Origin of the sequence: Paraburkholderia nodosa DSM 21604 (assembly GCF_000519185.1) — a bacterium.
GTDB lineage: Bacteria > Pseudomonadota > Gammaproteobacteria > Burkholderiales > Burkholderiaceae > Paraburkholderia > Paraburkholderia nodosa.
On sequence record NZ_JAFA01000008.1, the window covers coordinates 56,282 to 286,967 of the forward strand.

Genomic DNA, 230,686 nt, shown 5'->3' on the forward strand with positions numbered 1-230,686 from the left:
TACGGGCTTTCGGAAGCCCGCTTTGCTAAAATCGCAATTTTAAACGAGTTGGGCCAATCCCATTTTCCTATGAGCATCATCGACAACAGAAAAGCGTTCTTCGATTACTTCATCGAAGAGCGCCACGAGGCTGGGCTCGTGCTGGAAGGATGGGAAGTCAAGGCCATGCGCGCCGGGCGAGCCAACATCAAGGAAAGCTACGTCATGATCAAGGACGGCGAGCTCTACCTGATCGGCACGCACATCAGCCCGCTGCCCGAGGCCTCGACGCACATCCAGCCCGACCCCACGCGCATCCGCAAGCTGCTCCTGAAGCGCGAAGAAATCGACAAGCTGATCGGCAAAGTGGAGCAGCGCGGCTTCACGCTCGTGCCGCTGAACTTTCACTACAAGGGCGGCCGCGTGAAGTGCGAGATCGGCCTCGCCAAGGGCAAGAAGCTGCACGACAAGCGCGAAACCGAGAAGAAGCGCGACTGGGAGCGCGAAAAGGCGCGCCTGATGCGCTCGCCCACCTGATTCTTCCGCAGGCGTTCAGATGGACAACGGGCCGCTCACGCGGCCCGAGTCATTTTCGGCGGCCTGAGCGCTTATGCGCCCTTCGTCGCCCCAGCCCCGCTGATCTGCCCCTCGCGCAGGCCCGCCCGGTTCACGATCGTCAGCGCGGAAGCGATCATCGTGCTCAGGTCGCCCATGTTGCCTGGCACGATCAGCGTATTGCCCTGTTTCGCCAGATTGGCGAAGGCATTCACGTACTGTTCGGCCACCTTGAGATTGACGGCATCCATCCCGCCATGCGCCTGGATCGAGTTGCCGACCTTCTGGATGGCCTGCGCGTTCGCCTCGGCCACCGCGAGAATGGCGGCCGCCTGACCCTGCGCCTGGTTGATCGCCGCCTGACGCTCGCCTTCCGACTTCTGGATCGCCGCCTCGCGCGCGCCGGCGGCCAGGTTGATCTGTTCCTGCTTGCGGCCTTCCGAGGCCGCGATGAGCGCGCGCTTTTCCCGCTCGGCGGTGATCTGCGCCTGCATGGCGTGGAGGATTTCCTTCGGCGGCGTGAGATCCTTGATTTCGTAGCGCAACACCTTGACACCCCAGTTCGATGCGGCCTCATCGAGCGCCGACACGACGCTATGGTTGATGAAGTCGCGTTCCTCGAAGGTCTTGTCGAGTTCGAGCTTGCCGATCACCGAGCGCAGCGTGGTCTGCGAAAGCTGCGTAATCGCGAACACGAAATTGCTCGAGCCGTACGACGCCTTCATCGGATCGGTCACCTGGAAGTACAGCACGCCATCGACCTGAAGCTGCGTGTTGTCGCGCGTGATGCAGACCTGGCTCGGCACGTCGAGCGGAATTTCCTTGAGCACGTGCTTGTAGGCCACGCGATCCACGAACGGCAGCACGATCGTCAGCCCCGGCGTGAGCGTGCCGTGGTAGCGCCCAAGCCGTTCGAGCACCCAGGCATGCTGTTGCGGCACGATCTTGATGGTCTGCGCGATCAGCACGATGACGATCACGAGCAGAATCAGGCCGACGACTGGGACTTGCATACGGGACCTCCGTTCGCTTCTGTGTGGTGTGTTGGTGTGATTCTGAATTCGGCCCGTCACGCGTGGCGCGCGTCGTCGCGAGCGGTGCCGGGCGCACTGGCTTCGCGCTGCTCTCGCTTCGCCGCAACGACGAGGCAACTGCCGCGCACCGCCTTGATTTCATAGAGAGGCGCATCTTCGGGCTCGCCGGGCGCGAGTTCGACGTCCCATTCGGCGCCGCGATACATCGTGCGCGCGCGACCGTTGCGCCATGCGGCGACGGCCAGTGTCGCGCCAATATCGAGGTTCACGCCCGGATCGGTCGAGGCGTCGGTCATGCGCCGGCGGCGGCCAAAGCGCGAGCGCCGCAGCGTGACCACGGCCGCGAGCCCGACCACCGCCGCGACGATCAGCTGCACGTCGAGCGGCGCGCCAAGCTCATAGCTGAGCGCGCCGGCGAGAAAGCCGAGTGCGATCATCAAGAGGTAAAACGTGCCGGTCATCAGCTCGGCGACGATGAGCACGCCAGCGGCAATCCACCAGAACAAACCATGCGGACCCACGACGACCTCCCAAAGTAAAACACCCCGGATAGACCGGGGTGTTATAGCACGAAGCTGACACTTTTTTCCGCAGCGTGCAACGACGCACGGGAAGCTGCATCAAGCTCCGCATGTGCCGAGGATTTACGCCCCCGGCACCGCGCTTACTTCGACTGCGACTTCGCCAGCTGCTGCCAGGTTTCGACAACCGAATCCGGGTTCAGCGAGATCGAAGCGATGCCCTCTTCCGCGAGCCACTGGGCGAAGTCCGGGTGATCGGACGGGCCCTGACCGCAGATGCCGACGTACTTGTTCAGACGGCGGCAGGTTTCGATCGCGCGCTTGAGCATGAACTTGACAGCCGGATCGCGCTCGTCGAAGTCGACGGCCAGCAGTTCCATGCCCGAGTCCCGGTCGAGGCCGAGCGTGAGCTGCGTGAGGTCGTTCGAGCCGATCGAGAAGCCGTCGAAGTATTGCAGGAACTCTTCGGCGAGAATGGCGTTCGACGGCACTTCGCACATCATGATCAGCTTGAGGTCGTTCACGCCGCGCTTGAGGCCGAACTTGTCGAGCAGGCCGACCACGCGCTCCGCCTGCTTGAGCGTACGCACGAACGGCACCATGATCTCGACGTTCGCGAGACCCATTTCTTCACGCACGCGCTTGAGCGCCAGGCACTCCATTTCGAACGCCTGCGCGAAGTCCTCGGCGATGTAACGCGACGCGCCGCGGAAACCGAGCATCGGGTTTTCTTCGTCCGGCTCGTAGCGCGAACCGCCGATCAGCTTCTTGTACTCGTTCGACTTGAAGTCCGACAGACGCACGATCACGGGCTTCGGATAGAACGCCGCCGCGATCGTGGCGATGCCTTCCGTGAGCTTGTCGACGTAGAACGCGCGCGGCGAGGCGTGGCCGCGTGCCACGCTTTCCACGGCCTTCTTCAGGTCCGCGTCGATGTTCGGGTACTCGAGAATCGCCTTCGGGTGAACGCCGATGTTGTTGTTGATGATGAACTCGAGACGCGCGAGGCCAACACCCGCATTCGGCAGTTGCGAGAAGTCGAACGCGAGCTGCGGATTGCCGACGTTCATCATGATCTTGACCGGAATGGCCGGCAGCTCGCCACGCTGGACTTCGCTGACTTCGGTTTCCAGCAGACCGTCGTAGATGCGGCCTTCGTCGCCTTCCGCGCACGAAACGGTCACGAGCGCGCCGTCCTTCAGCACGTCGGTCGCGTCGCCACAGCCCACCACAGCCGGCACACCCAGTTCACGCGCGATGATCGCCGCGTGGCAGGTACGGCCGCCACGGTTCGTGACGATCGCCGCAGCGCGCTTCATGACCGGCTCCCAGTTCGGGTCGGTCATGTCGGCGACCAGCACGTCGCCCGGCTGCACGCGTTCCATTTCGGACGGATCGTGAATCACCTTCACGCGGCCCGCGCCGATCTTCTGGCCGATCGCGCGGCCCGTTGCGAGCACCTGCGACTGGCCCTTGAGCTTGAAGCGCTGCTCGACCTTGCCGACGGCCTGGCTCTTCACGGTCTCCGGACGCGCCTGGAGAATGAAGATCTTGCCGTCGAGGCCGTCCTTGCCCCACTCGATGTCCATCGGGCGCTGGTAATGCTTCTCGATGATGACGGCGTACCTGGCCAGCTCGATCACGTCTTCGTCGGTGATCGAGAAGCGGTTGCGCTGTTCGTGCGAGACGTCGACCGTCTTCACGCGGCCCGGCTCGCCCGGCTGCGTGAATTCCATCTTGATGAGCTTCGAGCCGATCGAGCGGCGGATAATCGGCGCCTTGCCTTGAGCGAGCGTGGTCTTGAAGACGTAGAACTCGTCCGGATTCACGGCGCCCTGCACGACCGTTTCGCCAAGGCCGTAGCTCGACGTAATGAAGACGGCGTCCTTGAAGCCCGATTCCGTGTCCAGCGTGAACATCACGCCTGCGGCGCCGCGGTCCGAACGGACCATGCGCTGCACGCCAGCCGACAGCGCGACTTCAGCGTGGGTAAAGCCCTTGTGGACGCGATAGGAAATGGCGCGGTCGTTGTAGAGCGACGCGAACACGTGCTTGAGGCGATCGAGCACGTCTTCGATGCCCACCACGTTGAGGTAGCTTTCCTGCTGACCGGCAAACGACGCGTCAGGCAGGTCTTCCGCTGTTGCCGACGAACGCACGGCGAACGAGAGCTCAGACGGCGAACCGTTCTGCAGCGTCTCGAAACCGGCGCGGATTTCCGCTTCGAGCTTCGGCTGCAGCGGCGCGTCGATGATCCATTGACGGATCTCTTTGCCCGCTTCGGCCAGCGCCTTCACGTCGTCGACGTCGAACGTCTCCAGACGAGCGGCGATCCGTTCGGTCAGGTTGTTATGTTTCAGGAAGTCGCGGAACGCGAGCGCGGTCGTCGCGAAGCCCGTGGGCACGCGCACACCTGCCTCAGCCAACTGGCTGATCATTTCGCCGAGCGAGGCGTTCTTGCCGCCCACGATCTCGACATCGGTCATCCGCAACTGCTCGAAAGGCACTACATACGCCTGATCCTTGGCAACGGTGTTAGTCATACAAGCCCCTAAGTGTGAAAAAAATTCACGATTGCGCAAGTGGGCTCGAACGCGGTCCACTTATTGGAAGCGGATTCGCGTCTTGCGCAACCTGTTGGAGAAGCAATCGCTCACGGGGCGCGAACGAATTTCCATTCAATGGAAAAGCACGAAGATGCGCGCGAATCCATGGAGTTAGATGGAATCGCTGCAAATTGACACCAGAATGCACCGCGATAGGCGGCTGTTTGGCGCGGTTGCACTGCAATTGCTTATCCAACAGGTTGCCGCTATTCTACCGTGCCGACTCTGGAATTTGTGCCAGGCGGCGAGAATTGCCCCTCGGTCCCGCCGGACGGGGCTTTCCGGGCGCCCAAGCCTGTCCCGAGCGGCCCTGCAGCTCACGTACCCAGCCTCAACCGATGCCGCCTACCGTATTCATCGTCTCCGACGGTACCGGGATCACTGCCGAAACTTTCGCGCATTCGATCCTGTCGCAGTTCGACCAGAAATTCCGCCTCGTGCGCGTGCCCTTCGTCGATTCGTCCGAAAAGGCCTACTCGACCGCCGAGAAGATCAACGAAGCCGCCGTGCAGGAAGGCCGCCGCCCGATCGTGTTCACGACGCTCGTGGACAGCAACTCGAACGAGATCGTCAAGCGCGCGAATGCGCTCGTGATGGACATGTTCCAGACCTTCGTGGAGCCGCTCGAGCAGGAGCTGGAACTCAAGTCGAGCCACGCCATGGGCCGCGGCCACCAGAACGCCGACACCGACGAGTACAAGAACCGTATCGAGGCGATCAACTTCTCGCTCGCGCACGACGACGGCCAGTCCGACCGCAATCTCGCCGACGCCGACGTGATCCTCGTGGGCGTGTCGCGCAGCGGCAAGACGCCGACGAGCCTGTATCTCGCGATGCAGTACGGTGTGAAGGCCGCGAACTACCCGCTCATCCCGGACGATTTCGAACGCGGCAAGCTGCCGAACGCGTTGCTGTCGCATCGCACGAAGATATTCGGCCTCTCGATCGATCCACAGCGCCTGACCGAGATCCGCAACGAGCGGCGCCCGGGCAGCAAGTACGCCGCGCTGGAAAATTGCCGCTACGAGGTCAACGAAGCCGAAGCGATGATGCGGCGCGAAGGCATCAAGTGGCTCTCGTCGACGCACAAGTCGATCGAGGAAATCGCCACCACGATCCTGCAGGAAATCCGCATCGACAAGCCGTCGTATTGAAACGGCGCGCCTGAAACGAAAAAGCCCGCGTCTGAGCGGGCTTTTTTATTGCTCGCCGGCGCGAGGGTCAACGTACGTGCCGCTGCTGCCGGCACTGCTCGAACACGCACACGGCCGCCGCTGCCGCGACGTTGAGCGACTCCATGCCGCCCGGCTGCGGAATCGTCACGCGCAGCGCGGCCGCGTCGCGCCATACCTGCGAGACACCCGCTCCTTCGTTGCCGAACACCCACGCGACCTGCCCCGTGAGATCGGCCTCGTCGATCGCCTGCGCGCCATGCGAATCGGTGATGACCACCGGCACGCCAAGCATCTCGACGAGCGCTTCGGTCTCCACGTTCTCGTAGACCTGCAAGAGGAAATGCGCGCCCATCGCCGAGCGCAGCACCTTCGACGACCACACGTAGGCCGTGCCGGGCGTGCAGAACACCTTGTCGATGCCGGCCGCCGCCGCGCTGCGCAGGATCGAGCCGACGTTGCCGGCGTCCTGCAGTCCGTCGAGCACGAGGCAGGTCGAGCCGACGCGCTCGGGCAATTGCGCTTCAGGCATATCGACGAGCAGCAGCAACCCCACGCCGTGCACGACGTTCGAGAGCTGCCCGAAGAGCGCATCGGGCAGTGTGATCACGCGGCGCTCGTCCACGCGGGCGACGATCGCCTGCGCTTCTTCATGCGCGAGCGCGCCTTCGGTCACGACGCAGTATTCGGGCTGCGTGCCGCCGTCGAGCCACGCGCTCGCGAGATGGAAGCCTTCGAGCAGGGCTTGATGGCTGCGCCGCTGTTGATGCGTCGAGCCGGCGAGCGCCTTCAGGCGCTTGTAGAGCGGATTGTCGCGCGAGGTAATGGCTTTCACGGGCGGCTCTGGCGTGTCAAATGAGGATCGGGAGATAGAAAAACTGCGGCGCCGGCACTACGCGAAACGGCGCGGGCTCGCGCGAGACGCCGTCAGCGGCGGCTCAAGGCAGCGGCGCGAACGCGTCGTCTGCTTCGAGGCCGGCGGCGTCGCTGACCGCCATCGAAACACCGGTCAGGACGATGCCGTGCAGCGCATAGGCGTCGCGCACGGGCGCGAACGAGCGCCGATGATGCTCGCACGGACCGTGCACGCGCAACGCTTCGAGGTGCTGCGGTGTGCCGTAGCCTGCATGGGCGTCGAAACCGTAATGCGGGTGGACTTGGTGCAGATCGACCAGCATGCGGTCGCGCGTGACCTTGGCGATGATCGACGCCGCCGAAATGCTCGGCACGAGCGCGTCGCCGCCGATCACCGCCTCGCCGCGCACCGGCATCACCGGGCAGCGATTGCCGTCGATCTTCGCGAGCGTCGGCACGATGCTCAAACCCTCGACCGCACGCCGCATCGCCAGCATCGTCGCGTGCAGGATGTTGAGCGTGTCGATTTCCTCGACGCTCGCCGACGCGACGCACCACGCGAGCGAGCGTTCGACGATGCGCTCGTAGAGCGTTTCGCGCGCCTGCGCCGTCAGCACCTTCGAATCGTTGAGCCCGCGAATCGGCCGGGCCGGATCGAGAATCACGGCCGCCGCGACCACCGGCCCGGCGAGCGGCCCGCGGCCGGCCTCGTCCACGCCGCAGATCACGTCGTCCGGCGATTCGAACAGCAGTCCGGCCTGCCGCGCCGCCTTGCGACGCGCGGCGAGCTTCAGCGCCGCCTGCGACGGCGGCTTTTTCATCGCCGGCGCTGTCGTGCGCCTGGTCGTGCGCTTGATCGTGTCCTCGCTCATGCGCGCCCCTTTCGGCCTTCGACGATGCGCGCGACCACCTCGGCCGCGCGCTCCGCGGTGTTCTGGCGCAGGGTCAGATGCATCTGCGTGAACACCTCGGTCAGCGTGCGCCGGTTTGCCTCGTCCTGCAACTGCGTGAGCGTCGCGTCGGCAAGCGCCTCCGGCGTCGCGAAATGCTGCAGGATTTCCGGCACGACGAAGCGGCCAGCGAGAATGTTCGGCAGGCCCACGTAAGGCAGATAGGCCTGGCGGCGCATGATCTGCCCCGTGAGCCAGGGCACCTTGTAGGAGATGACCATCGGCTTCTTGAGCAGCGCCGCTTCGAGCGTGACCGTGCCGCTCTTCACGAGGATCGCGTCGGCGGCCGTCATGGCGAGTTGCGACTGGCCGTCGATGATCGTGAGCGCGAGGCCCTGATGCGCGTTCGCGAGTTCCTGCAGCTGCGCGTGGATAGCCGGCGTTGCCGCCGGCATCACGAAACGCAGTGCCGGCTCGCGCCGCTGCATGATCTGCATCGCGTCGAAGAAAGTCGGGCCGATCAGGTTGATTTCCGAGCGGCGGCTGCCCGGCAGCACCGCGATCACCGGGCCGCTTTCCGGCATGCCCAGTGTGCGGCGCGCGCCGGTCATGTCCGGTTCGAGCGGAATCTCGTCGGCGAGCGGATGACCCACGTACGACGCCGCCACCCCGGACTTCTCGAGGAGCGCCGTTTCGAACGGAAACACGCACAGCATGTGATCCACGGCCTTCTGGATCTTCTTGATACGCCCGCCACGCCACGCCCAGATCGACGGGCAGACGAAGTGGATCGTCGGAATGCCCGCGTCGCGCAGCGCGTGCTCGAGGCCGAAGTTGAAGTCAGGCGCGTCCACGCCGATGAACGCGTCCGGCGGTTCGGCCAGCAGCTGATGCTTGAGTTCGTTGCGGATGCGCAGAATCTCGGGGATGTGCCGCAGCGCCTCGACGTAGCCGCGCACCGAGAGCTTTTCCATCGGCCAGTGCGCGTCGAAGCCAGCGGCCATCATGCGCGGACCACCGATTCCGTAGTACTGCGTAGTGTCGGGCAAGCGGGCTTTGAGACCCGCGAGCAGTGACGACGCAAGCAGGTCGCCGGACGGCTCGCCGGCGACCATCGCAAGGCGTAGCGGACGCGTTTGCAGCGCCATCGATCAGCGAATGATGCCGCGTTGCGACTGCTCGACGAAGTCGAGCAGCGCCTTCACGTGCACGTCGCCGTCGCCGCCCGCCTGCGCGAGGTCGGCGAGCTGCACCTTCGCCTCTTCGAGCGAGAGCCCGTTCTTGTAGAGCGTGCGATACGCCGAGCGCAGCGCGGAAATCGCGTCAGCCGAAAAGCCGCGACGGCGCAGACCTTCGACGTTGATGCCGTGCGGCACCGCCTTGTTGCCGGCGGCGATTACGAACGGCGGCACGTCCTGCACGAGCGCCGAGGCGCCGCCGACCATCGAATGCGCGCCAATGCGCACGAACTGGTGCACGCCGGTCATGCCACCGACGATCGCGTGGTCTTCGACGAACACGTGGCCCGCGAGCTGCGCGTTGCTCGACATGATGACGTTGTTGCCCAGACGGCAGTCGTGGCCCACGTGCACGTAGGCCATGACCCAGTTGTCGTCGCCAATGATCGTGACGCCGGTGTCCTGCACCGTGCCCGTATGCAGCGTCGTGAACTCGCGGATGGTGTTGCGGCTGCCGATCACGAGCTTCGTGGGCTCGCCCTTGTACTTCATGTCCTGCGGACGGCCGCCGATCGACGCGTAGTGGCCGATTGTGTTGTCTTCGCCAATCGTCGTGTGGCCTTCCAGCACGCTATGCGAACCGACCTTCGTGCGCGCACCGATGGTGACGTTCGCACCGATGACCGCGAACGGCCCGATTTCGACCGATTCGTCGATCTGCGCGCCAGACTCGACGACTGCAGTGGGATGGATCCTGCTCATTCGTCCTCGCTCTCCGATTCTGTTTCCGTGCGCCGGCGCCTCGAGGTCAAGGCGCGCTGCGGCATGCGGCGGCGCTTCTTATTGCGCCGCGTCCATTTTCTTGACGGTGCACATGAGTTCTGCCTCGCAGGCCACAGAGCCTTCCACTTCGGCCACCGCCTTGAACTTCCAGATGCCGCGCATGTAGCGCTCGAACGTCACGTTGAGGATGAGCTGGTCGCCCGGCTCGACCACGCGCTTGAAGCGCGCCCCGTCGATGCCCACGAAGTAGTACAGCGTATTCTCGAAGTCCTGCTCTTCCTCCGAGAATGTGAGCAGCGCGGCGGTTTGCGCCAGCGCCTCGAGAATCATCACGCCGGGCATGACCGGACGCTGCGGGAAGTGTCCCGTGAAAAAGGGCTCGTTGACCGTCACGTTCTTCAACGCCTTGATGCTCTTGTGCGGCTCCAGCTCGATGACCCGGTCCACCATCAGGAACGGATAGCGGTGCGGCAGCAGCGTGAGAATCTTGTGGATGTCGAAGTTGAGTTTTTCGATGTTCATGGTGGTTCTGCTCACGCAGGAATTGCGCGTGTGACTTTCGATTTCGATATTCGAGGCGTCTGACCAAACACGCCCGCGCTGACGCGAAGTATGCGCCACGCCCGGGCTCCCGTGCATGCGTATTGCCCCGGGCGGGTAGCCCCGGGCGGGAAGCCCCGGGCGGGCAGCCCCGGGCAGCCCCGGTTTGCTCGTCCGCGACGCAAAGCGGCGCGCCGCTCCCGCGACACGCCGCCCGCTACCTCGATACTGCTTTCTTATTCGCCCGGCGGCTTCTGGGCAACCGCCGCCTCGAGCGCCTTGATACGGTCGCGCAGCTTGTCGATGTTACGCAACAGCGCGGCGCTCTTGTTCCAGTCGGCGTGATCGACCGCGGGGAAAGCGCTCGTGTAGATGCCTGCCTTCGGCAACGACTTCGAGACACCCGACTTCGCCGTGACGATCACGTAGTCGCCCAGCGTGACGTGCCCCGCGATGCCCACTGCACCGCCGATCATGCAATGGCGTCCGATCGTCGTGCTGCCCGCAATGCCGGCGCAGCCCGCGATGACCGTGTACGCGCCGATCCTGCAGTTGTGGCCGATCTGCACGAGGTTGTCGATCTTCACGCATTCCTCGATGATCGTATCGGCCATCGCGCCGCGGTCGATCGTGGTGTTCGCGCCGATCTCGACGTCCGGCCCGATGGCCACGCCGCCCACCTGCGGAATCTTGACCCAGCTGCCCGTGCGCGCGTCGCCCTCGCCCGTGAAATCGGGGGCGAAACCAAAGCCGTCCGAGCCGATCACGGCGCCGGCATGCACGATGGCGCGCGCGCCAAGCTTGCAGCTGTGGTAGACGGTCACGCCCGGATACAGGTGCGAGCCCTCACCCACCTCGGTGCCGCGGCCGATGAAGACGTTCGCGTCGAGCCGCACGTTTTCCCCGATCACCGCGCCCGCTTCGACCGTGACGTTCGGGCCGATCACCGCGCTCGCGGCAACCTGCGCCTTCGCGTCGACGTGGGCGCTGGCGTGGATGCCCGGCTGCGCCTTCGGCGCGGCGAGGTCGATATACGCCTGCGCGACACGCGCGAAGTAAGCATACGGATTCGGTGTGACGATGAAGTTGCGTCCTTCGCGCGATGCGAGCTTCTCGAGATCGCCGGGGCTGATGAGCACCGCGCCCGCGCCGGTCGTCTCGACCTGCGCGAGATACTTGGGATTGGCGAGGAACGCGAGCTGTTGCGGACCGGCCTGGTCGAGCGGCGCCAGCGAACTGACGCGTTGCGTCGCATCGCCCACCACCTCGCCGCCGAACCGCCCGACGATGTCCTCAAGCGTAAATGCCATGCGCGTGCTGCTCCTGCCTTAGTTGCTTTTACTTGCCTTAGTTGCTGCTGCTACTGCCGCCCGCACTATTCGCTGCGAGCGCCTTCAGCACCTGATCGGTGATGTCGATGCGCGGGCTCACGTACACCGCTTCCTGCACGATCAGGTCGTAATGCTGCTGCTCGGCGATCTGCTTGATCACCTTGTTCGCCCGGTCGAGCACCGCGGCCAGTTCCTCATTGCGGCGCTGGTTCAGGTCTTCGCGGAATTCGCGCTGCTTGCGCTGAAAGTCGCTGTCGAGCGCGGACAGGTCGCGCTGCTTCGATGCGCGATCGGTCGGCGACATCGACGGGCCGTTCTTGTCGAGCGAATCGGACATCGACTTCAGGCGCTGCGCCATGTCCTGCAGATCCTTGTCGCGCTTGGCGAACTCGGCTTCGAGCTTGGTCTGCGCGGCCTTCGCGGGAACGGATTCGCGCAGGATGCGATCGGAGTTCACCGCCGCGATCCTGGCTTCCTGCGCCTGCGCCACGCCCATGCCAAAACCGAGGAGCGCCAGCGACACGGTCATCGCCCCGATCGTCCGTCTGGAAAACATACCCGTTAGCAAAGTCATCCTCTCGTTTCCTGGATTCCGGCGCCGCGCGCTGCGCGCGCAACGAACGCCGGGCAAAACATACGTCAGAATGCCGTCCCGATCTGGAACTGGAACTTCTGGTACTGGTCGCCTTCGTGCTTGGTAACCGGGAAGCCCAGGCTCAGCTTGAGCGGACCGATCGGCGAAATCCACGCGAGACCGAAGCCGTAGCTGTAACGCAAGCCGTTGGCGCCAATACTGTTGCCTTCCGTGCCCCAGACGTTACCACCATCGACGAACGTGAAGACGCGCAGCGTGCGGTCATAGCCCGTGCCCGGCAGCGGGAAGGTCAGCTCGATGTTGCCGACCAGCATCTTCGAACCGCCGATCGGGTCGTTCGTCGTCTTGTCGCGCGGACCCAGCGAACTCGGCTCGTAGCCACGCACCGAACCGATACCACCGGCGTAGTAGTTCTTGAAGATCGGATACGGCTTGCCGCTGAGGCCATTACCGTAGCCGCCCTGGAAGTTCAGCCCCAGCACGAAGCCGCGCGCGAACGAGTAGTAGTACTGCGCCTGAATATCGGCCTTGTAGTACTGCGTGCCGCCAACCGGCGTGCCGTACTCGGCATTCGCCTGCGTGAAGTAGCCCTTGCTCGGCACGAGCGCGCTGTCACGCGCGTCGCGCGACCAGCCCACCGTGAGCGGCACATTGTTCGACACGCGGCCAAACTGGTTCACGTAGTCGATATAGCTCTGCGGCGTGTTCGAGTCGACGTCGAGCGTGTCCTGCTCGAAGCCCGCGCCGAAGTAGACCGTGTCGACTTCCGAGAACGGAATGCCGAACTTGAGGTCGCCGCCCATCGTGATGATGCGGAAGCTCGAATCGGTCGAGTAGTACAGCGGCTGGTACGTGCGGTAGTAGACGTCGGTAATGCGCTTGATGCCGTCCACCGTGAAGTACGGGTCCACCTGCGTGAGGGCCAGCGTGCGGTACGTCTTCGCGGTGTTCACGTTCAGCGAGAGCGAGGTGCCCGAACCGAACACGTTGTCCTGCGACACGCCCGCCGACAGCACCACCTTGTCCGTGGACGAGAAGCCCGCACCCAGCGTGATCGCGCCGGTCGGCTTTTCGGCGACCTTCACGTTCACGTCCACCTGGTCGGCCGTGCCTTCCACGGGCACCGTGGTCACGTCGACGTCGGTGAAGTAGCCCAGGCGGTTGATGCGGTCCTTCGAGAGCGCGAGGCGGTTCGAATCGAACCACGAGCTTTCGAGCTGGCGCATTTCGCGGCGCACGACTTCGTCGCGGGTACGCGTGTTGCCCACCACGTTGATGCGGCGCACGTACACGCGGCGGCTCGGATCGACCTGCAGCGTGAGGTTGACCGTGTGATTCGCCTGATCGATCTGCGGCAGCGCGTTGACGGTCGCGAACGCGTAACCGTACTCGCCGAGCTTGTCGACGATGGCCTTGGTCGTGGCCTGCAGCTTTTCGGCCGAGAAGGTGTCGCCCGGCTTGATCTTGATGAGCTTCTTGAGCTCGGCCTCGCGGTCGAGCAGGTTGCCCGACAGCTGGATGCCCGACACCTTGTACGGCTCACCTTCGTGAATGCCGATGGTGAGGTACATGTCCTTCTTGTCGGGCGAGATCGAGACCTGCGTCGAGTCGATGTTGAACTCGAGGTAGCCGTGGTTCAGGTAGTACGAGCGCACATTCTCGAGGTCGCCCGTGAGCTTTTCCTTCGAGTAGAGGTCGTTCTTCGTGTACCACGAGAACCAGTTCGGCGTGGACAGCTGCATCTCCGCAAGGAGCGTGCCGCTGCTGTACGTCTTGTTGCCGATGAAGTTGATCTGGCGGATCTTCGCGCTCGGACCTTCGACCACCGAAAACAGCAGACCGACGCGATTGCGGTCGATCGGCGTGACCGTGGTCGTGACCTCGGCGGCGTAGAAGCCGCGCGTGAGGTACTGGCGCTTGAGCTCCTGCTCTGCCTTGTCGACGAGCGCCTTGTCGTAGTAGCGGCCCTGCGAGAGGCCGACCGCGCGCAGCGCCTTCGTGAGGTTGTCCTTGTCGAATTCCTTGATGCCCGCGAAGTCGATCGTGCCGATGGCCGGGCGCTCCTGCACCTGCACCACCACGACGCCGCCTTCGGTGGCGATCTTCACGTCATTGAAGAAGCCCGTCGCATAGAGTGCGCGGATGGCCTCGGACGCCTTGTCGTCGGTGAACGTGTCGCCCTGCTTGATCGGCAGGTAGGCGAACACCGTGCCCGGCTCGACGCGTTGCAGCCCTTCGATGCGGATGTCCTGAACCACGAAAGGCGTCGTTGCTGCGTGGGCAACGAGTCCATGTGCGGCGATCGCCGCGGCCGCAACCGTTTTTGGAACCAAGCGATGAGGTCTGAACAACGTGCTTCCCCAATTATGTATAGCTGCATCAGGTCAGGCGGCACGCCCACGGACGCCGCCAGACATCTTTAAAAATGGATTAACCGAGCCAGATCGTTGAACAACGCGATCGCCGACAGTGCGACGATGCAGGCAAGTCCCGCGCGCTGCAGTACGAGCTGCCAGCGGTCCGAGACGGCTTTGCCCGTTACGGCTTCAACCGCATAATATAACAGATGCCCCCCGTCCAATACCGGAATTGGGAGCAGATTCAATACGCCGAGGCTGATGCTCACGAGTGCGAGGAACGACAGGAACGCTGAAGGACCGAGTCTCGCGCTCTTGCCGGCATAGTCGGCAATCGTCACCGGGCCCGACAGATTCTTCAGCGATGCTTCGCCCGTGATCATGCGGCCGAACATCCGCAGCGAATACACGGCGATGTCCCAAGTGCGATACGCACCGAGCCTCACGCTCTCGAGCGGCCCGTAGCGCACGTCCACGGAAGGCGCCTGCGCCGAGAGCGCCGCACCGATTCGACCCACTTCTTCGCCCGTTTGCGCGTCGCGTTGCAGCGCGGGCGTGACCATGAGCGCGAGCGTTTGCTGCGCGTGCTGGGCAGCGTCGCCGCGCGCGACCGTGAGCCGCACGGGCTTGCCCGCACGCGCCTTCACGTACGCGATGAAAGTGCTTGCGCTGTCCACGGGCCGGCCGTCGACGGCGCGCAGTTGATCGCCGGCTTGCAGCCCGGCATGTTGCGCCGCACTACCCGCCTCCACGGCCGCCACCTTGAGCGTGTTGCCGCCCGCCTCGAGGCCGAGCTTCGCCATGAAGTCGTCGTCGAGATCCTTGCTGGTCAGTTGCGAGAGATCGAGCGGGAAATCGTAGGTGCCCTCGCCATCGCGCGCGGCAAGGACGACATGGCCCTGGTCGAACGCCGTGGCAAGCAGTTTCCAGCGCAGGTCGGACCACGAACGCACGGGCTCGGTGCGGCTGCCGTTTGCATCGCTCACCGAAAGAATCGTTTCGCCGCCCTGGAAGCCGGCACGAGCCGCCGCCGATTGCGTGGGCGGCGCCGCGACAATGGCCTTCTGCTCGGTCACCCCGCTCGCGTACACCACCGAAAAGAGCACGACGGCCAGCACGAAATTGGCGATCGGCCCCGCCGCGACGATCGCAATGCGCTTGCCGACCGACTGGCGGTTGAACGCGTGCGGCAAATCGCTCGCGGGAATCTGCTCGGGCGACTCGCGTTCGTCGAGCATCTTCACGTAACCGCCGAGCGGCAGCGCCGCGATGGTCCACTCGGTGCCGCTCCTCTTGCTGACCCACTGCACGAGCGGCCGGCCAAAGCCGATCGAGAAACGCAGGACCTTCACGCCGCACAGGCGCGCGACGCTGTAGTGCCCGTATTCGTGCACGACGACCAGCACGCCGATCGCCACGACGAATGCGACCAGTTCGGTAAGCAGGTTCATGAGCGCCTCCTGGGCTGGAAGCAGCGCACCGGTGCGGGAGCGACCCCGAGGTCAGGCTCGCGTGCCTGAGGGGCCGCCAGGGCCCTTCCGCGAGCCCCTCGCTGACCTGTCAGGCCGGCACCGGCAGGCTGTCGATGATGGTGTGAGCCGCGCGGCGGGCGGCCGCGTCGGCTTCGAGCACGACTTCGAGACTCGACGCGTTGCGGTTCTCGAGCGCGTTGAGTACGGCATCCACCGTCTGGGCGATGGCCATGAAGCCGATGCGCCGGTTCAAAAATGCTTCCACCGCAACTTCGTTCGCCGCGTTGAGCGCCGCGCTCGCCACGCCGCCGGCGCCCAATGCCTGCATCGCGAGTGCGAGACATGGAAAGCGCGCGTAGTCGGGCTTTTCGAACGTGAGCGTCGCGATTTGCGCGAGATCGAGCTGCGCGACGCCGGAATCGACACGATCCGGATACGCCAGCGCGTGCGCGATCGGCGTGCGCATGTCGGGGTTGCCTAGTTGCGCGAGCACCGAACCGTCGGCGTACGAAACCATCGAGTGGATCACGCTCTGCGGGTGGATCAGCACGTCGATGCGCTCGCCCGGCAGGTCGAACAGATAGTGCGCCTCGATCACTTCAAGGCCCTTGTTCATCATCGTGGCCGAATCGACCGAGATCTTGCGACCCATCGACCAGTTCGGGTGCTTGCAGGCCTCGTCGGGCGTCACGTTCACGAGCGTCGAGGGCTCGCGGGTGCGGAACGGGCCGCCCGAGGCGGTCAGGATGATCTTCGTGACGCCGTCGCGCTGCGCGTTTTCGCGCGGGAAGCACTGGAACACGGCGTTGTGCTCGCTGTCGAGCGGCAGCAGGACGGCGCCGCTGTCGCACACGGCATCGATGAAGATGTCGCCCGACATCACGAGCGCTTCCTTGTTGGCGAGCAGGATCTGCTTGCCGGCCTTCGCCGCTGCAAGCGTGGGCGCGAGACCCGCCGCGCCGACAATGGCCGCGACCACCGTGTCGCAGCCATCGCTCTTCGAGACTTCGACGAGCGCCTGCGGCCCGTAGGTCACGACGGTCTTCGAGCCGGCCGCGCGCAGCTTGCGCTCGACCTGTGCGGCGGTGTCGGCGTCGCCGACCACGGCCACTTCGGGGGCGAAGCGCAGGCATTGTTCGACGAGCTTCTCGCCGTTGCGATGCGCGGTGAGCGCATAGACCGAGAAGCGTTGCGGATGACGCGCGACGACGTCGAGCGTGCTGTCTCCGATCGAGCCCGTGGAACCGAGCAGTGTGAGTCGTTTTTGCATATTCAAATCTCTAGCCGAGCGTCCTGGCCAAGCCCCTTTAGCCGAGCAGCAACATGGCAAGCGGCAGCACGGGCAGCAGCGCGTCGATGCGGTCGAGGACTCCGCCGTGGCCCGGCAGGAGGCCACTCGAATCCTTCACGCCAGCCTGGCGCTTCAGCATCGACTCGAACAGATCGCCGATCACGCTGAACGCGACCAGCACGGTAAGTACAAAAAGCGCACGGCCGAGCCCGATCTGGGCGGCGAGCGCGGAATACAGCGTGGGTTCGAACGCGTGCAGCGCGATCGCCGCGCCCGACACCACCATCACGGCGGCCCAGCCGCCCACGGCGCCCTCCCAGGTCTTGCCGGGGCTGATCGAAAGCGCAAGCTTATGCTTTCCGAATGCCTTACCTGCAAAGTATGCGCCGATATCGGCCAGCCAGACCACGAGCAACAGGGACAAAACGAACGCCACGCCGGCCGTGCGCGCGGCGACGAGGGCGTGCCAGCAGGCCGCGAAAACGACGAGCCCGGCGGCCAGCAGGAAGCCGCGCCAGGCGCCGGCGGCGAGCACCGGCTTGCGCAGCAGCACGTAAGGACCGGCGATGATCCAGAACACGCCCGCCGCCTGAAAGAGCGGCCGGGGCGCCGGCAGGCGCGTACTGAGCGCCACGGCGGCGGCCGCGATCACGGCGTAGACGATCGAGCCGGTCGCGCCCGCCTTCAGGAGGCGCGCCCACTCCCACGCGGCGAACACGACCACGACGCCGATCAGCGCGCCGAACGCCGCCACCGGCGCGAACAGCGTGACCGGCAGGAAGACTGCCAGCAGGACGAGCGCCGTAATGACGCGGGTCTTCAGCATGAAAGGGAATCGGCGTTCTGGGCGACGACCTGCGCGCTCGTGCGGCCGAAGCGGCGCTCGCGCTCGGCATACGACGCAATGGCGCGGCTGAGCGCTTCGGCGTCGAAATCCGGCCAGAACGTGTCGGTGAAATAGAACTCGGCGTAGGCGAGTTGCCAGAGCAGGAAGTTGCTCACCCGCTGCTCGCCGCCCGTGCGGATGAAGAGATCCGGCTCGGGCGCGTAGGCCATTGCCAGATGCTGGGACAGCGTGTCTTCGGTGACGGGAACCGCCTGGCCCGTGGCCGCGGCTTCCTCGACCAGCTTGCGCGTGGCCTGCAGGATATCCCAGCGGCCGCCGTAGTTGGCGGCGATCGTGAGCGTGAGACGGGTGTTGCGCGCGGTTTTGGTTTCCGCGCGTCGAATCAGGTCCTGGATGCGCTCATTGAACATCGACAGGTCGCCGACCACGCGCAGGCGGATGCCGTTCGCGTGCAGGCGCGCCACCTCGCGTTCGAGCGCGGTGACGAAAAGGCGCATGAGGAACGACACTTCGTCGGTCGGTCGGCGCCAGTTCTCGGAACTGAAGGCGAAGAGCGTCACGTATTCGACGCCGCGCTCCACGCACGACTCGACGACCGAACGCACGGCGTCGACGCCGCGCGTGTGGCCCGCGACGCGCGGCAGGCGCCGCTGGGTCGCCCAACGGCCATTGCCGTCCATGATGATCGCGATGTGGCGCGGCACGGCCGCCACGTCGGGCACGCGAACGGTTGAGCTGGTATAGGTCATGGCCGTCGGACTGTAACTGCGATAAAAAAGGGAAGCCGCCTGAAATCTGGCGAATCTGGAAGGCCTGAGGCCTCAGACCGTCATGATCTCGGCTTCCTTCGTCTGGACGAGCTTGTCGATCTCGGTCACGAAGCGGTCGGTCAGCTTCTGGACTTCGTCGCCGCCACGGCGCTCGTCGTCTTCGGAAATTTCCTTGTCCTTCACGAGCTTCTTGAGCTGCTCGTTGGCGTCGCGACGCAGGTTGCGCACGGCAACCTTCGCCGTTTCACCTTCGTTCTTGACGACCTTCGTGAGCTCCTTGCGGCGCTCTTCGGTGAGCGCGGGCATCGGCACGCGGATCAGGTCGCCGTGCGTGGCCGGGTTCAGGCCGAGATCCGACTCGCGGATCGCCTTTTCGATGACCGGCACCATCTTCTTTTCCCAGGCCTGCACGCCGATCGTGCGCGCGTCGACGAGCGTGAGGTTCGCGACCTGCGAGATGGGCACGGGCGAACCGTAGTAGTCGACCTGGATGTGGTCGAGCAGACCGGTATGGGCGCGGCCCGTTCGGATTTTCGCCAGATCGCTCTTGAACGCGTCGATCGAGCGCTGCATTTTCTGCTCGGCGCCCTTCTTGATGTCAGCCACAGCCATTTTGATACCTCCGAACCTTCATAACGGAACGAGCCCGCCAGCGCGCTGATGGGCGGCGCGGCCCGTGTTCGAACCTCTCGTGAGACGAGAGTTTACACGTGGACGAGCGTACCTTCGTCTTCGCCCAGAACGATGCGCTTGAGCGCACCCGGCTTGACGATGGAAAAAACCCGGATCGGCAGCTTCTGGTCGCGGCACAGCGCGAACGCGGTGGCGTCCATCACCTGCAGGTTGCGGCCAATTGCCTCATCGAAGCTGATCGTCGAGTAGCGCGTGGCGGTCGGGTCCTTCTTCGGATCGGCCGAGTAGACGCCGTCGACCTTGGTGGCCTTCAGCACGACTTCGGCGCCGACTTCCGAGCCGCGCAGCGCAGCAGCCGTGTCGGTGGTGAAGAACGGGTTGCCCGTGCCGGCGGCGAAGATCACGACCTTGCCTTCTTCGAGCTGGCGAATTGCGCGGGGGCGGATGTACGGCTCAACGACCTGATCCATGCGCAGCGCCGACTGCACGCGCGCCTCGATGCCCGCGTGACGCATGGCGTCCTGCAGCGCGAGCGCGTTCATCATCGTGGCCAGCATGCCCATGTAGTCGGCCGTTGCGCGGTCCATACCGGCCGCGCCGCCCGCGACGCCGCGGAAAATGTTGCCGCCGCCGATCACGACTGCGAGCTGGGTGCCCAGACGCACCACCTCGGCCACGTCTGCCACCATACGTTCGATCGTGGCGCGATTGATGCCGAAGGCATCATCGCCCATCAGGGCTTCGCCGGAAAGTTTGAGCAGGACGCGTTTATAGGCGGGTGTGGGCATGGAGGTATCCAGGATCGCGCGCAAAGGGCAATAACTTGAAACTGTAGGGGTGAAATACGGCTTCGGGCAAGCGCCGCCAGAAATAGCGAAGATTTCCGACGCCGCGCACGGCGGGGGACTACCATGCGCGTCGCCGCTACGCTGCCCGCCACGGCGGATTGCTCCGCCACGGCTTACAACTCAGCAAACTACGGTGCTAACTGCGGTGCTGCAACAACTGCGGTCGCCGCTTGCCGCGCAAGGCGCGGCAAGCGGGCGTACCGGTCTTTATTGCTGCTTTGCAGCAGCGACTTGCGCGGCCACTTCGGCAGCGAAGTCGTCCTGGCGCTTCTCAATGCCTTCGCCCACCACGAAGAGGGCGAACTTCTGCACCGTCGTGCCAGCAGCCTTGAGCATCTGCTCGATCGTCTGCTTGTCGTTCTTAACGAACGGCTGGTTCAGCAGCGAGACTTCCTTCAGGTACTTCTGGACCGAACCTTCGACCATCTTCGCGACGATCTCAGCCGGCTTGCCCGATTCGGCAGCCTTCTGCTCGGCGATGCTGCGCTCCTTGGCGATCAGGTCGGCCGGCACGTCGTCCGACGACAGCGAGACCGGCTTCATCGCGGCGATGTGCATCGCGACGTCCTTGCCCACTTGCTCTTCCGCACCCGTGTACTCGACCAGCACGCCGATGCGCGTGCCGTGCAGGTATGCAGCCAGCTGGTTGGCGGTTTCGAAACGCGCGAAGCGGCGGATCGAGAGGTTCTCGCCGATCTTGCCGACCAGTGCGAGGCGCACTGCGTCGACCGTCGAGCCGTCCAGCGGCAGCGCCGACAGAGCGGCGACGTCAGCCGGGTTTTGCGTGGCGACGAGTTCAGCGATCTTCTTCGAGAAGCCGATGAAGTCATCGTTCTTCGAAACGAAGTCGGTTTCGCAGTTCAGTTCGACGATCGCGCCAGCGCCGCTACCGATGAACGACGAGATCACGCCTTCAGCCGTGACGCGCGAAGCGGCCTTGCTGGCCTTGTTGCCGAGCTTCACGCGCAGCAGTTCTTCGGCACGCGCGAGGTCGCCGTCGGCTTCCGTCAGCGCCTTCTTGCATTCCATCATCGGCGCATCGGTCTTCGCGCGTAGTTCTGCCACCATGCTTGCGGTAATTGCCGCCATCATTCGCTCCTTGAGTCTGTCTGGTACACGCCGCCCGCCTTTCGACGCGGCCGGCAGAAATTCGTTTCCGTTTGAGCCTGCGGTGAAACGCTTTTTTACAGCTGCTTCTACAGGGCTACGGTGCCGCGCATATGTCGCGGCGACGAAAGTCGCGGCTTAAAAAAAAGGGGCCTATGGAAAGCCCCCTTTTCTTGCCGGACACGGGGCAGCTTACGCCTCCGAATTGACCTCGACGAACTCGTCGTCGCCGTCGTTGCCGCGCGCCGCTGCAACCACTTCGTTGACCGCGTTGGCACGGCCTTCGAGGATCGCGTCAGCCACGCCTTGCGCGTAGAGCGCAACGGCCTTGCTCGCGTCGTCGTTGCCCGGGATCACGTAATCGATGCCTTCCGGCGAGTGGTTCGTATCGACCACGGCGATCACGGGGATGCCCAGCTTGTTCGCTTCCGTCACGGCAATCTTGTGATAGCCGACGTCGACCACGAAGATCGCGTCCGGAATGCCGCCCATGTCCTTCACGCCGCCGATCGACTTTTGCAGCTTGGCGATTTCGCGTTCGAACAGGAGCGCTTCCTTCTTGCTCATCTTCTCGAGCTCGCCCGCTTCCACGGCTGCTTCCATGTCCTTCAGGCGCTTGATCGAAACCTTCAGCGTCTTGAAGTTGGTCAGCATGCCGCCGAGCCAGCGTGCGTTCACGAACGGCATGCCAGCGCGTTGCGCTTCCAGGGCGATCGTGTCGCGCGATTGACGCTTCGTGCCGACGAACAGGATCGTGCCGCGGTTCGCTGCCAGCTGACGCACGTACTTCAGTGCGTCGTTGTACATCGGCAGCGTCTTTTCGAGGTTGATGATGTGAATCTTGTTGCGATGACCGAAGATGAAGGGGGCCATCTTCGGGTTCCAGAAGCGCGTTTGGTGACCGAAGTGGACACCGGCTTCCAGCATTTGGCGCATGGTAACTGCCATGTTGCAATTCTCCGCTAGGGTTGGGTCTGAAGCCGGCTGCCGTATCGGTGCGCCCTCCCGTTTCCGGAGATCGACGCGCCCGACACCCTGAGTGCGCCGGCTTGCGAGTGTGCTGCCTGAAGAAGATGCTTCCGAATGTTCTTCGCGCACCCGCCAAAATCCGTCTTTGGCAAAGCGCTCCGCGGCAACGGCGGATCCAGCCGCCCCCGCAGGTACTCTTTGTACTTGCGTACTTCTTTCGAACGCGAATTCGAAAGATATGGGAAGCGACTTAGCCGAAGAGTATAGCACGCAGACCGCCCTTTACTCAAGACAGCTATTACCCGCGGAATACGGCGCCATCCATGGCCCATGCAGCGCGCGCCGGATCGCGACGCGCCTTTTCAAAAGTCAGCGACCACTGGCATTAGGTGCGATAATTCAATATTCGACTGCATTTTCGGGCGCAAACCATGGCCATTTCGATCAAGAACGAACAAGACATCGCGCAAATGCGCGTCGCCTGCCGGCTGGCGAGCGAGGTGCTCGATTACATCACGCCGTTCGTCAGCGCGGGCGTGACGACGGGTGAGCTCGACCGCCTGTGCCACGAATACATGACCAATGTGCAGGGCACGGTGCCCGCGCCGCTGAACTATCAGCCGCCGGGCTACCCGCCCTACCCGAAGGCGATCTGTACTTCCGTGAACGACGTGATCTGTCACGGTATTCCCGGCGACAAGGCGCTGAAGAACGGCGACGCGCTCAATATCGACATCACGGTCATCAAGGAAGGCTATTTCGGCGACACGAGCCGCATGTTCATCGTCGGCGAAGGCTCGATCCTCGCGAAGCGCCTCGTGCAGACCACTTATGAATGCATGTGGCTCGGCATCGACCAGGTGCGTCCCGGCGGCCATCTGGGCGACATCGGCCATGCCATTCAGCGCTACGCCGAGAGCCAGGGCTACAGCGTGGTGCGCGAATACTGCGGCCACGGCATCGGCACGGTGTTCCACGAAGACCCGCAGGTTCTGCACTACGGCCGGCCGGGCACCGGCATCGAACTCGTGCCCGGCATGATCTTCACCGTCGAGCCGATGATCAACGCCGGCCGCCGCGACATTCGCACCATGCCGGACCAGTGGACCGTCAAGACGAAGGACCGCAGCCTCTCGGCACAGTGGGAGCACACGGTACTCGTGACCGAAACGGGCTACGAGGTCCTGACGGTCTCGGCGGGTACGCCCGCCAAGCCGGCCATCGTCGCGCAGATGGCGGGCACAGCGGCCTGACCGCCGGAAAAAGTGCCGGAAAGCGCTTCCTCGCGCGATCCGGCGCAAAATGGATATGCTCGTAGAGAACGGCCCGCGCCCCGGGCCAGCGCGCCCAACGCGAGCGAGGCACGACATGCGGACGCCGCCCGGCATCCGCAGCACGATGAGGCAGCCTGCAAAGCAGCCAACGCATTAACCGACGAAGCAACGCGGCCAGCCGCCAGCGCGAGGCCTGCCGCGCGCACGACCAGCCGCCCGCCCAACCACGCCAGACACGACCCGAGCCCATGAGTGTTCCCGCTGTCGCCGTTCCCGATACGTCGTCGCTGAAGTCCGACTACAAGGCCGCCAAGGCCCAGTTGCTCGAGCGTTTCAAGACCGCGACCAATGTCGACTCGCTGATGCGCGCCCTCGCCCGCACCACCGACGACACCTTGCGCAGCGCCTGGAACCTGTGCGAGCTGCCGGCCACGCTGGCGCTCGTGGCGGTGGGCGGCTTCGGGCGCGGCGAGCTTGCGCCCTGGTCCGACGTCGACATCCTCGTCCTGCTGCCGGACGACGAGCCGCTCGCGCCGCTCGAAGAACGCATCGAGCGTTTTATCGGCCTTGCGTGGGATCTCGGACTCGATATCGGCAGCAGCGTGCGCAGCGTCTCGCAATGCCTCGAAGAAGCCGCCAACGACGTCACCGTGCGCACGTCGCTCCTCGAGGCGCGCCGCATCACGGGCAGCGCGACACTGTTCGGCGACTTCGCGCAGCGCTATCGCGACGCCATGGACCCGCGTGCGTTCTTCCAGGCGAAAGTGCTCGAAATGCGCCAGCGCCACGCGCGCTTCCAGGACACGCCCTATTCGCTCGAACCCAACCTCAAGGAAAGCCCCGGCGGCCTGCGCGACCTGCAGCTGATCCTCTGGATCACCGAGGCCGCCGCCTTCGGCAGCAGCTGGAAGGAGCTGGACCAGCGCGGCCTCATCACCGGGCGCGAGGCGCGCGAACTGCGCCGCAACGAGGCATTTCTCAAGGCGCTGCGCGCGCGCCTGCATGTGATCGCGGGCCGCCGCCAGGACATCCTCGTGTTCGACCTGCAGACAGCCGTGGCCGAAAGCTTCGGCTACAAGGCCAGCAGCGCGCGGCGGGCGAGCGAGCAGCTCATGCGCCGCTACTACTGGGCCGCGAAGGCGGTCACGCAGTTGTCCACCATCCTGATCCAAAACATCGAGGCGCAGCTCTTTCCGAGCACAAGTGGCATCACGCGCACGCTCTCCGAGCACTTCGTCGAGAAGCAGGGGATGCTGGAGATCGTCAGCGACGACGTGTTCGAACGCGAGCCGCACGCGATTCTCGAAGCGTTCCTGCTCTACGAGCAGGTGCCCGGCGTGAAGGGCCTGTCGGCGCGCACGCTGCGCGCGCTCTACAACGCGCGCGAGACCATGGACCTGCGCTGGCGCCGCGACCCGGAGAACCGCCGGCTCTTCATGGAGATCCTCAAGCAGCCGGCCGGCATCACGCACGCCATGCGGCTCATGAACCAGACGAGCGTGCTCGGGCGCTATCTGCTGAATTTCCGCCGCATCGTCGGGCAGATGCAGCACGACCTCTATCACGTCTATACGGTCGATCAGCACATCCTGATGGTGCTGCGCAATATGCGCCGCTTCGCCGTGGCCGAGCATGCGCACGAGTATCCGTTCTGCAGCCAGCTCATCGCCAACTTCGAGCGGCCCTGGGTGCTTTACGTCGCGGCGCTGTTCCACGACATCGCCAAGGGCCGCGGCGGCGACCACTCGCAGCTCGGCATGGCCGACGCGCGGCGCTTTTGCCGCGAGCACGACATCACGGGCGACGACGCGGAGCTGGTCGTCTGGCTCGTGCAGCAGCACCTCATGATGAGCCAGGTTGCCCAGAAGCAGGACATCACCGACCCCGAGGTCGTCAAGCGCTTCGCCGAACTCGTCGGCACGGAACGGCGTCTTTCGGCGCTCTACCTGCTGACGGTCGCCGACATTCGCGGCACGAGCCCGAAGGTCTGGAACAACTGGAAAGGCAAGCTGCTCGAAGACCTCTACCGCTCGACGCTCGCCGTGCTCGGTGGCGCCAAGCCCGACGCGCACTCGGAGCTCAAGACGCGCCAGGAGCTGGCGCTCGCGCTGCTGCGTCTCGAGACCGTGCCGGAACACGCCCACCGCGCGCTCTGGGAGAAGCTCGACGTCGGCTACTTCCTGCGCCACGACGCCGCCGATATCGCCTGGCAAACGCGCGTGCTCTATCGCCACGTCGAGGCGCCGGAGCCGGTCGTGCGCGCGCGCCCGTCGCCGATCGGCGAGGCGCTGCAGGTGCTCGTCTACGCGCAGGACCGCCCCGACCTGTTCGCGACGATGTGCGCGTACTTCGACCGCAGCGGCCTTTCCGTGCTCGACGCGCGTGTGAGCACCACGCGCCACGGCTACGCGCTCGATAACTTCATCGTCGCCCACACCGAGGGCGACGTGCATTACCGCGATATCGCGAACCTCGTCGAGCAGGAACTCGCGGCGCGCCTGAAGGCGACGGGCAATGCACTGCCCGAGCCGTCGAAGGGCCGTCTCTCGCGCCTGTCGCGCACCTTCCCGGTGACGCCGCGCGTCGACCTGCGGGCCGACGAGCGCGGCCAATACTACATCCTGTCCGTGTCCGCGAACGACCGGCCGGGCCTCCTCTATTCCATCGCGCGCGTGCTCGCGGAGCATCATGTCGGCGTCCATGCGGCGCGGATCAATACGCTCGGCGAACGGGTGGAAGACGTGTTTCTGCTCGACGGTTCGGGACTCTCCGACAACCGCCAGCAGATTCACGTCGAAACCGAATTGCTGCGCGCGATCGCAGTGTGAATGACCCAAGCGAAATACCCAGATCCATGCGAGCCAAACTGACAGCCAAACATCCGCGCCCGACCACTCCGGAACGCGCCCCCGTCCGCCGCGGCAGTACGACCGCGCGTAAGCCGGTGCGACCGGCCGAGGCGCGACCGGCGGACGCCAGGCCGGCATCGGCTGCGAAGACTTCCGCTGGGAAGCCTGCCCGCACCTCGGCCGGCCGCGCCACGCCTCGCACCGGCGATACGCGTCCGGGCGAGCGCCCGGCGCGACCCGCTCGCGAAGGCGGGTTCGGCGACGAGCGCCGCCCGGCCCGTCGCTCCGGCGATGAGGCACGTGGATTTTCGCGCGGCCGTAATGAGGGTGACGAGCGCCGCTTCGCGCGTCGCCCCGAAGGCGATGACCGACGCCCGCCGCGTAGCCGCGAAGAAGGCAGCGCACGCCCTTTCGCGCGCCGCACCGAGGGTGATGACCGTCGCCCGCCTCGCAGCCGCGAAGAAGGTGGCGGACGCTCCTTCGCGCGCCGCCCGGAAGGTGACGATCGCCGCCCGCCTCGCAGCCGCGAAGAAGGTGGCGAGCGTCGCTTCGAACGACGCACCGAAGGCGAGGATCGCCGCCCCGCGCGTGGCCGCGACGAAGGCGGCGCACGCCCCTTCACGCGCCGCCCCGAGGGTGACGACCGCCGCCCGCCGCGCAGCCGCGACGAAGGTGGCGAGCGTCGCTTCGAACGACGCACCGAAGGCGATGATCGCCGCCCGCCGCGTAGCCGCGAAGAAGGTGGCGACCGACGCTTCGCGCGCCGCCCCGAAGGCGACGACCGACGCCCGCCGCGCAGCCGTGACGAAGGTGGTGCACGCCCCTTCGCGCGCCGCGCAGAGGGCGACGACCGCCGCCCGCCGCGCAGCCGCGACGAAGGTGGCGAGCGCCGCTTCGAACGGCGCACTGAAGGCGATGACCGCCGCCCACCGCGCAGCCGCGAAGAAGGTGGCGCACGCTCTTTCGCGCGTCGCCCCGAAGGCGATGACCGCCGCCCGCCGCGCAGCCGCGACGAAGGCGGTGCACGCCCCTTCGCGCGTCGCCCCGAGGGCGATGACCGCCGCCCGCCGCGCAGCCGGGAAGAAGGTGGCGACCGACGCTTCACGCGTCGCACCGAAGGCGATGACCGCCGCCCGCCGCGTAGCCGCGACGAAGGCAGCGAGGGACGCTTCGCCCGCCGCCCGGAAAGTGACGACCGCCGCCCCACGCGCGCCGGCGACGAGGGCACGGAGCGCCGTTTCGCGCGCCCGGTGAAAGCCACCTCGCGCGATGACCGCGAAGGCGCCGCACCGCGTGCACGCCGCAGCGCAGACGAAGGCGGTGGCGGCCGCAAGACCGCCGGCCCTGTCAAATCGGCCGGGAAGCCCCCGCGCCGCACCGATGACGGCGAATCCGCACCGCGCCGCACACCGCGGGAAGAAGTCGATGGCGACAACACCCTGCGCCTGTCCAAGCGCATGTCCGAACTGGGCCTGTGCTCGCGCCGCGAAGCCGACGAATGGATCGAAAAGGGCTGGGTGTATGTGGACGGCGAAGTCGTCGACACGCTAGGCGCCAAGGTCACGCCGAATCAGCGCATCGAAGTCGATCCGGCCGCGCTCGCGGCGCAGGCGCGCCAGGTGACGATCCTGCTGCACAAGCCCGTGGGCTATGTGTCGGGCCAGGCCGAGGACGGCTATGAGCCCGCCGCCACGCTCGTCACCGGCGAGAACCATTGGGACGGCGACCACTCGGGTATCCGCTTTTCGGCGAAGCATCTGCGCACGCTCGCCCCGGCTGGCCGGCTCGACATCGACTCGACCGGCCTGCTCGTGCTGACCCAGGACGGTCGCGTGGCCAAGCAGTTGATCGGCGAGAGTTCGGACATCGACAAGGAATACCTCGTGCGCGTCACCTACAACGACATCGAGACCGAAATCGACCAGCACTTCCCGCCCGAGTTGCTCGCGCAGTTGCGCCACGGCCTGTCGCTCGACGACGTGCCGCTCAAGCCCGCGCAGGTGAGCTGGCAAAACGGCGAGCAGTTGCGTTTCGTGCTGCGCGAGGGCAAGAAGCGCCAGATCCGCCGCATGTGCGAACTGGTCGGCCTGAAGGTCGTGGGCCTCAAGCGTGTGCGCATGGGCCGCGTGCTGCTTGGCGCGCTGCCGCAAGGCCAATGGCGCTATCTGGCCGCCGACGAAGCGTTCTAACGCCACGTCGGGCCACATCGGCGCCCGACGCCGCGCCGAATGAGAACGGGAGCCATCTGGCTCCCGTTTTTCTTGATGCTTCGATCGTCAGTCGTCGTTGTTCGGGTCGAGTTCCGGAAACAGAACCTCGGTAAAGCCGAACTTCGAGAAGTCGGTAATGCGCATGGGGTACAGCTTGCCGATGAGGTGATCGCATTCGTGCTGGACGACCCGCGCGTGAAAGCCCTCGGCCACACGCTCGATGGGCGTGCCGTACTGATCGAAGCCGTCATAGCGGATCATCGAATAGCGGCTCACGGCGCCGCGCATGCCCGGCACCGAAAGACACCCCTCCCAGCCCTCTTCCATGTCGTGCGACAGCGGATGGATGACCGGGTTGATGAGCACCGTTTGCGGCACGGCCGGCGCCTCGGGATAGCGCTCGTTCTGTTCGAAACCGAAGATCACCACCTGCAGGTCGACGCCGATCTGCGGGGCGGCGAGTCCGGCGCCGTTCGCCGCGTGCATGGTGTCGAACATATCGGCAATGAGTTCGTGCAACTCGGGCGTATCGAAGTGATCGACCGGCCTCGCAATGCCAAGCAGGCGCGGATCGCCCATTCTGAGAATTTCGCGAATCATGTCGTTTGCCCCTCCAGGAGCTTGCGCATTCCTTCTTCGTCGAGCACCGGCACGCCGAGTTCCTCGGCTTTTGCGAGCTTGCTGCCCGCATCGGCGCCCGCCACCACGTAATCGGTCTTCTTCGACACCGAGCCGGCGACCTTCGCACCGGCTGCTTCCAGCATCTCCTTCGCCTCGTCGCGCGCGAGCGTGGGCAGCGTGCCGGTGAGCACCACCGTCTTGCCGGCCAGCACGCCGACCGGCGCCTTCGGCGCGGGCGGGCCTTCCGCCCATGTTACTTTGCCCGGTGCGCGCAGTTGCTCGATCACTGTGCGGTTATGCTCCTCCGCAAAAAACTCGTGTATCGCGAGCGCGACGATAGGGCCCACATCGTTGACTTCGAGCAATTCTTCGACCGACGCGCTCATGATCGGATCGAGCGAGCCAAAGTGCTTCGCAAGATCCTTGGCCGTCGATTCGCCCACGTGCCGGATGCCGAGCGCGTAGACGAAGCGCGCAAGCGTCGTGGCTTTGGCCTTCTCGAGCGAGTCGAGCAGGTTCTGCGCCGACTTGTCCGCCATGCGCTCGAGCTGCGCGAGCGTGCCAAAGCCGAGATTGAACAGATCGGCGGGCGTGCGCACGAGGTTCTGGTCGACCAGCTGGTCGATGATCTTTTCGCCCAGGCCGTCGATATCGAGTGCGCGGCGCTGGGCGAAGTGCCAGAGCGCCTGCTTGCGCTGGGCCGGACAGAACAGGCCACCCGTGCAGCGGGCGATTGCCTCGTCGGGCAGACGCTCGATGCGCGATCCGCAGACCGGGCATTCAGTCGGCATCACGAACTCGTGGACATCGGCCGGACGGCGGTCCATGAGCGCACTGACCACCTCGGGAATCACGTCGCCGGCGCGCCGCACGATCACCGTGTCGCCGATGCGGATGTCCTTGCGCCGCACTTCGTCTTCGTTGTGCAGCGTGGCGTTGGTCACTGTCGCGCCGCCGACGAACACCGGCTCGAGCCGCGCCACCGGCGTAATCGCGCCCGTGCGGCCGACCTGAACGTCGATGGCCAGCAGCTTCGTGAGCGCCTCCTGGGCCGGGAACTTGTGCGCGAGCGCGAAGCGCGGCGCACGCGAGACGAAGCCGAGCGCGTCCTGCTCGTCGCGGCGGTTCACCTTGTAGACCACGCCGTCGATGTCGTACGGCAGGCCATCGCGCTTCTCGCCCACGGCGCGGAAGAATTCCAGCAGACCTTGCGCGCCCTTCACGACCGCTCGCTCGGCATTGACAGGCAGGCCCATTTCTGCGTACCAGTCGAGCAGTTCGCTATGGGTGGCCGGCATCGGCTCGCCCTCGAGCACGCCAATGCCGTAAGCGAAAAACGACAGCGGCCGCTGCGCCGTGATTTTCGGATCGAGCTGACGCAGACTGCCCGCCGCCGCGTTGCGCGGATTCGCGAATTCCTTGTGGCCGGCGTCGCGCTGACGCAGGTTCATGCGTTCGAAGTCGCGGCGGAACATCAGCACCTCGCCGCGCACGTCGAGCACCTTCGGCACGCGCTTGCCCTTCAGGCGCAATGGCAGCGAGCGGATCGTGCGCACGTTCTCCGTGACGTTCTCGCCGGTCGCGCCGTCGCCGCGCGTGGAGGCCTGGACGAACACGCCGTCGACATAGCGCAGCGAGATGGCGAGGCCGTCGAACTTCAGTTCAGCGGCGTATTCGACCTCGACGATTCCGGCGCCCTCGATCTTGCCGAGCGCATCGGCCACCCGCTTGTCGAACGCGACGATGTCCTCGTCGGCAAAGCCGTTGTTGAGCGACAGCATCGGCACGTCATGGACCACGGGCTCGAAGCCCCCGGCGACTTCGCCACCCACGCGCTGCGTGGGCGAATCGGGCGTGATGAGGTCGGGATGCGCGGCCTCGATCTGCTGAAGTTCGCCGAACAGCTTGTCGTATTCCGCGTCGGGCAGCTCCGGCTGGTCGAGCACGTAGTAGGCGTGATTCGCACGCTCGAGTTCGGCGCGCAACCACACCGCGCGCTGCGCAGCGGTGGCTTCTTCGGGAGGACGGGCGGGAGTACGGACCATGCCTTGGGCAACTCGCTGTGGAAGAGATTTCGGACGTCAGATTATCTCAGGAAGCGGCGCGTGTCGCATCGACCGAACGGCCATCTTCGTGCGCCGCCGAACGGGCCTCGCCAGCGTCCTGGCCGAATGGCCAACGCGGTGCCTGTCGCATCGCCGCCCAGCTCCAGCCAGGTGAACCTGAACACACTGCAACACGCGTGCCGACGCCCTCCGCGCCGCACCGCCTGCGCGCAAAAAAAAAGCGCGGCGCCCTTACGGCGTCGCGCCCTGTCTGTTGGCCGCTTGCCGGCCTGCGGCGTTACTGGCTGAACAATCGCCGCGTGGCCGGCGAGCCGGCCGGAATGCCGGCCTGCTCCAGCTTCGCGTAAAGCGTCATGAGCTGCTTGTCGATCGACTGCAGCACCGATTCCGGCAGCGGCCGGCGCTGGTCGTCGACCACGCGCCCGCCAATGCGCTCGGCAAGCGACTTCGCGTAGTCGCACATCAGTCGGAACGGCAGGATGTCTTCGTCGGCCACGGGCACGTCGAGGATCAGCGTGATCAGCTCGCCGCCCTTGTACGTGAGGTCGTCGCGCAGGAAGTTGGTGTCGCCGAACTGCAGCATGAAAACGGGGCTCTGCTTCGCGTCGAGCTTCACGAAACGCGTGCCGTCGCGCGAAAGCAGCAAGCCGTCCTGCGCCGCCACGGCCTGCACGTAGTTTGCCGACCACGGCGCGCCATCCGACATCACGTTGACGGAAAGCTGCGCGTCGCATTGCGCCGCGAAGCCGTCCAGTTCGCGCGCCATGGCGACCGTCTCCATCATGTCCGGAAACTCGGGTGCGGCGTCGAGCGCGTCGGCGAACTGCTGCACGCCGGTCACGAATTCCGAGAACTCGAGTTCGTTGAGCGGACCGTTGCGATTCGCGAGTTGCGCAGCCGCGCGCAGTTCCTCGTAGCGCACACCGCTCTGGAGCAACTCCCAGCCGTCGCCCCCTTCGGGTTTGCCTTCGATGTGAACCGGCTTGCTGCCCGCGCGGCGCAGCCGCTGCGCCAACGGAATCACCCGCTCGCCCGCCACCGGCGCGCCAAGCCGGATCGGCACGATGCAGTCAATGCGACGGTCGACCACGGCGGGCGGCGCCGAAGAGATCGTCGTGGCGGCCGGCATGACCGGTTCGATCCTTTCGGCTTCGTCGGCGTCGTCCTTTGCGGGTTGCGCGGCAGCCGCGCTGGCAGCCGGCGCCTTGTCGCCCCCCTCGTCCGCACCGGATTCAGCCTCCGGAAAGCCGTTGGGCGTCGTCGTTTCCGCCTGGATGTCGGCCGGCGTGTCGAGCGGCGCAGCGGTCCCGAAACCCGGCTCCACTCGCCCGGCTTCCGTGCTGCCCCCGAGCGACGGCTCGCGGCGCGACGGAGCATGCGCCGGTTCGATGAACGGGCTCGGCTCCTGGAACTCGTCGCGCTGCTGCGCTTCGACCGCCTCTTCGGGCATCGGGCGCGGCATGCGCCGGCGCACCCTCGCGCCCTGCCACGCGTTGTATACCACCACGCCCCCGACTACCACGGCGCCCGCGCCGATCAACCCGAGAGTCAACTCATCCATGCATGCTCCATCAGCAATTCTTATTCGACGGCGCGCGCATTCTGTGCGCCGTTTCTGTGGCGAGCGCATTGCGCGCGGCGGCTGCCTAACCGATGGCGCCGCCGGCCGCGCATTGCGCGCCGTCCGTTAGACCGTATAAATCGATTAGACCGTATTCTGGGCGAAACCCGCCGCAGTTTCCATGTCGACCGCGACGATGCGCGAAACGCCCTGCTCCTGCATCGTCACGCCAATGAGCTGCTGCGCCATCTCCATGGCGATCTTGTTGTGCGAAATGAACAGGAACTGTGTTTTGTCCGACATCGCGCGAACAAGGTTCGCGAAGCGCTCGGTGTTCGCGTCGTCGAGCGGCGCATCCACTTCGTCGAGCAAACAGAACGGCGCCGGGTTGAGCTGGAACATCGCGAACACGAGGGCCGTGGCCGTGAGCGCTTTCTCACCGCCGGAGAGAAGGTGAATCGTCGAATTCTTCTTCCCGGGCGGTTGCGCCATCACCTGCACGCCGGCGTCGAGAATCTCGTCGCCGGTCATGATGAGCTTCGCCTGACCACCACCGAACAGGCGCGGGAACAGCTCGCCGAAATGACGGTTCACTTCATCGAACGTGCCCTGCAGCAGCGTGCGCGTTTCCTGGTCGATCTTGCGGATCGCGTCTTCGAGCGTTTCGATCGCGCTCGTGAGATCGGCCGACTGCGCGTCGAGGAAGGTCTTGCGTTCCTTCGCCGCGGCCAGCTCGTCGAGCGCGGCCATGTTCACGGGCCCAAGCGCCGTGATCGCGTTGTTGATGCGCGTGACCTCGCCTTGCAGATACGACGGCTTCATATCGGCCGTGAGCTTTTCCTGCAGCGCGGCCTCGTCGACGCCCGCGGCCTGCAGCTGCTCGACGAACTGCTCGCCGTTCAGGCGCGCGGCCTGCTCCTTCAGCTGAAGTTCGGTGATGCGGTCGCGCAGCGGCTGCAGCGCGCGCTCCGCGGCGAGGCGCGTTTCGTCGGCGGCGCGTAGCCTGGCGCTCAGGTCGTCGAGTTCGGCGCGCGCGGCGCGTAGCGTGTCTTCCTTCTGCGCGCGAATTTCCAGCGCGTCCTGCAGGCCCGTGTGCGCGGTCTGCTGGTTGATCGTTTCCAGCTCTGCGCGCGCGTCTTCGAGCGACGCGGCCACGCGCTCGCTCTGATCGTGCGCGACCTGAATGTTGCGCTTCAACTCTTCGATGCGGTTCGCCATGTTGCGCGCGGCAAAGCGCGCGTCGGCCGCCGCGCGTTCGAGGTCGCGCGCCTCATTGCGAGCCGCGCCGAGTTCCTCGTCGAGCGCCTCGAAGGCGAGCTGGTTGTCCTCGAAGCGGGCCTGCAGTTCGGCGAGTTCCACATCGTGGCGCTCGAAGTTCGCTTCCGACTCCGCGCGCAACGCGCGCTGCTCTTCGATCTGCGTGCGAATCTCGTCGAGCTCTTCGCGGATCTGCGTACTGCGCGCCGTGTAGCGCTCATGCGCCTGGGTCAGCTTCAGCACGTCCATCTGCAGCGCGTGCACGCGCTGGGTCGCGCGCTCGGCCTGCTGGCGCACATCCGTGAGCACCTGGGCCGCCTGCGTATGCGCCGCTTCCACGCGCACGACAGCCGTGCGCGCCTCGTCGGCGAGCAGCGTCTGGGCGCGCACCTGGCGCTCGAGATTCTCGATTTCCTGCTGACGCGCGAGCATGCCGGCCTGCTCGGTGTCGGCGGCGTACAGCTGCACACCCACGCGCGTCACCATGTGACCGGCCTTCACGACGAACGCGCCGCTGCCGGGCAATTGCGCGCGCTGGGCGAGCGCCTCGGCGAGATCGCCCGCGACGTAGGTCGAGCCGAGCCATTCGGCGAGCACCGCGCGCAAGCCCGCATCGTCGATCCGCACGAGCGAGAGCAGCGGCGTGAGGCCCGCGGCCGCAGCAGGAGCCTGACCCGCGGCCGGCGGCGAATAGAACGCGAGCTTCGCAGGCGGAGCGTCGCTCGCGAATGCCTTCACCCAGTCGAGGTTCGACACCTCGAGCGCGGCGAGCCGCTCGCGCAGCACCGATTCGAGCGCCGTTTCCCAACCCGCTTCGACGTGCAGCTTCTTCCACAGCCGCGGCAACGCGCCCAGTTCGTGACGTTCGAGCCACGGCTGGATCTTGCCTTCCGTCTGCACGTTTTCCTGCAACTGCTTGAGTGCAGCGAGGCGGGCTTCGAACTGGTGGATCTGTGCGTTTTCCGCCTGCACGCGCTCGTGCGCGGCGCGGCGTTCCGCGTCGAGACGCGGCACCGTTTCCTGCGCGTCGGCCAGGCGCGCCTGCGCTTCGTGCAGGACTTCCTCCTGCTCGGCCAGCTGCATGCGCAGCTCTTCGAGCTGGGCTTCGTCCGGCGCGTCGAGGCCGCCTTCCTCCGACTTCAGACGCTCGTGGCGCTGCTGAAGCTGCTGGAGCATCTGGTCGGCGTTGCGCTGATGCGCGGCTTCGAGCTTGATGGCCTGCTCGGTGCGCGCGATGCCCGCGCGCTCGTCGTTCAGTTGCGCCTGCGCGTCGCGCCAGCGGTTTTCGAGCGCGGGCAGCGCTTCCTGCTTCGCCGCCGCATCTTCCTCGGCCAGCGCCGCCTTTTCCTCGGCGATCGCCAGTTGTTCTTCGGCGTCTTCGATGTCGTCCTGCGCCTTCTGCGCCTGGACCTGCCATTGCTCGCGCTGCGCGGTGAGCGCGGCGATCTGCGCCTGCACGCGATTGCGCGACTCGACGATGAACTTGATCTCGGCCTCGAGGCGGCTCACCTCGGCGTTCGCTTCGTAAAGCGAGCCCTGCGCGCCCTGCATGGCGTCGCTTGCCGAGTAGTGGGCCACGCGCAGCGTTTCGAGCTGCGCTTCCACTTCGCGCAGCTGCGCGGTATGGCGCTCCAGGTCGATCTGCGCCTGCTCGATCGCGCGCTGTTGGCGTTGCTGCTCGCCCGCTGCCTCGTTCTTGCGCAGGAGCCACAGGAGGCGCTGCTTTTCCTCGCCCTCGGACTGCAGCTCGCGGTATTTCGTGGCAACGACCGCCTGGCCCTCGAGCTTTTCGAGGTTGCTGGACAGCTCGCGCACGATGTCTTCGACGCGCGTGAGGTTCTCGCGCGTGTCGTGCAGACGGTTCTCGGTCTCGCGCCGGCGCTCCTTGTATTTCGAAACGCCCGCGGCTTCTTCGAGGAACACGCGCAGCTCTTCGGGCTTCGCCTCGATGATCCGCGCGATCATGCCCTGCCCGATGATCGCGTAGGCGCGCGGGCCGAGGCCCGTCCCCAGGAAAATGTCCTGGATATCGCGCCGGCGCGCCGGCAGGTTGTTGATGTAGTAGCTCGACGTGCCGTCGCGCGTGAGCACGCGCTTCACGGCGATCTCGGCATACTGGCCCCACTGCCCGGCGGCGCGGCCATCCGCGTTGTCGAACACCAGTTCGACGCTCGCGCGGCTGCCCGGCTTGCGTGCGGTGGAACCGTTGAAGATGACGTCCTGCATCGACTCGCCGCGCAGCTCGGACGCCCGGGATTCACCCAGCACCCAGCGCACCGCGTCGATGATGTTGGATTTCCCACAGCCGTTTGGCCCGACCACCCCGACGAGTTGGCCCGGAACCTGGAAATGCGTGGGATCGACGAATGATTTGAAGCCAGCGAGTTTAATCGAAGTCAGACGCACGGCGATATCGCTGTTGGAATAGTGGTGAACGGGACCGCCCGTGCCGTACGTCGCTTGCCGCCGCGCATCCGGTATCGATCGCGCGACGGCGGAGTGCGCACTGGGCAGCCGCCACGGCTCGCCGTACGAACGCGCATGCGCGCGTGCGGCCGGCGGGAATCAGCGGCAATCATACCATCGCACGCGCGCCATTCCGCGCGCGGGAAGGCCCTGGCCCCGTGCCGCCGCCTGCGCTGCCATCGCCGTTGCCGCCGCCGTTGCCATCGTCGCCGCCGGGGCCGTTGCTGTCGGCGTCGTCCGCGTCATCGGTGCGGCTGGCGTCGGCGTGGGTCATGACGCTCGCGTCGGCACTCGCGTGTGCGCCGCCCTTGCGCGCGTCCTGCGCCCGGTGCACCCAGCTCGACAGCAGGGAAGCAAGCACGATGCACGCGCCGCCAGCCCATTCGCGCGGGCCCGGCGTCTCGCCGGCGAAGAGCCACGACGTGAGCGCCGTCACGACGATCTCGAACAGCATGATGATCGAGGCGCGGTTCGCCGGCACGCGGGCAAGCCCGTACTGCACGAGCATGTTGTTGCTGCCGAGCACGATGCCGAGCGCCAGCACCAGCAGCACGACGCGCGCGAGATGCTCGCCCGCCGGCGCGGCCGACATCGGCTCGAAACAGGAGGTCAGCGCGCCGAACAGCGCCGCGCCCGCGAAGATCACGGCGGTGCGCATCTCCGGCTTCATGTGCGGCAGCACGCGGCTCGTCTTCACGACGAGCACGTTGCTCATCGCGAAACCCATGCCGCCGATAAGACCCGCCCATTCGGCCGCGTTGGCGGGCAGCGGCACGCCGAGCTGCGGCGACCAGAGCATCAGCACCGCACCCAGCAGCGAAAGCGCCGCAAGCGCGCCGCCCGCCCAGTTCAGGCGCTCGTGCAGGATGAAGTGCGCGAAGATCGCCGTCCACGCCGGGGTCAGATAAAAGAGCAGCAGCACGCGCATCACTTCGCCGTGGATCGCGCCCCACACGAAACCGACGTTGGTCACGCCCGCGGCAAGGCCGAGCATCGGCAGCACCCAGTGCCAGCGCACGGTCGCGAGCGAACGCCAGCGCAGCACCAGCACGAAGAGGCAGCCTGCCGCGCTCGTGGCAGCGCTGGAAGCCGTTCCGGTGAGCCCGGCGGCCGCCAGCATGCGCAGCGGATACCAGACAAAACCCCAGACAGACGCGCCAACCATGATGGCAAGCGTCGGCCAGGCGGCGCGCAAGCCCGTGCTCTGGCTCATTGCTTGGGCTTCCCTTGTCGCGGCCGCGCATTCGTAGCACGCGCGTCGTCATTCGAAAATTTCATGCTTTCCTTTATTTCGTTGCCCGGCAAGCACCGGTGGCGCCAGGGCGGGATCTGGCCAGCGCCCGCAGCAGCAGCAGCGCCACGCTATAATCGACCGCTTGCAGCCACAGCAGGGCCGCGCCTCGCATCCGCGTTTTTCGCCCAGCGCGGTGTAACTGGCTCGCCGGCCCGCAGTGGCCACTCCGATCCTGCGCGCCACGCCACCCGTCTTTCGCCCACGCCTGTCCAGCCCCAAGTGAATCCGCTACTCGACACCCTTCAGTCCTATCCCTTCGAAAAGCTGCGCGTGCTCTTCAAGGACGTCACGCCGAACGCCGGCCTGCGCCACATCAGCTTCGGGATCGGCGAGCCGAAACACCCCACTCCCGCGCTGATCCGCGACGCCATCGTCGCTTCGCTCGACGGCCTTTCGTCGTACCCGGCCACGGCGGGCACCCCGGCGCTGCGCGAGTCGATTGCAAACTGGGTGAAGGCGCGCTATGGGCTGCCGGCCATCGATGCGAACACGGAAATCCTGCCCGTCTCGGGCTCGCGCGAGGCGCTGTTCGCGCTCGCGCAGGCCGTGATCGACCCGACGGCGGGCGTGAAAGACCCGGCAAAGCGGGCGATCGTACTCTGCCCGAACCCTTTCTACCAGATCTACGAAGGCGCCGCGCTGCTGGGCGGCGGCGAGCCGTACTTCGTGAACAGCGATCCGGCCCGCAACTTCGCCTGCGACTATTCGCAGGTTCCCGAAGAAGTCTGGGCCCGCACGCAGCTGCTGTACGTGTGCTCGCCGGGCAATCCCACGGGTGCCGTGATCACGCTCGACGACTGGCGCGAGCTGTTCGCGCTCTCCGACCGCTACGGCTTCGTGATCGCCTCGGACGAGTGCTACTCGGAAATCTACTTCGACGAAGCCACGCCGCCGCTCGGCGGTCTCGAAGCGGCGCACAAGCTGGGCCGCGGCTTCGAGCGCCTCGTGATGCTGTCGAGCCTGTCGAAGCGCTCGAACGCGCCGGGCATGCGCTCGGGCTTCGTAGCCGGGGACGCCGCCATCCTCAAGCAGTTCCTGCTGTACCGCACCTATCACGGCTCGGCCATGTCGCCCGTGTGGCAGTCCGCCAGCATCGCGGCCTGGGGCGACGAGGCGCACGTGCGCGAAAACCGCGCGAAGTACGTGCGGAAGTTCTCGACCGTCACGCCGATGCTCGCCGACGGGCTCGACGTGAAATTGCCCGACGCCGCGTTCTATCTGTGGGCCAACGTCGCGCGCACCGGCCTCACGGACACCGCGTTCGCCCAGCGTCTCTACGCCGACTATAATGTGACGGTCCTGCCCGGCTCGTTCCTCGCGCGCGAGGCGCATGGCACGAATCCGGGTAAAGACTTCGTGCGCATGGCGCTCGTCGCCGACGTCGAGGAGTGCATCGAGGGCGCGCAGCGCATCGTCGAGTTCTGCCGCTCGCTCAAACCGTAAAGCCTTTGCGTGCGCGCCGGGGTCCTGCACCTCGCGGCGCGCAACACCGCTTTCAACCATCAATCTCACGAAATCACCACCATGTCGCAACAACTTCAGCAGATCATCGACACCGCCTGGGAAAACCGCGCCGACTTCTCGCCCAAGTCGGCCCCGAACGACGTGCGCGAAGCCGTCGCCCACGTCATCGCCGAGCTGGACAAAGGCGCGCTGCGCTGCGCCGAGAAGAAGGACGGCGACTGGGTCGTCAACCAATGGGTGAAGAAGGCTGTGCTGCTGTCGTTCCGCCTGGAAGACAACGCACCGATGCCCGCCGGCGGCTACAGCCAGTTCTACGACAAGGTGCCCTCGAAGTTCGCCAATTACACGGCCGAAGACTTCGCCGCGGGCGGCTTCCGCGTGGTGCCGCCGGCCATCGCGCGCCGTGGCTCGTTCATCGCGAAGAACGTCGTGCTGATGCCGTCGTACACCAACATCGGCGCCTATGTCGATGAAGGCACGATGGTCGATACGTGGGCCACGGTCGGTTCGTGCGCGCAGATCGGCAAGAACGTGCACCTCTCGGGCGGCGTCGGCATCGGCGGCGTGCTGGAGCCGCTGCAGGCCAACCCGGTCATCATCGAAGACAACTGCTTCATCGGCGCGCGCTCGGAAGTCGTGGAAGGCGTGATCGTCGAAGAGAACTCGGTCATCTCGATGGGCGTGTACCTCGGCCAGTCGACCAAGATTTACGACCGTGAAACCGGCGAAGTCTCGTATGGCCGCATTCCGGCGGGCTCGGTCGTGGTCGCGGGCAACCTGCCCTCGAAGGACGGCTCGCACAGCCTGTACTGCGCCGTGATCGTCAAGAAGGTCGACGCGAAAACACGCGCGAAGGTCGGCCTGAACGAGCTCCTGCGAGGCGACTGATGGCGAAGTCCGCCAAGACCGTTGTCTACGGCATTCCGAACTGCGACACCGTGAAGAAGGCCCGTGTGTGGCTCGAAGAGCACGGCGTCGAGTTCGAGTTTCACGACTTCAAGAAGGCGGGCGTCTCGAACGCGCTCGTCCAGGACTGGCTCAAGGACGTCTCGCTCGATCAGCTCATCAACAAGCGCGGCACGACCTGGCGCGGCCTGTCGGACGTGCACAAGGCCGAAGCCGACACGACCGCCGGCGCGATCGCGCTGATGATCCACAAGCCGTCGATCATCAAGCGGCCCGTCGTTGTGGTGAACGGCCGCGTGAAGACGCTCGGCTTTTCCGCCGATCAGTATGCGGAGCTGTTCGCTTGAGCGCCGCATGAGACCGGTGCGCCTGAACTGCTTCATGGCAGGTCTCGCGCGCACGGTCATGACAAGTTGTTGCCGGCCCCTGCTCCATCAGCGGCGCCGGCATTTTTATTGAAAGTGGTCTTTTTATGTCCGCCACCCTCGCCCTTACCGAATCCCTGATCGCGCGCGCGTCCGTGACGCCCGACGACCAGCACTGCCAGCGCATCATGACCGAACGCCTCAGCGCGCTCGGCTTCGCGTGCGAAACGATCGAATCCAACGGCGTGACCAACCTGTGGGCCGTCAAGCGCGGCAGCGCGGGCGCGCAAGGCCCGCTGCTCGCCTTCGCGGGCCACACCGACGTCGTGCCCACCGGCCCCATCGAGCAATGGAGTTCGCCGCCGTTCCAGCCCTCGCATCGCGACGGCGTTCTCTATGGCCGCGGCGCCGCCGACATGAAGACTTCGCTCGCGGCCTTCGTGGTGGCGAGCGAAGAGTTCGTGGCGGCGCATCCGCAGCATCGCGGCGCCATCGCGTTCCTCATCACGAGCGACGAAGAAGGCCCGGCCACCGACGGCACCGTGAAGGTCGTCGAGGCGCTGCAGGCGCGCGGCGAGAAAATGGATTACTGCATCGTGGGCGAGCCGACTTCGACGCATACGCTCGGCGACTGCGTGAAGAACGGCCGCCGCGGCTCGATGTCGGGCAAGCTCGTCGTGAAGGGTGTGCAGGGGCATATCGCCTATCCGCATCTCGCGAAGAACCCGGTGCACCTGCTGGCGCCCGCGCTCGCCGAACTCGTTGCCGAACAGTGGGACGACGGCAACGAGTACTTCCCGCCCACCACGTGGCAGGTGTCGAACCTGCACAGCGGCACCGGCGCGAGCAACGTGATTCCGGGCCACGCCGATGTGATGTTCAACTTCCGCTTCTCGACCGCGAGCACAGTGGAAGGCCTGCGACAGCGCGTCCACGCGATCCTCGACAAGCACGGTCTCGAATACGACCTGCACTGGAGCGTGAGCGGCCTGCCCTTCCTGACGCCGCGCGGCGCGCTCTCGAATGCGCTCGAAAAGGCGATCCACGACGAAACCGGCGTCACGACCGAACTGTCGACCACGGGGGGCACGTCCGATGGCCGCTTCATCGCGCGCATGTGCGAGCAGGTGGTGGAGTTCGGGCCGCCGAACGCCAGCATCCACAAGATCGATGAGCATATCGAAGTGAAATTCATCGATCCGCTCAAGAACGTCTATCGCCGCGTGCTCGAACAGCTGATCGCCTGACCGGCCAACCGAATACGCTCTGGAGTCCAGAACATGACCCATCCGCTCGCCGCCACCTTCGCCACCGTTCGCGACCTGCTGCGCTACGGTGTCTCGCGCTTTTCGGCCGCGCAACTCGCGTTCGGCCACGGCTCGAACAACGCCTACGACGAAGCCGCGTACCTGATCCTGCACACGCTGCATTTGCCGCTCGACCTGCTCGACCCGTTTCTCGACGCGCGCCTCACGAGCGAGGAAATCGACAAGGTGCTCGGCGTGATCGAGCGCCGCGCGACCGACCGCGTACCCGCCGCCTACATCACGCAGGAAGCGTGGATGCACGGCCTGCGCTTCTACGTCGATGAGCGCGTCATCGTGCCGCGCTCGTTCATTGGCGAGCTGCTCGCAGACGGCCTGCAGCCCTACGTGGAAGATCCCGAGCAGGTCGGCGCGGTGCTGGAGCTGTGCACCGGCTCGGCCAGCCTGGCGATTCTCGCGGCGCACGCGTTCCCGAACGCCGACATCGACGCCGTCGATCTGTCCGCGCCCGCCCTCGAAGTCGCGCGGCGCAACGTGCACGAACACGATCTCGACGAGCGCATCGCCCTCTTCGAAGGCGACCTGTACGCGCCGCTGCCCGAGCGCCGCTACGACGTGATCATCACGAACCCGCCGTACGTGAACGCCGACTCGATGCAGGCGCTGCCGCCCGAGTACCGTCACGAGCCGGAAATCGCGCTCGCGGGCGGCGCGGACGGCATGGACATCGTGCGCCGCATCATCAAGGACGCACGCAACTGGCTCAGCGACGACGGTGTGCTGGTGGTCGAGATCGGCAACGAGCGCGAGAACGTGGAAGCGGCGTTCGGCGGCCTCGATCTCGTCTGGCTCTCGACGAGCGGCGGCGACGATCAGGTTTTCCTGATTCAGGCCTGCGACCTGCCGGTCTGATTGTCCTGTGCGAAAGAGCCGCGGCGCTCGTGCGCCGTGTTTCGCCGCGCGCAGGACCGGGACGATCGGCGTCGCCGCAGCGGGTTCGGTAAGATTGAGCCCTCCGGCCGTGCGCTTCCCGGCGCGGGCCGGTCCTGCGTCCGGCTGAAGGAGCGTCCCACGCATCTATGCGATTCGACTGGTCACACCTCGGCACGCTGCTCGCGATCATCCATCTGCTCGGACTGATCGCAGCGTGCCACGCCATCCTCAACACGCGCACCTCGCAAGGCGCGATCGCCTGGGCCGTCTCGCTCGCGACGATGCCCTACCTCACGCTCGTCCCCTATCTCTTTCTCGGCCGCAGCAAGTTCGCGGGCTATGCGGACGCGAGACGGCTGCGCAACGAAACCTTGCGCTCACGCGCCCACGCGCCCGAATGGGACAAACTCGTCTCCGCGGGCGAATGGCCTGCCGACGAACTGGGCGTACGCGTGATCCGCACGTTCGCGCGCCTGGGCGGGATGCCGCTCGTGCCGGGCAACGCGGTGCGCACGCTCGTGAATGGCGAAGCGACCTTCTCCGCCATTTTCGATGCGATCGAGCAGGCCCGGCACTACGTGATCGTGCAGTTCTTCATCGTGCGAGCCGACGCGCTCGGCGACATGCTCAAGGACGTGCTGCTCGACTGCAGCAAACGCGGCGTGCGCGTGTACTTCCTGTACGACAGCATCGGCTCGTTCGACCTGCCCGCCAGCTACGTGCACGAGTTGCAGGACGGCGGTGTGGAGGTGCACCCGTTCTCCACGAAGCGCCACTTCGTGAATCGCTTCCAGCTCAATTTCCGCAACCACCGCAAGATCGTCGTGGTGGACGGCCAGCACGCGTTCGTGGGCGGCCACAACGTGGGTATCGAATACCTGGGCGCGAACGCGCGCCTCTCTCCGTGGCGCGACACGCATATCGAACTGCGCGGACCGGCGGTCGCCAACGTGCAGTTCGCCTTCACCGAGGACTGGTACTGGGCCACCCAGCAGTTGCCCGGCTGCGAGCCGCCCACGGTCGCGCCGCGCGACGGCGACGACATGTATTGCCTCGTTCTGCCCACGGGGCCGGCGGACCGCCAGGAGACCTGCTCGCTCTTCTTCGTCGAGGCGATCAACGCCGCGAAAAAACGCCTCTGGATCACGACGCCCTACCTCGTGCCCGACGAAGCCGTGTTTTCGGCCCTGCGCCTCGCAGCGCTGCGAGGCGTGGACGTGCGCATCATGATCCCGAGCCGGCGCGACCATTACGTGGTCTTCGAGGCGTCGATGCTGTACGCCTTCGATGCGGTGCGCGCGGGCATCCGCATCTTTCGCTACAAGCCGGGTTTTTTGCACCAGAAGGTCGTGCTGATCGACGACGTGGCTGCGGCCATCGGCAGCGCGAATCTGGATAACCGGTCGTTTCGCCTGAACTTCGAGATCATGGTGCTGACCGTGCATCGCGGCTTCGCGGCCGAAGTCGAAGCGATGCTGCTGCGCGACTTCGAACAGGCGTTCGAGATCGATCGCAGCGAGTATCGCGACGCGCCCGCGTGGCGCAAGATCACGATGCATCTCGCGCGGCTCTTCGCGCCGATTCTCTAGCGCGCCTGTGCCGCCCGGCTGCGCTCAGAGCCGCTTTTCGATGTCCGCTGCGATGGCCTCGGGTTTCGTCATGGGCGCATAGCGCTTCACCACGCCGCCGTTGCGGTCGACCAGAAACTTCGTGAAATTCCACTTGATGCCTCCGAGCCCGAGCAGCCCCGGCGCCTCGCCCGTGAGCCAGCGATACAGCGGATGCGCGTTTGCCCCGTTCACGTCGATCTTTTCGAACATCGGGAACGTGACGCCGTAGTTCTTCTCGCAGAAGCTGCCGATCTGCGCGGCGTCGCCGGGTTCCTGCTTGCCGAACTGGTTGCACGGGAAGCCGAGCACCGCGAGCCCGCGCGCGGCGTACTGGTCGTGGAGCTTTTGCAGGCCCGCGTATTGCGGCGTGAATCCGCACTCGCTCGCGGTATTGACGATCAGGAGCACCTTGCCCGTATAGCGCTCGAGGCTCACCGGCTCGCCGCCGCCGAGCGGTTGCGCCGAAAACGAATAGATCGATGTCATCTGGCTCTCCCGTGGAAAAGCGCCAGTCTACGTGAGAAAACGGGCAATTAGCACTCGACCGGACGGCTAGCCGTTCGGCCAATGCCGGCCGCAGCGCGGCACAGGCTGCGCGCCCCGGTCTGCGCGTCCCGGTCTAAAATAGCGCCTTCTTTCGTTTTCTTCCCGCCGGCGCCGTCGTGATCCGCTTCAACCAATTCAGTCTTGCCCGCGGCACCAAGCCGCTTTTCGAACAGACCTCGTTCACGCTGAACCCCGGCGAAAAGGTCGGTCTCATCGGCGCGAACGGCGCGGGCAAATCGACCCTGTTCGCCGTGCTGCGCGGCGAGCTGCACGCCGACGCCGGCGACTTCTCGCTGCCGCCGTCCTGGCGCATCGCGCACGTCGCGCAGGAAACCCCGGCCGTCGACCGCACCGCGCTCGACTACGCGCTGGACGGCGACGCCGCGCTGCGCGAAATCGAGGCCCGCATCGCCGCAGCTTCGGCGGCGCACGATGGCGCGGCCGAAGCCGAAGCGCACGGCGCCTTCGCCGACGCCGATGGCTACACCGCCCCCGCGCGAGCCGAAGCGCTGCTGCTCGGCCTCGGCTTCACGCTCGAGCAAACGCGCCAGAGCGTCTCGAGTTTCTCGGGCGGCTGGCGCATGCGCCTGAACCTCGCGCAGGCGCTCATGTGCCGCTCGGACCTGCTGCTGCTCGACGAGCCCACGAACCACCTGGATCTGGACGCGATCGTCTGGCTCGAAGACTGGCTGCACCGCTATCCCGGCACGCTCGTCGTGATCTCGCACGACCGCGAATTCCTCGACTCGATCTGCAACGTCACGCTGCATCTGGAGAACCAGCAGATCAAGCGTTACGGCGGCAATTACTCGCAGTTCGAGATCCTGCGTGCGCAACAACTGGCGCTGCAGCAAAGCGCGTATGAAAAGCAGCAGCGCACCGTCGCCCACCTGCAAAGCTTCATCGACCGCTTCAAGGCCAAGGCCACCAAGGCGCGCCAGGCGCAAAGCCGCGTGAAGGCGCTGGAAAAGATGGAGCTGATCGCACCGGCGCACGCCAGCTCGCCGTTCACGTTCGAATTCCGCACGCCCGACTCCGCGCCCAACCCCATGCTCGTGATGGAAGACGTGCGCTGCGGCTATCGGGCCGAGGACGGCAGCGAAACGCCCATCGTCGAGCGCGTCACGCTCTCGATCCAGAACGGCCAGCGCATCGGCCTGCTCGGTGCGAACGGCCAGGGCAAGTCCACGCTCATCAAGACGCTCGCGGGCACGCTCGCGGCGCTCTCCGGCGAGCTGCGCACGGGCAAGGGCCTGCAAATCGGCTATTTCGCGCAGCACCAGCTCGAAACGCTGCGCCCGGACGACTCGCCGCTCCAGCATCTCGCGCGTCTCGCGCCCGACACGCGCGAGCAGGAGCTGCGCGATTTCCTCGGCGGCTTCAACTTCCCCGGCGAAATGGCCGCGGCGCCCATCGCGCCGTTCTCGGGCGGCGAGAAGGCGCGCCTCGCGCTCGCGCTCATCATCTGGCAAAAGCCCAACCTGCTGCTGCTCGACGAGCCGACCAACCACCTCGACCTCGAAACGCGCTATGCGCTGACCATGGCGCTCGCGCAGTTCGAAGGCACGCTGATCCTCGTGTCGCACGACCGGCATTTGCTGCGCGCCACGACCGATCAATTCATGCTGGTGGCGAAGCACCGTCTGCAGCCGTTCGACGGCGACCTCGACGACTACCGCGACTGGCTGCTGGAACACGCGGCCGAGCAACGCGCGGCGCTCAAGGAGGCCGCTTCCGGCACGGCGAATGCGGCAAACGGCGCAAGTGCCGCCGATGGCGTCAATCGCAAGGAACAGCGCCGCCAGGAAGCGGAGCAGCGCCAGAAGGTTGCGCACCTGAAGAAGCCGTTACAGGCGAAAATCGGCAAAATCGAAAAGGAAATGGATGCGCTCAACGGCGAAAAGAGCACGCTCGACGCTTTCGTCGCCGACCCGGCGAGCTACGAGCCGGAGCAGAAGAGCCGCCTGACCGAAGCGATTCGCCGCCAGGCCGAAGTCGCCTCGCGCCTCGATACGCTCGAAGCCGAATGGCTCGATGCGCACGAGGAACTCGAGCAGATCGGCTAGCGCAGCGCTGAGTCACCATCGCGCCATTAGGCGCTTTCGCCAGGTATGTTCGCCAGGGAGTCACGAGTGTCGTCACCCGCCGCATTGCAGGGCCTTCGCGTACTGGATCTGACCCGCCTTCTGCCCGGGCCCGTGGCCACCTTGCGGCTCGCGGAAATGGGCGCCGATGTCCTGAAAATCGAGCCGCCCGGCGCGGGCGACGCGGCACGCGTGATGATGCAAAGCGCGGTGGACGAAGTGGCCGCGCGCCCCGGTGCGTTCTATCGTCTCGTCAATCGCGGCAAGCGCGAAACGCGAGTCGATTTGAAGACCGAGAGCGGCCGCTCGGTGTTGTTCGCGCTCGCACGCGACGCCGACGTCCTCGTCGAAAGTTTCCGGCCCGGTGTAATGGACCGCCTCGGCGTAGGCTACGAGGCCTTGCACAAGGTCAATCCGAAACTCGTCTACTGCGCGATCACGGGCTACGGCACGACCGGCCCTTTCGCCGGCCATCCGGGCCATGACATCAACTATGTCGCCTATTCGGGCGTGCTCGACCAATTGGCCACGGGCGACGGCGTGCCGGTGCTGCCCAATTTTCAGATTGCCGACCTGCTTGGCGGCGCACTCAGCGCGGTCACCCAGATTCTCGCCGCGCTCTGGCATGTGGCGCGCGGCGGCGAGGGCCGTTTCGTCGATGTTTCGATGGCGCACGCGAGTTACGCGCACAACGTGGTCGCCCAGGTCGCGCTGGCCAACGACGACGCCGCGGCGCTGCAGCCAGGCGGCGGTCTGCTCAACGGCGGCGTGCCCTGCTACAACCTCTATCGCACGAAAGACGGGCGGTGGCTCGCCGTTGGCGCGCTCGAGCTGAAGTTCTGGCAGACGCTGTGCCACGCCATCGGCCGCGACGACTGGACCGAGCGCCACTGGAGTCTCGGTCAGGCGATCGGCGGCGCGGACGCCGCCGCGCTCACGCGCGAGTTAGCGGCCATCATCGAGTCGGAGTCGCTGCAGACCTGGATCGACCGTCTGGAGGCGATCGACACCTGTGTTTCACCTGTCCTCACGCCGGGCGAGGCTTCGCGCCATCCCCTCTTCAATGCCGAAGTGCTGCAAGCCATGATGGACGAAATGGCCGCGAGGCAAACGCAGCAGGCCGCGCCCGGTATGCAGGCGGCGCCTTTTCAGCCAGGCGCTCAGCCGCAAGGCACGCACTCCGTCCAACCTGCCCGGCCGGTCCAACCCGGCCAACCTACGCAGCCCGGCCAGGGCACCGACACGTCGAGCGCGCCTGGCGGCAAAAAGCCCTTCACTTACGGCCCCTGGGGCTAGCCCTCGCCGTATCCCGCATCACCCGCGAGCACAATGAAAAAAGGGCGCTTCGCAGCGCCCATTTTTGTTTAGCGTCGCGGCAGCGTTTGCCGCGGCGTCCGTTCGTCGTCGTACATCACGTACTTGCGGCCTTCCACGTGGTGCGCAATGGTGCTGCGCACTTCGGCCGCCGTCACGTCTTCCGCCACGACGCGGCGCGAAATGCGCCCGTCGCCATCGATCCACTCGACGATACGGCACGTGCTGCCCCAAGGTTGCATGAGCGGCTCGGACACCCGGCAGCCGCGCACGACGATCGAACGACCGTCGAAGGACGTATCAGTCTGTTTCAAGTCGCTATCCTTTCCGCTCGACACGGGTTGAACATCGCGCCAAGGATAGGGAAATCGCGGTCTGAAATGGTTACAGCCGGAACCAGGGTTGTTACTAATCATTACGCGCCAGTACAAGCCATCTGCACGGGCGCGGCGTGCTCAATCCAGCTCGCGCACCCGGTCGATTGCTTCCTCGAGGCGCTCCACCGCAATCACCTGTAAACCTTCGATCGGCTGTTTCGGCGCATTGGCGCGGGGAATCAGGGCGCATGAAAAACCCAGCTTCGCCGCTTCCTTCAGACGATCCTGGCCGCGCGGCGAGGGTCGGATCTCGCCTGCGAGGCCGACTTCGCCAAAAACGATCAGACCCTTGGGCAACGCCTTGTTACGCATCGAAGAATGAATGGCGAGCAGCACGGCGAGATCGGCGGCGGGCTCCGTGATCTTCACGCCGCCCACGGCGTTGAGGAACACGTCCTGATCGAAGCACGCGATGCCGGCATGGCGATGCAGCACCGCCAGCAGCATGGCAAGCCGGTTCTGTTCGAGGCCGACGGCGAGGCGCCGCGGATTCGGCACGTGCGCCGTGTCGACGAGCGCCTGCACCTCGACGAGCAGCGGCCGCGAGCCTTCCTGGGTCACGAGCACGCAGGACCCCGGGACGCTCTGCTCGTGCTGCGAGAGAAAGAGCGCCGAAGGATTCGCCACGCCGCGCAGGCCCTTCTCGGTCATCGCGAACACGCCCAGCTCGTTGACCGCGCCGAAGCGGTTCTTGAACGCGCGCACGAGCCGGAACGACGAATGCGTGTCGCCCTCGAAATACAGCACAGTGTCGACGATGTGCTCGAGCACCCGCGGCCCCGCGAGGTTGCCCTCCTTCGTCACGTGGCCGACCATGATGATCGCCGTGCCCGACTGCTTGGCGATGCGCGTGAGCTGCGCCGCGCACTCGCGCACCTGCGCAACCGAGCCGGGCGCGGAAGTCAGCGCTTCGGAGTAGATCGTCTGGATCGAGTCGATGACCGCGACGTCGGGCTTCTCGGCCTCGATCGTCGCCTGGATCTTTTCGAGCTGGATCTCGGCAAGCAGCTGCAGTTCGCTCGCCATGGAGCCGGGATCGAGGAGCGCCAATCGTTGCGCGCGCAACGCGATCTGCGCTGCCGATTCTTCGCCGCTTATATAAAGTGCGCGACGCTCGGCTGCGATTTGCGCGAGCGACTGCAGCAGCAGCGTCGATTTGCCGATCCCGGGATCGCCGCCGATCAGCACCACGCCGCCCGCTACGAGGCCGCCGCCCAGCACGCGGTCGAACTCGCCCACGCCGGTCGTGAAGCGCGGCACGTCGGACGCCTCGATATCGGCGAGACGCCGCACCGGAGCGCTCTTCGCGAGCGACTGGAAACGGTGAGAGCTCGCCGTTTCGGCAACGCCTTCCACCAGCGTGTTCCACGCGCCGCACGCGGGGCACTGGCCCTGCCACTTGGGCGCCTGCCCGCCGCATTCGGTACACGTATACAGTGTCTTGACCTTCGCCATGCTCTTTGCCATGGCGTTATTCGGCCCGCACGGGAACACGCGGCGCAACGGCGCACATCAGCTCGTAGCCGATCGTGCCGCACGCTTTCGCGACGTCGTCGATGGGCAGATTGTTGCCCCACAGCTCCACGCGCGCGCCCACGCCCGCGCTGTGCACTGGCGTGAGGTCGACGGTGAGCATGTCCATCGAGACGCGGCCCACCACATGCGTGAGCACGCCGTCGACGATCACGGGCGTGCCTTCGGGCGCGACGCGCGGATAGCCGTCGGCATAACCGCACGCCACCACGCCGATGCGCATGGGCTTGCGCGCCGTGAAGATCGAGCCGTAGCCAACGGTCTGCCCTTCGGCGACGTGCTGCGTGGCGATCAGTTCGGACGCGAGCGTCATGGCCGGCTGCAGGCCCGTACCTTCGAGCGCCGAGGCGAAGCCCGAGGGCGAAGCGCCATAAAGAATGATGCCGGGGCGCACCCAGTCGAAGTGCGTTGAAGGATGCCAGAGCGTGGCGGCCGAATTGGCGAGGCTGCGCGCGCCGGCAATGCCTTGCGCACCGCGCTCGAACGTTGCCATCTGCTCGCCGACGCCGCGCGGCGTGTCGGCGTCCGCGAAGTGCGTCATCAGCGTGATCTGGCCGATGCCTGCACAGGCACGCGCACGCTCCCATGCGGCGCGATACTTCTCCGGCGTGTAGCCGAGCCGGTTCATACCGCTATTCATCTTGAGCTGGACGTTGACCGGCTTCGACAGACGCGCCATTTCGAGCATGCGCATCTGCTCGTCGCTGTGCACGACGGTCGTGAGGCTGTAGCGGTCGATCACGTCGATGTCGGTCGGCCGGAAAAAACCTTCGAGCAGCAGGATCGGCCCGGCCCAACCGAGTTCGCGCAGCTTCGCGGCCTCCTCGAGGTCGAGCAGGCCGAAACCGTCGGTTGCGCGCAGGCCGGGAAACGCGCGCGCAAGCCCGTGCCCGTAGGCGTTGGCCTTCACCACGGCCCAGATTTTCGACTTTGGCGCGTACTTGCGGACGACGGCGAGGTTATTGGCGAGTGCGGCGGTGTGGATCGTTGCTGAGAGGGGGCGCGGCATGGGAGATTTTTTCGCAAAGACGCTTTCGAATCAGGAGCTTACAGGGTGTTTTCAGCACCCGACAGGCCCGCCTGACGGGCGCTCAAGGATTGTGCTAGTCCGAGTGCACCTATTTTCGTGATATAAAGCCCTGCGCACAACCCATTTCGAACGTAATAAGCCCGGATGCCTCCCACCCGTCCGGGGCGGACGGACCGCAGCGAGGAAAGCATCGCATCAGATGAAAAAAGGCTTTTACACCATTATGGCCGCGCAGTTTTTTTCGTCGTTGGCCGACAATGCGCTCCTGATCGCTGCAATTGCACTGCTGAAAGATCTCCACGCCCCGAACTGGATGACGCCGTTGCTCAAGCTGTTCTTCGTCCTCTCCTACGTCGTTCTTGCCGCCTTCGTCGGCGCCTTCGCAGATTCCCGCCCCAAGGGCCGCGTGATGTTCATCACGAACACGATCAAGGTCGTGGGCTGCGCCCTGATGCTGGCCGGCACCCACCCCTTGTTTGCCTATGGCGTAGTGGGTTTCGGCGCAGCGGCTTATTCGCCCGCCAAGTATGGCATCCTGACCGAGTTGCTGCCGCCTGAGCGCCTCGTCGCCGCCAACGGCTGGATCGAGGGCACGACAGTCGGCTCGATCATCCTCGGCACCGTGCTCGGCGGCGCGTTGATCAGCCCCCACATCGCCTCGCACGTGCTGCGGCACACGCCCGCCGCGATCAGCACGCCCGCCGAAGCCGCGATGGTCGTCATCATGGTGATTTACGTGATCGCCGCCCTCTTCAATCTGCGCATTCCCGACACCGGCGCGCGCTACCCGCGCCAGCAACACGGTGTCATCCGCCTCATCACCGATTTCGCCGACTGCTTCAACACGCTCTGGGGCGACAAGCTCGGCCAGATCTCGCTCGCGGTCACGACGCTCTTCTGGGGTGCCGGAGCGACGCTGCAATTCATCGTGCTCAAGTGGGCCGAAGTCTCGCTCGGCATGTCGCTCTCCGAAGGCGCCGTGCTCCAGGCCGTGGTGGCCGTGGGCGTGGCGGCCGGCGCCATGATCGCGGCCGCGCGCGTGCCGCTCAAGAAGTCGCTCTCGGTGCTGCCGGTCGGCATCATCATGGGTCTTGCGGTCATGCTCATGGCGTTCTATACGCGCCATCTCTTTCCGCCGCATTGGGGCCTGCATATCGGCCACGTGCGCATTCCCGGCTACCTGATTTTTGCGTACCTCTTCCTCATGGTCGTGGGCGGCCTTTCGGGCTTCTTCGTGGTGCCGATGAACGCGCTGCTCCAGCACCGCGGCCATGTGCTGCTCTCCGCCGGCCACTCCATCGCCGTGCAGAACTTCAACGAGAACCTCTCGGTGCTCGTGATGCTGTGCCTCTACGCCGTGCTCGTCTGGCTCGACGTGCCGGTGACCATCGTGATCGTGCTGTTCGGCACGTTCGTCTGTCTGATGATGTGGCTCGTGATGCGCCGCCACCAGGCGAATCAACGCTCGTTCGACTCGGTCGCGCTGATCGGCGAAAATCACAGGCATTGATGGGCGCGCCTGTGGGCAAACCGTCCGTGCCGCCACGTCTGCTGAATCGATCCTTCCCTGCGCACGCGCGGCACGTCTTGTCGACCCGGCCGCGCGCGACGCGCACCTGACGCTGCCATGACTTCACCGATTTTCAACGTTCTCACGATCGCCGGCTCCGACTCGGGCGGCGGTGCGGGCATTCAGGCCGACCTCAAGGCGTTCTCCGCGCTCGGCGCGTACGGCGCGAGCGTCATCACGGCGCTCACCGCGCAGAACACACGCGGCGTCACCGCGATCCACGCGCCCGACGCGGGTTTCGTCACCGCGCAGCTCGACGCCGTGTTCGACGACATCCGCATCGACGCCGTGAAGATCGGCATGCTCGCCAACGCGCAGATCGTGCGCGCCGTCGCCGACGCGCTGCGCCGCCATCAGCCGCCGCGCGTCGTGCTCGACACCGTAATGATCTCGAAGAGCAATCACGCCCTGCTCGCGCCCGAAGCGGTCGCTGCGCTGCGCGAGGAGCTGCTGCCGCTAGCGGCCGTCGTCACGCCGAATCTGCCGGAAGCCGCGGCGCTGCTCGGCGTGTCGCCCGCCGCAGATGAAGCCGCGATGGTCGAGCAAGGCGAAGCGCTGCGCGCGCTCGGTGCACAGGCGGTGCTGATGAAAGGCGGGCATCTGGGCAGCGCAGACAGCCCCGACTGGCTCATCGAAGCCGGCGGCACGCTGCGCCTGGGCGGCCCGCGCGTGCCGGTTACGAATACGCACGGCACGGGCTGCACGCTCTCTTCCGCCATTGCCGCACTGTGGCCGCAGCGCGGAGCGCTCGCACCGGCCGTTGGCGAAGCCAAGCAGTATCTGACGGCGGCGCTGGAGGCCAGTGATCGACTCGACGTCGGTCATGGCGTCGGCCCCGTGCATCACTTCTGGCGCTGGTGGTGAGCGTGCTTTCGCGCGCTCATTGACGTGCAAATGCCGCGGCGCGCGCAGGCCAGTCGTCGGGAACGATGAAGCCGCGCGACTGTTCGCGGTAGCCGCCTGTGGTGTCGGCCGTGAATGCCGCGATCAGTACGGGGTCGTCTGGTCGGGCTAGCGCGTCGGCTAATGCATTGGGATCGAGGCAGGGCGCAGCCGCCAGCCTGCGCGGCGCGAGCCACGCGAGCCTTGGCAACACGCTCCAGCCATCTGCCGCCTGTTGCCGGGCGAAAGCCGGCCAGTCCGCACGCGTAACCCACCAGCCGCGCCCATGATCGGCAGCCAGCTCGGGAGCGTCTTGCACCCGTGACGGCGCCGCCTCACCCACCCGGTAGAAAAGCCAGCCTTTCACGAACATCTGCGCGAGCCACTGGCCTTCGTAACCCAGCGAGGCGAATTCTTCGCGCGCGCTCAAACGCAGTTGCCGGTCGCGCAGATGCGTGAGTTTCAGATCAAAGCGATCGCGCAGATTCGGCCCGACGAATTCGGCGAGCGATGCACGGGCGTCATCGCCCGGTCCCGCGTGCAGATAGCACTTCACCGCCAGCTCCCAATGCAGACGCTCTCCGGCACGCGTGCGCACGAGAAAATCGCACTCGCCGAGCGTGAGCCCCGCACGCCGCAGCGGCACGTTCTGCGCGACGAGCTGCGCTGCGGGTCCATGCGCGAGAAACCATCCCAGCAAATTTTCGGCGTAGCGGCCAAGGCGATGTGTCGGCGCGGCCAGGAGCGCTTCGTGCAGACGCGCCGGATCGCGATCGAGTTGCGCGAGCCAGTCACGCGTGGCGCGCGCTTCATCGGCATCGGCGCACCATTGCGCCAGCGGCGCGAGCGGTGGTTGCGCACGCAACAGATCGGCGCTGAAGAGCAGCCACGCGAGATCGCGCACTGCCGGATCGGCGAGGCGATCGATTACATCGTGGTTCGCGCCAGTACCGGGTTCACGCTTCGACCCACCATTATCCTGCGGCCCGCCGGCGCCCCCGGCGCATTGGGCACCGGACACGTCCGCGGGCCGCGCGGCGCTCATCGCTCGCCGCCGGAGGCCGCGCGCCAGGTGTCGCGCGCGAGACAGAGGTCGGTCCAGGCTTTCGCCTTGTCGTGCAGGCTGCGCAGCAGATAAGCGGGGTGATAGGTGACGATGACGGGCACGCCCTCGTACTCGTGGACGCGTCCGCGCAGCGACGCGATGCTGCCATCGGTCTTGAGCAGGCTCTGCGCCGCGAAACGTCCGAGCGCGACGATGATCTTCGGCTTCACGAGCGCCACCTGACGCTGCAGATACGGTTCGCAGCGCGCGACCTCATCGGGTTCCGGATTGCGGTTGCCGGGCGGGCGGCACTTGATGACGTTCGCGATATAGACGTTCTCACCCCGCGCGAGCGAGAGCGCCCGCAGCATGTTGTCGAGCAGCTTGCCGGCCTGGCCAACGAAGGGCTCGCCCTGGCGGTCCTCGTTCTCGCCGGGCGCCTCGCCGATCAGCATCCAGTCGGCCTCGCGATCGCCTACGCCGAACACGGTGTTGGTGCGCTTCTCGCACAGGCGGCAGTGCGTGCACGAGGCCACGCGTTCGGCGAGCGCGTCCCAGTCGAGCGTCGCGACATCGTTGCGCGGTGCGCCGCCAGCCTGAGCGGGCTCGGCGTCGTGTGGCAGAACCGGCTGGGCCACAGTGTCGAACCAGGCGAAATCTTCGTCGCTGAGGGGCGGCGGTTCGTCGGATGAATGCGGTGCGGGCTTCGACGGCGAAGGGGCGCGCGCAACGGGTTGCGGCGGTTGCGAGCGCTCCGGGGCGGCCGGTTGTGCTTCGGCTGGCTGCGGCGCGGCGACCGGACGCGTCGTTTGCATCACCGGTGCTTCGGCTTCGGCGCGCGTCAGCCCGGACGACGGCGCAACGGCCTCATCTTCGCGAAACGCTTCGAGCGGCGCTGCACCCCGCGCCCCTTTGCGCACCCAGCGCGGCGCGAGCCCAAGCTCCTGCAGCGCGATCTCATCGAGCGACATCCGCGCCCTCCCCTGCAAAAGAAAAACGCATCACGAGTGCGTCCTCGCGGCTGTGATGCCGGGCCGGATAGTAGTTCTTGCGGCGGCCGATCGTGACGAAGCCGAACTGTTCGTACAGCCGGATTGCCCGGTGATTCGAAGGCCGGACTTCGAGCAGCAAGCCTTCGAGACCCTGCATGCGCGCGATGCGTACCGCCTCGCGCAGCATGGCGAGCCCTGCGCCCACACCCTGCGCCTGAGGCGCAACGCACAGATTCAGCAGATGCATCTCGTCGACCACGGGCATCAGGACGCAATAGCCGATCAGCGTGCCGGTGACGTGACGCATGCACAGACCGTAGTAGCCATTGCGCAGCGAGTCCTCGAAGTTGCCGCGCGACCACGGAAACTCATACGCGGAACGCTCGATGATCGCAACTTCGTCCAGGTCGCTTTCAGTCATCGGCGACAGGTAGCGGTCGGTCATGAGCACGCCGCTCATTGCGCACTCTCGCCGCCTGCGCCCGCGCCACCCGCGCCACCATGGGAGGCGGCCTTCGCGGCAAGGCGCTCGGCCGTGGTCTGCGCGACCTTGTTGCGCACGTATTCGGGCGCGGCCTGGTCGGCCGGTTGCGTACGGCCCGCGCGAAACGCGCGCAACGCCGCGTGCGCCAGCGGCAACGCGTGCGGCAGCGCCTCGGCGTCGATCGTGCGCGCGGCGGCGGCAGCCGTCAGGCGCGCACCGAACGCGGCGGCGGCGTTGCCCGCCAGCGTGAACGGCACATCGGGCGCGGCGATGTGCTCCGGCGAGTCGAGCGATGCGGCCTGCAGCGTGCGCCAGTCGCCAGTTGCGGCGTCCCACGCGTAGTCTGCCCAGTAGGCTTCGTCCATACGTGCGTCGAGCGCGACCAGCACGCGGGTCGCGGCGGGATCGCGCAGCCGCGCGCTCTCCGCGCACACGAGCAGCGTGCCCACGGGCACCACCGGGATATCGAGGCCGAACGCGAGCCCCTGCGCCACGCCCGTCGCTGTGCGCAGCCCCGTGAAGGAGCCCGGGCCCGCGCCGAACGCGATCGCGTCGCAGTCGGCGAGCGTGAGGCCGGCTTCGTCGAACAATTCGCCAATGGCCGGCAGGAGCCGCGTGCTGGAGACAGCGCCCGTGGCCTCGTGGCGCACCCAGACGCTGACTTCCGAGCGCGATGCGAGGGCGGTCTCGCCGCCAGTGGAGGGAGAACGATCTGCGCCGCCAGGGGCGACGCGAAGTAGCGCGACCGAGCAGAATTCGGTCGAAGTATCGAGGGCAAGCAGCACAGTTTCGGTCATGAGCGCTATTGTAATGCCCCGCCCCCCGCGCGGGCCCAGGGCTCTCGCCAACTGGCGGAGGCGCAGGCGTCATGGCCTCTTTTGACTCACCCGCGCCCGGCAAGAGTGGAGGAATCGCTCCAGCTTTTCGGGGGTTTGCGCTGCTACCATCGGCGCGCTGACCTGAACCACTATGCGGAGGAAACAACCATGAGCGACGTGAACACGCAGTTCGCCCAAGCCCAGCAAGACGTGCAGCAACTGCCGGAGCGTCCCGGCAATCTGACGCTGCTGCGCCTCTATGCACTCTTCAAGCAGGCCACCGAAGGCGACGTGCACGGCGACAAGCCCGGCTTCACCGATATCGTCGGCAAGTACAAGTACGAAGCGTGGGCCGCGCTGCAAGGCACCGCGCAGGAAACGGCCCGGCAGCAATATGTGGAATTGGTCGAATCGCTCAAGAGCGGCGCCACCAGCTGACCCGGCGCAACTGAAAAAGCACGCGTGACGGAGGCGGACCGCCCCGCCTTCTGCTGCGTCACGCCGCCGCGCCTGCTCGCTCGCGGTGCGTCGCTCTGGCGCGCCGCAACAAAACAAGATATACTGCGTGCTGCGTTGCGCTCCGGTCGCTCGTTCGATCAGCACAACGCCTCGTAGCGTTAAGCTCCAATCCAGTTTAGAACCTGTCCCCCCCTGCCATGGCCCTGTTTTTCGGGCCGTCAATATCAGGCTGGCGGCTGGCCAATCCCGGCCTGAGCCGCACCCAAAACAGCTTCTAACGAAAAATCCGCCATTGTGGGCGGATTGCCCCCGTTTTTCGATTTGCTCGCAAAATCCGACGACTTGGGTATGCCGATTGGCGCCGACGTTCTATTTCCTGTGTAACAAGGATTTTCATGACTTCGAGCAATACCCAAAGCCCCCTGGACGCAATCGCCGATCAGGCCCTCGGTCATTCCGCCGCCGCCGACGCTTCCGCTGAAGCCCCCGCGCAGGCCGCCGATGCTACCGACGGTTCGGCGTTCGCGGCACTCGGTCTGTCGCCGGAGATCGTCTCCGGGCTGATCGCAGCGGGCTACAAGGCCCCGACGCCCGTGCAGGAACGCGCCATTCCTGCCGCCATCGCCGGCCGCGACCTGCTGGTCTCGAGCCCGACCGGTTCGGGCAAGACCGCAGCCTTCATGCTGCCCGCTATCGAGCGCTTCGCGCAGATCCAGAAGACCCTCGCTGCCCAGCCGCGCGAGCCGCGCCCGCAAGGCGCGAACGGCCAGCAAGGCGATCGCCGCCAGCGCCGTCCGCAACCGGTGGCGCGCCCCGGTCTCCTCGTCCTCACGCCCACGCGCGAACTCGCGATGCAGGTGACCGCGGCCGCTTCGACGTACGGCAAGCACCTGCGCCGTCTGCGCACGGTCAGCATTCTCGGCGGCGTGGCTTACGGCCAGCAGCTGATGCTGCTCGCGAAGAACCCCGAGATTCTCGTGGCGACCCCGGGCCGTCTGCTCGATCACCTCGAGCGCGGCCGCATCGATCTGTCCGAACTCAAGATGCTTGTGCTCGACGAAGCCGACCGCATGCTCGACATGGGCTTCATCGACGACATCGACACGATCGTCGCCGCTACGCCCGAGACGCGTCAGACGATGCTGTTCTCGGCCACGCTCGACGGCAAGATCGCTTCGATCACCGGCCGCCTGCTGAAGGACCCGGAGCGCATCGAGATCGTGCGCAAGGTCGAGGCAGCCTCGAACATCGCGCAAACCGTGCACTACGTGGACGACCGCGATCACAAGGATCGCCTGCTCGACCATCTGCTGCGTGACGAAAGCCTCGATCAGGCTGTCGTGTTCACGGCCACGAAGATGGACGCCGACCAACTGGCCGGCAAGCTCGCCGACGCTGGCTTCGAAAGCGCCGCGCTGCACGGCGATCTGCCGCAAGGCGCGCGCAACCGCACGATCCGTGCGCTGCGCGAGCGTCGCGTGCGCGTGCTCGTCGCGACCGACGTCGCGGCGCGCGGCATCGACATCCCCGGTATCACGCACGTCTTCAACTATGACCTGCCGAAGTTCGCCGAAGACTACGTGCACCGTATCGGCCGTACCGGCCGTGCTGGCCGCTCGGGCACCGCGGTGAGCCTCGTGCATCATGCCGAGCAAGGCGCCCTCAAGCGCATCGAGCGCTTCGTGCGCTCGCCGCTGCCGGTGAACGTCGTGGAAGGCTTCGAGCCGCGCAAGGCACCGCCGGCGAACCGTGGCTTTGGCGGCCGTGGCCGTCCGGGCGGCGGCAACGGCGGTGGCCGTCGCTTTGGTAACGGTGGTGGCAACGGCAAGCCGGGTGGCTACGGCGCCCGCGGCGGCCAAAGTGGCAACGGCGGCGGCGATCGCAACGGCAACAGCTGGGGCAACAAGCCGGAAGGCTCGCGCGGCGGCTACGGTGCCCGCGAAGGCGGCTACAACTCGGGTTCGCGTGAAGGCGGCTTCGGCGGCGGCTCGCGCGGCGGCGAAGGCAACCGCGGCGGCTACGGCCAGCAACGCGAAGGCTACGGCCGTTCGCGCGAAGGCGGTGGCGGTTACGGCGCACGCCGCAACGATGGCCCGCGTGGCGCACGTCGCGACAGCTAAATAGTCCAAAACGGCGCGCGGCGCGGCCTTCATGCCGCCCCGCCGCCGCAGCGAAATGCTCAGGACCGGTGCTCAGGCACCGGTCTTTTTTTATCTCCGCACAGATTTCACAATACGAAAAATTTTTTTGCTTCGTAAAAAATCGTGCTGCGTGGCACAAAGGGATCGATTGCAAGATGGAAAATAGCGTTTCACATCACAAAATAAATTACATAAAGCATTGATTTTATTTAAATAAAAAACCTGGAAAAAGGCCATTGCCTGCCTGTTGCCGGTCAGTCGATTTGCCTAGACTCTTATATAAGAGTTCGCGAAACGAAACCGCCGAATCCAAGACCCCCGGCAAGTTCGTTTCGCGACATTCAGCGGTTTAGCCGTTTCGTTTCAGCGATCCACCTATCAGGCAAACGAAGGAGCCCACCATGTCGACTCGTCAACAGCAAGCTCAGCAACTCCAACAGCAATGGGAAACCGATCCGCGCTGGAAGGGCATCAAGCGCAACTACACGGCTGACGACGTGGTGCGCCTGCGCGGCTCAATCCAGCCGGAGCACACGCTCGCGAAGCACGGCGCCGAAAAGCTCTGGAAAGGCGTGAACACCGAGCCGTTCATCAACGCACTGGGCGCGCTCACGGGCAACCAGGCCATGCAGCAAGTGAAGGCCGGTCTCAAGGCGATCTATCTCTCGGGCTGGCAGGTCGCGGGCGACGCCAACCTCGCCGGCGAAATGTACCCGGACCAGTCGCTCTACCCGGCCAACTCGGTGCCGCAGGTGGTCAAGCGCATCAACAACACGCTCACGCGCGCCGACCAGATCCAGTGGTCCGAAGGCAAGAACTCCGGCGACGAAGGCTACGTGGATTACTTCCAGCCGATCGTGGCCGACGCTGAAGCCGGCTTCGGCGGCGTGCTCAACGCGTTCGAACTGATGAAGGCGATGATCGAAGCGGGCGCGGCCGGCGTGCATTTCGAAGACCAGCTCGCCTCGGTGAAGAAGTGCGGCCACATGGGCGGCAAGGTGCTCGTGCCGACGCGCGAGAACGTCGCCAAGCTCACGGCCGCGCGTCTGGCCGCCGACGTCTGCGGCGTGCCCACCGTGCTGCTCGCCCGCACCGACGCGGAAGCCGCCGACCTCGTGACCTCGGACATCGACGACAACGACCGCCCGTTCCTCACCGGCGAGCGCACCGTGGAAGGCTTCTTCCGCACGAAGAACGGCCTCGAGCAGGCCATCTCGCGCGGTCTCGCCTACGCGCCGTACGCCGACATGATCTGGTGCGAAACGGGCAAGCCGGATCTGGAGTTCGCGAAGAAGTTCGCCGAAGCGATCCACAAGCAGTTCCCGGGCAAGCTGCTCTCGTACAACTGCTCGCCGTCGTTCAACTGGAAGAAGAACCTCGACGACGCGACGATCGCCAGGTTCCAGCGCGAGCTGGGCGCGATGGGCTACAAATTCCAGTTCATCACGCTCGCGGGCTTCCACTCCCTCAACTACTCGATGTTCAACCTCGCGCACGGCTATGCGCGCCAGAACATGAGCGCGTTCGTGGAACTCCAGCAGGCCGAGTTCGCCGCCGCCGACAAGGGCTTCACCGCCGTGAAGCATCAGCGCGAAGTGGGCACCGGCTACTTCGACGCCGTGACGCAGACGGTCGAGCGCGAAGCGTCGACTACGGCGCTGCACGGCTCGACGGAAGACGAGCAGTTCTTCGACAAGAAGGTGGCGTAAGACCACCGGCAGCAACGGCGGCGCAAGCCGTCGCGCTCGAACAGGCAACCGGCACGCGTACCTTGGCGGGGCGCGCCGGCTGCGTGCCGACGCGGCCGAGGCGCATGCCGCCGGGCATTCAGGGAGGAAGCGGTAGAGGACACAGGCCGCGCGTGCTGGACAGAATCCGGCCCGCGGCTCGCCCAGCCAACGCAGCGGGCGAGCGTGGCCTTGTGCTTCATCGCGAATCCGCGGGAAAACGCCAGCTAGCGATACACGATCACCGGAATTTTCGTATGGGTGAGCACGCGCTGCGTCTCGCTGCCGATCAGCAGGCTGCCGAGTCCGCGACGCCCGTGCGAGGCCATGAAGATGACGTCGCAGCCGCCCGCTTCGGCGGCTTCGATGATGCCGAGATATGGCGAGGGATGCACGCTCGTCCGACTGTCGCAGATCACGCCCGCGTTGCGTGCCGCCGCCTCGATTTCGTCCAGATGCACTCGCGCCTCTCGCTCACTGCGCGTCTGGAAGTCGCCGGGCGGCTCGATCACCACGTCGGCGTAAGGCGAGTACGGATATTGCGGCAGGCACGCGTAGGCCGTGACGCGTGCGCCCACGGTGCGTGCGAGGTCGATCGCGCCGTCGATCGCCTTTTTCGACAGTTCCGAACCGTCCGTCGGTACGAGGATGTGTTTGAACATGGCGCCCTCCGTGGTCTATCGGATTACGGGCAAGGCTAGGGTCACAGTCAAGGGTCCAGGCGCGGGGCAAAAACTCAGCCGGCGTCTCGCGCGGGCGAGCGCGTGGCCCTCAGGTCGATTGTAGTGCGCGAAGAATCGCTGCAAGCCGTGCGTGCGGGTCATCCCGGATATCGGAAACACGCACTGCGCCCTATCCCCAGTAACCGGGTTGACCGTAGGTATGCTTGAGATAGTCGAGAAAGAGGCGCACGCGCAGCGGCAAATGGCGGCGCTGCGGAAACACCGCGTGAATGCCGATGGGCGGCGCTGCAAACGCGTCGAGCACGGTCACGAGCCGGGCCGCCGCGATGTCCTCGCCGACTTCCCACCACGAGCGCCACGCCAGACCGTGGCCCGCGAGACACCACTCATGCAGCACGGCGCCGTCCGAGCATTCCATCGTGCCCGCCACGCGGATCGACACCACTTTGCCGTCCTGCTGGAACGCCCAGCCGCGCTGCTGGTTCAGACTTGCGCCGAAGGCGAGGCAGTTATGGCGTGCGAGGTCGGCGGGCGTTTCGGGCTCGCCGCGGCGCGACAGATACGCCGGCGCAGCCACGCACACGCGCCGGTTCTCACCGAGCTTGAGCGACACGAGCGACGAATCGGGCAATTCGCCGAGACGCACGGCGCAGTCGAAGCCTTCGTTCACGAGATCGACGAGCCGGTCCGAAAGATCGAGCGCGATGCTCACGTCAGGATGTGCGACCGTGAAATCGGGCACGAGCGGCGCGACATGGCGACGCCCGAAGCCTGCCGGCGCGGACACGCGCAGGTGCCCGCTCGCTTTCACGCCGCCCTCGGACACACTCGCCTCGGCGTTCTGCATGTCGTGAATGATGCGCTGGCAGTCCTCGAGGAACGCCGATCCTTCGAACGTGAGTGTGATGCGCCGCGTGGTGCGCACGAGCAGCTTCACGCCGAGGCGCTCTTCGAGCGCATCGATGCGCCGGCCGATGATGGCCGGCGCCACGCCCTCGGCCTGGGCGGCGGCGGAAAGGCTGCCCTTGGCGGCCACGGTGACGAAGGTCTCGATCTGTTTGAAGCGGTCCATCGGTGGACACTGCGCGCGCTGGGCGACAGAAACAGTGGAAAAGAGAAGGTAGGTCGACAGATTAGGTGGGTAAAAGTAAAAGATCAAGTGATCAATCCCACCTTTTTCAGTGATACGACTCATGAATACAATCGACCTCGACCTCTGAAGATGGAGTGCAAGGCTATGTCGGCCACAACGACACCCACCACGACACGATTTCCCAAGGCAGTGATCTTCGACGCGTACGGCACGCTTTTCGACGTGCATTCGGTCGTCGCTGCCGCCGAGCAGATGTTCCCCGGCCAGGGCGAAGCGCTCTCGCAGCTCTGGCGCCTGAAGCAGATCGAGTACACGCAGCTGCGCACACTCTCCGACCCGGCCGGCGCGCGCTACCGCCCGTTCTGGGACATCACCCTCGACGCGCTGCGCTACGCCGCGCGCCGCCTGAACCTGTCGCTCACGGGCGCGGGCGAAAAGCGTCTCATGGACGAATACGCCTGCCTCTCGGCATTCCCCGACGTGCTCCCCGTGCTGCGCCGCCTGCGTGAGCCACGCGAGGACGGCACGCGCATGGGCCTTGCGATCCTCTCGAACGGCAACCCGCAAATGCTCGACATCGCGGTGAAGAGCGCCGGCATGAGCGGCCTCTTCGACCACGTGCTTTCGGTCGATGCCGTGCACGCCTACAAGCCGGCCGCCGCCGCGTATGCGCTCGGCACCGCCGCTTTCGACGCCGCGCCACGCGAGCTGGTGTTCGTGTCGTCGAACGGCTGGGACGCCGCGGGCGCCGGCTGGTTCGGCTACACCACGTTCTGGATCAACCGCCAGCGACTGCCCGCCGAAGAGCTCGGCGTGGCGCCGCATGGCACTGGCGGCGGCATGGCAGAACTCGCCGCCTTTCTCGAAACCGCTGCGCCCGAACGGCAAAGCCGCCCTCGCCCCAGCCCGGGCGCGTGACGGACATACCGCTCGCCGCAGCCACAACAACCACACATTCACAATCTGACCGACCAAGGAGCAAGCAAATGGCGAACACATTGCAACTGCCGCAAGGCATGCAGATCACGGCTGACATCCAGCCCGGCTTCGAAACGATCCTCACGCCCGAAGCGCTCGAACTCGTCGCGAAGCTGCACCGCGCGTTCGAGCCGCGCCGCCAGGAACTGCTGAAGGCACGCGTCGAGCGCACGAAGCGCCTCGACGCCGGCGAGCGCCCCGACTTTCTTGCCGACACGAAATCGATCCGCGAAGGCGACTGGAAGATCGCCGCGCTGCCGAAGGATCTCGAATGCCGCCGCGTGGAAATCACGGGCCCGGTCGAGCGCAAGATGATCATCAACGCGCTGAACTCGGGCGCGGACGCGTACATGACCGACTTCGAGGATTCGAACTCGCCGAACTGGGAAAACCAGATCGTCGGCCAGCTCAACCTGAAGGACGCAGTGCGCCGCACGATTTCGCTCGAACAGAACGGCAAGACCTACCAGCTCAACGACAAGACCGCCACGCTGATCGTGCGTCCGCGCGGCTGGCACCTGGACGAAAAACACGTGACGGTGGACGGTCAGCGTGTGTCGGGCGGCGTCTTCGACTTCGCGCTCTATCTCCTCCACAACGCGAAGGAACTGATCTCGCGCGGCAGCGGCCCGTACTTCTATCTGCCGAAGATGGAAAGCCACCTCGAAGCGCGTCTGTGGAACGACATCTTCGTCGCAGCGCAGGAAGGCGTGGGCATCCCGCGCGGCACGATCCGCGCGACGGTGCTGGTCGAGACGATCCTCGCCGCGTTCGAAATGGACGAAATCCTCTATGAACTGCGCGAGCACAGCTCGGGTCTGAACGCCGGCCGCTGGGACTACATCTTCTCGGCGATCAAGAAGTTCAAGAACGACAAGGACTTCTGTCTTGCCGACCGCGCGCAGATCACGATGACGGTGCCGTTCATGCGCGCCTATGCGCTCGAACTGCTCAAGACCTGCCACAAGCGCAACGCACCGGCTATCGGCGGGATGAGCGCGCTCATCCCGATCAAGAACGACGCGGCCGCCAACGACAAGGCCATGGGCGGCGTGCGTTCGGACAAGGCGCGTGACGCGACCGACGGCTACGACGGCGGCTGGGTGGCGCACCCGGGCCTCGTGCCCATCGCGATGGAAGAGTTCGTGAAGGTGCTCGGCGACAAGCCGAACCAGATCGGCAAGCAGCGCGCCGATGTGAACGTCGCGGGCAAGGATCTGCTCGACTTCCGTCCGGAAGCGCCGATCACCGAAACGGGCCTGCGCAACAATATCAACGTGGGCATCCATTACCTCGGCTCGTGGCTCGCGGGCAATGGCTGCGTGCCGATCCACAACCTGATGGAAGACGCCGCGACCGCCGAAATCTCGCGCTCGCAGGTGTGGCAGTGGATCCGCTCGCCCAAGGGAAAGCTCGAAGACGGCCGCAAGGTCACGGCCGAACTCGTGCGCGAACTGATCCCGCAGGAGCTGGACAAGGTGAAGGCCTCGGTCGGCGGCGACACGAAGCCGTACGAGCGCGCCGCGCAGATCTTCGAGCAGATGTCGACGTCGGAAAACTTCGTCGAGTTCCTGACGCTGCCGCTGTACGAAGAGATCTGATCGCTCGGTACATCTAACGACTAGCCGATGCAAAAGGCCCGGCGGGTGTGAGCCCGCCGGGCCTTCGTGTTTTCATGCGCCGCGTCTCGAACGATCAGCGCGCGCGCCGATGCGCGACCCAGTCGCCGCCTGCGATCTCGGGGCGTCCTGCAATGGCGGCGGACGCAACCGGATAGTAGAGGCAAGCGATGCGTTCGCCCTGCACCTCGATATCCACTTCCTGCGAAACGAACAGATTGTCGACGCCTGGATAAACCTGCTCGATTTCGTCGAGCACGGCGAGGAGCGCGTCGTCGATTTCGTAGACGTCGCCAACGACCGTCGATTGCGCATCGGCCGACCCGGCCACCATCCCAGGATAACTGCCGAAGTCGAAGAGCCGGCCGGCGAGCGTGGTGAGACCGAGGTGGCGCGGGCGCGCGATCGCGTTGCGATCCGCCGCGAGGTTGATGTCGTTGGTCTCGCCCGCACGCAGCGTGCCGTAGACGAACACGTATTTCATGGCTTTTCTCTCCTTCAGGGCGGCTCGCGCCACACGAGCACGCTGTCGATTCGCCCTCATTATGCCCGGCCATAAATGCGTGCGGCCCAGGCCTTGGAGCGCGAGACGTCTACAATGGGTGCATCAATCGCCAAAGTCGTCGCCAAACCCGCCGAACCCGCCGCCCTGCCCGTCATGCCCGAGGATCTGCCCCACTTCGCATCCAGCGACGCACGCAACGAGGCGCAGCCGCACGCCGAACTCGTCGATATTCCGCCCGAGTTCGCGCCGACACCCACGCATCCCATCCGCGTGCGCTCGCGGCCCATGCCGGCCGGTGTGTGCATCGCGCAGCACGCGCATGCGTGGGCGCAACTCGCCTACTCGTCCCGCGGCGTGTTGCGCATGGCGACGCCCGGCACGACGTGGATGGTGCCGCCCTCGCGCGCGATCTGGGTGCCGCCACACATCACGCACGAAGTGGCCATCGTCGAGGACGCGTTCCTGCGCACGCTCTACGTAGACGAATCGGTGATTCCGCCCGGCCTCGACGCGTGCCGCGTGGTCGAAGTCTCCGGCCTCCTGCGCGAGACGATCGCGGCGCTCGATGAGCGCGGCATTCCCACCGCACGCGAGCGCCTGCTCGGCGCGCTGGCGCTCGACGAGATCACGCGCTCGGCGCCGCTGCCGCTCGCCGTGCCGATGCCCGAGGAAAAGCGCCTGCGCGCGCTGTGCGAAGCGCTGATCGCCGACCCGGCGGGACCCGGCTCGCTCGAATACTGGGCCGCACACGTGGGCGCGAGCACGCGCACGATCGCGCGGCTCTTTCGTCAGGAACTCGGGGTGAGCTTTTCGCAATGGCGCCAGCAGGCGATTCTCGCGCGCGCGATCCCGCTGCTCAATCAGGGACGCCCGATGGCCGTCGTGGCGCAGGAACTTGGCTACCAGAGCCAGAGTGCGTTTTCGGCGATGTTTCGCCGCGCCTTCGGCGAGAGCCCGCGCGCCTTCATCGCGCGCGGCACCGGCGGCCGCGACGAGGACGAACCGGAAGATTCCGTGGCCGCGGAGCGCGACGAACATCGCCACGACAACGCGCGTTGAGTGGGAGAGCGGCCAGGCTCAGACGAGCCGCGTCATGTGGCGAATGGAGCCGAGGCGTGCAAGCCTCGGACCCGCCACGCGATAACCCATGCGCAGATAAAGACGCGCGGCCGGATTGTCGACGAACACGCGCAGTTGCAGCTCGCGCAGGCCGCGCTCGCGGGCCCACTGGTGCGAGATATCGAGCAGGAACGTGCCGGCGCCATTGCCGCGATATCCCTGGGCGATCTGCACGTCGCGAATGTGCAGCGAGTCGCCCTCCTGCGTCACCCGCAGCACGCCGATTGCCTCGCCGTCGAGTTCGAGGATGAAGTTCTCCGACTCGCGATAGCTCGCCAGAAAGAGATCACCGCGCCAGACGAGGTGATGCCGCAGATAGTAGCCACCCATGTTGTTGCGCGTGAGCGTCTCCGCGAACTCGAAATCGTCCATGGTGGCGCGGCGCAGCTGAAACGGCGACGGAATGTCGTTCGGTGCGAACATGTCGGCAAGCGGGCAAACGAAGTTTCGACAACGCTACGATAACGCGCGGCCGCCGGCAATCGCAGATTGTCCGTACGGCCAACGAAATGAAGGATGGGGATGGAAGCGGGAGAACCGTCTGGGGAAAAAGAAAAAGCCCGTTGGACGTATCCAACGGGCTTCGTTCTGGCGGAGCGGACGGGACTCGAACCCGCGACCCCCGGCGTGACAGGCCGGTATTCTAACCNACTGAACTACCGCTCCAGCTTGCTGCTCACCGGCGGGCGTCGGTCGATTCCCGCTGGCGGCGTCGCCATACTGCTCTTTGGCGCCGCATTTTGATTTGGCGTCCCCTAGGGGATTCGAACCCCTGTACTCACCGTGAAAGGGTGATGTCCTAGGCCTCTAGACGAAGGGGACAACACAGGCATAAGCCTTGGAACTGCAGCAGTTCGCAATTGCCGAAGCGACTGCAGAACGGCTTTGAATCTGGCGGAGCGGACGGGACTCGAACCCGCGACCCCCGGCGTGACAGGCCGGTATTCTAACCGACTGAACTACCGCTCCAGCTTGCTGCTCACCGGCGGGCGTCGGTCGATTCCCGCTGGCGGCGTCGCCACACTACGCTTTGGCGCCGCATTTTGATTTGGCGTCCCCTAGGGGATTCGAACCCCTGTACTCACCGTGAAAGGGTGATGTCCTAGGCCTCTAGACGAAGGGGACAACACGGGCTTGCGCCTGTAATCGTCACTTTAACTAAAAAGCCCGCTCACAGTTTCTGAACGGGCTCGATCTGGCGGAGCGGACGGGACTCGAACCCGCGACCCCCGGCGTGACAGGCCGGTATTCTAACCAACTGAACTACCGCTCCAGTTCGACACAGTCAGATGGATGGTTTATTTCCACCTGATACCTCGCCAATCTCATTGACGACGCACATGTCTGGCGTCCCCTAGGGGATTCGAACCCCTGTACTCACCGTGAAAGGGTGATGTCCTAGGCCTCTAGACGAAGGGGACATGATCTTTTCAGATAATGCCTTTACCACACTCTACTGCTTACCGCGCGTTCTGTTGGTGGAGGTAAGCGGGATCGAACCGCTGACCTCTTGCATGCCATGCAAGCGCTCTCCCAGCTGAGCTATACCCCCTTGCAGAACAGAAGCGAGATTTTAAACATCAATTTCGCTTTCGTCAAGAGCTTTTGAATCGTTTTCTGAAGCGCTTCGAGGTTTCCTTGAAACATCGTTGCCCGATTCTGCGGCTCTTTGCGTGAGATTCGCTGCTCATTTGCGGCTATCTCGCGCTCCGTATTCAACGGAGCCCGAATACTACAAGAACTGCCGCGCGGGCGCTAGGGTCCGGGCGAAAAATTCTTCAAAAATTTTACTTTGCAGCCGAAATACCCTTCTCGATTCGACTCACCACCGCATCGCGGCCGAACAGCACGAGCACCGCATCGACCGAAGGCGTATGCGTGGTACCCGCCACGAGCAGGCGGGCCGGCATCGCGAGTTGCGGCATCTTGAGCTTGTGCGTGGCGAGCGTGGCCTTGAGCGCGGCCGAGACGCCCTCCTTCGTCCACTCCGCGCCGTTGAGCGCGGCGGCGAGATCGGCGAGCGCGGGGCGCACGGCTTCCGTGATGTGCTGGGCGAGCGCTTCGGCTTCCGGCTGCGGCTCGCGGTAGAACATCATCGCGCTCTCGGCGATCTCCTTGATCGTGTTCGCACGGTCCTTGAACAGCGCGACCACGCCTTCGAGCGACGGGCCCTTGGCGAGCGCGGCTTCGTCCACGCCGAGCGCGGCGAAGAACGGCTTCGAGAGCTCGGCGAGGCGCGCGCTGTCCACTTCCTTCAGGTAGTGGTTGTTGAGCCAGTTGAGCTTGTTGTGGTCGTACTGCGCGGGCGACTTACCCAGGTGCTCGAGATCGAACCACTCCACGAACTGCTCGCACGTGAACACTTCGGCATCGCCGTGCGACCAGCCCAGGCGCGCGAGATAGTTGAGCACCGCTTCCGGCAGATAGCCTGCGTCGCGATAGCCCATCACGCTCATCGCGCCGTGGCGCTTGCTCATCTTTTCACCCTGCTCGTTGAGCACCGTAGGCAGATGCGCGTAGACCGGCGGCTCGGCGCCGAGCGCGCGCAGGATGTTGATCTGGCGCGGCGTGTTGTTCACGTGGTCGTCGCCGCGAATCACATGCGTGATCTTCATGTCGACGTCGTCCACGACTACGCAGAAGTTGTAGGTCGGTGTGCCGTCCGGGCGCGCGATCACGAGGTCGTCGAGCTCTTCGTTCGAGATCTCCACGCGGCCCTTGACGGCGTCGTCCCATGCCACCACGCCCGTGAGCGGGTTACGGAAGCGCAGCACCGGCTGCACGCCCTCGGGCGGCGTGGGCAGCACCTTGCCCGGCTCCGGGCGCCACGTGCCGTCGTAGCGCGGCTTCTCGCCTGCGGCGCGCTGTCGCTCGCGCAGCGCGTCCAGCTCTTCGGTCGACATGTAGCACGGGTACACGAGGCCCTGCTCCTGCATCTGCTTGAGCACTTCGCGATAACGGTCCATGCGCTGCATCTGGTAGAACGGACCTTCGTCGAAATTCAGGCCGAGCCACTCCATGCCTTCAAGGATCGCATCGACCGATTCCGACGTCGAACGCTCGAGGTCGGTGTCTTCGATCCGCAGCACGAAGACACCCTTGTTGTGGCGCGCGAACGCCCACGGGTAAAGCGCGGAACGGATGTTGCCGAGGTGAATGAAGCCGGTCGGGCTCGGCGCGAAGCGGGTACGGACGACAGAGGTAGTCATGGGCGATTACTCGAAGACGATGCCATCCGGAGCGCGGCGCCGGCGATAAAAGCAGCGACGGCGGCGGATGGCCAGGGTTCGCGGCGCGTTCGGCCCGCGCGGCTAGCGCGAGAGCGCCGGGGCGCGCGCAGCCTCGCGCGCACGAACGGGAATCCGGAAAATTAGAGACCGGATTATACCCGCCATGCACCGCTTCGGCCTGGGGGGCGAGGCCCGCAGCGCATCCGGGCGCCCCGCTTCTCTCCTGCCAACGGCGCGCGCCCGCAAGCCGTCGAGCGCGTTGTCATCTGCCGTCACATCGCGGACACATCGCGTTACATGCACGACCTGCTAAACCGGCCGCGCTTTGCCTTATGATGTCGGCGCGCCGCCATCACGATGCGGCGTCGCGCGCGCAAATACAGATACTCGGCCGCCCGCGCGAGCAGACCGGGGTACCGCGCCGTTCCTTGCCGGACACGCCCGCGGACCGCATGGAGAACCTTCTTGAAGCAGTCATCGCCCTCGTTGAGCCGCCGGCACTTTTCGCTTGCGGCCGCCTCCACCGTCCTTGCCGCGTGCACGACCGCGGGCACGCAGACCGCCAGCGTCCCGCCGCCGGTCGCCACCGCACCCCCGCCGCCCGTCGCCAGGCCGACGCGCCCGATTCGCGTGGGCCTCGCGCTCGGCGGCGGCGCGGCGCGCGGCTTCGCGCATATCGGCGTGATCAAGGCGCTCGAGGCGCGCAACGTGCAAGTCGACTTCGTGGTCGGCACGAGTGCGGGCTCGGTCGTCGCGGCGCTTTACGCCTCGGGCATGAACGGTTTCGCGCTCAACAAGCTCGCGCTGACGATGGACGAAGCCTCGATCAGCGACTGGGCGATGCCGTTTCGCACGCGCGGCCTCCTGCAGGGCGTGGCGCTCCAGAACTATCTGAACACCACGCTGCGCGACCGGCCCATCGAGAAGATGGCGAAGCCGCTCGGCGTCGTCTCGACCGACCTGCGCACGGGCCAGCCCATCCTGTTCCAGCGCGGCAACACGGGCATTGCCGTGCGCGCGTCGTGCAGCATTCCGTCGATTTTCGAGCCCGTGAATATTGCGGGCCACGAATACGTGGATGGCGGCCTCGTGAGCCCCGTACCGGCCTCGTTCGCACACAAGATGGGCGCCGACTTCGTGATCGCCGTGGACATCTCGGCGCGCCCGGAAACGGCCTCGACGCTGAGCCAGTTCGACGTGCTGATGCAGACCTTCACGATCATGGGCCAGACGATCAAGACCTACGAGCTCGACAAATACGCCGATGTCGTGATCCGCCCGAACCTCAACGCGATGTCGAGCAGCGATTTCACGCAGCGCAACGCCGCGATTCTCGCGGGCGAGGAAGCGGGCGCGCGCATCATGCCGGAGCTCGAGCGCAAGCTCGCCGTGGCGCGCCTGACGGCCTGAGCACTTGACCTGAGCGCCCCTTCGGCGGGCGCACGAGCGCAACAAACGCAAAAAGCCCGCTTCGCAAGAAGCAGGCTTTTTTGTTCGCTACAAAACCCCGATCAGTTGCCGCCGTTGCCGTCGAACTGTGCGCTCACGCGCTTGAGGCTTTGCTGCTGGTCCGGCGTGAACGACGTTTCGATACGGCGTGCACCCGTGAAGCGCTTTTCCCAGTAGCCGTCGTCGAGGTCGTCGACGCGGATCGTGCTGCCCGTGGACGGCGAATGCACGAACTTGTTGTCGCCGATGTAGATGCCGACGTGCGAGAACGTGCGGCGCATCGTGTTGAAGAACACGAGGTCGCCCGGCTTCAGGTTGCTCATGCTGACCTTCTCGCCCACGCGGCTCATTTCCTCGGCGCGGCGCGGCAGCGACATGCCGAGCGTGTCCTGGAACACGTAACGCACGAAGCCGCTGCAGTCGAGGCCGGAGTCGGGCGTGTTGCCGCCCCAGCGGTAGCGCACGCCAATCATGTTGAGTGCGCCGACAACGACGTCGCCGGCTTTGCCGGCCATGCCGGAAAGGAACGCCTTGGCGCCGCCTTCGGACGGGGCCGGAGCCGCCGCCGGGGTCGCCTGGTTGGCATTCTGGAGTGCGCTCTGCACTGCGGGGATGGACTGCAAATTCGCCGGGTTGCTCGGCGAAAATGAGGCATTCTGGTTAAAGCTGCTTACTTCGTCGGCGAACGCGCCGGGAGCTGCGGCCATCAGTACGCCGATGAACATCCCGGCGACGACGCGCGTGCAAGCCTGGGTCAGGTATCGGTGCTGCATTGGTCGGTAGAAATTGCCCGTAAATCAGGGAGTTAGTAGAAAAGTTTGGACGATACTAGCCAGTAAGTATTTGTGTGTCAAAACAAATAGAAAAATTCAATCGCGACATTCACCTCATTGGTGAATTTCACCGAAATTCACTCTAAAGTTCCGCCAAAGCCTAGCGATCAAAGGCAGCTTTCAACAATTTCCGGGTGTAAGGATGGGTCGGGTTATCGAAGATATTCGCGACCTCTCCTGCCTCGACAATCGCCCCGTTCTGCATCACCACCACCCGGTGCGCCATTGCGCCGATCACCTCCAGGTCGTGGCTGATGAACACGTAGCCCAGGTTGTACTTGCGTTGCAAATCCGTCAACAATCGCAACACCTGTTGCTGGATCGACACGTCGAGCGCGCTGGTCGGTTCGTCGAGCACGATCACGCGCGGCTCCAGCACCAGCGTGCGCGCAATGGCGATACGCTGACGCTGGCCGCCCGAAAACTCGTGCGGGTATCGTTGCAAGGCGGTGCGATCGAGGCCCACTTCACGCAGCACACCGACTACGCGCTTGCGCCGCTCCTCGCTGGGAAGATCGGGCCGATGCAGCACGAGCCCCTCCCCCACGATGCGCTCGATGGTCTGGCGCGGAGAAAGCGAACTGAACGGGTCCTGAAAGACAACCTGCAGATGTGAGCGCAACGACAGCCTGTCGTGCCCCCGATAGCTCGCGATCGGCCGCCCCTGGAACTCGACGACGCCGCCCGCGGTTCGCTGCAACCCCAACATCGCCATCGCCAGCGTCGTTTTGCCCGATCCGGATTCGCCGACAATGCCGAGCGTCTCGCCCTGGCGCACCGCAATGTTCGCGTCGTTCACGGCGCGATAGCGCCCCTTTTGCCACCAGCCGCGAAAACCCGGCAACTTCGTTGCGAAGTCGACGATCACGTCCTTCGCCTGCAACAGGACCGGCGCGATCGGCAGGACGGGCAGCACGTGGCGCTCGGGCCGGCTCGCGATGAGCCGTTGCGTGTACGGGTGTTGCGGCGCCTCGAAAATCTGCTCGACGCTGCCCGACTCCACGAGTCTGCCCTTTTCCATCACGGCCACGCGCTGCGCGAAGCGGCGCACGAGGTTCAGGTCGTGCGTGATGAGCAGCACCGACATGCCTCCGCCACGATTGCGCTCCACCTCGTCGCGCTGCAATTCAAGCAGCAGATCGACGATCTGGCCGCGGATCGTGACGTCGAGCGCCGTGGTCGGCTCGTCGGCGAGCAAAAGGCGCGGACGGCACGCAAGCGCCATCGCGATCATCACGCGCTGGCGCTGGCCGCCCGAGAGCTGATGCGGATAGCTCGACACGCGCCGCCGCGCTTCGGTAATGCCCGTGCGCTCGAGCAAGCCCACAGCCTGCTCGTAGGCCGCTTTCTTCGAGACGCCGTCGTGCAGCACGATGGTTTCCGCGATTTGCTCGCCGACCGTGTAGAGCGGATTGAGCGCCGTCATCGGCTCCTGGAAGATCATCGCGACGTCGTTGCCGCGCAGACCGCGCATCGCGCGCTCGCTCTTCGCGAGCAGATCGTCGCCGTCGAGGCGGATCGCTCCGCTGATCCGCGCGTCTTGCAGGAGGCGCAGAACCGCGAGCGCGGTGACGGTCTTTCCCGAGCCCGACTCGCCGACGAGCGCCACGCGCTCGCCGCGCCCAATCGCGAGCGTGACGTCGTCGACGGCAACCGTCTCCTCAAAGCGCACGCTCAGGTGTTCGATCGAGAGGAGCGGCGCGGCTGCGTCCTGAGGCACGGCGCTCACTGGTTGCCTCCGGCCTTCATGGCGTCGGAAATGCGCGTGTCGAGCGCGTTGCGTAGCGCGTCGCCGATGAAGGTGAGCAGCAGCAGCGTCGCCACGAGCACGCCGAAGGTCGAGAGCGCGATCCACCATGCGTCGAGATTGCGCTTGCCCTGCGCGAGCAGCTCACCGAGGCTCGGCGTGGGAGCGGGCACGCCAAGGCCCAGGAAGTCGAGACTCGTGAGCGCGAGAATCGCGCCGCTCATGCGAAACGGCAGGAAGGTGATGACGGGCGTGAGGCTATTGGGCAGCACGTGATGGCAGATGATCTGCCAGTTCGACAGGCCCATTGCGCGCGCGGCGAGCACATAGTCCTGGTTGCGGTTGCGCAGGAATTCGGCGCGCACATAGTCGGACAGTCCGATCCAGCCGAACAGCGAAAGCAGCACGATCAGCAGCACGAAGCCCGGTTCGAAGATCGCCGCGAAAATAATCAGCAGATAAAGCTCCGGGAGCGAGCTCCAGATCTCGATGAGACGCTGCCCGAAGATATCGACCTTGCCACCGAAGTACCCTTGCACCGCGCCCGCCAGCACGCCGAGCAGCGTGCCGATGGCAGTCAGCACGAGCGCGAACTCCACCGACACGCGAAAACCATAGAGCAAGCGGGCAAACAGGTCGCGGCCGCTCTCGTCGGTGCCGAGCCAGTTCTGGCGCGACGGCGGCGCGGGGTTCGGCACTTTCGCGAAGTAGTTGAGCGTGTCGTAGTAGTACGGGTTCGGCGGATAGATCGCGAAGTTGCCCGGCGCGTCGAAGCGGTGGCGAATGTACGGATCGAGGTAGTCGGCAGGCGTCGGGAAATCGCCGCCGAACGCGGTTTCCGGATAGTCCTTGAACAACGGGAAATACAGGTGCCCCTCGTAGCGCACGACGATCGGCTTGTCGTTGCACCAGAGCGGACCCGCGAGACTCGCCGCGAATGCAACGAGAAACACGATCAGGCTCCAGTAGCCAAGACGCTGCTGCTTGAAACGCAGCCACACACGGCGGGCCGGTGTGGGCGACTTGAAGGCGCGCACGCTCTCGGTACGCAGTTCGGGCTCGGCGCCAGCGCGGACTCGGTTCAACTCAGCGCTCCAGTTGTTCGAATTGGATGCGGGGATCGACCCACACGTAGCACAGATCGGAAATCAGCTTGGTTAGCAGTCCGATCAACGTGAAGAGGTAAAGCGTGCCAAGCACGACTGGATAATCGCGCCGCACGACGGATTCGTACGAAAGCAGACCGAGTCCGTCGAGCGAGAAAAGCGTTTCGATCAGCAGGCTGCCGGTGAAGAACGCGCCGATGAACGCCGCCGGAAACCCCACCACGAGCGGCAGCAACGCGTTGCGAAATACATGCTTCCAGAGCACGGTGCGCTCCGAGAGCCCTTTCGCGCGCGCGGTCAGCACGTACTGGCGGCGGATCTCTTCGAGAAAGGCGTTCTTGGTCAGCATGGTCGTAACGGCGAAACTGCCCACGACCGAGGCCGTCACGGGCAGCGTGATGTGCCAGAGATAGTCGAGAATCTTGCCGCCGAGCGAGAGCGTGTCCCAGTTGTCAGACGTGAGATTGCGCAGCGGGAAGAGCTGCAGGAACGAGCCGCCGCCAAACAGCACGAGCAGCAGGACGCCCAGCACGAAGCCCGGAATCGCGTAACCGACGAGCACGACCAGACTCGTCACGAGGTCGAACCGCGAGCCGTTGCGCACCGCCTTCGCGATGCCCAACGGCACCGATATCAGATACGTGAGAAAGAAGGTCCAGAGGCCAATGCTGATCGAAACCGGCAGCTTGGAAATAATCAGCGACCACACGCTCTGGTGATGGAAATAGCTCTGTCCGAGATCGAAGCGCGCAAAGCGCCCGAGCATCAGGAAATAGCGTTGCAGCGGCGGCTTGTCGAAGCCGTACAGCTGCTTGAGCTGCGCGATCTGCTGCGCGTCCACGCCCGAATGTGCGCGCATGCCGAATGGCATGCCCTGCTCCGCGCCCCGCCGCAATTCGCGCACCGCCTGTTCGACGGGGCCGCCCGGCACGAACTGGATCACGCCGAAGGTCAGCGTGAGCACGCCGAGCAGCGTCGGGATCATCAGCAGCAGGCGTTTGACGATGTAGCTCCACATGATTTCGATGCTTTCCGTCGTGTCCGTTGTCAATGACCGGCCGTTTGTGGCGCGGGCTGCGGCTTGAACCACCACGTCGAGATGATCCAGTCGTTTGCGCCATAGTACAGCGGCAATTTCGCCGGATACGCCAGCGTGTTCTTGAACGCCACGCGGTGCGTCGCGCTGTACCACTGCGGCACCACATAGTAGCCGTGCATCAGCACCCGGTCGAGCGCATGCGTGGCGTCGAGCAGTTGCTGGAGCGTCTGTGCCTGCGTGAGCGCCTTGAGGATCGCATCGACGGCCGGCGACTTCAGGCCGAGCAGATTGCCCGAGCCCGGCTCGTCGGCGGCCTTGCTGCCGAAGCGGTCGACCTGTTCCGCGCCCGGCACCTGGACGTCGGGGAACTTGATGGTCGTCATGTCGAAGTCGAAGGCGTCGAGCCGCTTCTGGTAAAGCGCGAAGTCGACCGAGCGATAGTTCACCTGGATGCCAAGGCGCCTGAGCGCCTGCGTGTACTGCGCCATGATCGGCGCCCACTGCGCCGAAGCACTCGTGTCGTCGAGCACCTCGAACGTGAACGGCTCGCCCTTCGCATTGCGCAGCGCGCCGTCGCGATAGGTCCAGCCGGCGTCAGCCAGAAGCGCGCGCGCCTTGAGCAAATTCGCACGTAGCGATCCTGGCGGGGTCGTATCGGGCTGCAAGGGCGGCGGCCCGAACACGGCGGGATCGAGCGACTTGCGCCACGGCTCGAGCAAGGCAAGCTCGCCGGGCGACGGCGGCCCCTTTGCCTGCAGCTGCGTGTTCGCGAACCAGCTGTCGATGCGACGGTACTGGCTATAGAACAGCATGCGGTTGAGCCACGGGAAGTCGAGCGCGAGGTCGAGGGCACGGCGCACGCGCACATCCTGGAACACGGGCCTGCGCAAATTCATGACGAAGCCCTGCATACCGGTGCCGTTGTGCTGAGGGAACTCGCGCTTGACGAGCTCGCCGCTGTCGAAGCGCTTGCCGACATCGCGCCGCACCCAGTTGCGCGCGACGTATTCGACGAGCGCGTCGTACTCGCCCGCCTTGAAGGCCTCGAGGCGCGCCACGTCATCCGAATAGAGCTTGTAGGTGATGCGCTCGAAGTTGTTGGTGCCCACGCGCACCGGCAGGTCCTTGCCCCAGTAGTTGGGGTCGAGCTTGTAAGTGATCGTGCGGCCGTTCGAGTAGCGGTCGATCACATACGGGCCGCTGCCGATCGGTTGCTCGAACGCGAGCTGATCGAAGGCGATGCGGCTGCCGTCCGGGCGCAAACCCCACTTGTGCGAAAACACCGGCATGCCGCCCGCGATGAGCGGCAGCTCGCGGTTGTTGCTGCGGAACTCGAAGCGGATCGTCGCCGGATCGACCACCACCGCGCGCGTGATCTCGCTGAAATACGCCTGCATGGAGGGCGCGGCCTGGCGGCTCTTGAGGGTGTCGAGCGAGAACTTGACGTCTTCGGCTGTCACCGGGTCGCCGTTCGAGAAGCGTGCCTTCGGGTTGATGTGAAATGTCACCGAAAGCGCGTCGGGCGCGATGCGGATATCGTCGGCGAGCAAACCGTAGGCCGAAGCCACTTCGTCGAGGCTGCCCGTCGTGAGGCTCTCGAACAGCATGCCGAGCCCCGGCGCCGCGTTGCCGCGCAGCGTGAACGGGTTGAACTTGTCGAAGCTCGTGAGGCGGTCGGGATTGGCGAGGACGAGCGTGCCGCCCTTGGGCGCATCCGGATTCACGTAGTCGAAGTGCGCGAATCCTTGCGGATATTTGGGCTCGCCGTACTGCGCGATGGCGTAGACCGCGTGCGCGCTCGGCATGGCCATCAGCCCGAATGAAAGCGCCAGACCCATCGCCGCCAGTCTTTTGCCGAGCGCGAGCCGAGCCGCAGGAACGGTTGCCCCAAGCGCGCCGAGCGCCGTCCTGCCTCGCGTTCCTGTCGTCATAGATCGGTAATTGTCCGGGCTGCCTTGTCAGTTGTGAGAGAATTCTACCCAAACCACGCGGCGCCGCCCCCACAGGCGCTGGCGCATTGACCTGATTTAGGAGAATTCATGGGCTTCCTCGCTGGCAAACGCATCCTGTTGACCGGCCTGCTGTCGAACCGTTCGATCGCGTACGGCATTGCGCAGGCATGCAAGCGCGAAGGCGCGGAACTGGCGTTCACGTACGTCGGCGACCGCTTCAAGGACCGTATCACCGAGTTCGCGCAGGAGTTCGGCAGCAACCTCGTGTTCCCCTGCGATGTGGCCGACGACGCGCAAATCGAAGCGCTCTTCACGGACCTCAAGCAACACTGGGACACGCTCGACGGCCTCGTCCACTCGATCGGCTTCGCGCCGCGCGAGGCGATCGCGGGTGACTTCCTCGACGGCATGACGCGCGAGAACTTCCGCATTGCGCACGATATTTCGGCATACAGCTTCCCGGCGCTCGCCAAGGCCGCCAAGCCGATGCTCGCCCAGAACGCCTCGCTGCTGACGCTGACTTATCTCGGCGCAGAGCGCGCGATTCCGAACTACAACACCATGGGCGTCGCGAAAGCCGCACTCGAGGCGAGCGTGCGTTATCTCGCGGTGGCGCTCGGTGCGCAAGGCGTGCGCGTGAACGGCATCTCCGCGGGCCCGATCAAGACGCTCGCGGCAAGCGGCATCAAGGGCTTTGGCAAGATCCTCGATTTCGTCGAGCAGAACGCCCCGCTGCAGCGTAACGTGACCATCGAGCAGGTCGGCAACTCCGCCGCATTCCTGCTCTCCGATCTGGCAGCCGGCGTGACCGCCGAGATCATGCACGTCGACTCGGGCTTCAACGCCGTGGTTGGCGGCATGGCCGGTCTCGAGTAAGCCTCTCTTCGCGTTGCGTGCGCGTCGTTGCGCGCGCAACGGCAAAAATGCAAAAGCCGCCCACTGGGCGGCTTTTCTTTTGGCGCGGCACTTGGTGTGCGACGCGCGCCGTGTCACGCGCATCACGCCGGCACCGAGCCTCGCAGCTTAGTGCCAGTGCCCCGGAGGCCCGCCGTGGTCGCGGTCGTAATGGCCACGGCCGGGACCGCCATAGCCGCCGTGGTGGCGATACCAGTCGTCGCGCCCCCAGTAGCGGCGGCCGTCCCAGTAACGATCGCCGTGCCAGCCGATGACGATGGCCGGCGGCACCGCATAAACAGGCGCCGGCTGATAGACGACCGGCGGCGGCGGCGGCGCGTAGACCGGTTGCGGAGCGACATAAACCGGGGCCGGAATACCGATGTTGACACCAACGCTCACGCCAGCCATAGCAACGCTCGATGCGCCGATAGCCACGCCCCCGAGCAGCATTGCAACAACACGTGGGAACTTCATGGACTCACCTTTCGGGTTTGATGTTTTGTTGAAGCCAATATAACGCACGGCTTTCGCCCGCGTATTTCAAACTTGTAATAACTGATGCACAAACCTGGCCTGCGTTCGATGTCGTTACGTCTCGTTACACCGGTGCCCGCTTGAGCGACGCGGCGAACGATGGCGCAGCGGAGGATATCACCGCTGGCGACAAAGCGTGCGGACCGCAACAGGGTTTTGGGCTCACGCACGCGCAGCACGCAGCGATATCGCTGCGCGGCTGCCGCACTCACGCCACAAACTTCACTTCATTCGCATTACGAATGACTTTCCGCGCGCCTCACTCTCCCACGAAGTGTTGCGCACGAAATGTATTAACGGCATATCCACGAAAATATTGACCGCGTTCACCAGGGTTTTGCGCATGCCGGAGATGCCTATGCAGTCCTAAGCGAGTGGATCAGAAGATCGGAGATCAATGGCGAGGCAAGCAGGACAACTCGAGGCGGCAATAGCCGCGCCGTTCGAACACCGGCTTTTCGCGTGGCGGGAGCCCAAAAAACAAAAACCCCGCAAGCCGAGACTTGCGGGGTTTCGCCGCCATGACTGGCGGAGACGGAGGGATTCGAACCCTCGATCCAGGTTTTGGCCCAGATGCTCCCTTAGCAGGGGAGTGCCTTCGACCTCTCGGCCACGTCTCCCGAAAACTTCGTTCGCGCCAGGGAGGCAGCGCAACGAAGCCAAGATAATAGCGGGTTAGCGCCTTCCGGTCAATTCATACGACGCTTTTTTGCAAAGTTTTTTCTGCAAGCGCACAACGAACGTCGTGCGCAGCATCGCAAACCGGAATCGAGCGGAAAAACCGCGTCACACCCTCGTCACACAATTCAAACGCCGCGCAAAGGCCACGCAAAAACAGCGCGATTTATGCGTGCTCGAGGTCGAACGCCTTGTGCAGCGCGCGCACCGCCAGTTCCATGTACTTCTCGTCGATCAGCACCGAGATCTTGATTTCCGAGGTCGAGATCATCTGGATGTTGATGCCCTCTTCCGAGAGCGTGCGGAACATCTTGCTCGCCACGCCCACGTGCGAGCGCATGCCCACGCCGACCACCGACACCTTCGACACCTTCGCGTCGCCGAGCACCTGCTCCGCGCTCACGTGGCCCTTCACCTGGTTGTTCAGCACGTCGATGGCGCGCTGATAGTCGCCGCGGGGCACCGTGAACGTGAAGTCCGTCTTGCCGGCCACGCTCTGGTTCTGGATGATCATGTCGACGTCGATGTTCGCATCCGCCACGGGGCCGAGGATCTGATACGCGATGCCCGGCTTGTCGGGCACGCCCATCACGATGATGCGGGCCTCGTCGCGCTGGAACGCGATACCCGAGATGACTGCTTTTTCCATGGTCTCGTCTTCTTCAAAAGTAATCAGGGTGCCCGAGGACATTTCCTCGTCGAGGTTCATCATCGGGTCGGTCAGGCTGGAGAGCACACGCGTCTTCACCTGATACTTGCCCGCGAATTCCACCGAGCGGATCTGCAGCACTTTCGAGCCGAGGCTGGCCATTTCCAGCATCTCTTCGAACGTAATGCGGTCGAGACGGCGTGCGTCGTCGACCACACGCGGGTCGGTCGTATAGACGCCGTCGACGTCCGTATAGATCAGGCATTCGTCGGCCTTCAGCGCCGCTGCGACTGCAACCGCCGACGTGTCCGAGCCGCCGCGGCCGAGCGTGGTGATATGGCCTTCCGGGTCGATCCCCTGGAAGCCCGTGATCACGACCACCTTGCCGTCGTCGAGATCGGCCAGCACGCGCTCGCCGTCGATGTCGTTGATGCGGGCCTTGGTGAACGAGCTGTCGGTTTTGACCGGCACTTGCCAGCCGGTGTAGCTGATAGCGTCGACGCCGGCTTCCTGCAGGGCGATCGACAGGAGGCCGACGCTCACCTGCTCACCGGTCGACGCAATCATGTCGAGCTCGCGCGGGCTGGGCTGCGGCGAAATTTCTTTCGCGAGACCGAGCAGACGATTGGTTTCGCCGGACATCGCCGACGGCACGACGACCATCTTGTGGCCGGCCTTGTGCCATTTGGCGACGCGCTTGGCGACGTTCTTGATGCGCTCGACGGAGCCCATCGAGGTGCCGCCGTATTTGTGTACGATGAGTGCCATTGTCGTTCTGAACTGGAGATGTTACCGCGCTGGCGCGCTGAAGAACTGGGCCGCCCGGACGCTTGGGGCCACGGCGGCGGCTTCAGCGCGTGCAGCACGCGCGGGTTTTGCCTCAGGGGCGCGAAGGCCGGCGCATCGTATCCATATCGTGCGATACGTATCGATACGCGCTGGTGCCTTGCACTCGCGCCCTGCCCGCATGCCGCTACGACGTCCCTGCAACCGTCGGATACCGCTCGAAGGAAATCGCGCCTTCACGGCGTACGCCATTTTTGACGGCGTTCGTGCATATGCCGCTTTTGACGGCGTCCGTGAACGCGAAAAAGCGGGCTGGACAAACGACTTACACTACCCGATTGACGCCAAAATTACAAGACAGAACAAGCTTGCGGATGCCGAAAAAGGCTTGTGCGGCAAGGATTTGCGGGGGAACGATCGCCATTCCATCGGCGAACTGGACGGTGACTTTGGGCGCGACTTCAGGCGATCAGCCAATCTTCGCGCCATTCGATGCGACGCCAGGCCGCGCCAGGCTCGTCAGGCAGTGCAGCGAAGGCCGACCGGTTCACGCCGATACGGGGCACGAACAGCAAGGTCTCGGCCACAAAGAGCAACGGCACGTCGCGCTCCCATGCGGGCACGCCGCGCGTCTGGAACAGGTTCTTGAGCGTGCGGCTCACGTTTGCGGCTTCGTCGCGCAAGCGCTCGCCGCCGCTGCGCGCGCGCGCGACGAGCGGCGCGCTCGCGAGCACGCGCTCGGGAACGGCGTCGGCGTCGTCGGGGGCGGCGGGCGCGAAAATATAGGTCCCGCGCCATGATGACAAGCGCCAGACTTCCTCTCCGCGCCAGGTCAACGACACCGGCGGGCGCGCATGAGCGGCGCCCTCGCCTGCGCGTTCGTCGCGCGCACGCACGGCTCCCCACGAGACGATGCCGCGATACGAGCGCAAGCGGTGTCCGGCGTGATCGACGCGCAACGCGTGGCCGCTCACGTCATCGCGTGCAACCTCGCGCAACTGCCGCAACATATCCGCAAGCCGCGCAGTCGATGCCGCCGGCAGGCCAAGCGAGCGCATCCAGTAACGGAGCAAGTTGAGCGCGCGCGCATCGTCGAGCGTGAGCAGCGCGGTCTGTGAAAGCGCGTGATCGCCCTCGCGTCCAGCGTCGCGCAAATCGATACGCGCGAGATCGTCGAGCAGACGCTGCGAAGAAGCCGCATGCGCCGCCGTGCGTGCAAGCGCATCGCGATAACCGGGAAAATGGGCCGAGAGCGCCGGCATCACGTCGTGACGCAAGGCGTTGCGCGCGTAGCGCGTGTCGTCATTCGATTCGTCGTCGATCCAGTGCAGGCCGTGCGCGCGCGCATAGCGCTCCAGTTGCGTGCGCAACAACGCGAGCAGCGGGCGCATGCGCACCACGCCATTCACGCTCGCACGTGCGGGCGCCATCGCCGCGAGCCCCGCGAGCCCGGCGCCGCGCAGCAACTGCAACAGCACCGTTTCCGCCTGATCGTCCGCATGCTGCGCGAGCCAGAGCGCCTGCACGCCGTGCGCCGCGCACATCGCGTCCAGCGCGCGGTAGCGGGCGTCGCGGGCAGCCGCCTCGACGCCGGCCGCGTCGTCGCGCGCCAACTCCACACGCCTCGCGTCGAATGTCACGCCATAGGCGCGCGCGGTCGCCTCGCAATGGGCGAGCCATGCGTCGGCATTCGGGCTCAGGCCGTGATGGACATGCAGCGCGACGAGACGGGCCGCCCCGGCCACCCGCACCGCGGCGTCCAGCAGCACGGACGAGTCGAGCCCGCCGCTATACGCGATCGCGATGCGTGCGTCGTCGGCAAGCGTGGAAAGCACAACGCCGAGCGCATCGAGAACGATGCGCCCGGCGTCGGATTCGGGATGGTCGGTCACAGCACGACCGCAGACGTCGAGGAACGTTGACGTCGCGCGCCTTATGCGCCCGGCGTCGTTTCCTTGAACTTGCCGTAGGCCATCAGGCGCTCGAACCGGCGCTGCTTCAGGTCGGCGATGCTCATGCCCTGGAACTGGCGCAGCGAATCGGCGAGCGCGCGGCGCAGCAGCGCGGCCATGCCCTTCGGGTCGCGATGCGCGCCGCCGAGCGGCTCGTTCACGATCTTGTCGATGAGGCCCAGCGCCTTGAGGCGGTGCGCCGTGAGGCCCAGCGCTTCGGCGGCTTCCGGCGCCTTCGCGGCGCTCTTCCAGAGAATCGACGCGCAGCCTTCCGGCGAGATCACCGAGTAGGTCGAGAACTGCAGCATCATGACGGTATCGGCCACGGCCACGGCGAGCGCGCCGCCCGAACCGCCTTCGCCGATGATCGTCGTGATGATCGGCGTCTTGAGTTCGGCCATCACGTAGAGATTGCGGCCGATGGCTTCCGACTGGCCGCGCTCTTCCGCGCCAATGCCCGGGTACGCACCCGGCGTGTCGACGAACGTGAAGATGGGCAGGCCGAATTTTTCGGCGAGGCGCATCAGGCGCTCGGCCTTGCGATAGCCTTCCGGCCGCGGCATGCCGAAGTTGCGCGCGGCGCGCTCCTTCGTGTCACGGCCCTTCTGATGGCCGATCACCATGCAGGCCTGGCCATTGAAGCGCGCGAGGCCGCCGACGACGGAAAGGTCGTCCGCGAACGAGCGGTCGCCATGGAGTTCGTGAAAATCGGTAAACAGCTCGTGCACGTAATCGAGCGTGTACGGACGCTGCGGATGACGCGCGATCTGCGAAACCTGCCACGGGCTCAGGTTCGCATAGAGGTCCTTCGTGAGCTGCTGGCTCTTCTTCGACAGCCGCTCGATTTCTTCCGAAATATCGACGGCCGAATCGTCCTGAACGAAGCGCAGTTCTTCGATCTTCGCTTCCAGTTCAGCGATCGGCTGTTCGAAATCCAGAAACGTGGTCTTCATGTGTGGGAATCCTTCACTTTGCGGCAGCGCGTATTCTAACCGCGCCAGCCCGCGCCGAAATCGGCTAAGAACTATCGATTTCTTCGATCGATAGCATTCTTCTTAGTAACTGACGACTGCCCCGGGCCTCACGACGGCTCGAGGCTGCGCCACATATACCAGGTCGCGACCGTACGCCACGGCTCCCAGTTGGCCGCGACTTCGCGCGCCTCGCTGCGCGTGACCGGCTCGCCACTGAAATAGTTGAGGCTGATCGCGCGGATCAGGCCCAGATCGTCGAGCGGCAGCACATTCGGACGAGCGAGATTGAAGATCAGGAACATCTCGGCGGTCCAGCGGCCAATGCCGCGAATCGCCGTGAGCTCCGCGATCACGTCTTCGTCGTCCATCGACGTCCACTTGCCGACGTGCAGCGCACCCGAGACGAAATGCTGCGCGAGATCGAGGATGTATTCCGTCTTGCGTTTCGAGAGGCCGCACGCCGCGAGCTTTTCGTGACCGAGCTTCAGGAACTGCTGCGGCATGAGCTTCGGACACGCGGCTTCCACACGCTGCCAAAGCGCCTGCGCCGCCGCCGTCGAAATCTGCTGGCCGACCACCGAGCGCGCGAGCGTGACGAACGGATCGTCGCGGCTCAACAAATGCACGGGGCCGAACTTCGGAATCAGCTTCTTGAGAATGCGGTCGCGCTTGACGAGGTCCGCGCAGGCCTTGTCCCAATAGTCGGGACGCTGCACCTCGAACTCGAGATCGCCCAGCGCGTTCGCCGCGGGCTCCACGGCTTCGAGCGCCGCCGGACCATTGGAGAGCGCGGCCTCGATTGCCGCGCCGTCGATCACCTCGTGCGAGCCGGACGCGCCGTTGGTTTTCCCACGCGCCGTCTTCGCAGCCGCCTTTGTCGCTGCCTTGCCGCCCGCTCCGTTGAGCGCACGCTTTGCACCTGCGGGTGCGCCCGCAGTTCCGCCCGTTAGCGACGCAGACCGCCTGGTCTGCGTCTTCGTGGCCGTTGCCATCCTGCCTCCTGCCTCGCGAATCGATCAGTGGAAACTGGACAGCCCGCTTACACGCGGCGCCACTCGGTCAACCCGCCCGGTTTGTCTTCGAGCGCGACACCGGCTTCGAGCAGTTCGGCCCGAATCCGGTCCGCCTCCGCATATTGCTTCGCCTGCTTGGCCGCCGTGCGCGCCGCGATCTTCGCTTCGATCGCTGCCACGTCGAGCGCACCTGCATCTTGTGCGCCCGCGGCCTGTTGCAGGAACACGCGCGGCTCGCGCACGAGCAGCCCGATCACACGTGCGAGGCACTGCAACTGACGCGCGAGCACTGCGTCGCGCGTACGGTTCACCTCGCTCGCGAGTTCGAACAGCGCGGCGATCGCCACCGGCGTGTTGAAGTCGTCGTTCATTGCCGCACGAAAACGCTGCGCGTACGGTTCATTCCAGTCAAGCTCGCCCGCGTCCGGCGTCACGTCCTTCAACGCCGTGTAAAGACGCGTGAGCGCGTTGCGCGCGTCGTCGAGGTGCACGTCGCTGTAATGCAGCGGCGAGCGGTAATGCGCGCGCGCCATGAAGAAGCGCACCACTTCGGCATCGTACTTCGCCAGCACTTCGCGGATCGTGAAGAAGTTGCCGAGCGACTTCGACATCTTCTCGTTGTCGATATTCACGAAGCCGTTATGCATCCACGTATTGACGAACGTCTTGCCGGTCGCGCCTTCGCTCTGTGCAATCTCGTTCTCGTGGTGCGGAAACTGCAGGTCCTGGCCGCCGCCATGAATGTCGAAGTGCTCGCCGAGCAACGTGCAGCCCATGGCCGAGCATTCGATATGCCAGCCCGGACGCCCGCGCCCATACTTCGAGTCCCAGCTCGTGTCGGCCGGCTCTTGCGGTTTTGCCTGTTTCCACAGTACGAAGTCAAGCGGATCCTGCTTGGCATCGTTCGTCGCCACACGTTCGCCCGCGCGCAAGTCTTCGATCGACTTGCCCGAGAGCGCGCCATAGTTCGCGAACTTGCGCACCGCGTAGTTCACGTCGCCGTCCGCACCCTGGTAAGCGTAGCCGTTGCGCTCGAGCTTGCCGATCATGTCGAGCATCTGCGGGATGTACTGCGTCGCGCGCGGCTCATGATCGGGACGCTCGATGCCGAGCGCGTCCGCGTCTTCGTGCAGCGCCGCGATGAAACGGTCGGTAAGCTGCTTGATCGTCTCGCCGTTTTCTACCGCGCGACGAATGATCTTGTCATCGATATCGGTAATGTTGCGCACGTAGGTCACGTTGTAGCCGAGCGCGCGCAGCCAGCGTTGCACGATATCGAACACCACCATCACACGCGCATGCCCGACATGACAATAGTCGTACACCGTCATCCCGCAGACGTACATACGCACGACGCCGGGCTCGAGTGGCACGAAATTTTGCTTGTCACGCGCGAGCGTGTTGTAGATGCGCAGTGATTCCATAAAGGCGATGGATACGTGGGTCGAAAGAAATCCGCGGCGGCGCCGACCGCAGCCAGCGGGTGATGCCCGCATTGCTCAGGCTGCTATCTGTCGGCGTCCGGACTGCAACCAGGTTGCTATCGGGGCGGAGACGACCACGAGTGGCGTTGGAAAGCCCGGCGACTCGCGCAAGCGCCCGAAATGCGAATGAAACGGGCGAGGGACAAAGCGCGCGACGAAAACGCACAGACCTTTTGTTAGAATGGCTCGGAGTATAACACCGCGACCTCACCCTATGAAACCTTCCAGCGGCCGCGCGCCCCGTGCTGCGACCCTTGCCGCGTCGGCTCTCTCGAGCGTCGCGATCGTGCTGTGCAGTGTCGGCATCGCGCATGCCGCGCCACCGGCGACCTCCGACGCGACGCCCGGCGCCGACGCCGCGATCAGCCAGCACGACTGGGCTGGCGCGCTCAGCCAGCTCGACGCACGCATCAAGACGAACCCGCGCGACGTGCAGGCGAAGTTCAAGCGCGCGACCATTCTCGCGCGCCTGAACCGCGACGACGACGCGATCGAGGCGTTCACCGAACTCACGCAGCTCTACCCCGAGTTGCCCGAGCCTTACAACAATCTCGCGGCGCTTTACGCGAAGCATGGCCGCTACGACGAGGCGCGCGTCGCGCTCGAAACTGCGGTGAAGGCGAACCCGTCGTACGGACTCGCGTGGGAAAATCTCGGCGACCTGTATCTGCGTCTGGCCGACGCGTCATACCGCCGCGCGCAAACGCTTGGCCACGCAAGCGGCACCACGCAGCAGCGCCAGGCCGACATCGCGAAGATCATCTCGCCGCCGCCCGCGCAGAAGAAACCGAGCGCCGCGGCGGCAGAAGGCGCATCGGAAGCGAGCCCGTCGGCCGTCGTGCCCGCGCTCAGCAACCCCGCGTACCAGTTCGGCGGCTCGACGGGGTCGCTCGCGATGCCGCCTTTTGTGGCGCCATCGAACTAACACATGGCGCGCAGCCTGCGCGCCGCGACACGTTTTTCCCGCACTTCCGAGGATACTCATGAAATGGTTGATGTTGGCGCTCGGCAGCGCCGCCCTGATCGCGAACGCACCCGCCTTTGCGCAAAACGGCCAGCCGGCCGCCGCGCATCCGCAAGTGCTCTTCAAGACCAGTGAAGGCGACATTCGCGTCGAGCTCTATCCGGAGAAAGCGCCGAAGACCGTCGACAATTTCCTGCAGTACGTGAAGGCTGGCCAGTACAACGGCACAATCTTTCATCGCGTGATTCGCGGCTTCATGATCCAGGGCGGCGGCTACACGCAAAGCTTCGTCGAGAAGCCCACGCGCGCCCCGATCGCGCTCGAGAGCAGGAACGGCCTGAAGAATCTCACGGGCACGATCGCGATGGCGCGCACGAGCGACCCGAATTCGGCCACCGCGCAGTTCTTCATCAACACGGTCGACAACGCCGGCCTCGACTATCCGAACCCGGACGGCAACGGCTATGCCGTGTTCGGCAAGGTCACGCAGGGCATGGACGTCGTGAAGAAGATCGAAGCGGCGCCCACCACCTCGCGCGGCCCGATGGCCGACGTGCCGCAAAAGGAAATCGTGATCGAGTCGGCTACCGTCGTCGGCAAGTAAAAACGCCGGCAACACGCCAGTTAATCATCGACTAACCGGGCGGCAGCGCCGCCCTCCCCCGTCGCACGTCGCGGCGCCGGCACACGCGTTGGGCAACATGCCCCGCCTCTTGCCGATGCAGCGACGTTCACTCCCCCAGCCACAGGCAAAGGATCCCATCATGGTCGAACTGCACACGAACCACGGCGTCATCAAGCTCGAACTGAACGCCGAGAAGGCCCCCAAGACGGTCGCCAACTTCCTCAACTATGTGAAGAGCGGCCACTATGACGGCACGGTGTTTCACCGCGTCATCGACGGGTTCATGATCCAGGGCGGCGGCTTCGACGCCAGCATGAAGCAAAAGCCAACCGAAGCGACGATCGAAAACGAAGCGAACAACGGCCTGAAGAACGAGCGCGGCTCGATCGCCATGGCGCGCACCAACGACCCGCATTCGGCATCGGCACAGTTCTTCATCAACGTCGCCGACAACGACTTCCTGAACCACTCGTCGCCGACGCCGCAAGGCTGGGGCTACGCCGTGTTCGGCAAGGTCGTGGAAGGCCTCGAAGTGGTCGACAAGATCAAGAAGGTCAAGACGGGCTCGAAGGGCTTCCATCAGGACGTGCCGGTTGACGACGTCGTGATCGAGAAGGCTGTCGTCGTCGAATAAGCTTCATACAACTCTCACGCACACCCTTCATCGATGCTGCAGGAAAAGGCTTTACGACACGCTGCCGCGGGCGTGCCCGTCGAGGGCAAGCGCCCGCACGCGGCTCGTCCGTTTCTGTTCATTTCCGATGTGCATCTGAATGAAGGGATTCCGCGCACGGTCGCCGCGTTCGAGCGCTTCATCCGGGTCACGGCCGATCAGGCCGACTCGGTGTTCATACTCGGCGACCTCTTCGAATACTGGATCGGTGACGACATGCTCACCGATGCGTTTCCCGCGCGCATGGCTGCGCTGATGCATACGCTCTCCGAGCGCGGCATCGCGCTCTACATCATGCACGGCAACCGCGACTTTCTGATGGGCAAGCGTTTCATGAAAGCCGCCGGCGCGATCTGGCTGCCCGACCCCATCGCGATCACCGCGTTCGGCACGCGCCTCGCGCTCGCGCACGGCGACGCGTTGTGCACCGACGATCACGGCTATCAGCTCTTTCGCAAGCTCGCGCGCAACCGGCTCGTGCAGCTGCTGTTTCTTGCGTGGCCGTTTCGCTGGCGGCGCGCGATCGCCGAGCGGGCGCGCCGCGCGAGCGAGAGCAAACGCAGCGGCCCGCGTCTGCCGAAGTACGACGTCACGGTCAAAGGCGTCGCGGCGCTCTTCAAGCGCGCGCGCGCGAACACCATCGTGCACGGCCACACGCACCGGCCGGCACGCCACGAGGAGCCCGGCGGCACGCGTTGGGTCTTGCCCGACTGGGATCTCGATCACGGCAAGCCGCGCGGCGGCTATCTGCGCGTGGATGCGGAAGGCTTCAGGGTCTTGCCGCTCGACTGAGGTGCGCCGCTTTTATTGATAGCACCTCGCTTTTGGCGCCTTGCTTTTAGCACCCTCCTGGCGCCACGCCTCAAACGCGCGCAGGCGCCTTCTCTTCTTCACGGCTCGACGCTTCGGCTTGTGGCCCGCCGCATTCCAGCCCCTCGGACAGACGCCGCAATTCGGCGAGCGCCGCATCGGCGCCATGCAGCGCCTCGAGTCGCGCACCGAGCCGCTCGAGCGCGACGACGATCGCGTTGACGCGCTGTGTCTGCGTAGCCGCGTGGTCGATCAGGCCGTGGATCGCGAGCGAAACCGGGTCGTCGGCATTGGGCGTGATGCCATAGGCGCAAAAGCCCTCGCGCGCCGAAGCCGGCTTGGCCTGCACCGGCGCGGTCTTCGCGGGCGCGACGACGCGCGCGGGGTTGCCCACCGCCGTCGCGCCTTCCGGCACCGGCTTGACGACCACGGCGTTCGAGCCGATCTTCGCCCCGGCGCCCACCGTGAAGCCGCCGAGCACCTTTGCGCCCGCACCGACAATCACGCCCGGACCCAGCGTCGGGTGGCGCTTCGCGCCGCGCGTGAGCGACGTGCCGCCGAGCGTCACGCCCTGGTAGATGGTGCAGTCGTCGCCGACCTCGGCCGTCTCGCCGATCACGACGCCCATGCCGTGATCGATGAACACGCGCCTGCCGATGGTCGCGCCCGGATGGATCTCGATGCCCGTCAGAAAACGCGCGATCTGCGAAACGTAGCGCGCTAGCCAGCGGCGCTTCGCGAGCCAGCACGCATGCGCGAAGCGATGCAGCACGAGCGCATGCAGACCCGGATAACAGGTCAAAACCTCCCACGCACTGCGGGCGGCGGGATCGCGCTCGCGGATCGTGGCAATGTCTTCGCGAAGTCTCTTGAACATGGCAGTCACGCTAAAACGGGTGAAACATGGGGAATGGCGGCACGCGCGACGCCGCAGCGTGCGCGCAAGCGGCGCAACGGCTATTGCAGCCGCGCGCATTTGCTTATGAATTTTTAGCTGGTTTTCAGCCGATTGTAGGCGCAAAGCCGATTCGAGGTCGGAAGCCCCCGTCGGCGGCAAGGTTGGACGCCGGCGCGCACGCAGCCGCGCTGGCGCAGAGGATCAGCGGTTCTCGCCCTTGCCGTCGCCTTTGCCCTTGAGCAGCAGGACGTGCTTGGCGATGCCGCGCACGATATTGACCTCCTCGCGCTCGAGCCCCGAGCGGGCGAACAGCCGCCGCAGGCGCGACATCAGCTTCTTCGGATTCGCGGGGTCGAGAAACTCGAGCGCGATGAGCGCGTTCTCGAGGTGGACGTACATGCGCTCGATGTCGTCGCTCGTCGCGAGCGGCGACCCGGCAGCAGGCTGGGCGGCGCCGCCCGCACCGCCAGCCGCCGGCAGCGCGGCGGCGGGTGCGCTTTCCCCGAGGTAAGCGAGGCGCAGTTCGTAGGCGAGCACCTGGACTGCCTGGGCAAGATTGAGCGAGCTATAGGCGGGATTGGCCGGAATATGCGCAAGCGCGCTGCAGCGCTCGACGTCGTCGTTCGACAGCCCCGTGCGCTCGTTGCCGAACACGAGCGCGATATCGCCGCCGTGCACCGCCTGGCGGCAGGCGTCCTGCACCGCCTGGCGCGGCACTGCAGGCGGCGGCCCGTACTCGCGCGTGCGCGCCGTGAGCGCGAGCGACCATTGCACGCCCGCCAGCGCGTCGGCGAGCGTCGGCACGATGTGGGCAGCCGCGAGCACGTCGTCGGCGCCGCTCGCCATGGCCACAGCTTCCGGGTCGCAGTGGACCTGGGGCACGCGCGGCGCCACCAGCACGAGGCGCGAGAATCCCATGGTCTTCAGCGCGCGCGCGGCCGCGCCGACGTTGCCGGGGTGGCTCGGCTCGACGAGCACGAAGCGGGTAGACGTGAAGCCGCCGCGCAGCGGCTCGTGAGCGTCGCCTGAAGCCGGCGCCGTAGCGTGGGAAGTTGCGTGGGAATCAGGTGAATCGGGGTGCGCCAAGATAGTTCTCTAACCGCGAAAAGGATATTGAAATGTCTATGTTAGCGCGCCCAGCGCCGCGGCGATGTCCGCACATGCGCCGCCTGCCGCGCCAGGCCGCCGTGCACCACGGTTGCCCGGGCGGCCAGGCTGACCGAACGCCATCTCCATATAAATCCCGATATCCAGCCCGAGAGAAGCCATGGAGACGCCGATACTCGGGTAAAATGGCGGTTTCGCGCGCGTCGGGCGAATCGTGCAGCCGTGTTGCTGCCCGCCAGGCGCCCGGCAAGTCGCTGACAAACAGCGCCGCCGCGCCCCGCTCTTATCCAATTCGTCTCCGTTGACGGGACAGGTTCCGCAGGTCCGCTCGAGGCCCGCGCCCTGTTCAATCGTTAGACGCTTTTATCTTTTGCACCACCGGCGCGCATCCAGCCTTCGCGAGCGCCGGACAACAAGGATCCTGGCTCATGCATCCCATGCTCAACATCGCTGTCAAGGCCGCGCGCCGCGCCGGACAGATCATCAACCGCGCGTCGCTCGACCTCGACCTCGTGCAGGTCGCGAAGAAGCAGCACAACGATTTCGTCACGGAAGTCGACAAGGCGGCCGAAGCCGCCATCATCGAAACGCTCAAGACCGCCTACCCCGACCACGCCATCCTCGCCGAGGAATCGGGCCAGTCGGATAACGAGTCCGAGTACCAGTGGATCATCGATCCGCTCGACGGCACCACCAACTTCATCCACGGCTTCCAGTACTACTGCGTGTCGATCGCGCTCGCGCACAAGGGCCTCGTCACGCAGGCCGTGGTCTACGACCCGACGCGCAACGATCTCTTCACCGCCTCGCGCGGTCGCGGTGCGTTCCTGAACGACCGCCGCATTCGCGTGGGCCGCCGCGACCGTCTCGCCGACGGCCTGATCGGCACCGGCTTCCCGTTCCGCGAAAAGGACGGCCTCGACAGCTACTGCGAGCTGTTCGCCGCAATGACCAACGCGTGCGCGGGCCTGCGCCGCCCGGGCGCGGCCGCGCTCGATCTGGCCAACGTCGCCGCCGGCCGCATGGACGGCTTCTTCGAGCAGGGCCTCAATCCGTGGGACGTCGCCGCGGGCGGCCTGCTCGTGACGGAAGCCGGCGGTCTGATCGGCAACTACACGGGCGACTCGGACTTCCTGCACATGGGCGAAGTCGTCGCGGGCAACCCGAAGATCTACGCACAGATGGTGCCGATCCTCTCGAAGTACACGCGCGTGCCCAAGGCGGCGTAAGCGCCCATGCGCGTCGCGGTGCACACCTTGTTCCACCGCGACGCGTGGAGCGCGCGCGCCAGGCCACGCCTCGCCCACGCATGCGCATCGAGCGGCTTCGGCCGCTTTTTTGTTTCGCCCGTCGCCCTGCTGCAAGAGGACCACGCACGCATCCGATGAAAAAAGGCTTCTACACGATCATCGCCGCGCAGTTCGTGTCGTCGCTCGCCGACAACGCGCTCCTCATCGCGGCGATTGCGCTGCTCACGGTGATTGCATCGCCCGCCTGGGTGACGCCGCTGCTGCAGATCTTTTTCACGATCTCCTACGTGCTGCTCGCGCCTTTCGTGGGCGCGTTCGCCGACGCCCTCCAAAAGCGCCACGTGATGTTCGTCTCGAACGCGCTCAAGGCGTGCGGCTGTCTGCTGATGATCGCGGGCGTGCATCCGATGATCGCGTATGGCGTGGTCGGCTTCGGCGCGGCGGCCTATTCGCCCGCAAAGTATGGAATCCTGACGGAATTGCTGCCCGCCGAAAAGCTCATCGCCGCCAATGCATGGCTCGAATCGGCCACGGTGCTTTCCACCATCGTCGGCACGATGATGGGCGGCGCACTCGTTTCGACTTACGCCGACCGTTTCGTCGCGCGTCATCCGTTGCCGGTCATCCATTCGGCCGCCGACCTCGCGATGCTCGCCGTGATGATCACGTATGTGTTCGCCGCGCTCATCAACATCGGCATTCCCGACACGGGCGCGCGCTATGAGAACCGGCTCAGGGAGCCAGCGCGTCTCATGGGCGATTTCACGCATAGCTTCAACGTGCTCTGGACCGACAAGCTCGCGCAGATTGCCCTCTGGGTCACGACCCTGATGTGGGGCGCAGCGGTCACGCTCCAACTGCTCGTGCTCAAGTGGGCCGACGCGAATCTCGGACTCTCGCTCTCGAAAGCCGCCGTGATGCAGGGCGTGACGGGACTCGGCATCGCGCTCGGCGCGGGCGCGGCAGCCGCATGGGTGTCGCTGCGCGCCTCGCTGCGCGTACTGCCCGTGGGCGTGCTGTGCGGCGCGGTGGCGATCGGCATGGCGTTCTACAGTAAAGGCCTCTTTCCGCAAGGCGTTGGCGTGCGCTTCGGCACGTTCATCGTGCCCTTCTATCTGCTTTTCGCGTACCCGCTGATGGTGCTGCTCGGCGTGCTCGCCGGTTTTTTCATCGTGCCGATGAACGCCCTGCTGCAGCATCGCGGCGCGACGCTGCTTTCGGCGGGCCACTCGATCGCGGTGCAGAATTTCAACCAGAATCTCGCGGTGCTGCTCATGCTCGGCGCGTATGCGCTGCTGCTCACCGCGAAAGTCCCCGTGCAGTGGATCATCGTCGTGTTCGGCGTATTCGTTTCCACGATGATCTGGCTCGCCATGCGGCACAGTGCGGCAAACGCGCGCACCGTGGACCTGCAGGCGCTGGTCGACGAATGACGGAAGCAGTTGTGACGGCGTTAGCCGAAAGGCTGGCTTTACATGCAATCGGCGCGCGTTAAACTCACGCCCTGAACCCCTAGCAAGACACCGAGGATGGCTACACACATCGCAGGCGCAGCCGAGATCGCGCAACACACTCCCATGATGCAGCAGTACCTGCGCATCAAGGCCGACCATCCGGGCACGCTCGTGTTCTACCGCATGGGCGACTTCTACGAGCTCTTCTTTGAAGACGCCGAGAAGGCCGCGCGCCTGCTCGACCTCACGCTCACGCAGCGCGGGGCCTCGGCGGGCAATCCGATCAAGATGGCGGGCGTGCCGCATCATGCGGTCGAGCAATATCTCGCGAAGCTCGTGAAGCTGGGCGAGTCGGTGGCGATCTGCGAACAGATCGGCGACCCGGCCACCTCCAAGGGTCCCGTCGAGCGCAAGGTCGTGCGCGTGGTGACGCCCGGCACGCTGACCGACGCCGCCCTGCTCTCCGACAAGAACGACGTCTACCTCATGGCCGTTTGCCCCGGCCACAACCGGCGCGGCGTGACCGTCAACGTGGGCCTCGCGTGGCTCAATCTCGCCAGCGGCGCGTTGCGCCTCGCGGAAGTCGCGCCGGAACAGGTCGCCACGGCGTTCGAGCGCATTCGGCCCGCGGAAATCCTCGTCGCGGAAATGCCGGCGGAAACCGCCGCCTGGGCGCCGCCGCCCGGTTCGGGTGCGCTCACGCGCGTGCCGGCCTGGCACTTCGACGTCGGCTCGGGCAAGCAGCGCCTGTGTGACCAGCTCGACGTGGCGAGCCTCGACGGCTTCGGCGCGCAAACGCTCACGAGCGCATGCGGCGCGGCGGGCGCGCTGCTGCTCTACGCGGCGGCCACACAAGGCCAGCAACTGCGCCACGTGCGCAGCCTGAAGGTCGAAGCGGAATCGGAATACATCGGGCTCGATCCGGCTACGCGCCGCAATCTCGAACTCACGGAAACGCTGCGCGGCACCGAATCGCCCACGCTCTGCTCGCTGCTCGACACGTGCAGTACGGCCATGGGCAGCCGCTTGCTGCGCCACTGGCTCCATCACCCGCCGCGCGAAGCCGCGATCGCCCAAATGCGCCAGCAGGCCATCGGCGCATTGCTCGAGGCGCCGCCGCACGCGAGCGTCGAGACGTTGCGCAGCGCCTTGCGCCAGATCGCCGACGTCGAGCGCATTACCGGGCGCCTCGCGCTGCTTTCCGCGCGCCCGCGCGATCTGTCGAGCCTGCGCGACACCTTTGCCGCGCTGCCCGCGCTGCGCGAACAGGTCGCCGCCGCAAGCGGCGCGGCCACGTCGCTCGCGCACATTGCCGAGGCGCTCGAACCGCCCGCCGAGTGCGCGGCGCTCCTGCAACGCGCGGTCGCGCCCGAACCGGCGGCGATGGTGCGCGACGGCGGCGTGATCGCACGCGGCTACGACGCGGATCTCGACGAACTACGCGACATCTCCGAGAACTGTGGCCAGTTCCTGCTCGACCTCGAAACGCGCGAGCGTACCCGTACCGGCATCGGCAATCTGCGCGTCGAATACAACAAGGTGCACGGCTTCTATATCGAAGTCACACGCGGCCAGACCGACAAGGTTCCCGACGACTATCGCCGTCGCCAGACGCTCAAGAACGCCGAGCGCTACATCACGCCGGAACTGAAGACGTTCGAGGACAAGGCGCTCTCGGCGCAGGAACGCGCGCTTTCGCGCGAAAAGGCGCTCTACGACGCGCTGCTGCAATCGCTGCTGCCATTCATTCCCGATTGCCAGCGCGTGGCCGCCGCACTCGCGGAACTCGACCTGCTGGCCGCGTTCGCGGAACGCGCCCGCGCGCTCGACTGGAATGCGCCCACGTTTACCGAAGCGCCCGGCATCGAGATCGAGCAAGGCCGCCATCCCGTGGTCGAAGCACAGGTCGAGCAGTTCATCGCCAACGACTGTCTGCTTTCGGCCGAGCGCAAGCTGCTGCTCATCACCGGCCCGAACATGGGCGGTAAATCGACCTTCATGCGGCAGACCGCGCTCATCGCCTTGCTCGCTTACGTGGGCAGCTACGTGCCGGCAAAACGCGCCAGCTTCGGGCCGATCGACCGCATCTTCACGCGCATCGGCGCCGCCGACGACCTCGCGGGCGGACGTTCGACCTTCATGGTCGAGATGACCGAAGCCGCGGCCATTCTCAACGACGCCACGCCGCAAAGCCTCGTGCTGATGGATGAGATCGGGCGTGGCACGTCGACGTTCGACGGCCTCGCGCTCGCGTGGGCCATCGCGCGGCATCTGCTCGCGCACAACGGTTGCCATACGCTCTTCGCCACGCACTACTTCGAGCTCACGCAGCTGCCGGCCGAATTTGCCCAGGCGGCGAACGTGCATCTTTCGGCCGTCGAGCATGGCCACGGCATCGTCTTCCTACATGCAGTGCAGGAAGGCCCGGCGAACCAGAGCTACGGCCTGCAAGTGGCGCAGCTCGCGGGTGTCCCCGCCGCCGTGATACGCGCCGCGCGCAAGCATCTCGTGCATCTGGAGCAGCAATCGGCGGGGCAGCCCACGCCGCAACTCGACCTGTTCGCCTCCCCCGCCGCCGAGTATGACGACGACGCACCATTCGTGGAAGATCGCGCCGCGCCGGTTGAGGAAGATCTTGGCGCGTCACTCGTTGCACAGCGGCTGCGCGAACTCGATCCGAACGAACTGCGCCCGCGCGACGCGCTCGACCTGTTGTACGAACTGCATGAGCTGGCCACGGCGCCGGACGCCAAACGCTGAGCGTCGCCTCGCGACGCCGCCGCGGCCACCGCAACCGGCAGGCCGCGGCAGTCCCCGCTCGCGCTATCTGAAAATTATGCGCCGTGCGTCGTGCGCGTTGATGCTGGCTTCGTCGCTGGGTTCGCCGCTCGCGGCGTTCGCGCAGGCGCCTCGCTATGCCTTCGCGGTCGTGGCGAACGCGCTCACCTCGCAGTCCGAGGAAGCGTCGGCGCAGCGGCTCATCGACGCCATCGGGCGCGATCCGCAAGTCGCTTTCACGGTCTACGACGGCAATCTCAAAGGCGCACACGAAACTTGTGCCGACCATCTCTACGAGCGCCGTCACGACCTGCTCGATGCGTCACGTGCGCCGCTCGTGTTCGTGCCCGGCGAACGCGACTGGGTCACCTGCGGCATGAACGGCTCGGGCGCCTACGATCCCGCCGAGCGGCTCGACTTCCTGCGCCAGAACTTCTTCTCGGATCCTAACGCGCTCGGCCAAACCCCCTTGACGCTCACGCGCGAGAGCGAAGTCTCGCGCTTCCGGCCGTATCGGGAAAACGTGCGCTGGCAACTCGGCGACACCGTATTTATCGGGCTGAATGTGCCGGACGGCAACAATCACTATCTCAATGCAGGCGGGCGCAATGGCGAGTTCGAAGACCGCGTGATCGCCAACGGCTTCTGGCTCGAACATGCGGCAGAGTATGCGAAGCGCCGCAACGCGCGCGCGATCGTCATCTTCATGCAAGGCAACGCGATGCCCGAGCATTACGAGCGTCCCGACCGCTTCGCGTGGCTGCGCTTTCACCGTGCGCCGCGCGACGGCTATCTCGAGTTGCGCCGCAACCTCGTGAAGCTCGCCGAGATTTTCCGCGGCCAGATCATCATCGTGAATGCCGACGACTCGAAGCTCGCACATGGCTTCACGATCGATCAGCCGCTGCGTAACGACAAGGGCACAAGGATAGAAAACGTTACGCGCATCGCGTTCTCACTGCGCGATCCGCTCACGCAATGGCTGCAGGTGGACGCCGACATGGCGCGCCGCACGCCGCTGCGCGTGAGCGTGCGCGATGTACCGAAACATCTGCCGCTGTTGCCCGCGCAGCCGTCACCGTATACGCCCGGCGCCGGATCGTCGCCCGCGATGCCGGAAATGCCCGAAGTGTCGTCAATGCCGGATGTGACCGAGATTCCCGGCATGCCGCAGTCGCCCGACGTCGCGCCCGTAACGCCTGGCGCATCGGGAACCGCCGTGCCTCCCGGCTTGCCGCCGGCCGGGAACGGCGTGCTGGTGCCGGCGTGGCCCACGCAGGGCGGCCAGAATGGACTCAACGGTCGGAACGATTCGAACGGCCAGAACGGCCTGGATGGTGGAAACGGCGGCGGAAACAGCGGTGGAAACGGCGGCGGCAATGGCCAGCCGCCTGACCAACTGCAGCCGCCCGGCGCACCGGCGTCAGGCGGCTTCGTGCATTGAGCGGCGCTTAGTGCAGGGTGGGTTTCGAGGCGCCTTCTTCGCCGTCGTCTTCTTCGTCTTCGTCGATGATTTCGAGGCCGTCCGCGCCATGCGCGTGCTCATGTTCGATTTCGTCTTCAGTGGCGGTGCGCACTTCCTTGACCGTCAGCGCGAAACGCAGCGCCATACCCGCTAGCGGATGGTTGCCATCGAGCACGACCTTGTCTTCGGCGACGTCCGTGACCGTATAGATAAGCGTGTCGAGATCTTCGTCGCCTTCTTCGGGCGTGCCTTCGAACTGCATGCCGACTTCGAGCGGCTCGGGGAAGCGGTTGCGCGGCTCGATCTTCACGAGCTCGGGATCGTATTCCCCGAAGGCGTCCTGCGGATCAAGCTGGATCTGGGTCTCGAAGCCCGGCTCCTGCCCGTCCAGCACTTCCTCGATCTTGGGGAACGTGCCATCATAGCCGCCGTGCAGATAGACCATCGGCTCGTCGCTTTCCTCGATCAGATTGCCCTGCGCATCCGATAGCTTGTAAGCGACCGACACGACGGTGTCCTTTGCAATTTTCATTCGATCCTCCAGATTACAGACCACATTATACGATGCCGAAGCGGTCCCCAGACCACCCGGTGGACGCGCGCAAGCGGCGCGCCTCCCTCCCCCTGGCATGCCCCGCGCCCGATGTTGCCACGCCGCTTCTGGGCGGCCTGACGCCGGCGCAGTTCATGCGCAAATACTGGCAGAAAAAGCCGCTGTTGATCCGCCAGGCGATTCCCGACATCGAAGCGCCGCTCTCGCGCGAAGCCCTATTCGCGCTCGCAGACAGCGACGATGTCGAGTCGCGTCTCATCACGCATTTTCGCCGCCGCTGGGCGCTCGAACACGGCCCGTTCTCGCCGGACGAACTGCCCACGCCGAAGACCCGCCAGTGGACGCTCCTGGTACAAGGCGCCGACCTGCACGACGACCGCGCGCGCGCCCTGCTCGAGCGCTTTCGCTTCGCCCCCGACGCGCGGCTCGACGACCTCATGATCTCGTACGCATCGGACGGCGGCGGTGTCGGCCCGCACTTCGATTCGTATGATGTCTTCCTGCTGCAGGTGCACGGCAAGCGCCGCTGGCGCGTCGGCGCGCAGCGCGATCTCTCGCTGCAGGAAGGCCTGCCGCTCAAGATTCTCGCGAACTTCCAGCCTGAAGAAGAGTGGGTGCTGGAGCCGGGCGACATGCTGTACCTGCCGCCGCACATTGCGCACGACGGTATCGCCGAAGGCGAATGCATGACGTGCTCGATCGGCTTTCGTTCTCCTTCCACGAACGAATTGACGAGCCAGTTTCTTTACTGGCTCGCCGAGCGCGGCGCCGATAATGGCAACAGCAAGCCCACGCTTTACCGCGACCCCGACCAGCCGGCCGTGGCGCATCCCGCGCAGCTTCCTCCGGCACTCGTAGAGCGTGTTGGCGGCGTGCTTGCTAAAGTGCGCTGGAGCGACGCCGACGTGTCCTCGTTCGTGGGCTCGTGGCTGTCCGAACCGAAAGCCAATGTGGTGTTCGACGCCCCCGAAAAACCGCTCGACGAAGCCCGTTTCGTTGCGCGAGCGGCAAAAAATGGGATAACACTCGACCGCAGGACAATCCTGCTTTACGATTCGCGGTCGTATTACCTGAACGGGGAACAGTACTTGCTCAAAGAAGCAAGAAAGTGGCTGCCGGCACTGGCCGACAGGCGCTCTATGGACGGGAAACGCTTTGTAACACTCTCACACGATTCGTGTGTGACAGCGTTGCTACACGAGTGGTATCGTGCGGGCTGGATTCGGACCGGGGTGCTTGCCTAAGCGCTTCGGACTGTTATACCGTACTAAAATAGTGCTTGTATGAGAAAGACAACGTATTGTCCCCGGATTTGTCGACGGTCGATACGAAAGTGCCTATAATTTCCGGCCAGGCCGTAGGGAAGATTCACGCTCTTGCAGTGCGTCTCCACCAGCGGCTCAGGTCGGTGTTGGGGCACATTTACCGGTATTATTTTGCGCTGTTGCTTACCTTTAACCATAAAAGGACGTGATCATGAAGAAATCCCTCCTCGTAGCATCCCTGCTGGCAGCTGTTGCACTCGCTGCGTGCAACAAGAGCAGCGACCAAGCTGCTGCGCCGGCTAGCGATGCTGCTGCTGCTTCGGCACCGGCTGCTGCTGCTTCGGATTCGGCAGCTGCTGCTTCGGGCGCTGCTGCTGCTGCGAGCGACGCTGCTGCTTCGGCTACCGCCGCTGCTTCGGACGCTGGCGCTGCTGCTTCGGACGCAGGCGCTTCGGCTCCGGCTGCTGCTTCGGGCGCAAGCCAGTAAGTTGCGTTCGCGCGACGCTCACCCGGGACCTCGGTCCCGGTGGGGGTATCGCAGCGAACCGTCGTGCGGTCTGCTGCTTGCGTCAAACGCGCTTCAGACATACGGCGGGCAAGCAAAAAAGCCACGAACTCACGTTCGTGGCTTTTTTGTTATGCGGTGCGCATGAAACTGCACGAGACTTAACGCGCTTCGCCAGGCTCCCCTGCTTCCTCGTTCTTCTCTTCGAAGAACGCCTGCACCACTTCGATCTCCCGGGTCCGCTTGAACGGCGGCAGGCTTTGCCAGATACGTCGTCCATACGGTTTGTCAACGAGACGGGTGTCGCAAATCATCAACACGCCGCGGTCGGTTTCCGCGCGAATCAGTCGCCCCGCGCCCTGCTTGAGCGTGATCACCGCCTGCGGGAGCTGGTGGACCGCGAACGGGCTCAGACCTTTCTTCGCCAGCGCATCAAGGCGCGCCGCCAGCACCGGATCGTCGGGCGGCGCGAACGGCAGCTTGTCGATGACCACGAGCGAAAGCGCATCGCCGCGCACGTCCACCCCTTCCCAGAAGCTCTGGCTGCCCACGAGGATCGCATTGCCATAGGCGCGGAAGCGCTCGAGCAGTTCCGTGCGGCTCGCGTCGCCCTGCACGAGCAGCGGCGTGTTCCAGCCACGCGCCTCGATCGTGTCGCGCAGCTTCTGGGCAATGCGGTCGACGGCACGCAGCGTCGTGCATAGCATGAAGACACCGCCGCCCGACGCCTCGATCGCCGGCAGCGCCGCGTCGAACACGGCGTCGGTGAATTGCGGCGACGACGGCTGCGGCATGTTGCGCGGCACGTAAAGCAGCCCTTGTGTGGGATAGTCGAACGGGCTCGGCAGCGTCATCGAACGGCGCGAACTCAGGCCCATTTGCGCCGCGTAGTGCGTGAAGTCGCCGCGCACCGACAGCGTGGCCGACGTGAAGACCCACGTGCGCGGCACACCGGCGCGCTGCTTGGCGAAGATCGGCGCCACGGAAAGCGGGGTTTCGTGCAGCTGCACCGTGTGCGAAAACACTTCGACCCAGCGGACTTTCTCGTCCGCGTCGTCCGGCGCGTCAGCCTTTTCGTCCTGCCCGTCCGCGTCGGCCTTACGTGCTTCGCGCGCCGGCGCGGCGCTTTGCGGCGCGGTCCAGCCCGCGAGGATGCCTTGCAGCTCGCGCGCGCGGCGCAGGCACGCGCCGATCGATTCGGCGCGCTCGGCCTGGCCCGCGAGTGCCGTGGCAAGCGTGCCCAGTTCGGTCTGCAGCGCGTCGAGCGCATCGAAGAGCGGGTGATCCTCGGGCAACTGCGTGATCGAAAGCCGCAGCGAATCTTCCTTGAACGCGAGCCGCACGTCGCGCGCAGCGCGCTCCAGCGCCGCACCGAGCTTGACCCACTCCACCGCGTCGCGCGCGTGGCTCAGGCCTTCGGCCACGCAATCGCGCGCGAGCTCGAGGAACTGCGCAGTCGAAAGCGTTTCGCCGAAAAAGAGCGTTGCCGTTTCGGGCAACTGGTGTGCTTCGTCGAAGATGATCGTATTCGCGCTCGGCAGCAGCTCGGCCATGCCGGTGTCGCGCAGCATGATATCGGCGAAGAACAGATGGTGATTCACCACCACGATGTCGGCCTGCTGCGCCTCGCGGCGCGCCTGCATCACGAAGCAGTCCTTGTAATGCGGGCACTCCTGGCCAAGACAGTTATCGCGCGTCGATGTCACCATCGACCAGACGGCCGCCGTCTCGGGCACGCTCGCGAGCTCCGCCTTGTCGCCCGAGCGCGTGATCTTCGCGAAGCGCACGATTTCCTGCAGATACGCGGTTTCCTGGCGCGACGGCAGCCGGCCGTTGTCGGCCGTGCGCTGCAGATAGTAATGGCACAGATAGTTGGCGCGGCCCTTGAGCATCGCCACGCTCACCGGCACCGCCAGAGCGTCGCGCACCGTGGGGATGTCGCGCGCGAAGAGCTGGTCCTGCAAGTGCTTGGTGCCCGTCGAGACAACCACCTTGCCGCCCCACAGCATGGCCGGCACGAGGTACGCATAGGTCTTGCCCGTGCCCGTGCCCGCCTCGACGATCAGCGTGTTATCGCCGTTCCCGCCAGCGGCGCGCGCCGCTTCCTCGGCGCCGGGCTGCGCCGGCGCACCGCGCTCGACCCGCCGCGCCGGGCGCGACTGGAGTTCGAACGTCGCGGGATCGGGCAGCGATTGCGCGGCGGCTTCCATCGCGGCCGCGACCGCGCGTGCCATTTCGATCTGCGCAGCGCGTGGGCGATAGCCGTCGATCTCGCGGGCGAGCAAGCCGTCGGCCGCGAAGAGCTCCTCGAGCTCGGCGGCGCGGCGGGCGCTCAACATGGGTGCAGCGGCTGTTTGCGTCGCGCGCGCGTCGGCCTCCGGCGCGCCGCCTTCGCGCGCGGGCCGGGAACGGGAAACGGTCGTTGAATTCAAGGCAAGCGGTTCCTGCTCGGTCCGGAACGGCGCAACTCGCCGACTGCCGCGCCCCGGCGCCTGCCAGGACCTGGAATCAGGCGTGCCCGTCCGAAGTCTTCGTTGAATCGGGGTCCAGCTGCAGTTGCAGCAGGAGGATGTTGTCCTTGACCTTGAGCTTGCGCTTCTTCAGCCTCTGCAGTTCGAGATCGTCATAGTCCGGGGTGTCGGACATCCTGTCTATCAGGCGGTCCAGATCGCCATGTTCCGATTCCAGTTGCAGAATGCGGTCACGAAGGACCTCGGTCTTGACTTCACGATGCTCGCGCATGCTCGCCTCCTCGACATATGCGGCGCGCGCTTGCGAAGGACGACGCGCCTGAGGTTGCAGTCCGGCTGAAAAAGCGTGCTACTCGTGCTACTGGTCCTGCTGTTCTTCCTGCTGCTGCTTTTGCTGTTGCTGCTGCTGTTCTTCTTGTTGCTGCTTTTGCTGCGCCTTCTCAGCCGCCTGTTTCTGACGCTCTTCGACATCGGCCTTATGCTTCACCGCGTCTTCCTGCTTCTGCTGGTAGCGCTGGGCCTTGTCGGCGCGTTCCTGAGCCTTTTGCTCGCCCTGGCGCCGCGCTTCGTCAAGCTGGTTCTGGTAGTTCGCCTGCTTCTGGTCGTACGCCGCCTGGTTCGCGTTGCGCTGCGATTGCTCTCCCTGGCGCTGTGCCTGGGCCAGCGCATGCTGGCGCTGCTTTTCCTGATACGCCTGCTCGTTCGCCGCACGCTGCGGCGCCTCGGCCTGACGCTGCGCCTGATCGAGCGCATGTTGCTGCTGCTTCTGTTCGTACGCCTGCGCGCTTGCCGCTTCGTTGGCAGCGCGCTGCGGCGCATTGGCTTCGTCCTGCGCGCGTTGCAATGCGGCCTGCTGGTCGCGCTGCTGCGCATGCGCGGCACGTTTTTCGTCGTCGAGCGCCAGTTGCTCGCGGCGGATATCGGCCTGCACGACGCGCATCTTGTCGCGCGCCTTGCCGATGCAATGATTCACAAAGAACGTGCTATAGCAGTTGTGCTGCGCGACTGCATACTGATAGTCGTTCTCCGCGCTACGACGGTCCAGCACCTGCTGCCGCGCGTCGAAGTCGCTCTGCTGCGACTGTGGCGCGCCGGTGGCCCCAGCCACCTCAGACGCTGCGAGCGGCGCGTTGCCCAAAGCCGCCGGCTGGACCGGCGCAGTTGCCGCACCTTGCTGCTGCAGCGGCCCTGTCACCCCGACCGCCTGCGCGAGGGCCGGAACGCTCATACCGAGGCTCAACGCGACGGCACAAATTGCCCCAAGAGCGGGGAACCACCGCGTAGCGCCAACAGGCGTGCGAAACCGGGCAAGGGGCAAATCAGGGGAGAAGCGGAAGGTCGTCAACGTCTTCTGTGGGCAGCGGAACATGGGGGAAATTCTAACACCCCCCGGGTTGAGCGCCCGGCCATTTATGGCAAAATGCCCCGCTCCACCGGCCGGCGGGCGCACCCGGCAACGCGCCTTTTTGCACACTGGGCGCCCCGGGCGCTCGAGCCCTCACCGGCCGCCGGACCGCAAACCCGGACCGCAATCCGATCCTCGCAGGAATATCCAGACCCTATGACGGAAACCGTAGCACTCAAGATCGTCCAGCGTATCGCCACTGAACTGAGCGTGCAGCCACGCCAGGTCGCAGCCGCCGTGCAGCTTCTCGACGAAGGCTCGACCGTTCCGTTCATCGCCCGTTACCGCAAGGAAGTCACGGGCAATCTCGACGATACGCAACTGCGTACGCTCGAAGAGCGCCTGCTCTATCTGCGCGAACTCGAAGACCGCCGCGCGGCGATCCTCACGAGCATCGAGGAACAAGGCAAGCTCACCGACGAATTGCGCAGCGCCATCGAAGCGGCCGACAGCAAGCAGGTTCTCGAAGACCTCTATCTGCCCTACAAGCCCAAGCGCCGCACACGCGCGCAGATCGCACGCGAAGCCGGCCTGCAGCCGCTCGCCGACGCGCTGCTCGCGAACCCGCTGCTCGACCCGCAAACGGAAGCCGCACAGTACGTGGACGCCGAAAAGGGTGTCGCCGACATCAAGGCCGCGCTCGACGGCGCGCGCGACATCCTCTCCGAACAGTTCGGTGAAACGGCCGAACTGCTGGGCAAGCTGCGCGACTGGCTGCACAACCAGGGCGTGGTGAAGTCGAGCGTGGTCGAGGGCAAGGAAAACGAGGAAGGCGAGAAGTTCCGCGACTACTACGACTATTCCGAGACCATCAAGACCGTACCGTCGCACCGCGCGCTCGCGCTGTTCCGCGGCCGCAACGCCGGTGTGCTGATGGTCAAGCTCGGCCTCGGCGGCGAACTGGACACGCAGGTGCCGCATCCGGGCGAAGCGATGATCGCGCGCCACTTCGGCATTGCGAACCAGAATCGCCCGGCCGACAAATGGCTCTCCGATGTCTGCCGCTGGTGCTGGCGCGTGAAGGTGCAGCCGCACATCGAAAACGAGCTGCTCACCAACCTGCGCGAGCAGGCGGAAAACGAAGCGATCCGCGTGTTCGCGCGCAATCTCAAGGATCTGCTGCTTGCCGCGCCGGCCGGCCCCAAGGCCGTGATCGGCCTCGATCCGGGCCTGCGCACGGGCGTGAAGGTGGCCGTGGTCGACCGCACGGGCAAGCTGCTCGCCACCGACACGATCTACCCGCACGAGCCGCGCCGCGACTGGGACGGCTCGCTCGCGAAGCTCGCGCGCATCGCCGCGCACACGCAAGCGGAACTCATCAGCATCGGCAACGGTACGGCCTCGCGTGAAACCGACAAGCTCGCGAGCGAGCTGATCTCGAAGCATCCCGAACTGAAGCTGCAGAAGATCGTGGTTTCCGAAGCCGGGGCGTCGGTTTATTCGGCGTCCGAACTGGCTGCGAAGGAATTCCCCGAACTCGATGTGTCGCTGCGCGGCGCCGTTTCCATTGCGCGCCGTCTGCAGGACCCGCTCGCCGAACTCGTGAAGATCGAACCGAAAGCGATTGGCGTGGGCCAGTACCAGCACGACGTGAACCAGCGCGAACTCGCGCGCTCGCTCGACGCCGTGGTCGAGGACTGCGTAAACGCCGTGGGCGTCGATGCGAACACGGCCTCCGTTGCCCTGCTCGCCCGCGTGTCGGGACTTAACTCGACGCTCGCGCGCAATATCGTCGACTACCGCGATGCGAACGGCCCGTTCCCTTCGCGCGAGCAGCTCAAGAAGGTACCGCGTCTGGGCGACAAGACCTTCGAGCAAGCCGCCGGCTTCCTGCGCATCAACGGCGGCGACAATCCGCTCGATCGCTCGTCGGTGCACCCGGAAGCGTACCCCGTCGTCGAGCGCATGCTCGCGAAGATCAAGCGTACGATCGGCGATGTGCTCGGCAGCCGCGAAGCGCTTTCGGGCCTCGCGCCCATCGAGTTCGTGGATGAACGTTTCGGTCTGCCGACCGTGCGCGACATCCTGAGCGAGCTGGAAAAGCCGGGCCGCGATCCGCGCCCCGAGTTCAAGACGGCGACGTTCCGCGATGGCGTCGAGAAAGTGTCCGACCTCGTGCCGGGCATGCTGCTCGAAGGCGTCGTGACGAATGTGGCCGCGTTCGGCGCATTCATCGACGTGGGCGTGCATCAGGACGGGCTCGTGCACGTCTCCGCCCTGTCGACGAAGTTCATCAAGGACCCGCACGAAGTCGTCAAGGCCGGCCAGGTCGTGAAGGTGAAGGTGCTCGACGTCGACGTGAAACGTCAGCGCATCGCGCTCACGATGCGTCTGGACGACGACCCCGCGAGCGCCGGCACGTCTCGCAGCGGCGGCAGCGCGGGCCAGTCGGGTAACCGCGACAATCGCGGCGGCGGCAATCGCGATAATCGCAACGGCCAGCGTTCGCGCGATGCGGAACCGGCAGGCGCGATGGCGGCGGCATTCGCGAAGCTCAAGCCACGCTGATGTCCGCATGACGCAACGTGGGCCGCATCTGCTCACACGTTGCGTGCGCAACAAAAAAAGGCACCCTGGGGTGCCTTTTTTACTGGTCGAACCGACGCGTTCAGATCTCGATCTTCGTCCCGAGTTCGACCACGCGGTTCGCGGGAATGCTGAAGAAGTCGGTGGGCTTTGCGGCGTTCTGATGCATCCACGCGAATATGCGTTCGCGGAAGATCGACATCCCCGGAAGCTGCGTCGGCACGACTGTCTCGCGCGCGAGGAAGAAGGACGTATCCATCATCTCAAACGTCATGTTTTGCGTACGCGAAATTTCGTCGAGCACGGCTTGCACATCGGGCGTTTCGTTGAAGCCGTAATCGGCCTGCACGAGATAGAGCCCGCCACCGACATCCTTCACCGCCACGCGCTCTGCGTCCACCACATACGGAATGTCGCGAATCACGAACGTGAGGAAGAGCGTGCGTTCGTGCAGCACCTTGTTGTGCTTGAGGTTGTGCAGCAGGCTAACCGGCACGAGCGATTCGCTGCCCGTGAGATAGATCGCCGTGCCCGAAACACGATGCGGCGGGTGCGCGAGCAGCCCTTGCAGGAAGGGCATGAGCGGAATACCGTCGGCGGCGGTGCGGTCCTTCACGATCATGCGGCCCTTGAACCAGGTCATCAGCAGGAAGAACAGCAGCGCACCGATGCCGAGCGGCAGCCAGCCACCCTCCTCGACCTTTAGCAGGTTCGCGCCGAAGAAGCCCAGATCGACGGCCAGCAGCACAGTGATGATGCAGGTGACGAGCGCCTTGTTCCACTTCCACACCTTCGTCATCACGACGGCGACGAGCACCGTGGTGATCACCATCGTAGCGGTCACGGCGATACCGTATGCGGCGGCCAGATTGTCCGAACTCTTGAAGGCGACCACGATGCACAGAATGATGAAGAGCAGCATCCAGTTCACGACCGGCACGTAGATCTGGCCGATGGCGAGGTCCGACGTGTGCAGCACCTTCATGCGCGGCACGTAGCCAAGCAGAATGGCCTGGCTCGTCAGGGAGTACGCGCCCGAGATCACGGCCTGCGAAGCGATCACGGTCGCCACCGTGGAAAGCACGACGAGCGGCAGCAACGCCCAATCCGGCGCGAGCAGGAAGAACGGATTTTCGATCGCGCGATGGTCCTGCATCAGCAGCGCACCCTGCCCGAAGTAGTTGAGCACGAGCGAGGGCATCACGAGCACGTACCAGGCGTAGCGAATCGGCTGCGCGCCGAAGTGACCCATGTCGGCGTAGAGCGCTTCCGCGCCGGTCAGCACCAGCACAACCGAGCCGAGCACCACGTAGGCCTGCAGCATATGTGCGCCCATGAAGGCGACCGCATAGTACGGATTGAGCGCGGCGATGACACCCGGCGCCTGCACGATGCGCGAAACGCCAAGCACGCCGATGGTGATGAACCACAGCACCATGATCGGCCCGAACAGGCGCCCGACGAGCGCCGTACCGTGACGCTGGATCCAGAACAATGCGACCAGGATCACCATGGTGAGTGGCAGCACGAGGTGCGAGAGCTTCGGCGCGGCAATCTCGAGGCCCTCCACCGCCGATATCACCGAGATGGCTGGCGTGATGACCGCGTCGCCGTAAAACATGCACGCGCCGAAGATGCCGAGCGCCGTGAGCAGCGCGGCAGCCTTGCTCTTGCGATTGAACGAGCGCATGGCGAGCGCCATGAGCGCGAGCACGCCGCCCTCGCCGTTGTTGTCGGCACGCATCACAAAAAGGACATATTTGACGCTCACGACGATCACGATCGCCCAGAACAGCAGCGAGATGACGCCGAGGATGGACGTCTCGTTGAGCGGAATGCCGTGCGCCGGGCTGAACGCCTCTTTCAGCGAATACAGCGGGCTCGTGCCGATGTCGCCGAACACCACGCCGATGGCCGCTACGGCGAGAGAAGGTAGCGGCTGCTTGGCCACGTGTGTGCTAGTTGTCATATACGCGGTAATCCGTTGCGAGGCGGAAAAAACGAGCGCTATTCTAAACCGGGCTGCGGCGGAAACCGAGCGGTCGTCGCGGCACTGCGACATCCCGTTGTCCCCGCGCAGTGTAGCACCGGCCCCAGATGCCGTCTGCCCGCCTGCGCCACCGCTGGCGATTCGGTGGGCGGCGCACAAAAAAACGGAGCCTTGAAGGCTCCGTCGCTGGATCTGGCCACTGCGGGTGTGGGAACACCGGCGGCGGCACAACCCCTTCGTTACTTCTGCGCGTCTTGCGCTCGCTGCAGACCACGCTTGATCCACGCACTGAGATTGTGCGGGCGCACCGTGTCCCACTCCTCGAACGGCTGGTGGATCCACGGATTGGTCGGCAGATGCTGGACGAAATAGTCCGGCGTCACCTTCGAGCAGCCCTTGTACCAGAGCACCGCCGAGCGCACGCCGGTCACGGCCGGGTAGCGCTCCTTGAGGTGTTCCTGCACGCGTGCGAGCGTGACGCCCGAATCGACGAGATCGTCGACGAGCAGCACGTTGCCCTCAAGGTGACCGCGCGTCATCGTGATGTACTGCGCGATGTCGAGCTCGCCCTGCTCCGTGCCGGCGGCTTCGCGGTACGAGCTGGTTGCGAGGATCGCCAGCGGCAGGTCATAGATGCGCGAGAGCTGGTCGCCCACGCGCAGACCGCCGCGTGCGAGGCACAGGATCTGGTCGAACTTCCAGCGCGACTCGTGCACCTTGAGCGCGAGCAGTTCGATCAGCCGGTGATACTCGTCCCAGCCGACCCACAGGTTCTTTTCGTCGTTGCGCGGGTCCATCATTTGAATCATTTTTGCTTCTGCCTTCTTACCACTTAGACCTTGAACGGATGACGCAGCAGGATCGTTTCGTCGCGATCCGGGCCGGTCGAAACCATGTCGATCGGCACACCGGCGACTTCCTGCACGCGCGTGAGGTACGCCTGCGCGCTCCTGGGCAGCGCGTCGAACTGCGTGACGCCGATGGTGCTCTCGTTCCAGCCTTCAAACGTCTCGTAGACCGGCTCGCATGCGGCCACTTGCGAGGCGCCGCGCGGAAGGATGTCCACGTCCTTGCCGTCCACCTTGTAGCCGACGCAGAGCTTCACTTCGTCGAGACCGTCGAGCACGTCGAGCTTCGTGATGCACAGACCCGTCACGCCGTTGATCTGGATCGAGCGGCGCAGCGCGGCGGCGTCGAGCCAGCCGGTGCGACGCGGACGGCCGGTGACCGAACCGAATTCCTTGCCGACCTTCGCGAGCGTGAGGCCCACTTCTTCCTGGCGATCGGCGTTGTCGGCGTCGTACAGTTCGCTCGGGAACGGGCCCGAACCGACGCGCGTGCAGTACGCCTTGGTGATGCCGAGCACGTAGTTGAGCTTTTGCGGACCCACGCCCGCGCCTGCCGATGCGGCACCCGCGACGCAGTTGCTCGACGTGACGAACGGATAGGTGCCGTGGTCGATGTCGAGCAGCGTGCCTTGCGCGCCTTCGAACAGGAGGTTGCCGCCTTCGTGGTTCACGTCATACAGACGACGCGAAACGTCCGTGACCATCGGCTTCAGACGATCGGCGTACGACAGCATCGTGTCGAGCGTTTGCTGATAGTCGACGGCCGGCGCACCGAGGTACTGCGTGAGCACGAAGTTGTGATAGTCGAGGTTCTCGCGCAGGCGCTCGGCGAAGGTTTCCGGCTCGAACAGGTCCTGCACGCGCAGACCGCGGCGTGCCACCTTGTCTTCGTAGGCCGGACCGATGCCGCGGCCCGTCGTACCGATCTTCGCGGCGCCGCGCTTGGCTTCGCGCGCCTGGTCGATGGCGATGTGGTACGGGAGGATCAGCGTGGTGGCTTCGGAGATGAACAGACGCTTCTGGACGTCGATGCCCGCTTCTTCGAGCTCGCCGATTTCCTTGAAGAGCGCTTCGGGCGAAAGCACCACGCCGTTGCCGATGTAGCAGGCGACGCCGGCGCGCATGATGCCCGACGGGATCAGCCGGAGAATGGTCTTCTTGCCGCCGATGATGAGCGTATGGCCGGCGTTGTGACCGCCCTGGAAACGCACCACGCCTTGCGCGTGGTCCGTCAGCCAGTCGACGATCTTGCCCTTGCCCTCATCGCCCCATTGGGTGCCCACGACGACGACATTGCGCCCCGGGGTTACATTCACTGCGCTGGCAGACATGGTGTTTCGTTAGCTGGTTAAAAACGTATTCTACCTGGGTTCAGCGGCAAGGCCGCCTTTTTTTCCCCGGATTCGCGGAATTTCCTTTTACACTCAACGGCATGCGCGATGCGAAGCGTGCTTCGGCGCGCTCGCGCGGCGGCGCGAATCGCCGCCCGGATGCGGTATCAGACGTGCTTTTCGACGACCCAGACGCCGTCGCGCTCGACGAGCACGCGGTCGCAGGCGAACTCGTCCATGTCGTGCTCGTGGCCCGGCAGCGCCTGGATCACGACCTCGCCTGCATCGCGCAGCGCAGCGACCGCGGTGCGCAACGCCTCGTCATGGCGCCACGGCGCGAGGATCGCGCTGCTGCGCGCTTCGACCGGTGAAATACGCGCCACTTCGCGCAAATCGAGCGAGAAGCCCGTTGCCGCGCGGGCGCGCCCGTAAGCCTCGCCCACCTTGTCGTAACGGCCGCCGCGGGCGACGGCATTCGGTACGCCGTCCACGTAGGCCGAGAACATCACGCCGCTGTGGTACGCATAGCCGCCAAGATCGGCGAGGTCGATCATCAGCTCCGCACCCTCGATCTCGCGCACGAGGAACGCGAGGTCGTCGAGCGCACGAGCAATGCCCGGCAGCGCCGGCAGACGCGTGCGCGCCTCGTCGATCACGCTCGCGTCGCCGTAGAGCGACGGCAGCGCGCGCAAAGCGTCGCGCGTGGCGGCTTCGAGGTCCTGCGTGAGTTCCGCGAGACGCGGCACGTCCTTGCCAGCGAGCGCTTCATACAAAGCGTCGCCAAGCGCGGCCGCAGCGGGATCCGCTTCGAAGATCGCCGCGAGCACACCTGCGTGCGAAAGGTCGAGACGCACCTTGGACAGGCCCGCGAGACGCAGCGCGTCGAGCATCAACTGCTGGATTTCGAGGTCCGCTTCGAGGCCCGCGTGACCGTAGATTTCCGCGCCGGTCTGGATCTGTTCGCGCGTGGCGTGCAGACCGCGCGGCAACGTGTGCAGCACGTTGCCCGCGTAGCACAGGCGCGTCACACCCTCGCGGTTCAGGAGGTGCGCGTCGATGCGCGCGACCTGCGGCGTCATGTCGGCGCGCAGGCCGAGCGTGCGGCCCGAGAGCTGATCGACGAGCTTGAACGTGCGCAGGTTCAGGTCGCGCCCGCTGCCTACGAGCAGCGACTCGAGATACTCGAGCAACGGCGGCATGACCATTTCGTAGCCATAGGCGCGGAAACGGTCCAGCAGGCGACGGCGCAGCTCTTCGATCTTGCGCGCTTCGGACGGCAGCACGTCCGCAATATTCTCGGGGAGTAACCAGGTCGACATCGGTTCAGTCCTGCCACAATGAGGGCCGCGCGCGGCCAAACGCCACGCGGCCCGATAATTCGGAATCCGTCAAAAACGCCAATCGCACACTGCATCTGAGGGCGACTGCGGCACGAGGCCGTCAGGTCGCCAGCATCAGCAGGACGAGGCCGAGCCCCATCACGATGAGCCCGCCGATCCTGATGTGATGCGGCGGCCGTTCCACGATTTTACGGAATGTGTCGCGCCACGCCGTCGGAAAGACGAACGGGAACATGCCCTCGATAATCAGCATCAGCGCGATCGCGAGCAAGAGGGAGCCAGCTATGTCCATGCGAAGAAATACGCCGCGCAGTGCGCGGCGCGTGTGTCTCGTTTTGTCTAGTGTTTGCGCGGGGTGGCGGACGCGGGAGCGTTATCTGCGCTATTCGCGCCGCCGTTCGGACCACGCATGAAGCGGAAGAAGTCGCTCGACGAATCGACCACGATGACGTCGCCGGGCCGGAAGCTCTCGCGGTACGCGAGCATGCTCTGATAGAACCGGTAGAAGTCCGGGTCGCGCCCGAACGCCTCGGCGGCAATCGCGGCGGCACGGCCGTCGCCCTCGCCCTTGATCGCTTGCGCCTGGGCGTAGGCGTCCGCCAGCACGCCCTGCTGCTTGCGCTCCGCGTCGTCCTTGATCTGCTGCGCTTCGGCCGCGCCCTTCTCGCGAATCTCGGCAGCGGCCTGCTCGCGCGCGGCGCTCATGCGCTTGAAGACCGTCTGCGCCAGCTCCGGCGGGTAATCGACGCGCGTGAGTTCGATGGCGATCACGTCGATGCCGAGCGGCGCTGCGGTTTGCCTCAGCGCGTCGCGCGCGCCATTTGCGATGGCTTCCTGCTGCGCGAGCGCCTCGGTGAGCGTGACCTTCGAGATCGCGTCGCCGAGCGCGTCGCGCGACAGCGAGGCGAGACGGTCGGAAAGCGTCTGCGCATCGCCCTTGGTCGCCGCGAAGAGCTTGAGCGGATCGGAAATGCGATAACGCACCACCGGGTTCACGAGCAGCTCGGTCTTGTCCGAGGTCGTGTAGCGGTCGGCGTCGGGCGCATCGAACGCCTGAATGCGCGTGTCGATGAACGTGACGGTCTGGAACGGCGGCGGCAACTTCACATGCAGCCCGGGACCGGCGAGCGTGGCATTGGCCCCGCCCGACGAAGAAATGATGGCGACGTGGCGCGGATCGACCATGAAGACGGCCGACGACGCAACCAGCACGACAACCACGACGGCAACGACGAGCGCAATGATCTTGTTCATATCGGCGCGCCCCTTATTGCACGTCGCTTTCGCGTCCGCGCGAGCGGAACGCATCGCGCGAACGGAAGGCGTCGCTCGCGGCGGCTGCCGCGTCGCTGGCCGTGGTTGCAGGAGCCGCGCCTTGCGGCTGCGAGCCTTGCTGCTGCGAGCCTTGCTGCAGTGCGCCCGGTTGGGCCCCCGGCTGCGCGCCCTGCTGCGACTCGCTGCCGGCTGCCGGCGCGGAAGCCGCATTGGCGTCCGAAGCCGCGCCTGCCGTTGCCGCACCAGCGCCTGAGGCCGAGGCCGCAGCCGCGCCCGTTGCGCCCGCCGCCACGGCGGCGCGCTGACGCGTCGTGTCGACGAGTTTGTCGAGCGGCAGATAAATCACGTTGTTGCCTGACTTGCTGTCGACGAACACCTTCGTCGCATTCGAATAGATGTGTTGCATCGTCTCGAGATACATGCGCTCGCGTATCACAGCCGGCGCCTTCGCATATTGTTCGTAGACCTGTGTGAAGCGCTGCGCGTCGCCCTGCGCCTGCGAAACCACACGTTCGCTGTACGCCTTGGCTTCATCAACGAGACGCGCCGCCTCGGTCTGCGCGCGCGGCAACAGCTGGTCGGCATAGGCCTGCGCGTCGCGCTTCGCGCGGTCGCGGTCCTGGCGCGCCTTGGCTTCGTCGTCGAGCGCTGCCTGCACCTGATCGGGCGCGGAGACGCTCTGGATCGCGACGCCGGTCACGCCTAGGCCCGTCTTGTACTCGTCGAGCGAGTGCTGGATCGTGTCCGCAAGCTGGGCGCGAATCGGCTCGCGGTCCGCGTAAAGCATATCGTTCGTGCTGCGCGCGCCCACCACGGTGCGCACCGCCGCCTGGGCGGCCTGCGTCACGGTGAGGTCGGGATCGACGCTGCGGAACAGATAGTCGGTCGGCTGCTTGACCTGGTACTGCACGGTCAAACGCACGTTGAGAATGTCGCCGTCGTGCGTGATGACCGCGGCGTCCTTCACGTTTGCCGGACGCACGAGGTTGCTGCGGCCGATCTCGACGGTGCGGATCTGACCGATATTGACGATTTCGTGAGTCTGGAACGGATACGGCATGCGCCAGTGCACGCCCTGGCCAACCGTGTGGCGATACTGGCCGAACTGCAGCACGACGCCAGCCTGGCCTTCCTGAACGACGAACACGCCGCTGCCCACGTAGATCGCGATCAGCACGCCGAGCACGATGCCCACGCCGATGCGCGCGCCATGGCCATTGTCCGGGCGCGGTCCGAAGCCACCCGGGCCCTTGCCCTTGCGGCCGAAGAAAGCGGACACGCGGCGGTTGAAGTCGCGCCACATTTCGTCGAGGTCCGGCGGACCGTCGCCCTTGTCGCCGTTGCCACCCTTGTTGCCGTTATTGCCCGGCGGGCGGCGCCCGTCGTCAGAACGCTGGCCATTGCCGTCGCCTCGACCCCAACGCGGGTCGTTCAGCGAGAAAATGGCGCGCGCGCGCTGCCAGCCAGTCCGCTTGTTGTAATCGTTCACCTGTGTTCGTTCACCAGAGTAGACAGCGGGTCAATTGCGTGCGGATTCCATCGGAGCCGCTGGGCCGGCCTTGCGTGCAAGACAATGCCGGGCGCGCCTCAGCGCTCGTGTTCCCAGCGAGGTTCTTCCTGCACCGCGCTCCAGTCTGCGGCCAGGGACTGCGGCGCACCGGCAAGCGGCTCGGCAGTCGCGATTTCGGCGATGACGGAGCGCAGCGCATCCAGTCCGACACCTGTGCGGGCGCTCAAAAAGACGCGCGAAATATTACCATATTCATCACGCTCGACCGTTCCGCCGCGGGCCGCCAGTTCCGGCACGGCGTCGATCTTGTTGAAGACCAGCACCTGGCGGATCGTGTCCGCGCCGATTTCGTGCAGCACCCCGTTCACCTGATCGATCTGATCGAGGCGCACGGCGCTCGACGCGTCCACCACGTGCAGCAGCAGGTCGGCCTGCACCGTTTCCTGCAGCGTCGCGCGAAACGCGGCGACGAGCTGGTGAGGCAGCTCGCGGATGAACCCGACCGTATCGGACAGCACGATCTGCCCCACTTCGTCGCCGAGCCAGACGCGCCGCGAGGTCGTGTCGAGCGTCGCGAACAGCTGGTCGGCGGCGTAGGCCTGCGCCTTCGTGAGCGCATTGAAGAGCGTGGACTTGCCCGCGTTCGTATAGCCCACGAGAGACACCGACATCGTGCGGTTGCGCTCGCGCTGACGCCGCTGCGTGCCGTGCTGGCGACGCAGCTTCGCAAGCTTGCCCTGCAGCATCTTGATGCGCTCGCCGATGAGCCGGCGGTCGGTTTCGAGCTGCGTTTCACCCGGGCCGCGCAGGCCGATACCACCCTTCTGGCGCTCGAGGTGAGTCCAGGCGCGCACGAGGCGTGTGGCGAGGTATTGCAGCTGCGCGAGTTCGACCTGCAGCTTGCCTTCGTGGCTGCGGGCGCGCTGGGCGAAGATGTCGAGGATGAGGCTCGTGCGGTCGACCACGCGGCGATCGAGCGCGCGCTCCAGATTACGTTGCTGGGCGGGCGACAGCGCGTGATTGAAAATGACGATTTCGATGTCGTTCGCCTCACAGGCGAGGCGCAGTTCCTCGGCCTTGCCGCTGCCGATGAACATGGCAGCGTCGGGGCTGGAGCGTCGCCCGGTGAGCGTGACAGCGGGAGTGGCGCCCGCGCTTTTGGCGAGCAGGCTGAGTTCTTCGAGGCTGGCTTCGAACTCGGTCTTGCCGAAGTCGATGCCGACGAGTGCGGCGTTGATCAAATTAGAGGATGTCAAAATGAAAGCGGCCGGACCAGAGCAGCCTGCGAGGCGCCCCGGGCCGGCCGCGTCATGGGTCAGGACGCTTCCGTATCCGGGTGGAAGTTCACCGGACGGGCCGGAACCACCGTAGAGATGGCGTGCTTGTAAACCATTTGCGTAACCGTATTACGGAGCAACACGACGTACTGGTCGAACGATTCGATGTTCCCTTGAAGCTTGATGCCGTTGACCAGATAGATCGAAACAGGCACGTGCTCCTTGCGCAGCGCGTTCAGAAACGGGTCTTGTAACAATTGCCCTTTGTTGCTCATAGCAAACTCCGTATTTTTTTGCAGGTTTAACTTATATTGGGGTGAAGAAAAAGAAATCCACCACCAATCGCTACACTATAGCCGATTCTCGTTCCCCCGCGCGGTTCCGGGCGGTTCGGCCAGGAGGCCTTTGCGGGGTAGCGAACGCTATTCAGCAACGGCCTAGTTTTTTTCCGTATAGGGATTCGTCGAGGAGCGAAACTCTATGCGCAATGGAGTGCCGGTGAGCGAGAAAGTTTCCCGGAAACGGTTCTCCAGATAGCGCTTGTAGGTCTCTGTCACGGCGTCGAGTGCATTGCCGTGAATGACGATGATCGGCGGGTTCTGTCCCCCCTGGTGCGCGTAGCGCAGCTTCGGACGCACCGGGCCGCGGCGGCGCGGCTGCTGGAACTCCACGGCTTCGATGAGCGCGCGCGTGAGCTTCGGCGTGGGCAGTTTCGCCATGGCGGCGGCATAGGCGTCGTCCACCGAGCGCATCAGCGGGCCAATGCCGAACTTCTCGGTCGCTGAGATGAAGCGCATTTCCGCGAAGTCGAGGAACTTCAGCTTGCGCTGCAGGTGGTGCTTGGTGCGCTCGCGCGCGTGGTCGTCCATGCCGTCCCACTTGTTCACGCCCACCACGAGCGCACGGCCCTGCTCCACCACGAAGCCTGCGATATGCGCGTCCTGATCCGAGATTTCCTGCTGCGCATCGAGCAGCAGAATCACCACGTTGGCGTCGGCGATCGACTGCAGCGTCTTCACCACCGAGAACTTCTCGATCGCTTCGAACACCTTGCCGCGGCGGCGCAGACCCGCTGTGTCGATCAGCGTGTACTTCTTGCCGTTGCGCTCAAAATCCACGTAGATCGAATCGCGCGTCGTGCCCGGCATGTCGAACGCGATCACGCGGTCTTCGCCGATCAGCGTGTTCACGAGCGTCGACTTGCCCACGTTCGGGCGGCCGACGATCGCGATCTTGATGCCGTGCTTCGCGGCGTCTTCTTCGCTTTCCTCGGGCTGGTCGGCGTACGCTTTTTCAAGCGCCTCGTTGATCATTTCCGTCACGCCGTCGCCGTGCGCCGCGGAAATCGCGCGCGGGTCGCCGAGACCGAGTTCGTAGAAGTCGGCGGCCACGGCGCTGTACTTCATGCCTTCGGCCTTGTTGACGACGAGGAAGATCGGCCGGCCGGTCTTGCGCAGGTAGTCGGCGATATGCTTGTCCTGCGGTGCCAGGCCATTGCGGCCGTCGCAGATGAACACGACGATATCGGCCTCTTCCACGGCCTGGCGCGTCTGGCGCGCCATCTCGTGCAGGATGCCGTCCTTGGCGACCGGCTCGAAGCCGCCGGTGTCGACCACGAGATATGGGCGATCGCCCGTGCGCCCTTCACCGTAGTGACGGTCGCGCGTGAGGCCAGGCAGGTCGGCCACCAGCGCATCGCGCGAACGCGTGAGCCGGTTGAACAGCGTGGATTTCCCCACATTGGGGCGCCCGACGAGGGCGATTACGGGTTTCATCTGATCTTTTCTACAGTAAGGCGCAGCGCCGGAGAGTCCGGCGCGCTGCGCGGCAAGCCTCGCGCGTGCGGGGCTGCATCAATGGCAAATTATCACGAAATTCACGAGCGGGGCCGCGGCCCCGAGCCGAAAGCGCGGCGCGACCGGGGCTGGACGCCGCGCAACCGCCGTGTGGCGGTAACGGTAAATGGCGGCGTCGTGAACGCCGCCGTCCCAAAATGCGCATGGCCGGCTTGAGCCGGCCAGCTGGCAAGGCACCGGAACCTGCCGGCTCCAGCGCCTCTTGCAACTGCATGCATCAGAGCGCCTTGCGTGAGGCGCCCGACGCTCAATGCGGACGCAGACCGTACAGGTCGCCGTCCTTCGTCTGCACGACCAGCGTGTTGCCTGCAAGCACCGGCGCAGCCGTGATCGGGCTGCCGTCGGTCTTCACGCGCGAGACGAAGCTGCCGTCGTCGAGCGAGAGGAAATGCACGTAGCCCTGAAAATCGCCGAGCACGACCGCGTGGCCCAGCATGGCGGGCACACTCACGTCGCGGCTCTTGAGCTTCTCGTTCGTCCAGGTCGGCTCGCCCGTCGAAACGCTGAAGGCCTTCACGACCGACCAGTCGTCGCCGCCCACCACCGTACTTTCATCCTGAGCGATGCCGCTCGTGCTCGAGAACGCCTTTTGCCACATCGGACGACCGGAATTGGCGTCGAAGCAGCCCAGCTGACCCTGGAACGTGACCGCACAGGTCGTCGCGCCGACCAGCGTGGGCGGGCCGCTCACGTCGTTGATGCGCTCGACTTCCGTCACGCCCTTCGGGTACGAGACCGGCGTTTCCCAGAAGGCGTCGCCGCTCTGCAGGTTGATCGCCGCGAACGAGCCGCCCGGGAAACCGGCCAGCACGGCCTGCTCGCCCGCGAACGTCATGCCCGCCGAAACGCGCAGGTTCAGCGGCACGGCGCGGTTGCGGTAGAGCCACTTCTGCTCGCCCGTCTGGCCGTTGAAGGCGACGATCTGGCCGTCGATCGTGCGCACGATCACGAGGCCGTTGCCGACGAGCGGCGGCGAGATGATCTCGCCCGGCGCCTTGGCCTGCCACGAGAGCTTGCCGTTCGAGTCGAGCACGTAGACGTCGCCCTTCAGGCCGCCGACGGCCGTGAGATTACCATCGCTGCCCACGCCCGCCGAGAGGTCGTCCTTGAGCTTGGTGCGCCAGACGTCCTTGCCCGATGCGGCATCGATCTTCGCGACCGAGCCGTTCTCGCCCGCCGCGTAGACGGCGTCGCCCACGGCGACCGGCGCGAACAGATAGCGGCCCGCCTTCCCGACACTCGACTTCCACACCTGCTGGACGTCCAGCGCCGGCTTGAATTCGGTCAGCGGCACCGGCACGCGGCGCACGTCTTTCGTCGATGAGCAGGCTGCGAGAGCCAGGACGGTCATCGCGAGAGCGACGGGCACAACGGTTCGTTTCAGCAGATTCATCGGTGAACGACGCATGAATGAAGTTGGTTTGAATGGTTTCGCAATGCTGCGCGCACGCTCGGCACGCTGCGCAATCTAGCCGGCCACTTAGCCGCCGAGCGCATCCAGCTTGAACTGGATCAGCTGACGCTCGGAAGCGTCGCTCTTCGGCAGGCTGTCGAGGGCCAGCTTGTACGCCGCGCGCGCGTCGTCGCGCTTGCCGGCCGCGGCCAGCAGATCGCCACGACCATCGGCCACGATGCCCTTGAACGGACCCGAATCGGGTTGCGGAATCAGCGCGAGGCCCTGATCGTAGGCCTTTTCGTCGAGCAGTAGCGAAGCGAGACGCAGCTTCGCGATCTGGCGGAATTCGTCGTCCTTCGCGTGGTCGGCGGCCCATTGCAGCTGCGCCTTCGCGCCGGCCGTGTCGCCCGCCATATAGAGTGCCTTGGCCACGCCGAGTGCCGTCATCTGCGCGTACGCCGTGCCGCCGAAGCGATCTTCCATGTCGGACGCCACGCGCGTGAGCATGGCCTTGTCGCTGCTGTTCGCGGCTTGCTGCACCTGGTCGTACAGCACGGCGGCCTCGGCCGCCTGGCGGCGCTGCCAGAAGTTCCAGCCGTTCCACGCTGCGAGCGCGAGCAGAACGATCAGCACGACCCACGTAGCGGCGTTACCCCACTGCCCCCACCATGCCTTGAAGCTCTCGATCGATTCCTGTTCGTCGTGGTAACTCATCGCGTAGCGATTCCTCGTTTATTCTGAAGCCTGTTTTCGAATGCGCAGCGACCTGGGCAGCCCCACTGGGGCGGCCCCATCAATCGTCGCCGTCTTCGGCGGATGCAACCATCGCATTGATCAGATATTCGGTCAAGTCCTCAAGCGCTACCGTTTGTTGCTCGCTGCGGGCCTCCGCGGCCGTGCCGCGCAGTGCCTTCACACCGGCCTCGCCCCTCGCGACTTCGTCCTCGCCGAGTACCACGGCAAAGGCCGCGCCGCTGGCATCCGCGCGCTTCATCTGCGACTTGAAGCTCGCGCTCTGGCCGTCGGCGCTGCAATGCAAGATTACGTCGAGGCCCGTATCGCGCAGACGCTCCGCCACGATGAACGCCTTCTCACGCGCGGCTTCGCCCTGGTGGACAACGTAGACATCGCAACCATCTTCTTCCGGCACAAGGTCTTCTTCCTTGAGCAGTTCGAGAATGCGCTCGATGCCCATGGCCCAGCCGCACGCTGCCGTCGGCTTGCCGCCCAGCTGCTCGATCAGCGGATCGTAACGGCCGCCCGCCGCGACGGTGCCCTGCGCGCCGAGCTTGTCGGTCACCCATTCGAACACGGTCAGATTGTAGTAATCGAGACCGCGCACGAGACGCGGGTTGATCTTGAACGGAATGTTGTTCGACTTGAGAATGCGCTGCAGCCCGTCGAAGTGCGCGCGCGAGCCCTCGCCGATGAAGTCGATCAGCTTCGGCGCCTTGTCCGCGATCTCCTGCAGCGCGGGATTCTTCGTGTCGAGCACGCGCAGCGGGTTCGTGTAGAGGCGGCGCTTGCCGTCTTCGTCGAGCAGATCGACGTGCTGCTCCAGATACTTGATGAGCTCGACGCGATGCGCCGCACGCTCTTCGGCCACGCCGAGCGAGTTGATCTCGAGCTTGATGCCGGTGAGGCCGAGATCGTCCCAGAGGCGTTGGCACATCAGGATGATCTCAGCATCCGCATCGGGGCCCGCGAAACCGAGCGCCTCGACGCCCACCTGATGGAACTGGCGATAGCGGCCGCGCTGCGGACGCTCGTGACGAAACATCGGGCCGATGTACCACAGGCGCTTCGGACCGTCGTAGAGCATGTTGTGCTCGATCGACGCGCGCACGGCAGCCGCCGTGCCTTCCGGGCGCAGCGTGAGGTTCTCGCCGTTGAGCGCATCGGTGAAGCTGTACATCTCCTTCTCGACGATGTCGGTTACTTCGCCGATGCCGCGCGTGAACAGTTGCGTATGCTCGACGATCGGCGTGCGGATATTTTGATAGCCGTACGAACGAAGCAGCGACTTCACCGTGGATTCGAAGAATTCCCACAGCCCTGCCTCCTGCGGCAGGATGTCGTTCATGCCCTTCACGCCCGAGAGCTTTTCGGGCTTGCGTTTTTGTTCAGTCATTGCGTTGCGAATTGGCTTTATGCGGTTGTGCGTATCGAGCTACAAGCGGGCTACATGCGAACTACGAGCGGATCGACCCGCTTGCTCAGTTCGTCGCTTCGGCCTTGCCGTACTTGCGCGCGACGTAGTCGCTCACGATCTGCTGGAATTCTTCGGCGATGTGCTCGCCGCGCAGCGTCTTCACCTTCTCGCCGTCGATGAAGACCGGCGCCGCGGGGTTCTCGCCCGAGCCCGGCAGGCTGATGCCGATGTTCGCGTGCTTCGACTCGCCCGGGCCGTTCACGATGCAGCCCATCACGGCGACGTTCATCGTCTCGACGCCCGGATACTCGTCGCGCCACAGCGGCATCTGCGCACGCAGGTAGCTCTGGATCTGCGAAGCCAGTTCCTGGAACAGCGTGCTGGTCGTGCGTCCGCAGCCGGGGCACGCGATGACCATCGGCGTGAACGAGCGCAGGCCCATGGTCTGCAGGATTTCCTGGCCGACCACGACTTCGCCCGTGCGCGCACCGCCCGGTTCCGGCGTAAGCGAGATGCGGATCGTGTCGCCAATGCCCTGCTGGAGCAACACGGAAAGCGCCGCCGTCGAAGCGACGATGCCTTTCGAGCCCATGCCCGCTTCCGTGAGGCCCAGGTGCAGCGCGAAATCGCAACGCTTCGCGAGTTCCTGGTAGACGGCGATCAGGTCCTGCACGCCGCTCACCTTGCACGACAGGATGATCTTGTCGCGGCCCAGGCCGAGTTCGACCGCGCGTTCCGCCGAGCCGATGGCCGACTGAATGAGCGCTTCGTACATCACGCTTTGCGCTTCCCACGGCTCCTGGCGCGCGCCGTTCTCGTCCATCATGCGCGCGAGCAGGTCCTGGTCGAGGCTGCCCCAGTTCACGCCGATACGCACCGGCTTGTCGTACTTGATGGCCGCTTCGATCATCTGCGCGTACTGCGTGTCGCGCTTCGCGCCCTGGCCCACGTTGCCCGGGTTGATGCGGTACTTCGAGAGCGACTCGGCGCAAGCGGGATAGTCGCGCAGCAGCAAATGCCCGTTGTAGTGGAAGTCGCCGACGAGCGGCACCATCACGCCCATGCGGTCGAGCTGCTCGCGGATATGCGGCACGGCCGCCGCCGCTTCCGGTGTGTTGACTGTGATACGTACGAGCTCCGAACCCGCCTGCGCGAGTTCCTTGATCTGGATCGCGGTGCCGATGGGGTCCGCGGTGTCGGTGTTGGTCATCGACTGCACGCGCACCGGCGCGTCGCCGCCGATCGTCACCAACTGGCCGCCCCAGCGCACATGCACAGCTTGCGACTTGCGGCGCGGCGCGTGGCCGCCGAGGACCGGCACGTTCGAGCAGATCTGACTGTTGCTGGTCGAGGATTGCGTTTCGCTTTGCATCGAAAAACCCATTTACGCCTCACGCGCGCTTTTCGCCGACTAGTCGGCGGCTGCACGGCGTGAATTGAAAAAGCGTCGCGGCCGGCAATGAAACTTGCCCGGCCGCGACGCGTGCCATGTCTTGATCAGGGCAGCACGAAGCGCGCGACATTGCCACGCGCCGACGCGTACTTCGACGTGTCCACCGGCTGGCCGTCGATGGTCATCGACTCGATGCCGGCCTTGTTGCCCACGGTGACCTTGAGCGGCTCCGTGCCGGTGATCTCACGCGCGTCGCTGCCGTGGATCATGCCCGAGAAGACTTCCTTGCCATCCTTCTGGCGCACGCTGACCCAGGTGTCCTGCGTCACGCGGATCGCGAACGTCGAGGTGTCCGCGCCGTTGTCGGCTGCCGCAGTCTGCGCTGCCGCTGCGGCCGGCGCGCTCGCCGCCTGGGCGCGTGCAGCGCTTGCCGCGTTGGCGGCGGCCGCAGCCGGCGCTGCGCTTGCAGCGGCGGGCTTCGCGGCCTGGGGCGCCGGCTGCGTCGCTTGAGGCGCCGGTTGCACAGCTTGCGGTACGCTCGCCGCAGCGCCTTGATCGGGCGCCGCATTGGCGTTGTCGCCCGCGTCGTTTGCGTCACCAGCCTGCGGCGCAGCGGACTGATCCGCGCCCTGGGCGGCCGATGCATCTGCGCTGCCGGTCGCCACGCCCTGCGTCACCGTGGGCGACGACGCGCCCGTCTGCACGCTCGCGCCGTTCGCCATCGCCTTCAGGCGCGCAAACCAGGCCGACGATTCGCCACTGTTCGTGTGCCACATGGAAATCGCGAGCACCGCGATCACGATGATCGCCACGCCCCACAGCCACGAGGCGCGGCGGCGCGGAGCCCGCGCGCCACTGCCGCCGAGCGAGAGCGAAACTCGGCCGCGCGGCAGATCGGAGCCCGCCGAAGCCGGCATCGACAGATCCGGCTGCGCCATGCCGCGCTCGCGGCGCAGCGCCTGCGTGAACGGCGCGGAATCGGTACCGAGCAGCTTCGCGTAGGCGCGCACCACGCCGAGCGCGAACGTCGTGTCCGGCAGATGGCTGATGTCGCCCGCTTCGAGTTCGCGCAGCTTCGACACCGACACCTTCAGGCGCGCCGAGACGTCTTCGATCGCCCAACCCTTGGCCTCGCGCAGCTGCGCAAGACGCGCGCCGGCCGCGGCCAGCGTGTCGGGCACTGCCTGCACCGGCGAAGGTGTGGCGCCCGGCACCGAACGACCTGCGTTGCTGTCAGTTCCGTCTGTCCCGAAAGGGTGCTGCGGCTCGCTCATCCCAAGTCCTTGCGTCGATTCTTTTCAATACTGGAACCGGTTGGGCGCGTCCCGCCCCACCTCTACCCGATTCGCAGACCGTTTATAACAAAATGCGCGGCCAGTGTGCCGCTTCCGATCGCTTCTGCAACGTTTCTTTTACTACCGCCCACGGCCGCGCGTTTTCCCCGCACGCCGCCGTCGGCCCTCCTGATGCCGGTTCAGTGCTGAACCGGCCGTACTTCGATGACCTTGCCCGCGGCGCGGCCCGTGCGCTCAGCAAGGCGCGTGCGGTCCTTCACCTCGCCGGCGAGCTGCCCGCAGGCTGCGTCGATGTCGTCGCCGCGCGTCTTGCGCACGGTCGTGACGACGCCCGCATCCATCAGGATCTGCGCAAAGCGCTTGATCTGGTCCGATTTCGAGCGCAACAGGCCCGACTCGGGGAACGGATTGAACGGGATCAGATTGAATTTGCACGGCACGTCACGCGTCACGGCGAGCAACTGCCGTGCGTGCTCTTCCGTGTCGTTGACGCCGTCGAGCATGCAGTACTCGAACGTGATGAAGTCGCGCGGCGCGACTTCCAGGTAACGCTGGCACGCCGCCATCAACTCGCGCAGCGGGTACTTGCGGTTGAGCGGCACGAGTTCGTCGCGCAGCGCGTCGTTCGGCGCGTGCAAGGAGACGGCGAGCGCCACGGGCAGTTCGGCACCGAGACGATCCATCATCGGCACGACGCCCGACGTGGAAAGCGTGACGCGCCGGCGCGACAGGCCGTAGGCGTTGTCGTCGAGCATCAGGCGCATGGCGGGCACGACCGCGTCGTAGTTCAGAAGCGGCTCGCCCATGCCCATCATCACGACGTTCGTGATGACGCGTTCGCCCTTGCCGTCACCGCCGGTCGCGCGCCCGCCCGCCTCGCCCAGAAGCGAGGCGCGCAGGGCGAATTCCGCCATGCGCAGCTGGCCGATGATCTCGGCGGTGGTGAGATTGCGTGAAAAACCTTGCTTGCCGGTGGAGCAAAACCGGCAGTTGACCGCGCATCCCGCCTGCGAGGACACGCACAGCGTGCCGCGATTGTCTTCGGGAATGAACACGGTTTCGACCGCGTTGCCGTTGCCGACGTCCACGAGCCATTTGCGCGTGCCGTCGGAGGAAACGTTGTCGCTGATGATGCCGGGCATGCCGATGACGGCGCGCCCTTTGAGCTTCTCGCGCAGCGATTTGGCGAGATCCGTCATGCCGTCGAAGTCGGCGGCGTTGTACTGATGGATCCAGCGCTGAAGCTGTTTGGCGCGAAACGGCTTCTCGCCCAGGCTCTCGCAATAGGCGACCAGCCCTTGGGCGTCGAGATCGAGAAGGTTGACGGTGGAACTGCTCGTCATGTCGAATCCTGCCATTTCAGTGCGAGAGCGCGCTCACCGCCCGCGCTGCCCGCCTGCCTGCGCACTTGCGCGGCATTGGGAACTGGACGGTGAGCGTCATCGCCGTTCGCGACCCTATGCTACTACTGCAGTCTGCTCGCGCCTTGCTTAGCGCGAGTAGACGTTGACTTGCGGGAAGAAGAACGCGATTTCCACGGCAGCCGTTTCAGCGGCGTCCGAGCCGTGCACGGCGTTCGCGTCGATGCTGTCGGCGAAGTCGGCGCGGATCGTGCCCTTTTCAGCCTTCTTCGGATCGGTCGCGCCCATCAGTTCGCGGTTCTTCAGGATGGCGTTCTCGCCTTCCAGCGCCTGCACCATCACCGGGCCCGAGACCATGAAGTCCACGAGGTCCTTGAAGAACGGACGCGCTGCGTGAACAGCATAGAACTTCTCTGCGTCGGCGCGCGACAGGTGAACCATGCGGGCGGCAATGATCTTCAGACCAGCGTTTTCGAAGCGGCTGTAGATCTGGCCGATCACATTCTTTGCCACTGCGTCCGGCTTGATAATCGACAGGGTGCGTTCGATCGCCATAAAAGCTCCAAAAAATTAAGAGGTTACAGATTCAAATGAATCCGCAATTGTAGCATGTTCCCATGTATGATTGCGATTGAACCCTCATAGCCCGGCAAACCGGGGCAAATGAGCGCAATCCGGTCACACGCACCGCGCTGCCGTACCTTTCAGAGAGGTTTAAGATTGGCGGCATACGCTGTGCAAACATAACGGAAACTGTGTGGCAACCCGTTGAAACTCTGGGTCGGCGCACTTATCTTATGGGGGAGCGGACCGCGTACCTGCGCGCCCTCACCCACGCGTCTCACGCAAGGAGAAAGCATGAACGAGTATCCCTATAACTTCGGCCGCGGCGGCAGCGTCACCTCGGCGGAGACCCGCAACCGCGTACTGCGCAACACCTATTGGCTGCTCGCGCTGTCGATGGTGCCGACGGTGCTCGGCGCGTGGGTGGGCGTCGCGACCGGCTTCTCGCTTTTTGCGGCTACCAGCCCGGCCATGAGCCTGCTCGCGTTCTTCGCGATCGCCTTCGGCTTCATGTTCGCCATCGAGCGCACCAAGGAAAGCTCGGTGGGCGTGTTCGTGCTGCTCGGCTTCACGTTCTTCATGGGCCTGATGCTCTCGCGCCTGCTGTCGTTCATTCTCGGCTTTTCGAACGGCCCGCAGCTCATCATGCTCGCGTTCGGCGGCACCGGCATCATTTTCACCGCCATGGCGACCATCGCCACGGTCAGCAAGCGCGACTTCTCGGGCCTCGGCAAGTGGCTCTTCATGGGCGTGATCGTGATCCTGCTGGCCGGCGTCGCGAACATGTTCCTGCAGTTGCCCGCGCTGATGCTCACGGTTTCGGTGCTTGCCATCGCGATCTTCTCGGCCTACATGCTGTTCGACGTGCAGCGCGTCGTGAACGGCGGCGAGACGAACTACATCTCGGCCACGCTCGCGATCTATCTGGACCTGTATAACGTGTTCACGAACCTGCTCGCCATCCTCGGCATCTTCGGCGGCAACCGCAACTAAAACGTAACCACACTCTGACGGGGCCGGATCGACAGATTCCGGCTTCATCAAGCAAAAAGCCCATGACTTTCGTCATGGGCTTTTTTTCGTCTATTCGCCTGGCTGTCGCGCGGGCGCGGGATTCAGAGCGCGATCCAGTCGAAACCCTCGGCTTGCGAAGCGACCCCGATTTCCGTCGCGGCATTGCCCAGAACCGCGGCCATCGCCGCTCGCGCAAGCTCCGGTGAGTTGTTCTGCTGGCTCAGGTGCGCAGCGACCAAATGCCGCAGCTTCGCGCGATCGAGTCCGGCGAGGATGCCGCCGGCTGCCTCGTTGTTCAGGTGACCGTGCGACCCGCCGATACGCGCCTTGAGCGAAGCCGGATAGCGGCTCGTCGCGAGCATCTCGAGGTCGTGGTTGCATTCGAGCACCAGTGCGTCACAACCGCTCAGCACATTGCTGATATGCGAGGTCGACTCGCCGACGTCGGTCAGCACGCCAAGCCGGCTCGCGCCGTCGCTGAACACGAACTGCAGCGGCTCGCGCGCGTCGTGCGGCACCGTGTAAGGCAACACGCCGAGTTCGCCGATCTCGACCGTCTCGTCGCCCCACAACACGTTGAGCTCGACGCCTGCGGCGTCGTCGGCGCCCACGGCCTGCGCCGTGCCCCAGCTCATGTAAAGCGGAATCGACCAGCGGCGCGCCAGCGTGAGCGCGCTGCCGATGTGATCGCTGTGTTCGTGGGTGATGAGAATCGCGGTGAGCGCGTCGGCAGCCAGCCCCGCGCGGGCGAGGCGCCGCTCGACTTCCTTCGCTGAGAATCCGCAGTCGAGCAGCACGCGCGTGGGCGTCGTGCCGCTGCCTGCTTCTACGACCAGTGCGTTGCCCTCGCTGCCGCTGCCGAGGCTCGCAAATCGCATATCAGCGCACGTCAGTTCAACTGCGCGTGGAGCGCGGAGACGATACGCTGGGCGTCCGACGAGGTGTCGACGCGGCCGCTCTGGTCGACCACGGCAACCTGGGTCGAATTGCCCGTCGAGCGCACCGCCACGAGGTATTCCGGACCCTGATCCTTCGTGGCCTTCTTCGGGTTGTAGAAGAGCTTGCCGAGCAGGCCATCGCCCTTGAGTTCCTGCATCGAATCGGCGTAGCGCACGTAGTAGAGGCCCTTCTCGCGGTCGCGATTGTCGACCGTGAAGTTCGTGCGGTCGAGCGCGAGGCCCACGCGCAGCCACGCGGTGTCGAACGCTTCGGGCAGGTCGAGCGTCGTGCCTTCAGGACCGGCAGCGACCTTGACGCCGGCCGTCGACGGGCGCGCATCGGTCAGCAGTTGCTTGGACTGCGCGTCGGTCAGGCCGAACTTCTGCATGATCTTGGCGAGGAACGCGGCTTCGAGTGCCGGGTCGCGCGGACGCTCGACCCACTTCGACCCCGTCTTGTCCTGGCCCGTCAGCACTTCTTCCATGGCGTTATGCGTGACGGAAATGTCCGTTTGACCGTCCGGGCCACGCGAAACCAGCACGCGGAAACGGTCGCGCGTGCCCGACGAGTACGCGAAGTCGATCACGCGGCCAATCGTACGGCGGAACCAGTCGTCCGGAATGTTGGCGCGGTTCTCGGCCCAGTCGGTCGTCATGATGCCCGTGGACGGCGAATCGGTCGTCAGCGTGAAGCCATTCTCCGTCCAGAATTCCTGCAACTGCGGCCAGACGTCGTCAGGCGAGCGGCCGTCCACCACGAGCCAGCGGCGGTCGCCGTCGCGCTCCACGTGCATGCCGAACGGATCCTGCGCATCCGGCACGCCGAGTGTGGCGTTGCCGGCCGGCATGACCGTGCGCTGAGCGGAGCCGCCAAGCGTAATCGTGGGCGGCGGCGCGACGTACTTCTGGTCGTTCGGCGCCGATGACAGATCCTGCGGCACATTCAGCGGCGGCGCGGTCGGCGTGTCCTTGTAGTTGACGCGATCGGACGCGAACATGTCGTTCAGCGACTCGCAGCCTGCGAGCGAGCCGAGTGCAAGCGCCAGCACCGCCATGCGGGTTGCGTGGAGGGAAAAAGCGGAACGTTTCATGTGGGCCTTCGTGATACGGGAACGCTAAGCCTTGCTCTGCGAGACGATGGGTCCAGGGTTGGTCCGAGGTCTATCAGTGATTGGGCGGGTGGGCCGTGGCGGCGTCGGTTGAAAAATCGGCGACTGGCTGATTGGATCAGCCAGCCAGACCGGCTTCGCGCAGCGCGGCGCGCACCACGTCGTAGTAGCGCGCATCGAGCGGCGTGAGCGGCAGTCGGATGCCGCCTTCGATGCGGCCGAGTTCCTGCAGCGCCCACTTCACCGGAATCGGATTCGATTCGATGAACAGGTTCTTGTGCAGCGACAACAGCTTCATATGGATCGCGCGCGCCGTTTTCGCGTCGCCGGCGAGCGCGGCCTTGCACAGGTCGCTCATCTGGCGCGGCGCAACGTTCGCGGTCACCGAAATATTGCCGTGTCCGCCGAGCAGCATCAGCGCGATCGCCGTGGGATCGTCGCCGCTGAAAATCTTGAAGCCGTTCGGCGCATGCTTGATGAGGTGCGCGGCGCGGTCGATGTTACCCGTCGCCTCCTTCACCGCGATGATGCCGGGCACTTCGGCCAGACGCAGGATGGTCTCGTTCGCCATGTCCGCGACCGTACGGCCCGGCACGTTGTAGAGGATGACCGGCAGATCCACGTCCTCCGCGATCTTCGCGAAGTGACGGTACATGCCTTCCTGGGTCGGCTTGTTGTAATAGGGCACGACCTGGAGCGACGCCTGTGCGCCCACTTCCTTCGCGTGCTTCGTGAGTTCGATGGCCTCGGCGGTGGAATTGCCGCCGGCGCCCGCGATGATCGGCATACGGCCAGCGGCGTGCTCGACCGCCGTCTTGATCATCAGGATGTGTTCTTCGACGTCCAGCGTGGCGGACTCCCCGCTCGTACCGACGACGACGAGGGCATCCGTCCCCTCTTCCACGTGCCAGTCGATCAGTTTGCGGAATGCCGGCAGGTCGAGACTGCCGTCCTCGTGCATGGGGGTGACGATCGCGGGAATGCTGCCTTGCAGCGTAATGCCGTCCTGAGTGCCGTTAGCCATGAAACGCCAGAAAAATGAGTCGGTTAAACCGCGATTGTAGCGGATTAGCCGGTCAGATCGTAACGCGTTACGGGAAGGACCTGGTTCTCAGGTACATTACCGGCTCTTTCGAGGGACACCGAGGTCGTTTTTTCCCGTACCGCGCAGATGCGCTGAATATACGCCTCACGCGGCTGCGAAAGAAATCCGTCCTGATAGGCGATTACCCTCAGCGCCGGCGTACAGACCGCCAGCAACTCGCCGGGCGCGAGCAGGAAAGCGGGGTTCGATGGCTTTCCCACCGTCTCGTTGCCCTGGGCGAAGGTTTCGTAGATCAGGACGCCGCCCGGCGCCAGCGCCTCAATGAGACGCGGCATGAGCGGGCGGTGCAGGTAGTTCGTGACGACCACGGCGGCAAAGCGGGCGTCCGGCGCGAGCGGCCAGGGCGCGCCTTCGAGGTCGCACGCTAGAGTCGCGACACCTGCTACGTCATGCAACGTGGCGAGCGCGGCGGCGTCGCGATCGAGCGCCGTCACCGGGTGCCCCTGGCCAGCCAGCCAGCGCGTGTGCCGACCCGCGCCGGAGGCCACGTCGAGCACCGTGCCGCCGGGCGCGATGAGGTGCGCCCAGCGGCGCACCCAGCGCGACGGCTCGGCAAGCCCGTGGGCCAGCGAACCGGCGGCAGGCGTCGACGTCATCGGCTCGATCAGCTGTACGAGAGGCCCATGGCCTCGCGCACGTCGCGCATCGTCTCGTTGGCGAACTTGCGCGCCTTGTCGCAGCCGTCAGCGACGATTGCACGCAGCAGCGACGGGTCGTCCATGTACTTCTGCGCGCGCTCGAGCATGGGCTGCTGCTCGCGCAGAATGCCCTCGATCACCGGCTGCTTGCACTCCAGACAACCGATGCCGGCCGAACGGCAACCCTTCTGCACCCAGTCGTGCGTCTGCTCGTCCGTGTAGACCTGGTGCAGTTGCCACACCGGGCACTTGTCGGGATCGCCCGGATCGGTGCGGCGCACGCGCGCGGGGTCGGTCGGCATGGTGCGGACCTTCTTCGTGATCGACTCGGCGTCTTCGCGCAGGCCAATGGTGTTGCCGTACGACTTCGACATCTTCTGGCCGTCGAGACCCGGCATGCGCGAGGCTTCCGTCAACAGAACCTGCGGCTCCGGCAGAATGATCTTGCGCGAGCCTTCGAGGTAGCCAAAGAGACGCTCGCGATCGCTCATCGAGAGGCTTTGCGACTCCGAAAGCATCGCGCGGGCCTGTTCGAGCGCCTCGTCATTGCCTTCCTGCTGATAAGCGTTGCGCAGCTCGTGGTAGAGCTTCGAGCGCTTGCCACCCAGCTTCTTCGCCGCCTCGTTGGCCTTCTCTTCGAAGCCCGGCTCGCGGCCGTACATGTAGTTGAAGCGCCGCGCCATTTCGCGCGCCATCTCGACGTGCGGCACCTGATCCTCGCCCACCGGCACGAGCGACGCGCGGTACAGCAGGATATCGGCGGCCATCAGCACCGGGTAGCCGAGGAAGCCGTAGGTACCGAGGTCCTTGTCGCGCAGCTTTTCGATCTGTTCCTTGTAGGTCGGCACGCGCTCGAGCCACGACAGCGGCGTGCTCATGCCGAGCAGCAGCGCGAGTTCGGCGTGCTCGGGCACGCGGCTCTGGATGAAGAGCGTGGCCTGGTTCGGGTCGATGCCCGAAGCGAGCCAGTCGATCAGCACGTCCCAGACGTTCTTCTCGATGACATCCGGCGTTTCGTAGTGCGTGGTGAGCGCATGCCAGTCGACCACGCAGAAGAAGCACGGATACTCGGACTGCAGGCGCACCCAGTTTTTCAGCACGCCGTGATAGTGGCCGAGGTGCAGCGACCCGGTGGGCCGCATGCCGGAGAAGATACGGTCTGGGAACATGATGTTATGAAAAGAGCGACACAAGTGGGGTAAGGATGGCCGTGACCGCGTCGTAACCTAGACTCACGAGCGGGCGCAGCCAGAATCGCGTGAAGATGCCACTCACGAGCAACCCCATCACGATGATGAAACCGTAGGGCTCGATACGGGCGAGCGCAATGCTCGCGCGCGTGGGCAGGAGCGCCCCGAGCACGCGGCCGCCGTCGAGCGGCGGCAGCGGAAAGAGATTCAGCACGCCGAGCACGAGATTCACGCCCACGCCGGCGGCGGCCATGCGCGTGAAGAACGGCTCGTCTACGCCGAGCACCGCGAGTCCCACGCCGAACACACCCCATATGATGGCCTGCACGAAGTTGCACAGCGGCCCGGCCGCCGCGACCCACAGGGTGCCCCAGCGCGGATTGCGCAGATTGCTGAAGGCGATCGGCACCGGCTTCGCGTAACCGAACACGAACGCGCCGTTCGTCAGGAAATAGAGCACGAGCGGCATGGCGATTGTGCCGATCGGGTCGATGTGGCGCATCGGGTTGAACGAGACGCGGCCGAGCACATACGCGGTGTTGTCGCCGAGCATGCGCGCGACGTAGCCGTGCGCGGCTTCGTGCAGCGTGATCGCGAAGATCACCGGCAAGGCGTAGACGACGATCGTCTGAATAAGATTGGCTTCCATGGCGGGCTATTGTATCAATGCGTCAATGCGCTCTGGCCACGTTCGCGCCGCGCATGTCTCATCACGCCTCTTCTTCCTCGATGCCGAACGGCGCCAACGCGCCCCGCCCCGGCCGCACGAGCACCGGTTCTTCCCCTGTGAGATCGATCACGGTGGACGGCTCGCACGGGCAAGCCCCGCCGTCGATCACGAGATCGACCTGCTTCTCGAGGCGCTCGCGAATCTCGTCAGGGTCGTTGAGCGGCTCGGTGTCGGGCGGCAAGATTAGCGTGGAGGCAAGCAGCGGCTCGCCCAGTTCTTCGAGAATCGCAAGCGGAATCGGATGCCCGGGCACGCGCAGGCCGATCGTCTTGCGCGACGGATGCGAGAGGCGCCGCGGCACTTCCTTCGTCGCCACCAGCACGAACACATACGGGCCCGGCGTCACCGACTTGATGAGCCGGTATTGGCGGTTGTCCACCATGGCGAAGTTCGCGAGTTCGGACAGGTCCCGCACCATCAGCGAGAGCAGCGCCTTTTCGTCGAGCCCTCGGATGCGGCGCAGGCGCTCGGCGGCCTGCTTGTCGTCGATGCGGGCGGCGAGCGCGTAGCTCGAATCGGTGGGCAACGCGATCACACCGCCGTCGCGGATGATCTCCACCGCCTGCTTGACGAGACGCGGCTGCGGGTTTTCTGGGTGAAGCCGAAAGAACTGGGACATGGCAGTAATCAGCTGACGAATGGCGATGAAAACAGCGGGACGATGCGCGAGAACGGCAGGCGACTGCACGTAGTTACCACAAAGCGACGACAAAGCTGGATTGACCGGTGCGAAACGCCTTGCAGCAAACAGGCGGGATCAGTGGGCCACGCGCCGTGCGCGGCCTACAGCCATCGCTCCCAGACAGGCTTGAGATCGGAAGGCAAAGGCGGCAGCGTGCCGGGCTCGATCGCGTCGGGCCCGGGCGCATGGAAGTCCGAACCGCGCGACGCCTCGAAGCCAAAGCGCCGCGCAACGGCCGCGTACTCGGCGTACTGGTCGCGCGTATGGCTGCCGGTGACGACTTCGATGGCCTTGCCGCCCAGATCGATGAATTCGCCGAAGAGCGTGTCGAATTCGAGCTGGGTATAAGCATAGCGGCCCGGATGCGCGATGATCGCCTCGCCGCCCGCCGCCTTGATCCACGCTACGGCGTCGGCGAGCCTGGCCCAGCGGTGTGCGACGTAACCGGGCTTGCCTTCGCCGAGCCAGCGCGAAAACGCGTCCTGGGTGTTCTGCGCACGGCCGCTTTCGACAAGGAAGCGCGCGAAGTGGGTACGCGAGACCAGGTCGGGATTCGAGACGTACTGGAATGCGCCTTCGTACGCGTCGGGAATGCCGAGTTCGCCGAGCCGCTCGCCGATGGCTTCGGCGCGCGCCGCACGGCCGTCACGCGTGCGCGCGAGCCCGTCGACGAGCGCGGCACACTCGGTATCCACATGCAAACCGACGATGTGCACCGTGCGCGACGCCCAGGTGACCGAAATCTCGACGCCGCTCAAATAGCGCATGCCGAGCGCCTCGGCCGCCTCGCGCGCTTCTCGCTGGCCGCCGAGCACGTCATGATCGGTGAGCGCCCACAAGCCCACGCCACCCGCTTTCGCCAGCTGCGCGACGGCAGCCGGGGCCAGTTGGCCGTCGGAGACAGTGGAGTGACAGTGGAGATCGGCGTTCATTGGATACGGGAAAAGGATGAACCTCCATTTTACTGCAACGCAGTGAAGTCGTCGGGCGGCGCCTGAAGCGTAGCCGACGCCCGAATGCGCGCCCGATGTGCCTTACGCTTTCGCGCAGAACGACTCGATCAGGCGCGCGACCTCTTCCGGCTGATCGTGGTGCACCATGTGCCCCGCCCCGTCGACGATCCGTTCGCGCCAGTCGGGAAACGCCTCGAAACGCTTCTTGAATTCGTCGATGGGCACCGCCCCCGCGAGCCGCGCGAGCGTTTCGGAGCCAGCCGCTTCGACGTGCAACACCCTCGCGCTCACCTGCGACCAGATCGCCATCACCTCGTCGAGCTGGTACAGCAGCGGACCGCGCATTTTGTGCGCCGGATCGCCGAGCAGCACATAGCCGCCCTCGCCGTCCGGCTTCGACCAGTGTTCTGCGAGGAAGCGCGCGCGCGGTGCGATCAGACGCGGATTGGTCTTCACGAGCCGCGCGGCCACCTCGTCGAGCGACGCGTACGTGCGCAGTCGCGGCGGCGTGCGCACTTCGTCGAGCCACTCGCGCATGCGGCCCGGCGCCTGTCTGGGTGACGGCGCCGGCAGCCCGAAACCCTCCAGGTCGACCACGCGGCGCACGCGCTCGGGCCGCACGCCCGCATAGAGGCACACGATGTTCGCGCCGAGACTATGCCCGACGAGATCCACCTGTCCCTCGGGCGCGTAATGGGCGAGCAGCGCATCGAGATCGGCGAGGTAGTCGGGGAACCAGTAGTTGCTGCCCTGTCCCCGCGCAACGGGCCAGTCGGAGAGGCCGAAGCCGCGCAGGTCGGGTGCGATGACCTGCCAGTCACCGCCGCGTGCATCCAGCGCGTCGACGACAAACTGGAACGACGCCGCCACGTCCATCCAGCCGTGCAGCATGAAGAGCACGGGCGCGCCCTCTGCGCCCCAGCGGCGCACGTGCAGCCGGATGCCGTTGACTTCGACAGATTCGGATCGGGATTGATTCATTTGCGCTGCCGCAAAAAAGAATGATCGTTCAATTATATAGGCGCTGGGCGTTTGCAGTCCGTCATTCGTGGTAGGTCATTCGTTCGATTGCCGCTCCGTTGGCGGCTTCGCGGCGTCCTGGGCCGCCAGCGTATCCAGTTCGGCTTCGTCGAAACCCGCCGAGCGGCGCGCCTCGAAGTTAAATGGACCGCGCATGCGCGGCGCGTGGTACTGCTCCGCGAGCGCGAGCCATGCCGCGTGCGGGTCGAGATCGCGCGCCTCGCACAGGTGGCGGAACCAATGGTTGCCGATGCGCACGTGTCCCACTTCGTCGCGCAGGATGATGTCGAGGATCGCGGCCGATTCGTCGTCGCCAGCCTGTTTCAGGCGCGCGCGGATGGGCGGCGAGGCGTCGAGCCCGCGCGCCTCCAGCACGCGCGGCACGAGCGCCATGCGCGCGAGCACGTCGGCGCTGGTGCGCTCGCACATCTCCCACAGGCCATTGTGCGCGGGGAAGTCGCCGTATGCGTGACCATAGTCGGCGAGCCGCGCGCGCAGCAGCGAGAAGTGATACGCCTCTTCTGCCGCGACCTTGAGCCAGTCGGCGTAGAAGGCGTCGGGCATGGCGGGGAAGCGCCAGACCGCGTCTAGCGCGAGATTGATCGCGTTGAATTCGATGTGGGCCAGCGCGTGCAGCAGCACCACACGGCCCTGAGGCGTGCTCATGCTGCGGCGCTGCAGTTCGCGCGGCTCGACGAGCGGCGGCTCGGCGGGGCGGCCAGGCAAGCCGGCCGGCGTCGCGATGACGCGTTGCGGTTCCCAGCGCGGCGTAGCGGACTGAGCCTGAGTTTGCACGTGCAGTGCGCGCACCGCATCGGCCTTGGCGACCGGGTCGCATTCGCGCAGCGCGGCGAGCGCGACGACGCGCCAACAGGCGGGCTCGGCATCTGTTGGTGTTGGGACATCAGCGCTCGCGCTGGCGGCGGAGAAAACGGAATTCATCGGCAGAAGAAACAGGGACCGAAAAGCGGGACTGAAAAGCTGACGCGCGCGGGCGCCCGAAAAGCCCCCCAAGCGGATCGCGCACGCAACCGTTTACAATACGCGATTCACCTGCCTTGCGTCGTCCGCAGCCGTTGCGCGTCGCCAGCAGACCGGCAGCAGCCCCGAAAGACATAGGAGACTCAACACCGTGGCCATCTACAAGCTTGGCGAAGCCGCACCGACCATTCACGAAAGCGTGTTCGTCGCGGACAACGCGACCGTCATCGGCAAGGTTGAACTGGCCGAAGACGCGAGCGTCTGGTTTGGCGCGACGCTGCGCGGCGACAACGAGCCGATCACCGTCGGCACGCGCAGCAACGTTCAGGAAGGCGCGGTGCTCCACACGGATCCCGGCTATCCACTCACGCTCGAGGCGAACGTGACCGTGGGCCATCAGGCCATGCTGCACGGCTGCACCGTGAAGGAAGGCGCGCTGATCGGCATTCAGGCGGTGGTCTTGAATGGCGCGGTAATCGGCCGCAACTGTCTGGTTGGCGCGGGTGCGGTGGTCACGGAAGGCAAGGTGTTCCCCGACAACTCGCTGATTCTCGGCGCACCGGCCAAGGTCGTGCGTGAGCTGACCGAGGCCGACATCGCCGGTCTCAAGCGCAACGCGGATGTCTACGCGCAGCGCCGCGAATATTTCAAGGCGCAGCTCGTGCGCATCGGTTGACAGCGCCACGCTCTCGCCGTGTGCGGCGCGGGCCGCGCCGCCCCGATTGAAACGAAGGAAAAGATTGTGAACGACCAGTTGCAAAAATTCATGTTCAGCGCAGCGCCGGTGCGCGGCGAGATCGTCTCGCTGGGCAACACGTGGCAGGAAGTGCTCAAGCGCCGCCAGTATCCGGCGCCCGTGCGCACCGTGCTCGGCGAGATGATGGCGGCGTGCGCGCTGCTCTCGGCGAATCTCAAGTTCGACGGCACGCTGATCATGCAGATCTTCGGCGACGGCCCCGTGAAGATGCTGGTCGTGCAGTGCGGCTCGGATCTGACGATGCGCGCGACCGCCCGCCTCGGCGAAGACTTCACGGGCGAAAACGCCCTGCCGCTCGGCGAGGAACTCACGTTCGCCGACCTCGTGAATCCGGACGGCCAGGGCCGCTGCGTGATCACGCTCGACCCCGCGAAAAAGCAGCCGGGCCAGCAGCCCTACCAGGGCATCGTGCCGCTGAACGGCGAAGACGGCCCGCTCAAGTCGATCGCTGCCGTGCTCGAGCATTACATGCATCACTCGGAACAGCTCGACTCGCGCCTTTGGCTCGCCGCCAACGACGACCGCGCGGTCGGCATGCTGCTCCAGAAGCTGCCGGGCGACGGCGGAATCGTGCCGCACCAGGGCGAACACGACCTCGATACCTGGGAGCGTGTCTGTACGCTCGGCGGCACGCTCACGCGCGACGAAATGCTCAAGGAAGACGGCGAGACCTTGTTCCGCCGCCTCTTCTGGCAGGAGAACGTGCGTCACTTCGAGCCGCTGGCGCCGCGCTTCCAGTGTTCGTGCTCGCGCGAAAAGGTGGGCGCGATGCTCAAGATGCTGGGCCGCGAGGAAGTCGACGGCGTGATCGAGGAACGCGGTCATGTCGAGATTCATTGCGACTACTGCAATCAGCGCTATGAGTTCGACCCCGTGGATGTCGCGCAACTTTTTGCCGTGACGGGGCTCTCAGAAAGCGTGAGCCCCGCGGCCGAGCGTCGCCATTGAGACGAGCTGAAGCAAGCCGAAGCAATCTGAGGCGCACCAGGGCACACTGAGGCGATCACGCCGATGCGGCGCAACGCGGGTTGCGTCGCCGCCCGGGGCAGCGGCACGTCGACAGGCCCGGGGACCGGATCGCAATACGGACCTGCCTTCATCGCAAATTGCTTAGGCGTCCGACAGATGGAGAGGAGCATGATCAAGAACAGGCGCTTCGTACGTCCATTGCGTGACCGCAGGCCGCGCGTGAGCGCGTTGCTCGTACTCACGACGCTCGGCGCGGCCGTTGTGTCGACGAGCGGCTGCATGATGGCCCCGCCGGGCCCGTCGCCGATCTACAGCCGACTGCCCCCGGCGCAGTCGGGCCTCCCGGTTACCGCACCCGTGCTCACGCCCGACGAAAAAGCGCGCTACGACGCGATCGACCGTCAGGTGCTCGCCGAACAGGACAACGCCATGGCCGCGGAAGCCGCGGCGCAAGCCTGGTCGCGCGCGTACGCGCCGCCGGTCACCGTCTACGGCAGCTATTACAGCGGCGGTTGGGGGCACGGCTGGGGTACGGGGATTGGCTACGGCTATCCAGGCTGGGGCTGGTAATCGCGCGGCGTCGCGCCGCGAACGCTCACGACGAAAAAAGGCGCGGCTCGATGCCGCGCCTTTTGTTTGCTGCCTTGCTTGCCCACCTGCTCAGCGCAAGCGCGGCACTCAACCCGCCTTCTTCGCTTCCTTCCCGTGCCCGTGCTTCTTCTCGGGCACACGCGAAACGGGGTTCGGCACCACCCTCACCGGCGCTGCCGACATCTCGCCGCGCGTCGAGGTATTCGACGAGCCGCTCGGTGTAACCGGCGGCGTCTGGTTCGGCGAAACGAACTGCACGAACACCTCGCTGTCCTTCACCATACCCATCTCATAGCGGGCACGCTCCTCGACCGCCGCCGTGCCGCTCTGCAGATCCTGCACTTCGCCCGCAATGCGTTCGTTGCGCAGTTTCTCGTCGTCGTTCTGCTTTTGCTGCTGCGCGAGTTGCTGCTGCAGTTCGTGGACACGCAGCCAACCACCATGGCCCCACCAGAGCGGGTACTGGATCAGCACAAGCAGGATGATCAGAACGACAGTGACAAGCCGCATGAAAGGTGCCGGATAAATACACGCCGCCCTGCGCTATACGCAGGGCGGCGGAGAGAGATGACGAAAGGGTGACAGCAAGGCTGCTGCCGGCGCCGGGTCCGCTTAGCGGAGGTTATAGAACGCCGACTTGCCCGGGTAGCTGGCGATATCACCGAGATCTTCCTCGATGCGCAGCAGCTGGTTGTACTTCGAGATGCGGTCGCTGCGCGAGAGCGAACCGGTCTTGATCTGACCCGCGTTCAGGCCCACGGCGATGTCGGCGATCGTCGAGTCTTCGGTTTCGCCCGAGCGGTGCGAGATCACGGCCGTGTAACCGGCGCGCTTGGCCATCTCGATTGCCGCGAAGGTTTCCGTCAGCGTGCCGATCTGGTTGATCTTGATCAGGATCGAGTTGGCGATGCCCTTCTCGATGCCTTCCTTCAGGATGCGCGTGTTGGTCACGAACAGGTCGTCGCCCACGAGCTGGACCTTCTTGCCGAGCTTGTCGGTCAAGAGCTTCCAGCCGGCCCAGTCGGACTCGTGCATGCCGTCTTCGATCGAAACGATCGGGAACTTGTCGGCGAGCGTCGCGAGGTAGTCGGCGAATTCGGCCGACGACAGTTGCAGGCCTTCGCCCGCGAGCTGGTACTTGCCGTCGTGGTAGAACTCGCTCGCTGCGCAGTCGAGCGCGAGCAGGACGTCTTCACCGGCGCGGTAGCCGGCCTTCTCGATGGCTTGCAGGATGGTCGAGAGGCACTCGTCGTTGCTGCCGAAGTTCGGCGCGAAGCCGCCTTCGTCACCCACTGCCGTGCTCATGCCGCGATCCGACAGGATCTTCTTGAGCGCGTGAAACACTTCCGCGCCGCAACGGAGCGCTTCACGGAAGGTCGGCTGGCTCACCGGCACGATCATGAATTCCTGAATATCCAGGCTGTTGTTCGCGTGCGCGCCGCCGTTGACGATGTTCATCATCGGGACCGGCAGCTGCATCGCGCCCGAGCCGCCGAAGTAGCGGTACAGCGGCAGGCCGGCTTCTTCAGCGGCGGCCTTCGCGACGGCCATCGAAACGGCCAGCATCGCGTTTGCGCCGAGGCGCGACTTGTTGTCGGTGCCGTCGAGCTCGAGCAGGGTCTTGTCGAGGAAGGCTTGTTCCGACGCGTCGAGGCCCATGATCGCCTCGGAGATTTCGGTGTTGATGTGCTCGACGGCCTTCAGCACGCCCTTGCCGTTGTACCGGCCGGTTTCGCCGTCGCGCAGTTCGATCGCTTCGCGCGAGCCCGTGGATGCGCCCGACGGCACTGCCGCGCGGCCCATCGTGCCCGATTCGAGCAGCACGTCGCATTCGACGGTGGGATTGCCGCGCGAATCCAGAATCTCGCGACCGATGATATCTACGATTGCACTCATGGTTTCCTCAGGAAATGACAGTAATTCTTGCGCGCGCTGCGCCGCCTGCTGCATCGGCCCGCGAGGCACAGTTTCTATGCTCGTTCGGGGCACACCGTCACATGGGACAGGCTGCGCGCTCGCCAGGTTCAACTTGCCGCAGCGCAACGCTCACGTTCCCGTGACCGATGCGCTGCCACGCTGCCTTGTACATCGAGCACGGTGCGTTGCGCCGCGCTGCTCCTCCATCGCGCCGCTCATGCAATCGAAGCGGCGCGCCGTACTGCGTAATTCCCGGCTCAGCTGAAGTCGTTCTCGAGGAACGGCGTGCGCTTGACCGCCTGGTCGAGCGTCACGAGGGTTTCGAGCAGGTCGGCCATGCGGTTCAGCGGCACGGCGTTCGGGCCGTCGGACTTCGCCTGCGCGGGGTTCGGGTGCGTCTCCATGAAGAGACCCGCCACGCCCGTGGCGACGGCCGCGCGGGCCAGCACCGGCACGAATTCGCGCTGACCGCCCGAGCTCGTGCCCTGCCCGCCCGGCAACTGCACCGAGTGGGTGACGTCCATCACGACCGGCGCACCCGTCTCGCGCATGATAGCGAGCGAGCGCATGTCCGAGACGAGGTTGTTGTAACCGAACGAAACACCGCGCTCGCAGGCGAAGAAGCGGTCTTCGGAAAGACCCGCCTCACGCGCGGCTTCGCGCGCCTTGTCGATCACGTTCTTCATGTCGTGCGGCGCGAGGAACTGGCCTTTCTTGATGTTGACAGGCTTGCCCGAACGCGCGCACGCGTGGATGAAGTCGGTCTGGCGGCACAGGAACGCGGGCGTCTGCAGCACGTCCACGACCGATGCGACGGGCCCGATCTCTTCTTCCGAGTGCACGTCGGTCAGCACGGGCAAGCCGAGCTGACGCTTCACTTCGGAGAGGATGCGCAGGCCCTCGTCCATCCCGAGGCCGCGAAACGACTTGCCGCTCGAACGATTGGCCTTGTCGTAAGACGACTTGTAGATGAACGGGATGCCAAGCTTCGACGTGATTTCCTTCAGGCGGCCCGCCGTGTCGATCGTCATCTGCTCAGATTCGACGACACAGGTGCCTGCGATCAGGAAGAACGGCTTGTCGAGGCCAACCTCGAAACCGCACAGGTTCATGCTTTCTCCTCAGCGTGCGCCTGCTGGTGCGCGACCGCCGCTTCGACGTATGCCTTGAACAGCGGATGGCCGTCACGCGGCGTGGACGTGAATTCCGGGTGGAACTGAACGCCGACGAACCACGGGTGCATATCGCGCGGCAGCTCCATCATTTCCGGCAGGTCTTCGCTCGGGGTACGGGCGCTGATGATAAGGCCGCCGGCCTCGAGCTTGGGCACGTAGCCGTTATTGACTTCATAACGGTGGCGGTGACGTTCGTTCACGTCCTTGCCATAGATCTCTGCTGCCAGCGTGCCGGGCTTGATCGGGCAGCGCTGCGAACCCAGCCGCATCGTGCCGCCGAGGTCCGAGTCTTCGGTGCGCTTCTCGACCTTGCCTTCACGGTCGGCCCATTCGGTGATGAGCGCGACGACGCGGTCGGGCGTGTCCGGATCGAATTCCGTGCTGTTCGCGTGCTTCAGGCCCACCACGTCGCGCGCGAACTCGATGACGGCGAGCTGCATGCCGAGGCAGATGCCGAGGTACGGCACCTTCGCTTCGCGAGCGTACTGGATGGCCTTGATCTTGCCTTCGGTGCCGCGACGGCCGAAACCGCCCGGCACGAGGATCGCGTCGAGATGCTTGAGGCTCTCGACACCCTCTTCGTCGATCTGCTCGGAGTCGATGTACTCGATGTTCACCTTCGCCGAAGTCTTGATCGAAGCGTGACGCAGCGCTTCGATGAGCGACTTGTACGACTCGGTCAGGTCGACGTACTTGCCGACCATGCCGATCGTGACTTCGTGCTTCGGATGCTCGAGCTTTTCGACCATCTCCGCCCACATCGACAGATCGGCCGGCTTGGCGGAGAGCTTCAGTTCGTCGCAGACGATCGAGTCGAGGCCCTGGTCGTGCAGCATCTGCGGGATCTTGTAGATGCTGTCGGCGTCCCACACCGAGATCACGGCGTCTTCGGGCACGTTCGAGAACATCGAGATCTTCGAGCGCTCGTCGTCGGGAATGCGGCGGTCGGCGCGGCACAGCAGCACGTTCGGATAGATACCGATTTCGCGCAGCTTCTGCACGCTGTGCTGCGTGGGCTTGGTCTTGAGCTCACCCGCCGTGGCGATGAACGGCACCAGCGTGAGGTGCACGAAGCACGCGCTGTTGCGGCCAAGGCGCAGGCTCATCTGACGCGCGGCCTCGAGGAACGGCAGCGACTCGATGTCGCCCACCGTGCCGCCCACTTCGACGATCGCGACATCCGGCTCACCGCACGTCGCCGATGCGGCGCCGCGTTCGATGAATGCCTGGATCTCGTTCGTGATGTGCGGAATGACCTGCACGGTCTTGCCCAGATAGTCGCCGCGGCGTTCCTTGCGGATCACCGATTCGTAGATCTGGCCCGTGGTGAAGTTGTTGGCCTTGCGCATCTTCGTGGAGATGAAGCGCTCATAGTGGCCAAGGTCGAGGTCGGTTTCCGCTCCGTCTTCCGTCACGAACACTTCGCCGTGCTGAAACGGGCTCATCGTGCCGGGGTCGACGTTGATGTAGGGATCGAGCTTGAGGAGGGTGACTTTCAGACCGCGCGATTCGAGGATCGCGGCGAGGGAGGCGGCGGCAATACCCTTGCCAAGGGAGGAAACTACGCCGCCGGTGACGAAAACATATTTGGTCATCGCTGGATGCTCGCGGGAAAAACGGATTATACCTGAAAGCAAGGGCTAACCCTGAATTTTGAGCGCGCAGAAACGACGCGCGGCGCGTTGCCCCGCGCTCTACCCTGCCGTGCAAGCAACCACGCCGGGAAGCGGCCGCTCAGGCTCCGTTTTCCATGGCGTAAAGCATGCGCTGCACCGCGCGCGCAGTCTCGATCGGACGCTCCATGGGATACAGATGGCTGCCCTCGATCCACTCGAAGCGCTCGCCAGCAATGCGCCGTGTTGCCGCAAGCCCGACCTGGCGGACTTCACGCGACTGCGTGCCCGCGACGAAGCTCACCGGCACGGGCGACCCGTGCACGAGCCGCGCGCCGAGCGTGTGCGGCAGCGTGCGGTAAATCATGTATTCGGTCAGGCGGTCGAAGGCGAGCGTGCGGCCGCCGTCGACCGAGGTCTGAGGAATGCCGAAGTCGACATAGTCGGATAGCACGCGCTCGTCCCAGCGCGCGAACGCCGCCTTCGAATGGAAATGCCGCCAGGCCTCGTCGCGGCTCGCCCAGTTTGTGCGGCGCGTGCGCGTGGCGACTGCCGGCGACAGGCGGTCGTCGAGGCCGGTCCACTGCGAGACCCGCAGCATGCTGCTGCGCCACCCCGCGATCACAGGCGAATCGAGCATGACGACGCCCTTGACCCACTGCGGCTTTTTCAGCGCGGCCATCAGCGACAGATAGCCACCGAGCGAATGGCCGACGAGCCAGACGGGCTCCTCATAGGTGCGCCCAATGTCGTCGAGCAGTTGCTCGACCAGATGCGGCCAGTCGCGGGTGACGGGAAAGCGCGCGTCGTGCCCGATGCGCTCGATGTAGCGCAGTTCGTAGTTGTCGCCCAGTTCGGCGAAGAACGTACGATACGTCGAGGCAGGAAAGCCGTTCGCGTGCGAGAAATGGATGACGTTTTTCAAAGGCGGCGTGTCTCTCTATTTTGTTGATCTCTTTCGTCGTGCGCACCTGCTTCACGCTGCCAGCGGCCCGGCGCGTCAGTCCTGCGTCGGCGGGTCCGTCCAGTAGCGCCGCTGCGTATCGCGAAATCGCTCGACGGCGAGTGCGCCGGGGCGCGCCTCCACGCGCGCGGCGCCATCCGCGTCGCTGCGCGCGAGCACGATGTGGCGGCCCGCGTAGCGCGCGTAGACGCCCGGATGCGGGTGATGAAAGCGGTTCAGATAGCCTACCTGAAATATCGCGACGAGCGGCCAGACAGAATCGAGGAACGGTTCAGTCGACGAGCTGCGGCTGCCGTGGTGCGGCACGACCAGCACCTGTGCGCGCAGCCGCCCGGGGTCGCGCGCGACCAGCGTGCGCTCGACGCCCGCTTCGATGTCGGCGGCGATCAGCGCGGAGACCGGCCCGTCTTGCGCGTCGGGCGCGGCGCTGGCCGCCGTCGTCACTCGCAGGACGCAGCAATGCGCGTTGGGTTTGCCCGCGAGCGGCCCGGGGTCGGGCCACAGCACTTCGAAGTCGACGCCGTCCCACCGCCAGCGCTGGCCCGCGGCGCACTGCACGGCCTGCGCGCCCTTTGCGCGCGCGCTCGCCCACAGCGGATGCGCGGGCAGCATGGCCGCCACGAATGCCCCTACGTCGACGGCATCGAGCACGGCTTGCGCACCGCCCGAATGATCGGAGTCGTCGTGGCTGATCATCAGCGCGTCGAGGCGCCCTATGCCGTGCGCCTGCAGATACGGCACGACGATGCGCTCGCCCGCCTGCGTCGATTCGGGGCCCGGACCCGCATCGAACAGCAGGCGATGCCGGGCCGTTTCGACCAGCGCCGACGTGCCCTGCCCAATGTCTAGCGCCGTGAGCCGGAAAGCGCCCGGCGGCGGCCCCGTGGGCGCGGGCACCAGTAGCGGCAACCACGTGAACGGCGCGATCCAGCGCAGCGGCCAGCCGCGCGGCGCAAGCCACCAGGCGACGCCCACTGCCGCGCAGGCGAGCGGCCACGCTCCGGGTTGCGGCAGCCGCAAAACCGCCCACGGCAGGCTCTCCAGCGCGCTCAGCGCCACAACCAGCCAATCGAGGCAGGTATGTGCGGCGCGCAGCGCGAGCGCGTCGATCGGCGCGGGCATTGCCGCGCTCGCGATGACCAGCGGCGCGACGAGCATGCTCACCCAGGGAATCGCAAACGCATTGGCGAGTGGACCGATGAGCGGTATTTGCGCGAACCACCAGGCGGTGAGCGGCGCGAGCGCGAGCGTCACGGCCCACTGCACGCGAGCGCCATCGCCGAGACGTGACGCAAGACGCCGTATCGCCCCACGCCAGCCATCAGGCGGAAGCGCCATGGCGGCAAGACGTCGAAGCCAGCCGTCGCGCGCGGCTGGCCCCGCTAATGGCTCAGTTCGGTCGCGCATCGGATCGTCGGTGTCCGCGCCAGAATCCTGCGGCGCGTTCCTGTGCAAGCGCGGCACGCCACTCGCCGCGAAGAGGATCGCCCCGACGGCGCAAAACGAGAGCCAGAAGCCGGCTGCCGTCACCGCCCACGGATCGCGCAGCAGCACGAGCCCGAGCGCCCACGCCAGCACGTGCGAGCGCGCGACCTCGCGCCCAGCGAATAGCGCGAGCGCAACGACCGCCAGCATCCAGAGCGCGCGCTGCACCGGCACATTGAAGCCTGCGAGCGCGGCATAGATCCCCGCCGCGAGCAACGCGCCCGCAACGGCCACTTTCTGCGCGGGCACGATGAGCGGCGCCTCGACGCCGCGCCAGCGCGCGCGCCGCCACAGGGCGCCCGCGACCCACCCAGCGAGCCCCGCGACGAACGCGAGATGCAGCCCGGAAATCGCCACCAGATGGCTCGTGCCCGTATTGCGCATCAGACGCCTGTCCGCGTCGCTGACCGCGTCCTGCGCGCCGGTTGCGAGCGCGATGACGATGCCGCGATGCGGCGCATCGCCGAGCACCGCATCGATGCGCGCACGCAGCGCGGCGCGCGCCCGCTCGATGCGCACGCCGATGCCGGCGGCGTCAACGGGCAGACGCACGGCATGCGCGGGATCGCTCACATAGCCGATGGCGCGCACGCCGCGCGCGAGCAGTGCGACTTCCGTATCGCGCAGGCCGAAGTTGCCGTTGCCATGCGGGCGTTTGAGCCGCACGGCAAGCCGCCAGCGCGCGCCGGGCACGAGCGGCGGCAGCGGCGCCTCGCGCGCCACCCACGACAACTGAATCAGATGCGGCAGCGGCGTGGCGGCTTTGTGCGTCTCCCAGGATTCGACACGAAAGAGGAAGCTTGCGCCGTTCGCGCCGTAGGAAGGCAAGCTGGAGATATAACCGGCGATGTCGATGTCGTGCGCCTGCCAGGCTGCGGGAAGTGCCTCAGCAAGCCGCGTCTCGGCGCGCCACGCCGCGTAGCCGAAGCCCGCACATCCGGCCGCAAACCACACCGCCGCCCAGCCACCCGCCATGCGCCAGCGTCGCCCGCAGGACAACCCGAACACCCGGCGCGCCATCTCGTGAGATTCGTCGGCCGGCGGCGCGGCGCCCAACGCCCATACCGCCCAGCCGGCCGCGAGCACGGTTGCCAGAACGAGCCCGAGCCACGCGCCCCACCCCGGCAACGCCGCCTGTCGCTGCAAGGCAATCACGCCCAGCGCAAACCCGCACCAAATCCCCCGCATCCTGCCTCCTCGCAACGAGGGGGCTGAATGCACGGACCGCGTCAATCGCGCCGCGTTATATGCACGTTGTGCACGCCACCCTGGAAACGATTATGCAGACGAAAGCGCGAGCCGCGGCAGCGCAGCCGCCGCGTTAGCCGTCGTGCCAAGTGCGAGTTCCTCGGGGCTCAAGCCCCGCAAACCTGCGAGCACGGCGCCGATGCGCGGCACCTGGTCGGGCGTGTTGCGCGCGCGATAAAGCCAGGCGGGCGAGATATCCGGCGCATCGGTTTCCATGACGATTGCCTCGAGCGGCAACTGCTGCGCGAGCCTGCGGATCTGCAGCGCGCGCTCGAACGTCACATTGCCGCCGAAGCCCAGATGCATCCCTTGATCGATGAATGCTCGCGCCTGCTGGAAGCTGCCGTTGAACGCATGCGCGATACCGCTTTTCACGCCATTGCGGCGCAGCCCCTTGAGCACCTGGTCCTGCGATTTGCGCACATGGCAGATCGCCGGCAAGCCGAACTCGCGCGCAAGGCGCAGCTGGGCATCGTAGAAGTGCTGTTGACGAGCCTCGTCGAGGCCCGCCACGAAGTAATCGAGCCCGATCTCGCCGATGCCGACGAAGCGCGGATCATCGAGACTCGCCTCGATTTCGCGGCGCAGCACTTCAAGGTCTTCGTCGCGCGCCTGCGGCGTGTAGAGCGGGTGGATGCCGAGCGCGTAGACCGCGCCCGCGGTGCGGTGCGCGAGCGCGCGCACCACCTCGAAGTTCTCGCGCGCCACCGCCGGGATCACGATGCGCGACACGCCGGCCGCGTGCGCCGCCGACGCGACCGCGTCGCGGTCGGCGTCGAATTCGGCGGCATCGAGATGGCAGTGCGTGTCGGTCCACATGGCGCTCGCTCGCGAAAAGGCTCAGACCGGTACGACCGGTTCCTCTTGAAGCATGCCGTCGCGCAGGCGCACGATGCGATCGCAGCGCGCCGCGAGGTCGGAATCGTGCGTGACGATTACGAAGCTCGTATCGAACTGGTCGGAAAGTTCGAGCATCAGGTTGAAGACGTTATCCGCCGTCGCGCCGTCGAGGTTGCCCGTGGGCTCGTCGGCGAGCACGCAAGCGGGCTTCGTCACGAGCGCGCGCGCGACGGCCACGCGCTGGCGCTCGCCGCCCGACAACTCGCCCGGCCGGTTGCGCGCGCGATGCGAGAGGCCCACGCGTTCGAGGATCTGCATCGCCTCGGCCCGCGCGTCTTCCTGCGTCATGCGGCGAATGCGCAGCGGCATCGCCACGTTGTCGAGCGCCGAAAACTCCGGCAGCAGATGGTGGAACTGATAGACGAAGCCCAGCGCGCGATTGCGCAGTTCGTTGCGCTCGCGCTCGGATAGCTCGGTGAACGGCTTGCCGAGCACCGAGACCTTGCCCGCGCCCGGCTCGTCGAGGCCGCCGAGCACGTGCAGCAGCGTGCTCTTGCCCGAGCCCGACGCGCCCACCACTGCGAGCTTCTCGCCGCGCTTCACTTTCAGATCGGTGTCGTGCAGCACCTGCACCGCAAGCTGGCCCTGGCCAAACACCTTCGACACGCCGTGCGCTTCGAGCACGTACGGATAATCGCCCGCCGCGGCGATGAGCGATTGACGGTCATTCATAGCGCAGCGCCTCCGCGGGACGAACCTTGGCCGCGCGCCAGCTCGGATAGAGCGTGGCGAGCGCGGACAGCACGAACGCGATCGCGCCGATGCGGATCACGTCGGAAGCCACGAGTTCCGAAGGCAGCTCGCTGATGAAATAGACCGACGGCGGCAGGAACTGAATGCCGAGCAGATGCTCGATCGCCGGCACGCTCCATGGAATGCTCCACGCGATCAGGCAACCGAGCGCGATGCCGATGGCCGTGCCCACGAAGCCGATCGTCACGCCCTGCACGACGAAGATCTTCATGATCGAGCCCGGCTGCGCGCCGAGTGTGCGCAGGATCGCGATATCGGCCTGCTTGTTGGTGACGGTCATGACGAGAGACGAAACGAGATTGAACGCCGCGACCGCGATGATGAGCGTGAGAATGATGAACATCATGCGTTTTTCGATCTGCACGGCCGAGAACCAGGTCTTGTTCTGCTGCGTCCAGTCGCGGATATAGAGGTCGCCCGAGAGCGTATGCACGAGCTGGCGCGCCACCGCCGGTGCGCGCTGCATGTCCTTCAGGCGCAGGCGCACGCCGCTTGGCGCGCCCAGCCGATAAAGCACCTCGGCGTCGCGGATGTTGGTGAGCGCGAGCGTGCTGTCGTACTCGTAGTGGCCCGACTCGAACACGCCCATCACCGTGAACTGTTTCAGGCGCGGCAGCATGCCGGCCGGCGTGATCGAGCCCTCGGGCGCGACGAGCGTGACCTTGTCGCCCACTGTCACGCCCAGGTTCACGGCGAGATCCGCGCCGAGCACGATGCCGAAGCTGCCGGGCGTGAGGTCGTTCAGGCTGCCCGCCTTCATTTCCTTGCCGATGTCCGAAACCTGCGGCTCCTCGGAAGGCTCGATGCCGCGCAGCGCGACGCCGTTTACGCTGTCGCCGCGCGTAAGCAGCGCCTGGGCGTCCACGTAAGGCGCCGCGCCGATGACTTCAGGATTGGTCTTCGCTTCCTTCGCGGTGAGTTGCCAGTCGGGCATCGTGCCCGTGGGCGAAAAGATCTCGATGTGCGCGAGCACGGAGAGCATGCGGTCGCGCACGTCGCGCTGGAAGCCGTTCATCACCGAGAGCACGACGATCAGCGCCGCGACGCCGAGCGCGATGCCCGACATCGAAATGAGCGCGATGAACGAGATGAACCCGTTGCCGGTCGTGCGTTTGCCGGCGCGGGTGTAGCGCCAGCCTATCTGCCATTCGTAGGGAAGTTTCAAGCGAATCCTTTTGCGTCTTCGTTGCGCTCCGGCGCCGTATTGACCCTGGGGCCAGTGCGCCGGACGGCAGGAGAATATCGTGCCGGGTCGGGCGGCGATCAACCGCGAAGTTTGCCACACTGGCGGCGGGTCACGGATATTCGACGGAGTTCCCGCGGACTTTCGCGCGTGAGCACCGTCGCCTCGGGAGGCGATTGCCCGCCCTCTGCTTCGAGCCGCAATTTGCCCACAAGTGCCGCAGCGCCAGCATAACGGGTCAACGCGGGGCCGTTGCGGCACGCCCGAGGGGCGCCCGGCGCACGAAGCGCCGAAGTACAATGCGCACCATCATGCCCGCCGACCGACTCCATCTCCTCGTCCCCTTTGCGTTGCCGTCCGCGGCGGCCGCCTCCACCGCGCTCGCGGGCCTCGAATACCCGGCGCTCGCGAAACTGGTTGCGCGCGCGACACTCGGCGAGCAGGTGATCGGCGAAGACTTCCAGCGTACGCTGCCGCACGAGCGCTGGGTCGCGCGCCAGTTTGGCGCGCTGGGTCCGGCGAGCGCACACAACGCACAACCCGCGCCGGCCGCCGACGACGAAGCGCCGCTTGCGCCCTACATGCTGCTCGCCGATGGCGGCACGCCCGGCGACGCCACGTGGGCGTGCGTGCAGCCCGTCCACGTGCGCATCGCGCACGATCACCTGGTGCTGATCGACCCCGCCTCGCTGGAACTCGCCGACGCCGACGCCGCCACGCTCTACACCGTCGCCCGCCCGCTGATCGAAGAACTGGGCGTGCGCATCGAGGCCCCCACGCCGCAGCGCTGGTATCTCTCATCGGAAGCGTTCGGCACGCTCGCGGGCGCATCGCCCTTGCGCGCGAGCGGCCGCAACATCGAGATCTGGCTGCCGCACGAGGCCCATTCGGGCCAGCGTTCGCGCGCCTGGATGAAGGTGCAGAACGAAGTGCAGATGGCGTGGTTCGAGCATCCTGTGAACGAGGCCCGCGAAGCGCGCGGTCTGCCCGCCGTCAACTCGATCTGGTTCCACGGCCAGGGCGCGCTGCGCACCGTCACGAGCCCGTATGCGCGGGTGCGCTCCGATGCGGCCGCCACGCGCGGCCTGGCGCTCGCCGCGAAGGCGGAAGTCGGTGCCGCGCCGGCGACCTTCGCCGCGCTCGCAACCACGCTCAAGAACGGTTCGGGCACGGGTACGACGCTCGTCGAGCTCGATCCGTTCTCGGCGGCGTTCATCCAGCAGGACTGGGGCCGCTGGAACGCCGCGTTCGCTCAACTGGAGCGCGACTGGTTCACGCCCGCGCTCACGGCGCTGCAAACGGGCGCGCTCGCCGCGCTCGAACTCACGCTGTGCGGCGACACCGGCTCGGTCACGCTGTCCATCACGCGCGGCGATTTGCGCAAATTCTGGCGACGCCGCCTGTTCGCGTCGCTCTTTATCGAATGATCCCCGAATGACTTCTTTTTTCCGCGCTCTCGCATGACCCGAATCGTCACCCGCGCCTGCTCGCCCGCCGACACCGAAGCACTCGTGCGCCACGGCCTGCATCCGGTGCTCGCGCGCCTCTACGCCTCGCGCGGCGTTTGCCAGCCCGACGAGATCGAAACCGGCCTCGCGCGCCTCATCCCGCCCACGGGTATGAAGGGCATCGACGAGGCCGCCACGCTGCTCGCCGACGCGCTCGAAGCGGAGTGCCGCATGCTCGTGGTCGCCGACTACGACTGCGACGGCGCGACGGCCTGCGCCGTGGCCGTACGCGGCCTGCGCATGTTCGGCGCGCAGATCGACTACCTCGTGCCGAACCGGTTCGAGTATGGCTACGGCCTCACGCCCGAGATCGTCGCCCTCGCCGCTCAAGGTAAAGGCGGCCCGCCCGACGTCCTGATCACGGTGGACAACGGCATCGCCAGCGTGGAAGGCGTCGAAGCCGCCAACGCGCTCGGCATCGAGGTGCTCGTGACCGACCACCACCTGCCCGGCGACACGCTCCCCGACGCGCGCGCCATCGTCAATCCGAACCAGCCGGGCTGCGAGTTTCCGAGCAAGTGCATCGCGGGCGTGGGCGTGATGTTCTACACGCTGCTCGCGCTGCGCGCGGAGTTGCGCAGGCGCGGCGCGTTCAGCGATGGCAAGCCCGAGCCGCGCCTCGACGGCCTGCTCGATCTCGTCGCGCTCGGCACCGTCGCCGACGTCGTCAAGCTCGACGGCAACAACCGCGTGCTCGTCGCGCAAGGCTTGCAGCGCGTGCGAAACGGCCGCATGCAGCCGGGCATCGCGGCGCTCTTTCGCGCGGCGGGCCGCGATGCAAAAAGCGCGTCGGGCTTCGACTTCGGCTTCGCACTCGGCCCGCGCCTGAATGCGGCCGGCCGGCTCTCGGACATGTCGCTCGGCATCGAGTGCCTGACCACCGACGACGTGGGCCGCGCCTGGGAGCTTGCGCAGCAGCTCGACGGCATGAACCGCGAGCGCCGCGAGATCGAGGCCGGCATGCAGCAGCAGGCGCTAGCCGATCTCGCCGACGTCGATCCGCAGGGCAAAGCCACGCTCACGTTGTTCAACGAAGGCTGGCACCAGGGCGTGATCGGCATCGTCGCGGGACGGCTCAAGGAGCGCTTCCACCGCCCCTCGTTCACTTTCGCGCCTGCCGACGACGACGGCGAGCTCGTGAAGGGCTCGGGCCGCTCGATCCCCGGTTTCCATCTGCGCGACGCGGTCGATCTCATCAGCAAGCGCGAGCCCGGTCTGATCCAGAAGTTCGGCGGCCACGCCATGGCCGCGGGCATGACGATCGCCGCCGCGGACGTGCCGCGCTTTGCTGCCGCCTTCGAACGCGTGGGCCGCGAGTGGCTCACCGAAGAAGCGCTCGCGCGAACGGTCGAAACCGACGGCGATCTCGAAGACGCCTACTTCACGCCCGATTTCGTCGAGATGCTCGACGCCGCCGTGTGGGGCCAGGGTTTCCCGGCGCCCGTATTCTCGGGGGAATTCGAGGTGGCCTCCCAGGCGCTCGTGAAGGACAAGCACCTCAAGCTGCAACTGCTGCGCGGGCGCCAGCGCTTCAACGCGATCTGGTTCAATCACACGGAGTCGCTGCCGCAGCACACCACGGTCGCCTACCGGCTCGTGCGCGACACCTGGAATGGCGTGTCGCGCGTGCAGCTCGTGGTCGAGCACGCTGCGCTCTGAGACCGCTTTGAACGGCGAGGCGCGGGCCGCCCGAAGCGCCCGCGCCGCACTTGATCCGGGTCCAATCGGCTATAATTCAATGTTTTACACGCCGGATCACGATACAAATGGAAGCGGAACGTCTCAACGCGATCGAAGCCCTTTTGGCGGACCTGCGCGCACGCGCGGGCGAGCTACGGGGGTATCTTTGACTACGACGTAAAAGCCCGACGGCTCGTCGAAGTCAACAGCGAACTCGAAGACCCCAACGTCTGGAACGACTCCAAGCACGCCCAGGGTCTCGGCAAGGAAAAGAAACTGCTCGAGGGCGTGGTGCACGTGCTCGACGGCATCGAGAACGACACGCGCGACACCCAGGATCTCTTCGAAATGGCGCGCGAAGAAGGCGATGAGGACACGCTCGTCGCCATCGAAACCGATGCTCACGCGATCGAAGCGCGCGTAGCCGACGTCGAGTTCCGCCGCATGTTCGCGAATCCGGCCGATCCGAACAACGCGTTCATCGACATCCAGGCCGGCGCCGGCGGCACCGAGGCCTGCGACTGGGCGTCCATGCTGCTGCGCCAGTACGTGCGCTACTGCGAACGCAAGGGCTTCAAGACCGAAGTGCTCGAAGAGTCCGAAGGCGACGTGGCCGGCATCAAGAGCGCGACGATCAAGGTCGAAGGCGAATACGCCTACGGCTTCCTGCGTACCGAAACCGGCATTCACCGCCTCGTGCGCAAGTCGCCGTTCGACTCGTCGGGCGGGCGTCATACGTCGTTCTCGTCGGTGTTCGTGTATCCGGAAATCGACGACTCGTTCGAGATCGAAGTCAATCCGGCCGATCTGCGCATCGACACGTACCGCGCTTCGGGCGCGGGCGGTCAGCACATCAACAAGACCGACTCCGCCGTGCGTATCACGCACGTCCCGTCGGGCATCGTCGTGCAGTGCCAGAACGACCGCTCGCAGCACCGCAACCGCGCCGAAGCCATGGCCATGCTGAAGTCGCGCCTGTACGAAGCCGAGATGCGCAAGCGCCAGTCGGAACAGGACAAGCTCGAAGCGGGCAAGTCGGACGTGGGCTGGGGTCACCAGATCCGCTCCTATGTGCTCGACAACAGCCGTATCAAGGATCTGCGCACCAACGTCGAAATCAGCAACACCAAGGCCGTGCTCGACGGCGATCTCGACGCCTTCATCAGCGCGAGCCTGAAACAGGGCGTGTAAGCTTGCCGCACGCCACGGGCGCAGCAGTTCACCGCATGCCGCCCTCTCCTGCTGCGCCGCCCGCTTCGACTGCGAGGCGCGCGACGCGCAGCAGGAACCGAAGTCCGCTTATCTGCGCGCGATGCGCGCCGTGTCCCGCGAAGGACCATGCCGGGGCCGCAGCCCCGAAAACTCGCCGAAACACCTGCGAATCAAAGAACTCCGAGCCATCATGACCGAACCGACCCAGCAGAACGCGCCCAGCGCCGCGCCCGAACTCGACGACAACCAGATCATCGCCGAGCGCCGCGAGAAACTGCGCGCGCTGCGCGAGGCAGGCGTCGCCTATCCGAACGACTTCCGCCCGACCCACCACGCTGCCGACCTGGCGCGCGACTACGCCGACACCGACAAGGACGCGCTCGAAGCGAACCCGCTCGAAGTGGCAGTCGCCGGCCGCATGATGCTCAAGCGCGTGATGGGCAAGGCGAGCTTCGCGACGGTGCGCGACGGCTCAGGCCAGATCCAGTTCTTCATCACGCCCGCCGACGTGGGCGAGGCAACCTACGACGCGTTCAAGAAGTGGGATCTGGGTGACATCGTCGCGGCCAAAGGTGTGCTGTTCCGCACCAACAAGGGCGAGCTTTCGGTGCGCTGCACGGAACTGCGTCTGCTCTCGAAGGCGCTGCGTCCGCTGCCGGACAAGTTCCACGGCCTCTCGGACCAGGAAATGCGCTACCGCCAGCGCTACGTCGACCTGATCGTCACGCCCGAAGCGCGTCAGACGTTCCAGGCGCGCACCACGGCGATTTCTTCCGTGCGCCGCTTCATGGCCGACTCGGGCTTCATGGAAGTCGAAACGCCGATGCTGCACCCGATCCCGGGCGGCGCAGCCGCGAAGCCGTTCGTCACGCACCACAACGCGCTCGACATGCAGATGTTCATGCGCATCGCGCCCGAGCTTTATCTCAAGCGCCTGGTCGTGGGCGGCTTCGAACGCGTGTTCGAGATCAACCGGAATTTCCGTAACGAAGGCGTTTCGCCGCGTCACAATCCGGAATTCACGATGATGGAGTTCTACGCCGCGTACACCGACTACGCGTGGCTCATGGACTTCACCGAGCAACTGATCCGCCAGGCCGCCATCGACGCGAGCGGCACCGCCGTGCTGACGTATCAGGGCCGTGAACTCGACCTATCGAAGCCGTTCCATCGCTTGACGATCGTGCAGGCGATCCAGAAATACGCGCCGCAATACACGAACGAGCAGCTCGCCGACGCCGGCTTCCTGCGCACGGAACTCAAGAAGTTCGGCGTGGACGCGAACCAGCCGGCATTTTTGAACGCGGGCGTGGGCTCACTCCAACTGGCGCTCTTCGAAGAGACGGCCGAGTCGCAGCTGTGGGAGCCGACCTACATCATCGACTACCCCATCGAAGTCTCGCCGCTCGCACGCGCCTCGGATACGCTGCCGGGCATCACCGAGCGCTTCGAGCTGTTCATCACGGGCCGCGAGATCGCCAACGGCTTCTCGGAACTGAACGATCCGGAAGACCAGGCCGCGCGCTTCAAGAAGCAGGTCGAGCAAAAGGACGCCGGCGACGAAGAAGCGATGTTCTACGACGCCGACTACATCCGCGCGCTCGAATACGGCATGCCCCCGACAGGCGGCTGCGGCATCGGCATCGACCGTCTGATCATGCTGCTCACGGACAGCGCGAGCATCCGCGACGTGATCCTCTTCCCGCACCTGCGCCGCGAAGACTAAGCGGAACACTGCCTGACATGACGGGGCGCACGCGGTTCACACCGTATGCGCCCCGTTTCTTTGTGGGCTCTCTCAGCGCACACGTTTGTAACCATCGGTAAAATCTGCCGGCTAGTGTGGCCGCTGGGACGGGTACGTCAATTGCGCCCCTGTGGAAAACCGCGCTGTGCAACGCTGCGCGACGAACGCGTCCTCAGCGTCTTCCCGCACCCACCGCGCGGGGTTACAAATTGAAACGCTCACAGAATTGGATTGGCTCAAACTGGGTCTCACAAGAGAGCCAACTCTGCCAAAGACGGAGCCTGTCATGAACACAACCGATCCGACCACACCGAAACGCCGCCTCCATTCGCTGATCGCAACCGCAGCGGCAGCGGTCATCGTCGCGAGCCTTGCGGCCACGGCGGCCATCACCGGCGTTTTCCCGAGAGCTTCCAGCACCGCCGAACAGAGCGCCCAGGTTCAGACGGGCCAGACGGCCATGACGGCTTCCCAGCCGCCGGTGGCCGACTCGACCAAGCCGGTGCAGGCCTCGCAATACGCGCAGAGCGACCAGAATGCGCCTGCCGAGCCGCAACCGGCGCCTGCGCAGCCTCAACAGCAGGCGGCCGTGCCCGTCGCCCCGGCGCAGCAGTATGGTCAACAGCCCGCCCAGCCGGCGCAGCCTTCACAGCAGCAATACGCGCAGGAAGCGCCGCCGGCCCAGCCCGCATGTTCGACGTGCGGCACGGTCGTCGCGATTTCCGAGGTCAAGCATGAAGGCCACGGCACCGGTATCGGCGCAGTAGGCGGCGCGGTGGCGGGTGGCGTAGTCGGCAACCAGTTCGGCTCAGGCAACGGCCGCACGGCCATGACGCTGCTCGGCGCACTGGGCGGCGGCTTCGCGGGCAACTCGGTCGAAAAACACCTGCGCAGCACGACGAGTTATTCGGTGCGCGTGCGCATGGAGAACGGCAAGACGCGCTACTTCACGTATCACGATGCGCCGCCGTTCCAGCAAGGCGAGCGCGTGCGTGTGGAAAACGGCACGCTGGTCGCGGGTTGAATGCGCTGAAGCTGGCGGCGCAATAAAAAAGGCGATTTGCCGTACTGGCAAATCGCCTTTTTCTCGTCTGCTTGCCGGGCTTGCCGGGAATCAGTAGTCCGCGTCTTCGATCCACGCGGCCTGGATCGCTTCGAGAATCTTCTCGTTAGAGCGCTCGGGGTCGTCGTCGAAACCGTCGAGCTGGGTGATCCAGCGATGCAGATCGGTGAAGCGCACGTACTGCGGATCCACTTCGGGATGGGTGTCCGTCAAGGCCATCGCGATGTCCTGCGTATCGGTCCATTTCATGGCTGCGCGCTCCTCCTGGTGTTCAGTGGCTCAGTGGTTTTCTTTCGCGTGGTTGATCGAGTAACGCGGAATCTCGACCACCAGGTCGTCGTTCTCGGGCACGAGGGCCTGACACGACAGCCGCGACGTCGGCTCGAGGCCCCACGCCTTGTCGAGGAGATCGTCTTCGTCTTCCTCGGAAGGCACGAGCGCATCGAAGCCTTCGCGCACGATCACGTGACAGGTCGTGCAGGCGCACGACTTTTCGCATGCGTGCTCGATTTCGATGCCGTGTTCGAGCAGCGCGTCGCACACGCTCTCACCCGGCTTGGCGTCGATGACCGCGCCTTCAGGGCACAGTTCGACATGGGGCAGCACCACGATTTGAGGCATTGTGATTTCCGTATCCAATAACTTTCATATCGGGCGCATGCCCCGCCTCCGACGGCGGCATGTGCCCATTCTACTGTCGGTGCGCGCTCTGCCACATCGGGAAAGCACGCACGCGAGCGCCGTTTGCTAACGACGCGTTCGCCTTTAAGCTGTTGAGGTTTTGGCCGCGCTTTTAGCCGCGCTTTCAGCCGATCTCGTCGAGCCTCTTGCCCGCCAGCGCGCGCTTGATGCCCTTGTCCATGCGGCGCGCGGCAAACTCGTCGGTGCCTTCGGCAAGCGCCTTGGTGGCGGCTTCGATCGCGCCGGCGTCCTCGCCCTGCGCGATTTGCGCAAGCGCGGCGATCAGCGCGTCGACTTGCGCCCGCTCGGCTTCGTCGAGCAGTTCGCCATCGGCGCCCAAAGCGGCGTTGGTCGCTTCGATGATGCGTTGCGCTTCGACTTGCGCCTCGCGCAGCGCGCGGGCGCGCATGTCGACTTCGGCGGTCTTGAAGCTGTCTTCGAGCATGCGGGCCACGTCGTCGTCGGCGAGACCGTAGGACGGCTTCACCACCACCGAGGCCTCCACGCCCGAGAGTTGCTCGCGCGCGAACACGGACAAGAGGCCGTCCGCATCCACCTGGTAAGTCACGCGAATGCGCGCCGCGCCCGCCGCCATCGGCGGAATGCCGCGCAGCTCGAAGCGCGCGAGCGAGCGGCAGTCGGCAACGAGTTCGCGCTCGCCCTGCACCACGTGAATCGCCATGGCCGTCTGGCCGTCCTTGAAGGTCGTGAAGTCCTGCGCACGCGCGACCGGAATGGTCGAATTGCGCGGGATGATCTTCTCGACGAGACCCCCCATCGTCTCCACGCCGAGCGAGAGCGGAATGACGTCGAGCAGCAGCCAGTCGTCCTCACCGCCGCGGTTGCCGGCGAGCAGGTCGGCCTGGATCGCCGCGCCGAGCGCGACGACCTGATCCGGGTCCAGATTCGTGAGCGGCGCCTGGCCGAAGTGCTGCTCCACGGCGCGGCGGATCACGGGCATGCGCGTCGCGCCGCCAACCAGCACCACGCCCTTCACGTCCTTCGCGGCCACCTTCGCGTCGCGCAGCGCCTTCTTCGTCGGCGTGAGCGTGCGCTGCACGAGCGCTTGCGTGAGCGCTTCGAAGCGCGGCTCGTCGATCGTCAGCGCGATCGGCTTGCCGCTCGACAGGGTCACCTCGATGCGCGCCTCGGGCGCGGACGAGAGCGCTTCCTTCGCATCGCGCACGCGGTCGAGCAACAGGCGCACGTCTTCGGGCGCGAGCGGCGCGCGCTCGATGCCGGACTGCTCCAGCGTCCAGGCAAAAAGCGCGTGGTCGAAATCGTCGCCGCCGAGCGCCGAATCGCCGCCGGCCGCCAGCACTTCGAACACGCCCTTCGTGAGCTTGAGAATCGACAGGTCGAAGGTGCCGCCGCCGAGGTCGTAGACCGCGTAGAGGCCTTCGGCGCCGTTGTCGAGCCCGTACGCGATCGCCGCCGCGGTCGGCTCGTTGAGCAGACGCAGCACGTTCAGGCCCGCGAGACGCGCAGCGTCCTTGGTCGCCTGGCGCTGCGCTTCGTCGAAGTACGCCGGCACCGTGATGACGGCGCCCACGAGCTCGTCGCCGAGCGTATCTTCGGCGCGCTGGCGCAGCGTCGCGAGAATTTCCGCCGAGACTTCGACGGGGCTCTTCACGCCGTCAATAGTCTGGATTTGCACCATGCCCGGCGCGTCGACGAAGTCGTACGGTGCGTTGGCCGCGCCTTCGACCTCGGACTTGCCGCGGCCCATGAAGCGCTTGACCGACACGATCGTGTTACGCGGGTCGGTGGCGGCTTCCGCCTTCGCCGCGCGGCCGATGCGCCGCCCGCCATTCGCGAGATAGCGCACGACCGAGGGCAGCAGCGCATGGCCGTCTTCGTCGGGCAGCACGTCGGGCACGCCGCTGCGCACCGCGGCGACCAGCGAGTTCGTCGTGCCGAGGTCGATGCCGACGGCGAGTCGCCGCTGATGCGGCGCCGGCGCCATGCCGGGTTCGGAGATTTGCAGTAAGGCCATCTGTGTGATCTGCTTTTTAACCTGATGGGCGCGAGCGCCCGATATCCGTTTGCGCACCCGGGCTCAGCCTTCGAGCCGCTCGATCTGCGAGTCGATTTCGCCCGCCACGCGCTCGATGAACATGAGCTGGCGCACCGCCTCGGCCGCGGGCTGGTTCGAGCCGCTGTCGAGCAGCGCCGCGAGCTTCGTGAAGCGCACGCGTTCGTCGTCGCGCAGTTCGCCCGCGAGTGCGTCGAGTGCATCGACGTTCTTCGCGGCGACCGCGTCTTCGATCGCCTCGCGCCACTCCATCTGCTGCATGAGGAACGCGGGCTCCATCGCGGTGTTGTTCTCCGCCCCGACGTCGATGCCGCGCAGATGCAGCAGATACTTCGCGCGCTTGAGCGGATCGCGCAGCGTCTGATACGCCTCGTTCGTGCGCGTGGCCCATTGCATGGCGATGCGCTTTTGCGCCTCGCCGGCCGCGGCGAAGCGGTCGGGATGCACCTGCGCCTGCACCGTGCGGTAAGCATGGTCGAGCGCGTTCGCGTCGATTGCGAACTGCTCGGGCAGGCCGAACAGCACGAAGTGGCTGTCGGAGAGCGACCGGGAAGGCGTGGAAGGCGTGCTCATCGGCTGGAACGTTCTTGTGGGGCTATGAGGGGCTGAGAGGGACTAACCAGCGGCCGTCAAAATCAAAAAGGCGGCACAGGCCGCCTTTTCACCGCTCGACGCGGGCTCAAACGCGGAAGGACTCGCCGCAGCCGCACTCGTCCTTCACGTTCGGGTTGCTGAACCGGAAGCCTTCGTTCAGGCCTTCGCGCACGAAGTCCAGCTGCGTGCCGTCGATATAGGCGAGACTCTTCGGGTCGACGATGACCTTCACGCCGTGGCTCTCGAAGACGTTGTCCTCGGGCGCGAGTTCGTCGACGTACTCGAGCTTGTACGCGAGGCCCGAGCAGCCCGTCGTGCGCACGCCAAGACGCAGGCCCACGCCCTTGCCGCGACGGGTCAGGTACTTTTGCACGTGCTGTGCCGCTTTTTCAGTCAACGTAATTGCCATAGCATCTTCGCCGCGCCTCGCGCCGCCGGTTGGGCTTTCGCCGTGCCTTGCGTCGCGATGCAACCCTGCTGCATCCAGAATCGTTAGTCCCAGAGCGCCGAGCTTGTGGGCTCGACGCCGTCCTGCCTCTACTACGCCGCAGCGCTGCGCGTTACGCCGCGTCGGCCTTCGCTTCGGTCGTGTGACGCTGGCGATAGTCCGCGACCGCTGCCTTGATCGCGTCTTCCGCGAGAATCGAGCAGTGGATCTTCACCGGCGGCAGCGCCAGTTCTTCGGCGATCTGCGTGTTCTTGATGTCGAGCGCCTGGTCGAGCGTCTTGCCCTTCACCCACTCGGTCACGAGCGAGCTCGAAGCGATCGCCGAGCCGCAGCCGTAGGTCTTGAACTTCGCGTCTTCGATCACGCCGTCCGCGCCCACGCGAATCTGCAGCTTCATCACGTCGCCGCACGCCGGCGCGCCGACCATGCCGGTGCCCACTGCGTCGTCGTCCTTCGAGAACGAGCCGACGTTGCGCGGGTTTTCGTAGTGGTCCAGAACCTTGTCGCTATATGCCATGATCACACTCCTTCAATTCGTGTTTGCCGCGCTGCACGTGAGTTGCGCTGCGGCTGGGTGGTTGTTCGCTGCTAACTGCGCCGCCTGGCTTAGTGCGCTGCCCACTGGATGGTCGACAGATCGATGCCGTCCTGATGCATTTCCCACAGCGGCGAAAGCTCGCGCAGCTTGGCGATCTTCGTCTTCAGCAGGTTGATCACGTAGTCCACGTCCTGTTCCGTCGTGAAGCGGCCCACCGTGAAGCGGATCGAGCTATGCGCCAGCTCGTCGTTGCGGCCGAGCGCGCGCAGCACGTACGACGGCTCGAGCGATGCGGACGTGCACGCCGAACCCGACGACACCGCCACGTCCTTCACCGCCATGATCAGCGACTCGCCTTCGACGAAGTTGAAGCTGATGTTCAGGTTGTGCGGCACACGCTGTTCCATGTCGCCGTTCACGTAGGTTTCTTCGATTTCCTTCAGGCCGCGCAGGAGCTTGTCGCGCAGCATGCGCACGCGCTCGTTTTCCGTGGCCATCTCTTCACGCGCGATGCGGAACGCTTCGCCCATGCCGACGATCTGGTGCGTGGCCAGCGTGCCCGAGCGCATGCCGCGCTCGTGGCCGCCGCCGTGCATCTGCGCTTCGATGCGCACGCGCGGCTTGCGGCGCACGTACAGCGCGCCGATGCCCTTCGGGCCGTAGGTCTTGTGCGCCGAGAACGACATCAGGTCGACCTTGAGCTTTTGCAGGTCGATGGGCGCCTTGCCCGTGGATTGCGCAGCGTCGACGTGGAAAATGATGCCCTTTTCGCGGCAGATTTCGCCGATCGTCGCGATGTCCTGGATCACGCCGATCTCGTTGTTCACGTGCATGACGGAAACGAGGATCGTGTCGGGGCGCAGCGCGGCCTTGAGCGCTTCGAGGTCGATCAGACCGTCGTCCTTGACGTCCAGATACGTGACTTCGTAGCCTTCGCGCTCGAGCTCGCGGCAGGTGTCGAGCACGGCCTTGTGCTCGGTCTTCACCGTGATGATGTGCTTACCCTTGCTCTTGTAGAAGTGCGCAGCGCCCTTGATCGCGAGGTTGTCCGATTCGGTTGCGCCGGAGGTCCAGATGATTTCGCGCGGGTCGGCGTTGACGAGCGCGGCGACCTGCTCGCGCGCTTCCTCGACGGCGCGCTCCGCATCCCAGCCATAGGCGTGGCTGCGCGACGCCGGATTGCCGAACTGCTCGCGCAGATACGGAATCATCTTGTCCACCACGCGCGGGTCGACGGGGGTCGTCGCGCTGTAGTCCATGTAAATGGGCAGGTGGGGAATGTCGTTATTCATCTATCGCTCCGGGGAATCTTGTGTGCTGCGCTGTACTGTCTGTTTTGCCAACTGCGGCGTGCTGGCGGCGCTCGAAGGCGTTACGAGCCCGCCATGTTGAAGATCGAGTTCGGACCCAGCGGCATCGTCCTGACCGGCTCCACCGCCGGCGCCTCGGCGCGGCGGTCGCGCAGGACGGCGGGCGCGGCGCCTTCGCGGGCGCGCTGCTTGTCGACCAGATCCTTGAGCGACACCGAATCGAGGTACTCGACCATTTTCTGGTTCAGCGTCGACCAGAGTTCGTGCGTCATGCAGTGGCCGTCGTGCTGCTTGGTGCCCTCGCAGGCGCCCTTGCCGCCGCACTGGGTGGCATCGAGCGGCTCGTCCACGGCGATGATGATGTCCGCGACCGTGACGTCCTCCGCGCGGCGCGCGAGGTTGTACCCGCCGCCCGGCCCACGGACCGATTCGACGATTTCATGACGGCGCAGCTTGCCGAACAGCTGTTCGAGGTACGACAGCGAGATGTGCTGCCGCTGGCTGATACCCGCAAGCGTCACCGGGCCCTGCTCCTGGCGCAGCGCCAGGTCAATCATCGCCGTGACGGCGAAACGGCCTTTGGTGGTGAGTCTCATGATGTATGGGAACCGCAATTCTCGACAATTTTCGTCAAGTATAAATACATGACTAGTTTAGTCAAGTATCAACGTCGCGATTTGGGTTATTAGGCGCGCGGCGAATCGCAAAAATGGCGCGATTTCTGCGTCCAGCAGATTCGCGCCCGCTCATCTCAATCCACCAGTTGCGGACGCAATGCGGCGAGCAGCCCCGCGCAGGCGGCCTCGCATTGATCGAGCACCGTTTCGAAGCCCGCATCGCCGCCAAAATAGGGATCGACCACCACCCGCGTTTCGGCCTGCGGCGCGAATTCCATCAGCAGGCGGATCTTGTCGCGCTCGCTCGCCGGGCAGACGCCCTGAAGCGCGATGACGTTGGCGTCGTCCATCGCCACGATCAGGTCGAAACGGCGAAAATCTTCGGCGGCGATCTGCCGGGCGCGCAACGCCGCGAGCTCGTAGCCGCGCAGGCCGCCCGCTCGCTGGGCGCGCTCGTCGGGCGCCTCGCCGATGTGCCAGTCACCCGTGCCCGCCGAATCAATCTCGACGCGCCCCGCCAACCCCGCCTCGTCGATGAGACGCAGCATCACGGCCTCGGCCGTGGGCGAGCGGCAGATATTGCCAAGGCAAACGAAACAGACGGAAACCTTTTTCATTCGTGGGGGCTGGAGCAACGGACAGCGTTCAGCGCGCGGCGGCGAATCTCAAATTATACAAAGCACACGAAATGCGCGCTGCGCGGCGCGTTGGCGCCAGCGCGATCGTCAGATCGCGTTCGACCGCGGGAGCGTCGCGATGCCGTTCATCGCCTTCACCGGCGTATTGCCTTCGCTGCCCACGAGGCCATACGACACGGCGCGCGCCAGTTCTGCCGTGACCTGATCGGCGGCGAGCGGCATTTGCTGCTCGGCGGTTTTCCATGCATGGACCCATGCGATCACCGCGAGCGGCAGGATCAGCGCCAGCGGCCAGTACACCGTTATTTTCTTTCTCATGATGTGACTCTCTATCGACTGTGAAGCGACAGGTGCGGACGCACTATCGCCAGTCGAGATGATATAGAGAGTCGCAATCAGGAAAAACCCGGTCCGGACGAACACACTGTTGCGCCAGCTTAAATAGTCGGCAACCTGGACTTGACCGATGCGCGCGCGTCAGGCCTGCTCGGGGCGCTTCGTCGTGTCCAGATGCGTGTGCCGCGCCGCGTACAACTCGCGGAACGTGCGGCCGACCGGCGCCGGCATGTCGCGCCCGTTGGTCCAGCCGCGCGCAAATGGCAGCTTGCGAATGAGCCTGCCCTGCCCGCCCATGCGCTCCAGTATCCGCACGCCGAGTTTGGTGAGCAGCGCGTAGGCCGTTGGGTGAAGCGCGAGCCAGCCCCACGCTGCGAGCGCCGCGCGCTCGCGCCACGGGCGCAGATGGCGCTCCGTCTGCTTCTCGCGCAGTTTGCGCAGCAAGTCCGAAAGCGGAATGCCCACCGGGCAGACGCTGTTGCACTCGCCGCACAGTGTTGCGGCCTGCGGCAGATCGAGCGTCTTTTCGATGCCGACGTAGCTTGGCGTGAGCACAGAGCCCATCGGTCCCGGATAGACCCAGCCGTACGCATGGCCGCCCACCTTCTGATAGACCGGGCAGTGGTTCATGCAAGCCCCGCAACGGATGCAGCGCAGCATCTCCTGGAATTCGCCGCCGATCAGGCCGGTGCGGCCGCCGTCAACGAGCACGACGTACATGTGCTCGGGGCCGTCCTGGTCCTCGGGTCCGCGCGGGCCCGTCAGAACCGAGAAGTAGTTCGACGTGGCCTGCCCTGTCGCCGACCGCGGCAACAGACGCATGGCGGTGGCGAGGTCCTCGAGCGTAGGCAGCACCTTCTCGATGCCCGTCACCGCCACGTGCACGCGCGGCATCACGGTGCACATGCCCTCGTTGCCCTCGTTGGTCACCAGCACCACCGAGCCCGTTTCCGCGACGAGGAAGTTGCCGCCCGTCACGCCCATGTCCGCCGAGAGAAAATGCGGGCGCAGGACTTCGCGCGCCTCGCGGGTCATGTCGGGGATTTCTGTCAGGCGCGGCTTGTCGTGCGTTTTCGCGAAGAGATCGGCGATCTCGTCTTTGTCCTTGTGGACGACGGGCGCAATGATGTGGCTCGGCGGCTCGTTATCGTTGATCTGCAGGATGTACTCGCCCAGATCGGTCTCGATGGACTGGACGCCCATTTCCGCGAGCACCGCATTGAGCTGCATCTCCTCCGAGACCATCGACTTGGTCTTGATGACCTTGTGCACGTCGTGGCACCGCGCGATGGCCGCGACCAGCTTCGCGGCGTCTTGCGCCGTTTCCGCGTAGAACACGGTCACGCCGCGCCGCGCCGCCTCGGTCTCGAACTGCTCGAGCCAGACGTCGAGATTTTCCAGCGCCCGGTTGCGGCGCGCCTTGAGCGCCGCGCGCGTGGCGGGGAAATCGATCGCGGTGATCGCCTCGGCGCGCGCCGAGACGAACTTGGTCGAAAGTTTCTTGAGGTTGTGCTGCAGACGCTGATCGGCCAGCTTCTGACCGGCGCGCGCCTTGAACTGCATCGATTGGACTTGCATGGCGTGAGGGCGAGGTTGAGCGGTGTTCGGCGAGGTCTGGGGCTATCCGCGCATTCCGCGCGAAAGGAGCGGCGGCAGCCGTCGGCGCATCACACGTCGCCGGCCAGCACTTGCGAAATGTGCAGCACGCGCGTGGTGGTGTCGCCGGTGCGGCGCAAACGCCCTTCGATATTCAACATGCAGCCGAGGTCACCGAGCACCACTGCGCCCGTGCCGCTCGCCTGAACGTTCGCGCATTTTTCGTCCGCAATGGCCGTCGAGATGTCCCCGTACTTCACCGCGAAGGTGCCGCCGAAGCCGCAGCAGTGCTCGCAGTCCTTCATCTCGCGCACCTCGACGCCGCGCTGGGCGAGCAACGCGCGCGGCTGCGCCTTGACCCCAAGCTCACGCAGGCCCGAACACGAGTCGTGATACGTCACCGGCCCGCTGAACTCCCCTTGAGGCAGCGTGACCTTTGCGACGTTCACGAGGAAATCCGTGAGTTCGTAGACGCGCTCGCGCAACTTGCCGTAACGCGCCATCAATTCCGGATCGTCGCGAAACAGATCGCCGTAGTGCACGCAGATCATGCCGCCGCAAGAGCCCGAAGGGACGACCAGATAGTCGAACTGCTCGAATTCGCGCAGCGTCTTTTCCGCGAGATCACGCGCGATGGCGCGCTCGCCGGAGTTGTAGGCCGGCTGGCCGCAGCAGGTTTGCGCAGCCGGCACAACGACTTCATATCCCGCCTCTTCCAGCAATTTGAGCGTCGAAAAGCCAATTTCCGGACGCATCGTGTCGATGAGGCAAGTGACGAACAAACCGACTCGCATGGGGACTCCTCGTTAAAACCGTCCCCGATTATCCGCTGTTTCGCCGCCATGACCAACGCCGGTCTGCATCGCCCTCACCGGTCGCGCGCGATGCCGCAGCGCAGCGCGAATCCCGGTCCTGGCGCTTACTTTTTTCACAATACGAGATACAATGCATTTTCCGCCTCACGTGTCAAACGAATCTGAACTCATGAGCGACACCCATCCAGATCCGAAGACCTCGATTCAGGTGATCGAGCGCATGATGCGCCTGCTGGACGCGCTGGCCGCGCACAGCGATCCTGTCAGCCTGAAGGAGCTTGCGCAGCGCACCGAACTGCATCCTTCGACTGCACACCGCATCCTGAACGATATGGTGAGTTGCCGTCTCGTCGACCGCTCCGATCCCGGCACCTACCGGCTTGGCATGCGACTGCTCGAACTCGGCAATCTCGTGAAAGCGCGGCTTTCGGTGCGTGACGCGGCGCTCACGCCGATGCGCGAACTGCACCGTCTCACGGGCCAGACCGTCAACCTTTCCGTGCGCCAGGGCGACGAAATCGTCTATATCGAACGCGCCTATTCGGAGCGCTCGGGCATGCAGGTGGTGCGCGCCATTGGCGGCCGGGCCCCGCTGCACCTCACCTCGGTCGGCAAGCTCTTTCTGGCCGCCGACGAAGCGAACCGCGTGCGCGCGTACGCCACGCGCACCGGCCTGTCGGGCCACACGCGCAACAGCATTACCGACCTCGGACGCCTCGAGCGCGAACTCGCTCACGTACGCCAGCAATTCTGCGCACGTGATAACGAAGAGCTCGAACTGGGCGTGCGCTGCATCGCCGCCGGCATCTACGACGACACCGGCAAACTCGTGGCGGGCCTTTCGCTCTCGGCGCCCGCGGACCGCCTGCAGGATTCGTGGCTCGGCCAGTTGAGCAAGACGGCGCTCACGATTTCGGAGTCGCTGGGCTATCACCCGGAGCCCGCTGAAGGCAACGTGCAGCCCGCCTGAAGTCAGGGCGAAGCAACATCGAGAAGAGCGGAGGCGTGCCCTCCGCTTTTTTTTGGCTCGCCGCGTGCCTCATCCCGATCGTCATAGGACGAACGGCACGCACCAGAAAGCAAAACGCCCCGCGGTTGCGGGGCGTTTGTCGGGTAAATCCGAAACGGCTGAGATCAGGTCCCAGCGCCGCCTGCGTCGGCGCTCGTAATGCGCGGCTGCTGGTCGGCGCCGCCATTGTCGAGCCACGTGCGCACGCGCGTTGCATCCGCGAAGCGCGAGTACTTGCCGCTCGAATCGAGCAGGACCATGATCACCGGACGATTGTGAATCGTCGTCTGCATGACGAGGCACTCACCCGCTTCGTTGATGAAGCCCGTCTTCTGCAGGCCGATGTCCCACGACGCATTGCGGACCAACGCATTCGTGCTGTTGTAGGCGAGATTGCGCTTGCCCGTGAACACGTCGTAGCTGCGATCGGTCGAGAACTCGCGAATCATCGAGTACTGGTAGGCCGCGTTCACCATCTTCACGAGGTCACGCGCGGTCGACACGTTGTGGCTCGTGAGCCCCGTCGAGTTCTCGAAGTGCGTATCGGTCATGCCGAGTTGCTTCGCCTTCGCGTTCATCGCCGCGATGAACGCCGGACGGCCGCCCGGGTAATAACGCGAGAGCGCCGCCGCCGCGCGGTTTTCCGACGCCATCAACGCGATGTGCAGCATGTCCTCGCGCGAGAGCACCGAGCCCACCGAAAGACGCGAGCCCGTGTTCTTCTCGTAGTCGCGGTCTTCGTCGGTGACTTCGATCGGTTCCGAGAGCGACGCCTTCGAGTCGAGCACGACCATCGCGGTCATGAGCTTCGAGATCGAGGCGATCGGCACGACGGCGCGCGAGTTCTTGTCGAACAGCGGCTCGAGCGTGTTCTGGTCGACCACATACGCCACGCCGGAGCGCAGCATCAGCGAGTCGGGCGTCTCGTGCAGACCGAACGCCTGACCAACGGTCGGCTGGCGCGGTTCGAACGCGACACGGCGCACCGCCGAGTGATGGCGGCCGTTCATCGTATAACTGACGCGGCGTTTTTTGGCCACCGGACGCGCATCGTCGTCCTTGGCGGCGACGGTACGGGCTGCGCCCGCCTTCTTGGTGGCCTTGGCCGTTTCCGGCTCGGCCTTCGCAACCTTCTTGGTGGCTTTTTTCGCCTTGGCCGTTTTGGCCGGTGCAGCGTCTTGCGACGCAGCAAAGGCGCCCTCAGGCGCCACGAGCGTCGCACTGATCGCGACGGAAACAGCAACCGACAACACGGTGCTGATAACCGACGACGGCATCAGTGAGAACGACAGGAGCTTGTCGGATTTCATTGGTGTTCTTGATGGAGCGGCGGGATCGTTCGCCAAGTGTAGTAAAACCACGAAAATTTCGCAAATTGAAGCACTTATAGGCGCTCATTAAACCGAAGTATGACCTCCGATTGAGCTGGCCAATGCACTTCCCGCATTCGATGGAGTCAGACAATTGCCAAGCCACTCCTTTCGCCGCGACGCCGCTTGCTGACAACGTTTGCGGCACACGCAAAATGCGCTTGCTGCGTTAACGGCGTTCGTCGTAGGAACTTGAACTGGGATAAAACGGGTGAGATTTGTCTGACTACCAGTGCCGCCGTGCCGCGCGACGCGCGTTCGACCGCAATGGATCATTAACGTTCCATGTAGGAATTCGGTGGACGCACCCAGGTGAAATCCCATAGACGCGTTCATGCGATCCATGCCGCATCTTGCCAGAAGCCGCGTTTGCGCGCTTGCCCCACCCTGCGCGCCGTCTCCTTCAACTCGCCGCGAGCCCCGCGCAACGGGGCAATGGCGTGTTGTCGCGGTGGCGCCATGCGCCGGGCATAAGTGATTGTTTAATAATAAATTATCGACATTGTGCGACGCACCAAAAAGCCTTGACTTTCTTCTGGAGCGTCCTAAAATCGAATCAATGTTGCGACGCACAAAGCGAGCGACAGAGCACCAGCGCCGTGCCACTTACTTCAGGCGACCCACGAAGGCCGCCGACATCCAGGAGCGTAAACATGAGTCTGCTGACCCCTGAGCAATTCGCCGCTGCCCAGAAATCCAACCTCGAAACCCTGTTTGGCCTCACCAGCAAGGCATTCGAAGGCGTGGAAAAGCTCGTCGAATTGAACCTTCAGGCCGTCCGCTCGAATCTGGCGGAATCGCAGGAACACGCCCAGCGCGCACTGTCGGTGAAGGACGCGCAGGAATTGCTGGCCCTGCAAACGAGCTATGCCCAGCCGCTGACCGAAAAGCTGCTGTCGTATGGCCGTCATGTGTATGAAATCGCCTCGGCCACCCAGGCTGAGTTCGCGAAGGTCGCCGAAGCCCATTACGAAGAGCAGAACCGCAAGGTTCAATCGCTCGTCGACAACGTCGCGAAGAATGCGCCGGCCGGCTCGGAAACCGCAGTCGCCGTGATCAAGTCGGCCATCAACGCCGCGAACACGACCTACGAAACGGTCCACAAGGCGACGAAGCAAGCCGTGGAAATGGCGGAAAGCAACTTCAACGCCGCCACCGCTGCTGCGAGCAAGGCCGCCGCTCAGGCGTCGCGCTCGGCTGCCGCTTCGGCCAAGAAGCCTGTCTGAAAGTTGTATTGAACCGGTGCGTGCGCTGAAGCAGCGGCGCACCGGGCGCCGGACCTGAACGCTCCGGCATGCCGCCCGGCATGTCGCTTGCCCGGTCGCCGACCGGGAATCTTTTTACGCTCCGGCGCCTCTCGCAGTACATACCGCAGGATCCAAAAGCAAACGGCGCACCCCTCAAGGCGTGCGCCGTTTCTTCATGCGCGACGCAACGAGCGGCGCGCCACGAACTTACTTCTTCTTCTGCGGCGGCAGGTCGGTACAGACGCCTTCGTACAGCTCGGCGGCCATGCCGATCGATTCGCCCAGCGTCGGGTGCGGGTGGATCGTCTTCCCGATGTCGGTCGCATCCGCGCCCATTTCCACCGCGAGGCAGACTTCGCTGATGAGGTCGCCCGCATTCAGGCCGACGATACCACCGCCGATCACGCGATGCGTCTCTTCGTCGAAGATCAGCTTCGTGAAGCCTTCATCGCGGCCGTTGGCGATCGCGCGGCCCGAAGCGGCCCACGGGAACACCGCCTTGCCGTACTTGATGCCTTCGGCCTTGCACTGGTCTTCGGTCTTGCCGGCCCACGCCACTTCCGGATCGGTGTAGGCCACCGAAGGAATCTGCAGCGCGTCGAAGTACGCCTTCTCGCCGTGCGCCGCTTCCGCCGCCACGTGGCCTTCATGCACCGCCTTGTGCGCGAGCATCGGCTGGCCGACCACGTCGCCGATCGCGAAGATGTGCGGCACGTTGGTGCGCATCTGCTTGTCGACTTCGATGAAGCCGCGATCCGTCACCGCCACGCCGGCCTTGTCCGCGCCGATCGTCTTGCCGTTGGGCGAGCGGCCCACGGCGACCAGCACGAGGTCGTAGCGCTGCGGCTCGGCCGGTGCCTTCTCGCCCTCGAACGCCACGTAGATGCCGTCGTCCTTCGCCTCGGCCTTCGTGGTCTTGGTCTTGAGCATGACGTTCGCGAAGCGCTTCGCGTTGTACTTCTCCCAGACCTTCACGAGGTCGCGGTCCGCGCCGGCCATCAGGCCGTCGAGCATTTCTACGACGTCGATCTGCGCGCCGAGCGTCGCGTAGACGGTGGCCATTTCCAGACCGATGATGCCGCCGCCGATCACGAGCATCTTCTGCGGAATCTGGCGCAGTTCCAGCGCGCCGGTCGAATCGACCACGCGCGGATCTTCCGGCATGAACGGCAGCTTCACGGCCTGCGAGCCCGAAGCGATGATCGCCTGCTTGAACTTGACGATCTTCTTGCCGTTCTCGCCCGCCACTTCCATATGGTTCGGATCGAGGAACGTGCCCACGCCCGTCACGACTTCGACCTTGCGCGCCTTCGCCATGCCGGCCAGGCCGCCCGTAAGCTTCTTGACGACGCCCGACTTGAAGTCGCGCAACTTGTCGAGATCGATCTGCGGCTTGCCGAACGTGATGCCGTGCGAGCCGAGCGCTTCAGCTTCGTCGATCACGAGCGCCGTGTGCAGCAGCGCCTTCGACGGAATGCAGCCCACATTCAGGCACACGCCGCCAAGCGTCGAATAACGCTCGACCAGCACGGTCTTCATGCCGAGGTCGGCGGAGCGGAACGCCGCCGAGTAGCCGCCGGGGCCCGCGCCGAGCACGAGCATGTCGCATTCGACGTCGGCGCTCCCGCTGAAGCTGCCGGCTTGCGGTGCCGGTGCTGCGGCCTTCGGTGCTTCGGCTGCCTTGGGCGCTTCCGCAGCTTTGGGCGCTTCAGCCTTCGGAGCCGGCGCGGCCGCCGCTTCCGACGCTTCGACCAGTGCGATCACCGTGCCCTGCGAAGCCTTGTCGCCAGCCTTGATCTTCACTTCCTTGACGGTGCCCGCGACGTCGCTGGGCACTTCCATCGTGGCCTTGTCCGACTCGAGCGAGAGCAGCGTCTGCTCCTTCTCGATCACATCACCGGCCTTGATGTTGACTTCGATGACGTCGATGTCCTTGAAGTCGCCGATATCCGGCACTTTCACTTCGACGAGACTCATGGTGTCCCCTACCCCTAAAGGATGACCGGCCGCGCCTGCCGCGGCGCGCACGCCAGTAGCGTGCGGCGCAGAGGCGCGAGCCGGTCAGATCGGTTTTACAGAATCACGCGGCGGAAATCGCCGAGGATCGAAGCGAGGTACGCGTTGAAGCGCGCGGCAGCCGCACCGTCGATCACGCGGTGATCGTACGAGAGCGACAGCGGCAGCGTGAGGCGCGGCACGAACTGCTTGCCGTCCCACACCGGCTTCATTGCGCTCTTCGACAGGCCGAGGATCGCCACTTCCGGTGCGTTGATGATCGGCGTGAAATGCGTGCCGCCGATGCCGCCGAGCGACGAGATCGAGAAGCAGCCGCCTTGCATCTGGTCCGGCTTGAGCTTGCCTTCGCGCGCGAGCTTCGACAGGTCGGCCATTTCCTTCGCGATGTCGACGAGGCCCTTCTTGTCCGCGTCGCGGATCACCGGAACGACGAGGCCGTTCGGCGTGTCGGCCGCAAAACCGATGTGGTAGTACTGCTTGAAGACGAGGTTGTCGCCGTCGAGGCTCGCGTTGAACGTCGGGAATTTCTTCAGTGCCGCGACGCAGGCCTTGATGACGAACGCGAGCATCGTGAACTTCACGCCCGCCTTCTCGTTTTCCTTGTTCAGCTGCACGCGCAGCGCTTCGAGGTCGGTGATGTCCGCTTCGTCGTTATTCGTGACGTGCGGGATCATGACCCAGTTGCGGTGCAGGTTCGCGCCGGAAATCTTCTTGATGCGCGAAAGCGGCTGCGTGTCGATCGGGCCGAACTTCGTGAAATCGACCTTCGGCCAGGGCAGCAGGTTCAGACCCGCGCCGCCGGCGGCCGGTGCGGCGGCAGCGCCAGCCGGAGCGGCCAGCGCGCCCGTCATCACGCCCTTCACGAACGCGGTGACGTCGTCCTGGGTGATGCGGCCCTTCGGACCCGTACCCGCAACGCGGGCAACGTCCACGCCGAGTTCGCGCGCGAACTTGCGCACGGACGGCGAGGCGTGGCTCGGACGGCGCGTGCCGCCTTCGCCTGCCGGAATGATCGGCGCTTGCGCGAGTGCCGACGGCGCGGCGGCAGCGGGCCTGGCGGGCGCTTGCTGGGGCGCATCCGCCGGCTCTTCGACGTGCTTCGCAGCCGGTGCGGCGGCGGGAGCCGCGGCGCCTTCCGCTTCGACGACGACGATCTCGGTGCCTTCCGACACGTTATCGCCGACCTTGACCAAGATTGCCTTGACGACGCCGGCCACCGGGCTCGGTACGTCCATGGTCGCCTTGTCCGACTCGAGCGTGACGAGCGACTGCTCCTTCTCGACGCGGTCGCCGACCTTCACGCCGATCTCGATAACCGGTACGTCCTTGTAGTCGCCGATGTCGGGGACCTTGACCGACTGCGCGCCGCCGCTCGCGGCGGGCGCGGCAGCGGGAGCCGGCGCAGCCGCTTGCGCGGGCGCAGCGGCAGGAGCGGCCTTCTCTGCCTTCGCGGCGGGAGCGGGAGCGGCGGGAGCGGCGCCTGCGCCGGCGCCGTCGAGCACCAGCACGAGCGAGCCTTCCGACACGTTATCGCCGACCTTGACCTTCACTTCCTTGACCGTGCCCGACGCCGGGCTCGGCACGTCCATGGTCGCCTTGTCCGACTCGAGCGTGACGAGGGACTGCTCTTTTTCGACGGTATCGCCCGCCTTCACCAGCACCTCGATCACAGGAATGTCCTTGTAATCGCCGATGTCCGGCACCTTGACTTCGATCGCTTGACTCATTGTTAGTGTCTCCGGGGCCGCATACGACGCGCCTCCCCGCTTCGGGGAGGCGCGCATGCCATGCACAGGGGTGATGGGTTAGACGGTCATCGGGTTGGGTTTGGACGAATCGAGGTTGTACTTGGCGATCGCCTCGCCAACCACCTTGCGCTCGATCTTGCCTTCGTCCGCGAGCGCATTGAGCGCCGCAACCGTGGTCCAGTAACGATCGACTTCGAAGAAGTGACGCAGCTTCTCACGCGTGTCCGAACGGCCGAAGCCGTCAGTGCCGAGCACCACGAACTTGCGCGGCACCAGGCCACGGATCTGGTCGACCAGCGCTCGCACGTAGTCGGTCGAAGCGATGATCGGACCTTGCGTGTCCTTCAGCAGCTTCTCGACGTGCGATTCGCGGCGCGGCTCGCTCGGGTGCAGCAGGTTCCAGCGCTCGACTTCGTGACCTTCGCGCGCGAGTTCGGTGAAGCTCGGCACGCTCCAGAGGTCGGCTTCGACGCCCCAGTCGTTCTTCAGCAGGTCGGCGGCGGCGATCACTTCGTTGAAGATCGTGCCAGCGCCCATGAGCTGAACGCGCGGCGCCTTGGCGTTCGCGTCGGCCTTCTTGAACGAGTACATGCCCTTGATGATGTCGGCCGCCACGCTCTCGCCCTGCGGAATCGCCGGGTGCTCGTAGTTCTCGTTCATCACCGTGACGTAATAGAACACGTCTTCCTGCTCCTGCACCATGCGGCGCAGACCGTCCTGCATGATGACCGCGAGTTCATAGCCGAACGTCGGGTCGTAGCTCACGCAGTTCGGCACCGAAGCCGCCCACAGGAGCGAGTGGCCGTCTTCGTGCTGCAGACCTTCGCCGTTGAGCGTCGTGCGGCCCGCCGTGCCGCCCAGCAGGAAGCCGCGCGAACGCATGTCGCCTGCGGCCCAGGCCAGGTCGCCGATACGCTGGAAGCCGAACATCGAGTAGAAGATGTAGAACGGGATCATGATCTCGCCGTGCGTCGAGTACGACGTCGCAGCTGCGATCCAGTCCGACATGCCGCCGGCTTCGTTGATGCCTTCCTGCAGGATCTGACCGGTTTCCGATTCCTTGTAGAACATCAGCTGGTCGGAATCTTCCGGCACGTACTTCTGGCCTTGCTGATTCCAGATACCGATCTGGCGGAACAGGCCTTCCATACCGAAGGTACGCGACTCGTCCGGCACGATCGGCACGACGCGCTTGCCGAGCGCCTTGTCCTTCAGGAGGATGTTCAGGATCCGCACGAACGCCATCGTCGTGGAGATCTCGCGGCCTTCGCCCGTGCCCTTGAGCAGCGGCTCGAATGCGTCGAGCGCCGGCACCGGCAGCGACTCGGCCTTCTGGCGGCGAGCCGGGAGGTAACCGCCGAGGTCCATGCGCTTCTGGCGCATGTACTCGAGTTCCTTCGAGCCTTCCTCGAACGTGAGGTACGGCACGTCGACGATCTGCTCGTCCGTGATCGGCAGACGGAACTGGTCGCGGAACTTCTTGAGCTGATCCACCTGCATCTTCTTCTGCTGGTGGGTGATGTTCATGGCCTGGCCGGCTTCGCCCATGCCATAGCCCTTGATCGTCTTCGCGAGGATGACGGTCGGCTGGCCCTTCGAGTTCGAAGCTTCGTGGAACGCCGCGTAGATCTTGTGCGGGTCGTGACCGCCGCGGTTCAGGTTCCAGATGTCGTCGTCGGACCAGTCGGCGACCAGCGCCTTCAGTTCAGGCGTGTTGAAGAAGTGCTCGCGCACGAACGCGCCCGACTCCGACTTGTACGTCTGGTACTCGCCGTCGACCACTTCCATCATGCGGCGCATCAGCGCGCCCGACTTGTCGCGTGCGAAGAGCGCGTCCCAGCGGCTGCCCCAGATGACCTTGACGACGTTCCAGCCGGCGCCGCGGAACTCGCTTTCGAGTTCCTGGATGATCTTGCCGTTACCGCGCACCGGGCCGTCGAGGCGCTGCAGGTTGCAGTTGATGACGAACACGAGGTTGTCCAGACGCTCGCGCCCGGCCATGCCGATCGCGCCGAGCGATTCCGGCTCGTCCGTTTCGCCGTCGCCGAGGAAGGCCCACACCTTGCGGCCGTCGGTCTTGGCGATGCCGCGCGCCTGCAGGTACTTCATGAAGCGTGCCTGGTAGATCGCCATGATCGGGCCGAGACCCATCGAGACGGTCGGGAACTGCCAGAAGTCCGGCATCAGCCACGGGTGCGGGTACGACGAGATGCCCTCGCCGCCCACTTCCTGGCGGAAGTTGTCGAGCTGCTTTTCGGTCAGGCGGCCGAGCAGGAACGCGCGCGAGTAGACGCCCGGCGACGAGTGGCCCTGCACGAAAACGAGGTCGCCGCCATGCTCGGCCGACGGCGCGCGCCAGAAGTGGTTGTAGCCGACGTCATACAGCGTGGCCGCCGAGGCGAACGACGCGATATGGCCGCCCACGTTCGTGTGCTTGCCCGCGCGCAGCACCATGGCCATGGCGTTCCAGCGCGTGTACGAGCGGATGCGGTGTTCGACGTCCTGGTCGCCCGGGTTCTTGGCCTGGTTGGCGACGGGGATCGTGTTGATGTACGGCGTGTTCGCCGAGAACGGCAGATGCTCGCCGTGCACGCGGGCGAATTCGATCTGCTTTTCGATCAGGTAGTGGGCGCGATCAGGACCGACAGTCGAAATGACGCCGTCCAGCGCTTCGAGCCATTCGGCGGTTTCCTGGGGATCCTCGTCCTTGTCGGCGGCAACGTACTTGAGGACTTCGTCGGGTACAGCGGACATGCTCGTCTCCTGGATTTAGGGGAACGCTGTTGATCGGACCATGCGGGCGGCGACGCTTAAGACGTGACCGGGCCAACCGCAGCAGCTTCGGGGCGATTGTAATGACCCCCCCGACCATCGCGCAACAAAATTTTCGAATTGCGAGATGCGATTTTATAATGCGAAAAATTGCTGCAGCGCACGCTTAATCGTTCGCGCCCTTGAGCCGATAACGGCCAGTTTGCACCCGTTTATCGGCGATTTACGGCTTTTTTCGCGGCATTTCCGTGTCTTACGCTGAGCTACAATCCTTGCCATGTTGACCGAACGGCTTTTCGCACGCTCGGCGCGGCCGCCCGGAACGCCCGGCGAGTCGTCGCCATCTCGCTGGCACCACGGACCCTGGTGGTCGAATTCCTATTTGCTGACGCCGCTCCTGTCGATCCTCGTGTTCCTGATCGTCATGAGCCTGATCTTGTGGAGCCTGAACCGCCGCGAGCAACAACAGCAGGAAGACACGCTCTACCGCAACGTCGCATGGGCCCAGCAGCAGATCCGGCTTTCCATGACAGGCGCGCAGGAACAGCTGCAGGCGCTCGCTCGCGACCTCGCCGCAGGCCACAGCGATCCGCAGTTTTTCCAGACGTCCACCACGGACATCATGCAGGGCCATCCGGAGATCCTCTATCTGAACTGGTACACGAGCCAGGAGGAGCCGCGCTGGCCCAACACGGCGATGCCGGTCTTCGGCCAGCGCCTCGCAAAGCCCAACGACGCGCAAATGGACGAGGCCGTGAAGGCCGCTTTCGCCGAGGCGCGCGCCACGCGCCGCCAGGTGTATTCGCCGCTTATTTACGACGACGTCGGTAACGGCTACATCACGCTGCAAACGCCGGTATACCGCGATCGGGAATTTCTTGGTTCGATCGCGGCCGTGTTCTCGGTCGAAGGCATCCTGAAGCACGACATCCCGCCCGAGCTGTCGGCCAAATACAAGATTTCGATTCTCGACGCGAACAACCGCGAGCTCGCCACCACCTCGACGCGTCCGCGCCTGCCGCGCGACGTCTATTACGACCTGCCGCTCGACCCGCCCGGCCAGGGCGTTTCGGTACGCGTGTACTCGTATCCGCAGATGACCAACTTCACGAACAACACGCTCGTGTGGCTGGTCGCGGGGCTGTCGTGCTTCGTGCTGTGGAGCCTCTGGAGCCTCTGGAAGCACACGCGCCAGCGCTTCGAGGCACAACAGGCGCTCTACGCGGAGGCGTTCTTCCGCCGCGCGATGGAAAACTCGGTGCTGATCGGCATGCGCGTGCTCGACATGCACGGCCGCATCACCCACGTGAACCCGGCGTTCTGCCGCATGACCGGCTGGGACGAAAGCGACCTCGTGGGCAAGAACGCACCGTTCCCCTACTGGCCGCGCGACGCCTACCCCGAAATGCAGCGCCAGCTCGACATGACGCTGCGCGGCAAGGCGCCCTCCTCGGGGTTCGAACTGCGCGTGCGCCGCAAGGACGGCTCGCAGTTCCACGCGCGGCTCTATGTCTCGCCGCTGATCGACAGCTCGGGCCGCCAGACTGGCTGGATGTCGTCGATGACCGACATCACCGAGCCCAAGCGCGCCCGCGAAGAACTCGCCGCCGCGCACGAGCGCTTCACCACCGTGCTCGAAAGCCTCGACGCCGCCGTCTCGGTGCTCGCCGCCGACGAAGCCGAACTGTTGTTTGCGAACCGCTACTACCGCCATCTCTTCGGCATCCGCCCGGACGGCCACCTGGAACTCGCAGGCGGCGGCGGCTTCGATTCGGCGAGCGCCTCCTCGGACTCGATCGACATGGTCGACGCCTTCGCCGGCCTGCCCGCCACCGCGCTCACCGAGAGCACGGCGGACGCGCAGGAGGTCTACGTCGAGAGCATCCAGAAGTGGTTCGAAGTGCGCCGCCAGTACATCCAGTGGGTGGACGGCCACCTCGCGCAGATGCAGATCGCGACCGACATCACCACGCGCAAGCAGGCGCAGGAACTGGCCCGCCAGCAGGACGAGAAGCTCCAGTTCACGAGCCGCCTGATGACGATGGGCGAAATGGCCTCGTCGCTCGCGCACGAGCTGAACCAGCCGCTCGCCGCGATCAACAACTATGCCTCGGGCACCGTCGCGCTCGTGAAGTCGGGGCGCGCCGCGCCCGACAACCTGCTGCCCGTGCTCGAGAAAACGGCGCAGCAAGCCGTGCGCGCGGGCATGATCATCAAGCGCATCCGCGAGTTCGTGAAGCGCTCCGAACCCAAGCGCCAGGCCACGCGCGTCGCCGACATCGTCGCCGACGCGGTGGGCCTCGCCGAGATCGAGGCTCGCAAGCGCCGCATCCGCATCGTGACCGACATGCGCTCGCGCATGCCCGTGATCTATGTCGATCCCGTGCTGATCGAGCAGGTGCTCGTCAATCTCTTGAAGAACGCTGCGGAAGCCATGGCCGACGCGCGCCCGAATGCGATCGACCCGGTGATCCGCGTGATCGTGAAGCGCGAAGGCGGCAACGTATGCATCAGCGTGGTCGATCAGGGCCCCGGCGTCGACGAAGCCACGGCCGAGCGCCTCTTCGAGCCTTTTTACAGCACCAAGTCGGACGGCATGGGCATGGGCCTGAACATCTGCCGCTCCATTATCGAATCGCACCGCGGGCGTCTCTGGGTGGTCAACAACGTCGAATCCGACGGCCACATCAGCGGCGCAACGTTCCATTGCAGTCTGCCTATCGGCGAATCGGACACCCTCTCGCGGAACACCGACGAACCGACTCCACAAACCGTTACGGGAGAGTCATGAACAGCCCAGTCACCACCCAGGAAACCGTCTTTGTTGTCGATGACGACGAGGCCGTACGAGACTCCCTGCGTTGGCTCCTCGAAGCGAACGGCTACCGCGTCCAGTGTTTCAATAGCGCGGAGGAGTTCCTCGAGTCATACCAGCCGGCGCAACAGGCTGGCCAGATCGCCTGCATGATTCTGGACGTGCGCATGCAGGGCATGAGCGGCCTCGAACTGCAGGAACGCCTGATCGCGGAAAACGCCTCGCTGCCGATCATCTTCGTGACGGGCCACGGCGACGTGCCGATGGCCGTCTCGACCATGAAGAAGGGCGCGATGGACTTCATCGAGAAGCCCTTCGACGAAGCCGAACTGCGCAAGCTGGTGGAGCGCATGCTCGACAAGGCGCGCAACGAAAGCAGCAACGTGCAGCAACAGCGCGCGGCCGCCGAACGTCTCGGCAAGCTCACGGCGCGCGAGCACCAGGTGCTCGAGCGCATTATCGCGGGCCGCCTGAACAAGCAGATCGCCGACGACCTCGGGATCAGCATCAAGACGGTGGAGGCGCACCGCGCCAACATCATGGAGAAACTCAACGTCAACACGGTTGCCGACCTGCTGCGTCTCGCGCTCTCCAACAAGCCGCAACAGGCGCAGCAGTAAGCGCGTCTTTCTCCGGCAGCATGCGCGCGCCATGGCGCGCGCATGCTGCCGGCGGCGTCTCGCCGCGACCCTCTTCCCTCGCCCATCGTCCGTTCAGGCCGGAGCACGCCCGCCGCGCGGGTATAATGTCGCCCTTCGAATGGCGCCTGCCCCACGCGCGCCAGCGCTCGCACCCACACGAGCCCGCATTGCCCACTCTCGACCCCGACCGACCATGACTGCCACTATCATCGACGGCAACGCCCTCTCCAAGAAACTGCGTGCGGAAGTCGCCACGCGCGCCGCCGCCCTCAGCGCCCGCGGCCATCAGCCGGGACTCGCCGTCGTGCTGGTCGGCGACAATCCGGCGAGCGAAGTCTACGTGCGCAACAAGATCAAGGCCTGCGAAGACAACGGCCTCTACTCGTCGTACGACCGCTATGCCGCGTCGCTTTCCGAAGCCGACCTGCTCAAGCGCATCGACGAGTTGAACCGCGACCCGAAGATCAACGGCATTCTCGTGCAGTTGCCGCTGCCGAAGCACATCGACAGCCATAAGGTGATCGAGGCCATCGCGCCCGAGAAGGACGTGGACGGCTTTCACGTCGCCAACGCGGGCGCGCTCATGACGGGCCAGCCGCTCTTTCGCCCCTGCACGCCCTATGGCGTGATGAAGATGTTCGAGGAATACAGGATCCCGCTCGAAGGCGCGAACGCCGTGGTGATCGGCCGCTCGAATATCGTCGGCAAGCCGATGGCGCTCCTGCTGCTCGAAAAGGGTGCGACCGTCACGATCTGCCACAGCAAAACGCGCGACCTCGCGAAGCATACGCGCGACGCCGATATCGTGGTCGCCGCGGTGGGCAAGCGCAACGTGCTGACCGCCGACATGGTGAAGCCCGGCGCGACCGTGATCGACGTGGGCATGAACCGCGACGACAACGGCAAGCTCTGCGGCGACGTCGATTTTGCGGGCCTGAAGGACGTAGCCGGCTTCATCACGCCGGTGCCGGGAGGCGTCGGCCCGATGACCATCACGATGCTGCTCGTGAACACGATCGAAGCGGCGGAGCGCGCGGCGGGCGCGTAAGCAACACGCGACGACGCGTGACAGCATGACGCTCCCGAAGCGGCCCATCACGGGCCGCTTTCTTTTTTGCGGCGCCGCCCGCTCGCACGGCGACAGCCGCGATTGCGCCACCGCCCCCCGACATCTGTTAATTTGCTCGGATAACCCGGTTGGAAAGCGCGCCTGGCGCCCCAATACTCTGGCTATCGGGCGCGTGTGCCGCGCCCCGGTCCCCTAACCCGCGACAGACAGGAACAGGAAGCATCATGGCTACTACCCCCTCCGACAATCCGCTCCTCGACTTCACCGGACTGCCGCGCTTCGGCGAAATCCGCCCCGAGCACGTGACGCCCGCGCTCGACGTCCTGCTCGCGAACGCGAAGGCCGCGGTCGAGCGCGCCGCGCAACCCATGACGCCCGCGCAGTGGAGCGACGTGGTCGAGCCGGTCGAGCGCGCCAGCGAGCCGCTTTCGCGCGCCTGGGGCGTGGTCGGCCACCTGAACGCCGTCGCCGATACGCCAGAACTGCGCGCCGCGCACGGCGAGAACCTGCCGCGCGTGACCGAATTCTGGTCGAGCGTCGGCCAGAATCTCGAGCTTTTCAAGAAGTACAAGGCCATCACGAATCACAACTCGTTCGAGCTGCTCTCGGGCGAGCGCAAGAAGATCCTCGACAATTCGCTGCGCGACTTCCGCCTCTCCGGGGCGGAATTGCCCGAAGACCAGAAGCCGCGCTTCGCCGAACTGCAGGAGCGCCAGGCCGCGCTCGCCAAAGCCTTCTCCGACCACGTGCTCGACGCGACCAACGGCTACGCGTTCTACGCGACCAGTGAAGCCGATCTCGCGGGCCTGCCCGAGGACGCGATCGCCGCCGCACGCGAAGCCGCCGAACGCGAGAACAAGGAAGGCTGGAAGTTCACGCTGCATTTCCCCTCGTACTTCCCGGTGCTGCAGTACTCGGAAAACCGCGCGATGCGCGAGACGATGTACCGCGCCTACGTCACGCGCGCGTCCGAACTTGGCCCCGTCTACGGCGGCGGCAACGCCGAATGGGACAACACAGCGATCATCGAGGAGCAACTGAAGCTGCGCGCCGAAGAAGCGAAGATGCTCGGCTACAACAACTTCGCCGAAGTCTCGCTCACGCCGAAGATGGCGGAAACGCCGGCTCAGGTGATGAGCTTCCTCGAAGACCTCGCCACGCGCGCGCGCCCGCACGCCGAAAAGGACTGGGAAGAGCTGCGCGAATTCGCCGCGAGCGAACTGGGCCTCACGCAGATCGAGCCGTGGGACATGGCGTTCGCCGCCGAGCGTCTGCGCCAGAAGCGCTACTCGTTCTCGGAAAACGAAGTGAAGCAGTACTTCCCGGAAGACTTCGTGCTGCAGGGCCTGTTCAAGGTCACGGAAACGCTCTTTGGCGTGCGCATCCGCCCGGACAGCGCGCCGGTGTGGAATCCCGATGTGCGTTTCTTCCGTGTGGAAAACGCGGACGGCACGCTCGTCGCGCAGTTCTATCTCGACCTCTATGCACGTGAAGGCAAGCGCGGCGGCGCATGGATGGACGACGCCCGCTCGCGCCGCAAGCTCGAAGGCAATGACGTGCAAACGCCCGTCGCGTATCTCACGTGCAACTTCTCGGCGCCGGTGGGCGGCCGCCCTGCGTGCTTTACGCACGACGAAGTCATTACGCTCTTCCACGAGTTCGGCCACGGCCTGCACCACATGCTCACGCGTGTGGACGAACTGGGCGTGTCGGGCATCAACGGCGTGGAGTGGGATGCCGTCGAACTGCCCTCGCAGTTCATGGAAAACTTCTGCTGGGAATGGGACGTGGTGCGCGAAATGAGCTCGCATGTCGAGACCGCCAAGCCGCTGCCGCGCGAACTCTTCGACAAGATGCTCGCCGCAAAGAACTTCCAGAGCGGTCTCGGCACGCTGCGCCAGATCGTGTTCTCGATGTTCGACATGGCGCTGCACGTGGACTTCGACGCTTCGAAGGGCAAGAGCGCGAACGACCTGGCACGCGAGATCAACGAGCGCTACCACGTCATTCCGCAGGCGCCGTTCTCGCGCTGGCCGAACACGTTCAGCCACATCTTCGCGGGCGGCTACGCGGCCGGCTACTACAGCTACAAGTGGGCCGAAGTGCTTTCCGCCGATGCCTATGCCGCTTTCGAGGAAGCCGCGCAAGCCGCGAAGTCGAGCGTGCTCGACGAAGCGACCGGCACGCGCTACCGCAAGGAAATTCTGGAGGTGGGCGGCAGCCGCCCGGCGATGGAGTCGTTCAAGGCCTTCCGCGGCCGCGAGCCGAACATCGACGCGCTGCTGCGCCACAACGGCATGGAGCAGCCGCCGGCACAGCAGTGACCACGTGACTCGCTCGTAAGCGAGCCAAAACTAAAACCGCGCATGGGTTGCGACCCATGCGCGGTTTTTTATTGCCCCGCGTTTTATCGATGCAGCCTGAAATCGACGCTTTGCGGCCGTCCTTCGAGCGCAAGCACCGCGCGCTGCGCGGGTTGCCGGCTCACCACCCTGCCCCGGCTCACGACCGCGAGCCGCGCCGCGCGCAGCCGGATCGCCTCGATGGCGTCGCCCGCGTCGAGCACCACGAGGTTCGCCGCGCAACCGGGCGCCACGCCGTAGCCTTCGAGGCCGAGGATCGTCGCGGCGTTCACAGTCACCGCGTCGAAGCAGGCGCGCGAGGCGTCGGTGCCCGTCATTTGCGCGACATGCAGACCCATGTGCGCGACTTCGAGCATGTCGCCCGAGCCGAAGCTGTACCACGGGTCCATCACGCAGTCGTGGCCGAACGCCACCGTCACGCCTGCCGCCATCAACTCGGGCACGCGCGTCATGCCGCGGCGCTTCGGGTAGGTATCGGAGCGCCCTTGCAGCGTGATATTGATGAGCGGATTCGCAATCGCCGCGACACCCGACTCGCGCATGAGCGGTATCAGCTTGCTCACGTAGTAGTTGTCCATCGAATGCATCGACGTGAGATGCGATCCGGCCACGCGCCCATGCAGGCCTAGCCGATGCGTTTGCGCCGCGAGCGTTTCAATGTGGCGCGAGAGCGGGTCGTCGGATTCGTCGCAATGCATGTCCACACGCAGGCCCTTGTCGGCGGCGAACTCGCACAGCAGGCGCACCGATTCGGCGCCCTCCGCCATCGTGCGCTCGAAGTGGGGAATGCCGCCCACCACGTCTACGCCCATCGCGATCGCGCGCTTGAGATTGTCGAATGCACCGGGGCTGCGCAATACGCCATCCTGCGGAAACGCCACGAGCTGGAGATCGAGATACGGCGCGACACGGCGCTTCACCTCGAGCAGCGCCTCGACCGCAAGCAGCCGCGCGTCGCACACATCGACGTGAGAGCGAATCGCGAGGAGCCCGCGCGCGACGGCCCAGTCGCAGTACTGCAGCGCGCGTTCGACGAGCGCCTCCTGCGTGAGATGCGGCTTGAGCTCGCCCCACAGCGCGATGCCCTCCAGCAGCGTGCCCGACGCATTCACGCGCGGCAGGCCATACGAGAGCGTGGCGTCCATGTGGAAATGTGCATCGACGAACGGCGCGCTCACGAGCGCACCCGCGGCATCGATCTCCTCGCGCGCCGCCGTCGTGAGTTGCGGCTCCACCGCGGTAATGCGCCCCGCCTCGATACCGATATCCACCGTGGGACAGCCGGCGGGATGCGCATGCGCGAGCACCGCGCGGCGAATGATCAGGTCCATCTGCGGCTCCTTGTTCTGGCGTGGCGGCGTGGCGCTTTCGTTTCCGCTCGCGTCGATTCTATCGGCGCCAGAATCGCGCTGCCAGCGGCGTGGCCCGCAGCCACGCGAAGGCGTCACACGAGCGCGCTCGGGCCATCGTCTTCCGCGGGATCGTCGTCGAAGAGCGCGAACTGCCCGCGCAACGCCGGGTTGTCCTCTTCGAGCCGCACGCCCACGCCGAGCAGACGCACCGCCAGCTTGCGCCGCGCGAGTCCTTTTTCGAGCATCAGGAGCAGGGTGCGCACATCGGTGGCATCGGCCACGCACTCGACCGTCGTACGCTGGAAGTCGGCGAAGCGGATCTTCACGAAGAGCTTGCGCACCGCGTGCGCGCAACCCGCGCGTTCGATGCGCGCGTCGAGCAGCACCGCAAGCCGCTTGAGCTCCTCGCTGCACGCTTCGAGTGTGAGCAGATCGTTCACGTAGGTCGTCTCGACGCTCACCGACTTGCGCTCCTGATCGGCGCGCACGGGCCGGTCGTCCATACCGCGCGCGAGTTCGTAGAGCCGCTTGCCGAACACGCCGAAATGCCGGTGCAGATCGAACAGCGACCACGTGCGCAGTTGCGCGCAGGTGGTGAGCCCGAGGTTTTCGAGCTTCGCCGCCGTGACCTTGCCGACGCCGTGGATCTTGCGCACGGGCAGCGCAGCGACGAAGGCATCGACTTCAGGCGGACGCACGACGAAGAGGCCATCGGGCTTGTTCCAGTCCGAGGCGATCTTGGCGATGAACTTGTTCGGCGCCACGCCGGCCGATACCGTCACGCCCACGGTTTCGCGCACGCGCGCGCGAATTTCCTCGGCGATCAGCGTGGCGCTGCCCTTGCAGCGCGGGGCGCGCGTGACGTCGAGATAGGCTTCGTCGAGCGAGAGCGGTTCGACGTCGGCGGTGTAGTCGCGGTAGATCGCCATGATCTCGCGCGAGGCGGTGCGGTACTTCTCCATCGCCGTGGGCAGGATCAGCAGTTCGGGACACTTGCGCATGGCGAGCGCCGACGACATCGCCGAATGAATGCCGAAGCGCCGCGCCTCGTAGTTGCAGGTGGCGATCACGCCACGCTGGTCGGGCCGGCCGCCCACCGCGAGCGGGCGGCCGCGCAGTGAGGGGTCGTCGCGCATTTCGACCGACGCATAGAAGCAGTCGCAGTCGCAATGGATGATCTTGCGAGCGGCGGCGGCTAGTGCGGCGGCGGAGCGTCCCGAGTCGGGCGCGGCCGGCGGCGCGAGGTTGGAAGAAGGCGCGTTCACGGTCCCGATACTGTACAAAAACACAGTAGTATTTTCAAGACAATTGCCCGTGCCCTTTATCGGCTCCCGTACCGCTTCGGATCGGCCAGACCGTCACTGGACTGCTGGCTGCGCGGGCCTATACTCGTGCGGACTGAACAGGCCACGAGAGCGAGGAACGAATCGATGAAAACGATCGGCGTGATTGGGGGGATGAGCTGGGAATCATCGGCCGAGTATTACCGGCTGCTGAACCGCCACGCGAAGGCGCGTCTGGGCGGCCATCACAACGCGCGCAGCCTGATGGTGACCGTGGACTTCGCGCAGGTCGAAGCGCTCCAGCGCGCGGGCGACTGGGACGCGCTAGGCGTGCAGATGGCCGAGGCCGCGCAACAGCTCGAACGCGGCGGCGCCGATATCGTGCTGCTTGCGACGAACACGATGCACCGCGTGCGCGCGGCGATCGAGGCGACGATCTCGATCCCCTTCCTGCATATCGCGGACCCGACCGGCCAGGCGCTGCGCGCCGCGGGATTCACGCGAGCGGGCCTGCTCGGCACGCGCTACACGATGGAACAGGACTTCTACGTGGGGCGATTGCGCGAGGCGCACGGTATCGAAGCGATCGTGCCGAACGAACACGATCGCGCGGACGTGCACCGCATCATCTACGACGAGCTGTGTCACGGCAACGTGGATGGGCAATCGCGGCGCGTGTATCAGCGCGTGATCGAAGACCTCGCGGCACGCGGCGCGCAGGCGGTCATTCTCGGCTGCACGGAAATCACGCTGCTAATCGGACAGAAGGATTCGGCACTGCCGGTGTTCGACACCACCGCGTTGCACGCGCAGGCCGCGGTGGACTGGGCGATTGGAAGCGAGGCAGGCGCTTAGCGATGCGTTCGCTGTAGCTTCGAGAGGCAGAAAACAAAAAACCCGCTCAGAGCGGGTTCGTTGATTGGCACGAGGCCTTGCTGCTTAAGACGTTTGGTTGCGGGGGTAGGATTTGAACCTACGACCTTCGGGTTATGAGCCCGACGAGCTGCCAGACTGCTCCACCCCGCGTCCGTCAGAGAAAAGAATTATAGGGTGCCGGGATCACTCCGTCAAGGGTCTTTTTCACACGATCGAAACATCGCGCGTTCGGACACCGTCGGGCAGGCAATCGCGACACGAGAATTACTTCGGATACCCTGGCAAATTTCACCACGCCTGCGCGGGTTCCACCAGCGCCCGCACTTCTTCCGCCCAGGCAAGCCACATCTCTTGCGTATGGATGCCCGCCTTGAGGATCGCGTACTGCAACTGCTGCCCGCGCGTGAGCGAAGCCGCGCCGAAATCGCGCTGCTCGATCTCCCGATAGGTCGCGAGCCGCGCGCGATTTTCTTCGATGAGCCGCGCGAGTTCCTCCGCGAGGCCGAGCGGCCCGATCACAGCATCGGCGCGCAGCTTGAGCAGAAACACGTTGCGCGAGTCGAGGTCGAGCGCCGTCTCGCGCACCCAGCGCGCCACTTCATCGCGTCCCACAGGCAACACGCAATACACCTTCTTGCGCGACGCGGCGGCCGTCTCGTCCTCGATGACCGACACCCACCCCGCCTCGACCATGCGGCCCAACTCGCGATAGATCTGCTGATGGGTGGCGTGCCAGAAGTAGCCGATCGCGCGATCGAAGCGGCGCGCGAGGTCGTAGCCCGACGAAGGCTTTTCCAGCAAGGCGATGAGAATGGCATGCGGCGTCGACATGCGGCGATTCTAAACCACGCCCCGCCCGATGCCGGATCTGTTGCGGATCGAATTTTTCCACTATGCAACTGGTTGCATAGTTTCGACGGCTTTGCTATGTTTGAGCCTGCCAGCCGGCGCGCACGCCGGCGCATCGAATCACGCGACGGCAGCCGCACCCGGCGGCCGCCCCAGTCAAGGAGATATGGATGTCCCTGCCCGCCGTGCTGCGCCGCGGCCTGTCGATTCCGGTCGTCGGCTCGCCCCTCTTCATCATTTCGAATCCCGATCTCGTGATCGCCCAGTGCAAGGCGGGCGTCGTCGGCTCGTTCCCCGCGCTCAATGCGCGCCCCGAGCACGTGCTCGGCGAATGGCTGGACCGCATCACCACCGAACTCGCCGACTACAACGCGAAGCACCCGGACGCCCCGGCGGCGCCCTTCGCCGTCAACCAGATCGTGCACAAGTCGAACGACCGCCTCGAGCACGACCTTGGCGTGTGCGCCCAATACAAGGTGCCGATCGTCATCACGTCGCTCGGCGCGCGCGAAGAGGTCAACCATGCGATCCACGCATGGGGCGGCATCGTGCTGCACGACGTCATCAACAACACGTTCGCGAAGAAGGCCATCGAGAAAGGCGCGGACGGCCTGATCGCCGTGGCCGCCGGTGCGGGCGGCCATGCGGGCACGCTCTCGCCGTTCGCCCTCATCCACGAGATTCGCGAATGGTTCGACGGCCCTCTGCTGCTGTCGGGCGCGATCGGCAACGGCAACGCGATTCTCGCGGCGCAGGCGGCGGGCGCCGATCTCGCCTATATCGGCTCGGCGTTCATCGCCACGCATGAAGCGAATGCCATCGACGCGTACAAGCAAATGATCGTCGAGGGCGGCGCGGGCGATATCGTGTACTCGAATCTCTTCACGGGCGTGCACGGCAACTATCTGCGCCAGAGCATCGTGGCGAGCGGTCTCGATCCGGAGGCGCTGCCGCAGTCGGATCCGTCGGCGATGAATTTCGGCTCGACGCGCGTGAAGCCGTGGAAGGACATCTGGGGCTCGGGCCAGGGCATTGGCGCGGTGAAGAGCATCCTGCCGGCAGCTGAACTCATCGCGCGTTTGCAGCGCGAATACGAGGCGGCGCGCGTGCGTCTGGGCGTGATCGCCGCGCCGCAAGCCGAGGAACAAACGGCGGAACAAGCCGCGCTTTGATGCGCGGCGTGAGGCGGGAGCGATCATGCCGCGTCCGCCTCGCCTCGTGATGAACCGCCGCGTTTTATGCGCGCAACTTCACGCGCGCGATTTCCTCCTCGACATCGCGCAACTGATCCTTGCCGAAGTACATTTCCTCGCCGACGAAGAACGTCGGCGAACCGAACGCGCCGCGCTCGAACGCCGACTGCGTGTTCGCAAGCAGCGCGGCTTTCACATCGGCGTCCTGAATCGCCGTTTCGAACGCCGTGGCGTCGAGGCCGTCCGCCTCGAGCGCCGCGCGGATCACGACGGGGTCGTCCATCTTGAGGCCCTCTTCCCACATGTGCGCGAACATGCGGTCCACGTAGCGCTCGAACGTGCCGAAGCGCCGCGCCGCAATTGCGCCGCGCATGATCTGCAACGTGTTCACGGGGAAGTGCGGATTGTGCCGATAGGCCGTCAGCCCATGCCGCTCGATGAAGCGCCGCATCTCGATCATCATGAACTTGCGCTTGTTCTCGATGTCCGCGAACGCCTCGGCCGGCGAGCGATTGCCGCTCAGCTTGAAAAGGCCGCCAAGCAGGATCGGCACATACTCGAAACGCACCTGCTGGCGCGCTTCGATGCCGCCGATCACCTTGTGGCACAGGTAAGCGTTAGGACTACCGAAGTCGAACAGAAACTGCACCTTGATGTCAGCCATCGTGTCTCCCTTATGTGAATACGCGCGCCTTTGCCCGGGCGCGCCGACGTCCTAAGATACCTGAAACCGGGCCGCTGTAATCGACAGTGAGACAAGCACCATGACGCAAAAGAAAGCCGTACTGGTAATCGGCGCAGGCGACGCCACCGGAGGCGCCATCGCGCGCCGCTTCGCACGCGAGGGCTACATTGCATGCGTGACGCGCCGCAATGCCGACAAACTCGCGCCGCTCGTCGCGCAGATCGAAGCCGAGGGCGGCGAAGCGCACGCCTTCGGCTCGGACGCGCGCAAGGAAGAGGACATGATCGCGCTGTTCGCGGACATCGAGACGCGCATCGCGCCCATTGAGGTGGCGATCTTCAACATCGGCGCGAATGTGCGCTTCGGCATTACCGAAACCACGGCGCGCGTCTATCACAAGGTCTGGGAAATGGCCTGTTTCGCCGGGTTCCTGATGGGCCGCGAAGCCGCAAAAGTCATGCTGCCGCGCGAGCGCGGTTCGATCTTCTTCACGGGCGCCACCGCGAGCCTGCGCGGGCGCGAGGGCTTCGCGGCGTTCTCGGGCGCGAAGCACGCGCTGCGCGCCCTCGCCCAGTCGATGGCGCGCGAACTCGGGCCGCAGGGCATTCACGTCGGGCAGATCATTGTCGATGGCGCGATCGACACCGAGTTCATCCGCGAGAATTTTCCCGAACGCTACAAGCTCAAGGAACGCGACGGCATCCTGAACCCCGAGCACATCGCCGACGCCTACTGGACACTGCACCAGCAGCCGCGCGATGCCTGGACGCACGAACTCGATCTGCGGCCGTGGCTGGAGCCATGGTGAGGGAACTGTTGCCCGCTTTGCGAAGCAGGCGATAATGGCGCCGAAGTGCACCGAACGCACACCGTCACCCTATCGAGCCTCACATGAAAATCGCCACGTGGAACGTCAACTCCCTCAAGGTCCGTCTGCAGCACGTCATCGACTGGCTCAACGAGAGCAAGACCGACGTGCTCTGCCTCCAGGAACTCAAGCTCACCGACGACAAGTTCCCGCGCGCCGATCTCGAGGCGCACGGCTATCGCAGCTGGTTCGCGGGCCAGAAGACCTATAACGGCGTGGGCATCCTCGTGCGCGAAGGCCTGTTCGTCGACGAAGCCACGGTCGTGCGCAACATTCCGGGCTTCGAAGATCCGCAGCAGCGCGTGATCGCCACGACCATCGGCGATGTGCGCGTGGTGAGCGCGTACTTCCCGAACGGCCAGGCGCCCGGCACCGAGAAGTTCGCGTACAAGCTGCAATGGCTCGACGCCATGCACGACTGGCTCGCGCAGGAGATGCAGCGCTACCCGAAGCTCGCGCTGCTCGGCGACTACAACATCGCGCCCGAAGACCGCGACGTGCACGACCCGAAGGCCTGGGAAGGCCAGAACCTCGTCTCGCCCGAAGAGCGCGCGCAGTTTCGCCGCCTGATCGAACTGGGTTTCGTCGATGCGTTCCGCCAGTTCGAGCAGCCCGAAAAGCTCTTCACGTGGTGGGACTATCGCATGTTCGCGTTTCGCCGCAACGCGGGCTTGCGCATCGACCATATCCTGCTCTCACCCGCGCTTGCCGGGCACCTCACCGCGTGCGAAGTGGACAAGGTGCCGCGCAAGTGGGAACAGCCGTCCGATCACACGCCGGTGATCGCCACGCTCGATATCGCGGGCTGAACGCGAGCCTTACCAGTTCCCCGCGAGCGTGGTCCACAGAAAGCGATAAACGAGCGCGTCATACTCCGCGCGCTCGAGCGAATCGCTGCCGGGGCCGTGACCGCCTTCGGTGTTCTCCAGATACCAGACATTCGCGTGCCCCTGCTGCTCCATGCGCGCGACCATCTTGCGCGCGTGCGAGGGATGCACGCGGTCATCGCTCGTCGAAGTCGTGAACAGCGACGGCGGATACACGACACCTGGCTTCACATGGTGGTAGGGCGAATAGCCAGCCAGCGCGCGCGATTCTTCGTCATCCTCAGGATCGCCATATTCGTCGATCCATGACGCACCCGCATGCAGCAGCGGGTAGCGCTGCATGTCGAGCAGCGGCACCTCGCACACCACGGCGCCAAACAACTCGGGACGCTGCACCATGCACGCGCCCACGAGCAGCCCGCCGTTGCTGCCGCCCTTGATGCCCAGTTGCGCGGCGCTCGTATAGCCATCGGCAATCAACTGTTCGGCCACCGCGATGAAGTCGTCGAACGAGCGCTGGCGACGCTCGCGCTGGGCCTCGACGTGCCAGGCGGTGCCGTACTCGCCGCCGCCGCGAATGTGCGCGATTGCCACCACACCGCCCTGCTCCAGCCAGCCGATGCCCGAGCCCACGAGATATTGCGGCGTGAGCGCGATTGCGAAACCGCCGTAGCCCGTAAGCAGGCACGGCGACGCCTTGCGTGACTCGCCTTCGAGCACGGCCTTCGGGCCAACTACGGTGAACGGTACGCTCGTGCCATCCGCCGAGCGCGCGTGCGAGCGGATGACCGTGAGCGGCCCGGAATCGAACTGCGTGGGCCAGCGGTCGAGCAATTCCCACTGCTGGAGATCGGTTTGCGCGAGATCGGCGAGCCAGTATTCGGGCGGCAGCAGGTAATCGTCGACGTCGACGAATACCTCGTCGTTGAGCGTGTCTTCGATGGGCGAGACATCCACCTGCGAACTCGCACGCGCAGGGAACAGGCGCGACTCCCAGCGCCACGCGCTACCTTCCTGGTGCGGCTGCCAGAGCATCGTGCGGCTCTCGACATCGTCGAGCCAGGAGACGATCAAGACGTTTTGCGTATTGGTCCAGTCGCATGCCGACGTAACCGGCGTGGGCGTGAAGAGCGTCGTAAACGCGCGCTCGCCCGCGAGGAAAGCGTCTTCGCGGATCACGAGCAACGCACCGCCCTTGTACGCGACACCCGAAACGCTCCAGTCGAGCCGCGGTTCGAGCAGCAGCCAGCCGTGCCACGCGCCGACCGAGACATGCGTAGGCACGTCGTACACCTGCCAGGCGCCACGCCCATCGAGACGATAGGTGTATGAATCGAAGAAGTCGACGCTGCGCACCACGTCGTGGCGCTTCTCGACCGGATCGTAGTCGCCCTCCACGCTGATGTCGCCGAACTCGCCGCTGAACACCACGGGCGCGTCGGCGAGCGCGGTGCCGCGCGTCCAGCGGCGCACCTCGCGCGGATAGCCCGAGCGCGTGAGCATCTTCTTGCCGCTCTTGCCGCCCGCGTCCCATCCCAGGTACACGGTATCGCGATCGATCCACGAAATGATGTGCTTGCCTTCCTTCGCAATGGCGAAGCCATCGTCGAGGAATTCGCGCTTCACGATGTCGAACTCGCGCACGATGACCGCGTCGGAGCCGCCATCGGAAAGCTGGATCAGCGCGCGGTCGCCATCCGGGTAGAGGATGTCGATGCCCGCGCACACCCATGGCATGCCCTCTTTCGCGCCGAGCGCGTCGAAGTCGATCAGCGTTTGCCACTGCGGCTTGTGGGCGCGCCAGTCGGCCCAGAGCGCGCGGCGCCACAGTCCCTTGGGATTGTCCTCGTCCTCCCAGAGGTCGTAGGCCCACTCCTGCCAGCGGCTCGGGATCACGGGCCGCTCGCGCGGCAAGTAGGCCTGGGCGAGGCGCGTTTCGAGCGCCTCGAAACGCGCACCGCCCTGCCACGCGGCGCGCGTGCGTGCGTTCTGCGATTCGACCCAGGCCATGACGGCAGGGTCGTCGAGCGATTCGAGCGAAAGGAAAGGATCGGCCTCGGTGGGCCAGGGAGAAGTCACAGGCATGATCGGTCGTCGACAGGAAAACAGCGTCGATTATGCCCTGTGTGCGCGCCGGTGCACTGCGCATCGGGCCGACTCGCGTTGCGCGAGGCCGGCCCGATGCCACCTGCTAATCCACGCTCATTCCAGATTGAGTTCCTGGATCTTGCGCGTGATGGTATTGCGGCCGATGCCAAGACGCTCGGCCGCCTCGACCTTGCGCCCGCGCGTGAAGTCGAGCGCCTCGCGGATCACGGCGGCTTCGAAGCGGCGCGAGAGTTCGTCCATGACATCGGCGCTGTTTTCGCGCAAGAGACGCGCGACTTCCGTGCGCAGACCGCTCTCCCACACGCTCAGCGGCGAGACAGCGGCAGCGGTGCCGTTGGACGCGCCGAACGCCGGCGTCCCGAACACCACGCCGCCCGAGACGCCGCCGAGCGCGCCGGGCAAGCCCGCGCCCGCCACGCCACCCGCAACCGGCGACATGCCGCCCGCGCCATTGGTCGCCGCGCCCGCTTCGGAAGCGGCCGAAGCCTCAGCGAGATGCACCGCCGCACCCGCCGAGCCGTGCGCAGGCACGAGGTCAGGTGGCAGATCCTTGATCTCGACGGTCTGCGCGGGCGCCATCACGGTGAGCCAGTTCGCGAGATTCTCGAGCTGGCGCACATTGCCCGGAAACGGCAGCGCCGACATCCACGCAAGCGCCTCGTCCGACACGCGCTTGGGCTCCACGCCCAGCTCGCGCGCGCTTTTCTGGAGGAAGTGGCGCGCGAGCAGCGGAATGTCCTCGCTGCGCTCGCGCAGCGCAGGCAAACGCAGGCGAATCACGTTGAGCCGGTGATACAAGTCCTCGCGGAACAGCCCCTGGCGCACGCGCGTTTCGAGGTTCTGGTGCGTCGCGGCGATCACGCGCACGTTCGCACGCAGCGGGTTGTGCCCGCCCACCCGGTAGAACTGCCCATCAGAGAGCACACGCAAGAGACGCGTTTGCAGGTCGAACGGCATGTCGCCGATTTCGTCGAGGAACAGCGTGCCGTTCTCGGCCTGCTCGAAGCGGCCCTGGCGCATGGCCTGCGCGCCGGTGAACGCGCCACGTTCGTGGCCGAACAGTTCGGATTCCAGAAGATCCTTCGGGATCGCCGCGGTGTTCAGCGCGATGAACGGCCCGTTCGCGCGTGGGCTATGTCGGTGCAAGGCGCGCGCGACAAGCTCCTTTCCGGTGCCAGACTCGCCGGTGATGAGCACGGTCGCCGCCGAATGCGAAAGCCGCCCGATGGCGCGGAACATGTCCTGCATGGCCGGCGCCTGGCCGAGCATCTCGGGCGCTTCGGCGGGACGCTCGTCCCACTGTTGCTCGCCGCGCATGCTTTCGTCCACGGCGCGGCGAATCAGCTCGACGGCCTTGTCGACGTCGAACGGCTTGGCGAGATACTCGAACGCGCCGCCCTGAAACGCGGCGACCGCGCTGTCGAGGTCGGAGAACGCCGTCATGATGATGACGGGCAAGCCCGGCACGCGCTCACGCACGGTTTGCAGCAGCTCGAGGCCCGAGCCGCCCGGCATGCGGATGTCGGAGACGAGCACCTGCGGGCTGTCGTGGTCGAGCGCGCTCGCGGCTTCGCGCACGTTCGAAAAGCTGCGGGTGGCGAAGTTCTCGCGGGCAAGGGCCTTTTCGAGCACCCAGCGTATCGATTGGTCGTCGTCTACTATCCAGATCGGCTTCATAAGATCGGTCAGAAGTCCTGGTGGCGTGCGGTATCAGTAAATCCAGATTCAGGTTTAGCTATCGATTCAACTATCGAGCGGCAGCAATATCTGAAACTCGGTGTGGCCCGGCCGGCTATCCACTTCGATGAGTCCGTCGTGCTGCTGCACGAACGTCTGCGCGAGCGTGAGGCCGAGACCGCTGCCATCCTCGCGTCCGGAGACGAGCGGATAGAAGATGCGGTCGCGAATATCCTCGGGAATGCCGGGTCCGTTGTCAGTGATATGCAAGTCCAGTGCCAGCTTGCACAAGCGTTTGGAAATCGTGACCTTGCGCGCAATGCGCGTGCGCAATTCAATGCGCGCGTCGCCCTGCGAAATGCGCTCGCGCAGCGCCTGCGCCGCATTGCGCACGATGTTCAGCAGTGCCTGGATCAACTGCTCCTTGTCGCCGCGCAGGTCGGGCACGCTCACGTCGTAGTCGCGCTCGATGGTGAGGCCGCGCGGAAATTCCGCGAGGATCACGGCGCGCACGCGCTCGCACACTTCGTGAATATTCACGTCACCGACGATATGCGGATGCCGGTGCGGCTCCAGCAGCCGGTCGACGAGCGTCTGCAGGCGGTCCGACTCCTTGATGATCACCTGCGTGTACTCGCGCAGTTCGTCGCGCTCCAGCGCGCCGAGTTCGAATTCGAGCAGCTGCGCCGCGCCGCGAATACCGCCGAGCGGGTTCTTGATCTCGTGCGCGAGATTGCGGATCAGATGCTTGTTCACCGCGGTGAGGTCGTGAATGCGCTCCTCGCGGTCGCTGCGCAGGTGCCGCTCGTTCTCGAAGAGTTCGAGCAGCACGTAATCGGGCGAGCTTTCGAGAAAACCCACGACCGCATGCACGTTCAGCGGTTCGCGTCCGGGGCGTTCCAGCGAAGCGTCGAGCCGCGTCGCGTGAAAGCGATGCTCGGCGATCGATGCGATCGTCGAGAGCAGTTCGTCCGCATTCGAGAAGAGATCGGACCACGCCATCTGCGCGAGTTGACGGCGCGAGAGATCGAGCATCGCCTCCGCCGAAGGATTCGCGAAGGCGACACGCAGCGTGCGCTTGTCGAGCACGAGCACGACCGTGGGCAGCGCCTCGAAGCCGGGCAACAGGCCCGACTCGACGAGCGGCGCGTCGTCGGAGAGCGGTTCGGCGTGGCCCTTTCTTGCCTTGATCAGATTCTTGAGCACCATGTTTCAGGCCGGCCGCCATGCGGCGCACCAGCAACGGTCCTGGTCGTTAATTCTGGTCAATACGCTGGTCAACAAGCGGGTCAATACGCCTCGTCGACAAGCGACAAGGCGGCCCAACGAAAAAGGGACGGCACCGCCGTCCCTTGGAGACCCAACGCGCACGCGTCCTGCGAGTCGAAGAAACTGAACCGGCGCTTCGCTGTGTAGCGTGCAGCGAAGCGCCATCGCCAATTACAGCGAGTAGTACAGTTCGAACTCGACCGGGTGCGTGGTCATACGCACGCGTTGCAGTTCGCTTTCCTTGAGCGCGAGGTACGCGTCGATCATGCCGTCGGTGAACACACCACCGCGCGTCAGGAACTCGCGATCCTTGTCGAGCGCGTCGAGCGCCTGGTCGAGGCCGGCGCAAACGGTCGGGATCTTTGCATCCTCTTCCGGCGGCAGGTCGTACAGGTTCTTGTCGGCGGCTTCGCCCGGGTGGATCTTGTTCTGCACGCCGTCCAGACCTGCCATCATCAGTGCCGAGAAGCACAGGTACGGGTTGGCGAGCGGATCCGGGAAGCGCGTTTCGATACGGCGGCCCTTCGGGTTCGACACGTGCGGAATACGGATCGATGCCGAACGGTTGCGTGCCGAGTAAGCGAGCTTGACCGGCGCTTCGAAGTGCGGAACGAGACGCTTGTACGAGTTCGTGCCCGGGTTCGTGATGGCGTTCAGCGCGCGAGCGTGCTTGATGATGCCGCCGATGTAGAACAGCGCGAATTCCGACAGACCTGCGTAGCCATTACCCGCGAACAGGTTCTGGCCGTCCTTCCAGATCGACTGGTGAACGTGCATGCCCGAACCGTTGTCGCCGACGACCGGCTTCGGCATGAACGTCGCCGTCTTGCCGTACGTGTGCGCCACGTTGTGGACGATGTACTTCAGTTGCTGCGTCCAGTCCGCGCGCTGAACCAGCGTCGAGAACTTCGTGCCGATTTCGTTCTGGCCCTGGCCCGCCACTTCGTGGTGGTGCACTTCGACCGGGATGCCGATCTGCTCGAGCAGCAGACACATTTCCGAGCGGATGTCCTGGAACGTGTCGACCGGCGCGACCGGGAAGTAGCCGCCCTTCGTGCCCGGACGGTGACCCGTGTTGCCGCCTTCGATTTCGCGGCCCGACGACCACGGTGCTTCATCCGAGCCGATCTTCACGAAGCAGCCCGACTGATCCGTGTTCCACTGGATCGAATCGAAAATGAAGAATTCCGGCTCCGGACCGAAGAAGGCGGTGTCGCCCAGGCCCGTGCTCTTCAGGTAGGCCTCAGCGCGCTTGGCGAGCGAACGCGGGTCGCGCTCGTAGCCCTTGCCGTCGGCCGGCTCGACCACGTCGCAGGTCAGCACGAGCGTCGATTCTTCGTAGAACGGGTCGATGAAGGCCGTGTTCGGGTCCGGCACGAGCAGCATGTCCGAGGCTTCGATGCCCTTCCAGCCGGCGATCGACGAACCGTCAAACGCATGACCCGACTCGAACTTGTCTTCGTCGAATGCCGACAGCGGAACCGAAACGTGCTGCTCCTTGCCGCGCGTGTCCGTGAAGCGGAAGTCGACAAACTTGACGTCTTCGTCCTTGACGAGTTGCATGACGTCGGCCACGGATTTACTCATAACCTATTCTCCTGATTAACGATTTCGGCGAACGCTGCCGCCGTCCCAATCTTGTTGATCCCCGCCGGCCGCCTCCTTCCCAGGTCTGTCCTGCTTGACCTCGGCTGGCCGGCTGCGAATCGATCGAGACGTATAAAGCAGCTTCCGTGCCATGCATGCGCCAACGTGGCGCAAAACCCTTTCGCGACACGCACTTGGAGTCAAAAATCGTGCGCCGCGCTTTGGTGGAGCCGCCAGCGTGGCGGCTCATCGGCACCAAATTCGTGCACTCCCGAATTTGGCGCGCGAATCTCTCTTCATTATGGTGCAAAACACCTCTTATGCACCATTTCAATGCATCCCGCCCTTTGTACCGGCCCAAGCATCGCGCTGATACGGTTTCGCCTTGTCCCGGACCGTCCTACCCGCTCCGTCCCCGCGCGCTAGAATGGTTTTTTGGTCCAACGCGAAACAGGAGATCCGTTGTCATGAGTACGCTCGAACAGTTGTACGCCCAAGCGGAGAAGCGCCGCGTCGAGAACCAGCTGCCCTACGCGGGCGCGGTATCGCCCGCAGAGGCATTCGAGCTTCTGCAACTCGACCCGCGTGCGCGCCTCGTCGACGTGCGCACGCGCGCTGAACTCGACTGGGTCGGCCGTCCCGTCGTGGGCGACGGCCAATATTCGCACATCGAATGGACCCGCTATCCGGGCGGCGTGCCCAACGCCGAGTTCCTCACCCAGCTCAAGAGCGCCGTGGAAGCCGACGCGCCCGTGCTGTTCCTGTGCCGCAGCGCCGCGCGCTCCAAGCTCGCCGCCATCGAGGCCGCAAAGGCCGGCTTCACGAAGGCCTATGACCTGCTCGAAGGCTTCGAAGGCGACAAGGACGGCCAGGGGCACCGCAAGACCGTCACCGGCTGGTGCTTCCGAGGCCTGCCGTGGATCGGCGCCTAAGACCGCTGCGCTCCAACCTGACGGGCCACTCTGAGCGCCCGGTGTGACACGCCGATGATGCGCCGCCTGCCCTACAGGCGTACGCGGCGCACCTTCACACGCTGATTCAAAAACCGGCGCGCGGCCCACTGCGGCGCTCGCGATCGGGCGAGCCTTAGCCCGGCGCCGCCGGCTCGACCACATCGCCGCCCAGCTCGTGCACGCCTTCGCGCAGCTTCACGAATGCCGCCGCCACGGCTTCGGGCTCGCCCTTCACGCCCAGATCGATGTGCCGGCGCGCATAAATACCGCCGCGCTCCGTATCGCCCACGCTCGGCAGGCTGAACACCCGCACGCCCTGAAAATCGCGCTCGATGCGCTCCATGAGCGGCGTGAGCGTCGACTCCGGCAGCTCGAACACGAGCAGCGACTTCTCGGCGTGCGGCGTCTGGTGATGCAGGTGTGCGTACTTCGTGTCGAGCACCCACTCGATCATCGGCCAGGCCATCACGGGGAAACCGGGCACGAAGTAATGATCGCGAATCGAAAAGCCCGGAATCTTGTTGTAGCCGTTCGGGATGATCTCGCAGCCCTGCGGGAACGTGCCCATCTGGAAGCGGTGCAGGTTCTCGGGTGACTGGTAGTTCACGGGATCGGCGCCCGTGTGCATGTCGCGGATGCGCTCGCGGATCGCCGCTTCGGCGTCGGGGTGCAACGCGAGCGGCACGCCCAGCGCCGCTGCGGCGCACTGGCGAGTGTGGTCGTCCGGCGTCGCGCCGATGCCGCCCGTCGAGAACACGATGTCGCCCGAAGCGAACGAGCGCCGCAACGTTTCGGTGATGCGCTCGGGGTCGTCGCCCACGTACTGGGCCCACTCGAGCGAGAGGCCGCGCGCGCCGAGCAGTTCGATGACCTTCGGCAGATGCTTGTCGGAGCGGCGCCCCGAGAGAATCTCGTCGCCGATGATGATGACGCCAAATGCCATGGGTCGCCTCGTTGGATTGTCTTGATGATTAAGCGTTAGTGCACGATCGTCACGTCGCCGGACGCCTGCTGCACTTCGTGAGCGCGCATGCGCTGAAGCGCGCGCAGGCAGTAGTGTCCGAACCAGAGCGCCGTGAACACCAGAATGAACGCATAGATCCAGATGGTCACCGCCGCCAGCACCGGGAAGAACAGCAGCAGCCACGCTGATACGGCCCAGATCGCCGTGGGCAGCGAGCCCAGCAGTCCGCTCACCACGCCGATCACGAGCAGCGGCAGGCGGTGGCTGCGCACCAGCGCGCGGCGCTCCTCCACGCTTGCGTGCAGCGCGAGCGCGTCGTAGGTCATCACCCGATACGTGAGCCAGCCCCACAAGAGCGGCGGAATGAGCGCGAAGAACGGTGGAATGAGCCACAGCGGCAGCGTCACGATCATCACGATCAGGCAGACGAGGGTCGTGGCAAGCGCATAGAACAGGCTGCCGTACCAGCTGCCGCCGCGCCGCATTTCGAGCATCCCGTACTGGCGCTTCGAAAGATGGCGAATCACGCGCGGCATCGAAATCGCGACGATCAGCAGCAGAACCGAGATCACGATGAGCGGAATCGTCAGGATGATGACGAGAAACGGCGCGATCGTCGCACGCAGCCAGCCGAAGCCGAGCGCGTCGAATAGATGATAGAGATAGGTCGTCGACGACCAGTTCGCGAGCGCGCCGCGCATGAGGTCGAGCAGCGGCTGCCAGAACACATAGAGCACGGCGCCCCACACCGCCGCCGCCACGAGAAATGGCACGAAGGTGAGGAGCAGCATGGCGGGATGGAACACGCTCGCGAGCGCGCGTCCGAACGAGCGCAACAGGTCATTCATGCGAGCGGAATACGGCGAAAAGGACAGGTAGAGAACACGGTGTCGGCGAAATCGGTGCGACCAAGCCGACAGCATAAACCACCGCGCGTACGGCGGGTAAGACGGGTGCGAGGAAGCGCAAGGGCGCCGCGCCGGCGCTCAGGTCACGGTGGCGTCGTCGCGCGCCTCGGCTGGCGCGCCAGTGGCAGCATGGGCGCGCGAACGCAGGCGCCGCGCGATGCGGGTGAACGCATAACCCTGCTGCGCCCAGAAGCCCTCGCCATAGCGCGCGCCTTCGAGCTGGTCGCGAATGCCCGTGGGCTCGATCTCGCGATTGAACGACGCGCTGCCGAACATCATGTCCCACCAGGGAAACAGCACGCCGAAGTTGCAGCCATAGTGGGTGCCTTCGTGGCCATAGCCGATGGCGTGATGGCGGCGGTGAAAACGCGGGCTCACCACGAGCCGCTCGCCGAGCCAGCCGAAATGCACGCGGATGTTGGCGTGCTGCACGCTCTGCACGAAGTTCGTGAGCGCGACGAGCACAACGAACTGCGCGGGCGGCACCCCGATGACGAGCGCCACGGCGGCGAACATGCATGATTGTCCGATCACGTCGAGCAGGTGGTTGCGGTCATCGCACCAGAGCGACATCTTGCGCTGGCTGTGATGCACGGCGTGCAGCTCCCACCAGATGCCGTAGCGATGCGAAAGCCGGTGATACCAGTAGCTGAAGAAGTCGAGCACCACGAGGTAGATCGCGAACGCCACGAGCGGCTGCGTGGTCACACCCGGCCAGAGATTGTCGAGATCCACCGTCTTCACGCCCATGAGCCGCAGCGCGCTCTGCGCACGGTCGAAGAACGGCTGCATCGTGAAGAAGAACAGCAGGTTCAGAATGCCGAGGCGCGTGACCCACGTGTAGAGCGCATCGACGCCCACACCCTTGCGGTCGCGCCACTTCTCCGCGGGCACGAGCGCTTCGAGCGGGCGCAGCAGCGTGTACATCAGGCCCACTTCGAGCAGGCCCACGATCACCCAGTACAGCGCGTCGTAGGTGTCTTCATCCACGTTCATCATGCCGACGCGGAAGAGCAGCGGCTGAATGACGTTGATGTAGAGGAGCGTTTGCAGCCAGGAGACGAGGTCGTCTGCCGACGCGACCACGGACTGCCCCGCGTGCGCGACGAAGGCCAGCAACGACGCCACCGTATCCATGCGCGCGCCCCGTTGCTTTAAGCCCCGTTCGGCGCCGTGACGGGCGCGCGATCGTAGAAGTAGATGCCATGCGGCGAGCGGCCCACAGCGATGGTCTTGATGAGCTTCCGGGTTTGCATGTCGATGAGGCCGATGTGCTTCGCGAAACGGAACGTCACCCACAGGTAGCGCTTGTCGGCGGTCAGCTCCATGTCGTCGGGGCCGGGCATCAGGCCGCTGATCTCGCCGGTCTTTTCGAGGGTGTCCTCGTCGATGATGCTGATGACGTTCGCCACACGGCTCGACACCAGCACGTGGCGGCCGTCCACGAGCGAGCGGAAGTTGTGCGCGGCCTTGCCCACCTGGATCGTCTTGACGATCTTCTGGTTGCGCCAGTCCACCACCGCCACGTAGTCGGCGCCCGTCATGCCGATGAGCAGGTACTTGTCGCCGGGCGTGAGCCACAGGCCTGCCGGTGCGGCACCGACCTTCATCTTCCAGAGCAGCTTCTGCGTCGGCAGATCGACCGCCGCGATTTCGCCCGAGACCTGCAGCGAAACGAACACGGTGCGGCTGTCGTTCGTGAACGCCAGGTGGCTCGGCATGGCCGAGAGCGGCAGGCGTTTGGCGAGCGTGATGTTGCTGCCGCCAGCGTAGTTGTAGATGTCGAGGCGGTCGAGGCGCAGGCCCGTGGTGACGAACCACTTGCGGTCGGGCGAGAAGCCGAGCTGGTACGGGTCTTCGACGTTTTCGACCCAGCGCTGCGGCTTGCCGGTTTTCGGATCGACGAACAGGAGGTTGTTCGACACCGAGTTCGCGACGATCAGCGAGGTGTTGTCCGGCGTGGGAAACAGGTGGTGCGGTTCCTTGCCCGTGGGCACGGTGCCGACGACTTCGTGCGTCTTGTCGTCGATGAGGCTCAGCGTGGCTTCGCCCGAATTCAGGACGATGATGTTGTTCGCGTAAGCGGCCGTGGAGGCGAAGGTGGCAAGCGTCGCTGCGCAAGCGAGCGCAAACGTTGCGGCCTTGGCGGCGACGCGGCTAAAGGTGTTGTTGTTCGACATGAAGAATCGTTCCCGGGCAGATTCGTGATTGTAGAACGTCTACCCGCACGCAAGGTTGACGTAGGGCCCTTGAAATATGCAAGGGGCGCAATTAAGCGCCCCTTTTTCGAACAATTCGAACAACTGTTATGGCCCGTAATGCGCCTTATCGCTGCATCGATTCCCATACCTTGTGGAGGCGCTTGACCGAAACCGGCATCGGCGTGCGCAATTCCTGCGCGAAGAGCGAGATGCGCAGCTCTTCGAGCAGCCAGCGGAACTCCGAAAGACGCGGATCGAACACGCCGCCGCGCTGCGAGAGCGCGCGCTGATACTGCTGCGCGAGCGGCTGGAATTCCGCGGCCTGGCGCGCGTCGCGCGCGGGGTCGGCGCGCAGCTTGTCGATACGCAGCGCGACGCCCTTCAAGTAGCGCGGGAAATGCACGAGCTGCGCATAGGGCGTCTCCAGAATGAAGCGCTTGCTGATGAGCGCGTCGACCTGCGCCTGCATGTCCGCCCCCGGCGCGCCGAAGGCCTTGGCCTGCACGAGCTTCTTGGCCAACGACGCGTACTCCGCGAGAATCTGCCCCACCAGACGCGCGATTTCCTGCGCGAGCAGCGAGAGACGTCCGCGGCCTTCGTCCTTGCGTGCGTGGAAGCTCGCGTCGTCGTCGGGCAGCGGGTCTTGCAGGCAGGCGCGGTCGAGCGCGAGTTCGACCAGCTGGTCGCGCAGTTCCTCCTGCGTGGCGCGCGCCATGAACTGCATCGCCATCTCGCGCAGACCCGGCAGGTTCTTCTCCAGGTAGCGGATCGGCTCGCGCAGCTGCAGCGCGAAGAGCCGGCGCAGCCCCGCGCGATGGATGCGCGCGGCCTCCTCCGGCGAATCGAACACTTCGACGTCGCAATGGGTGCCGCGATCGACGAGCGCCGGATAGCCGAACAGCGTCTGTCCGCCGCGGCGGATTTCCAGCAGCTCGGGCAGCTTGCCGAAATTCCACGTCGTGAGGTTTTCGTAGAGCGCCGTGGCGGGCGTTGCGTCACCCGGCGCGAGCGTATGCGGCGCGTTGGTCTTTTGCGGCGCGTGGTGGTTTGCGACGCGCTCGACCTGGGCGTTCTGAGTTACCTCACCGCCCTGCGCATGCGTTTCCAGCGCGGCGAGCGCAGTCGCGCTCGCAAGCTTCTGAAACTGCTGCTGCGCCTGCGCGCCGAGTTCGGCGCGCAGTTGCGCGAGGTTGCGGCCCATCGCGAGCTGGCGACCATGCTCGTCGATCACCTTGAAGTTCATGAAGAGGTGCGCGGGCAGCGTCTCCAGCTTGAAATCGGCGGACTTCAGGGCGATCTGCTTTTGCTCGCGCACGTCGGCGATCAGCGCTTCCATGAGCCCGCCCGCACCGAAACGCTCGCCGCCCACGCGCTCCGCGAAGCCGGCCGCGTACTCGGGCAGCGGCACGCAGTGGCGGCGCAGTTTCTGCGGCAGCGACTTCAGGAGCAGTTGCGCCTTCTCCTTGAGCATACCCGGCACGAGCCATTCGCAGCGGCGCGCATCGACCTGGTTGAGCGCGTAGAGCGGCACCGCGAGCGTCACGCCGTCGCGCGGCGAGCCCGGCTCGAAGTGATACGTGAGCGCCATCGCCACGCCCGACATCGTCATGCGCTTCGGGAACAGCTCGGTCGTCACGCCCGCTGCTTCGTGGCGCATCAGGTCGTCGCGAGAGAGGTACAAAAGACGCAGCTTGTCCTCGGGCTGGCCGCCCTTCCTCACCTCGTCGCGATACCAGCGCTCGAACGACGCCCCCGAGTAAATGCCTTCGGGAATCGCCTGATCGTAGAAGCCGTAGATCAGCTCATCGTCGACCAGCACGTCCTGGCGGCGCGACTTGTGTTCCAGTTGCTCGATATCGGCGAGCAGCTTGCGGTTGTGCGCGAAGAACGCGAGCTTCGTGTCGAATTCGCCTTCCACGAGCGCGCCGCGAATAAAGAGTTCGCGCGCACGGGCCGGGTCCTGCTTGCCGAACGCCACGCGCCGGCGTTGATACACCGTCAGGCCATACAGCACCCCGCGCTCGAACGCGCTCACCTGCGCCGCGCGTTTTTCCCAATGCGGCTCGGAGAGCGACTTCTTCAGCAAATGCGCGCCAACCTTCTCCAGCCACTCGGGCTCGATCTTCGCGATGCAGCGCGCGTAGAGGCGGCTCGTTTCGACGAGTTCGGCCGCCACCACCCAGCGCCCCGCCTTCTTCACGAGCGCCGAGCCCGGCCACAGATGGAATTTGATGCCGCGCGCGCCGAGGTAATGCGGCTCGTCGTCGGCCTTCAGGCCGATATTGCCGAGCAGGCCCGTGAGCAGCGAGTGATGGATCTGCTCGTAGGTTGCATCCGCTTCGTTGATGCGCCAGCCATGCTCGCGCACCACGGTCAGCAATTGCGAATGCACGTCGCGCCATTCGCGCAGACGCAGGTGCGACAGGAAATTCGCGCGGCAGGCATCGAGCAGCTGCCGGTTGGACTTCTTGTGCGCGACGGCCTCCTCGAACCAGGCCCAGATCTTGAGCCACTGGAGAAACTCGGAGCGCTCGTCGGCAAAACGGCGATGCGCCTGGTCCGCCTGCTCCTGCGCCTCGATCGGCCGGTCGCGCGGATCCTGCACCGAAAGCGCGCTCGCGATGATGAGCACTTCGCGCAGCGCCTGCTCGTCGCGCGCGCCGAGAATCATGCGGCCCACGCGCGGATCGAGCGGCAGGCGCGCGAGTTCGCGGCCGAGCGGCGTGAGCGCGTTGTCGTCGTCCACGGCGCCGAGTTCGTTGAGCAGCTGGTAGCCGTCGGCGATCGCGCGGCCCGGCGGCGGCTCGATGAACGGGAACGTCTCGATCGCCGTGAGATGCAGCGACTTCATGCGCAGAATCACGGCAGCGAGCGACGAGCGCAGGATTTCCGGATCGGAGAAGCGCGGCCGCGCGATGAAATCCGCTTCCTCGTAAAGCCGGATGCAGATGCCGTCCGCGACACGCCCGCAACGGCCCGCGCGCTGGCTCGCCGCCGCCTGTGCAATCGACTCGATCTGCAACTGCTCGACCTTGTTGCGATACGAATAGCGCTTCACGCGCGCGAGGCCCGTATCGACCACGTAGCGGATGCCCGGCACTGTAAGCGACGTTTCGGCCACATTGGTCGCGAGCACGATGCGGCGCGCGTTCGACGGCTTGAATACGCGCTCCTGCTCCTGCGCGGAAAGCCGTGCGAACAGCGGCAGGATTTCCGTGTGCGGCGGATGATGCTTGCGCAGCGCCTCGGCCGCGTCGCGGATTTCGCGCTCGCCGGGCAGGAACACCAGCACGTCGCCCGAGCCTTCGCGGCAGAGTTCGTCGACGGCATCGACGATCGCTTCCATCAGGTCGCGATCGGTATCGCGTTGCGACTTCGCGCCTTTTTCGCGGCCCGTCGTGCCCTGCGCGTTCTTCACCGCCGGGCTGTCTTCCTGCACCGGGCGATAGCGCACCTCGACGGGATACAGCCGCCCGCTCACCTCGATCACCGGCGCGGGCTTTTCCTCGCTGCCGAAGTGGCGCGCGAAGCGATCGGCGTCGATGGTCGCCGAAGTCACGATCAGCTTGAGGTCGGGCCGGTGCGGCAGAATCTCCTTCAGATAGCCGAGCAGGAAGTCGATGTTCAGGCTGCGCTCGTGCGCCTCGTCGATGATGATGGTGTCGTAGGCCTTGAGCAGCGGATCGGTTTGCGTCTCCGCGAGCAAAATGCCGTCGGTCATGAGCTTGACCGAGGCGCCCGGCGAGAGATTGTCGGTGAAGCGCACCTTGTAGCCGACCACTTCGCCGAACGGCGTACTGAGTTCGTCGGCGATGCGCCGCGCCGTGGCCGAAGCCGCGATCCGGCGCGGCTGCGTATGGCCGATCAATCCCGTGCCGCCCGCGCCGAGGCCGCGGCCCAGCGCGAGCGCGATCTTCGGCAACTGCGTGGTCTTGCCCGAGCCCGTTTCGCCGCTCACGATCACGACCTGATTCTGGGCAATCGCACGTGCGATTTCCTCACGTCGGCCGGAGACCGGCAGCGCTTCGGGGAACGTGATGGGCGGCACCTTGTTCGGCTCGACGTTCGTGCGCGGTGCACGCGGCGGACGCTCCTGGCGTTCGGCGCGCGGCGCGCGATCACGTTCACGTTCGCCTTCGTTGCCGGGGCGCGGCGCGTGTTCCGATTTCGGCTTTGCGGGTCGCTGCGGATTCGGCGGGTTCTGCGGCTTCGCCTGCTTCGGGGGTTGCTGCGCGCGCGGCGGTTGATTGCGCGGCGCCTCGGCGCGCCCCTCGCCCGATTCGTTGGAGCGGTCTCGCGGCGCGTTTCGCTGCGCCGGGCGTTGATCGTCGCGCACCTCGCGTGGCTTGGCCGGCTGCGCGGCGCGGCGCTCCGTACGCGGTTCGCCTCGCGATGGAGATTGTGACTGCGGCGCGGCCTTCGTTTCGCCTCCCTGCTCAGGGCGCTGATCTGGGCGCTGCTCCGCGCGCGGCGGCGTCTGCTGCTGCGTCTGCGGTTGCGTCTGCTCCGCGCGCTTGTCCTGCACGCGCGCGCCGCCCAGCGCGCCGCCGCCTATCAGCGCGCCAAGCTTGTCCGTCGACGCGAGCTTTTGCCCGTCGCCATACTTCTGCGACGCGCTTTTCGCTTTCGCGCCGTCCTGCGCCGTTTCCTTCCCGGCCGGGGTGTTGCTGCCCTGCGCCGAGGCAGGTCTTTTGGGTACATTCGACATGGGGGCGCATTATAATCCCGGGCATGAATTCCCAAACCGACCTCGTCCCCGCCACCGGCAGCACGCCGGCATCCACGGCCGCTGCGGATTCCGCTTCGCAGCTCATCGCGCAGCACGCGCAGTTCGTCGACTGGATGCGATCGGTCGCGCCCTACATCCACGCGTTCCAGGGCAAGACTTTCGTCGTCGGTTTCGGCGGCGAGGTCGTACACCAGAACCTGCTCAACGCGCTCGTTGCCGACATCGCGCTCTTGCAGGCCATGGGCATCCAGATCGTGCTCGTGCACGGTTCGCGCCCTCAGGTCGAGGAGCAGATGAGCCTGCATGGCGTCGAATCCGAGTTCTCGCATGGCATGCGCATCACCAATGCCCGCGCGCTCGAATCGGCGAAGGAAGCGGCCGGTGAAGTACGTCTCGATATCGAGGCGGCGATCAGCCAGGGTCTGCCGAACACGCCCATGGCGCACGCGCACATCAGCGTGGTGTCGGGCAACTTCGTGACAGCGCGGCCGGTCGGCATTCTCGACGGCGTGGACTTCCAGCACACGGGCGTCGTGCGCAAGATCGACGCCGATTCGATCCGCCACTCGCTCGCGAGCCGCAAGCTCGTGCTGCTCTCGCCGCTCGGTTTTTCGCCCACGGGCGAGGCGTTCAATCTGTCGATGGAAGACGTCGCCTCGGCGGCAGCCATCGCGCTGCGCGCCGACAAGATCGTCTTCCTTACGGAAACGCAGGGCCTGATCGACGAGGAAGGCGAGCTGATCCGCGAAATGTCGCTCGACGACGCCTACAAGCTGCAAGAAGGCGGCACCGTGCTCGGCGACGAAGGCTTCTATCTGAAGCACTCCATTCGCGCGTGCCGCGGCGGCGTGGGCCGTGCGCACATCATTCCCTACGCACTCGACGGCGGCTTGCTGCTCGAACTGTTCCTGCACGACGGCGTGGGCACCATGATCTCTTACGAGAATCTGGAAAGCCTGCGCGAAGCCACGCCTGACGACGTCGGCGGCATTCTCACGCTGATCGAGCCGCTCGAAACCGACGGCACGCTCGTGCGGCGCGGGCGTCACCAGATCGAGCGCGACATCGACCACTTCTCGGTGATCGAGCACGATGGCGTGCTGTTCGGCTGCGCGGCGCTTTACGCGTATTCGCAGGAGCGTATCGGCGAAATGGCGTGTCTCACGGTCTCGCCCGAAGCACAAGGCTCCGGCGACGGCGAACGCCTCTTGCGCCGCATCGAGCAGCGCGCACGGGCGCGCGGCCTCACACGCATTTTCGTGCTCACCACGCGCACCGAACACTGGTTCCTGAAGCGCGGCTTCGTCAAGGCAACGGTGGACGATCTGCCCGAAGACCGCCGCCGCCTCTATAACTGGCAGCGCAAATCGCTCGTGCTGATGAAGCAGCTCTGAGCGCGCCGCCACCCACACATACGACTACAGGAGAAGCACAGCATGGCCCGTATGATCCAATGCGCGAAGCTCGGCAAGGAAGCCGAAGGCCTCGACTTTCCGCCGCTGCCGGGCGAGCTCGGCAAGCGCATCTACGAAAACGTCTCGAAAGAGGCATGGCAGCAGTGGCTCAAGCAGCAGACCATGCTCATCAACGAAAACCGGCTGAACATGGCCGATCCGCGCGCGCGCCAGTACCTGATGAAGCAGACCGAGAAGTTCTTCTTCGGCGAAGGTGCCGACCAGGCTTCGGGCTACGTGCCGCCGACCGAAGGCTAACGCCTTGCGGTGCGCGCCCGGGATCTGTCCCTGAGGCGCACAAACACAGCAGATTGCACTGCAAAAACCGCGCCCCCGGCGCGGTTTTTTTATGCGCTTCATGCGCTTTCCAGGCCGCGGAAGCGGTTCCACCGAAACGGCGCAATCCCCCGCCACATGGGGCTTCCAGCCCGCGCCCCGAATCCCCGCAGATACCGGGGTTTGCGCGATCTTCCGTTATCGTGCTAACATGTGGCCTCGTTCAACAGGCATTAGCCATCAATTGCATTCGGCACGGCACCCCAAAACGCCATTATCCCGAATGCGCATATGACAAAAGGAACGCTCCGCCACGCGGGCTTCTTTTTCGTTTCAGCGGCGCTTTGACCAGGCAACCCCAGGCACCTCGTGCCGGTCCAGCGTCCTCATGCGTCCTGCCCCCCTTCCACGGCCACGCAGGCGCAACGTTAAACACAATTTGTCCGAGTGTCGTTTCGCGACACTTCAGCATTGCTTTCGTGCGCCGCTCGCCTTGTGCGATGCACCATCGGCCCGCCCTCGTCCCTGACGTCACGCGGCGAGCCGTGCGCGAAATGTCGCCGCTATCGCGAAACGGTACTCTCCGGCAACCGTGGCGAGCCCTCGTGGGTTCGTCGCAGTCATTGGAGATGCAGACCTTGACCGCTTCCACTTCCGGCTCGTCGGCCCAGACCGACCTTACCCTCGACGACATCACGATCGTCGATAAAAGCCTCCTCAAACGCGCCGTCGGCGCCATGGCGCTCGGCAACGCCATGGAATGGTTCGACTTCGGCGTGTACAGCTACATCGCCGTCACGCTCGGCCAGGTGTTCTTCCCGTCGAGCAGCCCTTCGGCGCAGCTCATCGCCACGTTCGGCACGTTCGCGGCCGCGTTCGTCGTGCGCCCGATCGGCGGCATGGTGTTCGGGCCGCTCGGCGACCGCATCGGCCGCCAGCGCGTGCTCGCGATGACGATGATCATGATGGCCTGCGGCACCTTCGCCATCGGCCTGATTCCCTCGTACAAGTCGATCGGCATTGCCGCGCCCGCGCTGCTGCTCGTGGCGCGCCTGGTGCAGGGCTTCTCGACCGGTGGCGAATACGGCGGCGCGGCGACCTTCATCGCCGAATTCGCCACCGACAAGCGCCGCGGCTTCATGGGCAGCTTCCTCGAGTTCGGCACGCTGATCGGCTATGTGTTCGGCGCGGGCACGGTTGCCGTGCTGACCGCCGCGCTCTCGCACCAGCAGCTGCTCGACTGGGGCTGGCGCGTGCCGTTCATGATCGCGGGTCCGCTCGGCCTCGTGGGTCTCTATATCCGCACGAAGCTCGAAGAAACGCCCGCGTTCAAGCGCGAAGCGGAACTGCGCGAAGCCGAAGAGCACACGCGCCCGAAGCTCACGCTGCATTCGCTTCTCACGCAGCATCTGCGCCCCTTCCTGCTGTGCGTGGGTCTCGTGCTGATCTTCAACGTGACCGACTACATGGCGCTGTCGTACCTGCCGAGCTACCTCTCGGCAACGCTGCACTTCAACGAGACGCACGGCCTCTTCCTCGTGCTGATCGTGATGGTGCTCATGATGCCGATGACGCTCGCGTTCGGCCGTCTCTCCGACGCCGTGGGCCGCAAGCCGGTGATGCTCGCGGGCTGCGTGGGCCTGATCCTGTTGTCGATCCCGTCGCTCACGCTGATCCAGACGGGCGCGCTCGTGCCGGTGTTTTTCGGCCTCCTGATTCTCGGCGCGCTGCTCTCGTGCTTCACGGGCGTGATGCCCTCGGCGCTGCCGGCGCTGTTCCCGACCGCGATCCGCTATGGCGCGCTCGCGATCGGCTTCAACGTGTCGGTGTCGCTGTTCGGCGGTACCACGCCGCTCGTGGCGGCATGGCTCGTCGCGCACACGCAGAACCTCATGATGCCCGCGTACTACCTGATGGGCGCGGCGGTGATCGGCATCATCTCGGTGCTGGCGCTGCATGAAACGGCGCGCCGCCCGCTGCCGGGCTCGGCGCCGAGCGTGAGCACCAAGGCGGAAGCGCACGCGGTGCTGCGCGGGGTGCGTCTCGCGCGCGAACTCGACGAGGAATACGCGGTCGCCAACGCCGTGCGCGCCTGATAAGGCACCACTGAAACGCAAAAAGGCCAGCTTCGTGCTGGCCTTTTTTCTCGCGCGCTCGCTTAGTGCTATTCGACGAGATTGACGTGCTCGACGTCCAGTGCGCCCGTGCTGCCGATCGTCAGGATCGCCGCCGAGATCGGCAACTTGAAGCGGCGCGGCCCCGCGCTGCCAGGGTTCACGTACAGCACGCCCTCGCGCGTTTCGAGCGCGGGCTTGTGCGAATGCCCGCTCACGACCACAGCAATGCCATCGGCTGCAGGATCGCCCTGCAGGTCGCGCAGTTCGTGGACCACCGCAAGCCGGACCCCAGCCAGCGCGACGGTGGTCTGCACCGGCAACGCCTCGGCCCACGCGCCATGATCGTTGTTGCCGCGCACGGCGGTGAGCGGCGCGATGGCCGCGAGCGCATCGAGCACGCGTTGACCGCAGATGTCGCCCGCATGCACGATGGCGTCCGCGCCCTCGACGAAGGCGAGCAGCTCCGGACGCAGTAGATTGTGCGTGTCGGACACCAGTGCAATACGTAGCGGAAGCGGCGGATGTTTCGCGGACATGGCGTTGCTTTTTGGTTGAATACTGCCGATTATCGCCGCGCTCATGCCTCGCCGTCGCCCTCCCCTGGCGCCGCGCCGACATACACCGCGAGCCACACGCTCGGCACGGTCGGATCGGTCCACGACACACGATGACGGCAGTGCGCCGGGATGTGCACGTAGTCGCCGGGCAGCAGGCGTCGCGGCGGCGCTGCCGGGTCCTCGAATTCCAGCGTCGCCGCGCCGGCAAGAAGCGCCACCCACTCCTCGCGCGCGTCGTCGTACCAGAAACCCGGCGGGCTCGCCTGGCCCGTGGAGACGATGCGCTCGATCAGCACCCCGCCGCGCGAAACGAGCGTGTCGATGCGCTCGTCATTGGCGTCGTGATGAATGCCTGCGAAGAGATTGCCGAATGCGGCCGTGTTCAGTTCGTTCATGCAAATGCGCTCATTCAAGAGGTTTCAGGCCGTCGAGCAAGGTCGGCACCAGCTCGCTCACGGTCGGGTGGATGTGCATCGCATACTGCAGCGTCGTGTAGGGCGCGTCGGCCGTCATCGTGTCGATGAACGTGTGGATCGCCTCGTCGCCCTCGATGCCGAAGATCGCCGCGCCGAGAATACGTTGCGTCTGCGGGTCTACCAGCGCCTTCATGAAGCCGTCCGTCTCGCCGCGTTCGCGCGCGCGGCCCACGCGCGACATAGGCATCGTGGCCATGAGCGCGGGTTTGCCGCGCTCGCGCACTTCGCGCTCGCTCATGCCGACGCGCGCAAGCGGCGGGTCGACGTACACCGCGTAGGCGGGAATGCGCGTGTCGGCACTGCGCACTTTGCCGTCCAGCAGATTCGCCGCGACGATCTGAAAGTCGTCGTATGAAGTATGCGTGAACGCGCCGCGGCCATTCACGTCGCCGAGCGCCCAGATGCCCTGCACGCGCGTGCGCAACTGGCCGTCCACGGCGATGAGCCCGTGCGCGTCGCGCTCGATGCCCGCGGCGTCCAGCCCCAGATCGTCCGTGTTCGGCAGGCGGCCGGTCGCGAAGAGCAGATGCGAAACGTCGAGCGGACCGCTGTCGAGCGCGATGCGCACGCCCGCCTGGCCATCCAGCGGCGCGACGCTGCGAGGCTCTGCACCGAAGCGAAAATCCACGCCTTCGCGTGCGAGCACGTCCAGGACCGCGCGCGAATAATCCTCGTCCTCGCGCGCGAGCACGCGCTGACCGCGCACGAGCACCGTCACGCGGCTGCCGAAGCGGCGGAACATCTGCGCGAATTCGAGCGCCACGTAGCTGCCGCCGCAGATCGCCAGATGCTCGGGCAGTTGCTCCAGCGCAAGCAGCGTCGAGTTGGTTTCGTAGCGGATCGTTTCGACGCCTGGAATGGCAGGAATCTGCGCGCGCGTGCCCGTGTTGATGAAGATCGCGGGCGCTTCGAGATCCACCTGCGCGCCGTCGTGAGTAGCAACGCGCACCGCGTGCGCGCCGGTGAAGCGCGCGTGCCCTCTGAACACGGTGACGTTCGGCGCATGGCGCAGCCATTGCTCGACGCCATCGCGCGACGCCCCGATGATGCGCTCCTTGCGCGCCTTAACGAACGCGAGATCGACGCGCACGTCGCCCGGCTGCGCGCCCTTGCCGATTTGCACGCCGAAGTCCGCCGCATGGCGCGCAACGTGGGCGGCACGCGCGCAGGCGACATACGCCTTGGTCGGCGTGCAACCCACGTTCACGCAGGTCCCGCCGAATGACGCGCGCTCGATCACCGCGGTCTTGCGGCCGCTCTTGCCAAGCCGCACCGCGAGAGGCGGGCCGCTCTGCCCCGTGCCGATCACGATCGCATCGAAACGTTGTGCCATGCCGCTCTCCTTTGCCGTTGACGCGAATTGAGCCGCGGGTCGCGAAAGGCGGCCGATCGCGCCATCTTACGCGCGACGAATGGCCACCGCGCGCAGCGTGGTTCCGCGTATCGGGTCCGTATCGGCGTGTATTGCGAAGGGGAGCGCAGGCGCAAAAAAAGAGCCGCCTCACACGTCGAGGCGGCTCACAGGGTGACGTCACAACAGCAAACGGGCGAAGCCGCTGCGCGTCAGGGGGATCGGCGAACGCCGGGCGCGCTTGCGTCAGGCGTTCGGTGAATCTGTAACGGGAGACTCAGTCGTTAAAGTTTGGGGAAACCAGGTGCTTGCAATCAATACACAATCAGTGCACGCAATCGGTCGGCGCACATTCTCCGTGGCCCGCGTTCCAGAGTTCGCGCGAGCGCAGGAAGGCGGCGCGCGCGCCGCGCGTCGCCATCATCAGCCCGACTTGCCCCATGTTGAAGTCGTGCGACACCATCAGCTGCATCAGGTCCACCATCGGCAGGACCAATGCTGGCTGATATAACTGTCGTTCGATAAAGGATTTCATGACCGCTCCCGCTGCATGCCCCGCGTCCTACTGACGCAAGGTCATTCAATGGTTGTCATTTTAGGAATGCAGCGTGCGCCGATAAATGGGCCGTCCGCGAAGTCACTTGTCGAAAATCGCAAACAATCGACCCGAATGCGGAGGCAGGGGGGCGGCGGCGTGCCGGCCGGGCATTGCGCGCGGCCGCGCCAAACGGTGCTTTGCGCGAATCCCGGCCGTGCGGAGGCGCTTCAGTCGAGGGGCGTGGCAACGAATGCCGGCAGCGTCTCGGCGTGCGCGGAAAGCGCGGCAATCGCCGGATATCGGGCGGGATCAGCGCAGCCGGGCAGCATGTACTGGTTGAAACGCCACGCGACGGCCGCGGTGATGTCCGCTTGCGTGATGCGGCCCGCGCACAGCCAGCCGTCGCGGCCCGCCACGAGCTGGTCGAGCACGGCCCAGGCCGCGTGCATCTGGGCGTTCACGCGCTCGAACCACGGCTCGTGCTGGCGCTCGGCGGGGCGCAACTGGCGCTCATAGACCTGCTGCACCGTCTTTTCCATGGCCGCGAGCGCGAAACCGTTCACGCGCAGCGCGAAGGTCCGCTCCTGCGTCTCCTCCGGCATGAGCCGCTGCGCGGCGGGCACTTTGCGATCCAGGTAGTCGAGGATCAGCGTCGAGTCGATCAACTGGGTGCCGTCGTCGTCGATGAACGTCGGCGCCTTCACGACGGGATTGATCTGAGCAAATTCGTCGTACTGCCGAAATACCGAAATGCTGCGGTGCTCGAACTCGAGCCCCAGCACATGGAGCGAAATCGCGACGCGACGCACATAGGGGGAGTCCATCATGCCGATCAACTGCATGGGTTCACCTCGCACAGAAAAAAAGGGATCGGACGTCGATCTTGCAGGAAGCCCTCGCACATTTCAAGGCAAGTTGAGCACACCCGGATCGGCGCCCTGCCAAGACGGCTCGTTGTGCAAAAACACACCGTGTCGATGTGCCACGTCCGGCTCGCCGCACAACAGGGCTACATTTGTTAGCAGACGTCGGATCTGACGCGTCGCGGCATTGTTGCGACGCAGCGCCCCATCCTGCGTACGGGCGCTTTTTTACCGTGCCGCGCTGCTCAAGGCGCAGCGGTGCGTGGGGTCCAAGCGAAGGATGCCGAAGCATTACGCAGAGCGCATGAAAGCGGGTTTTTGCGCGCCACATGTGCTGCAGTGCATCGCCGGGAAACTCCTGGATTCGGACGCCGAACGGCTGAGATAGTCTCAATGCACAAGGAGACGAAATCATGAGACAGGCATTCAATGTTGGTGTTGTCATCGTCCTCGCCCTCCTCCTCGCGAATCGTGCCATGACACGTGTGCAGGCTCACGAGGCTGGCTCGCTTACCTGTGCCCAGGGCTCCGCACTCGTCAAGGCCGAAGCACTCGTGCGCGGATTCGGCGAACGCGGCGCGAGCGCCCAGGGCGAAAACTTCCTCTCTTCCTGTCTCGTTTCGGGCCAGGGTCAAGTCGGCGACCTGATCGCCCACGACTGAACGCCCTGCGCGCCGCGACCGCCTGGACGTGTTTCGCGGCGCGAGCGCCGTTCAACGGCGCAGCGTGTGGTGCCAGGCGCGCTCGCGGACCTACCGCGGGAGCGCGCTCATGGCCAACCCGCGCAACGCCGTACATCACCCGGCCGAACCGGGCTACACGCCCGCCGCCGCGGACCACCCTGGCCGCGGCCGCCCCGATTACCCGCCCGAAGTGAACGCCTCGCTGCGCGACGCCCCCGGCCTTCGCCTCGGGTGCGACAGTCGTCGACCTGGGCGCTGGCACCGGTAAATTCACGCGCCGCCTGCTGCGTCGACGCGGTCCACTCATCGATTCGGAGCCCGCGCTGCGCGTGCGGCCGTTCGTGAAGGCGCCTTACGGCACGGCAGCGTTCCACTGCATCAAACAAGCCTGGCGCGCCGAAGCGCACCGCTGCGGGTTGCCAATTCCCCGGGTTGGCGGCGAGAATGCTCGCGGACCACGGAGAATCTATGAAAGGTTGCATCCTGTTGTTTGGAGTCAGCATGCTGGCGGCGTGCACATCGGTGACGGCCGTCAATTCGAGACAGGATGGGCATCTCACCGTCACGAGCCGCGCGCGCTGGGATCTGGTTTCGTGGAACCACGTGCGCGCAGCCGGGCTCAGCGAAGCCGAAGACTACTGCGAAAAACAGAAGAAACAGCTGCACACGGTCGAGATCCACAGCGAAGGCCTGCGCGGCGTGACGTCCCAGACAGTAGAAGTAATCTTCGACTGCATCTGATGGGGGCCGCACAGTCTTCTCGCTCATCCGCGTCAACCGGGCGTTGCAGCCCGTTAGCGCCCTGTTGCAGACCAAATTGCTCGCGTTAGCGCAATAGTTTGTTGTCGTTCACCCCGATACCCAAACCGCATGACCGCGCTAAACTGACGATACATTTTGTTACGTTCAGGGCCGAGTCATGTTGACCGCATTCTTCATCGCCTGCCCCTTTGGCATCGCGGCCTTGTTCGGATTCGCAAGGCTGATCAATCCACTCACCGGGAAGATCGGTAATCGTTGAGGGCGCAAGCGCCTTGTTGCGGCGCAGCGCCCGACCGATCCTCGCGCCGCCATTCTGCGCGGCTGCTGCGGTTTTTTCCCGCCCTCTCCCGTTTTCCCCTTCGCCGTAGCCAGATCCCTTCGTGTGCCCGCACGGATTAAGCCGTGCCAATAAAAAACCCGCGAAGCGTCAAGCCATCGCGGGTTTCCGGAATCCAGCGGAATTCGCTGGAACAACCACTGGAACAACATCTGGTGCCGGGGACCGGACTCGAACCGGCAAGCCGTTAGGCGGCGGATTTTCATCACACCACGTCTTTCGACGCCTCGCGTCCCTGCCTGGACGCGCGTTCGTGCGCTGGACTATGCCTTCGCCGTCGCTTAAGCGCCGCGTATCTCACGCCGCGCCTGGCCTTAGGCGCCCCCCGTCTAGTCTCTACACCTTCCTGACCACCGCTTTGCGCGGCAGCCGGCTTGGCTCGGCGTTGCCTCGGCGCCTCGCGCGCAACGCGCTTCAAGGCCCAGGGGGTTCGCCGAATTTGAGGGGTTCTGCACCGGCCGTTTCCGGTCGGGCACTCAATCGTTTTTTAAGTCCGCTATGTTTACCAATTTCATCACCCCGGCAGGGCGGACGCGATTCTACCATTGCCCGGCGCGGGTCCCAAAGGCGCAACCGGGGACCGCATCCGTCATCTGCCGGTCATACGCGTTTTTCATAATCGGCCCCATCGAAAACGTTTACAAACGACGCCGGGGCCGCTCGCATGACGCCAACCATCAAGGATGTCGCCGCACACGCCGGATTCTCGATCGCCACCGTGTCACGCGCGATCAATGCGCCTCACACGGTCAACCCCATCACGCTCGCGCGGGTGCGTGAAGCGATCGACGCGCTGAAGTTCCGCCCGAACCCGCTCGGCCGCCAGTTGCGCGGCGAGCGCACGCGTCTGATCGGCGTGGTGCTGCCCACGCTCGCCAATCCGGTGTTCGCGGAGTGCCTGCAGGGCATCGACGAACTCGCCTCGGCGCAGGGCTTTCGCCTCATGCTGATGACCACGCAATACGACGCCGATCGCGAGCGTCATGCGATCGAGACGTTGCGCGCGCAACGTGTCGAGGGCCTGATCCTGACCGTCGCCGACGCCGACACGCACCCGCTGCTCGACGAACTCGACGCGGACGGCCCGCTCTACGTGCTGATGCACAACGATACGAAGCGGCGCCCTTCGGTATCGGTGGACAACCACAAGGCCGCCTGCGACGGCGTGCGCATGCTCATCGCGCATGGTCATCGCCGCATTCTCATGCTGGCCGGCACGTTGGCCGCCTCCGACCGCGCGCGCCAGCGCCACGCTGGCTATGCCCTCGCGATGCAGCAGGCCGGCCTCACGCCCGCGCCGGCCCTCGAAATCGATTTCAACGCGCAGGAACTCGCGCCTTCGGTGCTCGCGCATCTGACGAGCGGACCCGCGCGCCCCACGGCCCTCTTCTGCAGTAACGACCTGCTGGCGATGGTCGTGATGCGCGGACTGCGCCGCGCCCGTCTGCGCGTGCCGCAGGACATGTCGATTCTCGGCTTCGACGGCCTCGCGATGGGCGAACTGCTCGCGCCGCCGCTTGCGAGCATCGGCACGCCGAACCGCGAGATCGGACGCGAAGCGTGGCAATGCCTGATGGCGCGCATCGGCGGCCAGTACGCGGGGCCGCTCGCCAATACGCTGCCGCACACCTTGCGCGCGGGCGGCACCATCGCGGCGATCGCGCACGCGCCGCTCGGCGCGCGTGGGAGCGCGATCGATCGCGACCTCGAACTCGGCGGCGCGCTCCCGTGAGTCCGTGGCGCGTCTGAAGAACAAACCGAACCAGCCAAACAAGCCAAATAATCCGGACCGCGCACGCACGCGGCCCTCATCCACCAGAACGCTCTCGCAACCGACCTGGAGACCTGCCGTGACCAGCCGCTTCGCCTTTGCCGGCCCGCTTTCGCTTGTGCCCGTGCGCGCCGCCCTGCGCGCGCTAGCCGCGCCCGTGCGGCGCTTGACCCGCTTGCCCCGCTTCTCCCGTGCGCTGCCGCTCGCCGCGAGCGCCGCCGCCCTCGTCGCTGGATTTGCCGCGCCGCTTTCGGCACAGGCCGACCAAACCGCAATCTGCTACAACTGCCCGCCCGAATGGGCAGACTGGGCGAGCCAGATTCAGGCGATCCAGAAAGAGACTGGCATTCGCGTGCCGTTCGACAACAAGAATTCCGGCCAATCCATCGCACAACTGATGGCCGAGCAGAAGAGCCCGGTCGCCGACGTCGTCTACCTAGGCGTGTCTTCGGCGTTCCAGGCGAAGGACAAGGGCGTGATCACGCCGTACAAGCCCGCGCACTGGAACGACATTCCGGCCGACCTGAAGGACCCGCAAGGCTACTGGTTCGCCATCCACTCGGGCACGCTCGGCTTCTTCGTCAACAAGGACGCGCTCGAAGGCAAGCCGGTACCGCGTTCGTGGGCCGATCTTCTCAAGCCCGAGTACAAGGGCATGGTCGGCTACCTCGATCCGTCGAGCGCCTTCGTGGGGTATGCGGGCGCGGTGGCCGTGAACCTCGCGTTGGGCGGCACGCTCGACAACTTCCAGCCCGCTTTCGAATGGTTCGGCAAGCTCAAGGCGAACCAGCCGATCGTGCCGAAGCAGACCGCCTACGCGCGCGTGCTTTCGGGTGAGATTCCGATCCTGCTCGACTACGACTTCGACGCCTACCGCGCCAAGTACAAGGACCACGCGAACGTCGAGTTCGTGATCCCCAAGGAAGGCACGATTTCGGTGCCCTACGTGATGAGCCTCGTGAAGAACGGTCCGCACGAAGCGAACGGCAAGAAGGTGCTCGACTTCGTGCTCTCCGACGAAGGCCAGAAGCTCTGGGCCAATGCCTACCTGCGCCCGGTGCGCGCGAGCGCGCTCTCGCCGGAAGCGGCCTCGAAGTTCCTGCCCGCGAGCGACTATGCGCGCGCAAAACCCGTGGACTTCGCGAAGATGGCGGCGCAGCAGCAGGCGTTCGGCGAGCGCTATCTGCAGATCATGCACTGATACTCAAGCCGATCACTTCCATGCATGACCTCACTTTTCCGCTGCGCTGGCGTGTGGCGCTCATCGCGCCCGCGCTCGCGGTGTTCCTCGCATTCTGGCTGTTGCCGATGATCGCGCTCGTGCAGGTGAGCGCCGACGGACACTTCGTCGAAACTTATCGCGCACTGCTGACGAATGGCCGCTACATGAGGAGCCTTGGCGCGACCATCGCACTCTCGGCCGCCGTGACCGCGGCAACGCTCGTGATCTCGACGATCTGCGGCCTTCTGCTCGCGCGGCGCGCGTTCGCGGGGCGCCGCGCGCTCGTCGCGTTGCTCACGTTTCCACTGGCGTTTCCGGGCGTGGTGGTCGGCTTCATGGTCATCATGCTCGCCGGCCGCCAGGGGTTGATCGGCGCGCTTTCGCTGCGGCTCACCGGCGAGCGCTGGGTGTTCGCGTACTCGATGGCGGGACTCTTCGTGGGTTATCTGTACTTTTCGATCCCGCGCGTGATCGTGACGGTGATGGCCTGCGCAAGCCAGCTCGACGGCTCGCTCGAAGAGGCCGCACGCTCGCTTGGTGCGTCGTCGTGGCGTGTGCTGTGCGACGTGATCCTGCCCGCGCTCGCGCCCGGCCTCGTCGCCGCAGGGGCGATCTGCTTCGCGACCGCGATGGGCGCGTTCGGCACGGCGTTCACGCTCGCCACCGACATCGACGTCCTGCCGATGACGATCTATACCGAGTTCACGCTCAACGCGAACATGGTCACGGCGGCCGGCCTCTCGATCGTGCTCGGTCTCGTCACGTGGGCGGTGCTCACGCTCGCGCGCAGCGTGTCGGGCGCGGCCGTCGCGGCCACGGCATGAGCACGCGGTGGTTTTCGAGGACTCCAGAATGAATACGGTCGTCAATCCCGCCGCGGCGGCGGCGCAAGACATGCACGAAGCGCCCGGCCGGCCGCCCGCCGCGCGGCGGCGCTTCGCGCTGCCCTCGGCGCGTGCATGGATTGCGTGCGCGCAATGGCTCGTCACGCTCGCCACCTGCGCGTTTCTTATCGTTCCCGTGGTGATGTCGATCCTCGCGGGACTGACCGTCAACTATTTTCGCGGCGTGGCGAGCGGCCTCACGCTGCGCTGGCTCGACCAGGTCTGGACGCAGTATCACGCGAGCGTCTTTCTCTCGCTCGAAGTGGCGGCCGCCACGCTCGTCATCACGCTCGTGACCGGCGTGCCCGCGGGCTATGCGCTCGCGCGCAGCCGCACGCGCCTCTCGCGTCTGATCGAGGAATTGCTCGTGCTACCCGTAGCGCTGCCCGGCCTCGCTTCGGCGCTCGCCCTGCTCGTGGTGTACGGCGGCTTCAGCGCCTTTCGCATGAGCGCGGCGTTCATCGTGGTTGGCCACGTGGTGTTCACGCTGCCGTTCATGGTGCGGCCCGTGGCGGCCGTGTGCGCGTCGGCGGACCTGCGCACGCTCGAAGAAGGCGCGGCGAGCCTTGGAGCGAGCTTCTGGCAGCGCTTCACGACCATCGTGCTGCCCAATGCGCGGCCCGGCATCGTGGCGGGTGCGCTCGCGGTGCTCACGCTCTCCATCGGCGAATTCAACCTCACGTGGATGCTGCACACGCCCGACACCAAAACGCTCCCAGTCGGCCTCGCGGACACCTACGCGTCGCTGCGCATCGAAGTGGGCAGCGCCTACACGATCCTCTTCTTCCTCATGACGATGCCGCTGCTCGTGGCGATGCAATGGCTCGGCGTGGACGTACCCGGCTCCTCAGGAAAGCCATCTGGCAAGCAGCGCCTCGCAGGCCAGCAAAAGAACAACAAGGATTCCGAATGAAACTCGAACCGATCCCGATTACGCTCACGCGCTGCGCGAAGACGTTTCGCGGCACGCGCGTGCTCGAACCGCTCGACCTCGCGATCGGCGCGGGCGAGACGCTCGTACTGCTCGGCCCTTCGGGCTGCGGCAAGACCACCACGCTGCGCATGATCGCGGGTCTGGAAACGCCCGACGCCGGCGGCCGCGTGGCCTTTGGCGACGAGGACGTGACCGCGCAGCCCATCGAGCGGCGCAAGGTCGGCATGGTGTTCCAGAACTACGCCCTCTTTCCGAACCTCGACGTGCGCGGCAACATCGGCTATGGCCTGAAGATCCAGCGCGTTCCCGCCGCCGACACGCGCGCACGCGTCGACGAACTGCTCGCGATGATGCGTCTCGAAGCGCACGCGGCCAAGCCCATCAACCAGCTTTCGGGCGGCCAGCGCCAGCGCGTGGCGCTCGCACGCGCGCTCGCGCCGCGCCCGCGTGTACTGCTGCTGGACGAGCCGCTCACCGCACTCGATGCGCGCCTGCGCGACACCTTGCGCAGCGAGATGAACATGCTGTTGCGCGAGCTGGGCGTCACGACCGTCTACGTCACGCACGATCAGGCCGAGGCGATGGAACTGGGCGACCGCATCGTAGTGATGAGCGCGGGCCGTATCGAGCAGATCGGCACGCCGCGCGAGATCTACTTCCAGCCGGCGAGCCGTGCGGTCGCGCAGTTCGTCGGCACGCTCAACCGGATCGCCGGAGAATGGCAAGGCGGGATGCTGCGTACGAGCGGCGGCGCCGTGCCGGCCAGCGCGTCCCAGACCGCCGGCGCCGCCGAACTGTATTTCCGCCCCGAAGACGCCACGCTCGCCGACCCCATCGGGGCGCAACTATGCGGGGTGATCGAGCAGGCGACCTTTCTCGGCGAGCGCACGCGCCTCACGATCGGCGGCGCGGCGCCCGATGCCCTGCTCGTCGACGTGGCGGGCCGCGTCGAGCTGGCGCGCGGCACGCCGGTCGGCATTTCGATCAACCCTGAAGCGCTCATCGCGCTCGCGTAATTCTTACAAAATGAGGACTACCATGCTGCTCGCCCAGATCAGCGACCTGCACATCAAGCCACCGGGCGCGCTCGCCTATCGCCGCGTCGATACGGCCGCGAGCCTCGCACGCACCATCGCGCGGTTGAACGCGCTCACGCCGCGCCCCGACGCGGTGCTCATGACCGGCGACCTCGTCGACCAGGGCTCGGTCGAGGAATACCAGCACCTCAAATCGCTGCTCGACACGCTCGAGATTCCGTACTGGCTCCTGATCGGCAACCACGACGCGCGCGAGCCGCTGCGCGAAGTGTTTGCCGAACGGCCCGAACTGCGCGAAGGCGGCGAGTTCATCCAGTACGCCGTGGACCTCGGCGCGCTGCGCGTGATCGCACTCGACTCCATGCAGCCGGGGCAAAGCGCGGGCACACTCTGCGCGGCGCGCCTTGCGTGGCTCGCGCAGCAACTCGACGCGGCGCGCGGCAAGCCCGTGATCGTCGCGCTCCATCACCCGCCGTTCGACTGCGGCATCGGCCATATGGATGCGATCCGGCTCGACGACGCCGCCGCGCAGGCGCTCGAAGCGCTCGTGGCGCAGCATCCCAACGTCGAGCGCGTGCTGTGCGGTCACGTGCACCGGCCCATGTTCGTGCGCTTCGGCGGCACGATCGCTGCGGCCGTGCCCGCGCCGGCCCACCAGGTCACGCTCGACCTCGCGCCCGACGCGCCCTCCACCTTCACGCTGGAGCCGCCCGCCTTCGCGCTGCATCGCTACGATCCGCAGGGCGGGATCGTCACGCATCACGGCTACGTGGACACGTTCGACGGCCCCTATCCGTTCTACGAGCCCTCGGGCGAGCTGATTGCCTGAATGCGCGACTGGCGGCGCGCTCCCGCGCCGCCAGCGCGATTGTGCGGGCTCCGGTATGATCGGCACGCTCGAAGCCTGCCTTCCGTATCACCGGGCGCCGCCCGCATTCGCACATGTCCACACCTGATTCCGCAAACGCTGGCGCAAGCCAGTCGCTGCGCGGCCTGCTGCTCCTGCTCGCGACCATCGCGGGCGTCACGGTCGCGAACATCTATTTCAACCAGCCGCTGCTCGACGATTTCCGCCAGAGCTTCCCGGCCGGCGCCGCGTGGATCGGCGCCGTGCCGGCCGGCACCCAGCTCGGCTACGCAGCCGGCATGCTGCTGCTCGCGCCGCTCGGCGACCGCTACGACCGCCGCCGCATCATCCTGCTGCAAACCGCCGGCCTGTGCGTCGCGCTGCTCGTCGCGGCCACCGCGCCATCGCTTGGCGTGCTGGTCGGCGCGAGCCTCGCGATCGGTATCCTCGCCACCATCGCGCAGCAGGCCGTGCCGTTTTCCGCGGAACTCGCGCCGCCCGAGGCGCGCGGCCACGCGGTGGGCACGGTCATGAGCGGCCTCTTGCTCGGCATCCTGCTCGCGCGTACGGCGGCCGGTTTCGTCGGCCAGTACTTCGGCTGGCGCGCGGTGTTCGCGGCGTCGATCGTCGCGCTGCTCGTGCTCGCGCTCGTGATCGTGAAGAAGCTGCCGAAGAGCCAGCCGACCTCGAAGCTCGGCTACGGCAAGCTGCTCGGCTCGATGTGGCATCTCGTGCTGGAGCTGCCCGGATTGCGTGAAGCGTCGGCGACAGGCGCTTGCCTCTTCGCCGCGTTCAGCCTCTTCTGGCCTGTGCTGACGCTGCTGCTCGCGGGCGAGCCATTCCATCTCGGGCCGCAGGCGGCCGGCCTGTTCGGCATCGTCGGCGCGGCGGGTGCGCTGGCCGCGCCGATGGCGGGCCGCTCCGCCGACAAGCGCGGGCCGCGCGCGGTCATCACGATGTCGATCGTGCTGATGGCGCTCGCCTTCGTGATCTTCGCGTTCTCCGGCACGAGCCTGATCGGCCTCGTGATCGGCGTGATCGTGCTCGACGTGGGCGTGCAGGCCGCGCAGATCTCGAATCAGTCGCGCATCTACGCACTGCGCCCCGAGGCGCGCAGCCGCGTGAATACAGTGTTCATGGTCTGCTACTTCATTGGCGGCGCGACCGGTTCCGCCGTGGGCGTGACCGCGTGGCACGCATTCGGCTGGATCGGCGTGTGTGGAGCGGGCATCGCATTCACGGCGCTCGCCGGCTGGATTCACCATGCAACGCGCCCGCGCATGGGCGCGGGCGCGCAGACTTCTTCCTGAGGGCTAGCGGCAAACGCTATTTGCGCGTGTACAGCAAGTCGGTCATGTCGTCGGCATGCTCTTCCTCCGTCGCGAGGATCTGCTCGAAGATGCGCCGCGTGGTGGTGTCGTCGTGACCGAGATAATTGATGATCGCGCGATAGCTCTCGATAGCGATGCGCTCCGCGATCAGATTCTCGCGGATCATGTCCTTCAGGTCGGCCCCTTCCTTGTATTCCGAGTGCGAGCGCTCGACCAGCGTCGCCGGCGAGAAGTCGGGCTCGCCGCCTAGCTGCACGATGCGGGCCGCGAGCATGTCGGCGTGCTGCTGCTCCTCGGTTGCGTGCTGGAGAAACTCGGCCGCCACCGACTCGGACTCGATGCCCTTCGCCATGAAATGGTGCCGCTTGTAACGCAGCACGCACACGAGTTCCGTGGCGAGCGAATCGTTGAGCAGCTTGAGCACGGTCTGGCGATTCGCGGGGTAGTCCGGCGTGACCGGCCCCTGGTCGAGATTGCGGCGCGCCTCATCGCGCACGCGTTTGAGATCGAACTCAAACGAAGCGTGTGTCTTCGACATCTGACTCTCCTTCGAACATGGCATGCATGAATGGGTTTGGCTTTGCATGGCGCGCGTCATCTGTGCATCACGCCTAGCAGCAACGTGACCACGAAGACCACGAGGAAGATGTAGAACAGGATCTTGGCGATTTCGGCCGCGCCCGCAGCGATTCCCGTGAAGCCGAATACGGCGGCAATGATCGCGATGATGAAAAACACGATGGCATAGTGAAGCATGGCGTAGTCCTCCTTGTTGGCGGATGTGCTGCGCTATGTCGCGCCTGCGTCAGCGCTAGCGCAAGCAGCGGACCCGACGCATGCCCATACGCGGGCGCATGGCGGCACAAATGACCGGGCACGGGACATGCTGGAGAGTGATCTCCCTTGATACCGTGGAGGACTTCCTCATGAAACGCCTGATTGCCCTCTTTCTCGTTACCGCTTCGCTGGCAGCGCTCTCGGGCTGCAACACGATGGCGGGTGCCGGCGAGGACGTTTCCGCAGGCGGCCACGCCCTCACGAACTCGGCGGAAAAGGCGAAGTAGTGTCTGGCAGACGGTAGAGGCACCGGGATGACGGCTAACGCGCGCACGTAGCCCGTACGTGGCTGCCGGCATCGATCACCGGTGAACGATGAAGTCGCGGCCGCTGTGCGCCTCACTTGCACAGCGGCCGCGCGCGCAACGCGGTGCGATGACGCGAGATGCGTCGCGAAGTCAGAATGAACTCAGGAAGTGCGGCGGCGGTCGTCGAACAGGAACGACAGACCCACGCTGCCGAGAATCAGCACGGTCGCGACAACGGTTGCGTTCGTGACCGGCTCGCCGAGCAGCAGCGCGCCGAGCGCGACGGCAACCACGGGATTCACGTACATGCAGCTGCTCGCGACGAGCGGGCTGGTATGGCGGATCAGATAGCCATACGCGACATAGGCGGCCATCGTGCCGATGAACAGCAGGTAGAGGAACGCCAGGAGCGGCAGGAAATGCAGCTCGCCCATGCGTTCGCCGCTGATCCATGCGACCGCCGTCGAAATGGCGCCGCCAAGGCCGATCTGCAACGCCGTCGCGACGAAGAGATCGGTCGGCAACGTGAGCTTGCCCGCCAGATGCGCGCCGATTGCCCAGAAGAGCGCGCCGCACAGAATCGCGAGGCTGCCGCCCGCTGAGCCGGACGCGGCGCCGCCATGGCTCAGGATGGCGATGCCGACGAGGCCGAGCGCGACCGCGGCCCATTCGGCCTTCGCCACGCGCCGCCCGGTGACCGCCGAAATCACGGTCGCGAACAACGGCACCGTGGCGACCATCACGGCCGCCTTGCCGGTGCCCACGGTACGCATACCGTAGGCGAGCATGCCGCTCGACAGGCCCACGAGCAGCGTGCCCACCACGCCCGCGTTGCGCACTTCGAGCAGCGTAGGCATGACGGGCCGCCGGCGCATGGCGAAGACGAACAGGCCGATCCCGGCGAGCAGATTGCGCAAGCCGGAGAGCAGGAGCGGCGGGAACGAATCGAGCGCGACCTTCACGCCGAGATACGTCGAGCCCCAGACGAAGTAGACGACGGCGAGCGAGAGCGCGACGCGTCCGGTGCGCGATTGCGGCAGCCGCGCGGCACGCGCGAAACGCCATAGCGCGGCTGCGGCCTGCTGGGCACCAGCGAATAAAGATTGAGTGTTCACGCGGGAAGGCAAACGGGGAGGCATCGTCATTTCACCGCGGCATATGAAAGGCAGGACCGCGGGCGCCCCGGCGGCAAGGCGGCGGGACGGGTAAAGCTCGACGGCATGGTGCAGATGCGCAAGAACGCGAAAAAAGACGGAGTACGAAGGACACCCGGGACGGGCGAAGCGCATTATGCAACAACGCCGGGCGTTGCGGAGGCTTTCAGGATGCTTTATGCGCGGCGATTCGTTGCGTGCGCGTCACAGTGGGAACGCCGCGAGCCAGGACGGCCGATCGCGTACCATATCGACGTTCGCCGGCCGCGTCACGCCACGCTTGTTGGATCGTGCTAGCATGACACAACCTTTCGTTTAACTTTCATCAGTCGGGTTTCGTACACGCCACTCGCCATGCTTTCGCTCGTTTCGCGCCCCGTATCCGCCTTGCCGCCGCGCCATTTGCGCGGCGCGCCGGCGCGCGCACGCGCAGAGCGCGAGCGAACGACGCCGTGGTCTCTCGACACCCGAGCGCGCGCGCTGCCTTTCCTGTCCGCCCCGCTCTACGCCGCCCGGCGTCCGCACTGAACCCGCCTCCCCCACCCATCGGAGCCGTTCGGTCGGGCTCCGGGCCGATCCGTTACGCCCCGCTGCGGCCCGCGCCCGATTGCGCGCTTTGGCCCGCCAGCCCTCGCCGTTACCTCGAATCTTTTCTGGATCGCAAGGAGAACCGCCATGTCGAAGAAAATCCGCTACTTCACCGAACTCGATGTTGCCCGCCTCGAAAAATGCGCCGCCGAACCCGGCGCCTCCCCCGCGCG

The 230,686-nt window shown here is 65.5% G+C and carries 194 protein-coding genes, 9 tRNA genes and 1 pseudogene (1 of these 204 only partly in view); 68 read left to right on the forward strand and 136 right to left on the reverse strand.

What is annotated here, in order from left to right; genetic code table 11:
• Positions 1-69 precede the first annotated feature (69 nt).
• Positions 70-516 carry an SsrA-binding protein SmpB gene (smpB, locus tag A3CW_RS0113460; protein ID WP_028204044.1) on the forward strand — a complete coding sequence of 149 codons (447 nt, stop codon included), beginning with the start codon at positions 70-72 and terminating at the stop codon, positions 514-516.
• Positions 517-587: 71 nt separating this feature from the next.
• Here the strand turns inward: smpB and A3CW_RS0113465 are convergent, their stop codons facing one another.
• The 3 genes from A3CW_RS0113465 to ppsA all read right to left on the reverse strand — a co-directional run bounded on the left by A3CW_RS0113465 (position 588) and on the right by ppsA (position 4,632).
• Positions 588-1,547, reverse strand: coding sequence for an SPFH domain-containing protein (locus A3CW_RS0113465; protein WP_028204045.1), 960 nt, complete (start codon positions 1,545-1,547; stop codon positions 588-590).
• A 56-nt stretch (positions 1,548-1,603) separates the two neighbouring features.
• Positions 1,604-2,089 (reverse strand): NfeD family protein, encoded by a 486-nt coding sequence (locus tag A3CW_RS46210; RefSeq protein ID WP_051481447.1) that lies wholly within the window; start codon positions 2,087-2,089, stop codon positions 1,604-1,606.
• A gap of 143 nt (positions 2,090-2,232) precedes the next feature.
• On the reverse strand, positions 2,233-4,632 hold the full coding sequence (gene ppsA, locus A3CW_RS0113475; protein ID WP_035512954.1) for a phosphoenolpyruvate synthase: 2,400 nt from the start codon (positions 4,630-4,632) through the stop codon (positions 2,233-2,235).
• Positions 4,633-5,033: 401 nt separating this feature from the next.
• On the opposite strand from ppsA, the gene ppsR reads away from it, so the two are divergent.
• Positions 5,034-5,849 (forward strand): posphoenolpyruvate synthetase regulatory kinase/phosphorylase PpsR, encoded by an 816-nt coding sequence (ppsR, locus tag A3CW_RS0113480; protein WP_028204047.1) that lies wholly within the window; start codon positions 5,034-5,036, stop codon positions 5,847-5,849.
• A 67-nt stretch (positions 5,850-5,916) separates the two neighbouring features.
• Here ppsR and A3CW_RS0113485 read toward each other — a convergent pair whose 3' ends face one another.
• The 16 genes from A3CW_RS0113485 to rpsB all read right to left on the reverse strand — a co-directional run bounded on the left by A3CW_RS0113485 (position 5,917) and on the right by rpsB (position 22,312).
• Complete coding sequence (locus A3CW_RS0113485; RefSeq protein WP_028204048.1) at positions 5,917-6,702, reverse strand: TrmH family RNA methyltransferase; 786 nt, start codon at positions 6,700-6,702, stop codon at positions 5,917-5,919.
• 103 nt (positions 6,703-6,805) lie between these two features.
• Positions 6,806-7,543 (reverse strand): ribonuclease HII, encoded by a 738-nt coding sequence (rnhB, locus tag A3CW_RS0113490; RefSeq protein ID WP_035512978.1) that lies wholly within the window; start codon positions 7,541-7,543, stop codon positions 6,806-6,808.
• 47 nt (positions 7,544-7,590) lie between these two features.
• Positions 7,591-8,760 (reverse strand): lipid-A-disaccharide synthase, encoded by a 1,170-nt coding sequence (gene lpxB / locus A3CW_RS0113495; RefSeq protein ID WP_028204050.1) that lies wholly within the window; start codon positions 8,758-8,760, stop codon positions 7,591-7,593.
• A 3-nt stretch (positions 8,761-8,763) separates the two neighbouring features.
• Positions 8,764-9,552: an acyl-ACP--UDP-N-acetylglucosamine O-acyltransferase gene (gene lpxA, locus A3CW_RS0113500; protein WP_028204051.1), complete on the reverse strand. Its 789-nt coding sequence runs from the start codon at positions 9,550-9,552 to the stop codon at positions 8,764-8,766.
• Positions 9,553-9,630: 78 nt separating this feature from the next.
• The gene (gene fabZ, locus A3CW_RS0113505) at positions 9,631-10,095 is read right to left on the reverse strand and encodes a 3-hydroxyacyl-ACP dehydratase FabZ (protein WP_028204052.1); all 465 of its coding nucleotides are present in this window, start codon (positions 10,093-10,095) and stop codon (positions 9,631-9,633) included.
• A 254-nt stretch (positions 10,096-10,349) separates the two neighbouring features.
• Positions 10,350-11,423 carry a UDP-3-O-(3-hydroxymyristoyl)glucosamine N-acyltransferase gene (lpxD, locus tag A3CW_RS0113510; RefSeq protein WP_028204053.1) on the reverse strand — a complete coding sequence of 358 codons (1,074 nt, stop codon included), beginning with the start codon at positions 11,421-11,423 and terminating at the stop codon, positions 10,350-10,352.
• Positions 11,424-11,460: 37 nt separating this feature from the next.
• A complete protein-coding gene (locus A3CW_RS0113515) occupies positions 11,461-12,012 on the reverse strand; it encodes an OmpH family outer membrane protein (RefSeq protein ID WP_154677943.1) in 552 nt (183 codons plus the stop codon).
• 71 nt (positions 12,013-12,083) lie between these two features.
• Positions 12,084-14,390, reverse strand: coding sequence for an outer membrane protein assembly factor BamA (bamA, locus tag A3CW_RS0113520; protein WP_028204055.1), 2,307 nt, complete (start codon positions 14,388-14,390; stop codon positions 12,084-12,086).
• Between the two features lie 68 nt (positions 14,391-14,458).
• Positions 14,459-15,847: an RIP metalloprotease RseP gene (gene rseP / locus A3CW_RS0113525; protein WP_028204056.1), complete on the reverse strand. Its 1,389-nt coding sequence runs from the start codon at positions 15,845-15,847 to the stop codon at positions 14,459-14,461.
• 109 nt (positions 15,848-15,956) lie between these two features.
• Positions 15,957-17,138 (reverse strand): 1-deoxy-D-xylulose-5-phosphate reductoisomerase, encoded by a 1,182-nt coding sequence (locus tag A3CW_RS0113530; protein ID WP_028204057.1) that lies wholly within the window; start codon positions 17,136-17,138, stop codon positions 15,957-15,959.
• A 37-nt stretch (positions 17,139-17,175) separates the two neighbouring features.
• The gene (locus A3CW_RS0113535) at positions 17,176-17,985 is read right to left on the reverse strand and encodes a phosphatidate cytidylyltransferase (protein WP_028204058.1); all 810 of its coding nucleotides are present in this window, start codon (positions 17,983-17,985) and stop codon (positions 17,176-17,178) included.
• Positions 17,979-18,755 (reverse strand): isoprenyl transferase, encoded by a 777-nt coding sequence (locus tag A3CW_RS0113540; RefSeq protein ID WP_028204059.1) that lies wholly within the window; start codon positions 18,753-18,755, stop codon positions 17,979-17,981. The genes A3CW_RS0113535 and A3CW_RS0113540 overlap by 7 nt, the downstream gene beginning before the upstream one ends.
• Before the next feature lie 72 nt (positions 18,756-18,827).
• A complete protein-coding gene (gene frr, locus A3CW_RS0113545) occupies positions 18,828-19,388 on the reverse strand; it encodes a ribosome recycling factor (protein ID WP_028204060.1) in 561 nt (186 codons plus the stop codon).
• Between the two features lie 92 nt (positions 19,389-19,480).
• Complete coding sequence (pyrH, locus tag A3CW_RS0113550) at positions 19,481-20,197, reverse strand: UMP kinase (RefSeq protein WP_028204061.1); 717 nt, start codon at positions 20,195-20,197, stop codon at positions 19,481-19,483.
• Between the two features lie 267 nt (positions 20,198-20,464).
• Positions 20,465-21,346, reverse strand: coding sequence for a translation elongation factor Ts (gene tsf, locus A3CW_RS0113555; protein WP_028204062.1), 882 nt, complete (start codon positions 21,344-21,346; stop codon positions 20,465-20,467).
• Positions 21,347-21,556: 210 nt separating this feature from the next.
• Complete coding sequence (gene rpsB, locus A3CW_RS0113560) at positions 21,557-22,312, reverse strand: 30S ribosomal protein S2 (RefSeq protein ID WP_028204063.1); 756 nt, start codon at positions 22,310-22,312, stop codon at positions 21,557-21,559.
• 452 nt (positions 22,313-22,764) lie between these two features.
• On the opposite strand from rpsB, the gene map reads away from it, so the two are divergent.
• From map to A3CW_RS54430, 3 genes and pseudogenes are all read left to right on the forward strand, one after another.
• On the forward strand, positions 22,765-23,586 hold the full coding sequence (gene map / locus A3CW_RS0113565; protein ID WP_028204064.1) for a type I methionyl aminopeptidase: 822 nt from the start codon (positions 22,765-22,767) through the stop codon (positions 23,584-23,586).
• Positions 23,587-23,855: 269 nt separating this feature from the next.
• Positions 23,856-26,435, forward strand: coding sequence for a [protein-PII] uridylyltransferase (locus tag A3CW_RS0113570; RefSeq protein WP_028204065.1), 2,580 nt, complete (start codon positions 23,856-23,858; stop codon positions 26,433-26,435).
• 965 nt (positions 26,436-27,400) lie between these two features.
• Positions 27,401-28,645 (forward strand): annotated as a pseudogene (locus A3CW_RS54430) (pseudouridine synthase); the annotation flags it as partial.
• Between the two features lie 87 nt (positions 28,646-28,732).
• On the opposite strand, the gene def reads toward A3CW_RS54430, so the two are convergent.
• The 5 genes from def to A3CW_RS46220 form a co-directional block, all read right to left on the reverse strand.
• Positions 28,733-29,266, reverse strand: coding sequence for a peptide deformylase (gene def / locus A3CW_RS0113590; protein ID WP_028204067.1), 534 nt, complete (start codon positions 29,264-29,266; stop codon positions 28,733-28,735).
• Entirely contained in the window at positions 29,263-31,332 is a 2,070-nt protein-coding gene (ligA, locus tag A3CW_RS0113595) for an NAD-dependent DNA ligase LigA (protein WP_028204068.1), read from the reverse strand. Before ligA ends, def begins: the two co-directional genes overlap by 4 nt.
• Before the next feature lie 298 nt (positions 31,333-31,630).
• Entirely contained in the window at positions 31,631-32,914 is a 1,284-nt protein-coding gene (locus A3CW_RS0113600; RefSeq protein WP_028204069.1) for a cell division protein ZipA C-terminal FtsZ-binding domain-containing protein, read from the reverse strand.
• Between the two features lie 144 nt (positions 32,915-33,058).
• Positions 33,059-36,577: a chromosome segregation protein SMC gene (gene smc / locus A3CW_RS0113605; RefSeq protein WP_028204070.1), complete on the reverse strand. Its 3,519-nt coding sequence runs from the start codon at positions 36,575-36,577 to the stop codon at positions 33,059-33,061.
• Between the two features lie 169 nt (positions 36,578-36,746).
• Positions 36,747-37,850 carry a DMT family transporter gene (locus A3CW_RS46220; RefSeq protein WP_081771649.1) on the reverse strand — a complete coding sequence of 368 codons (1,104 nt, stop codon included), beginning with the start codon at positions 37,848-37,850 and terminating at the stop codon, positions 36,747-36,749.
• 300 nt (positions 37,851-38,150) lie between these two features.
• Between A3CW_RS46220 and dapC the strand changes: the two genes are divergently transcribed.
• From dapC to cls, 6 genes are all read left to right on the forward strand, one after another.
• Positions 38,151-39,374, forward strand: a complete 1,224-nt coding sequence (gene dapC, locus A3CW_RS0113615; protein ID WP_028204071.1) for a succinyldiaminopimelate transaminase — start codon at positions 38,151-38,153, stop codon at positions 39,372-39,374.
• An 81-nt stretch (positions 39,375-39,455) separates the two neighbouring features.
• Positions 39,456-40,283 carry a 2,3,4,5-tetrahydropyridine-2,6-dicarboxylate N-succinyltransferase gene (dapD, locus tag A3CW_RS0113620; RefSeq protein WP_028204072.1) on the forward strand — a complete coding sequence of 276 codons (828 nt, stop codon included), beginning with the start codon at positions 39,456-39,458 and terminating at the stop codon, positions 40,281-40,283.
• Positions 40,283-40,648, forward strand: coding sequence for an ArsC family reductase (locus A3CW_RS0113625; RefSeq protein ID WP_028204073.1), 366 nt, complete (start codon positions 40,283-40,285; stop codon positions 40,646-40,648). The genes dapD and A3CW_RS0113625 overlap by 1 nt, the downstream gene beginning before the upstream one ends.
• A 125-nt stretch (positions 40,649-40,773) precedes the next feature.
• On the forward strand, positions 40,774-41,913 hold the full coding sequence (dapE, locus tag A3CW_RS0113630; RefSeq protein WP_028204074.1) for a succinyl-diaminopimelate desuccinylase: 1,140 nt from the start codon (positions 40,774-40,776) through the stop codon (positions 41,911-41,913).
• 33 nt (positions 41,914-41,946) lie between these two features.
• Positions 41,947-42,843, forward strand: a complete 897-nt coding sequence (prmB, locus tag A3CW_RS0113635) for a 50S ribosomal protein L3 N(5)-glutamine methyltransferase (RefSeq protein ID WP_028204075.1) — start codon at positions 41,947-41,949, stop codon at positions 42,841-42,843.
• Between the two features lie 167 nt (positions 42,844-43,010).
• Positions 43,011-44,453 carry a cardiolipin synthase gene (gene cls, locus A3CW_RS0113640; protein ID WP_028204076.1) on the forward strand — a complete coding sequence of 481 codons (1,443 nt, stop codon included), beginning with the start codon at positions 43,011-43,013 and terminating at the stop codon, positions 44,451-44,453.
• A gap of 24 nt (positions 44,454-44,477) precedes the next feature.
• On the opposite strand, the gene A3CW_RS0113645 is transcribed toward cls, so the two are convergent.
• On the reverse strand, positions 44,478-44,960 hold the full coding sequence (locus A3CW_RS0113645; RefSeq protein ID WP_028204077.1) for a glutathione peroxidase: 483 nt from the start codon (positions 44,958-44,960) through the stop codon (positions 44,478-44,480).
• A 176-nt stretch (positions 44,961-45,136) separates the two neighbouring features.
• Between A3CW_RS0113645 and A3CW_RS0113650 the strand changes: the two genes are divergently transcribed.
• Together A3CW_RS0113650 and A3CW_RS46225 are read left to right on the forward strand one after the other, a co-directional pair.
• Positions 45,137-47,086, forward strand: a complete 1,950-nt coding sequence (locus A3CW_RS0113650) for an ATP-binding cassette domain-containing protein (RefSeq protein WP_028204078.1) — start codon at positions 45,137-45,139, stop codon at positions 47,084-47,086.
• Between the two features lie 66 nt (positions 47,087-47,152).
• Positions 47,153-48,400, forward strand: a complete 1,248-nt coding sequence (locus A3CW_RS46225) for a CaiB/BaiF CoA transferase family protein (RefSeq protein WP_245623633.1) — start codon at positions 47,153-47,155, stop codon at positions 48,398-48,400.
• A gap of 68 nt (positions 48,401-48,468) precedes the next feature.
• On the opposite strand, the gene A3CW_RS0113660 is transcribed toward A3CW_RS46225, so the two are convergent.
• The 3 genes from A3CW_RS0113660 to alr form a co-directional block, all read right to left on the reverse strand.
• A complete protein-coding gene (locus A3CW_RS0113660) occupies positions 48,469-48,732 on the reverse strand; it encodes a DUF2866 domain-containing protein (RefSeq protein ID WP_028204079.1) in 264 nt (87 codons plus the stop codon).
• Positions 48,733-48,873: 141 nt separating this feature from the next.
• On the reverse strand, positions 48,874-50,250 hold the full coding sequence (radA, locus tag A3CW_RS0113665; protein WP_028204080.1) for a DNA repair protein RadA: 1,377 nt from the start codon (positions 50,248-50,250) through the stop codon (positions 48,874-48,876).
• 16 nt (positions 50,251-50,266) lie between these two features.
• Positions 50,267-51,337, reverse strand: a complete 1,071-nt coding sequence (gene alr, locus A3CW_RS0113670; protein ID WP_028204081.1) for an alanine racemase — start codon at positions 51,335-51,337, stop codon at positions 50,267-50,269.
• Positions 51,338-51,557: 220 nt separating this feature from the next.
• Here alr and lplT (A3CW_RS0113675) point away from each other — a divergent pair, with 220 nt between their 5' ends.
• Positions 51,558-52,868: a lysophospholipid transporter LplT gene (gene lplT / locus A3CW_RS0113675; protein WP_028204082.1), complete on the forward strand. Its 1,311-nt coding sequence runs from the start codon at positions 51,558-51,560 to the stop codon at positions 52,866-52,868.
• Between the two features lie 117 nt (positions 52,869-52,985).
• A complete protein-coding gene (thiD, locus tag A3CW_RS0113680) occupies positions 52,986-53,792 on the forward strand; it encodes a bifunctional hydroxymethylpyrimidine kinase/phosphomethylpyrimidine kinase (RefSeq protein WP_028204083.1) in 807 nt (268 codons plus the stop codon).
• Between the two features lie 16 nt (positions 53,793-53,808).
• On the opposite strand, the gene A3CW_RS0113685 is transcribed toward thiD, so the two are convergent.
• From A3CW_RS0113685 to tsaB, 4 genes are read right to left on the reverse strand one after another with little or no spacing between them, the layout of a single operon-like run.
• A complete protein-coding gene (locus tag A3CW_RS0113685) occupies positions 53,809-54,855 on the reverse strand; it encodes a DUF1853 family protein (RefSeq protein ID WP_081771652.1) in 1,047 nt (348 codons plus the stop codon).
• The gene (locus tag A3CW_RS0113690; RefSeq protein ID WP_028204085.1) at positions 54,852-55,826 is read right to left on the reverse strand and encodes a uracil-DNA glycosylase; all 975 of its coding nucleotides are present in this window, start codon (positions 55,824-55,826) and stop codon (positions 54,852-54,854) included. Before A3CW_RS0113690 ends, A3CW_RS0113685 begins: the two co-directional genes overlap by 4 nt.
• Positions 55,813-56,307 (reverse strand): ribosomal protein S18-alanine N-acetyltransferase, encoded by a 495-nt coding sequence (rimI, locus tag A3CW_RS0113695; protein ID WP_028204086.1) that lies wholly within the window; start codon positions 56,305-56,307, stop codon positions 55,813-55,815. Before rimI ends, A3CW_RS0113690 begins: the two co-directional genes overlap by 14 nt.
• Complete coding sequence (gene tsaB, locus A3CW_RS46230) at positions 56,304-57,128, reverse strand: tRNA (adenosine(37)-N6)-threonylcarbamoyltransferase complex dimerization subunit type 1 TsaB (protein WP_051481449.1); 825 nt, start codon at positions 57,126-57,128, stop codon at positions 56,304-56,306. The genes rimI and tsaB overlap by 4 nt, the downstream gene beginning before the upstream one ends.
• 189 nt (positions 57,129-57,317) lie before the next feature.
• On the opposite strand from tsaB, the gene A3CW_RS0113705 reads away from it, so the two are divergent.
• The 3 genes from A3CW_RS0113705 to aceA all read left to right on the forward strand — a co-directional run bounded on the left by A3CW_RS0113705 (position 57,318) and on the right by aceA (position 61,458).
• Complete coding sequence (locus A3CW_RS0113705) at positions 57,318-57,587, forward strand: acyl-CoA-binding protein (RefSeq protein ID WP_028204087.1); 270 nt, start codon at positions 57,318-57,320, stop codon at positions 57,585-57,587.
• 416 nt (positions 57,588-58,003) lie between these two features.
• A complete protein-coding gene (locus tag A3CW_RS0113715) occupies positions 58,004-59,728 on the forward strand; it encodes a DEAD/DEAH box helicase (RefSeq protein WP_028204088.1) in 1,725 nt (574 codons plus the stop codon).
• A 422-nt stretch (positions 59,729-60,150) separates the two neighbouring features.
• On the forward strand, positions 60,151-61,458 hold the full coding sequence (gene aceA / locus A3CW_RS0113720; protein ID WP_028204089.1) for an isocitrate lyase: 1,308 nt from the start codon (positions 60,151-60,153) through the stop codon (positions 61,456-61,458).
• A gap of 245 nt (positions 61,459-61,703) precedes the next feature.
• Here the strand turns inward: aceA and A3CW_RS0113725 are convergent, their stop codons facing one another.
• Both A3CW_RS0113725 and A3CW_RS0113730 read right to left on the reverse strand, forming a co-directional pair.
• Positions 61,704-62,138, reverse strand: coding sequence for a universal stress protein (locus A3CW_RS0113725; protein ID WP_028204090.1), 435 nt, complete (start codon positions 62,136-62,138; stop codon positions 61,704-61,706).
• A 190-nt stretch (positions 62,139-62,328) separates the two neighbouring features.
• Positions 62,329-63,231, reverse strand: a complete 903-nt coding sequence (locus A3CW_RS0113730) for a LysR family transcriptional regulator (protein WP_028204091.1) — start codon at positions 63,229-63,231, stop codon at positions 62,329-62,331.
• A gap of 165 nt (positions 63,232-63,396) precedes the next feature.
• On the opposite strand from A3CW_RS0113730, the gene A3CW_RS0113735 reads away from it, so the two are divergent.
• Positions 63,397-64,170 (forward strand): haloacid dehalogenase type II, encoded by a 774-nt coding sequence (locus A3CW_RS0113735; protein WP_028204092.1) that lies wholly within the window; start codon positions 63,397-63,399, stop codon positions 64,168-64,170.
• 68 nt (positions 64,171-64,238) lie between these two features.
• Positions 64,239-65,831, forward strand: a complete 1,593-nt coding sequence (aceB, locus tag A3CW_RS0113740) for a malate synthase A (protein ID WP_028204093.1) — start codon at positions 64,239-64,241, stop codon at positions 65,829-65,831.
• A gap of 94 nt (positions 65,832-65,925) precedes the next feature.
• Here aceB and A3CW_RS0113745 read toward each other — a convergent pair whose 3' ends face one another.
• A complete protein-coding gene (locus tag A3CW_RS0113745) occupies positions 65,926-66,333 on the reverse strand; it encodes a gamma-glutamylcyclotransferase family protein (protein WP_028204094.1) in 408 nt (135 codons plus the stop codon).
• 174 nt (positions 66,334-66,507) lie between these two features.
• Between A3CW_RS0113745 and A3CW_RS46235 the strand changes: the two genes are divergently transcribed.
• Positions 66,508-67,413: an AraC family transcriptional regulator gene (locus A3CW_RS46235; RefSeq protein WP_081771663.1), complete on the forward strand. Its 906-nt coding sequence runs from the start codon at positions 66,508-66,510 to the stop codon at positions 67,411-67,413.
• A gap of 18 nt (positions 67,414-67,431) precedes the next feature.
• Here the strand turns inward: A3CW_RS46235 and A3CW_RS0113755 are convergent, their stop codons facing one another.
• The 9 genes from A3CW_RS0113755 to gltX form a co-directional block, all read right to left on the reverse strand.
• On the reverse strand, positions 67,432-67,896 hold the full coding sequence (locus A3CW_RS0113755) for a GNAT family N-acetyltransferase (protein WP_028204095.1): 465 nt from the start codon (positions 67,894-67,896) through the stop codon (positions 67,432-67,434).
• A 166-nt stretch (positions 67,897-68,062) separates the two neighbouring features.
• Positions 68,063-68,139 (reverse strand) — tRNA-Asp (locus A3CW_RS0113760).
• 80 nt (positions 68,140-68,219) lie between these two features.
• Positions 68,220-68,295, reverse strand: a tRNA-Glu gene (locus A3CW_RS0113765).
• Positions 68,296-68,365: 70 nt separating this feature from the next.
• Positions 68,366-68,442: transfer RNA gene (locus tag A3CW_RS0113770), tRNA-Asp, on the reverse strand.
• Positions 68,443-68,522: 80 nt separating this feature from the next.
• Positions 68,523-68,598 (reverse strand) — tRNA-Glu (locus A3CW_RS0113775).
• A 71-nt stretch (positions 68,599-68,669) separates the two neighbouring features.
• A tRNA-Asp gene (locus A3CW_RS0113780) sits at positions 68,670-68,746 on the reverse strand.
• Positions 68,747-68,818: 72 nt separating this feature from the next.
• Positions 68,819-68,894 (reverse strand) — tRNA-Glu (locus A3CW_RS0113785).
• A 55-nt stretch (positions 68,895-68,949) separates the two neighbouring features.
• Positions 68,950-69,025, reverse strand: a tRNA-Ala gene (locus tag A3CW_RS0113790).
• A gap of 235 nt (positions 69,026-69,260) precedes the next feature.
• Positions 69,261-70,682, reverse strand: a complete 1,422-nt coding sequence (gene gltX / locus A3CW_RS0113800) for a glutamate--tRNA ligase (protein ID WP_028204096.1) — start codon at positions 70,680-70,682, stop codon at positions 69,261-69,263.
• Positions 70,683-71,168: 486 nt separating this feature from the next.
• Here gltX and A3CW_RS0113805 point away from each other — a divergent pair, with 486 nt between their 5' ends.
• Positions 71,169-72,113 (forward strand): patatin-like phospholipase family protein, encoded by a 945-nt coding sequence (locus A3CW_RS0113805; RefSeq protein WP_028204097.1) that lies wholly within the window; start codon positions 71,169-71,171, stop codon positions 72,111-72,113.
• Between the two features lie 101 nt (positions 72,114-72,214).
• On the opposite strand, the gene A3CW_RS0113810 is transcribed toward A3CW_RS0113805, so the two are convergent.
• The 5 genes from A3CW_RS0113810 to A3CW_RS0113830 form a co-directional block, all read right to left on the reverse strand.
• The gene (locus tag A3CW_RS0113810; RefSeq protein WP_028204098.1) at positions 72,215-72,925 is read right to left on the reverse strand and encodes a C40 family peptidase; all 711 of its coding nucleotides are present in this window, start codon (positions 72,923-72,925) and stop codon (positions 72,215-72,217) included.
• 160 nt (positions 72,926-73,085) lie between these two features.
• A complete protein-coding gene (locus A3CW_RS0113815; protein ID WP_028204099.1) occupies positions 73,086-74,714 on the reverse strand; it encodes an ABC transporter ATP-binding protein in 1,629 nt (542 codons plus the stop codon).
• Positions 74,711-75,817: an ABC transporter permease gene (locus tag A3CW_RS0113820; protein ID WP_028204100.1), complete on the reverse strand. Its 1,107-nt coding sequence runs from the start codon at positions 75,815-75,817 to the stop codon at positions 74,711-74,713. Before A3CW_RS0113820 ends, A3CW_RS0113815 begins: the two co-directional genes overlap by 4 nt.
• Before the next feature lies 1 nt (position 75,818).
• Positions 75,819-76,856, reverse strand: a complete 1,038-nt coding sequence (locus A3CW_RS0113825) for a microcin C ABC transporter permease YejB (RefSeq protein WP_028204101.1) — start codon at positions 76,854-76,856, stop codon at positions 75,819-75,821.
• A gap of 29 nt (positions 76,857-76,885) precedes the next feature.
• A complete protein-coding gene (locus A3CW_RS0113830; RefSeq protein ID WP_081771655.1) occupies positions 76,886-78,808 on the reverse strand; it encodes an extracellular solute-binding protein in 1,923 nt (640 codons plus the stop codon).
• Positions 78,809-78,916: 108 nt separating this feature from the next.
• On the opposite strand from A3CW_RS0113830, the gene fabI reads away from it, so the two are divergent.
• Positions 78,917-79,705 carry an enoyl-ACP reductase FabI gene (fabI, locus tag A3CW_RS0113835; RefSeq protein ID WP_028204103.1) on the forward strand — a complete coding sequence of 263 codons (789 nt, stop codon included), beginning with the start codon at positions 78,917-78,919 and terminating at the stop codon, positions 79,703-79,705.
• A gap of 147 nt (positions 79,706-79,852) precedes the next feature.
• Here fabI and A3CW_RS0113840 read toward each other — a convergent pair whose 3' ends face one another.
• The 7 genes from A3CW_RS0113840 to cysS form a co-directional block, all read right to left on the reverse strand.
• A complete protein-coding gene (locus A3CW_RS0113840; RefSeq protein WP_028204104.1) occupies positions 79,853-80,200 on the reverse strand; it encodes a hypothetical protein in 348 nt (115 codons plus the stop codon).
• 586 nt (positions 80,201-80,786) lie between these two features.
• Positions 80,787-80,880: transfer RNA gene (locus A3CW_RS0113845), tRNA-Ser, on the reverse strand.
• Positions 80,881-81,104: 224 nt separating this feature from the next.
• Positions 81,105-82,355 (reverse strand): aspartate kinase, encoded by a 1,251-nt coding sequence (locus A3CW_RS0113850; protein ID WP_028204105.1) that lies wholly within the window; start codon positions 82,353-82,355, stop codon positions 81,105-81,107.
• Between the two features lie 479 nt (positions 82,356-82,834).
• On the reverse strand, positions 82,835-84,265 hold the full coding sequence (tilS, locus tag A3CW_RS0113855; RefSeq protein WP_028204106.1) for a tRNA lysidine(34) synthetase TilS: 1,431 nt from the start codon (positions 84,263-84,265) through the stop codon (positions 82,835-82,837).
• 41 nt (positions 84,266-84,306) lie between these two features.
• Entirely contained in the window at positions 84,307-85,278 is a 972-nt protein-coding gene (locus A3CW_RS0113860) for an acetyl-CoA carboxylase carboxyltransferase subunit alpha (RefSeq protein ID WP_028204107.1), read from the reverse strand.
• A gap of 128 nt (positions 85,279-85,406) precedes the next feature.
• Positions 85,407-86,291 carry a DNA-3-methyladenine glycosylase family protein gene (locus tag A3CW_RS0113865; RefSeq protein WP_028204108.1) on the reverse strand — a complete coding sequence of 295 codons (885 nt, stop codon included), beginning with the start codon at positions 86,289-86,291 and terminating at the stop codon, positions 85,407-85,409.
• Between the two features lie 47 nt (positions 86,292-86,338).
• Positions 86,339-87,736 (reverse strand): cysteine--tRNA ligase, encoded by a 1,398-nt coding sequence (cysS, locus tag A3CW_RS0113870; RefSeq protein ID WP_028204109.1) that lies wholly within the window; start codon positions 87,734-87,736, stop codon positions 86,339-86,341.
• A 274-nt stretch (positions 87,737-88,010) separates the two neighbouring features.
• Between cysS and A3CW_RS0113875 the strand changes: the two genes are divergently transcribed.
• From A3CW_RS0113875 to A3CW_RS0113890, 4 genes are all read left to right on the forward strand, one after another.
• Positions 88,011-88,721: a tetratricopeptide repeat protein gene (locus A3CW_RS0113875; RefSeq protein WP_028204110.1), complete on the forward strand. Its 711-nt coding sequence runs from the start codon at positions 88,011-88,013 to the stop codon at positions 88,719-88,721.
• 58 nt (positions 88,722-88,779) lie between these two features.
• Positions 88,780-89,364, forward strand: a complete 585-nt coding sequence (locus A3CW_RS0113880) for a peptidylprolyl isomerase (RefSeq protein WP_028204111.1) — start codon at positions 88,780-88,782, stop codon at positions 89,362-89,364.
• Positions 89,365-89,524: 160 nt separating this feature from the next.
• Positions 89,525-90,019, forward strand: coding sequence for a peptidylprolyl isomerase (locus tag A3CW_RS0113885; protein ID WP_028204112.1), 495 nt, complete (start codon positions 89,525-89,527; stop codon positions 90,017-90,019).
• 33 nt (positions 90,020-90,052) lie between these two features.
• Positions 90,053-90,850: a UDP-2,3-diacylglucosamine diphosphatase gene (locus A3CW_RS0113890; protein ID WP_028204113.1), complete on the forward strand. Its 798-nt coding sequence runs from the start codon at positions 90,053-90,055 to the stop codon at positions 90,848-90,850.
• 70 nt (positions 90,851-90,920) lie between these two features.
• Here the strand turns inward: A3CW_RS0113890 and cysE are convergent, their stop codons facing one another.
• Together cysE and A3CW_RS0113905 are read right to left on the reverse strand one after the other, a co-directional pair.
• Entirely contained in the window at positions 90,921-91,745 is an 825-nt protein-coding gene (cysE, locus tag A3CW_RS0113895; RefSeq protein ID WP_028204114.1) for a serine O-acetyltransferase, read from the reverse strand.
• A gap of 222 nt (positions 91,746-91,967) precedes the next feature.
• Positions 91,968-92,774: an RNA methyltransferase gene (locus A3CW_RS0113905; protein ID WP_028204115.1), complete on the reverse strand. Its 807-nt coding sequence runs from the start codon at positions 92,772-92,774 to the stop codon at positions 91,968-91,970.
• A gap of 527 nt (positions 92,775-93,301) precedes the next feature.
• On the opposite strand from A3CW_RS0113905, the gene A3CW_RS0113910 reads away from it, so the two are divergent.
• The 4 genes from A3CW_RS0113910 (at position 93,302) to A3CW_RS46245 (ending at position 99,799) form a co-directional block, all read left to right on the forward strand.
• A complete protein-coding gene (locus tag A3CW_RS0113910) occupies positions 93,302-94,102 on the forward strand; it encodes an inositol monophosphatase family protein (protein WP_028204116.1) in 801 nt (266 codons plus the stop codon).
• Positions 94,103-94,257: 155 nt separating this feature from the next.
• Positions 94,258-95,556: a lysophospholipid transporter LplT gene (gene lplT / locus A3CW_RS0113920; protein ID WP_028204117.1), complete on the forward strand. Its 1,299-nt coding sequence runs from the start codon at positions 94,258-94,260 to the stop codon at positions 95,554-95,556.
• A 96-nt stretch (positions 95,557-95,652) separates the two neighbouring features.
• Entirely contained in the window at positions 95,653-98,337 is a 2,685-nt protein-coding gene (gene mutS, locus A3CW_RS0113925; protein ID WP_028204118.1) for a DNA mismatch repair protein MutS, read from the forward strand.
• 100 nt (positions 98,338-98,437) lie between these two features.
• Positions 98,438-99,799, forward strand: a complete 1,362-nt coding sequence (locus tag A3CW_RS46245; RefSeq protein WP_154677936.1) for a hypothetical protein — start codon at positions 98,438-98,440, stop codon at positions 99,797-99,799.
• A gap of 7 nt (positions 99,800-99,806) precedes the next feature.
• On the opposite strand, the gene A3CW_RS0113935 is transcribed toward A3CW_RS46245, so the two are convergent.
• Positions 99,807-100,352, reverse strand: coding sequence for an FKBP-type peptidyl-prolyl cis-trans isomerase (locus tag A3CW_RS0113935; RefSeq protein WP_028204119.1), 546 nt, complete (start codon positions 100,350-100,352; stop codon positions 99,807-99,809).
• 32 nt (positions 100,353-100,384) lie between these two features.
• Between A3CW_RS0113935 and A3CW_RS0113940 the strand changes: the two genes are divergently transcribed.
• A complete protein-coding gene (locus A3CW_RS0113940; protein ID WP_028204120.1) occupies positions 100,385-101,617 on the forward strand; it encodes a ribosomal protein uL16 3-hydroxylase in 1,233 nt (410 codons plus the stop codon).
• A gap of 232 nt (positions 101,618-101,849) precedes the next feature.
• Positions 101,850-102,125, forward strand: a complete 276-nt coding sequence (locus tag A3CW_RS54550) for a hypothetical protein (protein WP_081771656.1) — start codon at positions 101,850-101,852, stop codon at positions 102,123-102,125.
• A gap of 179 nt (positions 102,126-102,304) precedes the next feature.
• Here A3CW_RS54550 and A3CW_RS0113945 read toward each other — a convergent pair whose 3' ends face one another.
• From A3CW_RS0113945 to A3CW_RS46250, 3 genes are all read right to left on the reverse strand, one after another.
• Positions 102,305-104,575, reverse strand: a complete 2,271-nt coding sequence (locus A3CW_RS0113945) for an ATP-dependent DNA helicase (protein WP_028204121.1) — start codon at positions 104,573-104,575, stop codon at positions 102,305-102,307.
• A 76-nt stretch (positions 104,576-104,651) separates the two neighbouring features.
• Positions 104,652-104,885 carry a DUF465 domain-containing protein gene (locus tag A3CW_RS0113950; RefSeq protein WP_028204122.1) on the reverse strand — a complete coding sequence of 78 codons (234 nt, stop codon included), beginning with the start codon at positions 104,883-104,885 and terminating at the stop codon, positions 104,652-104,654.
• A gap of 87 nt (positions 104,886-104,972) precedes the next feature.
• Positions 104,973-105,842 (reverse strand): hypothetical protein, encoded by an 870-nt coding sequence (locus A3CW_RS46250; protein ID WP_051481452.1) that lies wholly within the window; start codon positions 105,840-105,842, stop codon positions 104,973-104,975.
• Between the two features lie 333 nt (positions 105,843-106,175).
• Between A3CW_RS46250 and A3CW_RS0113960 the strand changes: the two genes are divergently transcribed.
• Positions 106,176-108,527, forward strand: coding sequence for a Tex family protein (locus tag A3CW_RS0113960; protein ID WP_028204124.1), 2,352 nt, complete (start codon positions 106,176-106,178; stop codon positions 108,525-108,527).
• Between the two features lie 100 nt (positions 108,528-108,627).
• Here A3CW_RS0113960 and A3CW_RS0113965 read toward each other — a convergent pair whose 3' ends face one another.
• The 17 genes from A3CW_RS0113965 to ndk all read right to left on the reverse strand — a co-directional run bounded on the left by A3CW_RS0113965 (position 108,628) and on the right by ndk (position 128,124).
• Positions 108,628-110,514: a potassium transporter Kup gene (locus A3CW_RS0113965; RefSeq protein WP_028204125.1), complete on the reverse strand. Its 1,887-nt coding sequence runs from the start codon at positions 110,512-110,514 to the stop codon at positions 108,628-108,630.
• Between the two features lie 260 nt (positions 110,515-110,774).
• On the reverse strand, positions 110,775-111,344 hold the full coding sequence (locus tag A3CW_RS0113970) for a phosphoribosyltransferase (protein ID WP_028204126.1): 570 nt from the start codon (positions 111,342-111,344) through the stop codon (positions 110,775-110,777).
• Between the two features lie 23 nt (positions 111,345-111,367).
• Positions 111,368-112,714 (reverse strand): adenylosuccinate synthase, encoded by a 1,347-nt coding sequence (locus A3CW_RS0113975; RefSeq protein ID WP_028204127.1) that lies wholly within the window; start codon positions 112,712-112,714, stop codon positions 111,368-111,370.
• 167 nt (positions 112,715-112,881) lie between these two features.
• Positions 112,882-114,033, reverse strand: a complete 1,152-nt coding sequence (locus A3CW_RS0113980) for an ATP phosphoribosyltransferase regulatory subunit (RefSeq protein ID WP_028204128.1) — start codon at positions 114,031-114,033, stop codon at positions 112,882-112,884.
• A gap of 121 nt (positions 114,034-114,154) precedes the next feature.
• Complete coding sequence (locus A3CW_RS0113985) at positions 114,155-114,346, reverse strand: DUF2065 domain-containing protein (protein ID WP_028204129.1); 192 nt, start codon at positions 114,344-114,346, stop codon at positions 114,155-114,157.
• Positions 114,347-114,393: 47 nt separating this feature from the next.
• Positions 114,394-115,308: a protease modulator HflC gene (hflC, locus tag A3CW_RS0113990; protein WP_028204130.1), complete on the reverse strand. Its 915-nt coding sequence runs from the start codon at positions 115,306-115,308 to the stop codon at positions 114,394-114,396.
• A gap of 13 nt (positions 115,309-115,321) precedes the next feature.
• On the reverse strand, positions 115,322-116,818 hold the full coding sequence (gene hflK, locus A3CW_RS0113995; protein ID WP_028204131.1) for an FtsH protease activity modulator HflK: 1,497 nt from the start codon (positions 116,816-116,818) through the stop codon (positions 115,322-115,324).
• A 98-nt stretch (positions 116,819-116,916) separates the two neighbouring features.
• The gene (hflX, locus tag A3CW_RS46255) at positions 116,917-118,080 is read right to left on the reverse strand and encodes a GTPase HflX (protein WP_051481453.1); all 1,164 of its coding nucleotides are present in this window, start codon (positions 118,078-118,080) and stop codon (positions 116,917-116,919) included.
• A 74-nt stretch (positions 118,081-118,154) separates the two neighbouring features.
• Complete coding sequence (gene hfq, locus A3CW_RS0114005; protein ID WP_027793540.1) at positions 118,155-118,391, reverse strand: RNA chaperone Hfq; 237 nt, start codon at positions 118,389-118,391, stop codon at positions 118,155-118,157.
• A gap of 162 nt (positions 118,392-118,553) precedes the next feature.
• Positions 118,554-119,891 carry a ribosome biogenesis GTPase Der gene (der, locus tag A3CW_RS0114010; RefSeq protein ID WP_028204132.1) on the reverse strand — a complete coding sequence of 446 codons (1,338 nt, stop codon included), beginning with the start codon at positions 119,889-119,891 and terminating at the stop codon, positions 118,554-118,556.
• Between the two features lie 328 nt (positions 119,892-120,219).
• Complete coding sequence (gene bamB, locus A3CW_RS0114015) at positions 120,220-121,365, reverse strand: outer membrane protein assembly factor BamB (RefSeq protein ID WP_028204133.1); 1,146 nt, start codon at positions 121,363-121,365, stop codon at positions 120,220-120,222.
• Positions 121,366-121,452: 87 nt separating this feature from the next.
• Positions 121,453-122,082 carry a YfgM family protein gene (locus tag A3CW_RS0114020; protein ID WP_028204134.1) on the reverse strand — a complete coding sequence of 210 codons (630 nt, stop codon included), beginning with the start codon at positions 122,080-122,082 and terminating at the stop codon, positions 121,453-121,455.
• 79 nt (positions 122,083-122,161) lie between these two features.
• Entirely contained in the window at positions 122,162-123,499 is a 1,338-nt protein-coding gene (gene hisS, locus A3CW_RS0114025) for a histidine--tRNA ligase (RefSeq protein ID WP_028204135.1), read from the reverse strand.
• 85 nt (positions 123,500-123,584) lie between these two features.
• Entirely contained in the window at positions 123,585-124,904 is a 1,320-nt protein-coding gene (gene ispG / locus A3CW_RS0114030) for a flavodoxin-dependent (E)-4-hydroxy-3-methylbut-2-enyl-diphosphate synthase (protein WP_028204136.1), read from the reverse strand.
• A gap of 113 nt (positions 124,905-125,017) precedes the next feature.
• Entirely contained in the window at positions 125,018-126,187 is a 1,170-nt protein-coding gene (locus A3CW_RS0114035) for a RodZ domain-containing protein (RefSeq protein ID WP_028204137.1), read from the reverse strand.
• A 200-nt stretch (positions 126,188-126,387) separates the two neighbouring features.
• A complete protein-coding gene (gene rlmN / locus A3CW_RS0114040) occupies positions 126,388-127,551 on the reverse strand; it encodes a 23S rRNA (adenine(2503)-C(2))-methyltransferase RlmN (protein WP_028204138.1) in 1,164 nt (387 codons plus the stop codon).
• Positions 127,552-127,698: 147 nt separating this feature from the next.
• Entirely contained in the window at positions 127,699-128,124 is a 426-nt protein-coding gene (gene ndk / locus A3CW_RS0114045; protein WP_028204139.1) for a nucleoside-diphosphate kinase, read from the reverse strand.
• Positions 128,125-128,427: 303 nt separating this feature from the next.
• Here ndk and A3CW_RS0114050 point away from each other — a divergent pair, with 303 nt between their 5' ends.
• The gene (locus A3CW_RS0114050; protein ID WP_028204140.1) at positions 128,428-129,126 is read left to right on the forward strand and encodes a Bax inhibitor-1/YccA family protein; all 699 of its coding nucleotides are present in this window, start codon (positions 128,428-128,430) and stop codon (positions 129,124-129,126) included.
• A gap of 122 nt (positions 129,127-129,248) precedes the next feature.
• Here the strand turns inward: A3CW_RS0114050 and A3CW_RS0114055 are convergent, their stop codons facing one another.
• The 10 genes from A3CW_RS0114055 to A3CW_RS0114100 all read right to left on the reverse strand — a co-directional run bounded on the left by A3CW_RS0114055 (position 129,249) and on the right by A3CW_RS0114100 (position 138,454).
• Positions 129,249-130,025, reverse strand: coding sequence for an MBL fold metallo-hydrolase (locus A3CW_RS0114055; protein WP_028204141.1), 777 nt, complete (start codon positions 130,023-130,025; stop codon positions 129,249-129,251).
• Positions 130,026-130,036: 11 nt separating this feature from the next.
• Positions 130,037-131,176, reverse strand: a complete 1,140-nt coding sequence (gene bamC, locus A3CW_RS0114060; protein ID WP_028204142.1) for an outer membrane protein assembly factor BamC — start codon at positions 131,174-131,176, stop codon at positions 130,037-130,039.
• Positions 131,177-131,312: 136 nt separating this feature from the next.
• Complete coding sequence (gene dapA, locus A3CW_RS0114065) at positions 131,313-132,218, reverse strand: 4-hydroxy-tetrahydrodipicolinate synthase (RefSeq protein WP_028204143.1); 906 nt, start codon at positions 132,216-132,218, stop codon at positions 131,313-131,315.
• Positions 132,219-132,262: 44 nt separating this feature from the next.
• Positions 132,263-132,895, reverse strand: a complete 633-nt coding sequence (locus A3CW_RS0114070) for a class I SAM-dependent methyltransferase (RefSeq protein WP_051481454.1) — start codon at positions 132,893-132,895, stop codon at positions 132,263-132,265.
• 8 nt (positions 132,896-132,903) lie between these two features.
• On the reverse strand, positions 132,904-134,106 hold the full coding sequence (locus tag A3CW_RS0114075; protein ID WP_028204145.1) for a tryptophan--tRNA ligase: 1,203 nt from the start codon (positions 134,104-134,106) through the stop codon (positions 132,904-132,906).
• A 4-nt stretch (positions 134,107-134,110) separates the two neighbouring features.
• Complete coding sequence (locus tag A3CW_RS0114080; protein ID WP_028204146.1) at positions 134,111-134,776, reverse strand: site-2 protease family protein; 666 nt, start codon at positions 134,774-134,776, stop codon at positions 134,111-134,113.
• A gap of 61 nt (positions 134,777-134,837) precedes the next feature.
• Positions 134,838-135,476 carry an L-threonylcarbamoyladenylate synthase gene (locus A3CW_RS0114085; RefSeq protein WP_028204147.1) on the reverse strand — a complete coding sequence of 213 codons (639 nt, stop codon included), beginning with the start codon at positions 135,474-135,476 and terminating at the stop codon, positions 134,838-134,840.
• Positions 135,477-135,640: 164 nt separating this feature from the next.
• Positions 135,641-136,471, reverse strand: a complete 831-nt coding sequence (locus A3CW_RS0114090) for a 3',5'-nucleoside bisphosphate phosphatase (protein WP_028204148.1) — start codon at positions 136,469-136,471, stop codon at positions 135,641-135,643.
• Positions 136,472-136,573: 102 nt separating this feature from the next.
• On the reverse strand, positions 136,574-137,473 hold the full coding sequence (locus A3CW_RS0114095) for an alpha/beta fold hydrolase (RefSeq protein WP_028204149.1): 900 nt from the start codon (positions 137,471-137,473) through the stop codon (positions 136,574-136,576).
• A gap of 75 nt (positions 137,474-137,548) precedes the next feature.
• Positions 137,549-138,454 carry a ferritin-like domain-containing protein gene (locus A3CW_RS0114100; protein ID WP_081771659.1) on the reverse strand — a complete coding sequence of 302 codons (906 nt, stop codon included), beginning with the start codon at positions 138,452-138,454 and terminating at the stop codon, positions 137,549-137,551.
• A gap of 190 nt (positions 138,455-138,644) precedes the next feature.
• On the opposite strand from A3CW_RS0114100, the gene A3CW_RS0114105 reads away from it, so the two are divergent.
• From A3CW_RS0114105 to A3CW_RS0114115, 3 genes are all read left to right on the forward strand, one after another.
• Positions 138,645-139,169, forward strand: a complete 525-nt coding sequence (locus A3CW_RS0114105) for a gamma carbonic anhydrase family protein (RefSeq protein WP_028204151.1) — start codon at positions 138,645-138,647, stop codon at positions 139,167-139,169.
• Between the two features lie 66 nt (positions 139,170-139,235).
• The gene (gene hslO / locus A3CW_RS0114110; protein ID WP_028204152.1) at positions 139,236-140,198 is read left to right on the forward strand and encodes an Hsp33 family molecular chaperone HslO; all 963 of its coding nucleotides are present in this window, start codon (positions 139,236-139,238) and stop codon (positions 140,196-140,198) included.
• A 189-nt stretch (positions 140,199-140,387) separates the two neighbouring features.
• On the forward strand, positions 140,388-140,789 hold the full coding sequence (locus A3CW_RS0114115) for a hypothetical protein (RefSeq protein WP_245623635.1): 402 nt from the start codon (positions 140,388-140,390) through the stop codon (positions 140,787-140,789).
• Between the two features lie 108 nt (positions 140,790-140,897).
• Here A3CW_RS0114115 and ftsB read toward each other — a convergent pair whose 3' ends face one another.
• From ftsB to A3CW_RS0114160, 9 genes are all read right to left on the reverse strand, one after another.
• Positions 140,898-141,320, reverse strand: a complete 423-nt coding sequence (gene ftsB, locus A3CW_RS0114120; RefSeq protein ID WP_028204154.1) for a cell division protein FtsB — start codon at positions 141,318-141,320, stop codon at positions 140,898-140,900.
• 102 nt (positions 141,321-141,422) lie between these two features.
• A complete protein-coding gene (gene eno, locus A3CW_RS0114125) occupies positions 141,423-142,706 on the reverse strand; it encodes a phosphopyruvate hydratase (protein ID WP_028204155.1) in 1,284 nt (427 codons plus the stop codon).
• A gap of 278 nt (positions 142,707-142,984) precedes the next feature.
• On the reverse strand, positions 142,985-143,839 hold the full coding sequence (kdsA, locus tag A3CW_RS0114130) for a 3-deoxy-8-phosphooctulonate synthase (protein WP_028204156.1): 855 nt from the start codon (positions 143,837-143,839) through the stop codon (positions 142,985-142,987).
• The gene (locus tag A3CW_RS0114135; RefSeq protein ID WP_028204157.1) at positions 143,836-145,497 is read right to left on the reverse strand and encodes a CTP synthase; all 1,662 of its coding nucleotides are present in this window, start codon (positions 145,495-145,497) and stop codon (positions 143,836-143,838) included. The genes kdsA and A3CW_RS0114135 overlap by 4 nt, the downstream gene beginning before the upstream one ends.
• A 139-nt stretch (positions 145,498-145,636) precedes the next feature.
• Positions 145,637-146,440 (reverse strand): alpha/beta fold hydrolase, encoded by an 804-nt coding sequence (locus A3CW_RS0114140; protein WP_028204158.1) that lies wholly within the window; start codon positions 146,438-146,440, stop codon positions 145,637-145,639.
• A 75-nt stretch (positions 146,441-146,515) separates the two neighbouring features.
• Positions 146,516-149,152, reverse strand: a complete 2,637-nt coding sequence (locus A3CW_RS0114145; protein ID WP_028204159.1) for a ComEC/Rec2 family competence protein — start codon at positions 149,150-149,152, stop codon at positions 146,516-146,518.
• A 90-nt stretch (positions 149,153-149,242) separates the two neighbouring features.
• A complete protein-coding gene (locus A3CW_RS0114150) occupies positions 149,243-150,031 on the reverse strand; it encodes a TatD family hydrolase (RefSeq protein WP_028204160.1) in 789 nt (262 codons plus the stop codon).
• A gap of 21 nt (positions 150,032-150,052) precedes the next feature.
• Positions 150,053-150,784, reverse strand: coding sequence for a lipoprotein-releasing ABC transporter ATP-binding protein LolD (lolD, locus tag A3CW_RS0114155; RefSeq protein ID WP_035512962.1), 732 nt, complete (start codon positions 150,782-150,784; stop codon positions 150,053-150,055).
• A complete protein-coding gene (locus A3CW_RS0114160) occupies positions 150,777-152,030 on the reverse strand; it encodes a lipoprotein-releasing ABC transporter permease subunit (RefSeq protein WP_028204162.1) in 1,254 nt (417 codons plus the stop codon). The genes lolD and A3CW_RS0114160 overlap by 8 nt, the downstream gene beginning before the upstream one ends.
• 317 nt (positions 152,031-152,347) lie before the next feature.
• Between A3CW_RS0114160 and A3CW_RS0114165 the strand changes: the two genes are divergently transcribed.
• From A3CW_RS0114165 to A3CW_RS0114185, 5 genes are all read left to right on the forward strand, one after another.
• Entirely contained in the window at positions 152,348-153,475 is a 1,128-nt protein-coding gene (locus A3CW_RS0114165; protein WP_028204163.1) for a hypothetical protein, read from the forward strand.
• A 33-nt stretch (positions 153,476-153,508) separates the two neighbouring features.
• Entirely contained in the window at positions 153,509-155,215 is a 1,707-nt protein-coding gene (gene recJ, locus A3CW_RS0114170) for a single-stranded-DNA-specific exonuclease RecJ (protein ID WP_028204164.1), read from the forward strand.
• Between the two features lie 107 nt (positions 155,216-155,322).
• Positions 155,323-156,427, forward strand: a protein-coding gene (gene prfB / locus A3CW_RS0114175) for a peptide chain release factor 2 (protein ID WP_154677937.1) whose coding sequence is annotated in 2 segments (ribosomal slippage) — positions 155,323-155,403 and positions 155,405-156,427 — 1,104 coding nt in all. Because the reading frame shifts where the segments join, the coding sequence is not laid out codon by codon here.
• 211 nt (positions 156,428-156,638) lie between these two features.
• Positions 156,639-158,174 (forward strand): lysine--tRNA ligase, encoded by a 1,536-nt coding sequence (gene lysS, locus A3CW_RS0114180; RefSeq protein ID WP_028204166.1) that lies wholly within the window; start codon positions 156,639-156,641, stop codon positions 158,172-158,174.
• A gap of 307 nt (positions 158,175-158,481) precedes the next feature.
• Positions 158,482-159,219 carry a glycine zipper 2TM domain-containing protein gene (locus A3CW_RS0114185; protein WP_028204167.1) on the forward strand — a complete coding sequence of 246 codons (738 nt, stop codon included), beginning with the start codon at positions 158,482-158,484 and terminating at the stop codon, positions 159,217-159,219.
• Positions 159,220-159,309: 90 nt separating this feature from the next.
• Here A3CW_RS0114185 and iscX read toward each other — a convergent pair whose 3' ends face one another.
• The 12 genes from iscX to A3CW_RS0114245 form a co-directional block, all read right to left on the reverse strand.
• Positions 159,310-159,507 (reverse strand): Fe-S cluster assembly protein IscX, encoded by a 198-nt coding sequence (gene iscX / locus A3CW_RS0114190; protein ID WP_028204168.1) that lies wholly within the window; start codon positions 159,505-159,507, stop codon positions 159,310-159,312.
• Between the two features lie 30 nt (positions 159,508-159,537).
• Positions 159,538-159,879 (reverse strand): ISC system 2Fe-2S type ferredoxin, encoded by a 342-nt coding sequence (gene fdx, locus A3CW_RS0114195; RefSeq protein WP_028204169.1) that lies wholly within the window; start codon positions 159,877-159,879, stop codon positions 159,538-159,540.
• A 184-nt stretch (positions 159,880-160,063) separates the two neighbouring features.
• Positions 160,064-161,935, reverse strand: coding sequence for a Fe-S protein assembly chaperone HscA (gene hscA, locus A3CW_RS0114200; protein WP_028204170.1), 1,872 nt, complete (start codon positions 161,933-161,935; stop codon positions 160,064-160,066).
• Positions 161,936-161,998: 63 nt separating this feature from the next.
• On the reverse strand, positions 161,999-162,547 hold the full coding sequence (gene hscB, locus A3CW_RS0114205; protein WP_028204171.1) for a Fe-S protein assembly co-chaperone HscB: 549 nt from the start codon (positions 162,545-162,547) through the stop codon (positions 161,999-162,001).
• 106 nt (positions 162,548-162,653) lie between these two features.
• Positions 162,654-162,977, reverse strand: coding sequence for an iron-sulfur cluster assembly protein IscA (iscA, locus tag A3CW_RS0114210; RefSeq protein WP_028204172.1), 324 nt, complete (start codon positions 162,975-162,977; stop codon positions 162,654-162,656).
• Between the two features lie 151 nt (positions 162,978-163,128).
• On the reverse strand, positions 163,129-163,533 hold the full coding sequence (gene iscU, locus A3CW_RS0114215) for a Fe-S cluster assembly scaffold IscU (RefSeq protein ID WP_028204173.1): 405 nt from the start codon (positions 163,531-163,533) through the stop codon (positions 163,129-163,131).
• An 89-nt stretch (positions 163,534-163,622) separates the two neighbouring features.
• Entirely contained in the window at positions 163,623-164,846 is a 1,224-nt protein-coding gene (locus A3CW_RS0114220; protein ID WP_028204174.1) for an IscS subfamily cysteine desulfurase, read from the reverse strand.
• Positions 164,847-164,926: 80 nt separating this feature from the next.
• Entirely contained in the window at positions 164,927-165,460 is a 534-nt protein-coding gene (gene iscR, locus A3CW_RS0114225) for a Fe-S cluster assembly transcriptional regulator IscR (RefSeq protein ID WP_028204175.1), read from the reverse strand.
• Between the two features lie 155 nt (positions 165,461-165,615).
• Positions 165,616-166,098: a low molecular weight protein-tyrosine-phosphatase gene (locus A3CW_RS0114230; RefSeq protein WP_028204176.1), complete on the reverse strand. Its 483-nt coding sequence runs from the start codon at positions 166,096-166,098 to the stop codon at positions 165,616-165,618.
• A 108-nt stretch (positions 166,099-166,206) separates the two neighbouring features.
• Complete coding sequence (locus A3CW_RS0114235) at positions 166,207-166,437, reverse strand: hypothetical protein (protein ID WP_028204177.1); 231 nt, start codon at positions 166,435-166,437, stop codon at positions 166,207-166,209.
• Between the two features lie 159 nt (positions 166,438-166,596).
• The gene (locus tag A3CW_RS0114240) at positions 166,597-168,033 is read right to left on the reverse strand and encodes a lactate utilization protein B (RefSeq protein ID WP_028204178.1); all 1,437 of its coding nucleotides are present in this window, start codon (positions 168,031-168,033) and stop codon (positions 166,597-166,599) included.
• 89 nt (positions 168,034-168,122) lie between these two features.
• A complete protein-coding gene (locus A3CW_RS0114245; protein ID WP_028204179.1) occupies positions 168,123-168,845 on the reverse strand; it encodes a (Fe-S)-binding protein in 723 nt (240 codons plus the stop codon).
• A 190-nt stretch (positions 168,846-169,035) separates the two neighbouring features.
• Between A3CW_RS0114245 and A3CW_RS0114250 the strand changes: the two genes are divergently transcribed.
• Complete coding sequence (locus A3CW_RS0114250; RefSeq protein WP_028204180.1) at positions 169,036-169,836, forward strand: IclR family transcriptional regulator; 801 nt, start codon at positions 169,036-169,038, stop codon at positions 169,834-169,836.
• Between the two features lie 164 nt (positions 169,837-170,000).
• Here A3CW_RS0114250 and pbpG read toward each other — a convergent pair whose 3' ends face one another.
• Positions 170,001-171,185, reverse strand: coding sequence for a D-alanyl-D-alanine endopeptidase (gene pbpG / locus A3CW_RS0114255; protein ID WP_028204181.1), 1,185 nt, complete (start codon positions 171,183-171,185; stop codon positions 170,001-170,003).
• Positions 171,186-171,898: 713 nt separating this feature from the next.
• On the opposite strand from pbpG, the gene A3CW_RS0114260 reads away from it, so the two are divergent.
• Positions 171,899-172,471 (forward strand): phasin family protein, encoded by a 573-nt coding sequence (locus A3CW_RS0114260; protein ID WP_028204182.1) that lies wholly within the window; start codon positions 171,899-171,901, stop codon positions 172,469-172,471.
• Positions 172,472-172,699: 228 nt separating this feature from the next.
• On the opposite strand, the gene lpdA is transcribed toward A3CW_RS0114260, so the two are convergent.
• The 3 genes from lpdA to aceE form a co-directional block, all read right to left on the reverse strand.
• Positions 172,700-174,469, reverse strand: a complete 1,770-nt coding sequence (gene lpdA, locus A3CW_RS0114265) for a dihydrolipoyl dehydrogenase (RefSeq protein ID WP_028204183.1) — start codon at positions 174,467-174,469, stop codon at positions 172,700-172,702.
• A 95-nt stretch (positions 174,470-174,564) separates the two neighbouring features.
• Positions 174,565-176,235: a dihydrolipoyllysine-residue acetyltransferase gene (aceF, locus tag A3CW_RS0114270; protein WP_028204184.1), complete on the reverse strand. Its 1,671-nt coding sequence runs from the start codon at positions 176,233-176,235 to the stop codon at positions 174,565-174,567.
• Between the two features lie 78 nt (positions 176,236-176,313).
• Complete coding sequence (gene aceE, locus A3CW_RS0114275; RefSeq protein ID WP_028204185.1) at positions 176,314-179,010, reverse strand: pyruvate dehydrogenase (acetyl-transferring), homodimeric type; 2,697 nt, start codon at positions 179,008-179,010, stop codon at positions 176,314-176,316.
• 295 nt (positions 179,011-179,305) lie between these two features.
• On the opposite strand from aceE, the gene fixL reads away from it, so the two are divergent.
• From fixL to A3CW_RS0114295, 4 genes are all read left to right on the forward strand, one after another.
• Positions 179,306-181,819 (forward strand): oxygen sensor histidine kinase FixL, encoded by a 2,514-nt coding sequence (gene fixL / locus A3CW_RS0114280; protein WP_028204186.1) that lies wholly within the window; start codon positions 179,306-179,308, stop codon positions 181,817-181,819.
• Positions 181,816-182,463, forward strand: a complete 648-nt coding sequence (gene fixJ, locus A3CW_RS0114285; RefSeq protein ID WP_028204187.1) for an oxygen response regulator transcription factor FixJ — start codon at positions 181,816-181,818, stop codon at positions 182,461-182,463. The genes fixL and fixJ overlap by 4 nt, the downstream gene beginning before the upstream one ends.
• A 214-nt stretch (positions 182,464-182,677) precedes the next feature.
• A complete protein-coding gene (gene folD, locus A3CW_RS0114290) occupies positions 182,678-183,532 on the forward strand; it encodes a bifunctional methylenetetrahydrofolate dehydrogenase/methenyltetrahydrofolate cyclohydrolase FolD (protein ID WP_028204188.1) in 855 nt (284 codons plus the stop codon).
• Positions 183,533-183,777: 245 nt separating this feature from the next.
• The gene (locus A3CW_RS0114295) at positions 183,778-185,877 is read left to right on the forward strand and encodes a M3 family metallopeptidase (protein WP_028204189.1); all 2,100 of its coding nucleotides are present in this window, start codon (positions 183,778-183,780) and stop codon (positions 185,875-185,877) included.
• A gap of 83 nt (positions 185,878-185,960) precedes the next feature.
• Here A3CW_RS0114295 and A3CW_RS0114300 read toward each other — a convergent pair whose 3' ends face one another.
• Both A3CW_RS0114300 and dinB read right to left on the reverse strand, forming a co-directional pair.
• Entirely contained in the window at positions 185,961-187,247 is a 1,287-nt protein-coding gene (locus A3CW_RS0114300) for an amidohydrolase family protein (RefSeq protein WP_028204190.1), read from the reverse strand.
• 113 nt (positions 187,248-187,360) lie between these two features.
• Positions 187,361-188,446: a DNA polymerase IV gene (gene dinB, locus A3CW_RS46260; RefSeq protein WP_245623642.1), complete on the reverse strand. Its 1,086-nt coding sequence runs from the start codon at positions 188,444-188,446 to the stop codon at positions 187,361-187,363.
• Positions 188,447-188,698: 252 nt separating this feature from the next.
• On the opposite strand from dinB, the gene A3CW_RS0114310 reads away from it, so the two are divergent.
• Positions 188,699-189,406: an aspartate/glutamate racemase family protein gene (locus A3CW_RS0114310; RefSeq protein WP_028204191.1), complete on the forward strand. Its 708-nt coding sequence runs from the start codon at positions 188,699-188,701 to the stop codon at positions 189,404-189,406.
• A 94-nt stretch (positions 189,407-189,500) separates the two neighbouring features.
• Here the strand turns inward: A3CW_RS0114310 and A3CW_RS0114315 are convergent.
• A tRNA-Met gene (locus A3CW_RS0114315) sits at positions 189,501-189,577 on the reverse strand.
• A gap of 138 nt (positions 189,578-189,715) precedes the next feature.
• The gene (locus tag A3CW_RS0114320; RefSeq protein ID WP_028204192.1) at positions 189,716-190,258 is read right to left on the reverse strand and encodes a PadR family transcriptional regulator; all 543 of its coding nucleotides are present in this window, start codon (positions 190,256-190,258) and stop codon (positions 189,716-189,718) included.
• A 188-nt stretch (positions 190,259-190,446) separates the two neighbouring features.
• Between A3CW_RS0114320 and A3CW_RS0114325 the strand changes: the two genes are divergently transcribed.
• Positions 190,447-191,448 (forward strand): NAD(P)H-dependent flavin oxidoreductase, encoded by a 1,002-nt coding sequence (locus tag A3CW_RS0114325; protein ID WP_028204193.1) that lies wholly within the window; start codon positions 190,447-190,449, stop codon positions 191,446-191,448.
• 64 nt (positions 191,449-191,512) lie between these two features.
• Here the strand turns inward: A3CW_RS0114325 and A3CW_RS0114330 are convergent, their stop codons facing one another.
• Positions 191,513-192,133: a 2-hydroxychromene-2-carboxylate isomerase gene (locus A3CW_RS0114330; protein WP_028204194.1), complete on the reverse strand. Its 621-nt coding sequence runs from the start codon at positions 192,131-192,133 to the stop codon at positions 191,513-191,515.
• A gap of 100 nt (positions 192,134-192,233) precedes the next feature.
• Between A3CW_RS0114330 and A3CW_RS0114335 the strand changes: the two genes are divergently transcribed.
• A complete protein-coding gene (locus A3CW_RS0114335) occupies positions 192,234-192,962 on the forward strand; it encodes an SDR family oxidoreductase (protein ID WP_028204195.1) in 729 nt (242 codons plus the stop codon).
• An 83-nt stretch (positions 192,963-193,045) separates the two neighbouring features.
• Complete coding sequence (xth, locus tag A3CW_RS0114340; protein ID WP_028204196.1) at positions 193,046-193,831, forward strand: exodeoxyribonuclease III; 786 nt, start codon at positions 193,046-193,048, stop codon at positions 193,829-193,831.
• 9 nt (positions 193,832-193,840) lie between these two features.
• On the opposite strand, the gene A3CW_RS0114345 is transcribed toward xth, so the two are convergent.
• The 4 genes from A3CW_RS0114345 to glnA form a co-directional block, all read right to left on the reverse strand.
• Entirely contained in the window at positions 193,841-195,934 is a 2,094-nt protein-coding gene (locus tag A3CW_RS0114345) for a prolyl oligopeptidase family serine peptidase (RefSeq protein WP_028204197.1), read from the reverse strand.
• Between the two features lie 117 nt (positions 195,935-196,051).
• The gene (ntrC, locus tag A3CW_RS0114350) at positions 196,052-197,635 is read right to left on the reverse strand and encodes a nitrogen regulation protein NR(I) (protein ID WP_028204198.1); all 1,584 of its coding nucleotides are present in this window, start codon (positions 197,633-197,635) and stop codon (positions 196,052-196,054) included.
• Positions 197,636-197,701: 66 nt separating this feature from the next.
• Positions 197,702-198,844: a nitrogen regulation protein NR(II) gene (glnL, locus tag A3CW_RS0114355; RefSeq protein WP_028204199.1), complete on the reverse strand. Its 1,143-nt coding sequence runs from the start codon at positions 198,842-198,844 to the stop codon at positions 197,702-197,704.
• Between the two features lie 231 nt (positions 198,845-199,075).
• Positions 199,076-200,491: a type I glutamate--ammonia ligase gene (gene glnA, locus A3CW_RS0114360; RefSeq protein WP_028204200.1), complete on the reverse strand. Its 1,416-nt coding sequence runs from the start codon at positions 200,489-200,491 to the stop codon at positions 199,076-199,078.
• Positions 200,492-200,958: 467 nt separating this feature from the next.
• On the opposite strand from glnA, the gene A3CW_RS0114365 reads away from it, so the two are divergent.
• Entirely contained in the window at positions 200,959-201,423 is a 465-nt protein-coding gene (locus tag A3CW_RS0114365) for a rhodanese-like domain-containing protein (RefSeq protein WP_028204201.1), read from the forward strand.
• A gap of 154 nt (positions 201,424-201,577) precedes the next feature.
• On the opposite strand, the gene A3CW_RS0114370 is transcribed toward A3CW_RS0114365, so the two are convergent.
• The 5 genes from A3CW_RS0114370 to hrpA all read right to left on the reverse strand — a co-directional run bounded on the left by A3CW_RS0114370 (position 201,578) and on the right by hrpA (position 210,225).
• Positions 201,578-202,387 carry a competence/damage-inducible protein A gene (locus A3CW_RS0114370; RefSeq protein ID WP_028204202.1) on the reverse strand — a complete coding sequence of 270 codons (810 nt, stop codon included), beginning with the start codon at positions 202,385-202,387 and terminating at the stop codon, positions 201,578-201,580.
• A gap of 35 nt (positions 202,388-202,422) precedes the next feature.
• Complete coding sequence (locus A3CW_RS0114375; protein WP_028204203.1) at positions 202,423-203,256, reverse strand: EI24 domain-containing protein; 834 nt, start codon at positions 203,254-203,256, stop codon at positions 202,423-202,425.
• 138 nt (positions 203,257-203,394) lie between these two features.
• Positions 203,395-204,453: a sterol desaturase family protein gene (locus A3CW_RS0114380; protein WP_051481455.1), complete on the reverse strand. Its 1,059-nt coding sequence runs from the start codon at positions 204,451-204,453 to the stop codon at positions 203,395-203,397.
• Between the two features lie 17 nt (positions 204,454-204,470).
• Positions 204,471-205,496 carry a YVTN family beta-propeller repeat protein gene (locus A3CW_RS0114385; RefSeq protein ID WP_028204205.1) on the reverse strand — a complete coding sequence of 342 codons (1,026 nt, stop codon included), beginning with the start codon at positions 205,494-205,496 and terminating at the stop codon, positions 204,471-204,473.
• A 145-nt stretch (positions 205,497-205,641) separates the two neighbouring features.
• Positions 205,642-210,225 (reverse strand): ATP-dependent RNA helicase HrpA, encoded by a 4,584-nt coding sequence (hrpA, locus tag A3CW_RS0114390; RefSeq protein WP_028204206.1) that lies wholly within the window; start codon positions 210,223-210,225, stop codon positions 205,642-205,644.
• 23 nt (positions 210,226-210,248) lie between these two features.
• Here hrpA and argA point away from each other — a divergent pair, with 23 nt between their 5' ends.
• From argA to proP, 3 genes are all read left to right on the forward strand, one after another.
• Positions 210,249-211,640 carry an amino-acid N-acetyltransferase gene (argA, locus tag A3CW_RS0114395; protein ID WP_028204207.1) on the forward strand — a complete coding sequence of 464 codons (1,392 nt, stop codon included), beginning with the start codon at positions 210,249-210,251 and terminating at the stop codon, positions 211,638-211,640.
• A gap of 42 nt (positions 211,641-211,682) precedes the next feature.
• Positions 211,683-211,958 carry an oxidative damage protection protein gene (locus A3CW_RS0114400; RefSeq protein WP_028204208.1) on the forward strand — a complete coding sequence of 92 codons (276 nt, stop codon included), beginning with the start codon at positions 211,683-211,685 and terminating at the stop codon, positions 211,956-211,958.
• A 656-nt stretch (positions 211,959-212,614) separates the two neighbouring features.
• Positions 212,615-214,072 (forward strand): glycine betaine/L-proline transporter ProP, encoded by a 1,458-nt coding sequence (proP, locus tag A3CW_RS0114405; protein WP_028204209.1) that lies wholly within the window; start codon positions 212,615-212,617, stop codon positions 214,070-214,072.
• Between the two features lie 68 nt (positions 214,073-214,140).
• Here proP and A3CW_RS0114410 read toward each other — a convergent pair whose 3' ends face one another.
• The 5 genes from A3CW_RS0114410 to A3CW_RS0114430 all read right to left on the reverse strand — a co-directional run bounded on the left by A3CW_RS0114410 (position 214,141) and on the right by A3CW_RS0114430 (position 217,857).
• Positions 214,141-214,629 (reverse strand): metallophosphoesterase family protein, encoded by a 489-nt coding sequence (locus A3CW_RS0114410; protein WP_028204210.1) that lies wholly within the window; start codon positions 214,627-214,629, stop codon positions 214,141-214,143.
• Positions 214,630-214,670: 41 nt separating this feature from the next.
• Positions 214,671-215,045 (reverse strand): cupin domain-containing protein, encoded by a 375-nt coding sequence (locus A3CW_RS46265; protein ID WP_028204211.1) that lies wholly within the window; start codon positions 215,043-215,045, stop codon positions 214,671-214,673.
• Between the two features lie 10 nt (positions 215,046-215,055).
• A complete protein-coding gene (locus A3CW_RS0114420; protein WP_028204212.1) occupies positions 215,056-216,459 on the reverse strand; it encodes an FAD-containing oxidoreductase in 1,404 nt (467 codons plus the stop codon).
• 343 nt (positions 216,460-216,802) lie between these two features.
• Positions 216,803-217,012 (reverse strand): hypothetical protein, encoded by a 210-nt coding sequence (locus A3CW_RS0114425; protein WP_028204213.1) that lies wholly within the window; start codon positions 217,010-217,012, stop codon positions 216,803-216,805.
• A gap of 230 nt (positions 217,013-217,242) precedes the next feature.
• Positions 217,243-217,857: a glutathione S-transferase family protein gene (locus A3CW_RS0114430; protein WP_028204214.1), complete on the reverse strand. Its 615-nt coding sequence runs from the start codon at positions 217,855-217,857 to the stop codon at positions 217,243-217,245.
• A 434-nt stretch (positions 217,858-218,291) separates the two neighbouring features.
• On the opposite strand from A3CW_RS0114430, the gene A3CW_RS0114435 reads away from it, so the two are divergent.
• The 9 genes from A3CW_RS0114435 (at position 218,292) to A3CW_RS46270 (ending at position 227,665) form a co-directional block, all read left to right on the forward strand.
• Complete coding sequence (locus A3CW_RS0114435; RefSeq protein WP_028204215.1) at positions 218,292-218,540, forward strand: hypothetical protein; 249 nt, start codon at positions 218,292-218,294, stop codon at positions 218,538-218,540.
• Positions 218,541-219,005: 465 nt separating this feature from the next.
• A complete protein-coding gene (locus A3CW_RS0114440) occupies positions 219,006-219,302 on the forward strand; it encodes a hypothetical protein (RefSeq protein ID WP_245623636.1) in 297 nt (98 codons plus the stop codon).
• Between the two features lie 1,022 nt (positions 219,303-220,324).
• Positions 220,325-221,392, forward strand: a complete 1,068-nt coding sequence (locus A3CW_RS0114445; RefSeq protein WP_028204217.1) for a LacI family DNA-binding transcriptional regulator — start codon at positions 220,325-220,327, stop codon at positions 221,390-221,392.
• A 196-nt stretch (positions 221,393-221,588) separates the two neighbouring features.
• Positions 221,589-222,632, forward strand: coding sequence for an ABC transporter substrate-binding protein (locus A3CW_RS0114450; protein ID WP_154677946.1), 1,044 nt, complete (start codon positions 221,589-221,591; stop codon positions 222,630-222,632).
• Positions 222,633-222,652: 20 nt separating this feature from the next.
• Complete coding sequence (locus tag A3CW_RS0114455; RefSeq protein ID WP_028204219.1) at positions 222,653-223,477, forward strand: ABC transporter permease; 825 nt, start codon at positions 222,653-222,655, stop codon at positions 223,475-223,477.
• A gap of 70 nt (positions 223,478-223,547) precedes the next feature.
• The gene (locus A3CW_RS0114460) at positions 223,548-224,450 is read left to right on the forward strand and encodes an ABC transporter permease (protein ID WP_035513003.1); all 903 of its coding nucleotides are present in this window, start codon (positions 223,548-223,550) and stop codon (positions 224,448-224,450) included.
• A complete protein-coding gene (locus A3CW_RS0114465; protein WP_028204221.1) occupies positions 224,447-225,487 on the forward strand; it encodes an ABC transporter ATP-binding protein in 1,041 nt (346 codons plus the stop codon). The genes A3CW_RS0114460 and A3CW_RS0114465 overlap by 4 nt, the downstream gene beginning before the upstream one ends.
• Positions 225,488-225,509: 22 nt before the next feature.
• Positions 225,510-226,337, forward strand: coding sequence for a phosphodiesterase (locus A3CW_RS0114470; protein WP_028204222.1), 828 nt, complete (start codon positions 225,510-225,512; stop codon positions 226,335-226,337).
• 113 nt (positions 226,338-226,450) lie between these two features.
• Positions 226,451-227,665 (forward strand): MFS transporter, encoded by a 1,215-nt coding sequence (locus tag A3CW_RS46270; RefSeq protein WP_051481456.1) that lies wholly within the window; start codon positions 226,451-226,453, stop codon positions 227,663-227,665.
• A gap of 16 nt (positions 227,666-227,681) precedes the next feature.
• Here A3CW_RS46270 and A3CW_RS0114480 read toward each other — a convergent pair whose 3' ends face one another.
• Both A3CW_RS0114480 and A3CW_RS50925 read right to left on the reverse strand, forming a co-directional pair.
• A complete protein-coding gene (locus A3CW_RS0114480) occupies positions 227,682-228,224 on the reverse strand; it encodes a ferritin-like domain-containing protein (RefSeq protein WP_028204223.1) in 543 nt (180 codons plus the stop codon).
• A gap of 56 nt (positions 228,225-228,280) precedes the next feature.
• A complete protein-coding gene (locus tag A3CW_RS50925; RefSeq protein WP_028204224.1) occupies positions 228,281-228,442 on the reverse strand; it encodes a DUF1328 family protein in 162 nt (53 codons plus the stop codon).
• Positions 228,443-228,612: 170 nt separating this feature from the next.
• On the opposite strand from A3CW_RS50925, the gene A3CW_RS0114490 reads away from it, so the two are divergent.
• The gene (locus tag A3CW_RS0114490) at positions 228,613-228,750 is read left to right on the forward strand and encodes an entericidin A/B family lipoprotein (RefSeq protein WP_028204225.1); all 138 of its coding nucleotides are present in this window, start codon (positions 228,613-228,615) and stop codon (positions 228,748-228,750) included.
• 182 nt (positions 228,751-228,932) lie between these two features.
• Here A3CW_RS0114490 and A3CW_RS46275 read toward each other — a convergent pair whose 3' ends face one another.
• Positions 228,933-229,811 (reverse strand): EamA family transporter, encoded by an 879-nt coding sequence (locus A3CW_RS46275; protein ID WP_051481463.1) that lies wholly within the window; start codon positions 229,809-229,811, stop codon positions 228,933-228,935.
• A 789-nt stretch (positions 229,812-230,600) separates the two neighbouring features.
• Between A3CW_RS46275 and A3CW_RS0114505 the strand changes: the two genes are divergently transcribed.
• Positions 230,601-230,686: the 5' end (the start) of a GreA/GreB family elongation factor gene (locus tag A3CW_RS0114505; RefSeq protein WP_028204226.1), read on the forward strand. It continues 322 nt past the right edge of the window; 86 of the gene's 408 nt are visible here — the first part of the coding sequence; its start codon is at positions 230,601-230,603; its stop codon lies off the right edge, out of view.

Coding starts and splice junctions, on each gene's coding strand:
- smpB (WP_028204044.1), top strand. CDS start 70: ATGAGCATCATCGACAACAGAAAAGCGTTCTTCGATTACTTCATCGAA.
- A3CW_RS0113465 (WP_028204045.1), bottom strand. CDS start 1,547: ATGCAAGTCCCAGTCGTCGGCCTGATTCTGCTCGTGATCGTCATCGTG.
- ppsA (WP_035512954.1), bottom strand. CDS start 4,632: ATGACTAACACCGTTGCCAAGGATCAGGCGTATGTAGTGCCTTTCGAG.
- ppsR (WP_028204047.1), top strand. CDS start 5,034: ATGCCGCCTACCGTATTCATCGTCTCCGACGGTACCGGGATCACTGCC.
- rnhB (WP_035512978.1), bottom strand. CDS start 7,543: ATGAAAAAGCCGCCGTCGCAGGCGGCGCTGAAGCTCGCCGCGCGTCGC.
- lpxB (WP_028204050.1), bottom strand. CDS start 8,760: ATGGCGCTGCAAACGCGTCCGCTACGCCTTGCGATGGTCGCCGGCGAG.
- lpxA (WP_028204051.1), bottom strand. CDS start 9,552: ATGAGCAGGATCCATCCCACTGCAGTCGTCGAGTCTGGCGCGCAGATC.
- fabZ (WP_028204052.1), bottom strand. CDS start 10,095: ATGAACATCGAAAAACTCAACTTCGACATCCACAAGATTCTCACGCTG.
- lpxD (WP_028204053.1), bottom strand. CDS start 11,423: ATGGCATTTACGCTTGAGGACATCGTCGGGCGGTTCGGCGGCGAGGTG.
- rseP (WP_028204056.1), bottom strand. CDS start 15,847: ATGAACCTGCTTACCGAACTGGTCGCATTCGTCGTGGCGATCGGCGTG.
- A3CW_RS0113530 (WP_028204057.1), bottom strand. CDS start 17,138: ATGCAAAAACGACTCACACTGCTCGGTTCCACGGGCTCGATCGGAGAC.
- A3CW_RS0113535 (WP_028204058.1), bottom strand. CDS start 17,985: ATGCTGAAGACCCGCGTCATTACGGCGCTCGTCCTGCTGGCAGTCTTC.
- A3CW_RS0113540 (WP_028204059.1), bottom strand. CDS start 18,755: ATGACCTATACCAGCTCAACCGTTCGCGTGCCCGACGTGGCGGCCGTG.
- frr (WP_028204060.1), bottom strand. CDS start 19,388: ATGGCTGTGGCTGACATCAAGAAGGGCGCCGAGCAGAAAATGCAGCGC.
- pyrH (WP_028204061.1), bottom strand. CDS start 20,197: ATGCCCACACCCGCCTATAAACGCGTCCTGCTCAAACTTTCCGGCGAA.
- tsf (WP_028204062.1), bottom strand. CDS start 21,346: ATGGCGGCAATTACCGCAAGCATGGTGGCAGAACTACGCGCGAAGACC.
- rpsB (WP_028204063.1), bottom strand. CDS start 22,312: ATGGCAGTTACCATGCGCCAAATGCTGGAAGCCGGTGTCCACTTCGGT.
- map (WP_028204064.1), top strand. CDS start 22,765: ATGGCCATTTCGATCAAGAACGAACAAGACATCGCGCAAATGCGCGTC.
- A3CW_RS0113570 (WP_028204065.1), top strand. CDS start 23,856: ATGAGTGTTCCCGCTGTCGCCGTTCCCGATACGTCGTCGCTGAAGTCC.
- def (WP_028204067.1), bottom strand. CDS start 29,266: ATGATTCGCGAAATTCTCAGAATGGGCGATCCGCGCCTGCTTGGCATT.
- ligA (WP_028204068.1), bottom strand. CDS start 31,332: ATGGTCCGTACTCCCGCCCGTCCTCCCGAAGAAGCCACCGCTGCGCAG.
- A3CW_RS0113600 (WP_028204069.1), bottom strand. CDS start 32,914: ATGGATGAGTTGACTCTCGGGTTGATCGGCGCGGGCGCCGTGGTAGTC.
- A3CW_RS46220 (WP_081771649.1), bottom strand. CDS start 37,850: ATGAGCCAGAGCACGGGCTTGCGCGCCGCCTGGCCGACGCTTGCCATC.
- dapD (WP_028204072.1), top strand. CDS start 39,456: ATGTCGCAACAACTTCAGCAGATCATCGACACCGCCTGGGAAAACCGC.
- A3CW_RS0113625 (WP_028204073.1), top strand. CDS start 40,283: ATGGCGAAGTCCGCCAAGACCGTTGTCTACGGCATTCCGAACTGCGAC.
- dapE (WP_028204074.1), top strand. CDS start 40,774: ATGTCCGCCACCCTCGCCCTTACCGAATCCCTGATCGCGCGCGCGTCC.
- prmB (WP_028204075.1), top strand. CDS start 41,947: ATGACCCATCCGCTCGCCGCCACCTTCGCCACCGTTCGCGACCTGCTG.
- cls (WP_028204076.1), top strand. CDS start 43,011: ATGCGATTCGACTGGTCACACCTCGGCACGCTGCTCGCGATCATCCAT.
- A3CW_RS0113645 (WP_028204077.1), bottom strand. CDS start 44,960: ATGACATCGATCTATTCGTTTTCGGCGCAACCGCTCGGCGGCGGCGAG.
- radA (WP_028204080.1), bottom strand. CDS start 50,250: ATGGCGAAGGTCAAGACACTGTATACGTGTACCGAATGCGGCGGGCAG.
- alr (WP_028204081.1), bottom strand. CDS start 51,337: ATGCCGCGCCCCCTCTCAGCAACGATCCACACCGCCGCACTCGCCAAT.
- lplT (WP_028204082.1), top strand. CDS start 51,558: ATGAAAAAAGGCTTTTACACCATTATGGCCGCGCAGTTTTTTTCGTCG.
- thiD (WP_028204083.1), top strand. CDS start 52,986: ATGACTTCACCGATTTTCAACGTTCTCACGATCGCCGGCTCCGACTCG.
- A3CW_RS0113685 (WP_081771652.1), bottom strand. CDS start 54,855: ATGAGCGCCGCGCGGCCCGCGGACGTGTCCGGTGCCCAATGCGCCGGG.
- A3CW_RS0113690 (WP_028204085.1), bottom strand. CDS start 55,826: ATGTCGCTCGATGAGATCGCGCTGCAGGAGCTTGGGCTCGCGCCGCGC.
- rimI (WP_028204086.1), bottom strand. CDS start 56,307: ATGAGCGGCGTGCTCATGACCGACCGCTACCTGTCGCCGATGACTGAA.
- tsaB (WP_051481449.1), bottom strand. CDS start 57,128: ATGACCGAAACTGTGCTGCTTGCCCTCGATACTTCGACCGAATTCTGC.
- A3CW_RS0113705 (WP_028204087.1), top strand. CDS start 57,318: ATGAGCGACGTGAACACGCAGTTCGCCCAAGCCCAGCAAGACGTGCAG.
- A3CW_RS0113715 (WP_028204088.1), top strand. CDS start 58,004: ATGACTTCGAGCAATACCCAAAGCCCCCTGGACGCAATCGCCGATCAG.
- aceA (WP_028204089.1), top strand. CDS start 60,151: ATGTCGACTCGTCAACAGCAAGCTCAGCAACTCCAACAGCAATGGGAA.
- A3CW_RS0113725 (WP_028204090.1), bottom strand. CDS start 62,138: ATGTTCAAACACATCCTCGTACCGACGGACGGTTCGGAACTGTCGAAA.
- A3CW_RS0113730 (WP_028204091.1), bottom strand. CDS start 63,231: ATGGACCGCTTCAAACAGATCGAGACCTTCGTCACCGTGGCCGCCAAG.
- A3CW_RS0113735 (WP_028204092.1), top strand. CDS start 63,397: ATGTCGGCCACAACGACACCCACCACGACACGATTTCCCAAGGCAGTG.
- aceB (WP_028204093.1), top strand. CDS start 64,239: ATGGCGAACACATTGCAACTGCCGCAAGGCATGCAGATCACGGCTGAC.
- A3CW_RS0113745 (WP_028204094.1), bottom strand. CDS start 66,333: ATGAAATACGTGTTCGTCTACGGCACGCTGCGTGCGGGCGAGACCAAC.
- A3CW_RS46235 (WP_081771663.1), top strand. CDS start 66,508: ATGCCCGAGGATCTGCCCCACTTCGCATCCAGCGACGCACGCAACGAG.
- A3CW_RS0113755 (WP_028204095.1), bottom strand. CDS start 67,896: ATGTTCGCACCGAACGACATTCCGTCGCCGTTTCAGCTGCGCCGCGCC.
- gltX (WP_028204096.1), bottom strand. CDS start 70,682: ATGACTACCTCTGTCGTCCGTACCCGCTTCGCGCCGAGCCCGACCGGC.
- A3CW_RS0113810 (WP_028204098.1), bottom strand. CDS start 72,925: ATGCAGCACCGATACCTGACCCAGGCTTGCACGCGCGTCGTCGCCGGG.
- A3CW_RS0113825 (WP_028204101.1), bottom strand. CDS start 76,856: ATGTGGAGCTACATCGTCAAACGCCTGCTGCTGATGATCCCGACGCTG.
- A3CW_RS0113830 (WP_081771655.1), bottom strand. CDS start 78,808: ATGACGACAGGAACGCGAGGCAGGACGGCGCTCGGCGCGCTTGGGGCA.
- fabI (WP_028204103.1), top strand. CDS start 78,917: ATGGGCTTCCTCGCTGGCAAACGCATCCTGTTGACCGGCCTGCTGTCG.
- A3CW_RS0113840 (WP_028204104.1), bottom strand. CDS start 80,200: ATGAAGTTCCCACGTGTTGTTGCAATGCTGCTCGGGGGCGTGGCTATC.
- A3CW_RS0113850 (WP_028204105.1), bottom strand. CDS start 82,355: ATGGCACTCATCGTACACAAATACGGCGGCACCTCGATGGGCTCCGTC.
- A3CW_RS0113860 (WP_028204107.1), bottom strand. CDS start 85,278: ATGAAGACCACGTTTCTGGATTTCGAACAGCCGATCGCTGAACTGGAA.
- A3CW_RS0113865 (WP_028204108.1), bottom strand. CDS start 86,291: ATGGCAACGGCCACGAAGACGCAGACCAGGCGGTCTGCGTCGCTAACG.
- cysS (WP_028204109.1), bottom strand. CDS start 87,736: ATGGAATCACTGCGCATCTACAACACGCTCGCGCGTGACAAGCAAAAT.
- A3CW_RS0113875 (WP_028204110.1), top strand. CDS start 88,011: ATGAAACCTTCCAGCGGCCGCGCGCCCCGTGCTGCGACCCTTGCCGCG.
- A3CW_RS0113880 (WP_028204111.1), top strand. CDS start 88,780: ATGAAATGGTTGATGTTGGCGCTCGGCAGCGCCGCCCTGATCGCGAAC.
- A3CW_RS0113885 (WP_028204112.1), top strand. CDS start 89,525: ATGGTCGAACTGCACACGAACCACGGCGTCATCAAGCTCGAACTGAAC.
- A3CW_RS0113890 (WP_028204113.1), top strand. CDS start 90,053: ATGCTGCAGGAAAAGGCTTTACGACACGCTGCCGCGGGCGTGCCCGTC.
- cysE (WP_028204114.1), bottom strand. CDS start 91,745: ATGTTCAAGAGACTTCGCGAAGACATTGCCACGATCCGCGAGCGCGAT.
- A3CW_RS0113910 (WP_028204116.1), top strand. CDS start 93,302: ATGCATCCCATGCTCAACATCGCTGTCAAGGCCGCGCGCCGCGCCGGA.
- lplT (WP_028204117.1), top strand. CDS start 94,258: ATGAAAAAAGGCTTCTACACGATCATCGCCGCGCAGTTCGTGTCGTCG.
- mutS (WP_028204118.1), top strand. CDS start 95,653: ATGGCTACACACATCGCAGGCGCAGCCGAGATCGCGCAACACACTCCC.
- A3CW_RS46245 (WP_154677936.1), top strand. CDS start 98,438: ATGCTGGCTTCGTCGCTGGGTTCGCCGCTCGCGGCGTTCGCGCAGGCG.
- A3CW_RS0113935 (WP_028204119.1), bottom strand. CDS start 100,352: ATGAAAATTGCAAAGGACACCGTCGTGTCGGTCGCTTACAAGCTATCG.
- A3CW_RS0113940 (WP_028204120.1), top strand. CDS start 100,385: ATGCCGAAGCGGTCCCCAGACCACCCGGTGGACGCGCGCAAGCGGCGC.
- A3CW_RS54550 (WP_081771656.1), top strand. CDS start 101,850: ATGAAGAAATCCCTCCTCGTAGCATCCCTGCTGGCAGCTGTTGCACTC.
- A3CW_RS0113950 (WP_028204122.1), bottom strand. CDS start 104,885: ATGCGCGAGCATCGTGAAGTCAAGACCGAGGTCCTTCGTGACCGCATT.
- A3CW_RS46250 (WP_051481452.1), bottom strand. CDS start 105,842: ATGAGCGTTCCGGCCCTCGCGCAGGCGGTCGGGGTGACAGGGCCGCTG.
- A3CW_RS0113960 (WP_028204124.1), top strand. CDS start 106,176: ATGACGGAAACCGTAGCACTCAAGATCGTCCAGCGTATCGCCACTGAA.
- A3CW_RS0113965 (WP_028204125.1), bottom strand. CDS start 110,514: ATGACAACTAGCACACACGTGGCCAAGCAGCCGCTACCTTCTCTCGCC.
- A3CW_RS0113970 (WP_028204126.1), bottom strand. CDS start 111,344: ATGATTCAAATGATGGACCCGCGCAACGACGAAAAGAACCTGTGGGTC.
- A3CW_RS0113975 (WP_028204127.1), bottom strand. CDS start 112,714: ATGTCTGCCAGCGCAGTGAATGTAACCCCGGGGCGCAATGTCGTCGTC.
- A3CW_RS0113980 (WP_028204128.1), bottom strand. CDS start 114,033: ATGTCGACCTGGTTACTCCCCGAGAATATTGCGGACGTGCTGCCGTCC.
- A3CW_RS0113985 (WP_028204129.1), bottom strand. CDS start 114,346: ATGGACATAGCTGGCTCCCTCTTGCTCGCGATCGCGCTGATGCTGATT.
- hflC (WP_028204130.1), bottom strand. CDS start 115,308: ATGAACAAGATCATTGCGCTCGTCGTTGCCGTCGTGGTTGTCGTGCTG.
- hfq (WP_027793540.1), bottom strand. CDS start 118,391: ATGAGCAACAAAGGGCAATTGTTACAAGACCCGTTTCTGAACGCGCTG.
- der (WP_028204132.1), bottom strand. CDS start 119,891: ATGAAACCCGTAATCGCCCTCGTCGGGCGCCCCAATGTGGGGAAATCC.
- bamB (WP_028204133.1), bottom strand. CDS start 121,365: ATGAATCTGCTGAAACGAACCGTTGTGCCCGTCGCTCTCGCGATGACC.
- A3CW_RS0114020 (WP_028204134.1), bottom strand. CDS start 122,082: ATGAGTTACCACGACGAACAGGAATCGATCGAGAGCTTCAAGGCATGG.
- hisS (WP_028204135.1), bottom strand. CDS start 123,499: ATGACTGAACAAAAACGCAAGCCCGAAAAGCTCTCGGGCGTGAAGGGC.
- ispG (WP_028204136.1), bottom strand. CDS start 124,904: ATGGGTTTTTCGATGCAAAGCGAAACGCAATCCTCGACCAGCAACAGT.
- A3CW_RS0114035 (WP_028204137.1), bottom strand. CDS start 126,187: ATGAGCGAGCCGCAGCACCCTTTCGGGACAGACGGAACTGACAGCAAC.
- rlmN (WP_028204138.1), bottom strand. CDS start 127,551: ATGACGAGCAGTTCCACCGTCAACCTTCTCGATCTCGACGCCCAAGGG.
- ndk (WP_028204139.1), bottom strand. CDS start 128,124: ATGGCGATCGAACGCACCCTGTCGATTATCAAGCCGGACGCAGTGGCA.
- A3CW_RS0114050 (WP_028204140.1), top strand. CDS start 128,428: ATGAACGAGTATCCCTATAACTTCGGCCGCGGCGGCAGCGTCACCTCG.
- A3CW_RS0114055 (WP_028204141.1), bottom strand. CDS start 130,025: ATGCGATTTGCGAGCCTCGGCAGCGGCAGCGAGGGCAACGCACTGGTC.
- bamC (WP_028204142.1), bottom strand. CDS start 131,176: ATGAAACGTTCCGCTTTTTCCCTCCACGCAACCCGCATGGCGGTGCTG.
- dapA (WP_028204143.1), bottom strand. CDS start 132,218: ATGGCTAACGGCACTCAGGACGGCATTACGCTGCAAGGCAGCATTCCC.
- A3CW_RS0114070 (WP_051481454.1), bottom strand. CDS start 132,895: ATGACGTCGACGCCTGCCGCCGGTTCGCTGGCCCACGGGCTTGCCGAG.
- A3CW_RS0114075 (WP_028204145.1), bottom strand. CDS start 134,106: ATGTTCCCAGACCGTATCTTCTCCGGCATGCGGCCCACCGGGTCGCTG.
- A3CW_RS0114080 (WP_028204146.1), bottom strand. CDS start 134,776: ATGGAAGCCAATCTTATTCAGACGATCGTCGTCTACGCCTTGCCGGTG.
- A3CW_RS0114085 (WP_028204147.1), bottom strand. CDS start 135,476: ATGTCCCAGTTCTTTCGGCTTCACCCAGAAAACCCGCAGCCGCGTCTC.
- A3CW_RS0114090 (WP_028204148.1), bottom strand. CDS start 136,471: ATGAACGCCGATCTCCACTGTCACTCCACTGTCTCCGACGGCCAACTG.
- A3CW_RS0114095 (WP_028204149.1), bottom strand. CDS start 137,473: ATGAATCAATCCCGATCCGAATCTGTCGAAGTCAACGGCATCCGGCTG.
- A3CW_RS0114100 (WP_081771659.1), bottom strand. CDS start 138,454: ATGAATTCCGTTTTCTCCGCCGCCAGCGCGAGCGCTGATGTCCCAACA.
- A3CW_RS0114115 (WP_245623635.1), top strand. CDS start 140,388: ATGATCAAGAACAGGCGCTTCGTACGTCCATTGCGTGACCGCAGGCCG.
- ftsB (WP_028204154.1), bottom strand. CDS start 141,320: ATGCGGCTTGTCACTGTCGTTCTGATCATCCTGCTTGTGCTGATCCAG.
- eno (WP_028204155.1), bottom strand. CDS start 142,706: ATGAGTGCAATCGTAGATATCATCGGTCGCGAGATTCTGGATTCGCGC.
- kdsA (WP_028204156.1), bottom strand. CDS start 143,839: ATGAACCTGTGCGGTTTCGAGGTTGGCCTCGACAAGCCGTTCTTCCTG.
- A3CW_RS0114135 (WP_028204157.1), bottom strand. CDS start 145,497: ATGACCAAATATGTTTTCGTCACCGGCGGCGTAGTTTCCTCCCTTGGC.
- A3CW_RS0114145 (WP_028204159.1), bottom strand. CDS start 149,152: ATGCGGGGGATTTGGTGCGGGTTTGCGCTGGGCGTGATTGCCTTGCAG.
- A3CW_RS0114150 (WP_028204160.1), bottom strand. CDS start 150,031: ATGTGGACCGACACGCACTGCCATCTCGATGCCGCCGAATTCGACGCC.
- lolD (WP_035512962.1), bottom strand. CDS start 150,784: ATGAATGACCGTCAATCGCTCATCGCCGCGGCGGGCGATTATCCGTAC.
- A3CW_RS0114165 (WP_028204163.1), top strand. CDS start 152,348: ATGCGCACCATCATGCCCGCCGACCGACTCCATCTCCTCGTCCCCTTT.
- recJ (WP_028204164.1), top strand. CDS start 153,509: ATGACCCGAATCGTCACCCGCGCCTGCTCGCCCGCCGACACCGAAGCA.
- lysS (WP_028204166.1), top strand. CDS start 156,639: ATGACCGAACCGACCCAGCAGAACGCGCCCAGCGCCGCGCCCGAACTC.
- A3CW_RS0114185 (WP_028204167.1), top strand. CDS start 158,482: ATGAACACAACCGATCCGACCACACCGAAACGCCGCCTCCATTCGCTG.
- iscX (WP_028204168.1), bottom strand. CDS start 159,507: ATGAAATGGACCGATACGCAGGACATCGCGATGGCCTTGACGGACACC.
- fdx (WP_028204169.1), bottom strand. CDS start 159,879: ATGCCTCAAATCGTGGTGCTGCCCCATGTCGAACTGTGCCCTGAAGGC.
- hscA (WP_028204170.1), bottom strand. CDS start 161,935: ATGGCCTTACTGCAAATCTCCGAACCCGGCATGGCGCCGGCGCCGCAT.
- hscB (WP_028204171.1), bottom strand. CDS start 162,547: ATGAGCACGCCTTCCACGCCTTCCCGGTCGCTCTCCGACAGCCACTTC.
- iscA (WP_028204172.1), bottom strand. CDS start 162,977: ATGGCAATTACGTTGACTGAAAAAGCGGCACAGCACGTGCAAAAGTAC.
- iscU (WP_028204173.1), bottom strand. CDS start 163,533: ATGGCATATAGCGACAAGGTTCTGGACCACTACGAAAACCCGCGCAAC.
- A3CW_RS0114220 (WP_028204174.1), bottom strand. CDS start 164,846: ATGAATAACGACATTCCCCACCTGCCCATTTACATGGACTACAGCGCG.
- iscR (WP_028204175.1), bottom strand. CDS start 165,460: ATGAGACTCACCACCAAAGGCCGTTTCGCCGTCACGGCGATGATTGAC.
- A3CW_RS0114230 (WP_028204176.1), bottom strand. CDS start 166,098: ATGAAAAAGGTTTCCGTCTGTTTCGTTTGCCTTGGCAATATCTGCCGC.
- A3CW_RS0114235 (WP_028204177.1), bottom strand. CDS start 166,437: ATGAGAAAGAAAATAACGGTGTACTGGCCGCTGGCGCTGATCCTGCCG.
- A3CW_RS0114240 (WP_028204178.1), bottom strand. CDS start 168,033: ATGCAAGTCCAATCGATGCAGTTCAAGGCGCGCGCCGGTCAGAAGCTG.
- A3CW_RS0114245 (WP_028204179.1), bottom strand. CDS start 168,845: ATGCGAGTCGGTTTGTTCGTCACTTGCCTCATCGACACGATGCGTCCG.
- A3CW_RS0114250 (WP_028204180.1), top strand. CDS start 169,036: ATGAGCGACACCCATCCAGATCCGAAGACCTCGATTCAGGTGATCGAG.
- pbpG (WP_028204181.1), bottom strand. CDS start 171,185: ATGAAATCCGACAAGCTCCTGTCGTTCTCACTGATGCCGTCGTCGGTT.
- A3CW_RS0114260 (WP_028204182.1), top strand. CDS start 171,899: ATGAGTCTGCTGACCCCTGAGCAATTCGCCGCTGCCCAGAAATCCAAC.
- lpdA (WP_028204183.1), bottom strand. CDS start 174,469: ATGAGTCTCGTCGAAGTGAAAGTGCCGGATATCGGCGACTTCAAGGAC.
- aceF (WP_028204184.1), bottom strand. CDS start 176,235: ATGAGTCAAGCGATCGAAGTCAAGGTGCCGGACATCGGCGATTACAAG.
- aceE (WP_028204185.1), bottom strand. CDS start 179,010: ATGTCCGCTGTACCCGACGAAGTCCTCAAGTACGTTGCCGCCGACAAG.
- fixL (WP_028204186.1), top strand. CDS start 179,306: ATGTTGACCGAACGGCTTTTCGCACGCTCGGCGCGGCCGCCCGGAACG.
- fixJ (WP_028204187.1), top strand. CDS start 181,816: ATGAACAGCCCAGTCACCACCCAGGAAACCGTCTTTGTTGTCGATGAC.
- folD (WP_028204188.1), top strand. CDS start 182,678: ATGACTGCCACTATCATCGACGGCAACGCCCTCTCCAAGAAACTGCGT.
- A3CW_RS0114295 (WP_028204189.1), top strand. CDS start 183,778: ATGGCTACTACCCCCTCCGACAATCCGCTCCTCGACTTCACCGGACTG.
- A3CW_RS0114300 (WP_028204190.1), bottom strand. CDS start 187,247: ATGGACCTGATCATTCGCCGCGCGGTGCTCGCGCATGCGCATCCCGCC.
- A3CW_RS0114310 (WP_028204191.1), top strand. CDS start 188,699: ATGAAAACGATCGGCGTGATTGGGGGGATGAGCTGGGAATCATCGGCC.
- A3CW_RS0114320 (WP_028204192.1), bottom strand. CDS start 190,258: ATGTCGACGCCGCATGCCATTCTCATCGCCTTGCTGGAAAAGCCTTCG.
- A3CW_RS0114325 (WP_028204193.1), top strand. CDS start 190,447: ATGTCCCTGCCCGCCGTGCTGCGCCGCGGCCTGTCGATTCCGGTCGTC.
- A3CW_RS0114330 (WP_028204194.1), bottom strand. CDS start 192,133: ATGGCTGACATCAAGGTGCAGTTTCTGTTCGACTTCGGTAGTCCTAAC.
- A3CW_RS0114335 (WP_028204195.1), top strand. CDS start 192,234: ATGACGCAAAAGAAAGCCGTACTGGTAATCGGCGCAGGCGACGCCACC.
- xth (WP_028204196.1), top strand. CDS start 193,046: ATGAAAATCGCCACGTGGAACGTCAACTCCCTCAAGGTCCGTCTGCAG.
- A3CW_RS0114345 (WP_028204197.1), bottom strand. CDS start 195,934: ATGCCTGTGACTTCTCCCTGGCCCACCGAGGCCGATCCTTTCCTTTCG.
- ntrC (WP_028204198.1), bottom strand. CDS start 197,635: ATGAAGCCGATCTGGATAGTAGACGACGACCAATCGATACGCTGGGTG.
- glnL (WP_028204199.1), bottom strand. CDS start 198,844: ATGGTGCTCAAGAATCTGATCAAGGCAAGAAAGGGCCACGCCGAACCG.
- glnA (WP_028204200.1), bottom strand. CDS start 200,491: ATGAGTAAATCCGTGGCCGACGTCATGCAACTCGTCAAGGACGAAGAC.
- A3CW_RS0114365 (WP_028204201.1), top strand. CDS start 200,959: ATGAGTACGCTCGAACAGTTGTACGCCCAAGCGGAGAAGCGCCGCGTC.
- A3CW_RS0114370 (WP_028204202.1), bottom strand. CDS start 202,387: ATGGCATTTGGCGTCATCATCATCGGCGACGAGATTCTCTCGGGGCGC.
- A3CW_RS0114375 (WP_028204203.1), bottom strand. CDS start 203,256: ATGAATGACCTGTTGCGCTCGTTCGGACGCGCGCTCGCGAGCGTGTTC.
- A3CW_RS0114380 (WP_051481455.1), bottom strand. CDS start 204,453: ATGGATACGGTGGCGTCGTTGCTGGCCTTCGTCGCGCACGCGGGGCAG.
- A3CW_RS0114385 (WP_028204205.1), bottom strand. CDS start 205,496: ATGTCGAACAACAACACCTTTAGCCGCGTCGCCGCCAAGGCCGCAACG.
- hrpA (WP_028204206.1), bottom strand. CDS start 210,225: ATGTCGAATGTACCCAAAAGACCTGCCTCGGCGCAGGGCAGCAACACC.
- argA (WP_028204207.1), top strand. CDS start 210,249: ATGAATTCCCAAACCGACCTCGTCCCCGCCACCGGCAGCACGCCGGCA.
- A3CW_RS0114400 (WP_028204208.1), top strand. CDS start 211,683: ATGGCCCGTATGATCCAATGCGCGAAGCTCGGCAAGGAAGCCGAAGGC.
- A3CW_RS0114410 (WP_028204210.1), bottom strand. CDS start 214,629: ATGTCCGCGAAACATCCGCCGCTTCCGCTACGTATTGCACTGGTGTCC.
- A3CW_RS46265 (WP_028204211.1), bottom strand. CDS start 215,045: ATGAACGAACTGAACACGGCCGCATTCGGCAATCTCTTCGCAGGCATT.
- A3CW_RS0114420 (WP_028204212.1), bottom strand. CDS start 216,459: ATGGCACAACGTTTCGATGCGATCGTGATCGGCACGGGGCAGAGCGGC.
- A3CW_RS0114425 (WP_028204213.1), bottom strand. CDS start 217,012: ATGAAATCCTTTATCGAACGACAGTTATATCAGCCAGCATTGGTCCTG.
- A3CW_RS0114430 (WP_028204214.1), bottom strand. CDS start 217,857: ATGCAGTTGATCGGCATGATGGACTCCCCCTATGTGCGTCGCGTCGCG.
- A3CW_RS0114435 (WP_028204215.1), top strand. CDS start 218,292: ATGAGACAGGCATTCAATGTTGGTGTTGTCATCGTCCTCGCCCTCCTC.
- A3CW_RS0114440 (WP_245623636.1), top strand. CDS start 219,006: ATGCTCGCGGACCACGGAGAATCTATGAAAGGTTGCATCCTGTTGTTT.
- A3CW_RS0114445 (WP_028204217.1), top strand. CDS start 220,325: ATGACGCCAACCATCAAGGATGTCGCCGCACACGCCGGATTCTCGATC.
- A3CW_RS0114455 (WP_028204219.1), top strand. CDS start 222,653: ATGCATGACCTCACTTTTCCGCTGCGCTGGCGTGTGGCGCTCATCGCG.
- A3CW_RS0114460 (WP_035513003.1), top strand. CDS start 223,548: ATGCACGAAGCGCCCGGCCGGCCGCCCGCCGCGCGGCGGCGCTTCGCG.
- A3CW_RS0114465 (WP_028204221.1), top strand. CDS start 224,447: ATGAAACTCGAACCGATCCCGATTACGCTCACGCGCTGCGCGAAGACG.
- A3CW_RS0114470 (WP_028204222.1), top strand. CDS start 225,510: ATGCTGCTCGCCCAGATCAGCGACCTGCACATCAAGCCACCGGGCGCG.
- A3CW_RS46270 (WP_051481456.1), top strand. CDS start 226,451: ATGTCCACACCTGATTCCGCAAACGCTGGCGCAAGCCAGTCGCTGCGC.
- A3CW_RS0114480 (WP_028204223.1), bottom strand. CDS start 228,224: ATGTCGAAGACACACGCTTCGTTTGAGTTCGATCTCAAACGCGTGCGC.
- A3CW_RS50925 (WP_028204224.1), bottom strand. CDS start 228,442: ATGCTTCACTATGCCATCGTGTTTTTCATCATCGCGATCATTGCCGCC.
- A3CW_RS0114490 (WP_028204225.1), top strand. CDS start 228,613: ATGAAACGCCTGATTGCCCTCTTTCTCGTTACCGCTTCGCTGGCAGCG.